This window comes from Shewanella sp. SP2S2-6 (genome assembly GCF_031931965.1).
GTDB lineage: Bacteria > Pseudomonadota > Gammaproteobacteria > Enterobacterales > Shewanellaceae > Shewanella > Shewanella baltica.
This window is the reverse complement of the sequence record NZ_JAUOEQ010000007.1, coordinates 1-163,951: the sequence shown is the minus strand read 5'-3', so window position 1 is coordinate 163,951 and position 163,951 is coordinate 1. Positions and strand designations below refer to the sequence as shown.

Genomic DNA, 163,951 nt, shown 5'->3' with positions numbered 1-163,951 from the left:
ATAGCCATAAAAAAGCCCTGAAGATTCAGGGCTTTTTTAAACTACGCAGAACTTACATCTTATAGCTCATCTGGATACCCGCAAGCCACACATCGCCGCTTGCTTCGCCGTTAAAGTTAACCGTCGCTAGATTCAATAGATTTTGTTGCTCGTTGATGGGCGCATCGCCTGTTGCTTTGATATAGGTTACAGCAAAATCAACGTTCAGATTCTTAGTTGCCTGATAACCGGCGCCCACAGAGAACCACAGACGGTCAGAGTCTGGAATTGTGGTTGTGCGCCACTCGTCCTGCGCCGCCGTTTTATCTAGCGCCACACCGGCACGCACTAACCAAGCATTATTGACTTGGTAAGTGGTTCCCAGCGCGAAGCGCCAGTTATCTTCGAAGTGTTCTTCTTTAACTAAATCAGACTCTAAACCGCCCTTAGGTTTAACCTCGCCAGGGAAATACGCCACCAGTTGATCGAATACACTCCAATCGGTCCAGTTCACACTCGCGTGCATGGCCCAGTTATCGGTCAATTGGTGATGGGAAGCAATTTCTGCAAAAGCAGGCAATTCAAGTGGTAAATACCCTTCGATAGATACATCTTGGCCACCAGTGTACAAGACGCCAGAAGCATGGCCATCTAAGTCCAGTTTCACACTACTGTGATACGCAAAACCTAAACGGTGAGCGGGATTAATCTGCCAGCTTGCACCTAACTGCCAGCCGTAACCGATATCATCACCCTTCATGCTCTTAAGCTCAGTACCACCTGGTGGCAACACAGCCTGCACTGGAGCCGGCAGAGCAGGCTTGATACCATCGACCCAACCGGGTAATGAGGCACCAATTTCGCCCTCACCATAAACAATACGTACACCAGCACCGACGCTGACAGCGTCATTGATGCGATAAGCGATGTTTGGATTAAACTCAACTGTGGTAACCGAAGTCTTATTACCAAAAATGGCCGCGGCGTGGGTCGCAGGTAATTCGGTGGCTAGACCATAGTTAGAGTTTACCGCTAGGCCCCAAGTCCATTGATCATTTAGCTGATTCGAGTAGTAAAAGTTAGGTACCAGTGCATCATCGGCCACATCGAGTGCATCGCCGCCTTTCATTTTAACGGGTTCAGGGCCAAGCAACGGCGAGCTAAAGCTGACATCACCAGTCACATCGACATTTGGCATCACATAAATGCCACCCGCAGAGAGCTGACGACCTTCAAGGTAAGTCAGCATGGCTGGATTTCGACCTTGAGCCGAAGCGTTATCCGCCATAGCCGCTTCACCCGCAAAAGCACGGCCTAACCCAGTGGCAGAATATTCGGCTAATTGAAAACCAGCGGCATGGAGTTGAGTCGTTGAACTTAACAAGGCTGCAGTGACAGCCAAAGTCAGAAGACGTTTTTGCATCATTATTCTCTAATCATATTATTGTTATCTGTACTACTTAAATGAGTACTGCGGCGTTCAGGCAAAATAGAGCAAAGACTCCAGATTGAATGCGCAGCAGTTTACTTATGCAGAAGATGTTTGCAACCAAAGGAGATAAAACAGACAAAAACTCTAGACAATCACGACTTTAAAACAGATTTAGTGACCAATATCACCATTTAAACAAAGCTCAGCCTAGATACGCCCAGTTATTATTCGCCACGCTGATTAACTCAAAATAGTAAAATTACAAAAATAACCATAATAAACAATACAATAAAATCAAAAATAGCATAAACACGTGTAAATCATTCTGATGTAACAAATTCAGCATAAATCACTATCGATTCAGAAATTCTATGGCGCACAAACAGCGGTGGAAATTTATCATTTAAAATACAACAAGTTAAACTTTTTATGGATGATGATTTAAAACAAAAGTGCCTAGGTGCTAACCTAGGCGCTTAAATATGGACTCAACACCAGTACAAATGTGCGCTGAAAGTTAGCGGCGCCAGCCTTGGATTTGAGTTTCGTACTGACTGATTTGCGCTGCATGGGACAAGGTCAAGCCAATCGCATCTAAACCGTTTAGCAGCTTATGTCTCGCCGATTCTGCCAGCGTAAAACTAAACTCAGCCCCCGACGGTGAAACCACTTTACAGCTTGTGAGATCAACAGTTATTTGTGCGCCAGCTTCTGCCGCCACTTCATCCATTAATTGGCGCACCTGCGCGTGGGTTAACGCCACAGGTAACAGGCCATTATTGATTGAGTTACCGTAAAAAATGTCAGCAAAACTCGGCGCAATAATCGCACGCAGACCGAAGTCCGCCAGCGCCCAAGGCGCATGCTCGCGGCTTGAACCACAACCAAAGTTTTCCTGCGCCAACAGAATCGACGCACCTTTATAGCGGGGTTGATTCAATGAAAACTCAGGATTTGGCACATCGCCCGCATCATCTAAATAACGCCAGTCGTGGAATAAGTGCACACCAAAACCATCGCGCGTCACCTTAGACAAAAACTGTTTCGGAATGATCTGATCCGTATCGATATTGGTGCTGTCTATCATGACCGCAAGCCCGCTATGGGTCGTAAAAGGTTGCATTAACTTCTCCTCTTGGGTTTACGGTAATTAGTAAGGTTTACGAATATCGACAAAATGCCCTGCCACCGCAGCAGCTGCGGCCATTGCTGGACTCACCAAATGGGTACGACTGCCGCGACCTTGGCGACCTTCGAAGTTACGATTACTGGTCGAGGCGCAGCGATCGCCCGCTTCTAATCTGTCGTCATTCATCGCTAAACACATAGAACAACCCGGCAAACGCCACTCAAACCCCGCTTCGATAAAGATTTTATCTAAGCCTTCGGCTTCAGCTTGTGCTTTTACTTGGCCAGAACCTGGAACGACAATCGCAGTGACGCCACTCGCGACTTTACGGCCCTTGGCATGTACGGCGGCGCTGCGTAAATCTTCAATCCGTGAGTTAGTACAAGAACCGATAAACACCTTGTTGATACTGATGCCTGTCATCGGTGTGCCCGCACTCAGGCCAATGTATTCTAAAGCCTTTTCCATACTAGCTCGGGTGCTTGGGTTGGCTTCATTAATGGGATCTGGTACTTTGCCATCGATTGCCACCACTTGGCCTGGGTTAGTACCCCAAGTCAATTGCGGCGCAATATCGGCAGCATCTAACTCAACGACAGCATCAAACACGGCGCCGTCATCGGTTTTAATGGCTTTCCAGTAAGCGACAGCCTCGGCCCAATCTTCACCCTTTGGTGCAAACTCGCGGCCTGCTAAATAGTCAAAGGTGGTTTGATCCGGCGCGACCATGCCCGCCTTAGCGCCCATCTCAATCGCCATGTTGCACACTGTCATGCGGCCTTCCATCGACAGGGCTTCGATCGCCTCACCGCAGAACTCCACCACGTAACCCGTGCCACCATCCATGCCGATTTTACCAATAATAGCGAGGACGATATCTTTGGCGGTCACGCCATCGGTGACATGACCACGCACTTCAATCTTCATGGTTTTAGCTTTTAACTGACGCAGCGTTTGCGTTGCTAACACGTGCTCAACTTCCGATGTGCCAATCCCAAACGCCAATGCGCCAAAGGCACCGTGGGTGGCGGTATGGGAATCGCCACACACAATCACAGTGCCCGGTAAGGTAATGCCTAACTCTGGGCCCATCACATGCACAATGCCTTGATTAGGATGGTGAATATCATATAAACGCACGCCAAAGTCTTTACAGTTTTGCGCTAGGGTTTCCACCTGAGTGCGCGCCATCGGGCTTAGGGCATCTAAACTGGCGCTGCGGGTTGAAGTATTATGATCCATAGTGGCAAAGGTTTTTTCCGGCGCGCGCAGCTTACGGCCCGCGACCTTCAAACCGCTGAATGCTTGAGGTGACGTCACTTCATGGACTAAATGTCTGTCGACATAAATGACCGGCGCTTCGCCTTCAGGAGATGCAACGATATGTGCATCCCATACTTTTTGGTACAAGGTCTTTGCGTTCGTCATTACACACCTTCCTTTATAGCATTGGCGATAAAGTCACCCATTTCTGCCGTCGATTTCGCTTCACTACGCTTGTCGCTGCTCAATAACTCACCGGTTAAATAGCCAGAGTTCAAGGCTTTGCTCACGGCGCGCTCAATCGCATTCGCCGCTGCTTCTTGTTTTAAGCTGTGGCGCAACATTAATGCCGCCGACAGAATTTGCGCGATTGGGTTGGCAATCCCTTTGCCTGCGATATCCGGCGCGCTACCACCCGCGGGTTCGAATAAACCAAAGCCACTGCTGTTCATGCTCGCCGAGGACAACAAGCCCATAGAGCCCGTTAACATGGCGATTTCATCGGATAAAATGTCACCGAACAGGTTAGAACATAGCATCACATCGAACTCATCGGGACGACGTAGCAGCTGCATGGTCGCGTTATCGATATAGATATGTTCCAGCTCGACATCGGGGAAATCTACCGCGACTTCTTCCACCACTTGGCGCCATAGCACTGAACAGGCGAGCACATTGGCTTTATCCACTGAGGTGACTTTTTTGCGACGACCACGGGCAGCTTCAAAGGCGATGCGGGCGATACGGCTAATTTCGCGGCGGCTATAACGCATGGTATCGAAGGCTTCTTCATTCTCGCCTTCACCTTGGCGGCCCTTTGGTTTACCAAAATAAATGCCGCCGGTTAACTCACGCACACATAAAACATCAAAGCCACGGGCAGAGATATCGCTACGCAGCGGTGACATATGTTCTAAGCCATCGTGCAGTTTGGCTGGGCGCAGATTGCAAAACAGTTCGAAGTGACCACGCAGAGGCAATAGCGCGCCGCGCTCAGGTTGTTCATTTGGCGGTAACTTTTCCCACTTAGGACCACCGACTGAACCAAATAGAATCGCATCGGCCGCTTCACAACCTTTTAGCGTGGCATCGGGTAGTGGGCAACCGTGGTTATCGATGGCAATACCGCCGACATCGTATTGCGTATATTCGATATTCAAATCGAATCGCGCTTCCACTTCTCGCAGCACTTTACGCGCCTCTGCCATCACTTCTGGGCCGATCCCGTCCCCTGCTAATACTGCTACTTGATAACTCATACGCCAGCCAACTCCTTTAAATATGAATGCTTTATGCTCGACCTTGCTATTCTTTAGATGCTTTTAGCGACTAAACGCCGCCTAGCTCTCGATTCTTTTGCATGCTTTGTTTGTAATCGGCGACCTTGTCTGCGCGGCACGTTAAGTTCATCACATGCACTAAAGCGCGCGCCGAGGCTTCCACTACATCGGTCGCTAAACCTACACCGTGGAAGTTTTGCTCGTGGTAAACGGCGGTAATGTCCACTTGACCTAAGGCATTTTGGCCTACGCCCTTAGCGCCTAACTTGTAGCTGATGATGTCGATACGACGATCAGTAGCACGGGCAATGGCGTTATAGGCGGCATCAACGGGACCATTACCGGTTGCGGCTTCGGTTTTAATTTCACCGCCCACTTCGATACGCACAGTCGCTGTGGCAACGCCTTCGGTAGAGTCAGACTGCACCACTAATTGCTGCAATTGATAGTGATTGTCTTCTTCGGCCTGCGCTTCCATAAAGGCTAAGGCTTCTAAATCATAATCAAATACTTGGCCCTTTTTATCCGCCAATTTTAGGAACTCTTCGTACAGCGCATCCATATTGTAATCGTGCTCGCTATAGCCCATTTCCTCCATGCGATGCTTGATCACATGGCGACCAGAACGCGAGGTCATATTTAAGTTATTGCGATTCAAACCTATGCTTTCTGGGGTCATGATTTCATAGGTATTTTGCGCTTTTAACATGCCATCCTGATGGATACCCGACGAATGGGTAAAGGCATTGGCACCGACAATCGCCTTGTTCGCCTGCACAGGCATGTTGCATAACTGGCTGACTAAATTAGAAGTACGGTGGATTTCCTTAGCGTTAATACCTGTTTCCAAACCCAACATGCCCTTACGCGTCGCTAAAATCATAGCGATCTCTTCCAATGAACAGTTACCCGCACGCTCACCTATACCATTGATCGTACATTCGATTTGACGTGCACCGTGTTGCACTGCGGTTATCGAGTTCGCCACAGATAAACCTAAGTCATCGTGGCAATGCACTGAGATCACCGCTTGGTCGATGTTCGGCACGCGGTTAAACAGGGTTTGAATAATAGTGCCAAACTCGCTTGGCACTGTGTAACCGACCGTATCGGGAATGTTAATGGTACGCGCGCCAGCAAGAATGGCGGCCTCCACCATACGGCACAGATTATCAATTGGCGTGCGTCCCGCATCCTCACAGGAAAACTCCACATCGTCGGTAAAGCGACGGGCGTATTTCACTGCGCTGACCGCCATCTCTAACACTTGATCAAACGAGCGCTTCAACTTGCTTTCAACGTGAATCGTTGAGGTCGAGATAAACGTATGGATACGGAATTGATCTGCAACAGACAAGGCCTGCGCCGCAGCATCTATGTCCTTTTCAAGTGCGCGGGATAACGCACAAACGCGACTATTTTTGATGGTGCGCGCTATGGTTTGCACCGACTCAAAATCACCGGGTGATGAGACAGGAAAACCCACTTCCATTACATCAACACCTAGACGTTCCAGCGCCATGGCGATCTGTAACTTTTCTTTGACCGAAAGGCTTGCGGCTAACGCCTGCTCACCATCACGTAAGGTCGTATCAAATATAATTACTCTGTTAGACATCTCGCTTCTCCATGGAACGTCACCGTTCATTATTTAACTTTTGCCGTATTCAGATACAAAAAACCCCGCAACATTGGTGCGGGGTTTGTGAATGCTTTGCCTATTTATCGAGCGTGCAACACTAAGACCTCCGCGTATAAACCGCGAGGAGAGAGAGGAGGTCGAGTTTGCTGCTAATTCTATTCATTTTATTTAAATATTTATTCTGTTCAAATAATCTAGGACGGTTAATATTTAACTTGCCTAGCCAAGAGTGTCAACCCTAATTTTTTCATGTTCCACTGTTCCGCCCCGTCTTAAGGCCAATAACTGTGAGTTTTATCGCCAAATTAGTGATCGACCCCACAGAATTAACCCGCTGTTTGGATTCAGAAATCACTGGGATGTGTTAACTTATTTCTCTTAGAAAAAAATAGTTTTTTATGCAAAAAATGATTAAGTAAAGTTATAATCCCGCCTTAGTGATTAAGGATATTAGAGCTTACGCATTTTATGGAGCACAAAATGGATTTTCGCGTCTTGGTACTGAGCCTGTTGTTATGGCTGATCCCCTTTGGGGCGAGTGCTATAGACCAGTTGGATGAGCTCACAGAACTCGTCTACCAATATCCCAGTAAAGCCCTGACTCAAATCACAGCCTTAGAAAAACAATTTACGACCCGCGCCACTTCTGACATTAATCGACTCAGATTGAGTGTATTGAAATGCCAAAATCTGCTGCAACTGGGTGAGAACGAAGCCGCAATCAACGTGGCACAGTTAGGCGAGGCCAATGCTAAACAGCTTAAGCTCGATCAGGTTCGCCCCTACTTTTTGATTTGCCAAGCCGACGCCAACCTCAACTACAACAATATTCAAAATGCGCTGCCCTTGCTGGATTCAGCCATTACCTTAGCGCGACGCTATCAACAACCCCAAGCCTTAGTCGATGCCTTGCGTTTACGTGGTCAGCTCGATACCGACACAGATAACTTTTCCTCTGCCATCGAAGATTTACGTCTGGCCATCGATATTTATCCAGACATTCATACTCAGACCCAGAATTGGGTTTGGCCACCACAGGCTTATATTTATGCGGCCATGGGTAATTTACTCTACGCAACCCATGATTTCCCTCAGGCCATGTATTACACCAACTTAGGGATACAGAGCTCAGATGCCAAGGGCAAGGTATTACATATCATTCTACGAAATGCGGCCAGAATAGCGCTCGATAATCAAGAATTCGATTACAGTGATAAACTCGAAAAACAAGCAAAAGCACTACTGCCTGAACTCGGTTCGCCACTTGAGCTTGCCTACAGCTATGCCATTTTGGCATCGATCGCGCTCGATAAAGGCCGCATCGACACAGCCGAAGAATACCTTTCTATCGCCATCAATACCTTCAAGAAGCACAATCAGCAATTGGCTATGATGCGCTCGACTCGTCTGCTGGCACAAATACGCTTTGCCCAACATCAAGACGATGCCGCATTAATCCTAATGAATCACGCCATTGAACAAGCTGAAAATCTAAAGCAGTATTCTGATCTCAAAGGATTTTACGGGATCATGAGCGATCACTACTTAGTGCAAGGAGATTTTAAGCAGGCCTATTCTTTTTTACTCAAACGCTATCGAGCTGCCGAACTCGCCAATCAAGGGATGAACACTGCACGGATATTGCAATTTAAAGCCCGCCTGAATCAACAAGATTTGCAACAGGATCAGAATAGTCCTGCACCACAAAAGGCATCGATCCTCCAAGAGTTAAATCTAGACTGGGCCTATAGCACTTTGTTCTTAATTGCGATGACGTTACTCGGTGGGGCTATTTGGTATTTGATTGATAAGCAAAATAATCGCGCGCCCCGTATCGAAGGCGAGGAGCCTGCGGAAACTCTGCTCCAACAAGTCACATCGGCCTTAAACATTGCCAAACAAGGTAATTATCCGCTGTCTTTATTACTTTTTAATGCGAGTCAAATACGGCAAGTTGACTTGCCGCCTCTGCAGGATGAGCTACAGCACAGACTGCGAGAGCAAGATAAGTTGATCCGATATTCGATGGATGAAATTGTGATTATCCTACCGCACACCTCTGCAGCTGGTGCTAAGAAAGTGGTCAATCAATTAGTGGCCTGTATTCAACCTTGGCAGGGGTCAAGCAAGGTCAATATTGGTATCGCGGCAATGCAACAGTTTGATACGTTAGAGTCTTTAATTAAGCGCGCTAGTATCAATCAATTGGGCAAGGTTAAAATCAGTGAGAATAATCCAAACTATTATTCTCCCGCTAAATAAGCCGCGATTTCATCGAGAAAAGCGTCGCCGAAACGACTCAGTTTACGCTCGCCAACCCCGTTAACGGCGAGCATTTCCCCCGCGCTGGTCGGCATCATGGCCGCCATTTCCGCCAGCGTCGCATCGTTAAACACTAAATACGGTGGCACATCCTGCTGCTCAGCTATGGTTCTTCGCAGTAACTTGAGTCGCGCGAACAGCTTACGGTCGTAGTTCAGCGGTGCCTTAGACTGGCTCACCTTGCGTTTTGTGGTCGTTAACTGAATGCGCGGTTCGGCGAGCATTAACGCCACCTCCCCTTTGAGTACAGGTCGTGCCGATGGGTTTAAGGTAATAGATGAACCGCGAGTCACATCTTGGCTCGCCAGTCCCAAATGGATCAATTGACGGATCACGCTCAACCAATACTCATGACTCTTATCTTTACCAATTCCCCAAGTCGTAAGTTTATCATGCCCTCGGTCAACTATCGGGGCGCCTTTCGAGCCGCGCAACACTTCAATTAAGTGATTGATACCAAAACGTTGTCCTAAACGAAAAATACATGACAACACCTTTTGTGCATCTTCGGTGCCGTTATAACGCTTAGGCGGATCGAGGCAAATATCGCAGTTACCACAGGGCTCTAGTGCGCTCTCATCAAAGTAATGCAATAGCACTTGGCGACGGCAGGTTTGCGCCTCGGCAAACGCCGCCATAGTATTGAGTTTATGGAATTCGACCTGTTGCTGCGGCCCAGGCTCGGACTGCTCAATCAAATGTCTGACCCGACCAATATCGGCGGGATCGAACAACATAAAAGCTTCTGCATCAAGCCCATCACGGCCCGCTCGGCCCGTTTCCTGATAATAGGCTTCGATACTTTTCGGGATATCGTAATGCACCACAAAACGCACATTCGACTTGTTAATTCCCATACCGAAAGCCACAGTGGCGACCACGATATCGATTTGATCTTTAAGAAAACTGTCCTGTACTGCACCACGGTCTTCCTGCGTCATTCCCGCATGATAGGCCTTGGCATTAAAGCCTTGCAGACATAAACGATCGGCAACCTCGTCGACACGGCGACGACTACTACAGTAAATAATCCCGTTGGTGCCATTTTGCTGGGTTAGAAAATGCCGTAACTGATTCGCAGCATTGAGCTTTTCCGCCACTGTGTAGCGAATATTAGGCCTGTCAAAACTCGAAAGCAGACGGAACGGGTCAATCCCGAGTCGCTCGCAAATACTCTGCCGAGTCGCCTGATCCGCCGTTGCCGTCAGTGCCATCATAGGCACGTAGGGGAAGAGTTGTTTTAGCTGGCCAAGCGCTGCATATTCAGGGCGAAAGTCATGACCCCACTGGCTAATGCAATGCGCCTCGTCGATGGCAAACATCGCCAGCTGGAGCGACTGCATTCGCTCAATAAAATCTGCGGTTAATAAGCGCTCTGGTGACACATAAAGCAGTTTTAACTCACCGTGGCGCAGCTGCCTTAATACTTCGGCACTCTGCTCTCGCGGCAAAGAAGAATTGAGATAAGCCGCTGCAACACCGGTTTGCAATAAGCTATCGACTTGATCTTTCATCAAAGAAATCAATGGGGAAACGACAATAGTGATGCCATTCATCATCAAAGCGGGCAGCTGATAACACAAACTCTTACCGCCGCCCGTTGGCATAATCACTAAGCAATCTTGCCCGCCGCAAACACGTTCTATCACCTCCCGCTGACCGTCCCTAAAGTCACGGTAACCAAACACCTGTGCTAGGCGTTGCGAGAGCGGATCATCATGCGTGTCGAGTACGAGCTTTTCCATGGATCTTCTATGTCAAAAGTGAGGGGGCCTATTCTATACCCAAACTAGTTCAAAATGCAGGATTCAACGGTAATTTAAAGTGCTTTAGACGAGGCAATTCACCACAATTGCAGCTATTTTAACCCTAGTGGGCTAAGCCAAAAATAACGAACGCGGGGTAAAATACTTTAAAAACTGCCGAAACTGTGTCGTCATTTCAGCGACAGAGTTGCATTCGCGGTGAGCTTCACTGTAGATTAATTGCTCTAAGCCGCACTTTGTTTATCTCAGTGTTGATAACAAATCCAATTACGCCTAATGCAGTCACTCAGTGACAAGGACCCAAAAATGACCAGCCCAATCCAAGCCGAAGCTTTGAGAAGAGTCGCAGCAGTATTTGATCAACATGTTCCTTTTCATAATCTACTCGGACTTGATATCAAACGTTACGACATTGATGGCGTCGAAGTGGTGATTAACATGAAGCCTGAGCTGATTGGCAACATTCACCAACAAATCCTCCACGGCGGTGTGACAGCAACGGTACTCGATGTGGTTGGCGGACTCACGGCCTTTGCAGGACTGGTCGCCAGTCGTGATGATTGGACGGTCGAAGAGCTGCAGCAACGCCTGCAAACCCTAGGGACGATTGATATGCGCATTGATTATCTTAGACCAGGCCGTGGCCAAATCTTTACTGGCACGGGTAGTGTCATTCGTGCGGGCAATCGAGTGTCTGTATGCCGCATGGAACTGCATAATGAACAAGGCACGCATATCGCTTTTGGGACAGGCACTTATATGGTGGGCTAGCCGCTTCACCGCAGATAACTCATTTACCGTCTTAAAGTTCAACGCCAGTAAACATCTTGATTAGTAAGATGTTTACTGGCGTTGATCGGCCATTCAATCTCTTATCGAGATATTCTGTAACCAAAAGAACGCGGCGATGCCCTTGAGTCAGCGGTCAGACACACCTACAATCGCCGTCTTGTTGTCCTTCGAAGATGTCTCATGCAAGATCTTGAATACCGCAAAGGGATCCTACTCGCCGTCAGTGCTTACTGTATGTGGGGTTTTGCGCCTTTATATTTCAAATTACTCAACCATGTCTCTGCCACCGAAATTTTGCTCCATCGGGTGATTTGGTCATTCGTGTTTATGCTGATCATCATGCAGTTTATCGGCGGGTTCTCACGCTTACGCTTACTGTTTAAACAACCTAAACAGCTGATGGTTCTCACCATTACTTCCATACTGATCGCGGGAAACTGGCTGCTATTTATCTGGGCGGTGAATAACGATCACATGCTCGATGCCAGCCTAGGTTACTTTATTAACCCTCTGCTCAACGTCTTGCTTGGTATGTTATTTCTAGGCGAAAGGTTACGTAAGCTGCAATGGTTTGCGGTCGCACTCGCCAGTGCTGGTGTGTTGATCCAATTAATCTCTTTTGGCTCTATTCCAATTGTCTCACTGGCACTCGCGGGCACCTTTGGTTTCTATGCACTGCTGCGAAAAAAGGTCAATGTGGATGCTAAGGCCGGTTTATTGGTCGAAACCGCAGTGTTATTACCGGTCGCGCTAATTTACCTAGTCGCGACCTTAGACACAGCGACAGCAAGCATGCTGACAAACGATTGGCAACTGAATCTGATGTTAATGGCAGCAGGAATAGTGACCACGATTCCTTTACTCTGTTTTGCAGGGGCGGCGGTACGGATCCCATTGTCTATGCTTGGATTTTTCCAATATATCGGCCCAAGTATCATGTTCATCCTAGCAGTGAGTCTGTTTAATGAGCCCTTCGATGCAGAAAAAGGCGTGACCTTCGGTTTTATCTGGAGTGCCCTGTTAGTCTTTACCTTAGACATGGCCTATAAACGCAAAGCGGCGTGATTATTATCACGCCGATACACAGTTACAGAAGTGATGATGACTTCTGTAACTGTGCTAAAAATTCACTTCCTTGCGGCACTGTCAGTAATAAACTGTAGCCTTTAGTCGTTGGCACTAACACTAACTGCGATTTATCTGTTATCGCCAGAAATGCTCTACCTTTTCCCTGCAAATTAAACCAGCCTAATTGAAACCCTGGCATGCCTATGCCGTTGGTTTTAAAGCTCGGCGTTAAATCAGCCTCTTGCTGCAAATCGACTATCCGCGCCTCGGCGGGCAATAAATCTACGCGGGATAACTGCACTTTATAGAAGGGCACATCCACTGTGAGCTCAGTATCGGTTAACACTAATTCGGCACTATTGGATTGATAAAAAACCCATGAAAATCCGCCCATCATCACCAGCAATATGCCTAAACTCGCCGACTTCGCTATCTTAGGCATATTTTTTAGCCATAACATCAGCAAGATACCCGCTAAACCGAGCAATAAGACGATAAAACTGAAGATAGAGGTCTGGGTGAAAGGGGCGAGTTCGAAGTATTGAGGACTCATTGGCAGCATCTCCCGTGCAGTGAAGCCTTAATCTGCCAACAAAGACATATTATGTCAATAGAAATGCCAGCGCTAATACGAGTACTAGGCTGGCATTGATTAGATTGAGTTAGAACGGCTTAGAGATCGAGCGCGAGAATTTTTGAACGACGTTGATAGTTATACAACTGCTTTTTCTTCTGTGGCAGCGCTTCAACATCTTCAATTACAAAACCATGCTCTAGGAACCAGTGGATACTGCGAGTTGTCAGCGCAAACAAGCGTGAATAGCCGCGGTTTCTGGCCTGATTGATTATGTTCTTTAGCAGCAAACTGCCTCTGTCGGCATCGCGATAATCGGGATGCACCACCAAACAGGCAAACTCGCCCGCATTGTCCTCTTCAAAAGGATAGAGTGCAGCGCAACCAATCACTAAACCATCGCGTTCAATCAACATGAACTGTTCGATTTCGATCTCGAGCTGCTCACGGCTACGACGCACCAGAATGCCTTGTTCCTCCAATGGACGAATAAGGTTCAGTACACCGCCAATATCTGCGATCGACGCACAGCGTAAACGCTCGGCACTCTCAGTCACGATTTGCGTACCTATCCCTTCGCGAGAAAATAGTTCCTGCAACAAGGCGCCATCTTCGAGGTAGCTGACTAAGTGACAACGCGGTACGCCATTGCGGCAAGCATCGATACTGGCTTTCAAAAAAGCCATAGTGCCAACGCAGGCAGAACCTTGCTCGGCCAGCTTGCTCATGATGTTTTGCGCATCGTTTGGCATCAATTCGGCAATCACGTCGCCATTGCGATCGAGAATACCGTTCTGTGAGCTAAAACCGATCATCTTGTCGGCTTTGAGCTTTATCGCCACTTGGGTCGCGATTTCCTCGGCGGTTAAATTAAAGCTTTCACCGGTCACAGAAGCCGCAATCGGCCCCATCAACACGATGCAGTGATTATCTAACTGACGTTTTAAGCCTTGCACATCGATACGACGCACTCTGCCGCTTAAGCAAAAATCGATGCCATTATCCACGCCTAATGGCTGGGCAATCACAAAGTTGCCGCTCACTAAGTTAATTTGCGCACCTTGCATCGGCGTATTGCTTAAACTCATGGATAAACGCGCTGTGATATCAAATTGCAGTGCACCCGCAACTTGCTTGATCACTTTGAGCGAGTCTTCATCCGTAATACGCACGCCTTCGTGGTAGGCAGGTTCGATACCGTTGACTGCTAATGCAGCATCAATCTGCGGCCTAGCGCCATACACCAACACCACTTTAATCCCTAAACTGTGCAGCAGGGCGACATCATTTAAGATGGCGCGGAAGTGATTCTGAGCCAAAGCTTCACCACCCAGCATGACCACAAAAGTTTTACCTCTGTGAGCATTAACATAGGGGGCAGAGTGACGAAATCCATCAACCAGTTCAGTGGTACGCACGCGTTATTTACACCTCATTTTTGAGCTGGCAGCGTCACGATGACATGCCAGGAATGAATCGCTAACTTTCGCGTATGGTATTGCATTTTAATTCACATATAAAGAATTTATTCTCACTAAAGTGCAGTTTTAATGATTTAAAGTGCTTAGAACCGCACTATTTTATATTTTCAGCAAGTGTTCACACTTTTTTAACTTCACAGGGGATGATTCAGCGGCTTAAGTTTGCGAGGCAATTATCTCAACTTGATGACTAACTACTAAAAAAAGCGCAAAAAAAAGCCCCTTAAATAAGGGGCTTTTCTCGAAACACTAACCAAGGATTACTTGATTTTTGCTTCTTTGTAGATAACGTGCTGACGAATAACTGGATCAAATTTTTTGATTTCCATTTTTTCAGGCATGTTACGCTTGTTTTTTTCAGTTGTGTAGAAGTGACCAGTTTTAGCTGTAGAAACTAATTTGATCTTCTCACGATTACCTTTAGCTTTAGCCATGATCTATTATACCTTCTCGCCACGAGCACGAAGTTCAGCAACAACAACTTCGATACCTTTTTTGTCGATCAGACGAATACCTTTAGTAGATACACGTAACTGTACGAAACGCTTTTCTTCTTCTAACCAAAAACGGTGGTTTTGTAGGTTAGGTAAAAAACGACGACGGGTCGCGTTTTTTGCGTGCGAACGGTTGTTACCAACCATCGGCTTCTTGCCAGTAACTTGGCATACTCTTGACATGTCAATCTTCTCCAAAAACAATTTTAACGCTCGAGCATTAATGTGCCTCGTATGGCCGTCGCCCGAGGCACAAAGAGGGCGCATTTTATACACGATCACAGAGTGAAGATCAAGTGTTAGATTAATTAATCCAGCCTCGTTCTGCAAAAGAAACTATCTCTCGATCACCTACAACCATATGGTCCAATAAGGATACGTCTATGGTTGCTAACGCATTTTTTAATCGCTCAGTTATTCGTCGGTCAGCCTGACTGGGCTCGGCAATACCAGACGGATGATTATGACAAACTATAACTGCTGCGGCCTTTTTCTCCAGCACTAAGCTCACCACTTCACGTGGGTACACTGAGGCTGAGTCTATTGTACCGCGGAATAATTCGACAAATTGAATCACTCTATGCTGGCTATCCAGCAGTAAAACTGCGAACACTTCATAGGAGCGATCGGCCAATTGTCGCATTAAATAGTCCCGAGTTAAATCGGGATTTGTTAAAACTTGACCTCTTTGCAGATTTTCCTGCGCTACACGCCGCGCTAATTCGGCCGCAGCTTGAAGCTGGGCGTATTTTACAGGTCCTACGCCCGGAAGTCGACATACCTGATTTCGAGGAGCACAAAGCAGGTTTCTGAGGCCACCAAACTCGCTAATAAGAGACCTTGCAAGATCAACCGCGTTTAATCCCGCCAAACCGTTCCGCAGTAATACCGCCAATAACTCCGCATCCGACAGTTGCCCCGCCCCTTTTTGTAACAGTTTATCTCTGGGACCTTCCCCCTCAGGCCAATCTTTAATGCCCATGCGACCTCCCTGTCATCTCACATATTTTCACTTTACTGAGTATGGACGAGATTTTTTGAACTGGGAGAGTCACTAAAATTCACCGCTTTGTGATATTGTTGGCGGCATTATTTCTATCTCGGATGATGTCTGTGAGTCTGACAAATAAAAACGTCCTGCTGGGCATTGGTGGCGGTATTGCGGCCTATAAAAGTGCTGATTTAGTCCGTCGCTTAAAAGAGCGTGGCTTTGATGTGCGCGTGGTGATGAGCCAAAGTGCGATGGAATTTATCACGCCTTTGACGCTGCAAGCGTTATCTGGACATCCCGTTGCCTCAAGCCTGCTCGATCCTGCGGCAGAAGCAGCCATGGGCCACATAGAACTCGCTCGTTGGGCAGATCTCGTCATCATCGCCCCTGCAACCGCAAACCTATTGGCGCGGATTAATGCTGGCATGGCCGATGAGCTGATCACCACCACGTGTCTTGCCACTGAGGCGCCAATTGCCCTGTGTCCGGCAATGAATCAGCAGATGTACCGTAATCTGGCGACGCAGGCGAATTTAACCAGTCTGGCATCCCGCGGCTTTACCCTTTGGGGACCTGCAAGTGGCAGTCAGGCCTGTGGTGAAGTGGGTCCTGGACGCATGCTCGAACCGCTAGAAATTGCCGAGCTAGCCAGTGTTTTTTTTGCAACAAAAGAAGTCTCTGCGCTGCCTCTTGCAGGCCAGTCAGTACTGATTACCGCAGGGCCAACCCGTGAGGCAATTGATCCCGTCAGATACATTTCGAATCACAGTTCTGGAAAAATGGGCTTTGCCTTAGCCAAAGCCGCGGCAGATATGGGCGCAACAGTCACCTTAGTCTCTGGTCCAGTGAATCTAAGCACCCCAGAAGGCGTGACCCGCATTGATGTTGAATCGGCGCAAAATATGCTTGACGCTGTGATGGATAACGTTGATAAAAAAGATATTTTTATTGGCTGCGCCGCAGTAGCTGACTATCGCATTAGCGACATAGCCACCTGTAAGATCAAAAAATCGGCAGAAGAAATGCAACTTGCGCTGGTGAGGAATCCTGATATCTTAGCCACGGTTGCGAGCTTACCTAACCGTCCTTTTGTGGTGGGATTCGCCGCAGAAACCCATGATGTAGAAGCCTATGCGCGCGATAAACTCAAACGTAAAAACTTGAATATGATCGCCGCAAACGACGTTTCCGTTGCTGGTCTAGGCTTTAATGCCGATGCCAATGCCCTGCGCGTGTTCTGGCCGCACGGCAGTCAAGACTTGCCTGCCACTGACAAACTCACGCTGGCACGGCAATTACTTTCGTTGATAGTGAAAGAAAAAACAAATACATGAAAACACCGATTGAATTAAAAATTCTCGACTCCCGTATCGGCTCAGAATTTCCTTTACCTGCCTACGCTACACCTGGCAGTGCAGGCATGGATCTTCGTGCCATGATCGACACGACTTTGACTATAGCACCGGGTGAAACCGTGCTTATTCCAACGGGGATTGCCATTCATGTTGCCGATCAAGGACTGGCTGCAGTGATTTTGCCGCGCTCAGGTCTTGGCCATAAACACGGTATCGTACTGGGGAATCTGGTCGGACTCATCGATTCAGATTACCAAGGACCCTTAATGGTGTCTTGCTGGAATCGTAGCGACAGTCCTTTTGCCTTAGAAATTGGCGATCGTCTCGCACAACTGGTGTTTGTTCCTGTAGTACAAGCACAATTCAAACTCGTTGATGAGTTCGACAGCTCAGATCGTGGTGAAGGCGGATTTGGCCATTCAGGCACTAAATAATCCCCTAAGTCGTTATTGAGCCAAGGATACTGCAATGGCTGTAAGCCCAAAAATTAATCGTCGTGAACATATTTTGCAATGCCTAGCGCAAATGCTAGAAACCAACCCAGGACAAAGGATCACCACAGCGAAACTGGCCTCAGAAGTCGGTGTATCGGAAGCCGCCCTATACCGTCACTTCCCGAGTAAAGCACGGATGTTCGAAGGCTTAATCGAATTTATCGAAGAGTCGTTATTGTCGCGCATCAATTTAATCATGGATGACGAAAAAGACACCATGAAGCGCTGCCAACTGGTGCTGCAACTGTTACTGATCTTTGCCGAGCGTAACCCAGGTATTTCCCGCGTACTCAATGGTGATGCGCTGCTCGGAGAAAACGAGCGTCTGCGCAGCCGCATTAGTAATTTATTTGCCAAAATTGAAACCCAGTTGAAGCAAATACTACGGGAAAAAACCCTGCGGGAAGGCAAAGGCTTCAACTTAGACGAAGCCATATTAGCCAATTTACTGTTAGCCTTTGCCGAAGGGCGAATCGCTCAATTTGTACGAAGTGAATTCAAACTCAAACCTACCACACACTTCGATGAACAGTGGCGTTTTATCCAGCACCAACTTCTACAAAGCTAATGATTTTTCAACATAAAGGACGGTAACTACTGTCCTTTTTTTCTATATTCCTTCCTTGTTTCACTACCTCTTTTGTTTTATCCTCGAAAAACATTTTCAGAACAAAAAACACAATGATTTTACAAGGATGTCAGATGAAACCCTTCCAATTAGCCACTTTGGTTACGCTTTGCTTGCCTATGCTGCCCCTAAACACTTTTGCGGCCGATACCACTGCAAGCAATACCGTGTTGCTAGCACAACAGTTCAGTAAAGGTGATGAATATTCAAATGTTAAAATATCTCCTACTGGCAAATACTTAAGTGCAATCACGAGTGTCGAGGGTAAAAACGTTCTCTTAGTCTTAGACACCCAAACCAAAAAACTCCTCAATGCGATACGTTTTCCCAGTAATGCTCAAGTCGGCGACTATGAATGGGCCAATAGTGAGCGACTGGTACTGGCAAAAGAATACCTAAAAGGCTGGAGAGATGTTCCTCAGTACTACGGAGAATTATTAGCCATAAATGCCGATGGTTCACGAAAGGCTTATCTATTTGGCTTCGAGAGTGGCGAGCAACAAACAGGTTCAAATATTAAGAAAAATACTGCAATAAATGCCACAGCATTTATTCTCGATCCTCTGCCGGATGATGAGCGCTACATGCTAGTTAACGCTATTCCATGGAACGATAGGATCAATCTTGACTTTGAACTATCACAAGATGTATATCGAGTAGACCTATTTACTGGGGTTCGTAAGCGCATCACAGGCTCACCCATCGGCCAAGCCCGCTTTATGACAGACCATCAAGGGGAAGTTCGCTTCGTTGCCGGAGAGGACAATAAAAACATCACTAAAGTGTTCTACCGTAAAGACGGTAACTGGGTAAATACCGATAAACTCAATCTAGGTCTTGCTGATTTTAAACCACTCTCCTTTACCGATGATAAAAATACGATTTATGCCGCAGGTCGCTCCCAAGGTGAAACCTTAGGGGTGTATAAAATTAATCTCGAAACGGGTGATAAAACTGAAATCATTCAGGATGAAAATGTTGACCCTAGCAACTTTTGGATTAACGGCACCAATAAACAACTTTACGCCGTCGAGTTTGAAAATGGCTACCCAAGTTATGCCTTCGTCGATAATGAGGATACACACGCGAAATTGCTAAAAGATCTGCTTGGTGCTCTCCCTGGCCATCAAGTACGAATTGTTAGCGAAACCCGAGATGCAGAAAAACTCGTTGTACTTGCATTTAATGATCGTAATCCTGGTGATTACTACATATTTGATACGAAAAAACTGAAACTTGAATACTTAGCCGCCGCAAAGAAATGGCTCGACCCAGAACAAATGGCTGAGGTAAAGCCCATCAGTTTCACCAGTCGTGATGGTAAACAACTCCATGGATATCTAACTCTACCCTTTGGTAAAGAAGCTAAAAATCTGCCCTTAGTCGTCAATCCACACGGTGGTCCACACGGTATTCGTGACTGGTGGGGCTTTGACCCGCAAAACCAATATCTAGCGAGCCAAGGTATAGCCGTTCTTCAGGTCAACTTCCGTGGCTCGGGTGGATATGGCGATCAATTTGAGCGCGCTGGTTATCAAAAATGGGGTTCAGAAATTCAATACGATATCATCGACGGCACCCAATATGTCATTGATCAAGGTTTCGCCGATAAGGAACACATCTGTATTGTTGGCGGCAGTTTTGGTGGTTACAGCGCCTTACAAAGCGCCGTACTTGCTCCTGATATGTTTAAATGCGCCATAGGTGTAGCTGGCGTATATGATCTTGAACTGATGTTTGATGAAGGCGATGTTGCCAGTAGGCGCTCAGGCACTAGCTATCTCAAGGATGTGCTTGGCCAAGATAAAGCGGTACTAAAAGCAATGTCTCCTTCTGAAAACGTCGATAAACTCAAAGCAAACATACTATTGGTGCATGGTGGTGAAGATGAGCGAGCGCCAATTGAGCAACTCGAATCCCTCGAGAAGGGCCTAAAAGCTCACAATTATCCTTACCAAAAACTGGTAATGGACAATGAAGGGCACGGTTTTTATAACGATGAGCATAGAGCGAAATATTATGAACAAATGCTCAGCTTCCTAAAAACTAATCTAAAACTTTAGGATTGACTCAAACTTACCGTCACTGCCAGTCTACACTCGATTGGCAGTGGCTGATTTAAAGCCGATATCCGATAAGGACTATCGGCTTTTTCATGTGGCCCATGAGTGTTTTTCGGTATGAATTATCTGCAATTCGCGCTATCCTCCTCCCCCTATTCTTGCCCTAGCGAGAATAACAATAATTTGTATCTGATGCTGAACAGCCCAAGTACCACTCGATGCTCAGCATAGGTTTTCTGTTATAGCCGCTACGACGTAGTGGAGGATAAGATGGCATTAAGTGAAGCAGCAGTAAAAGTACAAGCCGCGTTATTAGAACGTGGGCTTGAAACCCCAATGCTCCCAAGCGTTTACAGCAGTGAAGAACGTAAAGACAAGATTGAACATCATATGAAAGAAATCCTGACATTAATGTCATTGGATCTGTCAGACGATAGCCTTGCCGATACGCCGCGCCGCATTGCTAAAATGTACGTCGATGAAATCTTCTCCGGCTTAGATTATGCGAACTTCCCTAAGATCACGGTTATCGACAATAAGATGGGCTTCGATGAAATGGTGCGAGTGCAGGACATTAGCCTCACCAGTACCTGCGAACACCATTTAGTGACGATCGATGGCACTGCGACAATAGCTTATCTACCACGCAAAAAAATCATTGGTTTATCAAAGATTAATCGCATCGTGCGTTTCTTTGCCCAACGTCCACAGGTGCAAGAGCGTTTGACTCAGCAAGTGTTAGTCGCGCTACAAACCTTGCTCGAAACCAAAGACGTGGCGGTTAAAATGGATGCAGTGCATTACTGCGTAAAATCCCGTGGCGTGATGGACTCAACCAGTTCGACCACTACCACAGCGCTGGGCGGCATTTTCAAATCTAACCCTGCGACCCGCGCCGAGTTTTTGCACCAGTCTAAATAAATGTATTGAAACTTAACGCTATTTAAAACGTGCCTAAATCAATAGCAATCAATACAGCTCAATAAAAAACGCTGCGATTCCTTCTATAGAATCGCAGCGTTTTTTGTTTTCATACCCACTCAATCAAACCTTTCTCAACCTAGCTAAGATCAATGCTGGCTGATTAACTGATTTCACTTAAATGCCGTATTGCTCGCGGTACTGGCTCACGGCGGCAAGTTGCACTTCCATTCCAGGCTTTTCTGATAAATAGCTAATGAGGTCGGCAAGTTTAATGATCGCCACTATGCCGCAGCCAAAATCACGCTCAACCTCTTGAATAGCAGATAACTCGCCCTTGCCTTTCTCTTGCCTGTCTAAGGCAATCAATACGCCCGCTAATTGAGCTTTATGGGCTTCGATGATTTCCATCGACTCACGAATTGCCGTACCTGCGGTGATCACGTCGTCTACCAACATAACGCGGCCTTTCAGCTCGCTACCAACTAAGCTGCCACCTTCGCCGTGATCTTTTTTCTCTTTGCGGTTAAAGCAGTAAGGAATATCGATATCGTGGTGTTCACACAGGGCAACCGCCGTAGTGGTCGCAATCGGAATGCCTTTGTAAGCTGGACCAAACAGCAAATCGTAATCAATGCCTGAATCCACTAACGCAGCAGCATAGAAACGGCCTAAACGCGCTAAATCACGGCCAGTATTGAACAAACCCGCATTGAAGAAATAAGGACTGATACGACCCGATTTAAGGGTAAATTCGCCAAATCGCAACACCTGACGTTCTAGGGCAAATTCAATAAACTCACGTTGATAGGCTTTCACAATATCTCCTTACGACTCTGTATTTTATTGGTTTTTATTAGGTAATGTTTTATTGGGCAACATTTAATTCGGTACAGGGCTTGTCTAACACTAGCATCTTGCTGCAGATAAAAAGTTGCAGCTAATAAAAAGCCCCGCACTCTGTAACATGACGGGGCTTTTTCATCACCACACTATTAGTTCAGTGCGGCTTTCTGCACATCGACGATTTCACGAATACTGTTCTTCGCCAATGCCAACAGTTCGAGTAATTCTTCGTGGCTGAACGGCTCGCCTTCGGCGGTGCCTTGAATTTCGATGATCTTGCCCGTTTCCGTCATCACCACGTTCATGTCAGTTTCAGCGGCGCTGTCTTCGATATATTCTAGATCGCTGATCGCTTCCCCCTTGTAAATACCGACGCTGACTGCAGCGATAAGGAATTTCAGCGGGTTAGATTTAATGATACCTTTACCACGTGCCCAGTTCAGCGCATCTACTAAGGCCACACAAGCGCCAGTGATAGAAGCAGTGCGCGTGCCACCGTCAGCTTGGATCACATCACAATCGATCACGATAGTGTTTTCGCCTAGAGCTTTCATATCCACACAAGCGCGCAGAGCACGACCGATAAGACGTTGAATTTCTTGCGTACGGCCAGATTGCTTACCGCGAGCGGCTTCACGATCCATACGGCTATGGGTCGAACGTGGCAACATGCCGTATTCCGCCGTCACCCAGCCTTGACCCTGACCTTTAAGGAAACGTGGCACACCTTCAGTAAAACTGGCGGTACAAAGCACTTTCGTTTCGCCAAATTCCACTAACACAGAACCTTCGGCATGGGCCGTAAACTGGCGAGTGATAGTGATGGGACGAGTTTGTGCTGGCGTTCTGTTACTTGGACGCATGCGAGATTCCTGTATTCTGAGTCATTGACCGATTTTGGCTGCATATTATAAGGGCTTGAGCCTTAGGATGCCATGCTTAGGGTGATTCTCTGGCAAACTCATCACACTCAAACGCCTAATCCGTGTCCCTATTCGCTGTATGCCTTTAATCCTAAAGCCATTGACTCTATAATCGCCTCTCATTATGACGATTAAACCATTAGGACAACCCATGATCCAAAGCATGACAGCCTACGCTCGTATCGAGCACAAAGCACAATGGGGCACTGCCTCTTGGGAAATTCGCTCAGTCAATCAACGTTATCTCGAAACTTACCTACGTTTACCCGAGCAATTCCGCAGTTTCGAACCCGTACTGCGCGACCGCCTACGTAAACGCTTAAGCCGCGGCAAAGTTGAAGTCAATCTGCGCTACGAATTGACAGACAACAGCAATAACGAGCTGCAATTGAATCAAGCGCTGGCCAAACAGCTATTGGGCGCCGCCACTTGGCTCAAGCAAGAAGCGGGACAAGGCGATGTAAATCTGACCGACATCCTACGCTGGCCGGGCGTACTAGCGAGCGGTGAACAAGATATGGATGCCATCGGCGCCGATCTGATGACAGCCTTCGATTCAGCCATAGATCAATTCATCGAAGCCCGTGGCCGTGAAGGCGAAGCCATCAAAGACATGCTGCTAAGCCGCTTAGATGGCGTGAGCGAGCAAATCGCCGTCGTACGCGAGCACATGCCTACTGTGATGCTATATCAACGCGAAAAGCTCACCAACCGCCTTGCAGAAATCAAAGGTGAACTCGACCCAGCCCGCATCGAGCAAGAAATGGTGCTACTGGCACAGAAACAAGATGTAGCCGAAGAAATGGATCGCCTCGAAGCCCATGTGGCCGAAGCCCGCCGCATCCTCAAAAAAGGCGGCAGCGAAGGTCGCCGTTTAGATTTTATGATGCAAGAATTTAACCGCGAATCGAACACGCTCGCCTCTAAATCCATCAGCACTGAGATCACCTCAGCCGCAGTGGAACTTAAAGTTCTCATCGAGCAAATGCGCGAGCAGATCCAAAACGTTGAGTAATGATAGTAAACACATTTTAGAGACCAAAAAGCCCTTAATGTAAGGGCTTTTTGTATTTTATGGCACAGAGGAAAAACCTGTTAAAAGTGCTTTTGAAATGCTCAAAATCGGACGCTATACAGTGCTTTAATACACAAGGATTTGTAATGGAACTAAATACCATACCTACGATTGAATCGCTTTTAGAGCAAAATGCCATCCACTTTATCGGCAATCCTGAATGGACTTACCGTTTTATTGATTTAGTCACCCCTAACAATATCGCGTCACTTTTTTGCTATGGTGGACCCCATGCCCCGAGATTCAAACCTTTTGGCTTATTGGACTCTGTAGAGCTATGTGCGAATACGCCACTCATCGAGTTGGAGACTGAAACAAAACGATTTTTGACACCTGAAGAGCTCAAACAGTATCAATCAGTGAAGAAAATCCATAAATTGCAAAAAGATGAAGAATATTGGCCACATGTTTAATAGCGATACATGCCATACCTGTGCATACAACTTATATGATGTCGTGTATTAATTTAACACCTTGTCCAAGCCACAGTGTTTGCTTCAACAAGATGAAAATGGGTACAGAAAATTAGCATAATTAAGTTGTGGCTGATGTCGATTCAATCGACATGTATTGCGAACATGTTTACAAAGCAGCAATTAATCGACACATACAACTGATTTAAAACTGGAGTAAAAATTGAAACGGCTTGAGTCGATACGATTAATGTCACCTAACCATTACCGTTTCTAAGCTATGCGCTTAATTCTGTCAGTTAAACCGTTCAATATTGAATCCTGTATGTGTGGTGGAAAATCATCTGGCAGCTGCGCTTTAACCTTAACAACCACAGCCTCTACCTTGTCAGCAATGTCGCGCATCATCTCCATCATAATCCCAGTATCAAAGCCCACAGCTTTGGCTGTTAGGATAAAGTGCCGTGGAAAAATTTGATTGATTTGATACTTCTTACCCTTAGCCGCTTTGAGGCCCATAGCGAGCTTGGCATCACGAATATTTAGACCTTTACCACCAATGACGGGGTACATGGATAAAATATCGTAAAAAGGCGTTAGTCGATATCCGCCATCGGCCTCGATGAAGAGTGAGAAGTTTTTAGCATGACCATCGGTTGCGGCTAAAAGCCAAAACAAAACCTGAGACTTGATGAAGTTATATCTGTCGCGCTCCGAGTTCATCGAACCCAATAGATAAGGCATAATTTGTTCAATACCCGGGCCACCATGGCTCTCATATTTCTTCGCTGGTGGGATATTTAATGTCTGACAAAAGTCTTCTTGGGGCAGCCGCATAATCCATGTGCCATCTGAAGAGAGCCTGCGATCGAATCGCTCCACAGCAAGCGCTTTAATATCACCCACTTTGATTATTGAGCACTGGGGTGCATCTAAGCCAAACTCTCTGACTATCATCATGCACAGGTATTCATTCTCGACACTGTCAGACATATCTATGCTGTGGGAGTGGCTGTTTATTTCACCTATGGGCAGCTTAATGATATGGGTAGTGGGTGTCGATTTGATAGGTAATCGCCACTCTCCGTTGAGTTTAAGTAATGCCGTCTTTTCTTGGGCACCGGCAATAGAAATCCTAAAGTCATCGTCATCGGCTAGCATGCCTAAGGGGATATTGGACTGATAACCCTTGAGTACATTTTCCAACTGCTTATCGGATAGCGGTTTAGACTCAATCTTTTTGGTATCAAAGGGGAGCTGACCATGGGGGACAAGCTGTAATGCACCCACACTGTCTTGACCAATTTTAGCGAGTAAGTCAAACGCTTGTGTCGAATCAGCATTATGACGAGCAACGACCCTGTTTCTCACGTCGTGATTGTCAGGTAGCAAATTATCGAAGAAGTTATAAACTTCATCACCTTTATAGGCTTGCTTGCGTAGCGGCATAGACAAAGAAATTGGGCGACTGCCGGATATCGCTAGCCACTGCTGGGCATACGCAAACTGATGAGAGCCTGTGGATGATTTGGTCAATTCACCCACAAGGTAGCCATTCATATAAACATCAAGCACTGCCATTACCACTCCTCCTTCCATTCTTGCTCAGGCACTGTGGCGCTATCATGGCGGCGCTCATCAACCAGCTGTGGATTCCGAACCTTTATATCTAGCTCTAGGTTTAATGCAGAAAGGATCTTAAACAGCGTTTCTAATTTGGTCGAATCCGGGTTCAACTCAAAGCTAGAAACGGTATCCTGGCGAATACCTACCTTGCTCGCCACCTTACTTTGCGAGAGCTGCGCGTTCAGCCGCGCATCTTTTAGATACGTACTCAACTGCTTTGCGTTGGTCACCTTCATGATCGCTTTACCTTTAAACTGTTCTTAACTCTTACTGTACACGCTGAAGCAGGTAAATCAAGATTTACACGCTTAAACCGTTAAAAAACATTCACACGCTATAGGAGTTAAATATAGTTCAACCCGCTACGGCGGGTAGCCTGACCATAAAAAAGACAAAAGAAATGGGGGAGTCATTGCCAAGGAGTGCTGAATTTAATTGAAATGCAGAACCGACATTTAGCTCCAAATGTTGAATAGTGTGTTGTCGTGTTTAACTGCAATCTAATAAATAAAAACCCTGATTTATCAGGGTTTTTATTTGGGTAACTCAATCTAATTCACTTTTAATAAAGCAAAACACATCACTCGTTCACAGCGCCATAGCTATGTGAATTGAAAAAACTAAATCAAAGCGATAGCACAATTTTCTGTAGTGGCTCTAACCGCTTAATCAGTGCTTTACGCTGTTTATTATTGCTAATAAAAACATCAAAATTTTGTTTAAACTCGCTGGAAGATTGTTTTAGTTGATAAGCATCAAACAACACTTGCAAGGTACGGCTGGCATTATCATAGCCACTGGCACACCCACGAGCCGCCTCCTCAAAAGCACTATCCCAATGGCTTTGATGCGCTTTATAAACCGCTTCAAGATGTTCATTACGCAATAACGTCTCACGGGCAAGACGCTCGGCCTCAGCCATGCGATCTTCTTGCATCACTTCTTTTTCTGCTACATGCCAGAATGGATGCAACGATGCAACGGTTACCCAGTGGGAGTACTCTATTGGTGTTTCTTGCGTTCTGAGGAGCGCATACGCATCCGCCGCAAATATTTTCCCTTCATCAAATAAGCGACAAAGCAACGCGTCCTTCTCGGCATCCGTTAGCTTAGCCACCTGCTGCTGTGCCGTTAATACAGTGGTTTGAGGAACATGTGCAGGCATTGACTGCAGCAAAAGATGTAAAGCACGTATCGATGGTAAAGGGATGTCAAAGAGTGTGGTAAATGCCAATTGCGCCTGGGTTAACTGGTGAAAATCAAAGGCTATAAGCGGCAAGGGCTCTAAGGCCATATCATCGTTGGCTTGGCTTAGCCAATGAAAATACAAGACGCGATAATCCCCCGCCAATAACTCCGTCCTTAGCGCCGCCAAATCAAATATAAAGGCTTCCGCATCTTCATCGTCACGGTAGTTATCGTCTTCCTCTAAAGAAAATATCAGTAATTGGTTCTGTTCATTTTCGACAAGAGACACATAATACTCAACATTTATTGCCTTGAAATCACTGGGGATTGTACCTGCTGGCAATTTAAGATACGCATTCACTTGCCCCCAATTGGTGTAATAAAAGCCAATATCAAAAAAATCCATCATTAAGGCTTCTGGATCGGCACTTAAATCACCGTAATGATATTGAACACAAAAGGAGTGGCTAGTGATCTCTGCTCGGCTAGAAATATTCCTTAATCTATTCCGCTGCGGGACCGACAAGCTACTGTTAACACATTCGAATCGATAATACTGATATTCACTCATAGCTAACTCACATTGATTTTCTAGCGCTGTCTTAATGCAGCAGGCCAAACGAACAGATATAGGTATAACTAAATTTTAACTAGGCGACTCAGAAAGCTGAAGACAACTTTTGTGCTTGTTGTTCAGCCTGACTACACTCATAAACAATCCTGAATATGTCACTCGGTTGAGGTTAAAATTGGCAGCGGCTAAAATCCCTCTCTTTTATGACGATAGAGAACATGCAGAAAAAATCATCTATGAGCTGTCACTGCACGAAGATCTCTCACTCATCAAAAAACGCCTAAAATTGGGTGATTATCAACTCAATGGTTGGCTGATTGAACGTAAAACGTTGCCCGATCTCGTGCAATCATTATGCGATGGGCGCCTATTCTCACAGGTGGCCAGATTAGCCCAGAGCCCAAATCATACCGCCCTGCTTATCGAAGGTTATACACAAGATATCGCATGTTACCAGATACGCAGAGAAGCGTTAATCGGGGCGTTGTGCTCGATTTCAATCAATTTCCACATCCCAATACTGCGCAGTTTATCGCAAACTGAAACAGCCAAAATTCTGTATTTTTGCGCCACTCAGTTAAACCGTAGAGAACATGAATTAACCCTCACGGGACGTAAGCCCAAACGCAAGAAAAATCAGCAATTATTCATCTTGCAAAGCCTACCCGAGGTAGGCCCTAAACTCGCCAATAAACTTTTATGCCATTTCGCCAGTGTCGAGGCAGTCGTAACAGCATCTGAAGAGGCATTGATGCAAGTGGGTGGTATAGGTAAAAATAAAGCAAGTAAGATCCGTGAAGTGCTGACTCGCTAAGTGACTTCACAGCATAAGCTGAGTGCCTGTTGACTTACCCGAACAATAAACTATATAGCTCTTGGTGCGAGCTCACTTGATAGTGCGGGGTGATACCGGTAGGTACGTCGTGGCCGTGGACGTTATACCAGCATGTATGAATACCAGCATTGATGCCGCCTTGGATATCTGAATGCGGGTTATCACCGACCATGAGCACAGTCTCGCGCTCAGGATGACCCATGAGTTCGAAGGCGTGCTCGAAGATACCCACATCGGGTTTGGCTATGCCGACTTTTTCTGAAATCACTAAAATATCAAAATGATGCTGCAAGCCTGTACGCTCTAATCGCACGGTTTGCAGCTCAGTGAAACCGTTGGTGATGATGCCTAGTTTAGCTTTACCTTGCAGCGCGGCTAATAACTCACGGGCACCGGGTAGTGGCGAACAAATTTCGGCCATTGCTGATAAAAAGGCACTATTGAGCGTCATGGCCGTGACAGATAATTTGGCTGCCCAAGGCTCGAAACGTATGGTCTGCAACTCGGCGGCAGTTATCTTGCCATCTTGATAATCGACCCAAAGCGGTTTGTTAACTAACTGATACTCGTCAAAATCGGCTTGGGTAAAATCGACCCCAAACTCACTAAACATCAACTTAAGCCCTTTTAAGGCATCAAAATAAAATAGGGTTTCATCGGCGTCAAACAAAATCCATGAATAGGGGATTGTCGATGGAAGAAAAAGATTAGAGGACAACGTACCACTCCTATTAAAACAAAAAAACTCATAATGCCTTGCTACTCAACCGAGTACAAAACTAAAAAATCAGCTTTGCAAGTCTACTCGAAATCGATTGATCACGCTGTTTTAGCTTGATGAACGCTGTTTGATTAAATGTAACAAACCAATACCCGCTAACATCACCAGAACCCCAAACCAAGCTATATAGCTAATGCCATGTAACATGCCATCAATCACAACTCCGGTCAGCATTTGCCCACAAATCACTAATAACGAGCAATACATCGCGCCAAGTTGTGGCAATACCCAACTATTTATCGCCACAAATACAGCGCCGATAATACCGCCCCAATAAACATAGAATGGCGGCTTAATAAGAGCATCATCAGTAGCTTGTAGATATATCAATAAGCTTAATAACACAAAACCGACCACATGATTACAAAGTGACGCCATTAACGCGCCTATTCGCCGAGCCTGCATGCCATTTAAGATGCGACTCAAAGTGATTAAACCGCCATTCAGTAAGGCGATAGCAATAAAAAGTGCCATGGGATAGAGCTCCTAAACTTAAGCTAGTATCTGCTAAAAATCACCAATATGGCGCCCAAACTGATCATGACCATGGCTGCGATTTCAGCAACTGGAATATGTCGCTTTACCATCCCCAAGTAACCCAAACGGTCGCACAAACAACTAAAAACCAATTGCCCAACTAGCATTAAAGCCAGAGTGCCCGCCAGCGCTAAGTCACTATTGACTGACATTGCCGCAAGTACAACTGTCAGTGCTCCAGGGAGCCCACCTAAATACGCCCACCAAGGCAATAGCTGCAAACTTCGGCTGATTTGAGAACTAACAACTTGCTTCCTTGTGAATCTGTGCCACACCCCTAGGGCAGTTAACATTAGTAGTACAGTTAAAATACCCACACCATGTGCAATCCATGATGCCATCAGTGGTGAGCTATAGAGTGCTAATTGGCTGTTCAGTTTGATCATCAGAGCCAGCAAAGCCCCCGAAAACAGGGCTGCCAGTGGCATAATGACCATAAACTTGTTTGATGACTGCATGCGATATGCCTACTATGTTTGTTGCTAAATAGTCTACAGTCTTAATCAATCTTCTATAATCCAGCGAATTTGAAACTCATTGTTGAGCATTAGTTGACGATAACAATCATAAGTGTAGAGTTTATGCCTCATGGACTAACACCAAAGTGCCTACAACTAATTGAATAAATGAAGGGATTGATACGCAAGATCGAAGGAGGGGCATCAAAATCGGCGGCACAGCTAAACAGCTCGACACGCATCTAAGTTGATTAACTCGTGGAACATAGTATGGAACACTTTTCGGCCTTACCTATATTTGTCACTGTGGTGGAATGCGGTAGCTTTTCATTGGCAGGTCAAAAGCTTAGGATCAGTAAATCGGCGGTTAGCAAACGTATTACCCAATTAGAACAAAATCTGGGTATTCAACTCTTGCACCGCACCACTCGCAGCTTGAGTCTCACCGAGGCGGGCACCCGCTATTACGACTATGTTCGCCCCGCCGTTCTACTCGCCCAAGAAGGATTGGATGCGATATCCGAATTGCAACAAGCACCCCAAGGCCATCTACGCATCGCAGTGCCTATGGTATTTGGTCGTCTGTATATCGCCCCTTTGATCCCCGAATTTCTGCGCCGTTACCCAAAAATCCAGCTACAAATGCAAATGGATGATAAGACTACCGATTTGATCGCGGGCGGGTTCGATCTAGCGATTCGCATCGGCGATCTGCCAGATTCTAGCCTTATTGCCCGTAAAATCGCCCCGTGTTTAAGTGTGATTTGCGCATCCCCAAGTTACCTTGCTCAGCATGGCTTACCTGCCACACCTTCGGCATTAACCCAGCACAACTGCTTGTTCTACTCTTATTTTCAAGATGGCGTAGAATGGACCTTCTTAAGCCCGCAGGGCACTACGCGCATTCAGCCGAACGGTAACTACCAAGTCAACAATAGTGATGCCATTCACCAAGCCACACTCGATGGTTTAGGCATAGCCAACCTACCCCATTTCATGGTCGAAGCCGACTTACAAACAGGCCGCCTACAAGCTTTACTCACAGACCATCCCCTCCCCGAACATGGCGTTTATGCGGTTTATCCGCAGAGGAAATATTTGCCGACTAAGGTGAGTGTATTAATTGAGTTTTTGATGGAGAAGCTGGCGAAAAGACTGAGGAAGTAGTACTTAGCCCACTGCCAGTTTAGCCGCGTCATGCCACATTACATCAGGGATTGGTTGTTCTAATCGCCATGTGACATTCATGGGTTGTGAACCGTTATGGCTGACATAATGCACTTTGCCAAAATTCACGAATCCCATAGTGCGGCCATTTTCATCTTTTGACTGCTCTCGAACAAACAACAGCACGGTTTCCCCCAGCTTTTGTTGCTCAATATAACTAAGACCCCTACCTAGTTCTGGCCGCGCGCTATTTTGCGATTGCCAGTGGAACAGATGTTCACTAATGGCATAGTCGTGATACATGGTTGTCGGTGAAAACTGCTTCTCTGATTTGTTTAACGTCACAAATAAACATTCAAGATTTTGCTCATTAATCGCAAGCACACCTTCTCTTGAAGGCGATTTAGCTTCAAATGTGCTTGCACCCATCGCAGCTAAAATTTGCTCACGAGTATAACGAGAATGCACTTTCAATGCGCTGGGCTGCGCTAATTCCAAATCCATTTCTTGATGGTGTATCCGGTTGATCAGTATCGCCAATACGGCCAATAACTCTTCCTGTAACGGTTTGTTGCGTAGCATCTGCAAGCTAGCTGTTAAACTTTTAACGTTTAAAGCCTTACCTGATTTATCCCAAAAGTTGTAGTGGCACATCAAGGCAAACTGATTTTGAATAGGATCTTGCCCGTCAAATACAAAATCATTTTCGCATAACTGTTTGATAAATTTTAAATAGGATAATGAAGTACAGCTGAGTAAGTGGAAGTTAATCGCGCGATAATAAGCCTTGGCTAAATCGGGCTGAACTGCAGGTTCTGCAATCTTATTCCCCTGAACGGCCTCGACTAACAAGGTCCATCCACTTTGGCCATTAATCTTTATGCGATAAATATCTTCAAGGCTCACTTGCGGATTCATGCGTAAAAAATTGCCTAGCGTGAGCGGCAAGTCAGTTTGATGTTTAAAGTTTGCCATTAGACTGGTTAATCGATTGGCATTGAGCGTTGCGCGGCTAATATTACGCAAAATCATCGACTGTGCTTTTTCCTCAAGTTCAATTCGGCACCCTAGCGGTAGATGCGGAAAATCATTGAGAATTTCATCTTTAATCGACTGATTGGTTTTACCGACTAACGCTCTAAATTTCTGAGAAAAATCATATTCATCGCGTGAATTGCCGACAAAATCTAATATTGTGCAGCACTGCTTATCATCGGTGAGACGCAGGCCACGGCCAAGTTGCTGCAGGAATATGGTCAAGCTTTCCGTTGGCCGTAAAAACAACAAAGTGTCCACTTCTGGAATGTCGACACCTTCGTTAAAAATATCCACTACACACAAAATGGATAATTTGCCACTGACCAAGCTCTGCCGTTTTTGTTGCCGTTCAGCGCTATTATCACTGGTCAGCACATCGGCGCTGATCCCAGCCAAATTGAACTTCTTCGCCATATACTCGACGTGTTCCTTGGTGACACAAAAGGCTAATGCCTTAATATTGTCTATATCAGTTACGGTTTCAGCTAGGCTGCGAATAATGCGCGTCACACGCTGATCATTGTGAGTGTATAAATTACTCAGCTCAGCGACGTCATAACGACCACGGCTCCAATTTAACTTGCGAAGATCTGTCGCATCATCGATCGCAAAATATTGAAATGGACATAAATGCCGTTGATTAATGGCTTCGGGTAAACGTATTTCAGCGGCAATGACACCGCAGAAGTCAGCCAAAATATCCACACCATCATGCCGTTCAGGGGTTGCCGTGAGCCCAAGTAAAATCGTCGGCTCAAAATGAGCTAATAGCCCACGGTAACTATTCGCAGCAACGTGATGGACTTCATCAATCACAATATAATCATAAAAATCAGCAACTAATGGCAGGTTATCAAGTTGCAGATTCAAGCTTTGGATAGATGCAAATAAATGTTTGTAACTATTAGGTTTATGCTCTGCTACCCACAACTCGCCAAATTGATTGTTCTTTAACACACCCCGATAAGCGCCGAGGGCTTGCTGTAAAATTTCTTGCCTATGGGCAACAAATAGAAAATTGGCTTCTGGATGCAGTTTATAAAACCGCGCGAAATCGAACGCGGAAATAATCGTCTTACCCGTGCCGGTTGCCGCGACGATGAGATTTTTAAAACGGCCATGAACGCTTCGCTCTACTGCAAGCTGTTCGAGGATTTCTCGCTGATGCGCAAACGGCTTAATGTCAAAATGAAATAAACTCGATTCAGTGCCACTGCCTTTCGCTTCTTTGAGCGCATTGTTTAACTTTTCTTTACTGCTCGTATCACCGCTAAAAAGCTCAAATTCGTTCGATTCCCAGTAAGTTTCAAAGGTACTGAGCGATTTTTCTATGATGTGGGGAATTTCTTGGGTAGTGATCTTAAGGTTCCACTCAAGCCCGCTAGTTAATGCTGAATGCGATAGATTTGAAGAACCGATATAACCGGTATGAAAACCCGTATTCCGTAAAAATAAATAAGACTTTGCATGCAGCCTTTCACGCTTAGTGTTGTAACTTAATTTAACTTGGGTATTGGGTAAACTGGCTAGAAACTCGACGGCTTTAGCATCAGTCGCGCCCATATAAGATGTCGTGATGATACGTAACTCTTTACCACTGCGTGTAAATTCCTCAAGTTCATTTTTGAAGATGCGAATCCCCGCCCACTTGATAAATGACACCAGCCAATAGATTTTATCTGATGAGCGGATCTCACGTTTAAGCTCACTCTCAAGTGATAATCCCGCATTGCTACCGCAAAAAAGCTCGCTCTGAGTCAGCCCCGTTAATGGAAATATGGCAGTCGTATATTTAGGTAAATCAGTCGCTAGCGGATTTTGTTTGTTAAAAAGAGCCGTGAGTATCCGACCTTGGCTATCGATGAGATTTTCATTAATAAAATCATCATCGTTGATGTGATCTTTTAGCCACATCACTAACCGATTAGCCAAACTAATTTGATTGAACACTTGGTTTTCATCTGCTGGAACAGAATTAATCACATATTCAATTACTTTAGTCAGAAAACGCGAGAGCCAAATACTTGCCTCAGCAACCTCTAGCTTCCTTTCTCCAACAAAAAATATGTCCTTATCTAAGCGCTTCTCAACGAGTTGAGTAATCAGCTTTTCGTAAATCCCGACCTGTTCCATAGCCAGATGTGCCCCAAGACTAACAATCAAAGTTGTAGCGAATATATCACATAACAACTTGATTCAAATTGCGATTTTAAGAATGTCTTTTTCGATAGGGAGTGAATACTGCTTGGCTTTAAACTAATCGATTAATTACGACATAGGCCGTCATTACACACGGGAAAGATGTTCGGCAAGTGATCATTGAGCACCACCACAAAGGTAAACTTGCCTCTATTTCCCACTCGGCAATAAGTACCTCGTACTTCGGCCGCCGGCGTCGGCTTTCACTAAAAAGCCTTGCTCGACCATTTGCGCAAGATGACGGGTGGCGGTGGCGCGGCTCACCTTCGCGACTTTTTGGTACTGGCTACTATTAATCCCTAGTTCAAAATCGCCATCTAACATCCGATTGAGCACTTTGGCTTGCTCTTGACTCAATAAGGATTGATCGACATTTTGCCAATACTGCGTTTTTAGCAGAGTCTTGTTCACATCAGCCATCGCATTGAGTAAACAATCATTGAGGGTTTCAAAAAACCATACTAACCAAGGAGTAATATCGACATCGCCCCTTTGGGTGGACTCTAAAATGTCATAGTAGGCTTGGCGACGGGCAAGAATACTGACCGACATAGCGTAAAAACGAATCGAGCGTTTCTCCGCTTGCGCCAGAGCTAAATCAGTCAATAGGCGAGTGATGCGCCCATTACCATCATCAAGCGAATTCTATGCGCACTTTAATGCGCATAAAAATGATAAAACACCCACTTTTATGCGCGTAAATGTGTAAAATAGGTTATAGTATAGGCCGATTAACAATCTTAATAGGCAGGAAAAGACAATGCAGCGCATCTTACTCAACGCCTTAATTGCGTGGAAAAACCAACCTATGCGTAAGCCATTATTGATCGATGGCGCGAGGCAAACGGGTAAAACGTATCTGCTGCAAGAGTTGTTTGGTAATACGTTTACCAACGTCCTTCGTATCGACTTCCTTGAAAACCCAGCTTACAAACAAGCGTTCGATGGCTCATTGTCTCCTGACGAGCTGTTAATGAACATTGAGCTGTTGACCAACCAAACGTTCAACCCAGAAACCGATCTGCTGATCTTAGATGAAATTGGCGAATGTGAACGTGCCGTTACCTCACTAAAGTATTTTGCTGAAAAAGCACCTTCCTATTTTGTCGCGGCCAGCGGCTCAAACATTGGTTTGCTCAACACCTTTCCCGTTGGCAAGGTAGAGCAATACAATTTACGACCACTGACCTTCCAAGAATTTATTTACGCATCAAACGAACAAACGCTAATCAAAGCCTTTGAAGCCCAGGCAAGCACGGCGGCAGTACACACTAAATTGATGGAGAAACTGACGGACTACTTTTTTACAGGAGGTATGCCGGAAGCGGTTTCTGCTTGGTATCAGTTTAAAGAATCAAGCATTTTAGAGCGTGTTGAAAAAGTCTCTAAAATTCATGCCGATTTAGTTGAAGGTTATCGCCGCGATTTTGGTAAATACGCGGGCAAGGTCGATGCCACACTAATTGAATCGGTGTTCAATAGCATTCCAGCGCAGCTATCACTTGTGAGCGATGAGTCCGTTAAACGCTTTAAATTTAAACATGTGCATGAGCGTAAATCTCGTTATAGCGATTTTGAAACCGCAATCCATTGGCTTAACTGCTGCCGCTTAGCCTTGCCAAACTATCCTATTGAAGGGTTGCCGAAATCGCCTCTGGCGGCCTATAAAAAAGAAAATATGGTCAAGCTGTTTCTGTTTGATGTAGGCCTGCTCAATCATATGCTGGGTAGTAGTTATAAAGAGATCAAGCAACAAAACTATGAATACAAAGGGTATGTGGCAGAAAACTTTGTGCAGCAAGAACTCACCGCCATTGGCATTGACCCAAGTTATTCATGGAATGACGCCCGCGCCGAAATCGAATTTATTTTGGCAACGGATGAAGGGGATATCATCCCTGTCGAAGTAAAAAGTGGCAAACGCACAAGAGCTAAATCGCTACAGTCATATATAGAGAAATGCAATCCACATAAAACGATCAAGTTGACAGGAACTCAAGGCTCGTCGGCCCTTGAGCAAAAACATCTCGTTTTTCCGCTGTATTACACTGAGCATGTCGTTAAGAAATACTTATTAAGCTAAATGATCCGTCGCCAAGCAACTCAAACAGCTAGCTTCAACAACTTGAGGTTGCTTAGCCATTTATTTAGCGAATTAAGCTCATTGAAACAACCTACTTCCCACTCGGCAATAAGTATCTGGTACTTCGGCCGCCGGCGTCGGCTTTAACTAAAAACCGCTGTTCAACCATTTGAGCAAGATGACGGGTGGCGGTGGCGCGACTCACCTTCGCGACTTTTTGGTACTGGCTACTATTAATCCCTAGTTCAAAATCGCCATCTAACATCCGATTGAGCACTTTGGCTTGCTCCTGACTCAATAAAGATTGGTCGACACTTTGCCAATACTGAGTTTTTAGCAGAGTCTTGTTCACATCAGCCATCGCATTGAGTAAGCAGTCATTGAGGGTTTCAAAAAACCAGACTAACCAAGGAGTAATATCGACATCGCCCTTTTGAGTGGACTCTAAAATGTCATAGTAGGCTTGGCGACGGGCAAGAATACTGACCGACATAGCGTAAAAACGAATTGAGCGTTTTTCCGCTTGCGCCAGAGCTAAATCAGTCAATAAACGCGTGATGCGCCCATTACCATCATCAAGCGGATGCAGAGTCACAAACCAAAGATGCGTTATCGCCGCGCGGATAAGCGGATCTAAAACCTGCGCTTGCCGTGATGCATTAAACCATCCGATAAACTGCGAGAGTTCAGCGTCCAAAGTCGCTCGAGAGGGGGCCTCAAAATGCACCGTTGGTTTATCAATGCGGCCTGAGACAACTTGCATAGGCGTATCGCCACGCAGCGTTCCACCAATAACGGGGTTAAACAGCGTATAACCCTGGGGAAATAACTGCTGATGCCAGCCTAATATCCGTTCGAGGGTTAATTCAGTCTCTAAATTTTTTAAGGCATCGAGCATAATGTCAGCTAAACCATCGGTTTGCGCTGTGGTCGGATACGGTTTTTCCTCAGTCACGCCGAGTTTTTTAGCTAAGGATGAGCGCACTGAAGCAGCATTGAGCTTTTCACCTTCGATGGCACTGGAATGGATAATGTTAGCGAGTAAGGTGTCGAGTGCAGCGTCTGACGTTAACAGGCTGTCGTCGTGACTTAGCATTTGCTTGCCAAGCAGCTGGCCCTGATTGAAATAGACCTGACGCAGCAAGGCATCAATGCTGCTGGTGTTCCAATGAAACTTAGGCCAATCAGCTTGCTGCCAAATCCACATATCTACCCCATGAGTCGAATAACAAGCCTATTCTACTCACATAATGAGGCGAATAACAAACCTATTCGCCTCACATTATGAGTCGAATAGCACGGATAATCGCCTCATCAATACCAACATGGCTATGCATGGAAATGAGCCTTGTTGGTAATCCAGGAGCTCAGTTTCTAAGCCTTGCGGTCAGCCATTTTATCGTACAGCTGTCATACAATACGGTGGTGCGTGACTTTTATGTATAACCACCGACAAAGCCTTCGCGCTGAGATATACTGCCGCCGCTGATTTGACATGCCAATGTGAAACGCCGATATGAAAACTCATTGCTTACACTACACCGCTTGCACACACATTCTGAGCCCAATCTATGCCTGATAATGCCAACAATTCAACAGCTTCTGCTCACGCACAATGTTCTGCTAATGCACAACATATTGGCAATGCAGATCATGCCGCAAATACGCAGCACACTGGTCATTCACAGATTGCCACGCCAGATGAGATGCATCCCGAACAATCCAGTACGCTCAATAGTGAACAGGCAAGAGAGGAAAAGTTGAAGGTTTTTATCATAGGCCTACCGCGTACGGGTACGACGAGTGTGAGTGTGGCGTTATTGGAGCAAGGGCTTAAAGTGGCGCACATGGCCTTTACTAAACAGGCGTTTATGTTGGCCGATGCGATTTCTGATGTGCCCTGTTTTAGTGATTATCGGCAGCTTGATGGTCTATTTCCGCAGGCCAAATTTGTCTACCTCGAGCGTGATATGGTGAAGTGGGTGCCTTCAATGCAGATGCTGCTAGGTAAAATGCTGCCGCATTTAGAAGCCAAATCGGGGCGATTTCACCCGATTATGAAACGCAGCTTTCGGCACACGTTTGCTATCGATAAAGTGGCGGATCCCGCAGACAAGGCACATCTTATTGATTGTTATCAAAGGCATAAAAACGAAGTGTTCGCTTACTTTCAAGGCCGCGAAGATTTTATCTCGCTCGATATAAGCCATGCGGGGAGCTTGAGTCGCTTATTGCAATTCTTAGGGTTAACCACGGATTGCCCAACCTTAGGCCAAGTGACGGATAGGGCGCTCTCGGACTCTCAAATAAAAAGTGCACCAAACCAGCTATTACAGGAAGGAAAGGGTCAACCACAAAGCGTCAACACCAGCGAGCATGGACTGGATTTTCCTAAATTAAACGCTGGCACACACGTTGCGGCTTGGCATGAATATAAACATCCCAATAAGGTGAACAGTAATAGCGCTGGCCCGCAAAGCCGTAAGTTTTTCGACTATACGCTTTAGCTGTACGCCCTATTGCTTGCGGCGTTTTACCACAGTGAGCCAATCGAGGCTCACGCCCGAAATCGCATTAAAGCCGCGGATACGGAAAATAAGTTGCAGTAACTGCGGCCTTGGACGCACTTTAGGTTCGACCGAGCGCGGAATAAACCAGAGTGTCACTAAGGCTCGCAGTACGGTCGAGACTAAGAACACCACGAAGATAGGGCTAGATAACACGCTATCCCAACCCGACCAGACTAAAAAGTCCGCCGCATGGGAGGCAATAGTGCCGCCCAATATCGCGCCAACAAATACACAGGCCGCACTCAAGGCTGCTTGCAAAGCGGCGTAGGTCGCAAAGTCACTGCGAAAGGGGCGGATATCATAAAGGTAATTTGCCGTGCTTAAGGTGAAGCCGCTCCACGCCAAGCCAGAGAAAGCTTGGATAGCTAAGATATACAGATAGTTATCCGAGAATAGCCACATCAGCGGCAAGCTTGGGATCATACAACTGGTGATGATCATCACTAAACGATTGCCGAATTGATCGCTAAAGCGACCCCAAAATCGCAAGGTGACAAATTGAGTCGCTATCGAAGCCACGCTGGCGAACACAAATTCGAGATAAGTAAACTTCAAGCCTTCCAACATATAAACGGCAAAAAATGGTGCAGAGATCGCCACCATGCCCTGCATACTGGCGACAAATAAACTGTACTGACGAAAAGTTTTATCCTTCCACGCCTCACGAAAATGACCAATCGTCTGCAAAAATATGCCGCGCTGTTTGGGTTCGCGCGGATCGGGATCGTGCATCTGCAGCAGTAGCCAAGCCGACACAAACCGCCCCATCGCCGCGATTGAAAACAACAGACTAAAGCCCAGCCACGCCATCTGCATCGAGTCGGTTAAGGTGAGTATGCCGCCGCCAATAAAGAACACACTCAAAGATGCCCCCATAGTGAGCCGAGTGCGCGCGGCGAAGAAAGTGCCTCGGCGCCGTTCGGGAACAATAGAACCCATCCACGCCCGCCAATGGGGTTGAATTAGATTGATAAAGCCATGGTAACCAACGGCTAAAGCGATAAAGATCCACACCGCATGTTCAGGGCCGAAAGCGGCTAACGCGCCCATCGCCAGCACAACACAGGCCTGAAAGGCGGCGCAAAAGACGATAAAAGTTCGGCGGGAAAAATGGCTGGCGAGCCAGACAGATAAAAGCTGGGAGATAGCGCCAAAAAGCTGAGGTAAACCTGTGACAAAGCCCATCTGCGCCAGGCTGGCACCGAGAAAAATAGCGTAGGCATTAAAGAAGTTATCGCTGGTCGCCGTCATCATAGACGAGGCAACCGCCTCCTGCTGCGAGCGACGCAGGGTACATCTTAACCAAGAGTTACGTTCGCTGCGCCGTGAACAAGTGACTAACGGCTGCGCCACAGGTGAATCCATACCAAGCACAAATCCATATAATATTAAGGGATATTGCTCGATTATGTCGGATGAAATGCCATCTGCCTAGGGCTTATAACAATCGTATTAAAGCAAAACGCCCAAAGCAAAGCCTTGGGCGTTTTGTTTATCAGTGCATTGGAACTAGAAACTGGCGCAATCACCAAGATCCATATCCTGACTTAGAAATAGGCTTTAAGTACCGTCTCTTGGTCAAGCAAACTTTGGTACAAGGTAAACTGATTGGCGGCGCGGTCCAGATTATGGCCTTCGCGGTGGATGTGGAAATACACATCACCGTTAAGGTAATCCGTTAAAAAACGCACGCCTATCATCAAACAAATCACCCGCGCGCCAAGCCATAGACTGCGTTTTTCGTCTTCCGTTAAGACATCACCCAACTCGCTCAAGTAGCCACGGCAAATCGCGGCGAAGATATCTTGGCGCACTTGGACTTTATCCAAGGCCGTTGAGTCTTCTTCCTCTGGCGAGCAGAAGGTGCGGACCATATCGCCAAAGTCATACATCAGATGACCTTTCATGCAGGTATCTAAATCGATAATCGCCATACTGGACATGTCGCGTTTATCGAAAAGCATATTATTGATTTTAGTGTCGTTATGGCAAATTCGCAGCGGTAGCTTTGGCGATATTTCCGCAAGTTCATCCAGCAAAGCCTGCTGAGATAACGCGTAATCAACCCAATGACGGCAGAGATCTAAACGGTGTTGGCTATCGAGCTCGGCGGCCTGTTGCAACAAGGCCATGCGTCCCGGTAAATGGTGAAACTGGGGGATCACATCTTCGAGCTGAGTTGCATCAAAGTCACTCAAGGCTGAAGCAAAGTGACCAAAGGCCTTAGCCGCCATCTCTGCTTCTTGTTCCGACTTAACCACTTCAATACTGAGACTATGGGGCAAGTAACTGATCGCGCGCCAAAATCCTTGTTCGCCTAAATCGATAGCCAATTCACCCTCTTGGGTTAAACAAGGGCTAACGACTTTCAGGCCGTATTGTTGCTGCAACGATTTAGCGCATAAATGATGGCTAATTTTATCGGCATTGCTAACCAAAGCGTTGGGCGTTTTAAATACCTCAGTATTAATTCGCTGCAATACTAATTCGCCCGCAGGCCAGCGCACCAAAAGGGTGTCATTGATGTGGCCATTACCGAGGGCAGAAATTTTTGCCTCGGCGGCTTCAATACCAAAATGAGGCAACACTGACTGCCTGATGAGTTTAATCACTCAATAACTCCGTTAATTTTTGTTTTACCCAGACAGTGTCCTGCGGATAAGTCACGCCGAGCCAAGGCTCACAGGCAACATCGACATAGACAGGCAAACCTTGCTCAATGCCCGCTTGTACTATGGCGGGCAAGTAACATTCAGACTTAGGTTGTTGACCCTGTTGCCCGATAAATTCGGTTAATTCACGTTTAATAACATCAAATATGCTTGGGGAGAAGCCCCAGCATGTCATAGAGACCAAGGACTCGGGCGGCAAACTCGCATGTCCCTGTGGGCCATCACCCACCAATTGACCAGCTTGATCGGCGATATTGAGCCATTCGGCAACCGATTTAAGCTGACCATTTTCAACCTGACACAGACCCCGGTTAACACCGCCGTGCTCCGACAATGTGAGTTCTATGGGATAAGCCACCATCATCCACTCTGTCGGTCTCATGCTTAAGCCTTTGGCTAACGAGACAAAAGCGCTATCACCATAAAAATCATCGGCATTGATAACGGCCATTGGCCCTTTAACGAGATGGCGTGCACTCCACAGTGCATGGGCCGTGCCCCAAGGTTTAAGCCTGTGACTGAGATCAGCCAGCTGCGCCGCTTCGGGTAAATCCGTTAGGGCTTGATAGCAAAAATGATAGGCGAAATCGGCGGGCAAAAACCGTGTCAGTATCTCAGTTAATTCAGTTTCTAACTCTGGGCGGATCACCAGCACAGCACGCTGAAAGCCACTGCGAATGGCCGACATGATCGATAACACCAACATGGGTTCGCCAGCGGGACCGAGCGCTGCCAATTGCTTATCGCCGCCGAAACGACTACCTAGCCCTGCAGCCATAATGACTAAGGTCAATTCTGTATTCATGCTGGATTGATATATTCAGTTCAAATTTAAAGATGTTTCCCCAAACCGCCGCGCCCAATACCAAGGCATAACGCATTTAAAACGCGGTTTGAGAAAAAGAGGAGCAAAAGTGTAATCTACCCCTCTAATTGTGACTAGCATTTAAGCAGAAATTTTATCGACTTAAGTTGCTGACCTAAGCTGCGACCTAACTTGCAGTCTAAATCAACGCGCGATGTAATCACCAAAAGTGCGATTCTGTTCCAATATCGCTTGGCTGCCCTTAAGGCTGAACTTATAACCACACAAGCTGATACTGCCACGGCGCGCAAGGTCCACTATGATGGCTTGAGTGTCGAGTGGCGTGAATCGCGCCTCGGTTGCTGAGTCGGCTTTCAAGTCCACAGTCACAGGGCGATAGTCAGTGCCATTGTTAAAGGACAACAGGCTACAGGTTTTATCGCCCTTTGCCGTCGCTAAAGACCACAGATTTTGCGCTTTACCTTTCTCACCGAGCCAACGCATGATCAAGATGTCATCCTCCAGCGCCACAGAAAAGCCGTCAGGTAACGCGAGCGTTACCCGCTCACCCGCATAGGGCGCAATCGCGTTAACCGTCACAACATCTGCGCCGTAGCCCGTTTCAGCGTCGCCACTTGGCCAAAGACCCCAAACCAAGGCGAGCAAGACCACAACACCACAACCTATCCCCGCAGGACGCCAATAACGGCGTTCCAGTTTAGGCAGCTTAATCTTAGGTAATACGAAGAACCGCTTCAGCGGCGCCAAAAACTCGAACAAACCGCGAAACAGCTCGGTCATCGAGCCAGAATCTTTCGCTTCGGCGCGGCGTTGACGCACTTCTTCGGCATGATCTCGATCGTTAAAGCTATCTAGTTCGTCATCTTCTTCGGCGGCAAAACGCCAACCCGGTTCTGTACTGCGTTCGGCAGGATCTAATTGGGCCGCGTTAAAGTCGACATGTTTTAAATCTACATTGGCGACATCAACGTCGACTAAATCAATATTGGTCTGTTCAATACGGCTAGCATTAGCTGGGCGAAAATCCGCATGACTGTCGGGCACCACAAAATCGGCAGGATTTTGCGTCATCCGAGTAAGGGCATCAAAACGCAGTTCATCTTGGCGCTGAGCTTCAAGTTCGGCATCCGCCGCGCTCATAGTCGAGGCGATAATAGGTTCTGCAACTGTTGATTCAGCGACTATTGGTTCAGGGGCAATGGGTTCAACATGGGCAGATAAATCCACCTCAGGCTCAGAGGCCGTTGCGGCACTGATGGCCTGTGTATGCGACTGCTCAACATGCGGCTCATGTCGCTCAACTTGAGGCTGCGCTTGAACATGGGCGGTCGATTTGGCTGCCTGTCTTGCGGCAACATCTTGAGTTTCTATCTCTTTAGCAGCCGCCTTTGGAACGATCGTCGGCTCCACACGGCGCCTAGGCATAGCTTGTGATGTGGGCGCATCCAGCTCAGGGCCGAAATAACCGTAGCGATAATCGACTATGGTTGGCGCAGGAAAACGCCAGCCCCAAAACGTCAGTCCAGCAGCTAACACTAAACTCAAGCCGATCAAGGCAATATGCACATCGGCCGTTAACAGCCCGATGAAAATAAATAAGGGTAATAGGAATACGCCAATCAAGCCTTTTGACTTATCGGCATCGGCCAAACGACGCAAACTGGCGAGCCCTAATAAAGGTAAGCCCAACAATGCCAGTAAATACATCAGGAAATTAGCCCCAAAAGCAGCGGCGGCAAGTGCAATACAGACGTAAACGCCAACACTGATTGCGACAAAGCGGGGACGAGAATCACGCCCGTGAAGGCAGAAAAGAGATTTTAACAGCACGACCCTTCCTTTATTGTTGTAAAAACGAGATACAAAAAGACACTCATTGCCTTATTCGCACGAGCGTAACCAATTTACCCGCAATTGTCAGTGCCTACGACCCTAGTCGGATAAAAATGCGCATAATATCGAAGTAAATCTAAAATAGGCTTAAATTGCTGGCCTACAAGCCCTAGTATTTCTATGGTCAAAATCGGTATAATGCTCGGCTTTCTGGGCCCTTCTTGCGTTAACCAATTGGATATTTAGCTCATGACCGCACGCGGAAATTTATTTATTGTGTCGGCGCCAAGTGGCGCAGGTAAATCCTCGCTGATCTCGGCCTTGCTTAAAGACAAGCCCGCCGACATGCAGGTTTCGGTATCACACACCACCCGCGCGCCACGCCCAGGTGAAGTCGATGGTCAACACTATCACTTCGTTAATGTTGAGCAATTCAAAGCCTTAATTGCTGAAAATGCCTTTTTTGAATGGGCAGAAGTGTTCGGCAATTACTACGGTACCTCGCGCCATGTGATTGAACATACGCTCACCCAAGGTATCGATGTTTTCCTCGATATCGACTGGCAAGGTGCCGAGCAAGTGAAAGCCGTGATGCCCGATGCCGTTGGTGTGTTTATTCTGCCACCCTCGAAAGCCGAGCTAGAACGCCGCCTCACCGGCCGTGGACAAGACAGTAGCGATGTGATCGCCAGCCGTATGGCACAAGCCGTATCGGAAATGTCCCACTATAAAGAATATGATTTTATTATCGTCAACGACGATTTTGACACTGCCTTAGCCGATTTGCGTGCCATCATTCGCAGTCAGCGCTTAACAGGTGCTAGTCAGATCCACGCGCAAAATGATATGCTTCACGATCTGTTGGCAGGATAGCTGTCATAGTGTACAATTTTGCGTCATTTTTTCCCTAGATAAACTGGAGTTTCAACACATGGCTCGCGTAACTGTAGAAGACGCCGTAGAACAAATCGGCAACCGTTTTGATATGATCTTGGTTGCGGCGCGTCGTGCTCGCCAAATCGCCGTGCAGGGTAAAGACCCTATGGTTGAAGAGATGAACGACAAACCAACGGTTATCGCCCTGCGTGAAATCGAACTAGGTTTAGTTAACGCTCACACCTTAGATGCCGATGAGCGTCAAACGGTACGTGAACGTGAAGCCGCTGAAATTGCAGCGGTTTCAGCTATTGCTGAAGGCCGTTCATTATAAGAGTTGTTGAGTAAACACCTGTTTAGGTAAAAGGAGAGCTGCCACTTGTATCTGTTTGAAGGTCTAAAGGAGTCTGCTTCCGGTTACTTAGAACCCGAACAGGTAGAATTGCTCAAGCAGGCGTACCAGATTGCGCGTGATGCCCACGAAGGGCAAATGCGCACGAGTGGCGAACCTTATATTACTCATCCGGTTGCGGTTGCCCGCATCCTTGCTGACATGCGTCTTGATCATGAGACGCTGATGGCAGCACTGCTCCACGACACTATCGAAGATACTCATGTCACCAAAGACGATTTAGCCGAACTATTCGGTGTCGCGGTGGCCGAGCTCGTCGAAGGCGTGTCAAAACTCGATAAGCTTAAATTTCGCGACAAGAAAGAAGCTCAGGCTGAAAACTTCCGTAAAATGATGATGGCGATGACGCAGGATATCCGCGTTATCCTCATCAAGCTTGCCGATAGAACCCACAATATGCGTACCTTAGGCGCCCTGCGTCCCGACAAACGTCGCCGTATCGCCCGCGAAACCTTAGAAATCTACGCACCCATCGCTAACCGTCTCGGTATCCATAACATCAAGACAGAGTTAGAAGACTTAGGTTTCCAAGCGTATTACCCCATGCGATATCGGGTGCTTAAAGAAGTCGTTAAAGCCGCACGTGGCAATCGCAAAGAATTGATCCAAGGCATTGAAGCCGCTGTTTATACGCGCTTAAACGATGCGGGTATTCCAGGAAAAGTTAAAGGCCGCGAGAAAAATCTCTACTCCATCTATAACAAGATGCAGAGTAAAGAGCTGCAATTCCAAGAAGTGATGGATATCTACGCCTTTAGGGTGATAGTCGATTCCATCGACACTTGTTATCGCGTACTCGGCGCCATGCACGGACTGTACAAACCTCGTCCCGGCCGTTTCAAAGATTATATCGCTATCCCTAAAGCCAACGGTTATCAGTCACTCCATACCTCTTTGTTTGGTCCACACGGCGTGCCCGTTGAGATCCAAATTCGTACCGAAGATATGGATCAGATGGCTGACAAAGGGGTCGCTGCACACTGGGCCTACAAAGGCGGTGCGCAAACAGGCCAAGGCACGACGACTCAAGTGCGTGCCCGTAAGTGGATGCAAAGCTTGTTGGAATTACAACAAAGCGCCAGCACCTCATTCGAATTCGTTGAAAACGTGAAGACTGAACTCTTCCCAGAAGAGATTTATGTGTTCACCCCTGAAGGTCGCATTCTGGAATTACCCGTGAATGCCACCGCGGTAGACTTTGCCTACGAAGTGCATACAGATGTGGGGAATACCTGCGTCGGTGCCCGCGTTAACCGCCAAGCGTATCCGCTCAGCCAGCCGTTAATTTCAGGCCAAACTGTTGAAATCATTACCGCCAAAGGCGCCCGTCCGAATGCCGCTTGGCTGAACTTTGTGGTAACAGGTAAGGCCCGCGCCAAAATCCGCCAAGTGCTAAAAAGCCTTAAGGGTGATGACGCGATTGCGCTCGGTCGCCGCCTGCTCAACCATGCGCTCGGCAAGACTAAACTCGACAGTATTCCGCCTGAGCAGATTGAAAAAGTCATTCGCGATACTAAACACACCACGCTCGATTCACTGCTCGCCGACATCGGCCTTGGCAATGCCATGAGCATCGTTATCGCCCAGCGTTTGATTGGCGATAATCTTGAGAATCAAGAAAGCCGCGACGGCCACATGATGCCAATTCGTGGCGCTGAAGGCATGCTCGTAACCTTCGCGAACTGTTGCCGCCCAATTCCTGGTGATGCCGTGATAGCCCACGTGAGCCAAGGTAAGGGCTTAGTGGTGCACATGGAAAACTGCGCTAACATTCGTGGTTATCAAGGCGAGCCTGACAAATATATTCCTGTGCAATGGGATAATGTCGAAGGCGTTGATTACCAAGCCAACCTGCGGGTCGAAATCGTTAACCACCAAGGCGCACTGGCGAAGATCACTTCGATCATTGCCGCCGAAGGTTCGAACATTCACAACCTCAGCACTGAAGAACGAGATGGCCGCGTGTATTTGATCAACCTGCGGATTTCGGTGAAAGACAGGATCCATTTAGCCAATGTGATGCGCCGAATTAGGGTACTGCCCGAAGTGCTGCGTACGTCCCGTAATCGTTAATTAACTCAACATTAGAGAGAGCGTCATGGCAGAAAAAATCATCATAGCGACCGAAAACGCCCCTGCGGCCATCGGCACTTATTCACAGGCCGTCAAAGTCGGCAGCACAGTATATTTATCCGGCCAAATTCCGCTTGTGCCAAGCACAATGCAAATTGTCAGCGATGATTTTGAAGCGCAAGTGGTGCAAGTATTTGAAAACCTAACGGCAGTTTGTACTGCTGCGGGCGGTTCAATCAACGATATCGTTAAGCTCAACATCTTCCTGATTGATTTAAGCCACTTTGCAAAAGTGAATGAAATCATGAGCCGTTACTTCAGCCAGCCATACCCTGCACGTGCAGCTATCGGCGTGAAGCAATTGCCGAAGGATTCTCAAGTTGAAATGGATGGCGTGATGGAGCTGTAAGCTCTGGCATTCCACTTCAACCAACAAAAAGGCGCTGCGGCGCCTTTTTTGTTGCCGCCCCCCTCCTCGTTTCCGCTTACTATTCTCTTCATCTTATTTTCATACTCAGCTTGTAGGCTTTGTGCTCCATTCTCATATTTTACAATCCTGTAAACTATTTGCGCGGGCTCACAAAACTCGCCATACTGGGTGCAGCCAAAATAACAATAAAGAACAGGGAATTGCCAATGGATACAGCGATTAAGACGCCAATTGAAATGCTGGCGCACTGGGCTAAGACTCAGGGGGATCAAGTCTATTTACGCCAACCTATCAAGGGTCAATTCCTTGATTTTACTTGGGCCGAAGTTCAAGAAAAAGTTCAGCAACTGGCCGGTGCCTTACAGCATCTAGGCCTAGAGCGCGGTGATAAAATTGCCGTACTCTCTAAAAACTGCGCCGAATGGTTTATCACCGACCTCGCGTTAATGCACGGCGGCTATGTCAGCGTGCCGATTTACCCAACGGCCAACACAGATACTATTCGCTATGTGCTGCAACACAGCGGTGCAAAAGCCATTTTCCTCGGTAAGCTCGACCATTGGGCCGACCAAGAAGCCGGTGTCGGCGGCGAACTGTTACGCCTTGCTATGCCCTACGATACAATGCCAGCCCAATATCAATGGGAACAATTACTTAAACTAGGTTATCCCCTAGTTGATGCGCCGCTGCCGCTGCCAGATCAAGTGATGACACTTATCTATACCTCTGGCTCAACGGGTCAACCTAAGGGCGCGATTCAAACCTTCGCTAGCTATGGCTGGACCTGCCAAGCGGTAGTGCGTGATTTACGCACCGACGGCAATGACAGACTGTTATCCTATTTGCCTTTAGCGCACATCACAGAGCGCGTCGCGATTGAAGGTTCATCCTTCTATTCCGGCAGCGTGGTCGCCTTCGTCGAGAGTCTCGACTCCTTCGTCGCCGACGTGCAAAGGGCAAAACCGACGGTATTCTTCTCAGTGCCGCGTTTGTGGAGCCTGTTCCAGAAAAACATCATAGACAAAATTGGTGTTAGTAAACTGAATCTATTGCTGAAGATCCCGTTAATCAGCAGCTTAGTGAAGCACAAAATCCATAAAGGCTTAGGTTTGAACCATTGTCGTTTGCTCGGCTCTGGCTCTGCGCCCATTCCGCCGTCGCTGATCCACTGGTATCACAGCATTGGTCTGAATATCTGTGAAGCTTGGGGTATGACAGAAAACTGCGCCTACTCGATTATCAACTATCCCTTCGATGCCCGTAAAATTGGCACTGTGGGTCGCCCGGTTGAGGATTGTCAGATCCGCCAAGGGGAAGATGGTGAGCTACTGCTTAAGAGTCCAGGGTTGATGACGGCTTATTATCTACAGCCCGAAGCCACTGCGGCAGCCTTCGACGCCGATGGTTTCTTCCACACTGGCGATTTGTGCTCTATTGATGCCGATGGTTGCGTGACCATTACTGGCCGAGTGAAGGACAACTTCAAAACCGCCAAGGGAAAATATGTCGCGCCCGTGCCTATCGAACGTAAATTGGCGCAGGACCCGCATGTTGAACTGATCTGCGTGATTGGCTCTGGCCTGCCGCATCCGGTCGCATTAGTGCAATTATCCGAAGGCGCTAGTTTGCAAGCCCGCGAAGAAGTCCGCGCTTCACTCAAGGCGACACTCGATAGCGTGAATCCGCACTTAGAGTCACACGAACATGTGGATGCGATTATCGTAGTTAACGATCCTTGGACGATTGAGAACGATGTACTGACACCGACGCTTAAGATCAAACGCCATGTGCTTGAAAAAGCCTTTAGCGAACGAGTTGATGGCATTCGTGGCGCCCAAGTTCGCTGGGAAGATGAGTTAACACAAAAATAACTCGGCTAAACAGAGAGATGGCCAATGTGGTTATCGACATAAATCAAGCACGCCTCGGCGTGCTTTTTTATGACATATTCTGTCAAACTCCGATAAAACCACGTATCATGTGCGCCTGTCGGCTAAGGGATAATTCCCTTGTACTTTCCCATTCAATATAGGTTTAACAAAGTCCCGTGATGCTCATTACACTCTCGATTATTGGCGGTTTTATTATTTTAACCTTAGGCGCCGAAGCCCTAGTGCGTGGCGCGAGTGCTATCGCCCTACGCTTAGGTATTACGCCACTTATCATAGGCTTAACTATTGTTGCCTTTGGTACTAGCGCACCAGAACTGGCGGTGAGTGTCAAATCTGCCCTCGCCGGAAACAGTGGTATCGCCTTAGGTAACGTTATCGGCTCTAACATTGCCAACATAGGTTTGATCTTAGCGATCACGGCGCTAATCCGCCCTATCCAAGTGCAATCCCAAGTGGTTAAGCGCGATATCCCTTTGATGATCTTGGCTTCTATGCTGTTCTGGGGACTCTTGTTAGACGGCGAACTGAGCCTGATTGACGGTGTGGTACTGCTTTCACTGCTGTTTGGATATTTAACCTTTAGCTATATCAGCTCGAAAAACAGCAAGAATGAAGAAGAGATTGAAGCGGGGCCCAATAACCCACTGCTTTCTGGCCTATTCATCCTAGTCGGCATTAGCATGTTAGTTGGCGGCGGTATTCTGTTTGTAAACGGCGCGGTAGATTTAGCGAAAACCTTCGGCGTGAGTGAAGTCATTATCGGCTTAACGATCGTGGCGATTGGTACCAGCATGCCAGAGTTAGTGACCTCAGTAATTGCGGCACTAAAAGGTCAAAGCGATATCGCTATCGGTAACGTTGTTGGCTCTAACCTGTTCAATATTTTGGGTATTTTAGGCGTTACCGCCATAGTGCATCCTGTATCGTCACTCGGTTTCCAACCCTTCGACTTTATGGTGATGTTAGCCTTAGCCATAGTGATTCTGCCTTTTGCATGGACGGGATTACGTATCGGCCGCCGCGAAGGTTCTGTGCTGCTACTGGCCTATTTAGGTTATATGGGTTACCTGATTAACCAAGCGAGCGCTCAAGCTTTGGTATAACACCCAGCGGTAATATCCACTTGAAACACCGGAGCCTCTCCGGTGTTTTGCTATCTGGGTTTCGCACTTTTAAAAAAAGACAAGTTTAACACCCTTAAACTGATGACATTTGTCATGCTAAAGCCATGACCTTTGTGTCTGCATTTCTCCAGTCGAATTTCTGATAATGAGTCCGTACCCAAACACGGGGAAATTTACTCAATAAGGAAATACCATGAAAATATTATTACTCGTCTCAAGCTTAGCGCTTATCAGCAGCCACACGTTTGCAGCGTCGCCCTCTAACGCCAACATCACCAGCATAGATGCGGCCTCAAACTCGATGAACCTAGCGCAGCTGCAACAACTGAGTGCCAGCACCCAAGATTACGACAAAGCCTATGCGAACTATCGCTTAGCCATTAGCGCCAATGTCATGGGACAAAAAGCCCTCGCCAGCAGTGCACTGACTAATGCGCAAACCGCATTAGAAGCCTTAGAAACCAGCCAAGCTGATGCGGAATCCCTCGCGCTGTTATCGTCGGTTTATGGCATGCAAATCGCCTTAGACAATAGCAAAGGCGCAACTCTCGGCATGAAATCAGCCAAAGCCATTGCCAACGCCGAGCAGTTAGAACCCCAAAATCCACGGGTCGCGTTGGTTAAAGCGATCGCCGCCTACAACACGCCTGCTATGTTTGGCGGCAGCATGCAAAATGCTAAGACGCTCGCCACCACGGCCATAGAAAGATTCGCCCAACCTTGCGACGACATTTGTTGGGGTGAAGCCGAAGCTTACACGTGGCGCGGGCTCGCTAAACAGGAATTAGGCGATAGCCAAGGCGCGAGTGAAGATTGGCAACAGGCTATAAAAGTGCAAGCAGATTACGGTTGGGCAAAATTTTTGCTTCAACAAAATCAGCAATTAAGTGCAAACTAGACCAAGTTGTTAACAGGGACTGATGGCGCTGACCCCAGCGCCAATCCCTAAACAGAGTAAATCAACACAGATGCCACCTTCGGGCATTCAACGAACAACGCTTAACAATCAACGCTGTTTCATAGGGGCATTATGACAATCACGCATCTTCAGCTCGAACGAAAACTTGCTTGGGTGTATTTGATAAACTTAGTGTTTTATCTTATCCCTCTAGCCATAAATCCCTATCCAAGCTGGAAAATCGCCCTCAGTTTTGCTGTGTTAATCCCTTTTATTGCCAGCTATTTTTGGACCTATAAGTGCAATAACCGTAGCGCCTATCGGCCCATTCTGATTATGGTGGCGATAGCAATAGCGATCACCCCAATCAACCCAGGATCTATCTCACTATTCACCTTTGCGGCTTTTTTCATTGGCTTTTTTTACCCTCTAAGGACCTGTCTATTGGCGCTTGCTGCCATCATCGGACTACTGTTTGCCCTCAATGAGATTTACCACTTTAACAGTTACTACTTTCCGCTTTACGGCTCGGGGTTAGTGCTCGGCGTGGGTATGTTTGGTGTCGCCGAACGCAGACGTTATCGGCATAAATTAAAAGAACAGCAAAGTGCCCAAGAAATTACCACCTTGGCCACTATGCTTGAGCGTGAGCGTATCGCGCGCGATCTACACGACATTATGGGCCACAGCTTATCTTCGATTGCGCTTAAGGCGGAACTGGCCGAAAAACTGCTGGAAAAACAAGAATACCAACTAGCCACTATCCAGCTTAATGAACTCGGTCAAATCGCCCGCGAGAGCCTCAGCCAAATTCGCCATACTGTATCGGATTACAAACATAAAGGACTCGCGGATAGCGTGACACAACTGTGTAAACTATTGAGGGAAAAAGGGATCAGTGTCGAGCTAACAGGCAGTATCCCCAAATTACCCGCCAGAATGGAGAGTCAGCTAGGGTTAATTGTCACTGAACTGGTGAATAATATTTTACGCCATAGCGGCGCAAGTCAATGTATTATCGACTTTATTCAACAGCCAGAACGACTAATCCTTGAAGTCAAAGATAATGGCACAAGTAAACCTATCGCCGAAGGCAATGGCCTCACTGGCATACGCGAACGTCTCGACAGCTTAGGCGGCAGCTTGAGCTATAATCTCGAACAGGGATATGCATTTACCGTCAGTTTACCTTTGCAGGGAGCAACAGATTAATGAAGATTTTATTGGCGGAAGACCAAGCCATGGTGCGAGGCGCGCTCGCCGCACTCCTCACGCTTGCGGGAGGCTTTAATATCACCCAAGCGAGTGACGGCGACGAGGCCCTAGGCCTACTCAAACAGCAAAGCTTTGATCTCTTGCTAACCGATATCGAAATGCCTGGCCGCACAGGCCTAGAACTGGCAACTTGGTTAAAGGATCAACATAGTCAAACTAAGGTCGTAGTCATTACCACCTTTGGCCGCGCGGGCTATATCAAACGGGCTATCGAAGCCGGTGTCGGCGGGTTTCTGCTAAAAGATGCGCCCTCGGAAACCTTAGTCAACGCGATTCAACAAGTTATGGCGGGTAAACGGGTGATCGATCCTGAACTTGCCATGATGGCAATTGGTGACGTCGACCCACTCAACGATAAAGAGCGCCGTGCTCTTCGCCTCGCCAGTGAAGGCAAATCCACCGCCGACATCGCCGAAACCCTCTTTATCGCCGAAGGCACAGTGCGCAACTACCTCTCCGAAGCCATAGCCAAACTCAATGCTAGCAACCGAATCGATGCAGCACGCATCGCCAAACAAAAGGGCTGGCTGTAATCACGCTCACGGTTAACTACTCTTTCGTTCATATCGACAATTTTTGCGGCCTTAGCCGAAACCTAAGGGCCGCAAACTGACGTTAATTATGCAGGCAAATAAGTCCCTCATTCTGCTTGAGATTGCCTTACGCTTATTCTCTGTTAATATATGTATAAATTCACAGTGATTGAGTGCTAACGACTTGCAGCAATTGGATCTTGTTCCGATCACCGACCTCAAAGGCGTCGCCAAAAAGGTCGCGGAGAAACTCGCAAAGCTCGGCATCACAACAGTACAAGATCTGCTGTTTCACTTACCCCTGCGCTACGAAGACAGAACCCAAATCTATCCGATTGCCGCTCTTATGCCCGGCAGTTACGGCACCATAGAAGCTGAAATCCAATCGACGCAAATCATCCAAGGCCGCAAGCGTATGCTGGTCTGCAATGTGCGCGACGATACGGGTAGCTTGAGCCTGCGCTTCTTTAACTTTTCCGTCGCCCAGCGTAATGCCATGCAAAACGGTTTGATGATCCGCGCCTACGGTGAAGTGCGTCGTGGTGGTCATCAAGCTGAGATAGTGCATCCAGAATATAAAGTCGTGTATCCCGGTGAAGATGTTCATCTGAGCGATACCCTAACGCCGATTTATCCCACAACTGAGGGATTAAAACAGGCGAGTTGGTTCAAGCTGACCGAGCAAGCTTTGGTATTACTGGAAGATGGCGGCTTAACAGAGCTGCTGCCACCGCAGTTGCAACCGAATAACATTAGCCTTAAACAAGCGCTGCAGACGCTGCATCGACCTCCTGCGGGGATCTCTCAGTTCGATTTAGAGTTAGGCCAACACCCAGCACAGCAGCGACTCGTACAGGAAGAATTACTCGCCCACAATCTCAGCATGTTACGCCTAAGACAGCGCAGTAATTTAGACACAGCGGTTACCATGCAGGCCACAGGACAATTGCTCAATCCTTTCCTCGCCGCTTTACCCTTTAAGCCCACGGGCGCCCAGCAAAGAGTGGTGGCCGATATAGGCAAAGATTTAGAAAAACCGCACCCTATGATGCGCTTAGTGCAAGGGGATGTAGGTTCAGGTAAAACCTTAGTCGCAGCGATGGCAGCCCTGCAAGCGATTGAAAACGGTTATCAAGTTGCCATGATGGCGCCAACCGAGCTATTGGCCGAGCAGCATGCGACTAACTTTGCCGCTTGGTTTGAGCCACTCGGGCTTAAGGTCGGTTGGCTGGCGGGTAAACTCAAAGGCAAGGTCAGAGCGCAATCCCTTGCGGACATAGAATCCGGCGCCGCCCAGATGGTGATTGGTACCCATGCTATCTTCCAGCAGCATGTGGTCTTTAACAAACTTGCGTTAATTATCATAGATGAGCAGCACAGATTCGGCGTACACCAACGCTTAGGTCTACGTGAAAAAGGCGTGAGCCAAGGGTTCCACCCGCATCAATTAATCATGACGGCAACGCCGATCCCACGCACGCTAGCGATGACGGCCTATGCAGATCTCGACACATCCATTATAGATGAACTGCCGCCGGGACGGACACCTGTGACCACAGTGGCGATTGCCGATTCACGCCGCAACGAAGTGCTCGAACGGGTACGTAACGCCGTCATCACAGATAAACGTCAGGCCTACTGGGTGTGCACTCTGATTGAAGAATCCGAAGTGCTCGAATGCCAAGCCGCCGAAGACACGGCCGAAGAACTGCGCCTCGCCCTGCCCGAGCTCAATATCGGCCTCGTGCATGGCAGGTTGAAGAGCGCCGAGAAACAGCAAATTATGGCCGATTTTAAGGCGGGCATCATTCATCTTCTTGTGGCAACGACAGTGATTGAAGTCGGCGTCGATGTGCCTAATTCCAGCCTGATGATCATTGAAAACCCTGAACGTTTAGGTTTGGCACAACTACACCAACTGCGCGGACGAGTCGGTCGAGGCGCCATCGCAAGCCATTGTGTGTTACTCTACAAGGCGCCATTGAGCCATACCGCCACCCAAAGACTGAGTGTACTCAGGCAGAGTAATGACGGTTTCATCATAGCGCAGAAAGATTTAGAAATTCGTGGCCCAGGTGAAGTGCTTGGCACTAAGCAAACGGGACTGGCCGAGCTGAAAATTGCCGATCTGGTGCGCGATCAAGCTTTGATCCCGCACATTCAAAAACTGGCAAATCATGTGATGGCGCAGGCCCCCGAAAAAGTCGATGCGATAATCTTACGTTGGCTCGGGCACAAGCAGCACTATGTGCAGGCTTAGGCAGTAAAGGGGAAAGGCCGAGGAGTGACATCTGCCTCGATACTCAAAATAAATTGTTTATGTTCAGCTAAGCGCTATAGACAAGCGCATGGAAACTTGCAAAATGAACCAGCGGTATTCCAATAGTCCGCTCTTGCACTTTAATGTTAGCTGCATGTATTCACCAAGTTACCTTGACACTCAAGCGAAGGATGTAAAATGCAAGTTAATCAAGATGATAGAATAACACCTCAAGAGACTTCTTCTAGCAGTAATCGCTTTGCGCTTTTTGCGATAGTGCTCGTCGTGCTACTTTCTGCCGGAGGATATTATTACTACAGCGGTGACTCAGATTCACCTAAACTCATCCCTAACGCGCCAATTGTATTACCTGAAACACCGCCATCTGAGCCTATGACGCTCGAAAGTGCGCCAGAGCCAGAAACCACTGAAACGACGCCTGCTGTTACAGAAACGAACACCAACAGCACAGAAGCCCCTGCGGTAACTGAGACGGAAGTGGTTGCTGAACCTGTACCTGCACTGGCTGAAAGTGATGCATTCGTACAACAAAAAGCCCTCGCCATTATCGATAACAATGTGCTGGGTTCTGCATTAGTGCAGCAAGATCTCGCGCGCCAATTTGTGGTGTTTGTCGATAACTTAGCTCAGGGCGAATTGACCCGTAAAGTGAGTCCACTCAAAGGCCCAGAGAAGCATTTCTCGGTTTCTGAAATCACCAACAAAGTGTATTTAAATCCTGAGGGTTTCCACAGATACGATGCCTATGTTGACTCGATTGCCAAAATGGACGAACAAACGTTAATGGTCACCTATAAGCAAATGACGCCTATGCTAGAGGAAGCCTTTACCGAACTCGGCTACAGCAACGCTAAATTCAACGACAGAATGCTGCAAGCGATTAAAATACTGCTCGCGGCGCCTATCATTGAAGATCCGATTGAGCTGAGCTCTATTAGCGTTAACTATCAATTTGTTGACCCTAACTTAGAGGCACTACCTAGCGCGCAAAAACTGCTGATCCGTATGGGTCCAGAAAATACCCGCAAGCTAAAAGTGGCTCTACGTAAACTCGAGAACCAGCTGGCACAGTAAAACCATGCCGTGGTGAAGACAAAAGGCGCTCGGTGCGCCTTTTTCATTTTGACCGTAAATCGCTAGGATAAAAAAGCCTGTCGAATGAGAATGCTATTGCGATATTTGTTACACAAATTCGATCTAACTGCCGAAAATCGCAGCACTTGATCCCATTGCATTAACCCATACAATGCAAATGGCTTCATAAAAACGCGGGGCATGGTGTAGAATGGCCCCGCTGTAGAGGTCATTCCAGCGTCATTCATCAAACGCGTTTACACCTCACTATGGTATGACAATCCATCAATGTTCTAACTTAGTTAGGGATAACTAAGACAGCTTAAATTTAGTGTCGAGGCAAAGTAGTGCAACTAACATTCAGCATTCTCTCTTGGGGCGCTTGGGCCCCCCAATATCAGCATCCGCAAAGTTGGCAAACTTGGTGCAAAAACTCGGCTGAATTAAATCTCGACACACCACAGTCTGATACCATAGCTCCCGCACTCAAACACGTTCCCGCCATGCAACGCCGCCGTTTTAGTCGCTTAACTAAGATGATGCTAGAGGTGAGTTTTCAGTGCGATATGCCGGAAAACTGCCGCTCTATTTTTGCCTCGCGCCACGGAGAGTTGCAGCGCACCATAGGACTGCTCGAAGACATTATCGCCAAACAGCCCTTATCGCCATTAGGATTTAGTCAGTCGGTGCACAACACCGCCAGCGGCATTTTTGGCATAGTGGCGGCCAATACCGCGCCGTCGACCTCAGTTGCCGCAGGTACCGAAACCCTATCACAAGCTATGGTTGAAGCCTTCGCCCAGTTACACCAGTCGCCAGAGCCCTTGCTGTTAGTCTTCGGTGATGATCCTGTGCCACCTGTGTACGATGAGTTTACCCAAGAATTTGAATTACCTTTGGCCCTCGGCTTACAGCTCGCGCCCTTCGATGCGCCCGCTTCAGTCAAGCTCACTGTCAGCCGCATCTGTGAGTCGACAGCATTAAACCCTTTGACCTATGGCGCTTTTATCCACGCCCTAGCGACAACGCAAAATATTTCAGGCTGCTTATCCCAATGGCATTGGAAACTTGAGCATGTTTAATACTGCCCACAGCCATGACGCCGCCAAGGGTTATGAAGATTCAATGCACAATGCCGCTTATACCTTGCCGGAGACTCGCCGCGCTGGGCTGAATTATGTGCCACGTTGGTTAGGCGGCGTGAGTTGTTATATCGCCTTTGGCTTAGGCGGCTTATTAAGCTCCTTGACCATTTTACCTTTGCTACGTTTTTGGCCTGGTACACCCGAGGCGCGGATTATTCGAGTCCAAAAGGCCGTGCATCTGATGTTCAAAGGTTTTGTCGCCATGCTCACTTGGGCGGGCGTGATCCACGTTAGTACCCACAGAGCACAACAACTGCATGACGCCAGAGGCGTTATCGTGATCGCCAATCATCCCAGTTTAGTGGATGTGGTCGTGTTGATAAGCCTCATGCCCAATGCGGGCTGCATAGTCAAACAAGGTTTATGGCGTAATCCATTTTTGCGTGGTGTCGTGTCCTGCGCGGGTTATATTCCCAATCGCGGCGCCGAACTTATGCTAGAGGATTGCCGCGAAGTGCTCGCGAGGGGCACCAATTTAATTATCTTCCCCGAGGGCACACGCACGGTTGTCGGCGCGACCATTAACGACTTTGCCCGCGGCGCCGCCAACATTGCCTTAAGGGCCGAAGCAGATATTTTACCTGTGGTGCTGCGAACCAATGTCCGTGGTTTGACAAAGGAGCAACCTTGGTATGAGATCCCAAGGCAAACCATGGGGATGGCCGTTGAAATCGGCGCAACAGTTTCTTACCAGAAGTACCAAGCGGCTTTAGGTGAGCATGCAAAAATGGCCCGGCAGCTGACGCGGGATCTTGAACACTACTATAAACAACAACTCGAAAATAATTATGAACTTAAACAATGAAATAAAGCAGTTAATCATCGACTGTCTCGATCTTGAAGACGTCAGTATTGATGATATTGAAACCGATGCGCCACTCTTTGGCGAAGGTCTAGGCTTAGATTCAATCGACGCCCTCGAACTCGGCTTAGCCATCAAGAAAAAATTTGATGTCAAAATCGAGGCTAATTCGGATGCCACTAAGGCCCATTTTCACAGTGTTGCCAGCTTAGCTAGCTTTATCGAATCACAGCGTCCATAGGAGAGGAATATGCAAAATCGTGAACAAATCCTCGCTATGCTGACCACTATTTTAGTGGACGAATTCGAAATTGAGGCTGAGGCAATTACGCCTGAAGCCAACCTGTATGAAGAGCTCGATCTCGACAGTATTGATGCCGTCGACTTAGTGATAAAGCTGCAACAAATGACAGGTAAAAAGATCCAACCCGATGAATTTAAATCCGTTCGCACAGTTAACGATGTGGTGAATGCCATCGAAGGTTTAGTTAAAGACTAATGCGCGCCTTGCTACAGGTGTTAACCGCCCTAACCTTGCTAGCCTATCCGGTTGCCGTATATTTAGGGCTGAATTATTTGCCTGCTGGCACCATAGCGCTCGTGCTGTGTTTATTGCTGATAGTTCGGTTAATGCTACAAAAGCAAAGGGTTAAGACGTTAATACTGCCGCTGTTGGTGGGGATAGCGCTCACCGCAGGCAGTTATCTTGCCAAGCGCAGCGACTGGCTTTTGTATTACCCTGTGGTGATAAATCTGACTATGCTGGCGCTGTTCAGTTATTCACTGCACACTGGCCCATGCATGATAGAGCGTTTAGCCCGCTTGAAAGAACCCGATTTACCGGATGAAGCCATTCCGTATCTTAAAAAAGTCACCCTACTTTGGTGCGGCTTATTTATCTTAAATGGCTCGATGGCGGCTTATACCGCTGGCTTTACTAGCTTAGCAACCTGGACCTTGTATAACGGTTTGATTGCATACGTACTCATGGGACTGCTCCTCGGTGGGGAATGGTTATATCGCAGCTTTTGGTTGAAGAAAACATGACACAGCTACTCAAAAACTGGTTAACCCAAGGGCCCTTTGCCCAACAACTGATCAGCTTTAATCACCACGACATAGTCACAGGTGCATTATTTACCAATCAGGTGGCGTATTTTTACGAGCAACTGCTCGCCGCGCCCGAGAAAAAATGGCTGCTCGCGAGTGATACCAGCGATCTGTTTGCCGTCGGATTATGTGCCGCGCTGTTAGCGGGCAAAGAAATTATCCTGCCTCCCAACACCCAAACCGGCACCTTGAGCGAGTTAACGCACCAGTTTGATGGCATATTGTCAGACAAGCCTTTGTGCGAATGCCAAGCTTTTGTGTTGCTGAAAAAAGAACTGAGTCTGCCCAACAAACCTTGGCCTGCAAGCGAGGCTATCGGTGAGTTAGTGCTCTTTACCTCAGGAAGCAGCGGCGAACCTAAGGCGATCCGTAAAACACTCGAACAGTTAGATGTCGAAGTGTCTGTGCTCGAACATACTTTTGCCGAGCATTTGCCCCATTGCAGCGTGGTTTCAACGGTTTCCCACCAGCATATTTACGGTCTGTTATTCAAGATTTTGTGGCCGCTCGCCGCCAGTCGACCGTTTTTAAGCGAGCAGATTGAATACCCAGAAACCCTAAGTTATTACACTGCCTTGCTGCCAAACCTGTGCTTGATCAGTAGCCCAGCCCAGTTATCGCGCCTGCCTAAAGCGCTAGAGCACGAGCGGCAACTGCGCTCACCGAGCTTAGTATTTAGCTCTGGCGGGCCATTAAGTTTTGCCGCGGCCAAAGGCGTCAACCAGTGCTATGGTCACCTGCCCATCGAAATTTTTGGTAGCACAGAAACTGGCGGCATCGCCTATCGCCGTCAGCATGAGGCCGATGAACCTTGGCAAGTGTTTGACCGCATCTCAATAGATCAAGATCCGACCGACGGCGCCCTGCTGCTAAAATCGCCCTATTTGGCCGACGATGAATGGCTGCGCTGCGAAGATAAAATTGAACCGACCGAGAATGGCCAGTTTAGACTCAAAGGCCGACTCGATCGCATCGTTAAGATTGAAGAGAAGCGTCTGTCGCTCGCGCAAATGGAAACCCTCATGTGCAGCCACGCCTACGTTGAGCAAGCCGCTCTGGTAGTGCTACCACAGTTTAAATCCCAACTTGGCGCGGTTGTAACCCTGTCAGAACTCGGTAAAAACGTGCTGCAAGAACAGGGCAAACTCAGTATTAACAATGCCCTAAAAGCACATTTACTGACCCAATTTGAGCGCGTCACCCTGCCACGCCGCTGGCGTTATCCCGATATTTTACCGCTTAACACTCAGGGTAAGCGTGTCACTGCCCAGTTAGTCGAGTTATTTGATCATGATTAAATCGAGTTTACCGCCGATCCTGCATTCCGATATCGGCATTGATAACATTGAATTACGTCTGTTAGTGGCGGCCGACCTTGAGTATTTTAACGGCCATTTCCCCGAACAAGCCGTGTTGCCGGGCGTGACGCAATTAGATTGGGCGGTGCGTTTAGGCTGCCAACATTTCGGTTATTCAGAGGCAGTCGCTAACTTAGAAGTGCTTAAGTTTCAGCAACTCATACTGCCGGGCCAAGAAGTCACCTTAAGCATTAGCAATAATGCCGCTAAGGCAAAACTCACCTTCGCCTATATTGATGGTGAAAACCGTTACGCTTCAGGCCGTATCGCCTTTGATAGCACGCCAGTTAACAGCAGCGATGAGGCGAGCCAGTGCTAACACCACCCAGCGACCTCGTTGAGTCGGCGTCCATTAAGCTCGCCCTAGTGATCCCCAATTACAATCACAGCGCCGCGATTGCCCAGACCTTGGCCGATCTTGCCCAGTTTAATCTGCCCTGTTATTTAATTGATGATGGCAGCAATGACGAAACCCGTTATCTACTGCAATCCTTAGCCCAAACCTATCCTTGGGTGACTTTACTGCTGCATCCCTACAACCGTGGTAAAGGCGCCGCTGTGATGACAGGGCTGCGCCGTGCCTACCGCGATGGCTTTAGTCATGCGCTGCAGGTCGATGCCGATGGTCAACATAATCTCGCTGATATTCCGGCTATGTTAGCAAGGGCACAAGCTAAACCCGATGCGCTGATTTCGGGTAAGCCTGAGTACGATGAATCTGTACCTAAGGGCAGGCTTTATGGCCGTTATCTAACCCATTTTTGGGTATGGGTCGAAACCTTAAGCTTTGATATTCAAGATTCTATGTGTGGCTTTCGCGTTTATCCGCTGGCCGCCACCGAGCGATTACTGTGCCAGCAAGCCTTAACGGAACGAATGGATTTTGATATCGAAATCCTCGTTAAACTCTACTGGCAAGGGGTGGAGATTCTATTCCAGCCGACTAAGGTGATTTATCCCGAAGGCGGCGTCAGTCACTTTCAGGGTGTGGCCGATAATGTGCGCATCACTAAGCTGCACACTAAGTTGTTTTTCGGCATGCTCAAACGCCTGCCTTGGCTATTGAAGCGTAAATCACAGCAACAAACCGCACAAACTCCCCATTGCTCATCAGTATCATCATCAACTTCAGCTACCCATTGGTCTGGCATGAAGGAGCGTGGCAGTTACTGGGGCATCAAACTGTTAGCCGAGAGCTATCGCTTTGGCGGCCATTGGTTATGCCGCGCCATTATGTATCCGGTGATTTGCTATTTTTTCCTCACAGGCAAAGTCACCCGCGAAGCCTCGTTAGATTTTCTGCGCCGCGTGCAAACGCTTGAGCCGCAACATCCTAAACTCAATCGACCCGTAGGCTGGCGTGATAGCCTGAATCACTTTTTAGCCTTTGGCAATGCGGCGCTCGATAGAATCGATGCCTGGTGCGATCGTATTCAATTAAGCCAAGTGGATTTCCCCGACCGCCAAGTGCTGGCCGACCAGCTCGAAAGCGGCAAAGGCGCGGTGTTATTAGTGTCGCACCTTGGTAATTTAGAACTCTGCCGCGCCATTTCCATCCACCAGCGCAAAGTCAAAGTCAACGTCATGGTGCTAACTAGCCATGCGGAAAATTTTAATAAAGTACTCAAACAGTTAAACCCAGATAGCACGCTCAATCTCATTCAAGTGACTGAGCTGAATCCTGCAACGTCTATGCTGTTGCAGCAAAAGATAGAAGACGGTGAACTGGTGGTAATTGCGGGGGATAGAACCTCATCCAATACCCAAGGTCGCGTCATGTATGCGCCCTTTATGGGCCAAGATGCCGCGTTTCCACAGGGGCCATTTATTTTGGCGGGCTTACTCGATTGCCCTGTGTTTTTAATGTTTTGCCTGCGGGAACAAGGGCGTTATCGGGTGCATTTAGAACGCTTCGCCGAAACACTGAAAGGCCCAAGAGCGGGCAGAATGGACAGATTACAGCAGGCGGTAAATCGCTACAGCGAACGTTTAGAATACTTTGCCAGACGCGAGCCTTTGCAATGGTTTAACTTTTTTGATTTTTGGCGTAAAGACAGCGAGTTCCAACGCGCTCCATCGCAGTTAGTACTGCCTAATCCGTTACCGACAACTTCAGCATCATCGCCGATCCCAGAGCAGGATCATAAGACAGACAGGACACAGCATTCATGAGCCACACCCAAGCAGCCGACTCCGAGAGTCAATCAGACCTACAGACTGTTGAGTTTGGCCGTCAATTTCTCACCTTAGAACAAGTGGTTGCCGTCGCCAAGGGCGCGCCAGTCAAGCTCTGTGACGATGCGGATTATCAAAAATATATCCAAAAAGGTGCACGCTTTATCGATAGCCTGCTGCACGAAGAAGGCGTGGTCTATGGCGTAACCACAGGTTATGGCGACTCTTGCACAGTCAATGTGAGTTTAGATCTGGTCCACGAATTACCACTGCATTTAACCCGCTTCCACGGCTGCGGTTTAGGCGAGACCTTAAGCATAATGCAGGCCCGCGCTGTGATGGCTTGCCGTTTAAACTCCTTAGCCATTGGCAAATCTGGCGTGACCTATGAGCTATTAAAGCGCATAGAAACCTTGCTGAATCTCAACATAGTGCCAGTGATCCCAGAGGAAGGTTCGGTCGGCGCCAGCGGGGATTTAACGCCGTTGTCGTATTTAGCCGCCGTGTTAGTCGGTGAGCGCGAAGTGATTTACCAAGGTGAGCGCCAAGCGACTCAAGCTGTGTACGCTAAGCTCAACATCACTCCGCACGTACTGCGTCCAAAAGAAGGCTTAGCCCTGATGAACGGCACGGCTGTGATGACAGCTTTAGCCTGCTTAGCCTTTGATCGCGCGCAATATCTTGCTCGCTTGAGTAGTCGCATTACCGCCATGGCCTCGTTAACGCTAAAAGGCAACTCGAACCATTTTGATGAAATCTTATTTGCCGCCAAACCGCATCCCGGGCAAAACCAAATCGCCACTTGGATACGGGAAGATTTGAATCACCACGAACATCCACGTAATTCTGATCGTCTGCAAGACAGATATTCCATCCGCTGCGCACCGCACATTATCGGCGTGTTGCAGGATACCCTGCCGTTTATGCGTCAGTTTATCGAAACCGAAGTCAACAGCGCCAACGACAACCCGATTGTCGACGGCGAAGGCGAGCATATTCTCCACGGTGGTCATTTCTACGGCGGTCATATCGCCTTTGCGATGGATTCACTGAAAAATACTGTGGCCAACTTAGCCGATCTTATCGACCGCCAAATGGCACTAGTGATGGACCCTAAGTTTAACAACGGCTTACCCGCCAACTTATCCGGCTCAACCGGAGCGCGCCGCGCCATTAATCACGGCTTTAAGGCGGTGCAAATTGGCGTATCGGCGTGGACGGCAGAAGCACTCAAGCACACTATGCCCGCCAGCGTGTTCTCACGCTCGACCGAATGCCACAACCAAGACAAAGTCAGCATGGGCACTATCGCCGCCCGTGACTGTATGCGCGTACTGCAATTGACCGAACAAGTGGCCGCCGCAGCCTTGCTCGCCATGACCCAAGGTATTGGTTTGCGTATCGCCCAAAATGAACTGGACGAAGCCTCGCTCACGCCATCGTTAGCGAAAACCCTCGCTCAAGTGCGCGCCGATTTTGAGACCTTAATTGAAGATAGGCCGCTCGAAGCCGTGCTACGCCAAACCATAGCTAAAATCCAAGCGGGCGAATGGGAAGTGTGCCGATGAAATCACTGCTCACTATCGATATGGAAATGCAAATTCCCTTCCACGATGTGGATTCCATGGGGATCACTTGGCATGGCAATTACCTGCGTTATTTCGAAATAGCCCGCTGCAAACTGCTCGATGAGCTGGGCTATAACTATCGACAGATGCAAGCATCTAACTATGCCTGGCCGATTATCGATTTGCAGATTAAGTACGTCAAAGCCAGCACCTTTGAGCAAAAAATCACAGTGCGCGCCGAGCTAGTCGAGTGGGAAAACCGTTTAAAGATCAATTATCAAATTCGCGATGTCGAAACCGGTGCGCGCATCACTAAGGGTTATACCATTCAGGCGGCGGTCGATATGAGCACTCAAGAATTGTGCTTTGTCACCCCAGACGTATTCCGTGACAAAATCGCCACCCTGCTCGCTAAGGTTGAAGACTAATGAACTCAATACTCGCCAAGAGCTCTGCGCTGACGAAGAATCCTGTGCTGGCGAATAATCCTGTACTAACAAAGTGTGCATTATTTCTCTGCTTAGCTTTTGCTTTGATAAGCAGCCAGCCACTCAAGGCCGAAGCCTTAAGTGACAAGCTTGCCACGCCCGGCAATTATCAAGCACTCTTTAGCCAAAGTGCGGATACCGCGCAGCTTGTCGCCTTAAGCCAAAAACTTAACTTGGGCGAAACGGTGCGAGGTCAGTTTGTGCAATCCCGGCAGTTAAAGGTGCTCAAAAAGCCGTTAATCAGCCAAGGCCAGTTTATCTTCGACAAAGAGCAAGGACTGATCTGGCAACAGATAAAGCCCTTCGAATCCCTGCTGATTTTAAAAGATAAACAACTGATCCAGCGCGATAGCCAAGGTCGAGTCCAAGTCAGCAAGGCCGATGCCTCGGCGAGCGCCGCCGCTATGGGCGATTTATTACCCAGCCTAGTGCGCGCTATGCTCGGCGGGGATATTTCCGGTTTAAGCGAAAACTTCGAACTGCACTTCCTCAACTCAGACAAGTTAAACACAGCAAAGTTAAGCCCTGAGAAGTTAAACCCAGAAAGCTTGAGTCCAGGCAGCCAATGGCAATTAGGCCTAACGCCCAAAGATCCCTTAATGAAAAAAGCCATCGCCAATATGGTGTTAGAGGGTGACGATACCTTGCAATCCCTAGTACTGCTGAGCGCAGCGCCGAGTGTGAGCCCGCAGGATATGACCCGCATCGACTTTAGTGCGCTTTCCCAAGGCACTCTCAGCGAAGCCGAATTAGCGCAGTATGCGTTGGCGATCGAGGCGAGCAAGCCTTAACCATGGCCTCCAACTTCGCCGCGCGCACCAGTCAAGCGCTAATGCAATCTTCCCCCAAGTGGCGCCTCGCCATTTGGTTGCTATTGATGCTGTCAGTAAGTCTGTGGACGCTGCAACTCTGGCAAAACGGCGCACGGGTTCAGAGCGATATTCTAGCAATGCTGCCCCATTTACAGCAGGACAAACTCACAGAGCGCGCCCTTAACCAAGTTGAAGCCACGCTCGCCGACCAAGTCTATATTGCGCTTGTCGCCAAGGACGAAACCACGGCCATCGCTGCGGCTAAGCTCTTGATGCAAAAGCTTGAAGCTGACCTTGTTGCTACTGGCAAAAATGCTGCACTCACAGAGATTCGCAGCGCCGATATGCAGCTTGGCGAAGCGCTTGGGCAATTCTATTTCCCCCACAGATTTAAATTACTGACAGCGCCACAAGCTGAGGCGTTAGCAACGAAAGACATTGGAAATCTAATTGAGGCGGCTACAGCGCAGCTTTACAACGCCTTCAGTTACGCCAATAGCAACTTGCTCGCCCAAGATCCGCTGTTGTTATTCCCGGCCAATTTACTCGCCCTCGCGCCGAGTTCAAAAGTCAGAGCCAGCCAAGGGATACTGCTCGCGAATCAAGGCGATCATGTTGCCGCAGTCGTCATGGCAAAAGGGCGAGAAAGCGCTTTTAATCCCAATGCGCAATTAGCGCAGATGACGGCATTAACCCAAGGATTGGATGCCGTTAAACAAAGCTACCCAGATATTACCGTGCTCAAAGCTGGCGCCCTGTTTCATGCCCTTGCGGCAACGCAAACGGCTAAGAGTGAAATATCGATCCTCGGCCTAGCATCCTTACTTGGGGTGATAGCCTTAGTCTGGTTGGCGTTTCGTTCTGTAATGCCGCTACTGTTGGCAATCGTCACCATTTCCAGCGGGCTGTTGCTGGCCGTGACTTTTACCTTAAGCGTATTTGGCGAGCTGCATTTACTCACCTTAGTGTTTGGCACTAGCTTGATTGGCATTGCCATCGACTACAGTTTTCATTTTTACTGCGAGCGCTTAAGCGATACAGAGCGGAGCGCAAAGGCCACAGTGGCGTATATCTTCCCAACGGTGACACTCGCCTTTATCACTAGCGCTTTGGCTTATGTCGGCATAGGTTTAGCACCGTTTCCCGGCATGCAGCAAGTCGCGATTTTCTGCGCCGCGGGTTTGCTCGGGGCCTATCTCACCCTCATTCTCGCCTATCCACTGTTAGCAGGAAGTCGCTTGCCTGAAGGCTCCCGCCCGTTAGCGCTCGCGGGAACTTACCTTGCCTGTCTCACTCAGTTATCGAAACGATTTACCACGCCGTTAGGCATGGGCCTATTTGCTTTAGTGATAGTTGTTTGGTGTCTGATTGGCGTATCAAAGTTAACCGTCGATGACGATATTCGCCATTTGCAGCAAAGTCCTGCAAGCGTGACTGAGCCAGAAAACCAGCTCAGGCAGCTACTCAGTGGCGGCACAGATAATCAATTCTTATTAGTGCGTGCACCGAGCGAAGAAGCGCTACTACAACAGCTTGAACGAGTGTCGCCCCTGCTCGATGCCGCTATCGCTAACCAAGAGTTAGGCAACTATGTCAGCCTCAGCCGGTATCTGCCCAGCCAACAAAAACAAGACACGGCTTACCTCTTACAGGGCGAAATCTATCAAACTCAGTTAGATACAGTGCTCACAACACTTGGGTTGGATGAAAATCTAAAGCCAGAGCTGAAAGCCGCCTATTTGGCCACGAAAGCGGAATACATCACGCCGGCAGCATTCTTTACCCTAGAGGCTGGCAAGCAACTCGCGCCGCTGTGGCTAGCGCCGAATGAGGTTAACAGTCCAACAGAGCATGGTGCAATAATCCTCCTTGGTGGCATTCAACAAATCGATGCCCTTAAGGCGCGTTTTGCCCATGATGAAAGCGTACAACTTATCGATAAAGTCGCGGATATCTCCGCCGTCATGGGCCACTACCGACTGTTAACCCTAAAGCTGTTAGCCCTTGCTCTTGGCATCGCACTCTTGCTGTTTAGCCTGAATTTCGGCATTAAAAAAGCGACGGTTGTGGTTGCCATACCAGCCCTTGCGGCCTTGCTCACGCTCGCAACTTTAGGCTTAACGGGCTCGCCACTGAGTCTGTTCCATGCACTGGCGCTCATTTTAGTTTTCGGGATTGGCATAGACTACAGCTTGTTTTTTGCCTCAGCCCAGAACCACGGCAAGGCAGTGATGATGGCGGTGTTTATGTCCGCCTGCTCGACCCTATTGGCCTTTGGTTTACTCGCCTTTAGCCAGACCCAAGCGATTCACTACTTTGGCTTAACCCTGTCGCTGGGCATAGGGTTTACCTTTTTACTTTCGCCGTTGATTTTGACTACAACACAGGCTTTAACCAACAATCCGCTTCTAACGACTAAAAAGTCCTGATGACTACAAGGAACGTACTTTACATGTCTACACCCGTTCACGATTTATCAACTATGCCAAATTCACTTGATATCGATGTGGCCATTATCGGCGCAGGGCCTTCAGGCGCCATCGCCGCTAGCCTGCTGCACCAGCAAGGCAAGCGCGTGCTGGTGTTAGAGAAACAGCATTTTCCTCGCTTCTCCATCGGCGAAAGTTTACTGCCCTGCTGCATGCAGTTTATTGAAGAAGCGGGCATGTTAGATGCGCTCAATGCTGCCGGATTCCAGCATAAAAATGGCGCAGCCTTTCGTCGCAATGGCACTTATACCACCTTCGATTTTACCGATAAATTTACCCCAGGGCCGGGCACCACGTTTCAAGTGCAGCGCGCCAGTTTCGATAAACTGTTAGCCGATACCGCCCAAAGCCAAGGGGTCGACATCCGCTACGGCGAAACAGTCGAGGCGATAGATTTAACCGAGAACCCACGCTTAACAGTGCGCAATGAACAGGGCGAGCTTTATCAAATCAATGCCCAATATGTGCTCGATGCCAGCGGGTTTGGGCGCGTGTTACCCCGCTTGCTCAACTTAGAAAGTCCGTCTTGCCTGCCTCCGCGCAGCGCCATCTTTACCCATGTGGAAGACAACATCAGCGATGCTAACTTTGATCGTAATAAGATTTTGATCAGCGTCCACCCTGAACATAAGGACATTTGGTACTGGCTTATTCCCTTTAGCAATGGCCGTTGTTCACTCGGCGTGGTGGCTGAGCCGCAATTACTTGAGCGTTTACAAGGTTCCCTTGAGCAACAATTGATGAGCATAGTCAACGAAGAACCAGGGCTAAAAGCCCTGCTGGCCAATGCGAAAGTGGTGCAGGAATGCGCCACGCTCAAAGGTTATTCTGCCAATGTGTCACGCCTTGCGACCGACAAGTTCGCGCTATTGGGTAATGCGGGCGAGTTCCTCGATCCGGTGTTTTCCTCCGGTGTGACTATCGCCATGCAATCGGCGTCTATGGCGGCAAAATGCCTAACGAAACAACTCAATGGCGAAGCGGTTGACTGGCAAGCCGATTACTCAACGCCTTTGATGCAGGGCGTGAATGCCTTCCGCACCTATGTGCAAGCTTGGTATGATGGCCGCTTTCAGGATGTGATCTTCTATGAAGAACCGAACGAGCGTATCAAGCAGATGATTTGTTCTATTCTGGCGGGCTATGCTTGGGATACGAATAATCCCTTTGTTAAAGACTCGGAGCGCCGCCTGAATATGATAGTCGAACTGTGCCGAAATCCAGCCGCCACTCCAGCATTCGCAGAGGTCTAATCGCATGCTGCTAAACCTTAACGCTAAATGGCTAATCATCCCCGCGCTATTGCTCGCAAGCCTTGGGCTAACGGGCTGTAGTGAACTGCTGTTCAGGCAGACCTGTGTCGGACTCGCTAAGGATATGCGTTATTGTTTGGCACCATTGCCCCATGACTTTGCTCCCGCGACCGATAAGCCGTTGACTCAGCCAAGGATAAAGTCCACGACTGAGCCTACAACTAAGCCCGCCATCATGGCGAGTCAGCAAACCGACAGCAACACAGGCGTATCTTCTCCCCAGTCCTTTAGCCAAAAAGTCAGTATTAAAGTGGGGAAAGAGTCCCACGAACTGCTCACTCAATTGGAGTTAGAGGGCGAGCGCATGACGCTCGTGGGTTTAGCGCCACTCGGACAGGCGTTGTTTACCTTGGTTTATGATGGGAATACACTCAGCAGTGAGCAAAGTGTGCTGCTGGGCGACAATTTTAAAGCCGAGTATTTAATGGCGATGATGCAACTGATCTATTGGCCTGAGCAGAGTATTCGCGCCCATTTGGAAGGTGGTCATTTAGTGACTGGTCTTTGCGATACGGTTGAGGGAAATAAGAGCGACACGCTTGTCGATACCCGAATGAATACAATCCCCTGTCGCCAGATCTATAGCCAAGATACCTTGATCAGTAAAAGCGCCCTGCAAACCCATGTGGTGCAAATCCGTTATCAACAAGATGTCGGCGATGCCCTATGGCAAGCCCACATCAGCCTAACTATGCCACAGGCCAAGTTTGAGCTAGAAATCGAACCTATTTAACCTTTTAACACCCGCACTTCACTGTGCCATGGTAAAAAAACGATACGCTATGATGAACAGAGTCGCCATTACACAAATTGGACTGTGTACCCCGCTAGGGCAAGATCCCCAGCAGGTTTTAGACCGCCTGATCGCAGGCGATACCAGCGCGATGCAGCGCAGTGACACACTCCTGTTCGAGCACCCAACCTTAGTTGCGCCAGTGACGGCTGCGCTGCCTGCGGTTCCTGCAAAGCTCATCCAGTTCGATTGCCGCAATAACCAGTTACTGCTGTGCGCCGCACTGCAAATTGCCGCCACAGTTGAACAAGCGAAACGGGATTTGGGTCATGCCCGCATTGGCGTTGTGTTAGGCACCAGCACCTCTGGCATATCTAAAGGTGAAGCGGCCCTAAGCTATCGCAATCAACACGGCCACTTTCCGGCGGATTACCACTATTTCCAGCAGGAACTCGGCAGCACTAGCGACTTTTTGCGCCAATATTTTGAGCTAGATGGCCCTTGCTACACGATTTCAACCGCCTGCTCCTCCAGCGCCAAAGTCTTTGCCAGTGCCAAACGTTTACTCAGCGCTAACCTCTGCGACATGGTGATTGTTGGCGGTGTCGACAGTTTGTGCCAACTCACAGTTAATGGTTTTAATGCTTTGGAATCTGTATCCAAAGGCCACTGCAATCCCTTTAGTATCAACCGTGATGGCATCAATATCGGCGAAGGCGCAGCCTTATTCGTGCTAACGGCGGGCGAGTCCGATGTCATGCTGGCTGGCATTGGTGAGTCGAGCGATGCCCATCATATTTCGGCGCCACACCCCGAAGGCGCAGGCGCAATCACCGCCATGCAAGCGGCTTTGCAAGATGCGAATATTGCGGCACAAGACATTAGTTACATTAACTTGCACGGCACAGCCACCCCTAAAAATGATGCGATGGAAAGCCGCGCTGTGGTTGAAGTATTTGGCGTGAACACACCACCCTGCAGCTCGACCAAACCCTTAGTCGGCCATACCTTAGGTGCCGCTGGCGCAATCGAAGCCGCCTTCTGCTATTTATTGCTTTCGGCACATAATCACAGCCAAGCCCTGCCGCCCCATCAATGGGACGGACAAGTCGATCCACAGGACCCGTCCATTGCCTTAGTCGAACGCCATCAAGTCGCCGCAAAAGGCGCACTTAATTATGTGATGAGTAATTCCTTCGCCTTTGGCGGCAGCAATGCCAGCCTGATTTTTTGCCGTAACGAGGCCTAAAATGATGCCCTTTATTCAATTCAATTTACCCTTTGCCGAGCAGGATATTGCCGATTTCATCCCCCACAGGGCGCCGATGATCTTGGTCGATAAGATCATCTCTTATCAACGCGATACTTTAGTTACCGAAGTCACTATCACAACCCAAAGCCCCTATTTCGACGATAAACATCAAGCCGTACCCAATTATGTGGGTATCGAATATATGGCCCAAAGTATTGCCGCACTGGCCGGAGTAGAAGCTAAGCTGCGCAATGATAAAATCCGCGTGGGTTTTCTGTTGGGGTCGCGCAAATTAGCGCTACATGCCAAGCAATATGAACTCGGGCGCACCTATCGCACCCAGGTAAACCGCCTCTATCAAGAGGAGTCGGGATTAGCGGTATTCGATTGCCAGATTTATCTGCTGCCCGAAGCCGGAAGCGATCAAGAGAAAATCTTAGTGGCTACAGCCAATGTGAATGTGTTCCAACCTCAGGACACGCAAGCCTACCTTGATGGAAATCAAGACGCGGGCAATAGAAGTCTTGGGCACTAACTTAGACACAAATATCGAGGCAATGCTGAGACCATGCTGAGACCAAGTAATCACAGCAAACTGAATTAGCCTGTCGATAAAAGCGTTAGATTAAGCGCCGTAGCAAACAGCTTTTTACCATAAATACATGCAGCCCCATACCGACTCCTAAAGATAAAATGGGGTGGAGAAAACAGATGAATAACAGAGTATTAGTCACAGGTTCGAGCCGCGGCATAGGCAAAGCCATCGCCCTAAAACTTGCCGCTGCAGGCTTAGATATCGCACTGCATTACCACAGCAACCAAGCAGCGGCCGATGACACTGCCACGCAAATCCGCGCGCTTGGCGTCAATGTGAGCCTGCTGAAATTTGATGTTGCTGAACGCGCGGCCGTTAAAGCCGCCATCGAAGCCGACATCGAGGCTAATGGCGCCTATTACGGCGTGATCCTCAATGCTGGCATCAACCGCGACACCGCCTTTCCCGCTATGACAGAAAGCGAATGGGACAGCGTGATCCACACTAACTTAGACGGCTTTTATAATGTCATCCACCCCTGCGTGATGCCTATGGTACAAGGCCGCAAAGGCGGGCGTATCATTACCTTAGCCTCTGTTTCTGGGATTGCGGGCAACCGTGGCCAAGTCAATTACAGCGCCTCAAAAGCGGGTATTATCGGTGCGACTAAGGCATTGTCATTAGAGCTGGCAAAACGCAAAATCACCGTCAACTGTATCGCCCCCGGCTTGATTGAAACCGACATGGTGGCCGATATTCCTAAGGATATGGTCGAGCAATTAGTGCCGATGCGCCGCATGGGTAAACCGAGTGAAATCGCCGCCTTAGCCGCATTTTTAATGTCTGACGATGCCGCCTATATCACTCGCCAAGTGATATCGGTCAATGGAGGCATGATCTAAATGAGCGAGGCGACAAATCAAACACGCTGTAAACGAGTGGTCATCACTGGCATTGGCGGCATTACCGCCCTAGGCCATGATTGGCCGACCATTGCGGCAAGCCTTAAGGCACAGAAAAACTGCGTCGTCACTATGAATGACTGGGATAGATACGACGGCCTCAACACCCGCTTAGCCGCGCCTATTACTGACTTTGACGTGCCAAGCCATTATTCGCGCAAGAAAATTCGTTCCATGGGCAAGGTTTCTATTATGGCGACCCGCGCCAGTGAGCTGGCTTTAATCGATGCGGGATTACTAGATGACCCTATCGTATCCTCGGGTGAAATGGGGATTGCCTATGGTTCATCCACGGGCAGTACCGATCCTATAACCGCCTTTGGCGATATGTTGAAAACGGGCGATATGTCGGGCGTCACCGCCACTAGCTATATCCGCATGATGGCGCACACCACAGCGGTGAACGTTGGCGTCTTCTTCGGCTTAAAGGGCCGCATTCACACCACCAGCAGCGCGTGCACTTCGGGTAGCCAAGGCATAGGTTATGCCTATGAAGCCATCAAATATGGTCAGCAAACCTTAATGTTGGCGGGCGGCGGCGAAGAACTCTGCCCTACCGAAGCTGTGGTGTTTGACACCTTATTTGCCACTAGCACTAAAAATACGACGCCCGAACTCACACCGCGCCCCTTTGATGCGGATCGCGATGGCCTCGTGATTGGCGAGGGGGCTTGTACACTGGTGCTCGAAGAGCTCGAACACGCCAAGGCGCGTGGCGCAAAAATTTATGCTGAGTTAGTCGGTTTTGGCACAAATTCCGACGGCCAACACGTCACCCAACCGAATGCGCAGACCATGGAAATCGCCATCAGATTAGCCCTCAAAGATGCGCAGCTTGAGCCTAGCGCCATAGGTTATGTGAACGCCCACGGCACAGCAACCGACCGTGGTGACATTGCCGAGAGTCACGCGACTCAAGCAGTGTTTGGCGCGGAGACGCCAATTTCATCCCTTAAAAGCTACACAGGCCACACCTTAGGTGCATGCGGTGCGTTAGAAGCTTGGGTGAGTATTGAGATGATGAATGCGGGCTGGTTTGCGCCAACACTCAATCTTGAGAATATCGACCCACAGTGCGCTGATTTGGACTATATCCGCAACGAACTGCGCCCAATCGACACAGATTATGTGATGAGTAATAATTTCGCCTTTGGCGGCATTAATACCTCGCTGATTTTTAAACGCTGGACCAGATAACACCTAAAACCCACATAAGGACATAACAATGAAACCACTGTTTGCAGGGATGCTGCTGAGCATCAGTTTATTAACCGCGCCACTGTTTGCCAAAGAATACACGGTAGAAACCTACCAAGAAGTCTTTAAGGGCGACAACGAATTTAAGCAGAAACAAGCCATCGAATCGTTAAGCCTTGCAGGTTTATCCGATCCTGCAATTTACGATGTGCTCGAAGCTAAACTGCTTGCCTCTTTACCCCAAGCGACTGAAAAAAATGCCATCGACTATAGTGCTTGGTTAGTCAAAGGCTTAGCCTACTCGGGTAACGACAAGTACAGCGAAACCATCAACAGCATTGTAAATGGTAACTATCACAAAAAACTCAAAAAATACGCATCTCAAGCCAATGAAAACCTAGCGCAATATAAAAAGTGGAATACAATTCTTGGGGATAAAAGCCAATATGCTGCCGACCAAAGTCAGCAAAATAATGCCTTTGCCAATGCCCTACGCAGCGATGATTTAGAGTTAATGCGACTGGCGGCTAAACGCATTATGGATGATCGTCAGTACGATGACTTTATCCTAGCCGTACTCAGTAACGAATTGAAAACGCCACGCTTAATGGCCGACGACAAACTCGCCATCGATACCTATGCCAACATGGCAAAAGCCCTAGCAAGCTCAGGCAATGCAGATTACCGCGACGTGATTGAGAATATTGCGACCACAAGTTCAAACCGAAAACTGCAAAAATACGCGGCAAGCTACCTGAAGAAATTCTACTAAACCAGCCCGTTTTACGATGAATAGAACAAATCATGGCCGAGCTTATCCTCGGCCATTTTTATATCCGTTTGGATAATGTTGAGAATCGGAAAGGATAATTAATAGTGAGCGGATTAGGGAACTCGCACAACGTGGTTGATCTTGTAGCCTGTGCCTTTTACTGGCGATAAAGCTTTATGACCCATTTGTTTTCGAAAAGATCGCACGATTTAATCGTTTTGAGCGTTTCGCACAATACACTATACTGCTACTGTACTTTCAAATAAGAGGGCTTAATCGTGCAAACATTAACAGCCAATGACGCCAAACGAAATTTCGGTGAGTTACTGCTAAATGCTCAACGCGAACCCATCAAGATCAGCAAAAACAGTAAAGATGCGGTTGTTGTGATGTCTATCCACGACTTCGAACAGCTTGAGGCGATGAAAGCGGATTACCTTAAACACTGCTTCAACGCTGCTAAAGAAGACTTAGCGAAAGCTAATGTCGTTGATGGCGAAGATTTTCTTAACGCCCTGTAGCAACTTACATGAAAAATAAACGCTATAAACTGAGTAAGTTAGCTCAGACTCATTTACTAAAGATTAAAGACTACACCATTCAAAACTTTTCTGAGTCGCAGTGGCACAAATACAAAGAAAGCCTAATATCCGGCTTGCAAATGTTAGCCGATAACCCCGGATTAGGCAGAAGCTGCGATGATATTTACCCCAACGGTTTCTACTTTCCTATTGGTAAACACACCGCCTACTTCACAAAAGAAGACGACTTCATCCTCATCGTTGCCCTGTTAGGTCAACCACAACTACCCCAAAATCATCTGAAATAGATATATCAGGTGTATTTGCAGTAGGCGTGAGGCCAACCATGCGACTGACTCGACGACACGCAGCGAGTCCATCCCTGGATGCTCGACCGCCCCGTCCATGGGGCGGACGGTCGTCTCGCCAATCACTATGGCCTGCCTTTCTAGCATTAGCGTAACTTGCTGGTTTATATGACTAGAGTTAAAGTAACATTTTGAAAAATAAATAGTTATAACTGAAAAATGGTGGTGACTTATTCCATTATTTGCCACAGAATCAAACCATAGAAAATCATGCGAATGCACACTTTATACACAATATAATTTTTGCTATCGTAGAAATAATTTATAAATCAGTTGGTTGTGCATTATTTTTCCCTGTGGTCTGAGGTGAGATTATGTGCATGCGCACTATACAAATACTAAGCTTATAGTCAGGAGGTTTTGTGGTTCTAAATATTAAAGGTCAAAAAGAACATAAAGGCTTTCAATTAAAGCTTAGTGCTGATGTTGATAGCGATATAGTCGTATTAACAGGTAAAAATGGTTCAGGAAAAACTCGACTACTTGAAAGCATGCAAAATCGTTCATCAGAGGTAAGAATTGGTGGTGAACTTATTGATAGTAAAGAAATATCAATAGTTTCACATTCTACATTAAATCCGAATTTTGGCCATGGTTATGATGTAAATCAATTACAGGCAAGAGTAACTGGGACATTAAGATTTTATGATCAAATAAAGCATGTATTTGACCTTCCATACGATCAAAGTCAAGTAGAACAGTATAGTCGAAGTTCTATGGGAAGAGATAATAGTCTAGATTATATGTCTCTTTTTAGGTTAGTTTCGTCAATATCAAAAACGCTTGGTAAACCAGCAAGTGAGTTGACACATGATGAAATAATTCTTCACTTTGAAGAGCCTGCAAATAATATTCTTGGCATCCAAAATATTTCTACAATATCGAATCAGTACATCAAAAGAAAAGAGCAAAATGAAATCAATGAGTGGAAAAACAAAATAAAAAAATTGATATTGATTACTTGACAGACGACCAATTTGTCGATGTATTTGGCAATAAACCGTGGCTAACAATAAATGGCATTTTAAATGACACTTTTGAAGGTAAATTTCAGTTCAATATACCTGATGAAACTTTAAAAAGTTATGCTTATCAAGCACAATTAATTCAGAGTGATACAGGGATACCTGTTGGTGTTGATGCGTTATCGTCAGGAGAAAAAACATTACTTTGGTTAGCATTAACATTATTTAATAGCCAATATTATAACTCGACGATTGTTAAGGTGCCTAAAGTATTATTAATTGATGAGCCAGATGCATTTTTACACCCCAAAATGGTAGTTAAAATGTATAAAGTTTTAGATTCTTTCCAGCGGAATTTCGATTCAAAGATTCTTATTACAACACATTCACCAACAACTGTTGCATTGGCCCCGGATAATAGTGTTTATATTATTGAACAAGGAGTTTTAAAACTAGTTGAAAAAGATGTCGCAATTTCTGAATTACTAGATGGAATAACACAAATATCATTAAGTCCAGAGAATAGAAGACAGGTTTTTGTTGAAAGTCAATATGACGCAAACATATATCAACTAATTTACTCAAAACTAGTTCATAGATCAACAATAATTGATCCTAAGATTTCTTTAAACTTTGTTAGCTCAGGGCCTAAAATGCCAATTAAACAAATTGAGGATAAAGTAAAACAAATTCTTAAAATTGATGATTTAGGTCGTATTCAAGAGTTTCTTCAAGCTGTAAATGGTGTAGGAAGCTGTAGTCATGTTATAGGTCAAGTGTATGCATTATCTGAAAGCGGAAATAATAGTGTTCGAGGAATAATTGATTGGGATAGAAGTAATCGATCAGATAATGAAATCGTAGTTTTTGGAGAAGGCTATGCTTATTCTATAGAAAATATTGCATTAGATCCTATATGTATAATGCTTTTACTGCATATGAATAAGCCAGCAACATTCACAATGGTTGATGTTTGTGGCCAGAATAACTCTTGGTTAGAATGGTTAAAAGATATTGAATTACTTCAAGTTTCTTTAGATAAATTCATTCTAAAAGTTTTAGGCCGAGTTAACAATAAGGATGCCACCATATCATACTTTTCTGGAGTTAAGTTGTTGACAGATTTTGAATATTTAACCAAAGAAGGCCATTCTCTTGAAAAAATGGTCAAACAAAATTATCCACAGTTAAATGCATTCTCAAAATCGGGTAAAGATGGTGAGCTAAAATGGGAAATAGTACAAAAATCAATGATTACATATACAAATTGTGAGTTCATTCCTAAAACATTCGAATCTGCTATATCGGCCGTGCAAAAATAAAGCTTAATCGCAATAAATCTGGCCACCCATTTTAAATCAACAATATTATGCACTTTCAGTTTACCTACAGCTTGCTCTGGCTTAAATGGCTTGACTAGGGAACATCAAAAAAGATCGAAGGAAAGATCGGACATATAAGTCACCTCGGGTTTAGCAAGGCCAATGTCCTATTTTATTCGAGATCAAAAGATCAGACAGGCATAACTTTTATTCCTTAAAAAATTGGCCAATAACGCTATAGCCTAAGGAATACACCACCCCCTCGGAGTTGCCGCAGGGCATTAGCGTTCGTTGCGTGATCGAGGCATGGTCGTTCTCGTGCATCCATGCACTTCACGACATTCAGGCGTCCTGCCTATCAGATGCCGAGATAGCGTCAGTCGAATCAGGGACGAGCGTCTGACGCGATAGCATAAGGGTGCTAATTGCCCAAGGGGCTTTCAACTCCGTTGGGGACGCCGGGGGATATCCAAAAGGGGAACAGGCGCTTTTCCCCTTTTGGTCGGGTGTGGGGTGAAGCCCCACGACTTTGATTTTTATTTAAAAGTCCAAAAGTAAGGACAACCTTCCTTGCTTGCTTGCCCTATCGATCAAAACCAAGGGATGAAACGTCATCTCTTTAGCAAGAACTCTTGGCCTACCCTTTGCTTATCCACCGCAGCGTTTACCCCTAAAAAGAACTAAACGCGATAACACTATGATGGATAAGCGACAACAGAGGGAGTTTCAATCTTGAGAAAGATGATGAAAATTATACTAGATGATCTAAAAGGGCCTGAAATTGCAGCACTTTTAACAGAACACCTCGACGATATGCGAGCAACTTCACCGCCCGAAAGCGTTCACGCATTAGATCTTGACCGCCTGCGTCAGCCCAATATTCGCTTTTGGACCCTGTGGGATGGCAATAATTTAGCGGGCTGCGGTGCACTAAAATGGTTAGATGCCGAGCACGCCGAGATCAAATCCATGCGCACCGCCACGCCCTATAAACAGCAAGGCATAGCGTCTAAAATATTGCAGCACTTGATTAACGATGCCAAAAGTACTGGCATCAAACGCCTCAGTCTAGAGACAGGTTCGATGGACTTCTTCAATCCTGCACGTATGCTCTACAGCAAATTTGGTTTTGAAATCTGTGGCCCCTTCGACTGCTACCAACTCGACCCCAATAGCGTGTTTATGACGAAGAAAATCTAAAACACATGCGCCTTAGTCTTTGAAATTCATCTACTAAGGCGCTTTGCTGCAGCTAAGTATTCGCTCGCTTCACCACAGCTGCAGTTCTGTGCCCGTTCCACCAATGGATAATAAACCCAAGTAATAACCCCCAGAATGCACTACCAATACCCAGCACACTAAAACCTGATGCCGTGACCAAAAAAGTGATCACCGCTACTTCGCGATCTTCGGTTTTAGCTAATGCGGCGGTAAGGCTATTGGCGATAGTGCCAAGTAGCGCTAATCCGGCGATGGCCAGTACTAATTCCTTAGGGAAAGCGGAAAACAGGCCGACCACAGTGGCGCCGAGTAACCCAGTGATAAAGTAAAACACCCCGCCCCACACTGCCGCCCAGTAGCGGGTCGCGGGATTCGGGTCTGCTTCTTTACCCATGCAAATAGCGGCTGTAATGGCGGATAAGTTGAAAGCAAAACCGCCAAAGGGCGCGAGGATAACCCCGATGAATCCTGTAGTCGTGATCAAAGGCGAAATAGGCGGCCTGTAGCCATTACCATGTAGCGCAGCAACGCCTGGCATATTTTGCGAGGCCATAGTCACCACAAACAGCGGTAACGCCACGCCAATCACACTCGCCAGCGAAAACTCAGGCATGGTCCACACCGGCATCGCCAGTTGCAACTCTAAGGCATCTAGCTTGAGCAAATCGAATTGAAAGCTCATGCCAATGCCCACCAGCAAGGTCAGCAAGATGATGTAGCGCGGCGCAAAAGGCTTAACGACGACAAACACCAACAGCATGATTAATATGAGGCTCAGCTGGGTTTGCATCGCCTGAAAAAGCCCTAAGCCAAACTGCAACAGGATCCCCGCTAACATGGCTGAAGCCACAGACTGCGGCATGATGCGGATCAGTTTATCCATCCAGCCTGCCACCCCGCAAAGGGTGATTAAAATCGAACTCACCAGAAACGCGCCTATGGCTTGGTTGACGCTCAATCCCGCTAGGCTGGTCACCATCAGCGCCGCGCCCGGTGTCGACCAAGCCGTTAGAATAGGATTCTTGTAGTAAAGCGATAATCCTATGCTGGTCACGCCCATGCCCACACCTAAAGCCCACAGCCATGAACTAATCTGTGCAGGTGTCGCACCCACGGCCTCCGCCGCTTGAAAGATAATCACAGCCGAGCTGCTATAACCCACTAATACTGCAATAAAACCCGCTGATATTTTTGACAAACTCCCTGCATCTCGCCACATATCCACTCCCTTCCTCTGCAATTGCTGTCGCCACCACGTTGTGCGCTATAACGTACGAGATGGACAAGATAACATCTGTGCGTTATAACGTACAAACTAAATTTTTATAAAAATGATGGGGCCATTGTGCAGACGATAAACAGCTATCTCGCCACCACGCTTAAAGCACTTCGCAACCAAAAGGGATGGAGTTTAGATAAAGCTGCCCAAGAGACGGGCGTCAGCAAGGCCATGATAGGACAAATCGAGCGCGGCGAATCGAGCCCAACCATTGCGACGCTGTGGAAAATTGCCAGTGGATTCAATATCTCGCTTTCGACCTTTCTCGAACCCACGCCCCAGAGCCAAGGCGCTGTATTCCGTAAGCCCGACGAGTTACGCCAACAACCCGCCACCGACGGCATGTTAGTTGCCTCACTGTTTCCCTTTGAAGACCGATTTGGTTTTGAGATGTTTGAACTCACCCTGCTGCCAAACTATGAGCGGCTTTCTGAGCCCCATGAAGCTGGCGTCACTGAACATGTCATTGTATTAAGCGGCACGATGGAAGTGTTAGTCGATGGACAGTGGCAAACGCTCAAGCAAGGTGAAGCGGTGCGATTTGCGGCCGACAAACCCCATGGCTATCGAAATCTCAACGACCAAGCCGTGGTCTTCCACGACATCATTCACTATCAACGAGGCAGTGAATCTAGCTTGTTGCAGCTTATCTAACGCCAATAATGCAGAGTTCGAGTACCAACAACGCCAAAGACCAAACCATTACTACCGATAATTTGCAACGCTTGCACTCGCCAATTCATTAGAATAAACTTATTGAAAATTTTCTAATGGTAGGAGCAATGCTATGTTTCAATCTTTACTGGCTAAGTTAACCGGCAGCCACTCGGGCGAAAAGTGTTGGCAATTGATTGAGCAAGGCGCACGGGTGATTGACGTGCGTTCACCAGAGGAATTTGCCTCGGGTCATTTGCCCCAAGCCATTAATGTGCCATTACCAACGCTCGATCAATGGTTGCATCAAGTCGACAATAAACAGCATCCCTTCGTGCTCTACTGTGGCGCGGGTATTCGAGCGCAAAAAGGCTGCGATATCCTCAAGGCCAATGGTTTTGGCTGCGTGGTGAATGGGGGGTCGCTCAAAGATTTAGTCTGCTGCCAACCGAGCTAAAATGCACATACAAAAATGCCAGCCTATTAAGGCTGGCATTATTTATTCAGCTAAATCAAATGACTCAGCTAATCAATGGGGCAATTAAGCCTTCAGCTGATCGATACTGTGTTTCGCTTCGCTCATGCCTTTGTCGTGGGCTTCAGGACCCATGTTCAGCGCTTCGGCGTAAACCACTTCAACATTAGTGATACCAATAAAGCCTAAAACCGTTTTCAAGTAAGGTACAACGTGATCCGTTGGGCCATCTTTGTGAGCGCCGCCACGGGTCGTCACTAACACAGCGCGTTTACCTTCCACTAATCCTTTTGGGCCTGTTTCAGTGTAAGTAAAAGTCACACCAGCGCGGGCAATGAAATCGATCCAGTTTTTAAGTTGAGCCGGAATAGTGAAGTTATACATAGGCGCTGCGATAACAATAGTGTCGTTCGCTTTTAATTCAGCAACTAAAGTATCTGATAATGCGAGCATTTCTTGCTGACGTGCCGATAATTCTGCACCACCGCGTAACCCAGAAGCGATTTCACCGTCTACCATAGGCAGCACGTCTTTACCGCCTAAATCACGTACTGTAATAGCAGCGCCTTGGGTTTCCCAGTGGCTAGCTAAGTGGTCAATTAACACGGCAGATTGTGAATAACCGCCAAGAATGCTTGATTTTAAAATTAAGACTTTAGACATAATCTGCTCCGAAAATAGGTAAATGACTCAGAGTCAGATGGAATATCTCAACTCTATGACGCTAGTGTATTCGCCCATAAAAAAGAAATAAAGTGGATAAAATTTGAGATTCACTTCGATTTTTTAGAAAGGTTATCGGTTGTTGCGACGCGCTATAAATTAACTCACTTTCGGCGCACTGACATACAGGCCTTCGAATACCGCGCAAAGTTTCGCATCACAATACAATTGCACTGCTAACTTCACTTTCACTCTGCGCCCCCTTTGCAACGGACTGAGATCCACAGTTGGCCATTGCACTGTTACCACAGGATCACAAGTCACTGGAGCGAGATAACGAATATGAGCATCGGCGAGCACAATGTCACCCGCAACGCCAGCTAACTGCTGGTTCAGCCACACAGCGCCCCAGCCAGTTAAGGTCATCAAGGTATAAATGCTGCCGGCAAACATGGTCTGATGCAGATTAATATTAGGCGCTATCGGCGCTGTGACTCGAAACTCACCCTCGCTGTAATCGAGCGGCGCAATCTGCATAAATTCACTAACAGGAATAGTACTGTGCCACGTCTGGCGTAATTGAATGAGTAGTTGAGTAAGTAATTCATCCATGTGCATTTACCTCGATACATCCCTCTTCACAGCTAACATCGAATAAGTTCAACACTCTATCCCACAGAAAAACCACGCGTTGACTAATGTAATAGCTAACGTAATAGCTAACACAATAACTAACGCAATCACTCGCGCGATAAGAAGCTACACCTGCAGATTAAAAGTCACAGGGCCATCATTAACTAAGGACACTTGCATATCGGCGCCGAATTGTCCGGTTTCTGTGGTCACGCCCTTAGCGCGGCAAAATGCGACAAACTCTTCATACAGTGCCAAGGCTTGATCCGGCGTACCTGCGCCCGAAAAACTCGGCCTCAGACCGCGACCCGTATCGGCAGCCAAGGTAAATTGCGACACCACTAACAAAGAGCCACCGACTTGCCCTAGGTTGAGATTCATCTTGCCATTTTCATCGGAAAACACGCGATAACTCATCACTTTAGTTGCCAGTTTTTCCATCTTCTCGCGGGTATCTTCCTGCTCAACGCCCAGCAGAACCAACAGGCCCTTATCGATCGCACCTATGGTTTGATTATCGACAACCACACTGGCGCGGCTCACTCTTTGAATTAACGCAATCACAACTTTTCCTTTTTAGATTAAGGCTTAACGGGAACCATTTACTGCATGAGCGGGATAGGACGAATATATTGGTCGATACCATCGGGCAAGGATTGTGCGACTTGTGCCAAACCGCCATTGGTCCACAGCATAAAACGGCGTAACTCTTCAATTTCAACATGATCGGCAAAGGTGACAGTGCCTTGTATTTGGATCACAGCGCCTTGGTCCAGCAACACAAACTTGGCAAAATTAAGCTTTTGATTCAAAGTGCCAATCACCACAGGCAGCTCTTGGCTAGCCTGTAATTGCGGATGCACGGCATAGAAACGATTCATTAAAATACGGTCAATGCCCGTAGAATTAATACTCGGCTCAAGCAAAAACTGGTTATCGCCAAACTGCACCGCGACTTTAGTTGGCGCAACTTTGGTGGCCAAGTAGTTAGCGTTAATCAACGCTTGATACAAGCGCTCAGCGGCAGCGTCATTGGTCAATCCACCCAGTTCAACGACTTTGGGCGCGACGGGTGCACTCACGTTCTCCAGAGCCACCACTGGGTCAATCGCGCTGGTTTGCGAGGGCGCCGTAGCGGCACAGGCAGTTAATCCGAGTAAACTGGCACTGATGAGCAATGTTTTCATTGTATTTCCCTTTGATGTATCCACGACCACATAGCATGGATTTCTGCTGTGACCGCCAAAAACAACGACTCGCTATTGAGCATATGTCCGCCGTCGGCCACAGATTGAATCGTAATAGCATGCTCTAGCCTAGCCAAAAAATCGCGCAATAGCGCCGCTGGGCAAATCGCATCCTGCATTCCTTGCAATAACACACTACGCGCCTTCACCCTAGGCGTCACGCGTTGCAACACACTCATGGCATTGAAGTAATCATGCCGAGCAAAGTGCAATTCGATATCCGCTAACGCTAATACAGGGTCGGGTAACTGTCTTGGCAACACTAATCTCGCCCCAGCGAGCTTTAGCTCCCATTGAACCCAACGCCGCGCAAAATGGTGTCGCAGGTTTTCATCGGCCGATGCCAAACCTTGATGGTACGAATCCAGCAGTTCAGCCAGCGATGGCGCAACGGGCGCATTACCACTGAAGAGTCGATAAGCCGCAGGTTGCAATTTTGCCGCGCCGTCAGCGCCATAGAGCCAATCTATGCCTTCTTTAGACGGAATAAATAACGCCCACAGTACTTGCGCTATCACCCGTTCGGGAAATAATCCGCTGTAAATTAAGCCTAATGTGGCCCCAAAGGAGCCGCCCGCTAAACACCAGCGCTCAATACCTAACGCGAGGCGAATCGCCTCCATATCGCAGATCAAACCATTAAGATGATTATGGGCTAAATCGCCAAAGGGCAAGGATTGCCCAGAACCTCGTTGATCTAACAGCAAAATCCAATATTGATCGCCATTAAACAATGCTAAATCACCGATATCACAACCCGCTCCCGGACCACCGTGCAAATACAACAGCGGGATACCTTGAGGATTACCGTATTGCGCCAGATGTAATTGCTGACCATTGCCAACGCTAAACCAGTCGCGGCGGATAAAAGGGGGAAAGGATTCAAGCACTGATTCAGGCATTAAGTGTTATCGCCATTACTTAACCGTTTAGGGATGTCATTCCGATTTCGCCACGGCCTTGAGTGCCGTCACCTCTGCCGACGTTAATACTGACGACGAATCACCTTGGCTGGCATCTGCTAATGGCTTGGCATTCAGGGCCGTTTCGTCATCTGAGCTCGATTCATAATCTAAATATTCTGGCATAGCCGCGGTAATTTCCGCGCCGAGCAGCACTATCATCCACGATAAATACACCCAGACAAACACTATGGGTATCGTCGCGAGCGCACCGTAGATGGCTTCATAACTTGGAAACTGAGTCACGTACAAGGCAAAGCCTTTTTTACCTAGCTCAAACAAGAGCGCGGCCACAATCGCCCCCAATAACGCATGTAAAAACTTCACCTTCTGATTCGGCACCACCATGTATAACAGCAAGAATGCGGCAACTGAAAACAACATGGGCAAGCGCGCAATAAAAATCGGCAACATGCCCGATAAAGCTTCAGCTTCAAACACCTTCAGTGAAATCACATAGGAGGATGCGACCAAACTCGCCCCGACCAATACCGGCCCTAACGTTAGCACCATCCAATACATAGAAAATGCGACCACCACGGAACGCTTCTCTTTAGTGCGCCAAATGTTATTAAGTGATTTGTCGATGGCGGAAATCAGCATAATGGCAACCACCACTAAAGCCGCGATCCCCACGGCTGTGCCCTTAGACGCATTGCCAACAAATTCATTGATATACACTTGCACTGTGTCGCCAGCAGCGGGTAAAAAGTTTTCGTAAACAAAGCCTTCTATCTGCCCACGAATGCCTTTAAACACCGGAAAAGCCGACAACATAGACATAGTCACGGCCACCATAGGCACGAGTGACAATAGCGTGACATAGGCCAAGTGTCCGGCGCGGATATTGATCTGATCTTCCACTAAACGCCGCCTTAAATGCAGCAGGAAGTGCCAGATCCCGAGGAATAAGACGCGAATTTGTGCCAGTTCTATCTTCTTAGTCACGGGTTTCTCTTGATTCTGTTGGTATAGACTCGTTATCTTCGTACAATAAACACTTAATTTACAAGTCTAAGGAGTGAATTGATGTCTCAACAAGGATCTGCGGGTAACGTTATTTCCGCTATTGCTAGCCTATTTTTCCCTGGGTTAGGCCAACTATTACAAGGCCGCATTATGGCCGCACTGTTATTTTTCATTATCACAGTGGTGGGTTATGCCCTGTGGTGGCTAATTGTGCCCGCGGTAATAGGTGCTATCTTTCATCTGTGGAGCATTATCGATGCGGCCCGATTTAAGGCCGATTAATTTCAATTCACTCAGTGACGGAATACCCAATGAAAAGACTGATAACTTCAGGCCTGATTGCCGCAAGCCTCCTGCTCAGTGGTTGCCAAAGTGCCTATTACGGCGCGATGGAAAAGGTCGGTTACCATAAACGCGATATTATGGTCGACAGAGTTAAAGACGCGAAAGAATCCCAAGAGGACGCCCAAAAAGAGTTCAGCTCGGCCCTCGAAGAGATGCAAGCCCTGCTCAATCACGATGGCGGCAACCTAGAAAAAGCCTATAACAAGGCTAAGGATGAATACGAATCGGCCCAAAGCGCCGCAGATAACGTCAGTAACCGCATCAAGAAAGTTGAAGATGTAGCCGAAGCGTTATTCGATGAGTGGCAAGATGAAATTGGCGAGATCAGCAAAGCCAGCTTGCGCCGTAACAGTGAAGCTAAGCTCAAAGAAACCCGCCGCGCCTACGAACAATTGATCAAAAGCATGCACCGCGCCGAATCAAAAATGCCGCCCATCCTCACCGCCATGAAAGACAACATGCTGTATCTCAAGCATAACTTGAACGCCCAAGCCATTGGTGCAATCAAAGGCGAATTTGCCAGCCTGCAAACCGATATTTCGGGCCTGATTAAAGAGATGAACAAATCGATTAACGAGTCGAACAAGTTTATTGAGTCACTCGAAAAATCCAAAAGTTAGCTTGAATACCTTTGACGTATTCGAGGCACAAGCTGTTAGTTTCAATTAAAGAAAACAGAACTAACAGCTTGGGCTAACTCATCGCCGCTTAATATGAGTCATTGTTAGTGAGTTGCTGACATTGCACATCACACTAAGTGATTGACCATTCATCAAATTATCCCGCAGGAAAAATCTACCGCGAGTTGTACACACGATCTTAGCTACAGGCCGGATTCAAATTATCCGTCTTATATCGCTAATGCTTGTTCAAGATCGGCGATTAAATCTTGAGGATCTTCAACGCCAATACTCAGTCTGATCAAGTTATCATTCACCCCAGAAGCTAGCCTGCTCGCAACATCCATTGCCGCATGAGTAGTACTTGCAGGATGGCAAGCTAGGCTTTCTAGATCGCCTAAACTGACCGCTTGAGTAAATAGCTTCAAATGATCTAAAAACTGCGCCGCTCGGCTAAACCCGCCTTCAAGCTCAATACTCACCATACCGCCAAAGGCATTTATCGTTTCACTCAAAACTTGATGCCCTGGGTCCAGTGAAAGCCCTGGGTAATAGACTTTTGCGACGCTCGGATGTGATGCTAAAAAAGCAGCGACTTTAGCGGCTCCCGCAAGATGGGCATCCATTCGCAACGCTAAAGTACGTAAACCGCGCTGCAGTAAATAGGCTTCCTGTGGCCCAATAGCAGCCCCAATATGCTTAAGTGCTATGGTGCGAATTGGCTGCATTAATGCTTTACGGCCCGCGACCACACCTGCGATTAAATCACCATGCCCACTTAAATATTTAGTGGCACTGTGCATCACGATATCTATGCCATTTTCCAGCGGTTTGAATAAATACGGCGTTAAAAACGTATTATCACAAATGGTGATTGCCCCAACCCGCTCAGCGGCGAGCTTTACCTTACGATAATCACTGACTTTTAAGGTCGGATTGGTAATAGGCTCAAATAAGATAATTTTTGTCTCGGGGCTTATCTCAGACAATAAGTGGTCGTCATCTTTATAACGGCGCACTGTAATGCCCGCGCGGGTCAGCGTTTGGATTAGAAATGCCGCAGTACCACCATATACAGGATCGATAAATGCGATTTCATCACCTTGACTGACCAAGGCATAGAAAATACTGCTGATTGCCGCCATACCACTCGCAACCACGAGCGCTTCATCAGCCCCCTCTAGCTGGGACAATTGGTGTTCAAGTGCCTGTACTGTGGGGTTTGCCATACGACTGTAGATAAAACCCGGCTGTTCACCGGCAAAACGCGCTCGACCATCTTCGGCACTGCCATAGGCAAAAGTGCTACTTTGATAGATAGGTGTTGTGAGCGCTCCCGTTGAGTTTTCAGCGGTATGATGGGTGTGAAGTAATTTGGTTTTAAACTGCATAATAGATCCTAATAACAATTAAATAGCATTGGCAAATGAGGCGTAATGCGCTTTCGCAACATCAGGATGTGAGCGTAAACGCCCCTTTAATACGTTTTGGCCAACTTGGTGAAAGAGTGGATTTAATGGATCGCTTGCAGGCCCTTGGGCTTGGCGTGCCAAATATTCAGGCAAGGGTAACAAGGGAACCGTAGCGTTCAACTGTGCCGCCATAAAAAAGGCACAGGAGTAGCGCTCAACTCCAGCAGGTGGGCTAGTGACCCTGTGATAGGTGGCTTTTAAATAACCGTTAGAGGCTAACTCAAGTAACTCACCTATATTAACAACAAAGGCGCCCTCCAAGGGCGGTATGCTTAACCAGCCGTCGTCAGTCTGAACTTCTAAACCTGATTGCTTATCTTGCAGCACTAAGGTGAGGTAGCCAGGATCTTTGTGTGCCCCCACCCCTTGACCAGAAGTCTCTCCATTCGCACTTGGATAGCGGATAAGCTTCATATGTTGATATGGGCCAGCATCAATCGTGGCATCGAATGCGGTCTCTAATTGCTCTAATGCGACAGCGAGCGCCTTCAATAGCGTAACACTGGTATTGGCTAAGTCCTGTTGCCATTCCAATAAAATCGTTTTCATCTGCGGTAATTGGGACGGCCATTGATTAGGTCCTTGTAATTGCGACCATTTTGGCACATCCGAACGCGGAGGATTAGCGGTTTCCTCTTGCATTATGTCAAATTGCTCACGCAAATCTGGCTTCCCTAAGGTCAATTCACCTTGTAAACGGGTATAACCACGAAAATGAGGCGTGTTCGTCATTTTCACAGCGAGCTTATCGGCGAGAGGGAGCGCAAAGAAATCCCTAGCTAACAGAAGTACTTGCTGCTGTCTCGCGAGCTCAATGCCATGGCCAGTTAAATAGAAAAAACCTATCCTTCTAGCTGCATCGGCAAGTTTATGAATGAAGGCGTGACGACTTTGCCCACCCGCATGCCAATCGCTTAAATTCAATATCGGTAATTGTTCCATCAATGACTCCAATTCAACGCATGATTTGAGTCGGATTCTATGCCTTTATAAGGTAATGGATAACGAATTAATAACTATTTGATATATCAAACTGGAATATTAGATCATTTAGCTATATATCCATCTAGGCTTCCATACTTCCCTTTCACTTGTCGATGAGTCGTAACGTTACTCATCTCGCCTCCCTGCAATCCCTTCTTTTTTTGTGCAAGCCCAAAACACTTGGCTTTGTGAGCTATGGCGCGCTTTAGTGGATTGATAGCACCAATCTTAGACCTGTCGCACAATTTCACTTAGTACTCAAAAACTTATCATCAGTTCATCACTCAGACACTGTACTCGTTACTCATTCGCTGTATTCATCACTATGACTTTTATCGAATCACTCACCCTGATGTTGGCACTCATGTATCTCGCCTCGCTCAGCTATTGGAGCGGCCAGAAATGGGGCGCTGCCGCCACACTGTTACTCAGCGTCGGCGCCGTCGCGATTAGCCTTTACTGGCCATTGGCGCTCGGACTGATTATTGCGTTGCCGTTGGCATTATTGGGACATAAATTTGCGCCAGATTCCTTCAAGGGTGAGATTAAAATCAACACCCTGCGGGAAGGCACTCAACATGTCTTAGCGCTATCGCTTTTGCTGGTTGCCGTCCAATACACAATCAACACCATACTGCTTAAGCAAGGGATCACACCTTGGCTCATGCGCCCCGATGTGGTCGATGCTTTCCTGCCGATTGCTGGCGGCATTGAGCTTAAGGCCATTGTCAGTCTGAACTTATGGGATCAAACCCATCCTGCGGCGGCGGTGATGTTAGCTGCGGTATTACTCACAGGATTACTCTGCAAGCGAGCATTTTGTGGCTGGGCTTGCCCATTAGGTTTGGCAGGGGAATATCTGTATACCTTTAGAAAACGCTTTATTAAATCAGAACTAACACCACCCGCTTGGCTCGATTGGCCACTGCGTATGCTCAAGTATCTATTGCTGCTTGGCCTCTGTTACATAGTGATTGGCATGCCAGCGCAATCGATTCCTAATTATCTCGATGGCAATTACCATAAGATTGCCGACTTGAAGATGGCACTGTTTTTCCTAACACCTAGTCTAATTACTTTATTAGTGTTTACGCTGATCCTTGCCTTAGCCGCATGGCGCCGTCAGGGATTCTGCCGTTACTTGTGCCCTTATGGTGCCATGCTCGGGATCTTAAGTTTTGCGAGCCCCTTAAAAATCCGCCGCGATACACAGCACTGCCTTATCGAAGCAAAAGGAATGAAATGCGACAAGTGCAGCCGCGCCTGCCCAGCAAACATCATAGTGCATACCAAAACCACGGTTCGCAGTGACGAATGCCAAGCCTGTATGCGCTGCGTCGCCGCTTGTCCAAAATCTGCCGCCCTTGGCCTAGGACTTAAATCCGGCCACAGACTCGGCCACAAGGGATTGCTTGCATTAGTGCTAATCACATTATTTATTCTGCCGTTGGGCGCGTACTTAGCGGGTTTCTGGCATAGCCAAACACCCGACAATATCCGCATGGAACTGATCCAAGTGATAGATAGAGTTGGGCATTAGCTAATACCCCAAAAGCACACTGCAGATAATGGCTTACATCACTATCTGCAGTATTTTTAATATATAAGTCATAACATTGACTACAATCAGGCAACCACTCGATTTTATCGCAGATACTATTCCTATACAGATACTAGAAAAGTGGTTTTATGTTCCCTAACATGGAGCTAGCCTATGCGACCCGACCGACAGCAACTGATCCGTTCGTTATTTGACGAATATATTGAGATGTATTCCTCCCGTGATGACAGGCTAACCCACCGCTTTAGTGAGAACTTTAGCGGCTATGCTGGCAGTAGTGACCAGCTTGTCACCGACAGGGAAGAATGGGTGCGGATCACTCGGCAGGACTTTGCACAAGTGCCTGAGCGGATCCATATCGAAATGTTAGCTCTCTCCTTACAAGATCTTGCCGATAACCTCGTGGTTGTGACTGCCTTTTTCCATATCCACTTACCCATCCCTAATCCTATGTTTTCCCGCGAAACGGCACGGCTAGTATTGATATTTCGTTTAGAACACAAAGACTGGATGATTGCCCACAGTGGCATATCCATCCCCTACGGCTTAGCCCACAAGGGGGAGATTTACCCGATAGCGCGATTAGAAGAGCGTAATGTCGAACTTGAATCCATGATCAAGGCACGAACCAGTGAGCTTGCAGAAGCTAATAGGCAACTCGAAATACTCAGCAATACCGATGGTTTAACCAATATCGGCAACCGCCGCCTATTTGACATGATGTTACAAACGGAGTGGAGCCGAGGACAAAGGAGCAACTCATCACTGGCTCTCATCATGCTCGATATTGACCACTTCAAACAATTTAACGATCACTATGGCCACCTCGCCGGCGATGATTGTCTTAAACAACTGGCCAGTACTTTGTCCCAATCCGGCCGCAGAGCGGGCGAACTCGTGGCTCGCTACGGTGGTGAAGAATTTGTCATTCTGTTGCCCAATATCGACAAACAAACGGTGCTCGACACAGCGCAGCATATTCATCAACTGATCCAAACCATTGCCATTCCACATGCGAATACCGACCTTGGTATTGTGACCGTCAGCGCAGGAGTCGCTTATCTGCAACCCTCAAACCAACAAAGCCACTTAGAGTTAGTTCGCCAAGCCGATGCCGCGCTTTACCGTGCAAAATCAGCAGGCCGCAATTGCATACGGGTGATGGATGAGGAGTAATACAGGATCTCAAGATTCAGCGTTTTGAATTTATCGCCGGCATACCCAATCTTCTCATTACAGAGCAACAGAGTTACAACGTTTAGCAGAGCCCTCAGTGCCACAGAGAATATATGCTGCAAGCACTAAGCTTTTAGCGATGTAACGAATAAAACTTCACATCAGCTCCATAGCGCAAACTATCGACATGCCCATGACCAAATAACTCCCAACAAAAAGCCCCACATAGTTTCCTATGCAGGGCTTTTTAAACCGATTGACCCACCTTAATGGCAAGTCAGACAATCATTAAGCGCGGTTAAAGCGCTTACGATCGTTTTCAGTCAAGTGTCTCTTACGAACACGAATGTTCTTAGGCGTTACTTCAACTAATTCGTCATCATCGATGAACTCAAGCGCTTGCTCAAGTGTCATTGTGATTGGCGTAGTCAGTACTTGAGCTTCGTCAGTACCAGAAGCACGCATGTTAGTCAGCTGCTTACCTTTCAGACAGTTAACTGTCAGATCGTTTGAGCGAGCGTGGATACCAACTACTTGGCCTTCGTATACTTCAGCGGCATGGCCGATAAAGAGACGACCGCGATCCTGTAGACCAAACAGTGCGAAGGTCAGAGCCTTACCAGTAGCGTTAGAGATCAATACGCCGTTAGCGCGTTGACCGATATCGCCACCTTTGTGTGGACCGTAATGGTCGAACGAGTGGTAGATTAGACCAGTACCAGAAGTCGCAGTTAAGAATTCAGTTTGGAAACCGATTAAACCACGGCTTGGGATGATGAAGTCGATACGTACACGACCTTTACCATCAAGCTGCATGTCTTTCATTTCAGCTTTACGGGTACCTAACTTCTCGATCACTGTGCCTTGATCTTCTTCTTCAACGTCAACAGTCAACGTCTCGTATGGTTCACACAGTTCACCGTCGATGGTTTTCAGAATTACTTCTGGACGTGATACGGCTAACTCGTAACCTTCACGACGCATGTTTTCAATCAGGATTGATAAATGCAATTCACCACGACCAGATACGCGGAAGCGATCTGGACTTTCTGTTTCTTCAACACGCAATGCCACGTTGTGGACTAATTCTGTTTGCAGACGTTCCAGAATGTTACGTGAAGTCACATACTTACCTTCTTTACCAGCAAAAGGTGAAGTGTTAACTTGGAAAGTCATAGTCAGAGTGGGTTCATCAACAGTCAAAGCTGGCATTGCTTCTACTGCGCCAACGGCACAGATAGTGTCAGAAATTTTCAGTTCGCCTAAACCTGTGATAGCAACGATGTCGCCCGCGTTAGCAATTTCAACTTCAGTACGGTCTAGACCCATGTAACCTAATACTTGGCCCATTTTACCGTTGCGAGTTTTGCCATCAGCGCCAATAATGGTCACTTGTTGGTTAGTTTTAACGCTACCACGCTTGATGCGGCCGATACCGATAACACCCACGTATGAGTTGTAGTCGATTTGCGAAATTTGCATCTGGAACGAACCTTCGGCGTCAGCATCTGGGAAAGATACTTTTTCAACGATAGTTTGGAACAGCGGCGTCATATCATCGCTCGCTACATCCGGATCTAAAGTTGCAAAACCGTTTAACGCAGAAGCGTAAACGATTGGGAAATCTAACTGCTCGTCGGTTGCGCCTAAGTTGTCGAACAGGTCGAATACTTGGTCGATAACCCAATCTGGGCGTGCACCTGGACGGTCAATCTTGTTGATAACAACGATTGGCTTTAAGCCTTGAGCAAACGCTTTCTTCGTTACGAAGCGAGTTTGTGGCATTGGACCGTCAACGGCATCAACCAGCAATAATACTGAGTCAACCATAGACAGAACACGCTCAACCTCACCACCGAAATCGGCGTGGCCTGGGGTATCAACGATGTTAATACGGTAGTCGTTCCACTTGATGGCAGTATTCTTTGCCAGAATCGTGATCCCACGTTCCTTTTCAAGATCGTTGGAGTCCATCACCCGCTCAGTGGCTTCTCCTCGGGTTGCAAGGGTGCCTGACTGTGACAGCAACTTGTCTACCAGGGTCGTTTTGCCATGGTCAACGTGTGCAATAATGGCGATGTTACGTAAATTCTCTAGCACGGATAAACCTCTTACCATCAAACAAAAATAGGGATATTTCAGTAATTCGTTATGGCGATCTAGCTCGATCCGCCACAATAAAAAGCGTGCCATTCTACTCCAGAGCGGCCTTGGCGCACAGGATTATTTTTGAACACTTATAAAACAATCCGCCGATCCTTGAGTAATTCCAGCCAATATTCCATTGAGTGAAATCCTCTACCGCCACAGTTAAAGCACTGTTCAATTGCCATATTAGTAGGAAAAATCCGAGTTAAGCAGCTGAATTTGCTATTTTTCATACTCTAGACGCAAACCATTTCTGCTGATTTAAACATCAATTAAAATTGATGCCACCGCGATGAAATCATCTCGCCGAGAAACAGCAATAAATTCTAGCGTACATTGAACTGGGCATTCATATTGGCGTTTATGACCGCGAAAACTGAATGTCTTTAAGACTCACTTCATTGTCACGCTATACCTTTATTACGCATCATTGATTCACTTGGTCTGTGAACAGCAAAGACATTTCGCACATGAGAACGAACTCTTTCCTAATAATATGATAATAAACCACTATTGGATTGAGAATGCGTGGCATAGTTGGACAGACTAGCGTGGTTTTATGACAATTATGCGGCGGCGAAATAGCCCAGAGAAATAGTCCAGTTCTGTGCTGAAAAGATGTGCGAGATTCAGTGCTGCTGTCCTTATGCGACTAATGTGAGCCAAGGCGTCACTGCCATCTCACTGCCACATAAGCAGTGCATGTTATTACTTTGGATCCCAGCCTAGGTTTGCATGAATCAATTCAGTGCGCACCAAAATGGATTGATGCACCAAAATGCCACAGCTAAAAGCACCATAGTGGTGCACACACGAATCCAATTAAGTGCAGAAAAGATTTTAAACCATGTTAATCAGCTAGTTAAATTATTGGCATGGATATCGCTTTATCGCTCGTAAGTTTGGCTCAAGATAAATAACTTGAGTTAAAAGATTATAGAAGGGGCATCCCTTTACCCTACCGGAGGCTTGAGAATGTCAGTTGAATCAGTTTTAAAGCAACTTGAAGAATTAGAAGTTAAGTTCGTTGATTTACGTTTTACCGACACTAAAGGTAAAGAGCAGCACGTATCTATTCCTTCTCATCAGGTAGATGCTGATTTCTTCGAAGACGGCAAAATGTTTGACGGTTCTTCTATCGCAGGTTGGAAGGGCATTAACGAATCAGACATGGTACTGATGCCAGATCCAACGACATTCGTACTGGATCCTTTCACCGAAGAAACCACAGCGCTTATTCGTTGTGACATTCTTGAACCAGGTACTATGACGGGCTATGACCGTGACCCACGTTCAATTGCTAAAAAAGCAGAAGCTTACCTAATCTCTACTGGCATCGCTGATACTGTTTTGATTGGCCCAGAACCAGAATTCTTCCTATTTGATGATGTCCGTTTCGGTACTGACATGTCAGGTTGTTTCGTTAAGATCGACGCTAAAGAAGCGGCTTGGAACTCAGGCACGAGCTACGAAGGCGGCAACACAGGTCACCGTCCATTCACTAAAGGCGGTTACTTCCCAGTTGCACCGGTTGACTCATCACAAGACCTACGTAGCGCTATGTGTTTAGTGCTTGAAGAAATGGGTCAAGTGGTTGAAGCGCATCACCACGAAGTGGCGACTGCGGGTCAAAACGAAATCGCTACTCGCTTCAACACGTTAACTAAAAAAGCGGATGAAATCCAAATTCTGAAGTACGTAGTGCACAACATGGCACACGCTTACGGTAAGACGGCGACTTTCATGCCTAAACCCATCGTTGGCGACAACGGTAGCGGCATGCACGTTCACCAATCTCTAGCGAAAGACGGTGTTAACTTGTTCGCTGGCGACAAATACGCGGGTTTAAGTGAAACGGCTCTGTACTACATAGGTGGTATCATCAAGCACGCTCGCGCGCTGAACGCTTTCACTAACCCAAGCACTAACTCTTACAAGCGTTTAGTGCCACACTTTGAAGCACCTGTTATGTTGGCCTACTCTGCACGTAACCGCTCTGCATCAATCCGTATTCCAGTGGTACCAAGCCCTAAAGGCCGTCGTATCGAAGCGCGTTTCCCAGATCCACATGCCAACCCATACTTAGGTTTCGCAGCGCTGCTGATGGCCGGTCTTGACGGTATCCAAAACAAGATCCACCCAGGTGAAGCGATGGACAAAGATCTGTACGATCTGCCTCCAGAAGAAGCGGCTGAAATCCCACAAGTGGCAACGTCATTAGAAAACGCCCTTGAAAATCTGCAAGCTGACCATGAGTTCCTGACAAAAGGCGGCGTGTTCAGTGAAGATTTCATCCAATCTTATATCGTACTGAAAACAGCAGAAGCTGAGCGTGTAGCACGTACAACTCACCCACTTGAGTTTGAAATGTACTACAGCTTGTAATGGCTAGCGCTATACAACCGGCTCGCTTTATGTAATTGATACAGAAAATATAAAAGCCTCGATAGCAACGCTATCGGGGCTTTTTGTATTTTTGAAGGTATATACAACTTTTATTCTGATTAAATCATCGCGTTGTTCTCTACATAGGCATCATCGCCAACCACTCTTTTATCATTCAGAGAAGGCACCCAGACACCGCGGCAACAGCAATAATAGAGATAGATGGTTAAAGACTGATATAAATTAAACGAGGGTGCTGCATAAAACCACCTATATAGTAGGAAGTTAACTACCGCGCCATTATTGTTAAGTGTCCACGCTTTATTCAACTAGGCAGCTTATTGTCAGGGGAAAAATCTGCCAGTTGAGCAGGTTCGCCTGACTCAAATGACGCGAATGGTACGCCATCTAACACCCGCTCATTTTTAAATACACGGATTTCAGAATCAGGTAACTGCGTCATAAGTAATGACAAGATAATGTGCATCTTATCCAATGGGCAATGAAGACGAATACTTGCGCGTAAGCCCATTGTTCGTACATCCGATTGGCAGGCAATAAATGGACGATTCCGCGTTACCTTAATCAAATGACGATGCCCATTTTTTATAGGGCTCTCATAAGTTGTTTCTACATTTTTAAAACCGGTGAAGAAAAATGCCCCCAGAGCCATTCCTCCTGCACCAATCAGCGCTGCGGGACCTAAAAAAGCCACCCCGACAATACAAACTACCACCCCAAACCAAGCCAGCCCCCGCACTACCGCGTAGGCTGCATCCGGAATCGCGTCATGATAGGTAGTAACTAAACCCTCGGTGGTGAGCCGATAGTGGTACAGCTTGTCTGCAAACCAGAGGTAACGAGCAGATAGGCACATTATTAGGGCCATGATGATTAACCCCATACCCAAGCTAGTATCGCCAGATAGCAAATAGCTCCCTATAAATGCTAAACAGCCACACGGGATCAGGAAGGTTAACCAAAATAGACCATAGACAGTCGCCACCCGAATATCCCACTCATAAAGGGTGGGGGCCTCACGCACCCGCTGCTGACGTAGCTTATTGAGCCGGTCTTGCTCCTCTTTAGGGAATTGCAGGTACTCACTGCGCGGCAGGTCTTCATACCGACTGTCGTCCAACTGTTGTGTGTCTTGCTCTGTCGACGCCGACTGCTGCTGCGCTGCTTTATTGTTCATCCTGTTACCTCTCGGTAGACTCTACTTGTAGCGTGGCCATCGCCAAGCAGTAAATCCAGTCATCCATTTTAAATCAGCAACATAATATGCTCTCGGCCTACCCTCAAGCGAATATTTACTTAAGCAGTTTTAAGGAAAGTAATAAAAGTAGCTAGATGGCCAGCGAGGGAAGTGGAGACTGATTTTAAAGAGTATGTTCAAAACTTATCTGAGTTCTGCAAGAGCACGGCATACAAACCTCAATATTTAATACTTATCCAAAACAAGAGTCGCCGTTAACAACTAGGTTATTGAGCTTGGTTGTATCTCGTTTCTGTTGATGAATAATTGACAGATATAATCATATAGTTAGAATGCCAAGCTGTTGAAACAGAACAGGTTGGCGTCAAATGAAACCTGATCTGGTTCCACATCACTAACGCTCTCAGTTGATCAAGTGAGTAGATCATACCGAAGCAATGCAGTTTTTCACATATAAACAATGGAGTGGTTATGCGTTGGTTGACTTGGTTGGTCGTGTGCTGTTCTCTCACGGGATGTGCAACGATAACGTCGAGGATGGGAGAAGATTCAACTTGGGGTCATTCTTTCTCAAGTGTGCAAACGGCTGTTGATAATGGCGAGGAGTGTATGATTATCTCCGCGTTGTCGGCCCCGCCCTTGCTGCTCTTTACCATCCCGCTGACACTCGTTGATATGAGCAGTGCGTTAATCATCGATACTGTTATGCTACCTGCAGATTTAGCGATCACGCCCAGCGATCCCAAGCTCCACACCCCGCGACCTATGGTCTGCCGCTATGACTACAAGATTTAAGCATGATCGCACCCAATAAATAACCTCAAGTTGCCTGTGTGACGGTGAGTTAACGCCGGCATACGGGAACGACCATGTCGCGGTTTGCCTCCCAGAGTGTTGTGCCTTGTTAGTTGTAATTACGTGGTACAACCTAGCCTAGAACCTAGCCTAGCCTAGTAAGCCATTTTAAATCATTTAAGTTAGCGATTTGCTTTAATCACATCCAGTAACAGCTTGATATCGGAAATATTGTTGTAGATATGTGGCGAAATCCGGATCCCCATGCTGCGAGCATCGACGCTGATGTTCGCGTTAGCTAATGCCGTCATGATTTGATGTTGTTGCTCACCAAACTGCAAAATCAGCGTACCGCTGCGTTTTTCAACATCCCGTGGCGATACAAACTCATGTTCGAGCTCTTGCGCCACGGCATCAATTAACTGCTGATTACATTTACGCAGCAAGGGGATGCCTAGACCTGCAAGGTAATGAATGCTGTGGGCGGCAATGGCATAAGGCGCGATTGATGGCGTTCCACCCCAGAAGCGCATTGCGGAATGCTGGTAACGAAAATCATGGATATCGAACTCGAACGGATTCTCGTGGCTAAACCACCCCACATCCTTGGGCTGGCAACTCTCCAATATGGCGGGATTAACCCAAAGATAGGCAGCACCAGGGCCGCCGCAGAGCCATTTCACACTCGACCCGATTAAAAAATCAGGTTGTAGGCGCGCGAGATCTAGCGGAATAATCCCTGCCGATTGAGCCACATCCACTAAGCTCAAACAGCCTCGCTCACGGGCTATGGTGAAAATATTGGCTAATGGCGCCTGCTGCCCCGTATTCGAGTAAGCATGGCTGACAAACACCAGATCTACATCACGACTGATATGCGCGTCCCACACATTAGGGTCAGTGACATCGAGTCCCTTAGGAATAAAACGCACTTCGCAGCTAGCTGGCAGCGCTTTTTTAAGGGCGAAACCCATGCTGGGGAAATCAATCTCACTCATTAACACAACGGCGTGTTCGCGATTTAATCGGTCGAGTGACATAACGATTTTAGTCAGTGCACTGGAAAGATTTACCTGAGGGCAAAAGTCCTTTTGGTGGCCGTTAAACAGTTTGGATAAAGCAAAGGTAAAATCATCAATCACACTCAGCCACTGACCCCAAGGCTCACGCCCCGATTCCTGCCAAGGCGCAAAAAAGGCTTCTTTGAAGACCTGTTCGGTCGATTTTAACGGTCGACCGACGGAATGGTTCAATAGATATCCTGGACCCGCGAGGTAAAAGTCCTTTTTAAAGTCTTCAAACATAGTGTTATCTCAAACTCTCTTTTAATTTTTTAATCTCATAATAACGCGTCCGAATGTCGCTGCGCTGAGCGGCGGCGCGCCTATCTCTGAGTCGCTCCAATGAACCGAGTAACACATGAAGTGGCGGACCACTGGCGGTAACCTTAGCTAAATGCTGCTGCTCCATACTTGTCGAAGGCTCGGCAATATATTTAGTCACTAACTCATTATGGTGCTGAATCGCAGTCTCGCCATGTAATTCGCAGACTTCGATAAAGAGTCGCAAATTTTCTTGATACCAAGTTTGGTTCGCACTGTCTTTTGCCTGCAGGAAATCATCCATCAAATTCGGTCGACGCATGCACTCACGCAATATTTGCTGATCCTCTGGCATCATGTACAAAAACTTGTCCACCAGCATTTGCGAGTAGGAAGCTTCATTGGCGAAACAAAGACCTAGTGTTAAATCGATCACATTAATCCCCGCAAAATCCCCGGCGTTGGCGCCACGATAAATGACCGATCCCACCCGATAAGGTTTGTAGTAAGGGCGAACACAGTAAAAGAAACGATCCGTATCTAATCGATTGAATAATTGAGTATTCGACTCGATCACATCCTGCAATGCCTGTTTAGCGACTCGCAGTAAATCGTGACTGATGGGATGGGAAATACCCAAAGGCTGGATCTTCAATAGCGCATCTGCGGCGCGTTTATAGGCCAAAATGCCCTTAGTGTTGTAATCCACAAACAACTTTTCAGCGGGAAGATCGGTAAAGCGCTTATAAATGCCATTGTGGGCACGATTGTGAGTAGTTAAATGTGCGGTGGCAAAGCGCGGCGTGACACCTATTGAAGCACCGATGTGCATGGCAAGCGCAGAGGCTTCGGCTAATGGCGATGTGGTTTCCCGCGAAGGCTCGGTAATCTCATGGCGTCGACAAGCCGCCATATACAGGCCCACATTGCCGAGTAAATCGAAAGCACTGTCGAACCCTTCGTCGGTATTGCCCTCATCGAGCAAGGCCTTAATCAACTCTCGCCCTTCGCTCTCCAGCGCCAACTTAGCTTCTGCGCCGATATCAAGCACATTGGCCCGATCCGTTTGTTGGTAGTAAAGCTGTTCTAGCTCTGAGTTGAGTTCGACAAAGCGACTGCGGATCCAATCATCGAAGGCTTCGGTATTAAAGGTGGCTGGTTTCACGGGCTTATCCTTGAGTATTGTTATCGTTCTTGTAAACGGAGCGAGCGCAAAGTCTTAGCCCATTCCGTAAAACTCGTTAACCAGAATGCAACTTATCGCCACGTGTTTCTAGCGCTAGGTCAAATTTCCGAAAAATCTCATGCCATTTTTTATTTACACCATGCGCCAGCGCAATTTTTCAAACGCTTTTCCTCCGCAAAATGTCCCTGAAAACACTCATCACTCAACAAATCGCTAAGCGGTAGATTCCGCAGAGGTAAATCGGATGATTTTAATGGAATTTATAGTAGTGCTTAGTTGCCTACTACTCGGTACCCGCTACGGCGGTATGGGACTCGGCCTCATCAGCGGCATAGGTTTGTTTTTACTGATATTTGTCTTCGGTTTAGCACCGGGACAACCGCCAGTACAAGTTATGCTAACGATTCTTGCGGTGATCGGCTGTGCGGCCGTATTACAAACCGCAGGCGGTTTGGATGTGATGATGCAGTTTGCCGAGCGCCTACTGCGCCGCCATCCACAATACATCACCATTCTGGCGCCGCTGACCACTTGGACGCTGACCTTTCTTTGCGGTACAGGCCATGTGGTTTACACCATGTTCCCGATTATTTCCGATATCGCGCTGAAGAAAAATATTCGCCCAGAACGGCCAATGGCTGTGGCATCCGTCGCTTCGCAAATGGCAATTTGTGCCTCGCCCGTGTCGGTAGCGGTTGTGTCTATGGTGTCGATTCTCGCATCGCAACAAGGTGTAGGCCGCGCCTACAATCTGCTCGAAATTTTAATGGTGTCGGTACCGGCATCGCTTTGCGGCGTCATGGCCGCCGCACTTTGGAGTCTACGTCGCGGTAAAGATTTAGATAAAGACGAAGAGTTCCAAGAACGGATTCAAGATCCTGTCCAAAGAGCTTTTATCTATGACAAGAGCGAAACCCTGCTAAACCAACGTTTTCCTAAGGAAGCTTACTGGGCAACGGGGATTTTCTTTGCGGCTATTGCAGCTGTGGTGCTGTTAGGTTCCTTTAGTGAACTGCGCCCGGCCTTTGAAGTTAAAGGGAAAACGACCTTATTATCGATGAACTTAGTCATCCAGATGATGATGTTAATTGCAGGGGCATTTATTCTAATGACCTGCAAAGTCAAGCCGACAAACATCTCTAATGGCCCGGTCTTTAAAGCGGGCATGGTGGCGATTTTCTCAGTATTTGGTGTGGCGTGGATGAGTGATACTTTCTTCATCAGCCATATGGATGTGCTTAAGGAAAACCTGTCCCACGTGGTGCAAAGCCAGCCTTGGACCTATGCCTTAGTGCTGTTCCTTATCTCTAAGCTTGTTAATAGCCAAGCGGCGGCGCTGACTGCCATTGCGCCTATGGGTCTCGCCTTAGGGGTAGATCCAAAACTCTTGATCGCTTTCCTTCCAGCAAGCTACGGGTATTTTGTACTGCCTACCTATCCAAGCGATCTGGCCTGTATCGGCTTTGACCGTTCAGGTACAACTAAAATAGGTAAGTTCATTATTAACCACAGCTTTATCATCCCAGGGTTTATCGGTGTAGCGACAGCATCGGCTGTCGGTTATCTACTCGCAACCGCTTTACTCTAACCGCCAAAATAACAAAGGCCGCTAATGCGGCCTTTGTTTTAGATAGCCTTAGATCACACAAAAGTATTAACCTGTGCCAATATAAAACCCATACCCTAGACGCCCATATTCTTCAGAACATAAAATACGCAGCCCGAAAGTGAGATAAGTATCTTACTCAACAACTCTTTTTAGCTTGCCGTACTAAAGATGATTAGACGCTTATCCATTCTATTAGCTTTTTTCGCGATACTGATGGGGCTCGTAAACTGTGCCTACAGTCTGATAACTCGGATTAACTTTAATTCCCACCATCAAGTAGGAGAAGTCATCGACACTCTAAACGGGGTTAATATCTATTATAACGGAGGAGTTAATACCCATTCAGGACGCAACCTATCTATAGATGGTTATAACTTAGGCATCCAATATCAATGTGTTGAATTTGTTAAGCGCTACTTTTACCAACGCTACCAGCATAAAATGCCTGACGCTTTAGGCCATGCTAGAGACTTTTTTGATAACAAGTTAAGCGATGGCATGTGGAATGAAAAACGCGCTATGCGGCAATACACTAATGCGAGTCAGACCAAACCTATGCAGGATGATCTACTCGTGTTTTCTCCATGGATATTTAACCCCTACGGTCACGTTGCAATCATTGCCTCAGTTACCGATAGCAGTATTGAAATTGCCCAACAAAATCCCGGCCCCTTTGGCCCATCACGCGAACGGTTGGCATTAATTCAACAAAACGGCCTCTGGTATATTGATGCGCCTCGAGTAAAAGGTTGGTTAAGATGGCAGGCCCCGGAAATCACGGCATCCCCGATTGCTGAATCCGCAAATACGCCATTCCCCAGTAAGGTTCACTGAGAAATAACAATAATGTCAGTATTAACTTGGATTAAACAACGCCTTGCGCGCAACAGTGATAGCCTCAAGCAATCTAGGCCACAAACTGAGTTACACACTGTTTTTCATCAAACCCAGATGCCCAATATCAGCTTGCCAATCATACAAACCTATCCACTCGTTGTACCTATGGACAGAGAAGATATTTTTGCATATCAATTGCATTGCTTGCTGACTTACCAGGGGAAAGAGGCCTTAAACACTTTACTTAGCCAGGCAGGCTTTAACACATTGCCCGAGCAAACGGTCAGCTTTAACGGTTTTATCGAACATCCAACCCAAGCGACCTGCGTATTACTGAACCAATATGACGATTTTGCGGGTGTGTGCATAACCTTAGTGACAAATGACAAACCCTTGCTAGAAGCATTAATCAGATTCAAATCCGCCCCGCCCAATCCATGGGAAAGCTTTCCCAATATCGATCCCGATACCCTCGGCAGTCTTCAAGGTAATATTGACTTTTGGTGCAGCTATTTTTGGCGCCCCTATTGGCTATCGCTTTCAGAAGCCGAGCGCTTGCAATATCCTGAAAGTTGGCGGGAATTTAGCGAGTTTCATTAAAACTTAAGTACGCAAACACTTAATGCAGGATAAAAAATGAAATTGAAATATGTTGGATTAGCACTGACGTTACTGCTACTTGGTGGTTATCTGATCCCTGAGTCACCCGCGATCCCAGTAAAAGGTGCCAGCAGTAAAGATTGGAACAGCCAAACCTTTTGGTATGAACCTTGGGGTCCATCGGGCGTTCACAAGGGGATAGATATTTTCGCCGCCAAAAACACCGCAGTGATTGCGCCAACGCCTATGCTGATCTTGTATCGAGGTGACTTCTTCAAAGGAGGAAATGTGGTGGTTGGTTTAGGTCCGAAATGGCAAATTCATTACTTTGCCCATTTAGCACAAATTGAATCAGCCACGGGATTGATTGCCTACCAAGGTGACACTTTGGGTACTGTCGGCGATACGGGCAATGCACAAGGTAAACCGCCCCATTTGCACTATTCCATTTTGAGCTTATTGCCTAAACCTTGGCTGATGGATACTTCAACCCAAGGTTATAAAAAGGCCTTTTATCAAAACCCTATCGAGTATTTAACTGCACTATAGGCTTAACTACTTACTTTAATCAGCTTATTGGCAGTCCAATATCAAGCTGAGGTTCTGCGGTTTTTGATGGGATTTCATGCTCAACTGCCGCAGCTAATGCTTCTCTCTCTGCCTTCGCAATATATTTAGGTTTATTGCTAGATTGCAGTTTGGCATTGGCCTTTTTTGCTTTGCTCTTCAAGGTTTGATTAATCTTCTTTTTACGGTTCATCAGAGTACCAATGCGAGATACGGTATAAAGGGGTGCGATTATAGCCTTCCATCAACACGCCAGACAATCGAAAGCACTAAGGCAAACGCGTAGCCCAATCAAATAATCAAACATGCGACTAAGCATAGATCTCCTAAATCAAAGACAAATGCCAAAAAAGGTAATGCCTTACCGACATGAAATCGCATTATATGTATGGCCTTTACGGTAAAATCTCTCGATACCGAGTGCTGTGTCGCAATTTATTCATACTGTCGTCAAATCATGTAATTTCCTGTATGGCGTGACTAGACAAGCTGTAATTCCTCCCCTAAAATCGCGAATAATAAAAATCGTTATCATTTGCAATACAATTTAATGGAATATTAACCTATGCCAAGGGAGCCGGTGTAACAAACTCATTCGCCCTTAGCAGGAAGTTATATGACATTCAAAACCTCGTTTGTTGCTTTAGCCGTATTAGCAGCGTTAACCCAATCCGCTGCGGCCCAAGATGCCACCGACAACAGTCCAAACAACAAAAATAAAGACATAGAAAAAATCACTGTCACCGCAAGTCGAATGGATAAATCCCCAAGCTCGATCCCTAATACCGTCACTATCATTGACCGCGCCCAGTTAGAAGAACAGTTCCGCACCACTAAAGATTTATCGACCATTATCGGTAACTTAGCGCCTAGCTTTTCACCAAGTCGCCAGAAGATGAGTAACACAGGCGAAACCCTGCGTGGTCGTCCACCATTGATTATGATCGACGGCGTACCGCAATCGAACCCACTTCGCAGTGGAGGGCGTTCGGGTCAAACAATCGATCCTGCCATGATTGAGCGTATTGAAATCATTCACGGTGCCAATGCGATGCACGGTCTCGGTGCCCAAGGCGGCATCATCAACTACATCACTAAAAAGCCCACTGGCGACAGCGAACAGGTTGCGAGTTTCGATGTGACAGTTCCTGATTCGATGAAATCCAACGGCTTAAGCTTTGGTGCCAGCTATGCGTTTTCTGGCGAGTCTGAATTTATCGATATGATAGGCTCGGTTAGCTATCGCAATAATGGTGTGTACTACGATGCCAACCACTACGTTGTTGGCGTAGACACAACTCAAGGCGAGTCGATGGACAGTCAAAGCAAAGACTTCTTCATCAAGCTTGGCCATAACTTCGATGAGTCTCGCCTTGAATTAATGGTTAACCATTACAATGCAGACAACAATGGCGATTGGATGCCTGTCGCTGGTGATAAGCCTAATGGCGTGCCCACGGGCGCAGTTAAAGAAACTCAGCCATGGGAAGCGGCCAACAATCAAGTGACCACGACTAGTTTAACGTATACCCATGCCAATATTGGCGGCCAACAACTTAGCCTGCAACTCTTTAATCAAGATTTTAAAGCGGTTTATGGTGGCGGCTGTTTCGACAGTTTCTACGATCCATCCTTCGAAGGTAGCGACCAAGTGATCCAGTGCGGTGTCGGCAGTAAAGGCGAAAGCTTATACTACGAGCAATCGCGTAATGCTTCAGTTAAATGGGGTTTAAAAAGCTCATTGATTGCTAAAGATATTGCGGGTTCAGGGATTGATGCGGCCTACGGTGTCGACCTTTTCCGCGATACCACAGAGCAAGATTTAGTGAAAACGGGCTTCTCGTGGGTTCCGGAAAGCACCTATGACAACGTCGCGCCATACTTACAGTTAGATTATGATTTAATTGAAAATCTAACCTTATCGACTGGTGTTCGTTACGAACATGCCGAGTTGAGTGTCGATGACTACAAAACCCTATGGGGTGCGGGCAACAAGCAAATTGCAGGCGGTTCGGCCACCTTCGATGAAACCTTATTCAACGTCGGTATCTCCTACAAAATCACCCCAGACATTCGCGTTTATACCAGCTATAACCAAGGTTTTGGTATGCCGGATATCGGCCGTATTCTGCGTGATGGTAAAAGCTTCCCCGGCGACAATCCCAGCATAGATGACTCATTGGCGCTCACGCCGATCGTCACAGATAACGTCGAAGTTGGTGCCGATTACCAAGGTAAATACTTAAGCGCTAAGTTTGCATATTATCGTTCGGCCACTGATTTTGGCTCACGTTTAGCCTTAAATGGCGATGGTTTCTACGACGTGAAGCGGGAAAAAAGTGTCATCGAGGGTATCGAAGCCAATATTACCGCCTACCTCACCAGCAATGATGATCTTGGCATGAACATCGCCATTCAACAGGGCGAATACGATTCAAATGGTGATAACAAAGTCGATACCGATCTCGATGGCGCGAATATTTCGCCCAACCGTATCAACCTGTTCTGGACCCATAACTTCGATAATGACATGTCGACCCGCGTTCAAGCCAACTACTACATGGACCGCGACTTTAAAAATGCTGCGGGCAACAAGTACGCTGAGTTTGATGGCTATACCACAGTCGATGCTTCCTTCTCTATGCCGCTTTACACTGGCACCCTGAGCTTAGGTCTGCAAAACCTGTTTAATAAGGATTATTTCAATTATTACTCACAAACCATGGGTACAAATGATCGTTATTTCAAAGGCATGGGACGTACTGCGACAATAGGCTACACCTTGCCTTTCTAAGTGAAAGCCCCATTTGAAACATAAAAAAGCGCAATTACATTGCGCTTTTTTATTGTGCTGAAGAAAGACAATTATGCCTTGGTCACGACCCAGAGAGCATGTAATAAACCGGGGAACCAGAACAGTAAACACAAGACTATGTTTATCAGCAGATCTTTACCCGCTCCTGCCTTCAAAAATACAGCAACAGGAGGCAATAGAATCGCAATAATGACTAAGAGTAATTTATTTGTATCCATAACAGGGCATCCTTAAAACGGAGATGGTAGGCAAATCAACAAGGTCTAACTTCGCAGGAAGACTCAGAATTTGCAAACTTTTTAACTTACAGAATGATAAATACTCCAAGTGATTCTCTAAACCAAAGCACTTAATATCGCTATAAATTCAAAGGAAGATGTAGCCCGCCTCATGCCGATAAATACAGATTAAGATATCCTATAAACTTCAACCGAAAATGCCTAAAAGCATCTATAGTTAAAGAAAAATATGAAGTAAAAGAATGATATTTGATCCCCAAGCCCTATTACTCATCAAATTTATTTGCCTACTGGCCAGCACTGCTGCCGTGGCATGGGGACTCATTGCTAAACCCTTACAGATTGCCACTCAGGCCAGTATGCGATTTTCTCTGGCGAACTTGTTCGTCCTCCTTGGCATCATACTCAACAGCCAACGCTCAGAAGCCTCAAGTTACCTTTTTTGGTTCTGCTCCGATATGGCGATTTTGTTTGGATTTATCCTATTACGCTGGGGTACTAAGGCACTTTTCAGGCTGAGTCCCAGCGTTAAATCCGATCTTATTCTCTTGGCAATCACGGCCAGTGTGATGATCTCGGTTCCCCCCAACTTCAGCTCCGAACGCACCTTAGCCGTTGCTTTCTCCGCCTGCGCCGCACTGATTTTTACCATGCTGACGCGGGATAACTATCAGGCCATCAAACGCGATACGGGGAATCGAGTCGCCATCGCTATGGTCATGCCTTTAGTCGCTATGGTGGGTATTTTTATCATTCGCATCTTTATCGCCCTGCTTTCCCCAGAAGAAAGTCCGATATTTATCGCCATGCACACGCACGAAGCCATACCTGTGCTGTGGTTTTATGTATTTCTAACCCTATTGATCAATATCGTGATGATAGGTAATGCCATGACGCGACTCGTCAGTAAAATCCGTATGTTAGCGGAACGGGATCAACTCACAGGCCTGTGGAATCGCCGGGCTATGCATAAATTTCTCAACAATATCCATCAACGCTGGCTAAGGGATAATGTGCCTTACAGTATGATTTTATTGGATCTTGACCATTTTAAAGAGATTAACGATCAATATGGTCACGATGCGGGCGATCTCGCCCTATTGACGGCGGCGAGACTGTTTGGATCGGTATTGCGAGAAAATGACGCATTATGTCGTCACGGTGGTGAGGAGTTTCTGGTGATTTTACCCGCGACCGATGCCCCCGCAGCCAGAGCCGTCGCCGAGAAATTGCATCAAGTACTTAAGGACAATTCATTTCTCTGGCAAGGCGTTACGATAAAAATCCATGCTAGCTTAGGTTACGCCACTATCTATCAAGGATGCCAGCCCGACAAGCTACTTATTCAAGCGGACCAAGCCATGTACCGCGCCAAATCCGAAGGCCGAGATCGTATTTGCCAAGCTTGCTAGGCTTTCGCAAAATCTTGCTAGCCTTACGCAAGAATAACGCGACCCGTATTAATCCCCTTTCGTCGGCCAAGCCAAAATATCGGGTTCAGACCACTCAATCAGCGCTTCAGTCACACCTTCAGCGGCAAAATGTTCACCTTGAGTCGGCACATCCCTATACGCATAATCACGCCAGCCAGTCGCTTCATCGCCATAGCGAAAATGCAGACAGTAGGCATGCAGATAACAACGATCCGCCGCCATGCCACCGTATAAATCATCTCCTAAAATCGGCACACCTAAGCTTGCTAAGGCGACTCTTAATTGATGGGTTTTACCCGAATGGGGTTTAAGCAAATATAAACGCAATCCCTCACTGACACTTAATGAAAAAAACTGCGTAATCGCAGGATTCTCTTTAGTGCGCAGCAACTTAAACATGCTACGACGCGACTTTGCCATGTCACCAATCACCCAGCCTTGTTTCTTCTTCGGTTTGCCCTTCGCGAGGGCGAGGTAATATTTCTGCACTTTATGGGCGGTAAATAGCTCAGTAAATTGCTTGGCGGCGACCGCGCTCTTGGCCAAAATCAACAGACCTGAGGTGGGCGTGTCTAATCTATGTACGGCAAAAAGCTTAATCCCTAAATCTTGCTCAGCCTGCGCCACCACGCCTGCCGTCCCATCCTGACTGTGGAAATGCACTTTGGCTGATTTAGAAATAACAATAAAATCAGCCTCATCGGCTATGATTCGATACATGGAGTACTCGGCGTTGGTAATGCGGATCATCGACTTAAAACTGAATAGTGACCACTAAGCCGGGATGATTATCCGTGAGATTAATTTTGGCATTGTGCCGTGAGAGAATCGCTTTGACCATAGATAATCCTAAACCTGTGCCCTGTAAATGGCGGCTAGGGTCGAGGCGCACTAAGCGTTCGAACACTCTTTCTTTACTGTCGTCGGGAATACCAGGGCCATTATCGCGGATCTCGATTTGCTGCCCTGACTGAATAATTTCAATCCGCGCACCTTGGCCAGAATACTTCATTGCGTTATCGACGAGATTATACAAGGCTTGGAATAATAGGTATTTATCCCCAAAAACCTTATGGTCTGTCAGTAGCGACAAACTCAAGGTTTGCTCATTGGATTCTGCCACGGCATCAGCCATATCCAACAAGTCGGTACACAGTTGAGCTAGGCTTAACTCCTGCAAATCGAGCGTCTGCTGACCTTCCTCAATACGCGTGAGCGACAACATGGCATCAAATGTCGCTAAACAATGATCGAGCTCTTCGGTCAAAATCGCGCAACCTTCGCTAATCTCATCACTCGGCTTACTCGCCAGCTCTTCAAGACCAATGCGAATATGTGACAGTGGAGTACGTAAATCATGGGCGATATTATCGGTCGCGCCGCGCACTGCCATCAGGTTATTTTCGAGGATATCCAGCACATTATTAAACTGCAGCGCCAACATATCAAACTCATCCTGACGCCAACTCAAGGGCAAGCGGGTATCATAGTGGCCGCGTTCAATCTGTTCACTCAAGCGGTTGTATTGCACTAATCGACGTAAAATCGCCTTAGAAAATAGATAGCCGAGTGCTAAGGTCAACACTATCGTCAGCATCACGGCTGTCGCCGCAGCGCTGATAAACTTATCGATTAACGTCGCTAAGTTATCGGTACGGGTCGCAATCAACACTGGGCCGTAGCGGGTCATCACTAGCCCGCCGGTAAGAATATGCAGCTTATCTGGGCCACCGGTTAAGATGGGGAAATCTCGCGTTTGCGGCAGCATGGGCATGCCTTCGGGCATAAAGCTCAAGGCACCGACCATATCGTAGCTATTACGCCAAGCGATTAGGGCGGTTTGTGGATCGGCGGCGCGGATTTGAGCGGCAAAACTACGGCGGTCAACCGTTAGGGCAAGTTGCTGATAACGTTGTGTCTCTGACTCTAAATATTGAGTCACTTGATACTGTTGCTCGATGATCAACTGTCGATAGAGGGCAAATAGCAGCGCCCCAATGATCACCGTCACTAAGGTCGAAAAGACGATTGTGATGCGCCAGGCGCTGCTTTGGTAAGGCTTAATGCCTTTGTCGTAAGCGATAACCCGCTCCCCTCACGGTTTCGATAAGCTCGCCATGGCCTAACTCTTCAAACTTACGGCGTAATTTTGCGATATGCACATCGATAACGTTCGTGCGTGGGTCGAAGTGATAATCCCACACTGCTTCGAACAACAAGGTGCGGCTAATCACTTGATTCGCATGTTCCATCAGATACTTAAGTAACTGGAACTCTTTCGGCTGCAGCATCAACTCTTGCCCGTCTAAGGTCACATTACGGGTCAGTAATTCCATCTTCAATCCACCGACAACAAGATCTGTGGTGACTGGCACAGATTGGCCACGGTGCATGAGTTTTTCGGCGCGTACTAATAACTCAGAGAAGGCAAACGGCTTAGTCATATAGTCGTCGCCGCCCGCGCGCAGGCCTTTCACTCGCTCATCAACGTGCGCTAAGGCAGATAAAATCAGCACTGGGGTTTGATTGCCCGTTGCCCTTAAGGCGGCCAATAATTTCAAGCCATCGAGCTGGGGTAACATGCGGTCGAGGATCACGAGATCGTACTGACTACTTGTGGCGAGTGACAGTCCTTGGTGGCCATCGCTCGCCGTTTCGATATTGTGGCCCTGCTCAAGAAATCCTTTGACGATGTAATCAATCGTCGTCGCATCATCTTCAACTAAAAGTATTTTCATCTGTATGTTGCGCTCCTCAATCCTAAATACTCGTTTGAGCACTCGATTGACTTAGATGTTTCAATCCCACTTGAGTAAAGGTAACGGGCGTAAATTTTCGACATCAAAAGCCAATTTAAACTTACCCGTATCGTCTAGCAGCTTAAGCTCTAAATAACTGATACCTAAGTCGTGATCTAACTTTGCCTCGGTTAAGAAGGCTTTGTGATCTTTAGTGGCCTTAGCGATTAAGCCTGAAAATGTTTGATCTTTTGCTGCGATCAAACGTGTCGCCTCAACCTCACCGAGATCATCCGCGCTCACTTTACTCGCCTTTTGTTTCAGCAACTTACCATCGCGGGCGCGATATTCAAACCGCGTTATAGAATTGGCTAAGGGATTAATCAACTCAAATTGGTAGACTAATTCACCCTCTTGCTCTTCCATATTAAATTCGGCAATCACGCCGGAGAACCCTTTTTCGATCTGCTGCATAACGCTCAGCGGCGGTACATAGTCTCCACCCGCAAACATCGAATACATGCTCTGAGCCGCTGTTGCGACGCCAGATACCAACATGAATCCTAGCAACCATAGTCTCATGGCTCCTCCATATAAATCAGCTAAGTTTGTATCTTATGAGACAATCAGTTAGAAGTCGATGGGACCAATTGTCCCTGAGCGCGATTCCAAGCCAATCTCCCATAATCTACCACTGGATATAGCATCACACTGCGTTAGCCCTAACTCAGGTTGGGTCATAAATGGAACGAAAATCCCCTTTCAACATCACCTAAGTTATTAGCTTTTAAGCCAAACACTGAATCATTTTGTGGCTAATCTGTTAAGTCTACCTAATACCAGCTGAAACACCGATGGAAACAAGATTAAGCTTTGATCATCTGGGGGATTCCAGAATATGAATTTGTTCGGATTTGAGTGCCACTGTGGTTTGCATTCCTTTCGTGAGTGCAAGCTTTTGGGCAAAATGCAGCGAGACTTCGGTGTTAAGTTGTAACTGAGTACCTGTGACATAGCAGATAAGCCGCACAGATTCCCCCATCACCAGCATAGCGTCGATAGTGACATCTAATTTATTAAAACTGCGGCATAAACGTCCTTTGGAAATCGAATTAAAGCGAATACCTTGGTTGGGGATAACCCAACGAACTTGACTTCCCACAGGGCGATCTTTGCCATAGTCACAGGCGATCAACTGCTCGCCAAACTTAAGCCAAGTGAGGTCTTTTGTGCTGTCTTGAAACACTACTTCACCGTCGAAAATATTCCTTAGCCCCATCTGCCGCGCCACAGCTTCATTGCGCGGCCGGGACAACACTTCGAAAGGTGCGCCCTGCTGTAGCATCTTCCCTTGGCTGATCAAAATCATCGAATCAGCCAGCAACAAAGCTTCATTTAAGTCATGGGTAACCATGATCACTGGGCAGAGTAACTGCTCCTTGAGGCGCGCCAGTTCGAGATATAAACGCTCGCGGGTTTCCCGATCAACTGCCGAAAAAGGCTCATCGAGTAATAACACTGAAGGTTCGCGGGCAAGTGCACGGGCAAGCGCAACCCGCTGACGCTGACCGCCAGATAAATGCGCCGGCAATCTATCGGGTAGGCCTTGTAGATTAACCCTTTCTAACCAATCTTTTGCACGCGCTATCCGCTCCGCCTTGGGAATATGATCAAGCCCTGCGACTACATTCTCTAGGGCGGTGAGATTCGGAAATAAGCCAAAATGCTGCGGCATATAACCGATATGGCGTTGCTGCGGGCTCAAGGCGATGCGCGCTTTATCATCAAACCAAGGCTGATCGCCAAAATAAATTTGGCCCGCATCAGGGTGATTTAACCCTGCGATCATCCGTAGCAAAGTCGTTTTGCCACCGCCAGACGGCCCAACCACAGCGAGCACTTCGCCAGCCTTGCAGCGAAAATCAGCGTTGAGTTTAATGTGTTTATGGTTTTGGATCTGACACTGCAGATCAGCGATGATTTGCGCCACGCTGACCTCCTAAACGCCGTGATAAACTGGTGGTGAGTGCTAACGCAGTCACGGCAAACAGCAATAACACTAATGACATAGTGCCAGCGGCATTAAAATCAAAGGCTTGCACACTGTCATAAATTGCAATCGAAATTGTCTTAGTCTCACCAGCGATATTGCCGCCCATCATCAGCACGACACCAAACTCGCCGAGCACATGGGAGAAACACAACACCAGCGCGGTTAGCACACCCGGCCACACCATAGGTAATTCAATCTTAAGCAGAATTTTAAGTCGACTCATGCCGCAACACGCCGCGGCGTCGCGAACATCATTCGGCACAGCTTCAAAAGCTCGCTGGATAGGCTGCACCGCAAAGGGAATATTCACTAACACAGAAGCGATAACCAGACCTGAAAAATGAAACACCAGTTGCTGGCCCGTCAGTTGCTCTATCCATTGCCCAAGCCAACTCTGACTACCGAGCCCCACCAGCAAGTAATAGCCAATCACGGTCGGCGGTAGCACTAAGGGCACCATTATCAATGCCTCGATCCAAGATTTACCAACAAATTGACGATAGGCCAAAGCTCGCCCCGCGAGTATCGCAAGGGGGATCAGCACCAATACTGTGATGCTACTGAGTTTGACCGATAACCACAGCGCCTGCCAATCCATTGAAATCCTTAATTTACTGGCAAACCAAAACCGTATTGAGTAAATACGGCACGGGCAGTATCTGACTGTAAATATTGGTAGAAATGCTCTGCGGTTGGACTCGCCTTAGGCATTAACGCCATACGTTGATTCAGCGGACCATGGAGATCTGAGGGCAGAGCTAAATAATGACCTAGGGCCTGAAACTGCGGCGCAATCGCCAGTGATAAAGGAATAATCCCGCCTTGAGTCGAGCCGCTGATCGCAAACTGTGCCGCTTGGGAGGCGTTTTCGCCTAAAATCAGCTTAGTTTGTAGCTCATCCCATAAACCGAGTTTTTTCAATAACTCACGGGCACGTTCACCGTAGGGCGCATGGTCAGGATTGGCAATCGCAAAACGTTCTAATTGACCCGCAGCCAGTAATGCTTTTAGGCCATTGAGTTCGATATCTAGTGCGAGCGGTGAATTTTTAGGGGCGACTAAGGCTAAACGGCCAACGGCATACTGCACACCCTCGCCTTGGGTAAAACCGACTTTGTTCAGCTCGGCAATATAACGTTCATCGGCACTCAGCAGCATTTCAAACGGCGCACCATGTTGAATTTGCGCGACAAAATTCCCCGATGAACCATAGGAAACCCGTACTTTGAGGCCGGTTTCTGCGGTGAAATTTTTAACAATGTCATCTAACGCAAACTTGATATTAGCCGCCGCGGCGATGGCAGGAATCGGCGTGTTATCCGCTGCACGACAGGTCGATGGCACGACCGCCAAATAAAAAAGCAATGCAAAACCAAGAATATGAAAGAAACGGGTCAAACTCTGCATTGGGTCACCTTAGTGCAATATTCGCGCGGGTCTTAAACTGGCAAGCTGCGTTGCGACTACGAGTATCTCTGCCACGCGACTAGTCTTTGTGTTGCCATAGCTTAGCCGCTTGTTCATCGGCATCTTTCGCCTCAACCCAGCTTTTACCTTGCTCGCCCGCTTCTAATTTCCAGAATGGCGCTTTGGTTTTTAAAAAGTCGATTAAGAATTCACAGGCAGCAAAAGCGGCCTTGCGATGGGCGCTGGTTACGCCGATAAACACAATCTGCTCACCCAGAGCCATAGTACCGACACGGTGAATAACCGTCACTTTATTGAGCGGCCAGCGGCTACGCGCCTCGGCAACGATTTGTTCTAACACGGCTTCGGTCATACCCGGATAGTGCTCTAAGGTTAAGTCTGCCACCGCGGCACCATCGTTAAAATCACGCACTTTGCCGACAAAAGTGACTACGGCACCATCGCTATCATCTTGAGCTAGCTGGCGATATTCGTCAGAAACACTAAAATCGACCTCTTGCACTCTAACTGCGGGTAATAAGCGCATATTAACCTCCTGTAACCGGTGGGAAAAAGGCGACTTCATCACCATCGTTTACAGGTGTATCCCATTGGCTAATGGTCTGATTTACCGCCACCAGCAATTTGTCAGAGGTTAATACTTTGGCCCATTTGTCGTCGGTGGCCGCCAGCGTTGCCCGTAATGCTTCGGCGGTTTGTGTCTGCTCGCTCGCCTCTAGGCTTAATTTAGCTGTGCCCAATAATTCTCGAACTTGAGCAAAAAACAACACGTTAATCATAGTATTCTCTCGTTTTTGATCTGCTAAACCTTAAAATGTCCCGACTTGCCGCCACGCTTTTCCAACAGACGGACTTGGGAGATCACCATATCTTTTTGCACGGCTTTACACATATCGTAGATAGTTAATGCCGCCACTGAAGCCGCAGTTAACGCTTCCATCTCAACACCTGTTTTGCCAGACAATTTGCACAGACTGGTGATACGCACGCGGTTATGTTCAGGTTGTGCCTCTAAATCGACTTCAACCTTAGTCAGCATTAGCGGATGGCAGAGAGGAATAAGGTCTGAGGTTTTTTTCGCGGCTTGAATGCCCGCAATACGCGCAGTGGCAAACACATCACCCTTGTGGTGGCTGCCACTCATGATCATCTCAAGTGTCGTGCTTGCCATCTCGATAAAAGCTTCTGCACGGGCTTCACGCTCGGTAACGGCTTTTTCAGTGACATCGACCATATGGGCGTTGCCATCGGCATTAATATGGGTAAATACATTGCTCATTGGAGCGATCCTTTAATTGAGGTCAAAACAGGGTACAAGGGAAATTGTGCTTATACTCGCGCTAAATTGGCTATGGCAACAGACCTAAAACCTGGTCTAGCCGCCAATAGAGGCAAGATGCTGAGTGACACCTGTGATGCCTTGATGCAAATAATGGGTTTCTTTCTTCTGGGCTAATTGACCGTGCAAACGCTCAATCAATTCCGCTTGTTGACTGGAATGCTGTAGCAGATCACGTAAATCGACACCGGATTCGGTAAAGAGGCACAAGTGCAACTTACCCTTAGCAGATACCCGTAAACGGTTACAGGTAGCACAAAAATTATTGGCGTAAGGCATGATCAAACCGATACGGCCCTGATAATCGCTGCGGCTAAAATTTTGCGCTGGGCCATCGGAGGCACTTGGCGTATCTAATTGCCAGCCATCTGCCAATAACTGCGCTTTAATGTCGGCGCCCGCTAAATGGTGTGCTTCAAAATACTCACGACCAAGACCCGTTTCCATCAGCTCGATAAAACGCAGATCGATTGGCGTGTGCTTAATCCAGTGTAAAAAACGTGGCAAATCTTTATCGTTTAAGCCTTTAAGCAGGACGGCGTTGATTTTTACTCGCTCAAAACCCGCCGACAAGGCGGCATCGATCCCCCGCATCACTTCATCAAACTTGTTCTCACCGGTGATTTGATAAAACATCTTAGGATCTAAACTATCCACGGACACATTAATACGGCGCAAGCCCGCATCGAACCATTCTTTGGCATGCTTTTCGAGTCTATAGCCATTAGTGGTTGTCGCTATGGTGTGAATGCGCGGGTTATCGGCGACGACACGGATGATGTCGGTAAAGTCTTTACGCAGGGTGGGTTCGCCGCCTGTTATGCGGATTTTTTGGGTGCCGACTTGGCTAAATGCAGAGACTAAGTTTTCTATCTCATTGAGAGATAAAAATTTTGGCTTGCCGTCAGGATGATAACCGTCGGGGAGGCAATAACTGCATTTGAAGTTACAAACGTCAGTGACTGACATCCGCAAATAGTGAAATTTTCGACCAAAGCTGTCTTGTAATTGAGACATGATCACCTTTCCAAGTGTGGGAGGTGAGAGCATTTCTTATCCCACCCCGGTGGCATTATTACCACGGCTACACCTCCATATCTTTCGACTTAGGTAGGCAAGCTCGGAGAACCGTCACCGGTGATTATAGGCCGAAAGTACTCACTAGCTATACCCCTAAACAGGTATTTATTAACCTAGATCACGCTAGCGTGAATAATCTGTGACAGTCCTCACCTAAAGATTTGTACTGAATTAGACTAAACAGCCGCTTAATCCACTGTGACCTTATCTTATTTTCAGGTAAGGTGGTACAAGCAATAAAACGCCCGTTTACAAACTACAACACTCGATAAAAATCGGGGAAACGTGAAGGAAGAGGTGAACTGATGGAACGCGAATCAATGGAATTCGATGTTGTTATCGTCGGCGCAGGTCCAGCAGGCTTGGCCACCGCGTGTCGATTAATGCAAATATCACAGGATTCAGGTAAAGAAATTACCGTCTGTGTGGTCGAAAAAGGCTCAGAAGTGGGCGCGCATATTCTGTCAGGCGCAGTGTTCGAGCCAAAAGTGCTGGACGAGCTATTCAGCGACTGGCGTGAGAAAAACGCCCCAGTGAAAACCGCTGTCACCCACGACGAAATCTACCTACTCAGCTCCGCCACCGACGGCCGAGTGATGCCTAATGCCTTTGTGCCAAAAACCATGCACAACGACGGCAATTTTATTATCAGTGTCGGTAATCTATCCCGCTGGCTTGCTAATCGCGCCGAAGAACTCGGTGTCGAAATATTCCCCGGCTTTGCCGCCAGTGAATTGCTATTTAACGTCGATAACAGCGTTAAAGGTATTTTGATTGGCGATATGGGGGTGGGCGCCGATGGTGAGCCTAAAGACAGCTTTATGCCAGGCATGGAACTACACGCTAAATATACTGTTTTCTCAGAGGGTTGCCGCGGCCACTTAGGCAAGCAACTGATCGAAAAATACCATTTAGATAATGGTAAAACACCCCAGCATTACGGCTTAGGCTTCAAAGAAATTTGGAAAGTCCCCGCTGAGCAACACGAGCAAGGCAAAGTGGTGCACACCGGTGGCTGGCCACTAACCGAGGGCGCATCGGGTGGCGGCTTTCTGTATCACATGGAAGACAACCAGATTGCGGTCGGTCTCATTATCGATTTGAACTACAAAAATCCGCATCTGAGCCCATTTGACGAATTCCAGCGCTATAAAACCCATCCTGTGATTGCAAAGTATTTAACCGGCGGCGAACGTCTCAGTTACGGCGCCCGTGCTATCACTAAAGGCGGCTTGAACTCGCTTCCTAAAATGAGCTTCCCCGGCGGCCTGATCATCGGCTGTAACGCTGGGACTTTGAATTTCGCGAAAATCAAAGGCACTCACACTGCGATGAAGAGCGGTATCGTTGCGGCAGAAACCTTAGGCAAAGCCATGATGGCGGGTGTTGAAGGCGGTAAAGATCTCGACTGTTACCAGACTCATATCGAAGAAAGCTGGCTACATGAGGAGCTGTATAAATCGCGCAACTTTGGCCCAGCGATGCATAAATTTGGCACCTATTTAGGCGGCGCATTCAATTACATAGATCAAAACTGGTTTGGTGGAAAGTTCCCGATCACGCTACGTGATGAACACCCAGACTATGCACAAATGGCCTCAGTGAGCGCTTACAGCAAGATTGATTACCCAAAACCCGATGGCAAGCTTAGCTTCGATAAACTGTCCTCAGTGTATCTGTCGAGCACTTATCATGAAGAAGACCAGCCTTGCCATTTACGTCTTAAAGACAGCAGCATTCCACTGGGTATTAACCTGACTCAGTTTAATGAGCCAGCACAACGTTACTGCCCAGCTGGTGTGTATGAAATTGTCGAAGAGGCGGGTCAGCCTAAATTTGTAATCAATGCGCAAAACTGCATTCACTGCAAAACCTGCGATATTAAAGATCCTAGCCAAAACATCACTTGGGTTACGCCGGAAGGCGGTGGTGGTCCTAACTATCCCAACATGTAATTAGTTGCCAACAAATGTTAATAACGGCGCTCAATAGAGCGCCTTTTTTTCACCTTTGACACAAATATCTCACTTTTTTTGCTTGCCCTTAGCTACGACATTAGCCACAATTGCCACACAAAAAAGAGTTCGTTTTCAATCACCATCTCATTTCCATCTATACTCTACATAATTAGATCTACTGCAAGACCAACGGGTTAAGCCAAATAAGTTTTTATTCGCTGTTTTATTCGGCATTCGGCCTAGACTAAGGTTAACTTTTCACATTCCTGTCCGATAATCTTTTACCGTACAAGAGTGCGTTGACCGATAACGCAAAACAGTCCAACACAGGCATATTGATATTTATGATATTTAATAACCTCACCATTAAGCAGAAAATTCTGCTAACAGTGACATTTGCAGTACTGCTGTCGACCATACTCGTCGGCGTATTAAGCCAACGTAGCGCTAAAAATGTCGTACAACAACGGATGTTAGGTTCGGAACTGCCGAGTTTGATGATGCAGATCCGCAATAAGATCGATCTCGACATCTCCACTTTAATGAATGCTGCAGAGCAATTAGCCAGTAGCCGCATGTTACTGCAATGGCTCGAAGATGGCAGACCGCAGGCCCAAGAAACCCAAGTGGTTGCCCAACTGAAAGACATCACGCGTCAATATAAGCTAGCGCAAGCCTCCTACGCCGACAGACAAACTGCCGCCTATTACACTCAGGATGGGTTTTTGCGCGTGCTTACCCCCGCGCAGGATGGCTGGTTTTTTGGTTACCGAGACAGTGGTCAAGAACGTATGTTGAACGTATTCACTGAGGCCAACGGCGAAGTCAAACTCTTCATCAACTACCAACAACCCAATGGCCGTGGCTTAGTTGGGCTCGCTAAATCACTCGATGATATGGTGCGCTTACTAAGCTCGTTTAAGATTGAGGAAACGGGATTTGTTTACTTAGTTGATGCTAAAGGTGAAGTGAAACTCCACCCAGATACGGGTCAAATTGGTAAGAGCAACCTAGGTAACTTATATCAAGATGCAAACTCAAGCGCCTTACTTAACCGTGGCGATTTCAATCTTATCGAAACCAAGATCAATGGCGAAAACATGCTGGTTGCCAGTAGCTATATCGCATCTATGGATTGGTATTTAGTGGCACAAGTGCCAGAAGCCGAAGTGTTTGCGCTATTAACCGAAGCCGCTTATCAGATCTTAATCTGGACGCTGATTATTGCTGCGGGCTTTATTGTCCTCGCTATCGCTGTTGCAGGCTCTGTGAGTCGCCCCATAGCCCAGGTTGCCGCTATGTTCCGCGACATAGGCGAAGGTGAAGGTGACTTGCGCCAACGCTTACCCGTCAATGGTGAAGATGAAATTGCGCAGCTCGCTAAAGGATTTAACAGCTTTATCAGCAAGATCCAAGATTCGGTCATCGAAGTAGCGCAAACCAGCGAACAACTCGGCTTCTCGGCTAAGGATGTGTCGAATCAGGCACAACAAACCTTAGAAGACAGCCACGAGCAGAAAGATCGCACTATGATGGTGGTCACTGCCATTAATGAAATGGGCGCGACGGTTAACGAAATCGCCAGTAATGCCGCTCAAGCTGCGGTTGCTGCAAGAGATGCAGACACTGAAGCCAGCAGCGGTCAAGTGGTCGTGACCCGTGCCCGTGATACCATTAATCAATTGTCTAAGGACGTTGGCCAAGTGGGCGAAGTGATTGAGTCCCTCGCGACCCACACTAAATCCATTGGTGGGATTTTAGATGTGATCCGCGCTATCTCTGAACAGACCAACTTGTTAGCCCTCAACGCGGCCATCGAAGCGGCACGTGCCGGTGAAGCTGGGCGCGGATTTGCTGTTGTGGCCGATGAAGTGCGTAACTTAGCCTCACGCACCGCGGCATCGACCAATGAAGTGCAAGGCATGATAGACAAGCTGCAATCGGAAGCCACCCGCGCGGTGAATGCGATGGCCCAGAGTCGTACTCGCTCCCACGAGGGGGTTGTGGCCGTCGATGAAGCTAGCAAATCGTTGATTGGTATTAGCGACCGCATTGGTCTTATCAGCGACATGAACATCCAAGTTGCTGCGGCAACGGAAGAACAATCCACTGTAGTGGAAGACATCAACCGTAACGTCACAGAAATCAATGACATTACTCAACGTACTGCCAATACTGCACAAGCGGCAGCACAGGCGAGTTTAGCCTTGAATCAACTGTCACACCGCTTAGATACCTTAGTGGCCAAGTTTAAGGTGTAAAACCTTAAAACTTACGCCATAAAAAACGCCTTAGATGTTTCCATCTAAGGCGTTTTTCTTTAACTCACAGAGGCAATTAATACATAGCAATAAATTTAATCGTTAATGGGTATTTATATACCTTACCCTCGCTGGCCTTAATAATCGCCAGCACAGTGCACACCAAATCGAATATGCCGAGTATGGCTAAAAAGATGAACCCTATTCCGACCAAAGCTAATACGCCACTGATGATTACATAAATCAGCAGGCTCAATTTAAAGTTCAGACAACTACGGCCACATTGATCGACAAATGCGGACTCTTCACGCTTCATCAGCCAGATAATCAAAGGACCAAGAATCGAGCCCAACGGCACTAGGTATCCAACAAAGCTTGAGGCGTATACCAGTAAGCCAAAATCTTTATCACTTTTTGTAACGGGTTCAATCATAAGGTCATCCCTGTTTTATCATTATGAATATAAATACTTATTTACCGCTCGGCCCATATAAACGCATTTGCCAATCTTCCACTGTTTGCGATACTAAGCGCCGTTGTAGGCTATTCACCCAGCTCTGCGCTAATCCCTCACAGCAAGCTAAACGATCATAGCCGCTAGCATTAAACGTTGGCGAGAAATAGAGTGACATAGCCTCGGCAACACTAATGTCCGTGCGGCGCTCAACCAACTCAATCCTATCGTTCAACTGAATAATCCCTGGGGTTAAGATTCTATAAAACCAACCACATAATTGGCTCTGCTGCATGGCGAGGGCAAATTCTTTGTGCCCAAATTGCAGATTCAACTTAAAGCAAGGTGAACGCGGCTGAGTAACCTGCACTGTTACGGCGCCAATTTGTAAGATATCACCAATATTAACTTGGGTTTCGTTCAGCCCAACGGTACTGATGTTTTCTCCCATACTGGGCGCATCTTCGAGTTGAGTGATTAAATCCCAACGACGATATTGACCGTAATGCTCGCGGGGAAAGTGATGTAGCACGCGATCGAGTCCGCCATGGTGTTTAGGATCGGCCTGTGCGTCCCCGTCTACATGGTCGATATGCACTAACAGTTGTTGAACCGCTTGCTTACCATCAATCCCAGTAGCAACACCGGACATGTCTTGAAGATGGGTTCCTAAGTACAATCCTGATAACTTATTGATCAACAACTTTGACATCTGCAACTCCCAATCCATAACCCATCTCGCATTACCGCCAGAGTGTAAACTGCGATGCGCCAATAACACAATCAACTCACTCAATAACTCATAAATGTAGACGACATCTTACCGCCAGTAAGCACGGGGCTAAATCTATGAATGATTTAACACCACTTGATTTCGACCGGCTTCCTTAGCCTGATACAAGGCCAGATCGGCACGCTTGATCAGATCTTCCGAAGGCTCTTGCGCCTGATGCTCAGCAACGCCAATACTAACGGTAATAGAAATGTGTAAGCCATTCACTTTAATTTCCCGCTGAAAAATAAGCTCACGGATCTGCTCAGCCAGTTCTGCCGCTTGGGTTAAATCCATCCCCGGAAGTAAAATCAAGAACTCCTCGCCGCCCCAACGGCATAAGATATCCTGTTGCTGCAGTGCGCTCCGCAGCATATTTGTCATGGTTTTTAATACTAAGTCACCAATCCCATGCCCATAGCTGTCGTTCACTTTTTTAAAATGGTCGATGTCCAGCAAGAGTATTGAAATCGGCGATTGTGTCAGCTTAGCTTTATCTAATGCCTGCCTAAAGTACCCATCAAACACCTGACGGTTAGCGGCGCCAGTGAGCTTATCGGTAGACGCCATCACTTCTAATTTGCGTTGATAACGACCTAAGGTCATGTTAGAGATGAATAAAATCCCAAGAGTCACCATTAGGCTTAACGCCAAGTTGCCCCAAAAAGTATTCAGTAACTCGCGTTCCTGTGGCGCATCTTCCTGCTCAACAATCAAATACCACTTAAATTCGGGGACTAGGCGACTGTTGAGATAAACGGTTTTACCATTTCTCTGGTAGCTAAAAGCCGCACTTGGGCTGGTTAAAATACGCGTCGCTAAATTTTCAAGCCCGGGACTGGTTTGCAGCGAATCCGCACCATCATATTCATCGCCATGCAAAGTGACGTTGCCCTGCCGATCGGTAAAGAACACTCGGCGGTTATAACGTTTTTGATAAAGCTCGATGAGGGACTTAACCTTTTCAACCGCCAAACCCACACCGGTAACGCCTATAAATTTGCCTTCAAAATCAAAAACTTTATAGTTTACGAATACGGTTGTTTTACTGCGGTCCGCCGTGTCAGCATCAATATTGACCTCATAATGCTCAGATTCGGGTAAAGAGCGCACTCGAAAGTACCAAGCATCATCGGGCTCAACATCTTGGATTTGTTTTAAAATCCCCGTGGAGTGGTAATAATTTCGGCTCTTTTCTGACACAAAAAAACTGGTGACAGTATCGTATTTTTCTTGGATTTCCTTAAGATAACGGATCAGCTTTTCTGGCTCTTGCTCGTGACTTAATGTCCAATCGCGAACAAAGGTATCCTGCGCCATCAAGGATGAAATAAAGATAGGTCGCAGCAGGTCCTGTTGAATTTCTGAGTAAATATTGTCACTTGTGAGCGGGAGGGTATTACTCTCGATTTGTTGACTCAGTGAGTCATGGGCCACCTTGTAGCTGATACCACTGGTCACTAAGAAGGCGACTAAAAGCAAAACAGAGAGCAGCCAAATAAATTTATTCTTATCATTCCAAGCGTTATTGCCCATTCTCAACTCCAAAGACTACAGAACACCTTGAGTGGCTTATTATTTTAATGTCACGATAACTATTTTAGTTGAATAAATGTTAACGCAATTGCGCCATGGCCGCACAACATTTCAGCTTTATGAATGTTCTGCGATGAAATAACTTTATTTTGAGCAAAAAAATGCCTCGTTGGGGAAACGAGGCAAAAAACATACTAACCAATAAATGGGAGAAAAGCACAAGAAAACGTTAAGGGACAAGAGCTATGCGCCACAAGACATACTCTAGCAAGGCCGTGTGACAGAAAGATGACTCAAACTGCTCGCCCACAGATTTTTCATGCGATTTGCTTCGCCTCTAAATACTGTTTCAGTGCCTCACCCGGAATAGAACTATCGGTTGCCACCGCAAATGCCGCCCAAACCGCGCCTTCAGCCATCGCCTCGGTAATCGACTGACCAGTGCATAGACTATGGATAAGTCCCGCCGCATAGGCATCACCAGCGCCTGTGGTATCAACAACAGTGGCAGGGATAGCAGCGACATGCTGCACTTGATCGTGCGTGTAAACCTTAGCCCCATTGATGCCATCGGTGACAATAAAGTAACGCAGACCCTCACCGCCAATGCTTTTGCCATATTCCCAAGAGGCGCCATCACAACGCCCTTGGATATCACTCATTGATGCCAGTAGAATATGACAAGGTCTCTGCCTGTCATCTTTGGCTAATTGCGCGACCACAAGGCAATGATCCAAGGCTGTCTTTGCCCAACTGACCGATCCCTCAGCGGAAGTATTAAAATACAGCGCGTCCCATGGCTGCCATTTCGGCGGCACTGATAACTCAAATATGGGTCTTTGTGGCCGAATAATCGTCCGTTCACCGTCTGGCGTCATCACGAGTAACATTTCGCAAGTGTTACCGGCTCGGCGCTGCACTAAGCGGCAATCGAGTCCTTGAGTGCTGGCTTCTGCAATGAGCCAATCTCCCATGTCATCACGGCCAACTTGACTCACCAAGGCGACGCTATGCCCTGCCCAAACTAAACCTAATCCGGTATTTGCCCCGCCGCCACCGAGCCTTTGTCCACCATCTTGATAATGGAAACGCCCACCTGTTTTTAAAGGTTTATCAAGCAGTAAAATCCGATCACAGTTGAGATTGGCAACTAACAGAATATTCGCCATTACGCGGCTCCAAAGGGCAAAGAAGACTCAAGGCCAGAAGATGAAAACAAAGAAATATCAATCTAGAGCAAAATGCTCACTGGTACAATCCAATCATCAAGATAGCAGCACCATCAGGCTATGGCTGACGCCTGTGTAAGCATTTGTCCCGAATAAGATGAGGAAAAAAAGTCCATCGCCATACGGTAAAACCAACTATTCTACCTCAACCCTCTGTTTAAAATAGATTTCTATATTGCATGACGCCCAACGGCATAAATGCATACAACAAACTTCAAACCAGCTCAGTTAAATAGCAATAACTGTCGTTAAAATATGTGAAGTTTAGAAGGAATTAAATTTATGAATGGAATCAAACGCTATGCTAATGGAAAGATGGGATACCGCTGAAGAAAAAGCTGAGCAGCTACGCCGTTATCAGCTCTGCCTTGATGAGTTTAATGAGTTAGATTTTCACGATGTGTATGTCGCAGAAATTAAAAAAGAATACCAACAACTTGCAGATCTAGTAAAAGTGCAGTCAACGTCGGATCCCGAACGTTAACTGCACTTACCTATTTAGTCACTCAACCATAAATCTTCAATTACTTTATTGGCGTCAATGGTGATAAAGACGCAAATTGTACTGCCAATCTCCAATCTGTGATGACCATATCTGACGGTTGCCAACTGTCATCAACCCACTCATAAATCAATCCTGGATTTTCCTCAGCATTCACTAACAAACGCCGTCCATCTTGCAATACCAGCGTATAATCGAGCCCCTGTGCATCGACACTTTCAATGTCCCCCAAGACATTATGTTTAATGGCCAAAATGGTTCCCGTAGCCTTGACGGCATCACTCCCCTTTGCACCGCTGTAAAATGTTAACGCCTCGTTTGCGACAGTCTTATGAAAGACAAACTCCTCAGTCACACCCACTACGATCGATTGATCAAGTTCGTACCAGGCGGGTATCCATAATGCGTTAATTGTCATCCCGTTATATCCTGCATAATAATTTTACGGACGGGATCATTCTGCCTTAACCCCGACAGAGAAAATACTCTTCAGGGATAAAATAATTTTGATCCTAAAAAGGCTGGCATCACAAAACGCAGTGCTCACTTCCTTTGTAAGATAATCTTAACTCTACAGGTCATATCCAAGATGTTTTAGCGCCAGTGGCTGATATTGGACTCAATTCGTGTTTCTGTTAGTTTGTAAATCAAATCGACACATTAAGCTGACAAAGTGATCCTGAGCCCAGTAATCGCGTATAGAGTCACACACGATAGATTCATGTTCCCATGCTTGCACCGCAGGCCGATAAATACGGAGTTTACTTGCCTATGGATAAGCCCATAACGCAACCCCCTCAAACCCTTAAGCTAATTGGTGAAACTGAGGCAGGAAAGCGTCTAGAGCTTAAGCAGTACTTTAATCAGACATGGGCTCTGTACGAGTCACTGTTTGATTTGATCCAAGAAGATAGCGCCTATTACCTCAAAGCCGAGCCGCTGCGCCATCCGTTGATCTTTTATTTTGGCCATACGGCCACTTTCTATATCAACAAACTCAAACTCGGCAAATTTCTCGACGAACGGGTAAACGACAACTTCGAATCCATGTTTGCCATTGGTGTCGATGAGATGTCTTGGGACGATCTGAACGAGCAACATTACCCATGGCCGAACGTGGCAGAAGTGCGCAGCTATCGCCAACAAGTTAATGCTGTCGTCAATCGCGTGATTGATGAAATGCCTCTAACGCTGCCGATCACTCAAGACAGCCCAGCTTGGATCATTTTGATGGGCATTGAACATGAGCGAATTCACTTAGAAACCTCATCGGTGATCATCCGCCAACTGCCATTGGAACATGTCGCGCCCAACAGCCTCTGGGCTGCGTGCCAAGACTTCACCGCCGCCGAAGCCAACAGTTTACTGGCAGTAAAAGGGCAGAAAGTGACCTTAGGTAAAACTGAACAAGATGAAACCTACGGCTGGGACAACGAATACGGCCATAAAATCTTTAATGTTGTCGACTTTAAGGCCTCTAAATTCTTAGTCTCGAATCAAGAGTACCTCGCATTCGTCGAAGCTGGCGGCTATCGCTCACCCCAATTTTGGAATGAAGAAGGTCAAGCTTGGCTCGCTTATACTCAAGCTCAAATGCCGCGTTTTTGGCGCTTAAAACAAGATAAATGGTGGCAACGTAACTTAGCGGAAGAAATCCCGCTGCCATTAAACTGGCCTGTAGAAGTGAATCAACTCGAAGCTAAGGCCTTCTGTAATTGGAAAACCGAACAAAAGCAAAACAATATACGTCTATTAACTGAAGCTGAGTGGTATATCTTACGCGAGAATGTGCCCGCCGATGCGCCCGATTGGCATGAAGTGCCGGGCAATATTGCTTTGGCTTATTACGCCTCTTCTTGCCCAGTGAATCGCTTCGAACATAATGGCTTTTTCGATATTGTCGGTAATGTTTGGCAATGGACAGAAACCGCAATCGACGGTTTTGACGGCTTCGCCGTACACCCACTTTACGATGATTTCTCCACCCCAACCTTCGATGGCAAACATAATCTCATCAAAGGCGGCTCGTGGATCTCTACGGGTAATGAGGCAATAGCTTCATCACGCTATGCTTTTCGTCGACATTTTTATCAACACGCGGGCTTTCGCTATGTGGAATCCACCCAAAATCCAGCTCAAATGGCCGAGGTCAATGTGTACGAAACGGATGAACTGATTTCCCAATACCTTGAATTTCACTATGGCGCCGAATATTTCGGGGTTGCTAACTTCTGCGTCAATGGTGTGCAGCAAGCGCTGAGTGAAATTCAATTGACTCATACTGCTAAAGCCCTGGATATCGGCTGCTCCGTTGGTCGCGCGAGTTTCGAGCTGGCAAAAGTGTTTGATCATGTTGATGGTATCGACTTCTCGGCGCGCTTTATTCAACAGGCCTATGCGCTGACAGAACAAGGTGAAAAACGTTACACCATACGTACCGAAGGCGACTTACAGGAATTTAAGAGTGCGAGTCTCGCGAAACTGGGATATGAGCTTGAGGCGAAAAAGGTCAACTTTATGCAAGGTGATGCCTGTAATTTAAAGCCCATCTACACAGGTTATGATTTGGTTTATGCTTCAAATCTTATCGACAGGTTGAACGAGCCTAAACACTTTTTAACCAGTATTGCCCAGCGAATTAATCAAGGTGGATACCTTGTGATTGCCTCGCCATACACTTGGCTTGAAGATTATACGCCCAAGGATAAATGGTTAGGTGGCGTTAAAGTCAAAGGAGAGAACTTCACCGCCTTAGATGGTTTGACCGAAACCTTGATCGGCCAATTTGAGCTGGTCGCAGTGAAGGAAATTCCCTTCGTGATCCGCGAGACTAAACGTAAATTCCAACATTCCATCTCAGAAATGACAATTTGGCGTAAACGTTAATGCTCACTCATGGAATAACCAACTGAAGTCCTGATAAAAATATCCGCCAGAAATCCATTTCTGGCGGATGTGTAACATCCAGCTCAGTCACATTTACAGCACCAACTAAGGTGAGAACACTGTAAATGCAGCGAAAAATATCTACACCTTAAACTGTGCCGTTGTTAAACCAAGCTGATTTGCTAACCCCAACAGACTCCGCGTACTCGCTGCTACTTGGCTGATAGCCGCACTATTTTCCTCCGCCGCCACGCTTAAGCCGGCAATCCCCTGCGCAATCGTCGCCGAAACCGTTGTTTGTTCTTCCGCAGCGGTTGCGGTTTGAATCATTAATGCCTTTAAGGTTTCTAAGCGCAAAGCAATATCATCCACCGCGGTCTGCATTCCATCGGCATCTTCTGCGGTTTTAGAGGCTTCAGTGGAACAAGTCACACTATGCAACGCCAGCACACCTGACTGTTGCTGAATACCTTTTAACACTTGCCCAATATCCTGAGTTGCTAACTGAACCTTCACCGCTAACTGACGCACCTCATCGGCAACCACAGCAAATCCACGACCATGCTCGCCAGCTCTCGCAGCTTCAATCGCCGCATTAAGAGACAAGAGATTAGTTTGTTCCGCAATCGCATTTATCACAGCTAATACTGAGCCGATTTTCTGACTATCCGCCTCAAGACTGCCCACCTGTTGATGAATAGTTGCAAAACTGCTCAAGGTCACTTTTAAGCTTTTACGAGTACTAGCCAAGTTTTGCGAAAGAATTTCACTCGAATGGGTACAGGCGGACACTTCATCGGAGGATCTCATCGTATTCGTGCTGATTTCAGCTGCGGCATAACTCATTTCTTCAACTGCAGTAGCCAACATATCGGTTTCTTTGGCCTGCATCTGAATACTGCAATCGGCTTGTGTCATAGCGGCAGAGTTTTGTTCGGCGGCAGATTCAAGTTCATGCCCAACGCCCACCAGCTGACTGATGATTTCTTTGAGCTTAGTTTGCATCCGCGCCAACCAACTCATCAGGTGATTATCCGTTTGAACATGCGGTAAATTATGAGTTAAATCGCCAGAGGCGATCATACTGGTCAAGTTACACATGTCCTCAGGCTCACCGCCGAGCGGCTTTAATACAAACCCTGTAACTAACTTAGCGGCAGCGAACGCCAACACTAAGGCTGCAGCACAAACAGATAAGCCGATAAACATCATACGGTAGGCGGGAGCAGCAATTTCACTCACATCAATTTCAGCCATCAAACCCCAACGTAAACCAAGCTCAACGACAGGAGAATAAGCGGATAAAACGGGATTATTGTTATAGTCATTCACTTGCATCACACCCGATTTACCTGCCAGCGCCTCCTTCACCGCCAGCGTATCAACACCATTCTGAGCTACCGTTCCCGCAAAAGAAGCCGTAACAGTGCGATTAATGGGGTCGAGAAAAGAATCAGAACGCATGCGATTATTTGGGCCAATGAGATAAGTTTCACCACTTTGCCCCATACCCTCACGAATTTGCATAACTCTGTTGATGCGATCGATTGATACTTGAGCCGCCACCACCAATCTTTGCTGATTAAACTGAATCGACTGGCCAATAAATGCCGCAGGTTGACCGTTTGAAGGCGCGTATGCGGAAAAATCTTGTAGTAATACTGTGCCCGCCGATCCCAATGCCTTATTGAATAACTGTGCTAATCCCGAATCATGGAAGGGTCCAGTACGCAAATTGGTGCCGAAATCAGACTCCTTCGCCACTGTATATAAAACGGTGCCATCGTCACTAATAATAAATAGGTCATAAAAACCGAGGGATTTATTTAATGACTGCAAGGTTTGATCTATGTCAGTAAGAGTATCGAGGCTTTTTTGGCTGGCAATTACGGCGCTGACGGCCTGCAGGTTATCGGAAAAGTCCTGAAACATGCCAACAATCTGCCGTTGCTTGATCTCACGCACAGCCACTAAACGAGACTGAGCCTCGGCAAACAATTCATCCCGAGCAATGTAAGTCACTATTGCGGTGGCAAATATGAGGGGTAATAGGACAATCAATAAACTGATAAGCTGAATTTTACGAGTAAAACCCATGGTGAGACTCCTTGTCGCGCGTCGAATTCCATTCCTTCAATCTTTGCAGAATCAAACCTGCCTTAAAACTATAGGAGAAGAATCTCAGCTAAACAAAGCGATGCCGACTATTTTCATCAAAAGTTCACTAAAATTCCGACAACTCATTATTTTTAAGTAGAAAAATGATTAATAACTTTAAATGACAGCCACACCATACCGACCATTTCACACAAAATGATATAGTGGAAAACAAGCGATAAACCGAACGTTAGCATCAACTTATATTGAATGCGCACATCCACGCGACAAATGATGCATTGAAATTTATTAAATATGCATATAAATTCACACCAAGCCAATTTATAGAGGATCAATAATGAGTTTACTCGAGCAAGTGTCAGTATCTAAAAAAGCCAACATCTACTTTGATGGCAAAGTGGCTAGCCGTAGCGTATTTTTTGCCGATGGCAGCAAGCAGACCTTAGGTGTTGTATTACCAGGGGAATATGAGTTCTCAACCTCCCAAGGCGAAATAATGGAAGTCACCAGTGGCCGTTTTGAGGTGTTATTACCGGAGAGCTCTGTATGGCAGGAGTTTAGAGAAGGCACTCAATTTGAGCTGGCTGCAAATGTTAGCTTTAAAATTCGTAACACAGCCATTGCCGAATATTGCTGTAGCTATCTCTAGTCATCTCGATTAAGTGACAGTGCGATTAATATTTCATATCAATCGTTAATCGAACGCTCACAGTGACGGTTTATCTCAGCACTGTGAGTATGTTGTCCTACCGAACCATTTCACCATTTCACCATTTCACCATTTCACCATTTCACCATTTCACCATCAGAATGCCTTATCCATCTGACATTTATCAATTTGGCAATTTTATTAACTTGGCTCAAGGCAGCGCAAAAGTCACAATGCAAAGCATACTAAATCGAATATGTTGAAATCGTCGATAAAAACAACACTAGACGACCGGTCTAATTTGATTTATCCTAACCCCCATGAAAATTGAAACTCAATCCACTCGCCAGCATATTCTCGACATCGGCTACAAGCTGATCGTACGCAAAGGCTTCTCCAGCGTCGGCTTATCCCTACTGCTGCAGGCGGCCGAAGTGCCAAAAGGCTCGTTTTATCACTACTTCAAATCCAAAGAACAATTTGGTGAAGCGCTTATTACTGATTATTTTGAAAAATATCAATTAGATTTAGACGCATTATTCAATGACTCAACACTGACAGGCCATCAACGCTTGATGCAATACTGGCAACAATGGTTGCACGTACAAGCCGATGGCTGCGTAGATCAAAAGTGTCTGGTCGTGAAACTCAGCGCCGAAGTGGCCGATTTATCCGAAGCCATGCGTGTTGCCTTACTTAAAGGTTCCGCCGGCATCATAGAGAGATTAACGACTTGTGTTCAAGTGGGCATACTCGACAGTTCAATCGCCCAGCAAGATCCGCAATCAACCGCAGAAATGTTGTATCACATGTGGTTAGGCGCCAGCTTAATGAACAAGTTGGGCCACAGCCCTGCGGCACTCGAACGTGCACTCGTAACGACTGAATCCATTTTAACGCCTAAAACGGCCCTTTAACCTAATACCGACTCAAAACTAATATTTGCTGATATCGATCAGCCCAGATTTTTAAAGAATACATTTTCACGCCCCAAAATTAGACGACTGGTCTACTAATTTAACGGGCTATTAATTAATGCAGCTCAATTAACGCTGCTCATTTAAAGTAATAATAGGAATAACATCATCCATGCTAAATTTTAACTATTACAACCCGACCCGTATCCGTTTTGGTAAAGACACTATCGCCGAAATTGATTCTCTAGTACCGAGCGATGCTAAAGTGATGATCCTCTTTGGCGGCAGCAGTGCTAGAAAAACAGGCACGTTAGACGAAGTTAAACAATCATTGGGTAATCGTTTCGTTGTCGAGTTCGATGGCATTGAGCCAAACCCAACCTATGAAACCTTAATGAAAGCCGTCGCCCAAGTGCGTGAGCAGAATATCGACTTCCTCCTCGCGGTTGGCGGTGGTTCGGTTATCGATGGCACTAAATTTGTGGCCGCTGCAGCGGTATTTGAAGGCGAACCTTGGGACATTCTCACTAGCTGGGGTGCAAATGTGACTCAAGCTATGCCTTTTGGCTCAGTCTTAACCTTACCTGCGACCGGTTCCGAAATGAACAACGCCAGCGTAGTAACCCGCAAATCACTGCAAGCTAAGCTGCCATTCCGTAATGACTTGGTTTATCCACAATTCTCAATACTTGATCCGACGAAAACCTTCACCCTACCAGAGCGCCAAGTGGCCAACGGTGTTGTCGATGCTTTTGTACATATCACAGAGCAATACCTCACTTACCCAGTTAACGCCGCCGTGCAGGACAGATTTGCCGAAGGTCTTTTACAAACCTTGATTGAGCTTGGTCCACAAGTGCTAGTTCAACCCGAAGATTACGACATTCGCGCTAACTTAATGTGGGTTGCCACTATGGCACTCAACGGCACGATTGGCGTCGGTGTTCCCCACGACTGGGCAACTCATATGATAGGCCATGAACTAACTGCACTTTACGATATCGACCATGCGCGCACATTGGCAATCGTATTGCCAGCCCTGTTGCAATGTACAAAAGAGGCTAAACGCGAAAAGCTACTCCAGTACGCCGACCGTGTGTGGCACATCAACACAGGTACAGATGACGAGCGTATCGACGCCGCTATCGCAAAAACCAAGGCTTTCTTCGAAGCCATGGGCATACCGACACATTTATCTGCCTATGATCTCGATGCCAGCCACGTTGATACTGTAGTGAAACAGCTTGAACTGCATGGCATGGTGGCACTCGGCGAACATGGCAACATTGACCCAACCATGAGCCGTAACATTTTGACCTTAGCCCTATAACGTCAAATGAACTAAACCCAAAGCTCACACGTATTGATGTGAGCAACTTAGGTAAAGGTATGAAAATTAATATATTAATGGTACTCACGTCGCACGATAAACTCGGTGATACGGGTTTAAAAACCGGCTTTTGGCTCGAAGAATTTGCCTCACCTTTTTATGTTTTTAAAGATAAAAGTTTTGACATTACCTTAGCCTCGCCACTGGGCGGTCAACCACCACTCGATCCAAAAAGTGATGAGCCAGACTTTCAGACCGAAGCTACTGCGCGCTTTAGCAAAGATCCTGAGACTCAAGCACTGCTAGCGAATACCACTCGCTTAAGTGAAATCAATGCAGCCGATTATGATGCGGTTTTTTATCCGGGCGGCCACGGTCCACTGTGGGATCTTGCCGAAGATAAACATTCTATCGTCTTGATTGAACAGTTTTATCAAGCCAATAAACCCCTAGGGCTCGTATGTCATGCGCCTGCTGCATTGCTGCACCCTAAAACCAGTGATGGTAAGCCATTGGTCAGCGGCAAGCGTGTTACCGGTTTCAGCAACTCTGAAGAAGAAGCCGTGCAACTCACTCATGTCGTGCCATTTTTGGTTGAAGACATGCTGCAGAAAAATGGTGGCAATTATGTCAAAGGTGATGACTGGACAAGCTTTGTCGTCGCAGATGGCCATTTGATCACAGGCCAAAATCCGGGATCATCCGAAGCCGTAGCCGAAACCATAGTTGCGCAATTGAACGCGAGAGGCTAAACGATAAATACGGACGCTCAGCTTGGAATGAACAAAGACAGGCGCACAAGTGTGCTAAATGCGTTAAAAAGAGCTGTCGCACCATAATAGTGCGACAGCCAAAATGTACTCTCACTGTCCAAAGGAAAGCCCATGATCACCTTGCACCATCTCAATAAATCACGCTCTAAACGTATCATCTGGTTGCTAGAGGAACTCGGTCAACCCTATGAAATTAAGAGTTATCAACGTGATAGCCAGACTTTTCTCGCGCCACCCGAACTTAAGCAAATTCATCCGTTAGGCAAATCACCCGTTATCGAAATGGACGGTCAAGTGATAGCAGAGTCAGGTGCGATCACCGAATATCTTATTGAAAAATATGCGGCGGATACCTTAGCCCCCGCCAGAGACAGCGCAGACTATGTCAGTTATCTGCAATGGCTACACTTTGCCGAAAGCTCAGCCATGCTGCCTTTGTTACTGCGTATGTTCGTGCAAAAGGACGGTTGTAAAACCAATTTCCTTGAAGGTTATGCGGCGATAGAAGTCAGTAAGATAAGCCATTACTTCAATGATATGTTGGCCGATAAAACCTATCTTGTTGCAGACAAGCTCACGGGTGCGGATATCATGATGTCCTTCGTCGTAGAGCTACTGGCGAACAGTGGCGATCTCACGAAATTTGAACACATTGAACGCTATGCCACTCAATTATCCCAACATGCCGCTTGGGTCAAAGCGAGTGAGATCGAGAAACTACTCGACGCAAGCTTGTAATTGATGGATCGAATTCGGGCACATGTTAGTGTCCGAGCTTAGCCAACTTTAACTAACCCCTGTTTCTGCTTCCCCATTTTCTGTCGACTTTATACCTTCTCTGTGGTGACATCCTTAACCACTTAGCGCAACAAACACCATGATTTTTGATGTAAAAGAGACTAATCTTGATTAACTCTATCTCAAGGCTACAGGGACTTTAGCATGCGTTCACTCACACTCATCGGCTTAGTGCTATTTAGCATGTTAGCGCAAGCGACTGTTTATAAATGGGTCGATAAAGATGGCAAAGTCCATTACTCCGATGAGCCGCAGCCAAATGCCCAAGTCGTTGAGCTAAAAGATAAGACCTTAAATCAAATTGCCCTTCCTCTGCCCAAAACAGACTTAAACAGCTCAAATCAAGCAATTGAATCTATTCAATATCAAGTCAATATTACCTCTCCGACCGAAGAGGAAACCGTCAGAGATAACAATGGCGATTTCGACGTCGTTGCGACTATCACCCCAGAGCTAAAAAGTCAGTATTTGATGGCCCTCAAGCTCGATGGCAACCCCGTCGGTCAGCCGCAAATTGGCGGTACCTTCAAACTCAAAAACATCGACAGAGGTGAACATACCTTAGTCGTTGACGCTTTGACTCAAAACGGCAAAGTCTTTGCATCAAGTTCACCAAGAAAGATATTTCTTCATCAAGCAGCTAAGCGTTAATGTCACTATTTGTATAGTAAAAGTTAGTATAAAAACTTTAAATACATGAAGTTAGATTAACTCCTCCTGACTAAACCGTTTGATGAAGACAAGTTGCAGCTTGCACCAGATTGGTGCACCATAGTGGTGCAACCCTATTTCTAGGAATGGTCGATGGATAAAGAGACACTGCTCAATCATTTAGTTACCGCTGTACTTGTCATAGATAAGGATCTCAAGCCTTGTTATGCCAACGCAGCAGCAGAGCAATTATTAGGTGTTGGTAGCCATAGACTCGTAGAACAAACTTTGCCTGAGCATTATCAAATCCTCGGTGTCGACGCCAAGCTATTAATGGATGCAGTAACAGCCGGCCAAGGCTTAACGGTCAATACGGCAGCACTAGTCACGCTCGATGGCCAACATCATACCGTTGATTTAACCCTTATTCCCCTCGATGACGAGGCAGAGCTCAGCCTGCTCGAACTGCGCCAAGTCGACCAACAAAGACGCATTCATCAGCAACTGAGTCAAGATGCACAGCAACAAGCGGCGCAGTTTTTGGTGCGCAACTTAGCCCATGAAATCAAGAATCCTTTAGGCGGCCTTCGCGGTGCGGCGCAGCTATTATCGCGGGAGCTGGATGATCCGGCGCTGAAGGAATTCACTACCCTCATCATAGAGCAGGCCGATCGGCTGCGTAATTTAGTGGACCGTCTGCTCGGCCCTCAAAGGCCGACACAGCACAGTCTGCACAACATCCATCAAGTGGTGCAAAAGGTCTATAAGTTAGTTGAAATGGCGCTGCCCGCTAACATTCAGCTTAAACGGGATTACGATCCATCCATTCCCGATATCGAGATGGATCCTGACCAAATGCAGCAAGCTGTGCTGAACATTTTACAAAATGCAGTGCAGGCGCTTGAACATACGGGCGGCGAAATTTTGATCCGCACTCGCACTCAACACCAAGTCACTATAGGTTCACAGCGCCACAAGCTAGTGTTAACCCTATCGATTATCGACAACGGCCCCGGTATACCGCCTGAGCTAATGGACACATTATTTTATCCTATGGTGACAAGCCGTGAGCAAGGTTCAGGTTTAGGCCTCTCGATTGCCCATAATATTGCCCGTTTACACTCGGGAAGGATCGATTGCCTCTCCAGCGCTGGGCACACAGAATTTATCATTTCATTACCAATTTTAAGCGCTAAATAATTTCGACTGTACCTACCCATACCGTATGAGGAAGCAAGATGCGAATTAGTGAACAAGTGTGGATCCTCGACGATGACAGCTCGATACGTTGGGTACTCGAAAAGGCACTTCAAGGTGCTAAGCTCAGCACCGCCAGCTTTGCCGCCGCCGAATCCCTGTGGCAGGCATTAGAAATATCGCAACCGCACGTGATAGTGTCGGACATCCGTATGCCCGGTACGGATGGTTTAAGCCTGCTCGAACGATTGCAGGTGCATTATCCCCATATTCCCGTGATCATTATGACAGCGCACTCAGACTTAGACAGTGCAGTGAGTGCCTATCAAGCGGGCGCATTTGAGTATCTGCCTAAACCCTTCGACATTGATGAGGCAATCTCTCTGGTTGAGCGCGCACTTACCCATGCCACTGAACAGAGCCCAGCACCCGCGCAGGAAGCCCAAGTCAAAACACCCGAAATCATAGGTGAAGCGCCAGCGATGCAGGAAGTGTTTCGCGCCATAGGCAGGCTTTCACGCTCATCGATCAGCGTGCTGATCAATGGTCAATCGGGAACGGGTAAAGAGTTAGTGGCTGGCGCGTTACACAAACACAGCCCACGTAAAGACAAGCCATTTATCGCGCTGAACATGGCAGCGATCCCTAAGGATTTGATCGAATCTGAGCTATTCGGCCACGAAAAAGGTGCCTTCACTGGCGCAGCCAATGTCCGCCAAGGTCGCTTCGAACAAGCAAACGGTGGCACGCTCTTTTTAGATGAAATCGGCGATATGCCGTTAGACGTACAAACACGGTTACTCAGAGTGCTCGCCGATGGCCAGTTCTACCGCGTCGGAGGTCATAATGCGGTACAAGTCGATGTGCGTATCATAGCGGCGACCCACCAAGATCTTGAATTATTAGTGCAAAAAGGCGGCTTTAGGGAAGATTTGTTCCATCGCCTCAACGTGATCCGTGTGCACTTGCCGCCACTGTCACAAAGACGAGAAGACATTCCCCAGCTCGCTACCCATTTCCTCGCCTCTGCAGCAAAGGAAATTGGCGTAGAAACTAAAATAATGACCAAGGAAACCGCGGTAAAACTCTCCCAATTACCTTGGCCCGGTAATGTCCGACAACTCGAAAACACCTGTCGTTGGTTAACCGTAATGGCATCGGGGCAAGAAATTTTACCCCAAGATTTACCGCCAGAATTACTGAAAGACCCAGTGAGTGTCACCCACACGGCGAAAGGCAGCCAAGATTGGCAATCGGCACTGACTGAGTGGATAGATCAAAAACTCTCGGAAGGGAACAGCGATCTGTTAACTGAGGTGCAGCCCGCATTCGAACGCATACTGCTAGAAACTGCGCTGCGCCATACCCAAGGCCATAAACAGGAAGCGGCGAAACGTTTAGGCTGGGGACGAAATACCTTAACGCGGAAATTAAAAGAACTGTCGATGGATTGAGTAGATAAAATAACGTTCTCATCAAGGCTAACTATACAAACGCATTAACCTTAAGCAACAAAAAAGGGATATTCACATATCCCTTTTTTATATCTAGATTGTGCTAACTAACATGACGACCACTAGCCCAAGCAGAATTAGAACTGATAATGCAGACCCACAGCAAACTGTTTAATATCAGTATCGATATCTATAGAGTTGTGACGATCTGCTTCTAGATCACCCGTAGTCACATCGTAGCTTACGCGGATATTTAAGTGCTCTGTTACCGCAGCATTAACGCCAACACCATAGGTCCAACCGAAACCGGTGAAGTCTTCATCATCGGAGCCGTCATCAATCACCAGCGCCATAGAAGCGATGCCCACTTTCGCATAAGCAGAGAAGATATCATTGATTTGTGCGGTAAATTTAGGCGTGAAGCTTAATGCGCCGGCACCTATATCAACATCTCTGTCGCCAAGATCTCCAGTGGCAAACAGGTTGGCTTCTAAACCAAACCACTCATTGAAGTTGTAACCACCGTAAACGCCAAAGCCAGTACCCGACTCTGATTCATCGAAAACATCGACAGTCACTTTATTGAGGGCTCCGCCCACATAAAAGCCAGTAGTGTCGGTTGCAGCAGAGACTTGAGTCGCCACAAATGCAGACAATAAAGCAGCAGCAACAATTGATAATTTTTTCATCATAATTCCCTAATGATTTAACGAAAGTATTAAACGGCGTGGATATTACAATAAGCAGATCTGGGGTGTCATCGTTTAAATGAGCAAAACACTAGCCGTACAGCATTTATTCAGCTTGAGTCAAAAACGAAAGCTATAGCTGATATTTATAGAGGGAAATCATACTCACTTTAGACATTATCTTTTTATATCTAAAATCATTAACGGATTTAACTTAGCACCCGCAACAATCCTATAAAACTTGCATATAGCCAACGGATGAGGGAACGACGCCTTCTCACATCCAAACATTCGGATACGACCACTCTGCCAGACGCCACACAAGTAATACGTGTACGCCAAAGAAATAATGGCCAGACATGGACTCGATAAGCTTGGTTAGATATTTCGAAATCAATTTTCTGCGGTAAGTAATAAAGATGTTTACACAGGACTAACTGACTCCAAGCCCCCACTATCACAGGAGATACGGTACTATCTGCTTGATTTACTATCGAATGTTGCTGTTCCATTAGGAGCGTGATTTCTGCATTCACAGGAATGCTAACGTCAGAAATCACAGATTCGGCTATCAACTCAAAGCGAGTCGATAGCCTATGATAGCGGCATATCAATCGAGTGGAATGATCCCATCTGTGACTTTGCTTCTGCATCCATGCCATAGCTTGTCCTTAATTTATGTTTCGTTTACATCAGGTTTAACCGGATCTTGGTGAATAATCACCTCAGCATCTTCGAAGGCGGCTTTGACTCTTATCCCTGTTGTATCAGCAATACAGTGGGCTTCATTCAAACTCAAATTGCCATCGAGTTCTAAATGAAATTGAATAAAAACAGTTTTGCCTGCTTGACGAGTGCGTAAATCATGCAGCCCTTGCACCCGTGGATCTTCCATCGCGATTTGCGTGATTTGCTGGCGAGTTTCTTCGTCTAGCTCTCTGTCTAACAAGGCTTGAATTGAGCGATAACCTAAGCCAAAGGCTTGATGACCAATATAAAATGCAATCATTACCGCAAATAAACCGTCAGCCCACCACCAACCGTATTGCGCTAATACTAATGCCAACAATACCGCACCATTAAGGAATAAATCTGATTTATAGTGCAGCGAATCAGCTTCAACCACAGTACTTTTTGTCGCCGCTAATGCGCGTTTCTGCAACATGACTAAAGCTAACGTCATCACAATCGCTATGATAGAAACAACTACACCTATGGTGGCATTTTCAACCGGAACAGGTGTTAATAGACGCTCGCCACCATAGAACAGTAATAAAAATGCGGAGCCCATAATAAAGGCGGATTGCGCTAGAGACGCTAACGGCTCAGCCTTACCATGGCCATATCTGTGGTCATGATCCGGCGGCACAAGCGCGTAACGAATGGCAATAAAATTGATAATAGAAGCGAGAGCATCGGCAAAGGAATCCGTCAAAGATGCCAACATACTGGCAGAGCCGGAATAAAGCCAAGCGAACATCTTGATAAGAATAAGGATCAAAGCGGTAGCCACGGAAGCGCGGCTAGCCAGTTTGACCCAAAAATCGTATTGGGAAGTTTGAGTCATAAGGGATCTATCTTGGGAAGCTATGACCCTATTGTATATCAGCTAAGACGCTTAACCGCGAGGTTCTTTACCAGCTTGTGCTTCAAATCGCGCTTTAAACTTAGCTTGCTGCTCTGGTGTCAGCAGATTAAATATTTGATTATGCAGCTTCATACGCTCAATGGCTTGAGTTTGACGCTGCTCTTGCTGCGCACTCATCAGTGCCTTTGCTTGTGTTTCATCAAAACTAGGCGCGGTAATTAAGGCCTGCATCTCAGTGCGATGTGCCAAGCGTTCCTCTTTCGTTGGGCGGCTATCGGCTCGCGCAGCTTTCTGATCGGCAAACAACTTTTTGACGTCAGCTTTCTGGGCATCCGTTAAATCGAGCCCTTCAAACATACGATGCATGCCACCGTGGCCCATATGTCGGCCGCCATGTTCCATGCGGTCGCCTTTGTGGAATTCAGAACGGGAGAAGTCGCAGCCAGCATCCTTAGGTGCAGCATTAACTGCCGTCGCGAAAACCGCAGAACTCGCTAGAATGGCAAACAGGCTCGCTTTCAAAGGTGATAATGTTTTCATAGTGTTAACCTCGATGGTTCAACTTTAATATGGCAAGTAATAAGACACAGTGACGACCCTTTTAAGCCGAGTCACTTTCGACCCTTCCAGTCTAAACCCCTATATGTAAGTGAGGGCGTTGCCTGAGTAAATCACTGTAAAGTTGCGGCAATAACTAACAGATTCTCTATTCTTTACTTTGGCTTACATTGCTACACAGCAATTGACATCAAAACAGGTATACTCAGCCAAAGCGCTAAAAGTGCCTATGATAAACAGGCACATGAGGCCACATTACTGAGATTAAGGAACAGTATGAGTCGGATATTATTAATCGATGACGATCTGGGGTTATCTGAGCTACTAGGGCAACTGCTCGAGTTAGAAGGGTTTCAATTAACCTTGGCTTACGACGGTAAACAAGGTTTAGATCTGGCACTGACTGCAGATTACGATCTGATCCTACTCGATGTCATGCTGCCTAAATTAAACGGTTTTGAAGTGCTACGCGCACTGCGCCAACATAAACAAACCCCAGTATTAATGCTGACCGCTCGCGGCGATGAAATCGATCGCGTGGTTGGGCTTGAAATCGGCGCCGATGATTATCTGCCAAAGCCGTTTAATGACAGAGAGTTAATCGCCCGTATCCGCGCCATTATTCGTCGTTCGAACTTAACAACCCAAGAAATCCATGCCGCGCCCGCCCAAGAGTTTGGCGATCTACGCTTAGATCCATCGCGCCAAGAAGCTTACTGTAATGAGCAATTAATCATACTCACAGGCACCGAATTCACTCTGCTGCACACCCTAGCACTGCACGCTGGAGAGTTGATGAACAAGGAAGAGTTAAACGAGAAAGTGCTCGGCAAAAAACTCATGCCCTTCGATCGCAGCTTAGACATGCATTTATCGAATCTACGTAAAAAACTCCCCGAGCGTAGCGATGGTCGGCCAAGGGTGAAAACCATCCGTGGCAAAGGTTATATTTGGCTTCCATAACGGCGGTATCGACTGTGCCTAATCGTTTATTTATCAAATTATTGCTCGGATTTTGGCTTTGCAGCTCGCTAATCATTGCCTTAGTGGGTCTGTTACCATTGCTGCAACAAAATCACGACCGTGCGCCACTGCCACCTCACCTTGAAAAAGTCCTATCGACGATAGCTAAGCGCATTCAAGAAAACCCCGCCTTACTGGAATCCGATTTTCTTCGGCGCTGGGAAAGACACAGAGACATGGAAGGCAAACCTCTGCGGGTCTATCTTGTCAACAGCCAAGGCCAAGTGATCAACACCCACAGGGTGAGTCGCGGTGTACGCAGCTTTATGCTGATGGCAGATGAAGAAAAACAACCGATTAGCCATCAGTTTAAAGATGAGCTGGTGTTTGGTCCCTATCAATTTAATCTGGGCGCTGAAACCTATTCACTTTATGGTCGCCTACCAGATAACCATCCACGGCCTTGGTTCTTTTTCTTCGCCGAAAATAAGTTATTAACTTTAAGCTTAGCAATTTTCCTGTCGGGATTATTATGTGGCCTGCTCGCTTGGCATTTAGGTAAAGCATTAAATTCACTCAAAAAAAGTGCGAATGCCCTCGCCGAAGGTGACTTAAGTCACCGAGTCGATAAGTCCACTACTCAGCGCAACGACGAAATTGGTCAGCTCGCCACGGCTTTTAACAGCATGGCCGACTCCATCGAAGCTATGGTGAATAATCAGCAGCGGCTCATGGGGGATATTTCCCATGAACTACGCACCCCATTGACGCGGCTACAGTTATCCCTTGCCCTCGCACGTAAAAAAGGTCAGCAGACCACCGAAACGGAACGCATAGGTTATGAAGCTGAGCAACTCGAAAAGCTTATCAGTGAATTGTTAGAGCTCTCGCGGGTCAAGCTCAGCACTAACGAAACTAAGGTACATTTAGGGTTGGCAGAATCCCTGAGCCAAGTTTTAGACGATGCGGAATTTGAAGCAGAACAGCAAGGTAAAAGCATTACTATCGATATCGATGAAGAAATTGAGTTAGCGCATTTTCCTAAATCACTTTCCCGCGCGATTGAAAACCTACTGCGTAACGCGATCCGTTATGCCGCAAGCGATATTCACCTGCAGGCGAGTGCGACGGCTGATCAAGTACAAATTACCATAAAAGACGATGGTCCAGGCATAGATGCCGCCGAACTCGATGCCATTTTTAAACCTTTCTACCGCCCCGACTCGGCAAGACAGAGAGAAAGCGGCGGCTGGGGACTTGGGCTGGCAATCACTGAAGCGGCGATTACCGCCCACAAAGGTAAGATTAAAGCCGAGAACCGTGTACCAACCGGTCTTGAAGTGACGATTACACTACCGAAATAGCCGATATGAAGAACAAGTACAGGAGGCAGAACTAATTAGTCGTAATTGGCAACACCTCAGTGTTGCCATCGTGTTAAAACGTAGGAAACGAGATTACAGCTTAACTAATACACGTCCGGTGACTTGACCTTGGATAATTTTATTCGCGAAATCAGGCACCTCTGCCAGTGATATCTGCTGACAAGCTTGCTGATAAAAATGTTCGGGTAGTGCTTTAATCACAGCTTCCCACGCCGCTTTTCGCTTCTCAAATGGACAAGAAACAGAGTCGATTCCCAGTAAACTCACACCCCGTAAAATAAACGGCATAACGGTTGTTGGTAATGCAAAACCGCCCGCTAAACCACAGATAGCGGCGGCGCCACCGTATTGCATTTGCGCTAATGCTTTGGCGAGGATCTTGTTGCCAACGGTATCGACCACACCCGCCCAGCGCTGCGCCTCAAGCGGCTTAGCATCTTGTTCAAGCTCACTGCGATCAATCACTTCTGCGGCGCCAAGCTCCTTCAATAAAGGCGCATTCTGCTCTACCCGACCACTGCAGGCAACCACGCGATAGCCTGCATTGGCGAGCAAAGTCACCGCCACGGACCCCACACCACCACTGGCACCTGTGACAAGAATATCCCCGCTTTGCGGTGTTACTCCAGCCTGCTGCAGCGCTTGCACGCACAACATAGCCGTAAGTCCAGCCGTGCCAATCATCATGGCTTTAGCGGCATCACAGTCTTGCGGCATAGGCACCAGCCAGTCGGCTTTAACGCGCGCTTTTTGCGCCATACCACCCCAGTGATTTTCACCCACGCCCCAGCCTGTCAAAATCACCTGATCGCCAACTTGGTATCTCGCATCTGTTGATTCGCGCACGACCCCCGCAAAATCGATGCCCGGCACCATAGGAAACTGACGAATGATTTTGCCAGCACCGGTCACAGCTAAACCATCTTTATAATTCAGCGAGGAATAGGCGACATCAACCAAGACTTCCCCTTCTGGCAAATCAGCTTCTGTAATTTGTGAAACTTGAGCAAACGTGCGTTTATCTTCTTGCGTCAGTAGTAAGGCATCAAACATAACTTGCTCTCCGAAGGCCATGAAAATCGCATTAAATGATATTCCAAAAGTTACCATAAAAGGCATCGATGCCATTAACAAGCAGACTTATTGCTAATAGTAAACGCTGAGATCTAAACAGATTAAAGAGAATGGCCCAGAGTGATCGAGCGCAAAAAATGGCAAAAAATGATGTCTTTATGGCTTTAAACTCGCCTGCTGCAAAGCGCCACTTTGACCCCAGTAGCGGGCAAACTCAACCAAAGTCATTCCGGCATTATTCGTTAGGTTCGCATCACATTCTTTCGCGTATAGCCGCTTTACGATATTGAATTCGGCCTTAATCACAGCGCCCATAATTGCCGTATTACCACGCTTATCTTGCAAACAAGCATTAGCACCATGCTCAAGTAATACATCTGTTGCAGCCTCTTGGCCGTTATAAGCCGCCACCATTAGCGCGGTATAGGTTTGACTATTTCTCTGGTCAATAGGGAAGCCCGCATCGAGAAAATGCTCAAGCACTGTGATATCGCCAGTACGCGCGGCAGCAAAAAAGTAGTCCACCAGCAATTGCACTTGTGCGGTATCGGGCTCGTCCGCTTGGCTGACAGTTGCGGATGCCTGAGCAGAACCTGCGCCCATCACGACCGACATACTCAGTGCCGCAATTATCAATAATAAGATAGTAATATTGTGTTTCATCAATAACTCCCGCGCAGCAAAAATAGAGATTTAAACAATGAGACGTGACGAAATGCCCGCAAGACGCCCTCTTAAACTGGGCAGAAAAGAGCTTGATTACGCCTTGCGGGACTTACTGGGTTCAGACAGTTAATGCGCAAATCTCTGCGACCAAAACAGTCCTAAAAATAACAAAATCAGATTGAACGTTGTTTAACGTCAGCCAAATCACCCTTTACGGCCTTGGTTAAACGCTCACCAAACTCTGGATCTGCACGATAAAAGTGACTCAGCATTTGATGTTTCACCTTAGCATCGTTCACTTTGCCTAAGTCACCGGCCAAGTTAGTGATCAAATCGGCTCTATCTTGCTTGCTCAAGCTGCGGTAAAAAACGCCCGCTTGGCTAAAGTTATCCTGCTTGCTAATAGCCGTTTGTTGCACTGTGCCATTGAGCGCAATCGTTACCGCACGATAACGATTATCTTCGGCCAAGGCTAAATGTACACTCGGTTGATAATTCACATCGGACTGGGTATGCCCCATATTGCCCGCACCTTCTTGGTTGTGGTTTGCCACCGCCACTAAGGGTTTATTAATCGGCAATTGCGACAAATTCGCGCCGAGTCGATACAGCTGAGTATCGGCGTAGGAAAACATGCGGCCTTGCAGTAATCTGTCTTCCGAAGGCTCAATCCCTGGGATCAAATTCGATGGCGCAAATGCCGCTTGCTCAGTCTCTTGGAAGAAGTTTGCAGGCATGCGGTTCAGCGTCATAGTACCGACTTTTTGTTCAGGCACATTTGGCCATACTTTAGTGGCATCTAACGGGTTGTAATCAAACTTATTCAGCTCACTTGGGTCGAGTAATTGGACGTATAAATCCCATTTTGGGAAATTACCTTTGTTGATCTCACTATAAAGGTCATCGGTTAAATGGTTAAAGTTTTGCCCTTGGACTTTAACCACCTCATCGGGACGTAAGCCTTTAACACCTTGCAGACTCTTCCAGTTAAATTTCACATATTTAACTTGGTTATCTCGATTCACAAATTTGTACGCATGCACACCGAAACCGTCCATTTCACGATAACTAGCAGGTACACCTAAGTTACTGTAAACCTGAGTCAACATATGGGTTGAACCCGCTTCGTGACTGAAAAAATCGAAGAAACGATTCGGATCTTGCATATTAGTCACTGGCGATGGTTTGAGTGAATGCACCATGTCAGGAAACTTGATCGCATCGCGAATGAAGAATACGGGTAAGTTATTACCCACTAAGTCCCAGTTACCTTGGTCCGAATAAAATTTGGTCGCAAACCCACGGGGATCACGCAGCGTTTCTGGCGAACCTTTCGAGTGGATCACGGTAGAAAAACGCACAAACACAGGCGTGACTTTGCCTTTCTGTGCAAAGGGTGCCGCTTGAGTCAGATAACTAAAATCACCACTCGATACAAACTCACCGTGCACACCTGTGCCTCTAGCGTGAACAACCCGCTCAGGAATACGTTCACGGGCAAAGCGTTGTAGCTTCTGAATAAGCTGCACATCTTGCAATAACACGCTGCCATTACTGCCCGCTGTGGTCGAGTTTTGGTTATCACCCACAGGGGCGCCATTGTCACGTGTCAGGGTATTTGTTGGTAAAGTTTGAGCCTGTACATTTAATGCCAGACCCATAGAAATAATTAAAAGGCTTTTAGTCAGATGCATAACAGTTCCTCTCTATGCATAACGCCAAGCTCTTTTCTGCCTGCCCGCAGTATAGTTCTGAATTTATAATTAAAAGAAAGGAACTTTATCGATTATATGAATCAATAAAACCTATTAGACATAAATTGGCAACAACAAAAAGTCACATTGTCAGATACTGAAGCTAGAGATTGTGGACTAAAACCTCTCGGTTTTAGTCTATTGCGAAGTGGATAAACGTGGAGTGATTAAGAGATATTTGGCGATTGATTGAGCTTCGTAACAAGAGCCGTAAGCGAGTATTAATCCTTAAGCCCCATCTGTTTTAATCGACGATACAAGGCATTACGACTGATCCCTAAACGCTTAGCGCATTGGCTAACATTACCATCACAGGCTTGGTATGCCTGCAGGACATTGCTATAAATCGCCTCATTTAGGGAATCCGATTGAACCTTTGTGACATTCGGCTCCACAGCGAACTTACCACTTTGCAGAGGTGATACTGAATGTTGACGGCTTACCTCCTTAAATTCTTCACATAAGGGTGCAGCTTGCAACAGGTCTTCTTTTAACGGCTCGCATGTGAGTTTGGCCGCCAGATAATCGGGTAAATGTTGCCAATTGAGGGTACTGTCTCCTTCTGCCATCAAGCAAGCGACTTGCATGAGGTTATCCAGCTCACGCAAATTCCCCGGCCAGTCGTATTGCATCATTTTCCCTAACAGTTCTGGGCAGATATCCTGCGCGGAGATACGATGTTTACGATGCAATTTATGGATAATACGCTCAATATCCTGCCGCTCCCGCAGCGCAGGCAAACGCACTTGCAAGCCATTTAATCGATAGAATAAATCCTGTCGAAACAGCCCTTGAGTCACCTGTTTTTCTAAATCCATATGGGTCGCGGCAATGATTTGGATATCGACTTTAAAGCTTTGATTACTGCCAACGGGCACCACTTCGCGCTCCTGCAATACCCTGAGTAAACGACTCTGGGCCGCCAGCGGCATTTCACCTATTTCATCTAAAAACAAAAAACCGCCGTGGGCTTGGCGAATTTTGCCGATAAATCCAGTGCGGTTCGCCCCAGTAAAAGCGCCCGCCTGATAACCAAAGAGTTCAGATTCGACTAACTCTGCAGGCAATGCCGCACAGTTCACCGCCACTAAGGGCTCGCTGCGCCGCGCACTCTGGGCGTGGAGCTTTTTAACAAACTGCTCTTTACCGACGCCGGTTTCACCAAGCACTAACAGCGGAATTTGCTTGGTGATCACCTTATTGGCATGTTGCCATGCGCGCTCAAGTTGAGGATCGCGAAATCGCACGCCCAGTTGATTAAGCGATTTATTACTAGTCGCTACCCGACTCTTGATGCTGGGAATATTTAAGGGCTGAGTCTGTAGATGCAAGTCTAAATGCTGATTAAAGCCACCCGCACGGCTCCAATTATCGCCTAAGTACTGCTCGACGGAATCGCCAACCTTGGCATGACTAAGCAATTGTTTCGCCATGGGATTGCACCCCACAATGCGACCATCACTATCGGCAATCACTATGCCCTGCCAACCCGAATTCAGTAAATTTGGCTGCGCCGCTAAATCGATTCGATAACGGCTATCGGGCAAGTGACACAAGAGCGCGGTCTCGACCTGCTGCGCCAAACTCGACACTAACATCAGCGTCTGCTGAGTGTGTCTTTGCTGCTCGCTGGTGATATCTATCACCCCGAGCATCTCACCTTGGGGGGAAAATATTGGGCAGGCGGTGCAACTCATAAAACGATTCTGGCGAATAAAATGCTGCTCACCCACCACAGATACGGCTTGTTTGGCGGTGAGTGCCGTCCCTATTGCATTGGTGCCTTTGTGCTGCTCGAGCCAATTCACCCCGATATCCAAAGCCACGTCCGCCAGTTTTGTGGAGTAGCGGCTCACGCCCCAGTACCTAAGCACATAACCCTCGGCATCGGAGAGCAAGAGTCGGCTATTAGAATGCGCCATCAACTGATTGAATAAAGGCAAAGCATGGGATTGCACTAATGCAATGAGCATTTGATATTGCTCATGTTTCTGCTTTAGTTCGCTGGCGTCGAGCCTAAGCTCTTGGGGTAACTGAAATTCTGACAAGCCAGCGCCAATGCTGCGCTGCCACGAATCGGCCAACCACGCCTGTGTCGATGGTAAATGCGGTTTAACTGTCATAGCCGTGCTCCCCCGAGCTGTGTTCCGTTTCAGCACACTTGAGTGTGCCGTTCGATGACAAAGTGACCACAGGACACACCTCACTCCCTGAGTGCCCATACTGTTTCAAATCTGCAAAATTAGCTTTTCATCATACTGTTAGCACAACAAGTGTACAACTCTTGCCAGTTTGGCACCCTCCTTGCGATGCACCTTAGGTATGTAAGTCTCAAGTGTTACGTTAGAGAACACTAAGCTAATCAACAAGAAGGAATGATTCTATGATTTATGCTCAACCCGGAACCGCAGGCGCAATCGTTAACTTCAAAGAAAAATATGCCAACTTTATCGGTGGTAAATGGGTCGCCCCGGTCAATGGCAAATACTTCGACAATCGCTCACCCGTAAATGGCCAAAACTTTTGCCAAATCCCGCGGTCCGATGCCCAAGATATTGAATTAGCGTTAGATGCCGCCCACACAGCTAAAGAAGCATGGGGTAAAACCTCAGTCACCGAACGCTCAAACCTGTTACTGCGCGTTGCCGATCGGGTCGAACAAAACCTCGAATATTTAGCCGTCGCCGAAACCTGGGAAAACGGTAAAGCGGTGCGTGAAACCTTAAACGCCGACTTACCCTTATTTGTCGATCACTTCCGCTACTTTGCCGGTTGTATCCGCGCACAGGAAGGCAGCGCCGCCGATATCGACGGCAACACAGTCAGCTATCACTTCCCAGAACCGCTGGGCGTGGTCGGCCAGATCATTCCTTGGAACTTCCCGCTCTTGATGGCGGCATGGAAAATCGCCCCAGCGCTAGCGGCGGGGAACTGTGTGGTACTCAAGCCTGCGGAGCAGACGCCGGTCTCGATTCTGGTCTTACTCGAGCTGATTGAAGACCTATTACCTGCGGGTATTCTTAACGTAGTCAACGGCTTTGGTGCCGAAGCAGGACAAGCACTGGCCACCAGCAAACGCATCGCTAAACTTGCGTTTACGGGCTCCACCGAAATTGGCTATCACATTTTAAAATGCGCCGCCGAATCCTTAATTCCATCGACCGTTGAGCTTGGCGGCAAGTCGCCTAACGTGTTTTTTGCCGATGTGATGGACCATGAAGACGAATATTTAAATAAGGCCGTCGAAGGCATGTTGCTGGCCTTCTTTAATCAAGGCGAAGTCTGTACTTGCCCATCACGGGTGTTAGTCCAAGAGTCGATTTTCGATCGCTTTATCGAAAAAGTGCTCGCCCGCGCGCAAACCATTAAGCAAGGCGATCCCTTAGATACCGACACTCAAGTAGGTGCTCAAGCCTCTAAAGAACAGTTCGATAAAATCTTAAGTTACTTGGCCATAGGTAAGGCTGAAGGCGCAGAAGTGCTACTTGGCGGCACACTTTGCCAACTCGATGGCGGCCAAAGCGAAGGCTACTACATCAGCCCAACCATTATGAAAGGCCACAATAAGATGCGTATCTTCCAAGAGGAGATCTTCGGCCCTGTGATTTCGGTCACCACCTTCAAAGATGAAGCCGAAGCCTTAGCGATCGCTAACGATACTGAGTATGGCTTAGGCGCTGGAGTGTGGACGCGAGACATGAACACGGCTCAACGTATGGGACGCGGCATTCAAGCGGGCCGCGTTTGGATTAACTGTTACCACGCCTATCCTGCCCATGCCGCTTTTGGCGGATACAAAAAATCCGGTATTGGCCGCGAAACCCATAAGATGATGCTCAACCATTATCAAAATACCAAGAATCTCTTGGTAAGTTACGATGTGAATCCACTGGGTTTCTTCTAAGGGGCTTTGTTAGGAGATTTATCTAAGATACTTTCTATAAAGGACGTCTCTAACCTTCTACAGCAGTTGTTCTTAGCGGTTGCAGCTAAGCGTTGTTGAAAATGGTGTATTAGCAGTGATTGCTGTGCAGAAGTCACATAAATAAGAAAGGGCGATTCGCCCTCTCTTTGTTTCTGCCTCACATATTAATAAATCAAATGGTTACACAAAAAGCACTTACAGAAACATACCACCTGAGGCTTCGATACGCTGGGCATTAATCCAAGCAGCCGCAGGCGATAGCAAGGCACTAATCGCGCCGCCGATGTCATCCGGTAAACCCACACGTCCTAACGCAGTTTGCTGCGCTAAAAACTGATTCATCTGTTCATTATCCCGTACAGCACCGCCGCCAAAATCTGTTTCAATCGCCCCAGGGGCAAGCACATTGACCCGAATACCCCTCGGGCCTAACTCCTTCGCCCAATACTTAGTCATAGTTTCGACCGCGCCCTTCATAGTGGCATACGCGCCAAATCCGGGAATCGCAAAACGCGTCAAGCCGGTGGAAATATTGACAATGCTTCCCCCATCAATCAGCTGCGGCAATAAGGTTTGCGTCAAAAAGAACGGTCCTTTGACGTGGATGTTCATCAAGGTATCGAACTGTTCAATACTGGTTTCCGCCATAGGCACATGAATCCCGATACCAGCATTGTTAATCAAATAGTTAAACGACTCCCGCTGCCAAGTCTGGGCTAATACAGTGCTCACTTGAGTGGCAAACTCGGCAAATGAGCCGCTATCGCTCACATCCAGCTGCAGTGCTACCGCTTTGCGTCCCAGCCATTCAATCTCGGCAACCACTTCAGCGGCCGCTGCAGCATTCGTTTGATAGGTCAGGATAATATCTATTCCCTGAGCCGCTAATTTCAGGGCCGTGTTTTTACCTAAACCGCGGCTAGCGCCAGTAATAAGTGCAATTGGAGTCGTATTCATGGTCAGTCCTTATAATCGTCGCTGGAAGTGAAACCTAAGCCTTGAGGCCTAATTAACTGCACACAGCTTATTACTTGCAATTAACGAGATAAACACACTATAAATGCTAAGACTGTTAGCCAATAAAGGACAATCGCCGTGCAAGATAGACTGCAAGCCATGCAAGATAGACTGCAAGCCATGCAAATTTTTATGCGGGTCGCTGAATTACAAAGCTTTACCCAAGCGAGCGTCAGCTTAGGTCTATCGAAAACCCATGTGTCGAATGTGGTGGCGCAGTTCGAAACCTTTCTAGGTGCGCGCTTGTTACAACGCACCACGCGGACGGTACGCTTAACCCAAGATGGTCAGAGCTGTTACGAGCGCTGTAAAAGCTTACTGGCGGAATTTCAAGAATTAGAAAGCCTGTTCCAACTACAAGCCGAGCAAGTGTCGGGACGGCTCAGAGTCGATATGTCGACGGGCATTGCCCGCAACTTAGTGCTCCCAAAACTGGCTGAATTTATTGAGCAATATCCGCATATCGATCTTGAACTGAGCAGCACAGATCGTAAGGTGGATGTCATTGCCGAAGGGTTCGACTGTGTGATTAGGGTCGGCAGTGTGCAGCAAGAAGGATTAATAGCGAAAAAACTGGGGCATTTTAAGATGCTGAACTGTGTCAGCCCAGCCTATATTGCCCAATACGGTAAACCCGAAAGCCTTGAAGATTTGACCCAACACAACCACAAACTCGTCCACTACGTAAGCCAATTAGGTGGCACTGACTCAGGCTTTGAATATCAAGCTCCCCACACTCATCAAGGGAACCTTACTATCCAACTGCCTAAATTGATTACGGTAAATAATGCCGATGCCTATAGCTCAGCCTGCTTGGCGGGGCTGGGGATAATTCAAGTTCCCAGCATTGGGGTGGCTAAATATTTACACACTGGAGAGTTGGTCGAGATCCTGCCAAATTACCCTGCGCCGCCCATGCCCGTAAGCTTGCTGTATCCCCACAGGCGGCATTTATCTAAACGCCTGCAAGTCTTTATGGCGTGGTTAAATCAGCAGATGACGCCGTTTTTAGTCCCACATTAGAGACTTTTCGATGGCCGCTAAACGCTGAGCCAATTCGGCCATAGCGGCGGCCGTTTGCGGATCGCTTTGGGGATCAACAACTTCAATCAGCTTAAGTTTCGGCCGCGCCGTTAACCAAGAGCAGCCCGCAGTAATGACTAAATCCAGCACAAACTGACCGTAATAGTGCAGTCGCAAGCGGTTATCGGCTATCGGCCAGTGTGAGTGCAGTAAAAATGAATCATACATTTGCGCTAAAGATGTCGTCGCAATGAGCTTAAACGCTTCATCAAGCAGACTAAACTCGGTTGATTCTTCGAAGGGACAATCAAAGAAGTAATGACCAAATACCCCGAGTTTTTATTGGGTAAAACGCAGCGGTATTGGCCTTCAATTACTCGACCAGCGATAAAAGTGTGAGTAGGTTGGCCATTGAAATACAGGAATATTTTCAGTGGATTAGGCTCAAGTCCATCAGTACGTGCTGTTAACAGTGAAAACCCCGTTATCGGTTGCATCCTTTACCCCACTTATCTCGCCTACCTATCTCGCCTACTTATCCGCGAAAACACATGCCACGCAGCTTTTGCGGATTCAAATACTAGGACTGACGGCTTTTCCAATAACAGCCCAATAAAATTAAGTAGCCAACAAAATATGCCAACAGATCGAGTGGATCGAAATGGCTACCTATCACTATCCGCGCCAAGCGATTTCCGCCCAAGCCTAGCTTGTCGACTAAACCCCAATACTGACCAAACTCGATAGCAAAGGCAAACAGCAATACCGCAAACGCCAGCCAAGGAGTTTGAAATAAGCGCTTAATGCCATCGCCGGTGTTTTTTGCTGCGGTATTTTCTACCGGATGGGTGACAGGAACGACAACGCGCGCCATGCAAAACAGCAAGATCACCACCAATACATCGCCCACAAAACCACGGATAAAACCCGCAGGCGCATATAAAGCGATTAAGACTTCAGTCAAAAATAATAAAACGGCATAAATAAAAAAGGATTTACGACTCGGATTGCGGCTGATGAAAGCGCGAATAACGGCGGTAGACATAGATAAGTTAGTCCCTTCACTCGGTTGAGGTGGCAGAATTTACCGTAATACCAAGAGGTTAACAAGTGAGCTTTCGTTAACATTTAAGGCTCGTCACCCAGGCAAGCGTGTCACTCAACCCCATCAACTCACTGAATGTTCGCGCCTCAAAATTTAAGCGAGGTTTAAGTTTGGGTTAAGTAGCCTACACCTAAACCCACTTAGGAGCGTCACACCATGTCATCAAACACACTGCAAACCATCAAAGTCTGGGACCTGTTGATCCGCATATTCCATTGGTCACTCGTCGGTTTTTTTGCCTTAGCCTACCTCACTGAAGGCGAAGACGAGTGGATGACCATCCACAGTTACGCAGGTTACAGCATCTTAATTTTACTGGTGTTTCGTCTGCTGTGGGGCGTGATTGGTACCCACAATGCGCGCTTTAGCAACTTTATCACTCGCCCTAAAGAAGTGCTGGTGTACCTCAAAGGGCTCATCACAGGCAAAGCCAAAGACTACATAGGCCATAACCCCGCTGGAGCAATGATGATAGTGGCCTTGATTGCCAGCATCGCCATCACGGGATTCTCAGGCATGGCTCTATACGCCACCGACGGACACGGCCCATTAGCCACGAGCTTTTTCGCCACTTGGCCCGAAGGCGCCATAAAAGAAGTCCATGAATTCTTTGCCAACTTCACCGTGTTCCTTGTGGTCATCCATGTTGGCGGCGTCATCGTCAGCAGCCTGCTACACAAAGAAAACTTAGTCAGAGCCATGGTCACGGGCAAGAAACAACGCCCAGTGGAACAAAAAGATTAATCCATTAGCCATTTTGCTTAGCAACAAGACATCCAGCCCAAAAGGAATGCCCTATGAACAGATTAACCAGATACACGAATAAAAGTCGCCTTGCTATCGTCGCGATTTCAACCTTGCTGCTAACTAGCCTTAGCGTTAGCGCCGCTAACAGTAAAGTGCAAAGCCTGCCACTGAGCGCCGAGCGTATTGGCACACAACTGCAACGCTATCAAGCCCAAGGTGCTGGACCTTTTAGCGCCGCCGCGGGACAAAAGCTTTGGCTACAGGACATGGACGGGCGCAGCTGCGCCAGTTGCCATACCGCCAAAGTCACCGACATGGGGATGCACCAAAATACCCGTAAACCCATTGACCCTATGGCGCCGTCGATTACCGCAGATCGGTTAACCGACTCAGCCAAAATTGAGAAATGGTTTACCCGTAACTGTAACTGGACCTTTAAACGCGACTGCACGCCGCAGGAAAAAGGCGATGCCTTACTCTGGTTAAGCCAGCAATAACTGCAATTTTTCAATCAATTAAATTCACTGCCTTCAATTCAAGGTAACGGCACAAAAAGGAAGATATCATGACTCAACAAGCACACCCTATTAGCTGGCTCCTCGGCTCATCACTCACAGCCGCGGCATTAGCCATTGGCGTTATCGGCATCAGCCTAACCTTAACTGGCACAGGCTATGCGGACGATGGCCGCGAGCTCAGCCGCGCTGTTCCACAGAATGCGGAATACACGGCAGAATGTGGTAGCTGCCACATGGCCTATCCAGCCAATTTACTCCCCGCCGACAAGTGGCGCGCCATTACCGCAAATCTTGAGAATCACTTTGGTGACAACGCCAGCGTAGAGCCTCAAGTCACTGCCAGAATTGAGGAATATCTAGTTCTACATGCCGCGCAAAATGGTAAAGTGATGAAAAACAGCACGCCGCTGCTCGTAGGTTCTGGGCCGCATAAGATCACAGAACAGGCATTTTTTATTCGCAAACACGATGAGATCCCAAGACGTATGGTGCAAGATAACCCCAAAGTCGGCTCATTCAGTCAATGCAGCAATTGTCACAACCTCGCAGAGAAGGGCATATTCGATGAAGATACCGTTAATATTCCTGGCTTTGGCCGTTGGGATGATTAGCAGCCCCAGCTGCAATGCCCACGACGATGATCTTTCAAACAAGGTGGTCGAGTGGGTTAAGGAGGGCAAAGTTTTGCCCTTCGACACCATAATGCAACGCTATGAATCACGGCTAAAGGGACGGTTACTCGATCTCGAAGTCGAGCAGAAACATGGTCGTATCATCTACGAGCTCGAAATCCTCCGCGAGGATGGCATAGTGTATGAAATCAAGATTGACGCCAAAACCGGCGAGTGGCTAAAGGAAAAGGTCGACTGATGCGTTTGCTATTGATTGAGGATGATACCGATCTGGTCGCGCGCCTCATTCCCGCCCTTAACAAGGCGGGTTATACCGTCGAGCACGCCGATAACGGTATCGACGGTGCCTTTTTAGGCGAAGAAGAAAACTTCGAAGCCGTGATCCTCGATCTCGGTTTACCAGGCAAACCCGGTTTACACGTCCTCGGCCAATGGCGACAAAAAGGCTTAGCCATGCCAGTGCTGATCCTCACCGCCCGCGATGCGTGGCACGAGCGGGTCGATGGCCTCAAGGCGGGTGCCGATGATTACCTCGGCAAGCCTTTTCACATCGAAGAACTACTCGCAAGGCTCGAAGTGTTGATCCGCCGCCACTTTGGCCGCGCCGACAATGTGTTGCAACATGCGGGCGTTTCCCTCGATGTCGACAAACAAGCCGTCACCAATGTCGACGGTGAAGTGATAGAGCTGACTAAGATTGAATATCGCCTACTGCATTATTTAATGGTCAATCCCAGTAAAATCGTCTCTAAGTCAGAGCTCAGTGAACGCATTTACGAAGAAGATCAAATCAAAGACAGCAATGTTATCGAAGTGTACGTCAACCGCCTGCGTCAGCGCTTAGGCAAGGATTATATCGAAACCCGTCGCGGCCAAGGTTATCGACTCAAGGAGTAAAAGGCGTGTATTCACTCAAGGGTTATCTGACGCGCAATCTGCTGATCACGCTCACCTTTGCCATGGTGCTGTTACTGTATTTTCTGTACCAAGGTATCCAAATATTAACCCAAGACTTTGTTGCCTCGCGATTGCAACACGATGCCGACAGCCTGATCTCCGCCCTGAATAACCATCCCGATGGCACCTGGGCGCTCACCACCGACCGCTTGCCCAATGTGTACCACAGGGTTAATTCTGGGCATTATTTTGCGATTCAAATCGGCGAGCAAACCCTGCGCTCACGCTCCCTATTCGACCATAACGTGAACATGCCAAAACTGACCGCCGGTGAGCACCACCAAGCCACTGAGTTTGTCGGCAAAGAACATTGGCTGATGTTCAGTCAGGCCGTAATCAAAGATGATCAATTAGTTATCCTGTGGGTGACAGAAGACATCAGCGAGCTCGAACAGACCCAAGTGCAATTTTTAGCCTTTGCCAGCGCTGCGGTGTTGCTCACGATTGTTATTCTATTAATGGCGCAGTATCAGCTACTGAAACGCGGCTTTAAACCCTTAGAGCAGATGCCCGAAGCCATACGGCAAATGCGCACCCAAGGGCAAGAAATCAATCCAGATCAAATGCCGAGCGAAATCATCCCGCTGATTGAGGAGATAGATCGCTTAGTCAATCAATTGGGCCAGCGAGTGCAACGCTCCCGTAATGCCCTAGGTAACTTAGCCCACGAAATGAAACGTCCGCTACAAGGGCTGCAGTCCTACCTAGAAAGCCTTCCACCGGAACAGAGGAGTGAGGGCAGCAAGGTGCTCGCAAATCTGCACCACATCATCGAGAGAGAGCTTAAGCGCACTAAGATTGTCGGCCTGTCCACTCCAGGGCGTTATACAGTGCTCGATGAAGATCTCGCGCCGCTGATTCAAGTGATGCAGCGTATCTACCCAGACCGCATTATTCATAGCCATTACGCGAGCGGCTTAGTGATGCCGTTTGATCGGGATGACTTACTCGAACTCTTAGGCAATTTACTGGATAACGCCTGTAAACATAGCCGCAAGAACATTGAGATCCGTATAGTGCATCAAACGGCTGCCACCGCAGGTTATGGGATCATAGTGAGTGATGATGGCGAAGGCGTCTCCGATGCCGCATTGTCGATTATCATCGAGCGCGGCATTCGGTTAGATGAAAGCATCCAAGGCCATGGCTTAGGATTATCTATCTGCAAAGATATAGTCGACAGTTATCAGGGCGAACTTAGCTTTAGCCACGCGCAACAAGGTGGACTCGAAGCCAGCGTATTTCTGCCACTCCCAAGTTAAGCGGTATACTCAGTCAAACCTGCTCAATCAAACCTGTCGCCACATCATTCAGACCAGCGAACAGACTTAAGTATTCGCGCCATAATGTCGCACCATTAAGCCCTTTGCATAACACACGTCAGAGATTTATATGAAAGTTATCGACCTAAAATCGGCCCCGCAGCACATTCCACAGCTGGCACAATGGCATCATCAAGAATGGGCACATTTAAGTTCCGCGAACGCCACAGTCACCACACTCATTGAGCAGATGAGCGAGTACCTCACCGACGCCGCCATTCCTAAGATGTTTATCTGTGAAGACGCTAACCAAGTCATGGGCTCCTCCTCATTAACCGCAGCAGATATGGATACCCGAACCGACTTAAGCCCTTGGCTGGCGAATGTGTATGTTAATCCACACTATCGAAATAAAGGCTTAGGGAAATTATTAGTCAATGCCGTCGTTGATTATGCCAAAGCACTCGGATTACAAAAAATCTATTTGTTTACCGCAGACAAAGCAGAGTTTTATCAAACGCTTGGTTGGTCAAAGATTTCACGGGAAGATTATATGGGCGAGATGGTCACGATAATGGAATATGAATTTAAGAAGTGAATGTTTAAGGAGAGTGAGCAAGCCCCACGACGGGCGTCGTGAAGCTGTACATGCTGGCTAAATATCTAGATGTGATATCCAATACTTAGCGACAAGCCAATGGCTTTAGTCAATTTCTATATCCACGCCGAAACGATTGGATAGTTGGCGTTGCTCGTGCAGAATTTCAATTCGGCGGCGAGTGTCTTGGGTCAACTTGTCTTTGAGGCGCAAACCACTAGTAATGGCGGCTTTTTTTGCTTTCTTGCTCTTAGTTGTCGTTGCATCCGTTGGACTCTCGACGGCTTGAGATTCGATAGACATAGCTAACTCCTTTAATTAGAACCTTAAATAGGCTCTTCCAGTAAATCCCTGCTCAAAACGAACAAACAGGTCATCTTTATAATGAGTCAATTCGCCATTCACTATTTAAGTAATAGATAATTTGGCGACTCATAAACTTACGGCCCATATCATTTACCTAAGCCAACAAAATTAAATTACATGCTAACAGGATAAAAATAATCGAGACGTAAGGTCGAAATGAAAAACTGAGTATTGATTGACTTCATCGGCGTAACAGAACCCTAACGAGCCCTAAATTTCCAGCGACAAAGCGGCATAACATAGGTAGAGAAAGAACAGGTGGTAATGCAGAAAGGTTGGTAAGCTCAAGCGGCAAAGCGCTGCTGCGCAACAATTAGGCTGCGCAACAGTACTACATCTAGCCTAGATTTACGACTTATATGGCATAGCGCCAAGGTAATCTTTCTTGCCAATTTCAACACCGTTGTGGCGCAAAATCGCGTAGGCTGTTGTTACATGGAAGTAAATGTTCGGAATCGCATGCTCAATGGCAAACTCATAACCCGTAAGATATTTTCCTTCCCAACGCGGTTGTGAGACATGGATCGTGGCCGCATTAGCAAAATCATCCGCTTTGAACGTCGCTAAGTAATCTAATACTGAGCTAATACGCGCTTGCAAATCAGCTAAAGTCGTTTCGCTATCATCGTGCTTTGGGACAGTATCTAAGTTATCGGTCAAACGTGCGACGCCAATTTTGGCAGTATCGCAGGCAATTTGAACTTGGCGGATAAGGTTAAATTGATCCGGCGCTAAACGTGAGTTTAATAGCACAGCCATATCGACTTTCTTGAGGTTTGCGAAGCATTCGCCCTTTTCAAGAATAACGCTTAAATTTTTCAGCATCTTGCTAAATTGTACAACCGTTAAATCATAAAGCATGGCATTGACCTCAGTGATGGACGCTACAAAACTGCAGCACTTAAGACTATCTTGGGGCAAATAACTCAATTTCAATCATTCTTGGAATTTAAGTATTTGCTTAACAATAAACACACCTAAATAAGCCCTATTAAGCAGCTAAAAATGACAAGAAACAGGTGGAACCTTGTGAGGAAGAGCATTTATTAAGCGAAAAGAGGTTGATATTCAAACAGAGAAACAGTGGTAGACGGTACAAAATTTGGACAATTGAACGAATAACAGCTTGAGATATCACCAATAATGTTGATTTCTCCACAACGAAAAAAGCCTCTACATTGCTGTAGAGGCTTTCATCTTTATGTTGGCGGAGCGGACGGGACTCGAACCCGCGACCCCCGGCGTGACAGGCCGGTATTCTAACCAACTGAACTACCGCTCCTTTAGTCTAACGTTTGCACGTTAACCTAAATTAGGCGCTTGGCGATGACCTACTCTCACATGGGGAGACCCCACACTACCATCGGCGCGTTTGCGTTTCACTTCTGAGTTCGGGATGGGATCAGGTGGTTCCACAAGGCTATTGTCACCAAGCAAATTCTGTTTATTACCGTGTCCATCTCTGGACCACGTTAATAATAATTCGGAAAGCTGATTTTCTTTGTTTGAGTT

At 47.2% G+C, this 163,951-nt stretch carries 155 protein-coding genes, 1 tRNA gene, 1 rRNA gene, 2 pseudogenes and 1 riboswitch; of the genes and pseudogenes, 86 read left to right on the top strand and 73 right to left on the bottom strand.

The genetic code is table 11. From position 1 onward, the window contains the following. Positions 1 to 52: 52 nt before the first annotated feature. From Q4Q57_RS08015 to leuA, 5 genes are all read right to left on the bottom strand, one after another. On the bottom strand, positions 53 to 1,402 hold the full coding sequence (locus tag Q4Q57_RS08015; protein ID WP_311890497.1) for an outer membrane protein transport protein: 1,350 nt from the start codon (positions 1,400 to 1,402) through the stop codon (positions 53 to 55). Positions 1,403 to 1,928: 526 nt separating this feature from the next. Next, positions 1,929 to 2,534, bottom strand: a complete 606-nt coding sequence (leuD, locus tag Q4Q57_RS08010) for a 3-isopropylmalate dehydratase small subunit (RefSeq protein WP_311890496.1) — start codon at positions 2,532 to 2,534, stop codon at positions 1,929 to 1,931. A gap of 27 nt (positions 2,535 to 2,561) precedes the next feature. Beyond that, positions 2,562 to 3,968 carry a 3-isopropylmalate dehydratase large subunit gene (gene leuC / locus Q4Q57_RS08005; protein WP_311890495.1) on the bottom strand — a complete coding sequence of 469 codons (1,407 nt, stop codon included), beginning with the start codon at positions 3,966 to 3,968 and terminating at the stop codon, positions 2,562 to 2,564. Continuing rightward, a complete protein-coding gene (leuB, locus tag Q4Q57_RS08000) occupies positions 3,968 to 5,062 on the bottom strand; it encodes a 3-isopropylmalate dehydrogenase (RefSeq protein WP_311890494.1) in 1,095 nt (364 codons plus the stop codon). The genes leuC and leuB overlap by 1 nt, the downstream gene beginning before the upstream one ends. A gap of 70 nt (positions 5,063 to 5,132) precedes the next feature. Continuing rightward, positions 5,133 to 6,701 carry a 2-isopropylmalate synthase gene (gene leuA, locus Q4Q57_RS07995; RefSeq protein WP_011845607.1) on the bottom strand — a complete coding sequence of 523 codons (1,569 nt, stop codon included), beginning with the start codon at positions 6,699 to 6,701 and terminating at the stop codon, positions 5,133 to 5,135. Between the two features lie 504 nt (positions 6,702 to 7,205). Here leuA and Q4Q57_RS07990 point away from each other — a divergent pair. Further along, positions 7,206 to 8,987, top strand: coding sequence for a diguanylate cyclase domain-containing protein (locus Q4Q57_RS07990; protein ID WP_311890493.1), 1,782 nt, complete (start codon positions 7,206 to 7,208; stop codon positions 8,985 to 8,987). Here Q4Q57_RS07990 and recQ read toward each other — a convergent pair. Beyond that, on the bottom strand, positions 8,969 to 10,792 hold the full coding sequence (gene recQ / locus Q4Q57_RS07985) for a DNA helicase RecQ (protein WP_311890492.1): 1,824 nt from the start codon (positions 10,790 to 10,792) through the stop codon (positions 8,969 to 8,971). The two genes, Q4Q57_RS07990 and recQ, sit on opposite strands and share 19 nt — an antisense overlap. A 327-nt stretch (positions 10,793 to 11,119) precedes the next feature. Between recQ and Q4Q57_RS07980 the strand changes: the two genes are divergently transcribed. Together Q4Q57_RS07980 and rarD are read left to right on the top strand one after the other, a co-directional pair. Further along, the gene (locus tag Q4Q57_RS07980) at positions 11,120 to 11,584 is read left to right on the top strand and encodes a thioesterase family protein (protein ID WP_106648332.1); all 465 of its coding nucleotides are present in this window, start codon (positions 11,120 to 11,122) and stop codon (positions 11,582 to 11,584) included. 201 nt (positions 11,585 to 11,785) lie between these two features. Next, the gene (gene rarD / locus Q4Q57_RS07975) at positions 11,786 to 12,670 is read left to right on the top strand and encodes an EamA family transporter RarD (protein ID WP_006079874.1); all 885 of its coding nucleotides are present in this window, start codon (positions 11,786 to 11,788) and stop codon (positions 12,668 to 12,670) included. A gap of 22 nt (positions 12,671 to 12,692) precedes the next feature. Here rarD and Q4Q57_RS07970 read toward each other — a convergent pair whose 3' ends face one another. The 5 genes from Q4Q57_RS07970 to radC form a co-directional block, all read right to left on the bottom strand. Beyond that, a complete protein-coding gene (locus tag Q4Q57_RS07970) occupies positions 12,693 to 13,226 on the bottom strand; it encodes a PH domain-containing protein (protein ID WP_259484161.1) in 534 nt (177 codons plus the stop codon). Between the two features lie 119 nt (positions 13,227 to 13,345). Next, positions 13,346 to 14,665: an amino-acid N-acetyltransferase gene (gene argA / locus Q4Q57_RS07965; protein ID WP_006079872.1), complete on the bottom strand. Its 1,320-nt coding sequence runs from the start codon at positions 14,663 to 14,665 to the stop codon at positions 13,346 to 13,348. 323 nt (positions 14,666 to 14,988) lie between these two features. Beyond that, complete coding sequence (rpmG, locus tag Q4Q57_RS07960) at positions 14,989 to 15,162, bottom strand: 50S ribosomal protein L33 (RefSeq protein ID WP_006079871.1); 174 nt, start codon at positions 15,160 to 15,162, stop codon at positions 14,989 to 14,991. Positions 15,163 to 15,168: 6 nt separating this feature from the next. Beyond that, positions 15,169 to 15,405 (bottom strand): 50S ribosomal protein L28, encoded by a 237-nt coding sequence (rpmB, locus tag Q4Q57_RS07955; protein WP_006079870.1) that lies wholly within the window; start codon positions 15,403 to 15,405, stop codon positions 15,169 to 15,171. Between the two features lie 121 nt (positions 15,406 to 15,526). Beyond that, entirely contained in the window at positions 15,527 to 16,204 is a 678-nt protein-coding gene (gene radC, locus Q4Q57_RS07950) for a RadC family protein (protein ID WP_006079869.1), read from the bottom strand. A gap of 122 nt (positions 16,205 to 16,326) precedes the next feature. Between radC and coaBC the strand changes: the two genes are divergently transcribed. The 5 genes from coaBC to folE all read left to right on the top strand — a co-directional run bounded on the left by coaBC (position 16,327) and on the right by folE (position 21,674). Next, positions 16,327 to 17,547 (top strand): bifunctional phosphopantothenoylcysteine decarboxylase/phosphopantothenate--cysteine ligase CoaBC, encoded by a 1,221-nt coding sequence (gene coaBC, locus Q4Q57_RS07945; protein WP_259511945.1) that lies wholly within the window; start codon positions 16,327 to 16,329, stop codon positions 17,545 to 17,547. Continuing rightward, positions 17,544 to 18,002: a dUTP diphosphatase gene (gene dut, locus Q4Q57_RS07940; RefSeq protein ID WP_006079867.1), complete on the top strand. Its 459-nt coding sequence runs from the start codon at positions 17,544 to 17,546 to the stop codon at positions 18,000 to 18,002. The genes coaBC and dut overlap by 4 nt, the downstream gene beginning before the upstream one ends. A 34-nt stretch (positions 18,003 to 18,036) precedes the next feature. After that, positions 18,037 to 18,630 (top strand): nucleoid occlusion factor SlmA, encoded by a 594-nt coding sequence (slmA, locus tag Q4Q57_RS07935; RefSeq protein ID WP_006079866.1) that lies wholly within the window; start codon positions 18,037 to 18,039, stop codon positions 18,628 to 18,630. A gap of 134 nt (positions 18,631 to 18,764) precedes the next feature. Continuing rightward, on the top strand, positions 18,765 to 20,753 hold the full coding sequence (locus tag Q4Q57_RS07930; protein ID WP_311890491.1) for a S9 family peptidase: 1,989 nt from the start codon (positions 18,765 to 18,767) through the stop codon (positions 20,751 to 20,753). A gap of 270 nt (positions 20,754 to 21,023) precedes the next feature. Beyond that, positions 21,024 to 21,674: a GTP cyclohydrolase I FolE gene (gene folE / locus Q4Q57_RS07925; protein WP_006079864.1), complete on the top strand. Its 651-nt coding sequence runs from the start codon at positions 21,024 to 21,026 to the stop codon at positions 21,672 to 21,674. Between the two features lie 177 nt (positions 21,675 to 21,851). On the opposite strand, the gene pyrE is transcribed toward folE, so the two are convergent. After that, positions 21,852 to 22,493 carry an orotate phosphoribosyltransferase gene (gene pyrE, locus Q4Q57_RS07920; protein ID WP_006079863.1) on the bottom strand — a complete coding sequence of 214 codons (642 nt, stop codon included), beginning with the start codon at positions 22,491 to 22,493 and terminating at the stop codon, positions 21,852 to 21,854. A 176-nt stretch (positions 22,494 to 22,669) separates the two neighbouring features. Continuing rightward, complete coding sequence (rph, locus tag Q4Q57_RS07915) at positions 22,670 to 23,383, bottom strand: ribonuclease PH (protein ID WP_006079862.1); 714 nt, start codon at positions 23,381 to 23,383, stop codon at positions 22,670 to 22,672. 211 nt (positions 23,384 to 23,594) lie between these two features. Between rph and Q4Q57_RS07910 the strand changes: the two genes are divergently transcribed. Together Q4Q57_RS07910 and Q4Q57_RS07905 are read left to right on the top strand one after the other, a co-directional pair. Then, entirely contained in the window at positions 23,595 to 24,458 is an 864-nt protein-coding gene (locus tag Q4Q57_RS07910) for a YicC/YloC family endoribonuclease (RefSeq protein ID WP_311890490.1), read from the top strand. A gap of 146 nt (positions 24,459 to 24,604) precedes the next feature. Next, on the top strand, positions 24,605 to 24,931 hold the full coding sequence (locus tag Q4Q57_RS07905; protein ID WP_311890489.1) for a hypothetical protein: 327 nt from the start codon (positions 24,605 to 24,607) through the stop codon (positions 24,929 to 24,931). Positions 24,932 to 25,204: 273 nt separating this feature from the next. Here Q4Q57_RS07905 and Q4Q57_RS07900 read toward each other — a convergent pair whose 3' ends face one another. The 3 genes from Q4Q57_RS07900 to Q4Q57_RS07890 all read right to left on the bottom strand — a co-directional run bounded on the left by Q4Q57_RS07900 (position 25,205) and on the right by Q4Q57_RS07890 (position 28,316). Next, positions 25,205 to 26,512: a type II toxin-antitoxin system HipA family toxin gene (locus Q4Q57_RS07900; protein ID WP_311890488.1), complete on the bottom strand. Its 1,308-nt coding sequence runs from the start codon at positions 26,510 to 26,512 to the stop codon at positions 25,205 to 25,207. Continuing rightward, positions 26,512 to 26,793, bottom strand: coding sequence for a helix-turn-helix domain-containing protein (locus Q4Q57_RS07895; protein ID WP_311890487.1), 282 nt, complete (start codon positions 26,791 to 26,793; stop codon positions 26,512 to 26,514). The genes Q4Q57_RS07900 and Q4Q57_RS07895 overlap by 1 nt, the downstream gene beginning before the upstream one ends. Before the next feature lie 389 nt (positions 26,794 to 27,182). After that, entirely contained in the window at positions 27,183 to 28,316 is a 1,134-nt protein-coding gene (locus Q4Q57_RS07890) for a hypothetical protein (protein ID WP_311890486.1), read from the bottom strand. Positions 28,317 to 28,494: 178 nt separating this feature from the next. On the opposite strand from Q4Q57_RS07890, the gene Q4Q57_RS07885 reads away from it, so the two are divergent. Beyond that, positions 28,495 to 29,133, top strand: coding sequence for an ERCC4 domain-containing protein (locus tag Q4Q57_RS07885; protein WP_220777523.1), 639 nt, complete (start codon positions 28,495 to 28,497; stop codon positions 29,131 to 29,133). A 34-nt stretch (positions 29,134 to 29,167) separates the two neighbouring features. Here Q4Q57_RS07885 and yjjG read toward each other — a convergent pair whose 3' ends face one another. From yjjG to Q4Q57_RS07870, 3 genes are all read right to left on the bottom strand, one after another. Beyond that, positions 29,168 to 29,872, bottom strand: a complete 705-nt coding sequence (gene yjjG, locus Q4Q57_RS07880; RefSeq protein ID WP_311890485.1) for a pyrimidine 5'-nucleotidase — start codon at positions 29,870 to 29,872, stop codon at positions 29,168 to 29,170. Positions 29,873 to 29,983: 111 nt separating this feature from the next. Beyond that, the gene (locus tag Q4Q57_RS07875; RefSeq protein ID WP_311890484.1) at positions 29,984 to 30,409 is read right to left on the bottom strand and encodes a DMT family transporter; all 426 of its coding nucleotides are present in this window, start codon (positions 30,407 to 30,409) and stop codon (positions 29,984 to 29,986) included. A 23-nt stretch (positions 30,410 to 30,432) separates the two neighbouring features. Continuing rightward, complete coding sequence (locus Q4Q57_RS07870) at positions 30,433 to 30,930, bottom strand: DMT family transporter (protein WP_311890483.1); 498 nt, start codon at positions 30,928 to 30,930, stop codon at positions 30,433 to 30,435. A gap of 270 nt (positions 30,931 to 31,200) precedes the next feature. On the opposite strand from Q4Q57_RS07870, the gene Q4Q57_RS07865 reads away from it, so the two are divergent. Beyond that, the gene (locus Q4Q57_RS07865) at positions 31,201 to 32,097 is read left to right on the top strand and encodes a LysR substrate-binding domain-containing protein (protein ID WP_311890482.1); all 897 of its coding nucleotides are present in this window, start codon (positions 31,201 to 31,203) and stop codon (positions 32,095 to 32,097) included. Positions 32,098 to 32,100: 3 nt separating this feature from the next. On the opposite strand, the gene Q4Q57_RS07860 is transcribed toward Q4Q57_RS07865, so the two are convergent. Continuing rightward, positions 32,101 to 35,268, bottom strand: coding sequence for a DUF3427 domain-containing protein (locus Q4Q57_RS07860; protein ID WP_311890481.1), 3,168 nt, complete (start codon positions 35,266 to 35,268; stop codon positions 32,101 to 32,103). Between the two features lie 216 nt (positions 35,269 to 35,484). Beyond that, positions 35,485 to 35,973: pseudogene (locus tag Q4Q57_RS07855) on the bottom strand (Fic family protein); the annotation flags it as partial. Positions 35,974 to 36,094: 121 nt separating this feature from the next. On the opposite strand from Q4Q57_RS07855, the gene Q4Q57_RS07850 reads away from it, so the two are divergent. After that, the gene (locus tag Q4Q57_RS07850) at positions 36,095 to 37,417 is read left to right on the top strand and encodes a DUF4143 domain-containing protein (RefSeq protein ID WP_311890480.1); all 1,323 of its coding nucleotides are present in this window, start codon (positions 36,095 to 36,097) and stop codon (positions 37,415 to 37,417) included. Between the two features lie 91 nt (positions 37,418 to 37,508). On the opposite strand, the gene Q4Q57_RS07845 is transcribed toward Q4Q57_RS07850, so the two are convergent. Then, positions 37,509 to 38,624, bottom strand: a complete 1,116-nt coding sequence (locus Q4Q57_RS07845; RefSeq protein WP_311890479.1) for a Fic family protein — start codon at positions 38,622 to 38,624, stop codon at positions 37,509 to 37,511. Positions 38,625 to 38,988: 364 nt separating this feature from the next. Between Q4Q57_RS07845 and Q4Q57_RS07840 the strand changes: the two genes are divergently transcribed. Continuing rightward, positions 38,989 to 39,924: a sulfotransferase gene (locus Q4Q57_RS07840; RefSeq protein ID WP_311890478.1), complete on the top strand. Its 936-nt coding sequence runs from the start codon at positions 38,989 to 38,991 to the stop codon at positions 39,922 to 39,924. A 9-nt stretch (positions 39,925 to 39,933) separates the two neighbouring features. Here the strand turns inward: Q4Q57_RS07840 and Q4Q57_RS07835 are convergent, their stop codons facing one another. The 4 genes from Q4Q57_RS07835 to Q4Q57_RS07820 form a co-directional block, all read right to left on the bottom strand. Beyond that, on the bottom strand, positions 39,934 to 41,352 hold the full coding sequence (locus tag Q4Q57_RS07835; RefSeq protein WP_311890477.1) for an MFS transporter: 1,419 nt from the start codon (positions 41,350 to 41,352) through the stop codon (positions 39,934 to 39,936). Between the two features lie 182 nt (positions 41,353 to 41,534). Further along, positions 41,535 to 42,599: an aminoglycoside phosphotransferase family protein gene (locus Q4Q57_RS07830; protein ID WP_311890476.1), complete on the bottom strand. Its 1,065-nt coding sequence runs from the start codon at positions 42,597 to 42,599 to the stop codon at positions 41,535 to 41,537. Next, positions 42,592 to 43,464, bottom strand: a complete 873-nt coding sequence (locus Q4Q57_RS07825) for an NTP transferase domain-containing protein (RefSeq protein ID WP_259590846.1) — start codon at positions 43,462 to 43,464, stop codon at positions 42,592 to 42,594. The genes Q4Q57_RS07830 and Q4Q57_RS07825 overlap by 8 nt, the downstream gene beginning before the upstream one ends. A 204-nt stretch (positions 43,465 to 43,668) precedes the next feature. After that, on the bottom strand, positions 43,669 to 45,315 hold the full coding sequence (locus tag Q4Q57_RS07820; protein ID WP_311890475.1) for a hypothetical protein: 1,647 nt from the start codon (positions 45,313 to 45,315) through the stop codon (positions 43,669 to 43,671). Between the two features lie 252 nt (positions 45,316 to 45,567). Here Q4Q57_RS07820 and gmk point away from each other — a divergent pair, with 252 nt between their 5' ends. The 35 genes from gmk (at position 45,568) to Q4Q57_RS07645 (ending at position 81,273) form a co-directional block, all read left to right on the top strand. Beyond that, the gene (gene gmk, locus Q4Q57_RS07815; protein WP_106648352.1) at positions 45,568 to 46,191 is read left to right on the top strand and encodes a guanylate kinase; all 624 of its coding nucleotides are present in this window, start codon (positions 45,568 to 45,570) and stop codon (positions 46,189 to 46,191) included. Positions 46,192 to 46,249: 58 nt separating this feature from the next. Next, a complete protein-coding gene (gene rpoZ, locus Q4Q57_RS07810; RefSeq protein ID WP_006079841.1) occupies positions 46,250 to 46,528 on the top strand; it encodes a DNA-directed RNA polymerase subunit omega in 279 nt (92 codons plus the stop codon). Positions 46,529 to 46,573: 45 nt separating this feature from the next. After that, positions 46,574 to 48,679, top strand: coding sequence for a bifunctional GTP diphosphokinase/guanosine-3',5'-bis pyrophosphate 3'-pyrophosphohydrolase (gene spoT, locus Q4Q57_RS07805; protein WP_006079840.1), 2,106 nt, complete (start codon positions 46,574 to 46,576; stop codon positions 48,677 to 48,679). 25 nt (positions 48,680 to 48,704) lie between these two features. Continuing rightward, the gene (locus tag Q4Q57_RS07800) at positions 48,705 to 49,088 is read left to right on the top strand and encodes a RidA family protein (protein ID WP_006079838.1); all 384 of its coding nucleotides are present in this window, start codon (positions 48,705 to 48,707) and stop codon (positions 49,086 to 49,088) included. A gap of 227 nt (positions 49,089 to 49,315) precedes the next feature. Then, on the top strand, positions 49,316 to 50,980 hold the full coding sequence (locus Q4Q57_RS07795; RefSeq protein WP_006079836.1) for an AMP-binding protein: 1,665 nt from the start codon (positions 49,316 to 49,318) through the stop codon (positions 50,978 to 50,980). Between the two features lie 179 nt (positions 50,981 to 51,159). Beyond that, positions 51,160 to 52,104 (top strand): calcium/sodium antiporter, encoded by a 945-nt coding sequence (locus Q4Q57_RS07790; RefSeq protein WP_311890474.1) that lies wholly within the window; start codon positions 51,160 to 51,162, stop codon positions 52,102 to 52,104. Positions 52,105 to 52,318: 214 nt separating this feature from the next. Next, entirely contained in the window at positions 52,319 to 53,023 is a 705-nt protein-coding gene (locus tag Q4Q57_RS07785; protein WP_311890473.1) for a hypothetical protein, read from the top strand. 132 nt (positions 53,024 to 53,155) lie between these two features. Continuing rightward, the gene (locus Q4Q57_RS07780) at positions 53,156 to 54,235 is read left to right on the top strand and encodes a sensor histidine kinase (RefSeq protein ID WP_311890472.1); all 1,080 of its coding nucleotides are present in this window, start codon (positions 53,156 to 53,158) and stop codon (positions 54,233 to 54,235) included. Beyond that, a complete protein-coding gene (locus Q4Q57_RS07775) occupies positions 54,235 to 54,831 on the top strand; it encodes a response regulator transcription factor (RefSeq protein ID WP_311890471.1) in 597 nt (198 codons plus the stop codon). The genes Q4Q57_RS07780 and Q4Q57_RS07775 overlap by 1 nt, the downstream gene beginning before the upstream one ends. 184 nt (positions 54,832 to 55,015) lie before the next feature. Further along, positions 55,016 to 57,091, top strand: a complete 2,076-nt coding sequence (gene recG, locus Q4Q57_RS07770; RefSeq protein WP_311890470.1) for an ATP-dependent DNA helicase RecG — start codon at positions 55,016 to 55,018, stop codon at positions 57,089 to 57,091. Between the two features lie 198 nt (positions 57,092 to 57,289). Beyond that, complete coding sequence (locus tag Q4Q57_RS07765; protein ID WP_063884997.1) at positions 57,290 to 58,186, top strand: DUF3014 domain-containing protein; 897 nt, start codon at positions 57,290 to 57,292, stop codon at positions 58,184 to 58,186. Between the two features lie 347 nt (positions 58,187 to 58,533). Beyond that, the gene (locus tag Q4Q57_RS07760; RefSeq protein WP_063884996.1) at positions 58,534 to 59,268 is read left to right on the top strand and encodes a beta-ketoacyl synthase chain length factor; all 735 of its coding nucleotides are present in this window, start codon (positions 58,534 to 58,536) and stop codon (positions 59,266 to 59,268) included. Further along, complete coding sequence (locus tag Q4Q57_RS07755) at positions 59,261 to 60,136, top strand: lysophospholipid acyltransferase family protein (RefSeq protein ID WP_311890469.1); 876 nt, start codon at positions 59,261 to 59,263, stop codon at positions 60,134 to 60,136. The genes Q4Q57_RS07760 and Q4Q57_RS07755 overlap by 8 nt, the downstream gene beginning before the upstream one ends. Beyond that, entirely contained in the window at positions 60,120 to 60,374 is a 255-nt protein-coding gene (locus tag Q4Q57_RS07750; protein ID WP_006079824.1) for a phosphopantetheine-binding protein, read from the top strand. Before Q4Q57_RS07755 ends, Q4Q57_RS07750 begins: the two co-directional genes overlap by 17 nt. A 9-nt stretch (positions 60,375 to 60,383) precedes the next feature. Then, complete coding sequence (locus Q4Q57_RS07745; protein ID WP_011982196.1) at positions 60,384 to 60,632, top strand: acyl carrier protein; 249 nt, start codon at positions 60,384 to 60,386, stop codon at positions 60,630 to 60,632. Beyond that, entirely contained in the window at positions 60,632 to 61,180 is a 549-nt protein-coding gene (locus Q4Q57_RS07740; RefSeq protein WP_106648362.1) for a hypothetical protein, read from the top strand. The genes Q4Q57_RS07745 and Q4Q57_RS07740 overlap by 1 nt, the downstream gene beginning before the upstream one ends. After that, positions 61,177 to 62,541, top strand: coding sequence for an AMP-binding protein (locus tag Q4Q57_RS07735; RefSeq protein ID WP_107949591.1), 1,365 nt, complete (start codon positions 61,177 to 61,179; stop codon positions 62,539 to 62,541). The genes Q4Q57_RS07740 and Q4Q57_RS07735 overlap by 4 nt, the downstream gene beginning before the upstream one ends. Beyond that, a complete protein-coding gene (locus Q4Q57_RS07730; RefSeq protein WP_311890468.1) occupies positions 62,534 to 62,920 on the top strand; it encodes a thioester dehydrase in 387 nt (128 codons plus the stop codon). The genes Q4Q57_RS07735 and Q4Q57_RS07730 overlap by 8 nt, the downstream gene beginning before the upstream one ends. Beyond that, on the top strand, positions 62,914 to 64,773 hold the full coding sequence (locus Q4Q57_RS07725; RefSeq protein WP_311890467.1) for a glycosyltransferase: 1,860 nt from the start codon (positions 62,914 to 62,916) through the stop codon (positions 64,771 to 64,773). Before Q4Q57_RS07730 ends, Q4Q57_RS07725 begins: the two co-directional genes overlap by 7 nt. Further along, complete coding sequence (locus tag Q4Q57_RS07720; RefSeq protein ID WP_311890466.1) at positions 64,770 to 66,344, top strand: aromatic amino acid ammonia-lyase; 1,575 nt, start codon at positions 64,770 to 64,772, stop codon at positions 66,342 to 66,344. Before Q4Q57_RS07725 ends, Q4Q57_RS07720 begins: the two co-directional genes overlap by 4 nt. Beyond that, positions 66,341 to 66,772: an acyl-CoA thioesterase gene (locus Q4Q57_RS07715; RefSeq protein WP_063884990.1), complete on the top strand. Its 432-nt coding sequence runs from the start codon at positions 66,341 to 66,343 to the stop codon at positions 66,770 to 66,772. Before Q4Q57_RS07720 ends, Q4Q57_RS07715 begins: the two co-directional genes overlap by 4 nt. Further along, on the top strand, positions 66,772 to 67,623 hold the full coding sequence (locus Q4Q57_RS07710; RefSeq protein ID WP_311890465.1) for an outer membrane lipoprotein carrier protein LolA: 852 nt from the start codon (positions 66,772 to 66,774) through the stop codon (positions 67,621 to 67,623). Before Q4Q57_RS07715 ends, Q4Q57_RS07710 begins: the two co-directional genes overlap by 1 nt. Positions 67,624 to 67,625: 2 nt before the next feature. After that, on the top strand, positions 67,626 to 70,073 hold the full coding sequence (locus tag Q4Q57_RS07705; protein WP_311890464.1) for an MMPL family transporter: 2,448 nt from the start codon (positions 67,626 to 67,628) through the stop codon (positions 70,071 to 70,073). Between the two features lie 23 nt (positions 70,074 to 70,096). Further along, positions 70,097 to 71,386, top strand: coding sequence for an NAD(P)/FAD-dependent oxidoreductase (locus tag Q4Q57_RS07700; protein WP_311890463.1), 1,290 nt, complete (start codon positions 70,097 to 70,099; stop codon positions 71,384 to 71,386). A gap of 4 nt (positions 71,387 to 71,390) precedes the next feature. Beyond that, a complete protein-coding gene (locus tag Q4Q57_RS07695; protein ID WP_261271696.1) occupies positions 71,391 to 72,179 on the top strand; it encodes a DUF3261 domain-containing protein in 789 nt (262 codons plus the stop codon). Between the two features lie 49 nt (positions 72,180 to 72,228). After that, positions 72,229 to 73,428 (top strand): beta-ketoacyl-[acyl-carrier-protein] synthase family protein, encoded by a 1,200-nt coding sequence (locus tag Q4Q57_RS07690; protein ID WP_311890462.1) that lies wholly within the window; start codon positions 72,229 to 72,231, stop codon positions 73,426 to 73,428. A gap of 1 nt (position 73,429) precedes the next feature. Beyond that, positions 73,430 to 73,966, top strand: coding sequence for a hotdog family protein (locus Q4Q57_RS07685; protein ID WP_371824902.1), 537 nt, complete (start codon positions 73,430 to 73,432; stop codon positions 73,964 to 73,966). Positions 73,967 to 74,142: 176 nt separating this feature from the next. Beyond that, entirely contained in the window at positions 74,143 to 74,868 is a 726-nt protein-coding gene (locus Q4Q57_RS07680) for a 3-ketoacyl-ACP reductase FabG2 (RefSeq protein WP_311890461.1), read from the top strand. Continuing rightward, positions 74,869 to 76,125, top strand: coding sequence for a beta-ketoacyl-ACP synthase (locus tag Q4Q57_RS07675; protein ID WP_311890460.1), 1,257 nt, complete (start codon positions 74,869 to 74,871; stop codon positions 76,123 to 76,125). 28 nt (positions 76,126 to 76,153) lie between these two features. After that, on the top strand, positions 76,154 to 76,897 hold the full coding sequence (locus tag Q4Q57_RS07670) for a hypothetical protein (RefSeq protein ID WP_259511868.1): 744 nt from the start codon (positions 76,154 to 76,156) through the stop codon (positions 76,895 to 76,897). Between the two features lie 278 nt (positions 76,898 to 77,175). Further along, positions 77,176 to 77,418 (top strand): type II toxin-antitoxin system Phd/YefM family antitoxin, encoded by a 243-nt coding sequence (locus Q4Q57_RS07665; RefSeq protein WP_107949614.1) that lies wholly within the window; start codon positions 77,176 to 77,178, stop codon positions 77,416 to 77,418. A gap of 8 nt (positions 77,419 to 77,426) precedes the next feature. Next, on the top strand, positions 77,427 to 77,726 hold the full coding sequence (locus tag Q4Q57_RS07660; RefSeq protein ID WP_311890459.1) for a type II toxin-antitoxin system RelE/ParE family toxin: 300 nt from the start codon (positions 77,427 to 77,429) through the stop codon (positions 77,724 to 77,726). Positions 77,727 to 78,148: 422 nt separating this feature from the next. After that, positions 78,149 to 78,751 carry a hypothetical protein gene (locus Q4Q57_RS07655; RefSeq protein ID WP_311890458.1) on the top strand — a complete coding sequence of 201 codons (603 nt, stop codon included), beginning with the start codon at positions 78,149 to 78,151 and terminating at the stop codon, positions 78,749 to 78,751. After that, positions 78,712 to 80,073, top strand: coding sequence for an AAA family ATPase (locus Q4Q57_RS07650; RefSeq protein ID WP_311890457.1), 1,362 nt, complete (start codon positions 78,712 to 78,714; stop codon positions 80,071 to 80,073). Before Q4Q57_RS07655 ends, Q4Q57_RS07650 begins: the two co-directional genes overlap by 40 nt. Positions 80,074 to 80,817: 744 nt before the next feature. Then, positions 80,818 to 81,273 carry a GNAT family N-acetyltransferase gene (locus tag Q4Q57_RS07645; protein WP_311890456.1) on the top strand — a complete coding sequence of 152 codons (456 nt, stop codon included), beginning with the start codon at positions 80,818 to 80,820 and terminating at the stop codon, positions 81,271 to 81,273. Between the two features lie 52 nt (positions 81,274 to 81,325). On the opposite strand, the gene Q4Q57_RS07640 is transcribed toward Q4Q57_RS07645, so the two are convergent. Then, positions 81,326 to 82,513 (bottom strand): benzoate/H(+) symporter BenE family transporter, encoded by a 1,188-nt coding sequence (locus Q4Q57_RS07640; RefSeq protein ID WP_311890455.1) that lies wholly within the window; start codon positions 82,511 to 82,513, stop codon positions 81,326 to 81,328. 126 nt (positions 82,514 to 82,639) lie between these two features. Between Q4Q57_RS07640 and Q4Q57_RS07635 the strand changes: the two genes are divergently transcribed. Next, complete coding sequence (locus Q4Q57_RS07635) at positions 82,640 to 83,227, top strand: XRE family transcriptional regulator (RefSeq protein WP_311890454.1); 588 nt, start codon at positions 82,640 to 82,642, stop codon at positions 83,225 to 83,227. Positions 83,228 to 83,360: 133 nt separating this feature from the next. After that, positions 83,361 to 83,684, top strand: a complete 324-nt coding sequence (locus Q4Q57_RS07630; RefSeq protein ID WP_311890453.1) for a rhodanese-like domain-containing protein — start codon at positions 83,361 to 83,363, stop codon at positions 83,682 to 83,684. A gap of 84 nt (positions 83,685 to 83,768) precedes the next feature. Here Q4Q57_RS07630 and azoR read toward each other — a convergent pair whose 3' ends face one another. The 6 genes from azoR to Q4Q57_RS07600 all read right to left on the bottom strand — a co-directional run bounded on the left by azoR (position 83,769) and on the right by Q4Q57_RS07600 (position 88,155). Then, a complete protein-coding gene (gene azoR / locus Q4Q57_RS07625; protein WP_006079792.1) occupies positions 83,769 to 84,365 on the bottom strand; it encodes an FMN-dependent NADH-azoreductase in 597 nt (198 codons plus the stop codon). A gap of 159 nt (positions 84,366 to 84,524) precedes the next feature. Next, positions 84,525 to 84,977 (bottom strand): thioesterase domain-containing protein, encoded by a 453-nt coding sequence (locus tag Q4Q57_RS07620; RefSeq protein ID WP_259523194.1) that lies wholly within the window; start codon positions 84,975 to 84,977, stop codon positions 84,525 to 84,527. A 147-nt stretch (positions 84,978 to 85,124) separates the two neighbouring features. Further along, positions 85,125 to 85,562: a D-aminoacyl-tRNA deacylase gene (dtd, locus tag Q4Q57_RS07615; protein ID WP_311890452.1), complete on the bottom strand. Its 438-nt coding sequence runs from the start codon at positions 85,560 to 85,562 to the stop codon at positions 85,125 to 85,127. Between the two features lie 38 nt (positions 85,563 to 85,600). Beyond that, positions 85,601 to 86,185 (bottom strand): hypothetical protein, encoded by a 585-nt coding sequence (locus Q4Q57_RS07610; protein ID WP_311890451.1) that lies wholly within the window; start codon positions 86,183 to 86,185, stop codon positions 85,601 to 85,603. Beyond that, the gene (locus Q4Q57_RS07605) at positions 86,182 to 87,147 is read right to left on the bottom strand and encodes an alpha/beta fold hydrolase (protein WP_311890450.1); all 966 of its coding nucleotides are present in this window, start codon (positions 87,145 to 87,147) and stop codon (positions 86,182 to 86,184) included. The genes Q4Q57_RS07610 and Q4Q57_RS07605 overlap by 4 nt, the downstream gene beginning before the upstream one ends. A gap of 36 nt (positions 87,148 to 87,183) precedes the next feature. Beyond that, complete coding sequence (locus Q4Q57_RS07600) at positions 87,184 to 88,155, bottom strand: virulence factor BrkB family protein (RefSeq protein WP_006086585.1); 972 nt, start codon at positions 88,153 to 88,155, stop codon at positions 87,184 to 87,186. An 81-nt stretch (positions 88,156 to 88,236) separates the two neighbouring features. Between Q4Q57_RS07600 and Q4Q57_RS07595 the strand changes: the two genes are divergently transcribed. After that, on the top strand, positions 88,237 to 88,458 hold the full coding sequence (locus Q4Q57_RS07595) for a hypothetical protein (RefSeq protein WP_006079786.1): 222 nt from the start codon (positions 88,237 to 88,239) through the stop codon (positions 88,456 to 88,458). A gap of 29 nt (positions 88,459 to 88,487) precedes the next feature. Next, positions 88,488 to 89,141: a DUF2959 domain-containing protein gene (locus Q4Q57_RS07590; protein ID WP_006079785.1), complete on the top strand. Its 654-nt coding sequence runs from the start codon at positions 88,488 to 88,490 to the stop codon at positions 89,139 to 89,141. 230 nt (positions 89,142 to 89,371) lie between these two features. Here the strand turns inward: Q4Q57_RS07590 and Q4Q57_RS07585 are convergent, their stop codons facing one another. Both Q4Q57_RS07585 and Q4Q57_RS07580 read right to left on the bottom strand, forming a co-directional pair. Then, positions 89,372 to 90,532 (bottom strand): PLP-dependent aspartate aminotransferase family protein, encoded by a 1,161-nt coding sequence (locus Q4Q57_RS07585; protein ID WP_311890449.1) that lies wholly within the window; start codon positions 90,530 to 90,532, stop codon positions 89,372 to 89,374. 18 nt (positions 90,533 to 90,550) lie between these two features. After that, positions 90,551 to 91,555: a 2-oxoglutarate and iron-dependent oxygenase domain-containing protein gene (locus Q4Q57_RS07580; RefSeq protein WP_311890448.1), complete on the bottom strand. Its 1,005-nt coding sequence runs from the start codon at positions 91,553 to 91,555 to the stop codon at positions 90,551 to 90,553. A gap of 367 nt (positions 91,556 to 91,922) precedes the next feature. On the opposite strand from Q4Q57_RS07580, the gene Q4Q57_RS07575 reads away from it, so the two are divergent. Both Q4Q57_RS07575 and Q4Q57_RS07570 read left to right on the top strand, forming a co-directional pair. Beyond that, positions 91,923 to 93,137, top strand: coding sequence for a 4Fe-4S binding protein (locus Q4Q57_RS07575; protein WP_311890447.1), 1,215 nt, complete (start codon positions 91,923 to 91,925; stop codon positions 93,135 to 93,137). A gap of 174 nt (positions 93,138 to 93,311) precedes the next feature. After that, positions 93,312 to 94,334: a diguanylate cyclase domain-containing protein gene (locus Q4Q57_RS07570; RefSeq protein WP_311890446.1), complete on the top strand. Its 1,023-nt coding sequence runs from the start codon at positions 93,312 to 93,314 to the stop codon at positions 94,332 to 94,334. A 288-nt stretch (positions 94,335 to 94,622) separates the two neighbouring features. Here the strand turns inward: Q4Q57_RS07570 and typA are convergent, their stop codons facing one another. After that, positions 94,623 to 96,434, bottom strand: coding sequence for a translational GTPase TypA (gene typA, locus Q4Q57_RS07565; protein WP_012196535.1), 1,812 nt, complete (start codon positions 96,432 to 96,434; stop codon positions 94,623 to 94,625). Between the two features lie 1,023 nt (positions 96,435 to 97,457). On the opposite strand from typA, the gene glnA reads away from it, so the two are divergent. Next, positions 97,458 to 98,867: a glutamate--ammonia ligase gene (gene glnA, locus Q4Q57_RS07560; protein WP_006079778.1), complete on the top strand. Its 1,410-nt coding sequence runs from the start codon at positions 97,458 to 97,460 to the stop codon at positions 98,865 to 98,867. A 325-nt stretch (positions 98,868 to 99,192) separates the two neighbouring features. On the opposite strand, the gene Q4Q57_RS07555 is transcribed toward glnA, so the two are convergent. Continuing rightward, entirely contained in the window at positions 99,193 to 100,065 is an 873-nt protein-coding gene (locus Q4Q57_RS07555) for a hypothetical protein (protein WP_311890445.1), read from the bottom strand. A gap of 558 nt (positions 100,066 to 100,623) precedes the next feature. Here Q4Q57_RS07555 and Q4Q57_RS07550 point away from each other — a divergent pair. After that, positions 100,624 to 100,881, top strand: a complete 258-nt coding sequence (locus Q4Q57_RS07550) for a YceK/YidQ family lipoprotein (protein ID WP_311890444.1) — start codon at positions 100,624 to 100,626, stop codon at positions 100,879 to 100,881. A 182-nt stretch (positions 100,882 to 101,063) separates the two neighbouring features. Here Q4Q57_RS07550 and Q4Q57_RS07545 read toward each other — a convergent pair whose 3' ends face one another. After that, on the bottom strand, positions 101,064 to 102,185 hold the full coding sequence (locus Q4Q57_RS07545; RefSeq protein ID WP_311890443.1) for an aminotransferase class V-fold PLP-dependent enzyme: 1,122 nt from the start codon (positions 102,183 to 102,185) through the stop codon (positions 101,064 to 101,066). Between the two features lie 4 nt (positions 102,186 to 102,189). Beyond that, a complete protein-coding gene (locus tag Q4Q57_RS07540; RefSeq protein ID WP_259544427.1) occupies positions 102,190 to 103,368 on the bottom strand; it encodes a PrnB family protein in 1,179 nt (392 codons plus the stop codon). 265 nt (positions 103,369 to 103,633) lie between these two features. Between Q4Q57_RS07540 and Q4Q57_RS07535 the strand changes: the two genes are divergently transcribed. From Q4Q57_RS07535 to Q4Q57_RS07520, 4 genes are all read left to right on the top strand, one after another. After that, positions 103,634 to 104,977: an anaerobic C4-dicarboxylate transporter gene (locus tag Q4Q57_RS07535; RefSeq protein ID WP_311890442.1), complete on the top strand. Its 1,344-nt coding sequence runs from the start codon at positions 103,634 to 103,636 to the stop codon at positions 104,975 to 104,977. Positions 104,978 to 105,166: 189 nt separating this feature from the next. Then, positions 105,167 to 105,832, top strand: coding sequence for a CHAP domain-containing protein (locus Q4Q57_RS07530; RefSeq protein ID WP_311890441.1), 666 nt, complete (start codon positions 105,167 to 105,169; stop codon positions 105,830 to 105,832). A 12-nt stretch (positions 105,833 to 105,844) separates the two neighbouring features. After that, on the top strand, positions 105,845 to 106,435 hold the full coding sequence (locus Q4Q57_RS07525; RefSeq protein WP_311890440.1) for a hypothetical protein: 591 nt from the start codon (positions 105,845 to 105,847) through the stop codon (positions 106,433 to 106,435). A 36-nt stretch (positions 106,436 to 106,471) separates the two neighbouring features. After that, positions 106,472 to 106,984 carry a M23 family metallopeptidase gene (locus Q4Q57_RS07520; protein WP_168826445.1) on the top strand — a complete coding sequence of 171 codons (513 nt, stop codon included), beginning with the start codon at positions 106,472 to 106,474 and terminating at the stop codon, positions 106,982 to 106,984. A 19-nt stretch (positions 106,985 to 107,003) separates the two neighbouring features. Here the strand turns inward: Q4Q57_RS07520 and Q4Q57_RS07515 are convergent, their stop codons facing one another. Beyond that, positions 107,004 to 107,195 carry a DUF2986 domain-containing protein gene (locus Q4Q57_RS07515; RefSeq protein WP_219234725.1) on the bottom strand — a complete coding sequence of 64 codons (192 nt, stop codon included), beginning with the start codon at positions 107,193 to 107,195 and terminating at the stop codon, positions 107,004 to 107,006. A 423-nt stretch (positions 107,196 to 107,618) separates the two neighbouring features. Here Q4Q57_RS07515 and Q4Q57_RS07510 point away from each other — a divergent pair, with 423 nt between their 5' ends. Continuing rightward, positions 107,619 to 109,796 (top strand): TonB-dependent receptor, encoded by a 2,178-nt coding sequence (locus Q4Q57_RS07510; protein WP_311890439.1) that lies wholly within the window; start codon positions 107,619 to 107,621, stop codon positions 109,794 to 109,796. A gap of 71 nt (positions 109,797 to 109,867) precedes the next feature. Here Q4Q57_RS07510 and Q4Q57_RS07505 read toward each other — a convergent pair whose 3' ends face one another. After that, positions 109,868 to 110,035 carry a YqaE/Pmp3 family membrane protein gene (locus Q4Q57_RS07505; protein ID WP_006079767.1) on the bottom strand — a complete coding sequence of 56 codons (168 nt, stop codon included), beginning with the start codon at positions 110,033 to 110,035 and terminating at the stop codon, positions 109,868 to 109,870. Between the two features lie 263 nt (positions 110,036 to 110,298). On the opposite strand from Q4Q57_RS07505, the gene Q4Q57_RS07500 reads away from it, so the two are divergent. Beyond that, on the top strand, positions 110,299 to 111,468 hold the full coding sequence (locus Q4Q57_RS07500) for a GGDEF domain-containing protein (RefSeq protein ID WP_311890438.1): 1,170 nt from the start codon (positions 110,299 to 110,301) through the stop codon (positions 111,466 to 111,468). Positions 111,469 to 111,516: 48 nt separating this feature from the next. On the opposite strand, the gene Q4Q57_RS07495 is transcribed toward Q4Q57_RS07500, so the two are convergent. The 11 genes from Q4Q57_RS07495 to moaA form a co-directional block, all read right to left on the bottom strand. Continuing rightward, positions 111,517 to 112,209 carry a TIGR01621 family pseudouridine synthase gene (locus Q4Q57_RS07495; protein ID WP_311890437.1) on the bottom strand — a complete coding sequence of 231 codons (693 nt, stop codon included), beginning with the start codon at positions 112,207 to 112,209 and terminating at the stop codon, positions 111,517 to 111,519. 34 nt (positions 112,210 to 112,243) lie between these two features. Further along, the gene (locus Q4Q57_RS07490; protein ID WP_311890436.1) at positions 112,244 to 113,500 is read right to left on the bottom strand and encodes a HAMP domain-containing histidine kinase; all 1,257 of its coding nucleotides are present in this window, start codon (positions 113,498 to 113,500) and stop codon (positions 112,244 to 112,246) included. Positions 113,501 to 113,549: 49 nt separating this feature from the next. Next, positions 113,550 to 114,227: a response regulator transcription factor gene (locus Q4Q57_RS07485; protein ID WP_006079763.1), complete on the bottom strand. Its 678-nt coding sequence runs from the start codon at positions 114,225 to 114,227 to the stop codon at positions 113,550 to 113,552. Positions 114,228 to 114,287: 60 nt separating this feature from the next. After that, positions 114,288 to 114,809, bottom strand: coding sequence for a hypothetical protein (locus Q4Q57_RS07480; RefSeq protein ID WP_006079762.1), 522 nt, complete (start codon positions 114,807 to 114,809; stop codon positions 114,288 to 114,290). Positions 114,810 to 115,104: 295 nt separating this feature from the next. Further along, entirely contained in the window at positions 115,105 to 116,217 is a 1,113-nt protein-coding gene (locus Q4Q57_RS07475) for an ABC transporter ATP-binding protein (protein ID WP_311890435.1), read from the bottom strand. Further along, positions 116,198 to 116,878: a molybdate ABC transporter permease subunit gene (gene modB, locus Q4Q57_RS07470; protein ID WP_311890434.1), complete on the bottom strand. Its 681-nt coding sequence runs from the start codon at positions 116,876 to 116,878 to the stop codon at positions 116,198 to 116,200. The genes Q4Q57_RS07475 and modB overlap by 20 nt, the downstream gene beginning before the upstream one ends. Positions 116,879 to 116,886: 8 nt before the next feature. Next, positions 116,887 to 117,687 carry a molybdate ABC transporter substrate-binding protein gene (modA, locus tag Q4Q57_RS07465; RefSeq protein WP_311890433.1) on the bottom strand — a complete coding sequence of 267 codons (801 nt, stop codon included), beginning with the start codon at positions 117,685 to 117,687 and terminating at the stop codon, positions 116,887 to 116,889. Positions 117,688 to 117,766: 79 nt separating this feature from the next. Continuing rightward, entirely contained in the window at positions 117,767 to 118,234 is a 468-nt protein-coding gene (moaE, locus tag Q4Q57_RS07460) for a molybdopterin synthase catalytic subunit MoaE (RefSeq protein ID WP_300481696.1), read from the bottom strand. Position 118,235: 1 nt separating this feature from the next. Then, entirely contained in the window at positions 118,236 to 118,487 is a 252-nt protein-coding gene (moaD, locus tag Q4Q57_RS07455; protein ID WP_006079756.1) for a molybdopterin synthase sulfur carrier subunit, read from the bottom strand. Positions 118,488 to 118,510: 23 nt separating this feature from the next. After that, entirely contained in the window at positions 118,511 to 118,987 is a 477-nt protein-coding gene (gene moaC, locus Q4Q57_RS07450; protein ID WP_006079755.1) for a cyclic pyranopterin monophosphate synthase MoaC, read from the bottom strand. A gap of 96 nt (positions 118,988 to 119,083) precedes the next feature. Continuing rightward, positions 119,084 to 120,064 (bottom strand): GTP 3',8-cyclase MoaA, encoded by a 981-nt coding sequence (moaA, locus tag Q4Q57_RS07445; protein ID WP_311890432.1) that lies wholly within the window; start codon positions 120,062 to 120,064, stop codon positions 119,084 to 119,086. Beyond that, positions 120,052 to 120,185: riboswitch (molybdenum cofactor riboswitch) on the bottom strand. Its footprint overlaps the gene before it by 13 nt. 247 nt (positions 120,186 to 120,432) lie before the next feature. On the opposite strand from moaA, the gene Q4Q57_RS07440 reads away from it, so the two are divergent. Next, complete coding sequence (locus tag Q4Q57_RS07440) at positions 120,433 to 122,082, top strand: electron transfer flavoprotein-ubiquinone oxidoreductase (protein ID WP_311890431.1); 1,650 nt, start codon at positions 120,433 to 120,435, stop codon at positions 122,080 to 122,082. Between the two features lie 347 nt (positions 122,083 to 122,429). Then, a complete protein-coding gene (locus tag Q4Q57_RS07435; RefSeq protein WP_311890430.1) occupies positions 122,430 to 124,346 on the top strand; it encodes a methyl-accepting chemotaxis protein in 1,917 nt (638 codons plus the stop codon). A 76-nt stretch (positions 124,347 to 124,422) separates the two neighbouring features. Here the strand turns inward: Q4Q57_RS07435 and Q4Q57_RS07430 are convergent, their stop codons facing one another. The 4 genes from Q4Q57_RS07430 to Q4Q57_RS07415 form a co-directional block, all read right to left on the bottom strand. Then, on the bottom strand, positions 124,423 to 124,779 hold the full coding sequence (locus Q4Q57_RS07430; protein WP_311890429.1) for a DUF4870 domain-containing protein: 357 nt from the start codon (positions 124,777 to 124,779) through the stop codon (positions 124,423 to 124,425). A 37-nt stretch (positions 124,780 to 124,816) separates the two neighbouring features. Then, positions 124,817 to 125,512, bottom strand: coding sequence for an MOSC domain-containing protein (locus Q4Q57_RS07425; RefSeq protein ID WP_311890428.1), 696 nt, complete (start codon positions 125,510 to 125,512; stop codon positions 124,817 to 124,819). A gap of 135 nt (positions 125,513 to 125,647) precedes the next feature. Continuing rightward, positions 125,648 to 127,108 carry a sensor domain-containing diguanylate cyclase gene (locus tag Q4Q57_RS07420; protein WP_311890427.1) on the bottom strand — a complete coding sequence of 487 codons (1,461 nt, stop codon included), beginning with the start codon at positions 127,106 to 127,108 and terminating at the stop codon, positions 125,648 to 125,650. Positions 127,109 to 127,425: 317 nt separating this feature from the next. After that, a complete protein-coding gene (locus Q4Q57_RS07415) occupies positions 127,426 to 128,277 on the bottom strand; it encodes a PfkB family carbohydrate kinase (RefSeq protein ID WP_311890426.1) in 852 nt (283 codons plus the stop codon). Between the two features lie 361 nt (positions 128,278 to 128,638). On the opposite strand from Q4Q57_RS07415, the gene Q4Q57_RS07410 reads away from it, so the two are divergent. Further along, complete coding sequence (locus Q4Q57_RS07410; protein ID WP_006086539.1) at positions 128,639 to 128,821, top strand: hypothetical protein; 183 nt, start codon at positions 128,639 to 128,641, stop codon at positions 128,819 to 128,821. Between the two features lie 40 nt (positions 128,822 to 128,861). On the opposite strand, the gene Q4Q57_RS07405 is transcribed toward Q4Q57_RS07410, so the two are convergent. After that, positions 128,862 to 129,257, bottom strand: a complete 396-nt coding sequence (locus tag Q4Q57_RS07405) for a hypothetical protein (RefSeq protein WP_311890425.1) — start codon at positions 129,255 to 129,257, stop codon at positions 128,862 to 128,864. Between the two features lie 353 nt (positions 129,258 to 129,610). Between Q4Q57_RS07405 and ovoA the strand changes: the two genes are divergently transcribed. Then, positions 129,611 to 131,725 (top strand): 5-histidylcysteine sulfoxide synthase, encoded by a 2,115-nt coding sequence (gene ovoA, locus Q4Q57_RS07400; protein WP_311890424.1) that lies wholly within the window; start codon positions 129,611 to 129,613, stop codon positions 131,723 to 131,725. 141 nt (positions 131,726 to 131,866) lie between these two features. On the opposite strand, the gene Q4Q57_RS07395 is transcribed toward ovoA, so the two are convergent. Continuing rightward, positions 131,867 to 133,822, bottom strand: a complete 1,956-nt coding sequence (locus Q4Q57_RS07395) for a methyl-accepting chemotaxis protein (RefSeq protein WP_105251072.1) — start codon at positions 133,820 to 133,822, stop codon at positions 131,867 to 131,869. Positions 133,823 to 134,180: 358 nt separating this feature from the next. Here Q4Q57_RS07395 and Q4Q57_RS07390 point away from each other — a divergent pair, with 358 nt between their 5' ends. The 8 genes from Q4Q57_RS07390 to glnG all read left to right on the top strand — a co-directional run bounded on the left by Q4Q57_RS07390 (position 134,181) and on the right by glnG (position 141,612). Then, positions 134,181 to 134,492, top strand: coding sequence for a pyrimidine/purine nucleoside phosphorylase (locus tag Q4Q57_RS07390; protein ID WP_173242664.1), 312 nt, complete (start codon positions 134,181 to 134,183; stop codon positions 134,490 to 134,492). Between the two features lie 320 nt (positions 134,493 to 134,812). Next, positions 134,813 to 135,409: a TetR/AcrR family transcriptional regulator gene (locus tag Q4Q57_RS07385; RefSeq protein ID WP_219251321.1), complete on the top strand. Its 597-nt coding sequence runs from the start codon at positions 134,813 to 134,815 to the stop codon at positions 135,407 to 135,409. A 172-nt stretch (positions 135,410 to 135,581) separates the two neighbouring features. After that, positions 135,582 to 136,739, top strand: a complete 1,158-nt coding sequence (locus Q4Q57_RS07380) for an iron-containing alcohol dehydrogenase (RefSeq protein WP_263169686.1) — start codon at positions 135,582 to 135,584, stop codon at positions 136,737 to 136,739. Positions 136,740 to 136,798: 59 nt separating this feature from the next. Further along, on the top strand, positions 136,799 to 137,491 hold the full coding sequence (locus tag Q4Q57_RS07375; protein WP_311890423.1) for a type 1 glutamine amidotransferase domain-containing protein: 693 nt from the start codon (positions 136,799 to 136,801) through the stop codon (positions 137,489 to 137,491). Positions 137,492 to 137,623: 132 nt separating this feature from the next. Continuing rightward, the gene (locus tag Q4Q57_RS07370; protein WP_311890422.1) at positions 137,624 to 138,250 is read left to right on the top strand and encodes a glutathione S-transferase; all 627 of its coding nucleotides are present in this window, start codon (positions 137,624 to 137,626) and stop codon (positions 138,248 to 138,250) included. 204 nt (positions 138,251 to 138,454) lie between these two features. After that, the gene (locus tag Q4Q57_RS07365) at positions 138,455 to 138,961 is read left to right on the top strand and encodes a DUF4124 domain-containing protein (RefSeq protein ID WP_198572485.1); all 507 of its coding nucleotides are present in this window, start codon (positions 138,455 to 138,457) and stop codon (positions 138,959 to 138,961) included. A gap of 153 nt (positions 138,962 to 139,114) precedes the next feature. Then, positions 139,115 to 140,161: a nitrogen regulation protein NR(II) gene (gene glnL, locus Q4Q57_RS07360; RefSeq protein WP_105251067.1), complete on the top strand. Its 1,047-nt coding sequence runs from the start codon at positions 139,115 to 139,117 to the stop codon at positions 140,159 to 140,161. A 38-nt stretch (positions 140,162 to 140,199) separates the two neighbouring features. After that, positions 140,200 to 141,612 (top strand): nitrogen regulation protein NR(I), encoded by a 1,413-nt coding sequence (gene glnG / locus Q4Q57_RS07355; protein ID WP_006079736.1) that lies wholly within the window; start codon positions 140,200 to 140,202, stop codon positions 141,610 to 141,612. A gap of 137 nt (positions 141,613 to 141,749) precedes the next feature. Here glnG and Q4Q57_RS07350 read toward each other — a convergent pair whose 3' ends face one another. From Q4Q57_RS07350 to Q4Q57_RS07335, 4 genes are all read right to left on the bottom strand, one after another. Continuing rightward, a complete protein-coding gene (locus tag Q4Q57_RS07350) occupies positions 141,750 to 142,301 on the bottom strand; it encodes a porin family protein (protein ID WP_311890421.1) in 552 nt (183 codons plus the stop codon). 209 nt (positions 142,302 to 142,510) lie between these two features. Continuing rightward, positions 142,511 to 142,963, bottom strand: coding sequence for a hypothetical protein (locus tag Q4Q57_RS07345; protein WP_311890420.1), 453 nt, complete (start codon positions 142,961 to 142,963; stop codon positions 142,511 to 142,513). A 14-nt stretch (positions 142,964 to 142,977) separates the two neighbouring features. Then, on the bottom strand, positions 142,978 to 143,868 hold the full coding sequence (locus tag Q4Q57_RS07340) for a cation diffusion facilitator family transporter (RefSeq protein WP_311890419.1): 891 nt from the start codon (positions 143,866 to 143,868) through the stop codon (positions 142,978 to 142,980). A 51-nt stretch (positions 143,869 to 143,919) separates the two neighbouring features. Next, positions 143,920 to 144,429, bottom strand: a complete 510-nt coding sequence (locus Q4Q57_RS07335; protein WP_311890418.1) for a Spy/CpxP family protein refolding chaperone — start codon at positions 144,427 to 144,429, stop codon at positions 143,920 to 143,922. Positions 144,430 to 144,723: 294 nt separating this feature from the next. Between Q4Q57_RS07335 and Q4Q57_RS07330 the strand changes: the two genes are divergently transcribed. Further along, the gene (locus tag Q4Q57_RS07330) at positions 144,724 to 145,410 is read left to right on the top strand and encodes a response regulator (protein ID WP_105251061.1); all 687 of its coding nucleotides are present in this window, start codon (positions 144,724 to 144,726) and stop codon (positions 145,408 to 145,410) included. Positions 145,411 to 145,424: 14 nt separating this feature from the next. Continuing rightward, positions 145,425 to 146,774, top strand: a complete 1,350-nt coding sequence (locus Q4Q57_RS07325; RefSeq protein WP_311890499.1) for an ATP-binding protein — start codon at positions 145,425 to 145,427, stop codon at positions 146,772 to 146,774. Positions 146,775 to 146,867: 93 nt separating this feature from the next. On the opposite strand, the gene Q4Q57_RS07320 is transcribed toward Q4Q57_RS07325, so the two are convergent. The 4 genes from Q4Q57_RS07320 to Q4Q57_RS07305 all read right to left on the bottom strand — a co-directional run bounded on the left by Q4Q57_RS07320 (position 146,868) and on the right by Q4Q57_RS07305 (position 152,412). Next, the gene (locus tag Q4Q57_RS07320) at positions 146,868 to 147,848 is read right to left on the bottom strand and encodes an MDR family oxidoreductase (RefSeq protein ID WP_311890417.1); all 981 of its coding nucleotides are present in this window, start codon (positions 147,846 to 147,848) and stop codon (positions 146,868 to 146,870) included. Positions 147,849 to 148,025: 177 nt separating this feature from the next. Then, positions 148,026 to 148,532, bottom strand: coding sequence for an ankyrin repeat domain-containing protein (locus tag Q4Q57_RS07315; protein WP_311890416.1), 507 nt, complete (start codon positions 148,530 to 148,532; stop codon positions 148,026 to 148,028). A gap of 176 nt (positions 148,533 to 148,708) precedes the next feature. Continuing rightward, on the bottom strand, positions 148,709 to 150,229 hold the full coding sequence (locus tag Q4Q57_RS07310; RefSeq protein WP_311890415.1) for a catalase: 1,521 nt from the start codon (positions 150,227 to 150,229) through the stop codon (positions 148,709 to 148,711). A 281-nt stretch (positions 150,230 to 150,510) separates the two neighbouring features. After that, a complete protein-coding gene (locus Q4Q57_RS07305; RefSeq protein ID WP_311890414.1) occupies positions 150,511 to 152,412 on the bottom strand; it encodes a sigma-54-dependent Fis family transcriptional regulator in 1,902 nt (633 codons plus the stop codon). Positions 152,413 to 152,672: 260 nt separating this feature from the next. On the opposite strand from Q4Q57_RS07305, the gene Q4Q57_RS07300 reads away from it, so the two are divergent. Next, the gene (locus Q4Q57_RS07300; protein WP_311890413.1) at positions 152,673 to 154,193 is read left to right on the top strand and encodes an aldehyde dehydrogenase family protein; all 1,521 of its coding nucleotides are present in this window, start codon (positions 152,673 to 152,675) and stop codon (positions 154,191 to 154,193) included. A gap of 216 nt (positions 154,194 to 154,409) precedes the next feature. Here the strand turns inward: Q4Q57_RS07300 and Q4Q57_RS07295 are convergent, their stop codons facing one another. Continuing rightward, positions 154,410 to 155,171, bottom strand: a complete 762-nt coding sequence (locus Q4Q57_RS07295) for an SDR family NAD(P)-dependent oxidoreductase (protein WP_263169670.1) — start codon at positions 155,169 to 155,171, stop codon at positions 154,410 to 154,412. A gap of 159 nt (positions 155,172 to 155,330) precedes the next feature. Here Q4Q57_RS07295 and Q4Q57_RS07290 point away from each other — a divergent pair, with 159 nt between their 5' ends. Then, positions 155,331 to 156,254: a LysR family transcriptional regulator gene (locus tag Q4Q57_RS07290; RefSeq protein ID WP_311890498.1), complete on the top strand. Its 924-nt coding sequence runs from the start codon at positions 155,331 to 155,333 to the stop codon at positions 156,252 to 156,254. Here the strand turns inward: Q4Q57_RS07290 and Q4Q57_RS07285 are convergent. Together Q4Q57_RS07285 and Q4Q57_RS07280 are read right to left on the bottom strand one after the other, a co-directional pair. Next, positions 156,240 to 156,751 (bottom strand): annotated as a pseudogene (locus tag Q4Q57_RS07285) (hypothetical protein). The gene Q4Q57_RS07290 and the pseudogene Q4Q57_RS07285 sit on opposite strands and share 15 nt — an antisense overlap. Before the next feature lie 83 nt (positions 156,752 to 156,834). Then, a complete protein-coding gene (locus tag Q4Q57_RS07280) occupies positions 156,835 to 157,299 on the bottom strand; it encodes a DUF2809 domain-containing protein (protein ID WP_311890412.1) in 465 nt (154 codons plus the stop codon). Between the two features lie 216 nt (positions 157,300 to 157,515). Between Q4Q57_RS07280 and Q4Q57_RS07275 the strand changes: the two genes are divergently transcribed. The 7 genes from Q4Q57_RS07275 to Q4Q57_RS07245 all read left to right on the top strand — a co-directional run bounded on the left by Q4Q57_RS07275 (position 157,516) and on the right by Q4Q57_RS07245 (position 162,073). Next, entirely contained in the window at positions 157,516 to 158,103 is a 588-nt protein-coding gene (locus Q4Q57_RS07275; RefSeq protein WP_311890411.1) for a cytochrome b/b6 domain-containing protein, read from the top strand. A 53-nt stretch (positions 158,104 to 158,156) separates the two neighbouring features. Further along, a complete protein-coding gene (locus tag Q4Q57_RS07270) occupies positions 158,157 to 158,603 on the top strand; it encodes a DUF1924 domain-containing protein (protein ID WP_311890410.1) in 447 nt (148 codons plus the stop codon). A 68-nt stretch (positions 158,604 to 158,671) separates the two neighbouring features. Further along, complete coding sequence (locus Q4Q57_RS07265; protein WP_311890409.1) at positions 158,672 to 159,235, top strand: diacylglycerol kinase; 564 nt, start codon at positions 158,672 to 158,674, stop codon at positions 159,233 to 159,235. Next, positions 159,228 to 159,494 (top strand): PepSY domain-containing protein, encoded by a 267-nt coding sequence (locus tag Q4Q57_RS07260; protein WP_113941381.1) that lies wholly within the window; start codon positions 159,228 to 159,230, stop codon positions 159,492 to 159,494. The genes Q4Q57_RS07265 and Q4Q57_RS07260 overlap by 8 nt, the downstream gene beginning before the upstream one ends. Then, positions 159,494 to 160,153, top strand: a complete 660-nt coding sequence (locus Q4Q57_RS07255) for a winged helix-turn-helix domain-containing protein (protein WP_012586486.1) — start codon at positions 159,494 to 159,496, stop codon at positions 160,151 to 160,153. The genes Q4Q57_RS07260 and Q4Q57_RS07255 overlap by 1 nt, the downstream gene beginning before the upstream one ends. A gap of 5 nt (positions 160,154 to 160,158) precedes the next feature. Further along, entirely contained in the window at positions 160,159 to 161,475 is a 1,317-nt protein-coding gene (locus tag Q4Q57_RS07250; RefSeq protein ID WP_311890408.1) for a sensor histidine kinase, read from the top strand. Between the two features lie 130 nt (positions 161,476 to 161,605). Further along, on the top strand, positions 161,606 to 162,073 hold the full coding sequence (locus Q4Q57_RS07245) for a GNAT family N-acetyltransferase (RefSeq protein WP_311890407.1): 468 nt from the start codon (positions 161,606 to 161,608) through the stop codon (positions 162,071 to 162,073). Positions 162,074 to 162,178: 105 nt separating this feature from the next. On the opposite strand, the gene Q4Q57_RS07240 is transcribed toward Q4Q57_RS07245, so the two are convergent. The 4 genes from Q4Q57_RS07240 to rrf form a co-directional block, all read right to left on the bottom strand. Continuing rightward, positions 162,179 to 162,376 carry a hypothetical protein gene (locus tag Q4Q57_RS07240; protein ID WP_006079715.1) on the bottom strand — a complete coding sequence of 66 codons (198 nt, stop codon included), beginning with the start codon at positions 162,374 to 162,376 and terminating at the stop codon, positions 162,179 to 162,181. Positions 162,377 to 162,787: 411 nt separating this feature from the next. After that, positions 162,788 to 163,300, bottom strand: coding sequence for a DUF1993 family protein (locus Q4Q57_RS07235; protein WP_011845500.1), 513 nt, complete (start codon positions 163,298 to 163,300; stop codon positions 162,788 to 162,790). Between the two features lie 344 nt (positions 163,301 to 163,644). Then, positions 163,645 to 163,721, bottom strand: a tRNA-Asp gene (locus Q4Q57_RS07230). A 36-nt stretch (positions 163,722 to 163,757) separates the two neighbouring features. Next, positions 163,758 to 163,873 (bottom strand): 5S ribosomal RNA (gene rrf / locus Q4Q57_RS07225). Positions 163,874 to 163,951 lie beyond the last annotated feature (78 nt).

What these genes read in the sequence shown, in the direction of transcription:
- Q4Q57_RS08015 (WP_311890497.1), bottom strand. Translation starts at nt 1,402, where the DNA reads ATGCAAAAACGTCTTCTGACTTTGGCTGTCACTGCAGCCTTGTTAAGT.
- leuD (WP_311890496.1), bottom strand. Translation starts at nt 2,534, where the DNA reads ATGCAACCTTTTACGACCCATAGCGGGCTTGCGGTCATGATAGACAGC.
- leuC (WP_311890495.1), bottom strand. Translation starts at nt 3,968, where the DNA reads ATGACGAACGCAAAGACCTTGTACCAAAAAGTATGGGATGCACATATC.
- leuB (WP_311890494.1), bottom strand. Translation starts at nt 5,062, where the DNA reads ATGAGTTATCAAGTAGCAGTATTAGCAGGGGACGGGATCGGCCCAGAA.
- leuA (WP_011845607.1), bottom strand. Translation starts at nt 6,701, where the DNA reads ATGTCTAACAGAGTAATTATATTTGATACGACCTTACGTGATGGTGAG.
- Q4Q57_RS07990 (WP_311890493.1), top strand. Translation starts at nt 7,206, where the DNA reads ATGGATTTTCGCGTCTTGGTACTGAGCCTGTTGTTATGGCTGATCCCC.
- recQ (WP_311890492.1), bottom strand. Translation starts at nt 10,792, where the DNA reads ATGGAAAAGCTCGTACTCGACACGCATGATGATCCGCTCTCGCAACGC.
- Q4Q57_RS07980 (WP_106648332.1), top strand. Translation starts at nt 11,120, where the DNA reads ATGACCAGCCCAATCCAAGCCGAAGCTTTGAGAAGAGTCGCAGCAGTA.
- rarD (WP_006079874.1), top strand. Translation starts at nt 11,786, where the DNA reads ATGCAAGATCTTGAATACCGCAAAGGGATCCTACTCGCCGTCAGTGCT.
- Q4Q57_RS07970 (WP_259484161.1), bottom strand. Translation starts at nt 13,226, where the DNA reads ATGAGTCCTCAATACTTCGAACTCGCCCCTTTCACCCAGACCTCTATC.
- rpmG (WP_006079871.1), bottom strand. Translation starts at nt 15,162, where the DNA reads ATGGCTAAAGCTAAAGGTAATCGTGAGAAGATCAAATTAGTTTCTACA.
- rpmB (WP_006079870.1), bottom strand. Translation starts at nt 15,405, where the DNA reads ATGTCAAGAGTATGCCAAGTTACTGGCAAGAAGCCGATGGTTGGTAAC.
- radC (WP_006079869.1), bottom strand. Translation starts at nt 16,204, where the DNA reads ATGGGCATTAAAGATTGGCCTGAGGGGGAAGGTCCCAGAGATAAACTG.
- coaBC (WP_259511945.1), top strand. Translation starts at nt 16,327, where the DNA reads ATGATGTCTGTGAGTCTGACAAATAAAAACGTCCTGCTGGGCATTGGT.
- dut (WP_006079867.1), top strand. Translation starts at nt 17,544, where the DNA reads ATGAAAACACCGATTGAATTAAAAATTCTCGACTCCCGTATCGGCTCA.
- slmA (WP_006079866.1), top strand. Translation starts at nt 18,037, where the DNA reads ATGGCTGTAAGCCCAAAAATTAATCGTCGTGAACATATTTTGCAATGC.
- Q4Q57_RS07930 (WP_311890491.1), top strand. Translation starts at nt 18,765, where the DNA reads ATGAAACCCTTCCAATTAGCCACTTTGGTTACGCTTTGCTTGCCTATG.
- folE (WP_006079864.1), top strand. Translation starts at nt 21,024, where the DNA reads ATGGCATTAAGTGAAGCAGCAGTAAAAGTACAAGCCGCGTTATTAGAA.
- rph (WP_006079862.1), bottom strand. Translation starts at nt 23,383, where the DNA reads ATGCGTCCAAGTAACAGAACGCCAGCACAAACTCGTCCCATCACTATC.
- Q4Q57_RS07910 (WP_311890490.1), top strand. Translation starts at nt 23,595, where the DNA reads ATGATCCAAAGCATGACAGCCTACGCTCGTATCGAGCACAAAGCACAA.
- Q4Q57_RS07905 (WP_311890489.1), top strand. Translation starts at nt 24,605, where the DNA reads ATGGAACTAAATACCATACCTACGATTGAATCGCTTTTAGAGCAAAAT.
- Q4Q57_RS07900 (WP_311890488.1), bottom strand. Translation starts at nt 26,512, where the DNA reads ATGGCAGTGCTTGATGTTTATATGAATGGCTACCTTGTGGGTGAATTG.
- Q4Q57_RS07895 (WP_311890487.1), bottom strand. Translation starts at nt 26,793, where the DNA reads ATGAAGGTGACCAACGCAAAGCAGTTGAGTACGTATCTAAAAGATGCG.
- Q4Q57_RS07890 (WP_311890486.1), bottom strand. Translation starts at nt 28,316, where the DNA reads ATGAGTGAATATCAGTATTATCGATTCGAATGTGTTAACAGTAGCTTG.
- Q4Q57_RS07875 (WP_311890484.1), bottom strand. Translation starts at nt 30,409, where the DNA reads ATGGCACTTTTTATTGCTATCGCCTTACTGAATGGCGGTTTAATCACT.
- Q4Q57_RS07870 (WP_311890483.1), bottom strand. Translation starts at nt 30,930, where the DNA reads ATGCAGTCATCAAACAAGTTTATGGTCATTATGCCACTGGCAGCCCTG.
- Q4Q57_RS07865 (WP_311890482.1), top strand. Translation starts at nt 31,201, where the DNA reads ATGGAACACTTTTCGGCCTTACCTATATTTGTCACTGTGGTGGAATGC.
- Q4Q57_RS07860 (WP_311890481.1), bottom strand. Translation starts at nt 35,268, where the DNA reads ATGGAACAGGTCGGGATTTACGAAAAGCTGATTACTCAACTCGTTGAG.
- Q4Q57_RS07850 (WP_311890480.1), top strand. Translation starts at nt 36,095, where the DNA reads ATGCAGCGCATCTTACTCAACGCCTTAATTGCGTGGAAAAACCAACCT.
- Q4Q57_RS07845 (WP_311890479.1), bottom strand. Translation starts at nt 38,624, where the DNA reads ATGTGGATTTGGCAGCAAGCTGATTGGCCTAAGTTTCATTGGAACACC.
- Q4Q57_RS07840 (WP_311890478.1), top strand. Translation starts at nt 38,989, where the DNA reads ATGCCTGATAATGCCAACAATTCAACAGCTTCTGCTCACGCACAATGT.
- Q4Q57_RS07835 (WP_311890477.1), bottom strand. Translation starts at nt 41,352, where the DNA reads ATGGATTCACCTGTGGCGCAGCCGTTAGTCACTTGTTCACGGCGCAGC.
- Q4Q57_RS07825 (WP_259590846.1), bottom strand. Translation starts at nt 43,464, where the DNA reads ATGAATACAGAATTGACCTTAGTCATTATGGCTGCAGGGCTAGGTAGT.
- gmk (WP_106648352.1), top strand. Translation starts at nt 45,568, where the DNA reads ATGACCGCACGCGGAAATTTATTTATTGTGTCGGCGCCAAGTGGCGCA.
- rpoZ (WP_006079841.1), top strand. Translation starts at nt 46,250, where the DNA reads ATGGCTCGCGTAACTGTAGAAGACGCCGTAGAACAAATCGGCAACCGT.
- Q4Q57_RS07800 (WP_006079838.1), top strand. Translation starts at nt 48,705, where the DNA reads ATGGCAGAAAAAATCATCATAGCGACCGAAAACGCCCCTGCGGCCATC.
- Q4Q57_RS07795 (WP_006079836.1), top strand. Translation starts at nt 49,316, where the DNA reads ATGGATACAGCGATTAAGACGCCAATTGAAATGCTGGCGCACTGGGCT.
- Q4Q57_RS07790 (WP_311890474.1), top strand. Translation starts at nt 51,160, where the DNA reads ATGCTCATTACACTCTCGATTATTGGCGGTTTTATTATTTTAACCTTA.
- Q4Q57_RS07785 (WP_311890473.1), top strand. Translation starts at nt 52,319, where the DNA reads ATGAAAATATTATTACTCGTCTCAAGCTTAGCGCTTATCAGCAGCCAC.
- Q4Q57_RS07780 (WP_311890472.1), top strand. Translation starts at nt 53,156, where the DNA reads ATGACAATCACGCATCTTCAGCTCGAACGAAAACTTGCTTGGGTGTAT.
- Q4Q57_RS07775 (WP_311890471.1), top strand. Translation starts at nt 54,235, where the DNA reads ATGAAGATTTTATTGGCGGAAGACCAAGCCATGGTGCGAGGCGCGCTC.
- Q4Q57_RS07765 (WP_063884997.1), top strand. Translation starts at nt 57,290, where the DNA reads ATGCAAGTTAATCAAGATGATAGAATAACACCTCAAGAGACTTCTTCT.
- Q4Q57_RS07755 (WP_311890469.1), top strand. Translation starts at nt 59,261, where the DNA reads ATGTTTAATACTGCCCACAGCCATGACGCCGCCAAGGGTTATGAAGAT.
- Q4Q57_RS07750 (WP_006079824.1), top strand. Translation starts at nt 60,120, where the DNA reads ATGAACTTAAACAATGAAATAAAGCAGTTAATCATCGACTGTCTCGAT.
- Q4Q57_RS07745 (WP_011982196.1), top strand. Translation starts at nt 60,384, where the DNA reads ATGCAAAATCGTGAACAAATCCTCGCTATGCTGACCACTATTTTAGTG.
- Q4Q57_RS07740 (WP_106648362.1), top strand. Translation starts at nt 60,632, where the DNA reads ATGCGCGCCTTGCTACAGGTGTTAACCGCCCTAACCTTGCTAGCCTAT.
- Q4Q57_RS07735 (WP_107949591.1), top strand. Translation starts at nt 61,177, where the DNA reads ATGACACAGCTACTCAAAAACTGGTTAACCCAAGGGCCCTTTGCCCAA.
- Q4Q57_RS07730 (WP_311890468.1), top strand. Translation starts at nt 62,534, where the DNA reads ATGATTAAATCGAGTTTACCGCCGATCCTGCATTCCGATATCGGCATT.
- Q4Q57_RS07720 (WP_311890466.1), top strand. Translation starts at nt 64,770, where the DNA reads ATGAGCCACACCCAAGCAGCCGACTCCGAGAGTCAATCAGACCTACAG.
- Q4Q57_RS07715 (WP_063884990.1), top strand. Translation starts at nt 66,341, where the DNA reads ATGAAATCACTGCTCACTATCGATATGGAAATGCAAATTCCCTTCCAC.
- Q4Q57_RS07710 (WP_311890465.1), top strand. Translation starts at nt 66,772, where the DNA reads ATGAACTCAATACTCGCCAAGAGCTCTGCGCTGACGAAGAATCCTGTG.
- Q4Q57_RS07705 (WP_311890464.1), top strand. Translation starts at nt 67,626, where the DNA reads ATGGCCTCCAACTTCGCCGCGCGCACCAGTCAAGCGCTAATGCAATCT.
- Q4Q57_RS07700 (WP_311890463.1), top strand. Translation starts at nt 70,097, where the DNA reads ATGTCTACACCCGTTCACGATTTATCAACTATGCCAAATTCACTTGAT.
- Q4Q57_RS07695 (WP_261271696.1), top strand. Translation starts at nt 71,391, where the DNA reads ATGCTGCTAAACCTTAACGCTAAATGGCTAATCATCCCCGCGCTATTG.
- Q4Q57_RS07690 (WP_311890462.1), top strand. Translation starts at nt 72,229, where the DNA reads ATGATGAACAGAGTCGCCATTACACAAATTGGACTGTGTACCCCGCTA.
- Q4Q57_RS07685 (WP_371824902.1), top strand. Translation starts at nt 73,430, where the DNA reads ATGATGCCCTTTATTCAATTCAATTTACCCTTTGCCGAGCAGGATATT.
- Q4Q57_RS07680 (WP_311890461.1), top strand. Translation starts at nt 74,143, where the DNA reads ATGAATAACAGAGTATTAGTCACAGGTTCGAGCCGCGGCATAGGCAAA.
- Q4Q57_RS07675 (WP_311890460.1), top strand. Translation starts at nt 74,869, where the DNA reads ATGAGCGAGGCGACAAATCAAACACGCTGTAAACGAGTGGTCATCACT.
- Q4Q57_RS07670 (WP_259511868.1), top strand. Translation starts at nt 76,154, where the DNA reads ATGAAACCACTGTTTGCAGGGATGCTGCTGAGCATCAGTTTATTAACC.
- Q4Q57_RS07660 (WP_311890459.1), top strand. Translation starts at nt 77,427, where the DNA reads ATGAAAAATAAACGCTATAAACTGAGTAAGTTAGCTCAGACTCATTTA.
- Q4Q57_RS07645 (WP_311890456.1), top strand. Translation starts at nt 80,818, where the DNA reads ATGAAAATTATACTAGATGATCTAAAAGGGCCTGAAATTGCAGCACTT.
- Q4Q57_RS07640 (WP_311890455.1), bottom strand. Translation starts at nt 82,513, where the DNA reads ATGTGGCGAGATGCAGGGAGTTTGTCAAAAATATCAGCGGGTTTTATT.
- Q4Q57_RS07630 (WP_311890453.1), top strand. Translation starts at nt 83,361, where the DNA reads ATGTTTCAATCTTTACTGGCTAAGTTAACCGGCAGCCACTCGGGCGAA.
- azoR (WP_006079792.1), bottom strand. Translation starts at nt 84,365, where the DNA reads ATGTCTAAAGTCTTAATTTTAAAATCAAGCATTCTTGGCGGTTATTCA.
- Q4Q57_RS07620 (WP_259523194.1), bottom strand. Translation starts at nt 84,977, where the DNA reads ATGGATGAATTACTTACTCAACTACTCATTCAATTACGCCAGACGTGG.
- Q4Q57_RS07610 (WP_311890451.1), bottom strand. Translation starts at nt 86,185, where the DNA reads ATGAAAACATTGCTCATCAGTGCCAGTTTACTCGGATTAACTGCCTGT.
- Q4Q57_RS07605 (WP_311890450.1), bottom strand. Translation starts at nt 87,147, where the DNA reads ATGCCTGAATCAGTGCTTGAATCCTTTCCCCCTTTTATCCGCCGCGAC.
- Q4Q57_RS07595 (WP_006079786.1), top strand. Translation starts at nt 88,237, where the DNA reads ATGTCTCAACAAGGATCTGCGGGTAACGTTATTTCCGCTATTGCTAGC.
- Q4Q57_RS07590 (WP_006079785.1), top strand. Translation starts at nt 88,488, where the DNA reads ATGAAAAGACTGATAACTTCAGGCCTGATTGCCGCAAGCCTCCTGCTC.
- Q4Q57_RS07585 (WP_311890449.1), bottom strand. Translation starts at nt 90,532, where the DNA reads ATGCAGTTTAAAACCAAATTACTTCACACCCATCATACCGCTGAAAAC.
- Q4Q57_RS07580 (WP_311890448.1), bottom strand. Translation starts at nt 91,555, where the DNA reads ATGGAACAATTACCGATATTGAATTTAAGCGATTGGCATGCGGGTGGG.
- Q4Q57_RS07575 (WP_311890447.1), top strand. Translation starts at nt 91,923, where the DNA reads ATGACTTTTATCGAATCACTCACCCTGATGTTGGCACTCATGTATCTC.
- Q4Q57_RS07570 (WP_311890446.1), top strand. Translation starts at nt 93,312, where the DNA reads ATGCGACCCGACCGACAGCAACTGATCCGTTCGTTATTTGACGAATAT.
- glnA (WP_006079778.1), top strand. Translation starts at nt 97,458, where the DNA reads ATGTCAGTTGAATCAGTTTTAAAGCAACTTGAAGAATTAGAAGTTAAG.
- Q4Q57_RS07555 (WP_311890445.1), bottom strand. Translation starts at nt 100,065, where the DNA reads ATGAACAATAAAGCAGCGCAGCAGCAGTCGGCGTCGACAGAGCAAGAC.
- Q4Q57_RS07550 (WP_311890444.1), top strand. Translation starts at nt 100,624, where the DNA reads ATGGGAGAAGATTCAACTTGGGGTCATTCTTTCTCAAGTGTGCAAACG.
- Q4Q57_RS07545 (WP_311890443.1), bottom strand. Translation starts at nt 102,185, where the DNA reads ATGTTTGAAGACTTTAAAAAGGACTTTTACCTCGCGGGTCCAGGATAT.
- Q4Q57_RS07535 (WP_311890442.1), top strand. Translation starts at nt 103,634, where the DNA reads ATGATTTTAATGGAATTTATAGTAGTGCTTAGTTGCCTACTACTCGGT.
- Q4Q57_RS07530 (WP_311890441.1), top strand. Translation starts at nt 105,167, where the DNA reads ATGATTAGACGCTTATCCATTCTATTAGCTTTTTTCGCGATACTGATG.
- Q4Q57_RS07525 (WP_311890440.1), top strand. Translation starts at nt 105,845, where the DNA reads ATGTCAGTATTAACTTGGATTAAACAACGCCTTGCGCGCAACAGTGAT.
- Q4Q57_RS07520 (WP_168826445.1), top strand. Translation starts at nt 106,472, where the DNA reads ATGAAATTGAAATATGTTGGATTAGCACTGACGTTACTGCTACTTGGT.
- Q4Q57_RS07515 (WP_219234725.1), bottom strand. Translation starts at nt 107,195, where the DNA reads ATGAACCGTAAAAAGAAGATTAATCAAACCTTGAAGAGCAAAGCAAAA.
- Q4Q57_RS07510 (WP_311890439.1), top strand. Translation starts at nt 107,619, where the DNA reads ATGACATTCAAAACCTCGTTTGTTGCTTTAGCCGTATTAGCAGCGTTA.
- Q4Q57_RS07505 (WP_006079767.1), bottom strand. Translation starts at nt 110,035, where the DNA reads ATGGATACAAATAAATTACTCTTAGTCATTATTGCGATTCTATTGCCT.
- Q4Q57_RS07500 (WP_311890438.1), top strand. Translation starts at nt 110,299, where the DNA reads ATGATATTTGATCCCCAAGCCCTATTACTCATCAAATTTATTTGCCTA.
- Q4Q57_RS07495 (WP_311890437.1), bottom strand. Translation starts at nt 112,209, where the DNA reads ATGTATCGAATCATAGCCGATGAGGCTGATTTTATTGTTATTTCTAAA.
- Q4Q57_RS07485 (WP_006079763.1), bottom strand. Translation starts at nt 114,227, where the DNA reads ATGAAAATACTTTTAGTTGAAGATGATGCGACGACGATTGATTACATC.
- Q4Q57_RS07480 (WP_006079762.1), bottom strand. Translation starts at nt 114,809, where the DNA reads ATGAGACTATGGTTGCTAGGATTCATGTTGGTATCTGGCGTCGCAACA.
- modB (WP_311890434.1), bottom strand. Translation starts at nt 116,878, where the DNA reads ATGGATTGGCAGGCGCTGTGGTTATCGGTCAAACTCAGTAGCATCACA.
- modA (WP_311890433.1), bottom strand. Translation starts at nt 117,687, where the DNA reads ATGCAGAGTTTGACCCGTTTCTTTCATATTCTTGGTTTTGCATTGCTT.
- moaE (WP_300481696.1), bottom strand. Translation starts at nt 118,234, where the DNA reads ATGCGCTTATTACCCGCAGTTAGAGTGCAAGAGGTCGATTTTAGTGTT.
- moaD (WP_006079756.1), bottom strand. Translation starts at nt 118,487, where the DNA reads ATGATTAACGTGTTGTTTTTTGCTCAAGTTCGAGAATTATTGGGCACA.
- moaC (WP_006079755.1), bottom strand. Translation starts at nt 118,987, where the DNA reads ATGAGCAATGTATTTACCCATATTAATGCCGATGGCAACGCCCATATG.
- moaA (WP_311890432.1), bottom strand. Translation starts at nt 120,064, where the DNA reads ATGTCTCAATTACAAGACAGCTTTGGTCGAAAATTTCACTATTTGCGG.
- Q4Q57_RS07440 (WP_311890431.1), top strand. Translation starts at nt 120,433, where the DNA reads ATGGAACGCGAATCAATGGAATTCGATGTTGTTATCGTCGGCGCAGGT.
- Q4Q57_RS07435 (WP_311890430.1), top strand. Translation starts at nt 122,430, where the DNA reads ATGATATTTAATAACCTCACCATTAAGCAGAAAATTCTGCTAACAGTG.
- Q4Q57_RS07430 (WP_311890429.1), bottom strand. Translation starts at nt 124,779, where the DNA reads ATGATTGAACCCGTTACAAAAAGTGATAAAGATTTTGGCTTACTGGTA.
- Q4Q57_RS07425 (WP_311890428.1), bottom strand. Translation starts at nt 125,512, where the DNA reads ATGTCAAAGTTGTTGATCAATAAGTTATCAGGATTGTACTTAGGAACC.
- Q4Q57_RS07420 (WP_311890427.1), bottom strand. Translation starts at nt 127,108, where the DNA reads ATGGGCAATAACGCTTGGAATGATAAGAATAAATTTATTTGGCTGCTC.
- Q4Q57_RS07415 (WP_311890426.1), bottom strand. Translation starts at nt 128,277, where the DNA reads ATGGCGAATATTCTGTTAGTTGCCAATCTCAACTGTGATCGGATTTTA.
- Q4Q57_RS07410 (WP_006086539.1), top strand. Translation starts at nt 128,639, where the DNA reads ATGCTAATGGAAAGATGGGATACCGCTGAAGAAAAAGCTGAGCAGCTA.
- Q4Q57_RS07405 (WP_311890425.1), bottom strand. Translation starts at nt 129,257, where the DNA reads ATGACAATTAACGCATTATGGATACCCGCCTGGTACGAACTTGATCAA.
- ovoA (WP_311890424.1), top strand. Translation starts at nt 129,611, where the DNA reads ATGGATAAGCCCATAACGCAACCCCCTCAAACCCTTAAGCTAATTGGT.
- Q4Q57_RS07395 (WP_105251072.1), bottom strand. Translation starts at nt 133,822, where the DNA reads ATGGGTTTTACTCGTAAAATTCAGCTTATCAGTTTATTGATTGTCCTA.
- Q4Q57_RS07390 (WP_173242664.1), top strand. Translation starts at nt 134,181, where the DNA reads ATGAGTTTACTCGAGCAAGTGTCAGTATCTAAAAAAGCCAACATCTAC.
- Q4Q57_RS07385 (WP_219251321.1), top strand. Translation starts at nt 134,813, where the DNA reads ATGAAAATTGAAACTCAATCCACTCGCCAGCATATTCTCGACATCGGC.
- Q4Q57_RS07380 (WP_263169686.1), top strand. Translation starts at nt 135,582, where the DNA reads ATGCTAAATTTTAACTATTACAACCCGACCCGTATCCGTTTTGGTAAA.
- Q4Q57_RS07375 (WP_311890423.1), top strand. Translation starts at nt 136,799, where the DNA reads ATGAAAATTAATATATTAATGGTACTCACGTCGCACGATAAACTCGGT.
- Q4Q57_RS07370 (WP_311890422.1), top strand. Translation starts at nt 137,624, where the DNA reads ATGATCACCTTGCACCATCTCAATAAATCACGCTCTAAACGTATCATC.
- Q4Q57_RS07365 (WP_198572485.1), top strand. Translation starts at nt 138,455, where the DNA reads ATGCGTTCACTCACACTCATCGGCTTAGTGCTATTTAGCATGTTAGCG.
- glnL (WP_105251067.1), top strand. Translation starts at nt 139,115, where the DNA reads ATGGATAAAGAGACACTGCTCAATCATTTAGTTACCGCTGTACTTGTC.
- glnG (WP_006079736.1), top strand. Translation starts at nt 140,200, where the DNA reads ATGCGAATTAGTGAACAAGTGTGGATCCTCGACGATGACAGCTCGATA.
- Q4Q57_RS07350 (WP_311890421.1), bottom strand. Translation starts at nt 142,301, where the DNA reads ATGAAAAAATTATCAATTGTTGCTGCTGCTTTATTGTCTGCATTTGTG.
- Q4Q57_RS07345 (WP_311890420.1), bottom strand. Translation starts at nt 142,963, where the DNA reads ATGGCATGGATGCAGAAGCAAAGTCACAGATGGGATCATTCCACTCGA.
- Q4Q57_RS07340 (WP_311890419.1), bottom strand. Translation starts at nt 143,868, where the DNA reads ATGACTCAAACTTCCCAATACGATTTTTGGGTCAAACTGGCTAGCCGC.
- Q4Q57_RS07335 (WP_311890418.1), bottom strand. Translation starts at nt 144,429, where the DNA reads ATGAAAACATTATCACCTTTGAAAGCGAGCCTGTTTGCCATTCTAGCG.
- Q4Q57_RS07330 (WP_105251061.1), top strand. Translation starts at nt 144,724, where the DNA reads ATGAGTCGGATATTATTAATCGATGACGATCTGGGGTTATCTGAGCTA.
- Q4Q57_RS07320 (WP_311890417.1), bottom strand. Translation starts at nt 147,848, where the DNA reads ATGTTTGATGCCTTACTACTGACGCAAGAAGATAAACGCACGTTTGCT.
- Q4Q57_RS07315 (WP_311890416.1), bottom strand. Translation starts at nt 148,532, where the DNA reads ATGAAACACAATATTACTATCTTATTATTGATAATTGCGGCACTGAGT.
- Q4Q57_RS07310 (WP_311890415.1), bottom strand. Translation starts at nt 150,229, where the DNA reads ATGCATCTGACTAAAAGCCTTTTAATTATTTCTATGGGTCTGGCATTA.
- Q4Q57_RS07305 (WP_311890414.1), bottom strand. Translation starts at nt 152,412, where the DNA reads ATGACAGTTAAACCGCATTTACCATCGACACAGGCGTGGTTGGCCGAT.
- Q4Q57_RS07300 (WP_311890413.1), top strand. Translation starts at nt 152,673, where the DNA reads ATGATTTATGCTCAACCCGGAACCGCAGGCGCAATCGTTAACTTCAAA.
- Q4Q57_RS07295 (WP_263169670.1), bottom strand. Translation starts at nt 155,171, where the DNA reads ATGAATACGACTCCAATTGCACTTATTACTGGCGCTAGCCGCGGTTTA.
- Q4Q57_RS07290 (WP_311890498.1), top strand. Translation starts at nt 155,331, where the DNA reads ATGCAAGATAGACTGCAAGCCATGCAAATTTTTATGCGGGTCGCTGAA.
- Q4Q57_RS07280 (WP_311890412.1), bottom strand. Translation starts at nt 157,299, where the DNA reads ATGTCTACCGCCGTTATTCGCGCTTTCATCAGCCGCAATCCGAGTCGT.
- Q4Q57_RS07275 (WP_311890411.1), top strand. Translation starts at nt 157,516, where the DNA reads ATGTCATCAAACACACTGCAAACCATCAAAGTCTGGGACCTGTTGATC.
- Q4Q57_RS07270 (WP_311890410.1), top strand. Translation starts at nt 158,157, where the DNA reads ATGAACAGATTAACCAGATACACGAATAAAAGTCGCCTTGCTATCGTC.
- Q4Q57_RS07265 (WP_311890409.1), top strand. Translation starts at nt 158,672, where the DNA reads ATGACTCAACAAGCACACCCTATTAGCTGGCTCCTCGGCTCATCACTC.
- Q4Q57_RS07260 (WP_113941381.1), top strand. Translation starts at nt 159,228, where the DNA reads ATGATTAGCAGCCCCAGCTGCAATGCCCACGACGATGATCTTTCAAAC.
- Q4Q57_RS07255 (WP_012586486.1), top strand. Translation starts at nt 159,494, where the DNA reads ATGCGTTTGCTATTGATTGAGGATGATACCGATCTGGTCGCGCGCCTC.
- Q4Q57_RS07245 (WP_311890407.1), top strand. Translation starts at nt 161,606, where the DNA reads ATGAAAGTTATCGACCTAAAATCGGCCCCGCAGCACATTCCACAGCTG.
- Q4Q57_RS07240 (WP_006079715.1), bottom strand. Translation starts at nt 162,376, where the DNA reads ATGTCTATCGAATCTCAAGCCGTCGAGAGTCCAACGGATGCAACGACA.
- Q4Q57_RS07235 (WP_011845500.1), bottom strand. Translation starts at nt 163,300, where the DNA reads ATGCTTTATGATTTAACGGTTGTACAATTTAGCAAGATGCTGAAAAAT.